The following is a 230,686-nucleotide window of genomic DNA, read 5'->3' on the forward strand; positions in this document are numbered from 1 at the left end:
TCTGGTTGCTCTCTTTCCTTCTATCCTCGCGTCCGAGGAATAGCCCGATTTTCATTCAACGTCAAGCCCCTATTTGACTTGACGTTATTTATTACCGTACAAGATGACAATTGGAATTCAGTGGGAATAACACGCAGCCTCGTCTCGAGATCCGCGCTCAATGGGAATCTTCCCATTGACGCTACCCCCCTCTCTAGAATTTAATGGCACCCATGACCCGAGAAAGCCTAGATATAAGTACGTCAACGCTCTCAACACAGTTCAGTACCTAAGGGAAAGAAAAATGGGTAGACAATCAGAAATAAGCAACGAGACAACAACAAAAACTCTGGATAGCTCTGCGTTAAGCGCAATCGGCAATTCACCGGATTTGGTGACAAGTCTTAAAGCCAAGACAGGTGCTGAACAAATTATTGCCGATGGCATGATAAACGATCGCCGCGATGACCGTAGCCGTAACAACTCAGGCTACGTCAATCGCCCAAGAACAAACCTGGATGATGTAAGAGACTTGCAAACGCAACAACAGCAAATGCAATGCGCTCCCAACCAGCCAACCGACAATCCGGCACCAGCTCCTGCGCCAACGCCTGTAGCTGATGCAAATTGCCCACACGAGTGCAAAGAAGTACGCACTCCTAATGGTGACTATCAAGTTCTCAATCAACCACTTGTTCCAGGACAAGTAATGAGAAGTCCGGACAACTGGCAATATGCAGGCGATCAAACTAACGCCAAAATCATGAGCGACACGCTCAACTATTCACAAACAAACACTGAAGACTCCCGTGGCAAGATGTTGCAAAACAGTCGCTACGAAGCTGAAACTCGCCAATACGAACTAAACAGTGAACATGCTCGTGTAGAAGACTCCAAGGACAGAGGCGCCAACAGATTCGCAACTAAAGTTGGTGCTGTCGGCAACTTCGTACAACAAGTGGGCAATGGTGCCTATCCAGTATTGATGGGTACTTCATCCATCGTCTACTCCTCCAATATGAGAGGCGGAAGAGGCGGTTACGGGTACGGTGGCGGCTATGGTTATGGTGGCGGATACGGCGGTGGTTACTGTGGTGGCTACGGCGGACCAATGCTCGGCATAGGTGGCATGGGTATGGGCATGGGCTTTGGCGGATACGGCGGTGGCTATGGCTACGGCTATCCAGCTAGAGGCTTCTATGGTGCACCGATGGTTCCGTACGGCAACACATACATCAACGCCGGCATGAACTTCCCACCACAAGGAAGCTTCAACACACCGATGGGTCGAATGGATGCTCCGCAAGCTACCGGCACTGCTCCTTACAGAAAGTGCGATCAGATTTGTGATCCGAAGCAACCACAGCAACCCGAATACAGCTATCCAAATAGAAAGCGCTAGGATTTAAAGACTAGTTACGTATACATCAGAACTTGTATCAGCATCTGCTATACGTCGCACATCGACTTGAAACACTTGCTTCAACAAAGCAGGTTGCAACACTTCATGCGCACTTGCCGACGCCGCTACACGACTGGGTTGTTGTCCTGATTTTTCCAATAACAAAACTGAATCTGCCAGCTTGGCAATGACGTTCAAGTCGTGCAAAACAACAATAATTCCCAAGCCCTGCTTGCGAAGACTGTCTAGAAGTTCAGCTAATTCCAGCTGATGTCGAAAGTCCAAGTGCGAGATTGGCTCGTCAAGCAACATGAATTGACTGCGCTGGGCAAGAGCGGTGGCAATGAGGGCCCGCTGTCGTTCACCACCGGATAAATTACTCAAATACTTAGTCCGCAATTCTGCCGTTGCCGTTTTTTCAAGTGCCTCATTAACCGCATCCTTATCTTCCGATGAGGCACTCCACGACCACCATTGTTGGTGAGGATTGCGACCGAGAGCCACCAGTTCTTGAACAGTTAGGTCCTGTTCAAATTGCTGAGATTGCGGGACGTAAGACACATGTCCGGCAAATTCACGAGCGGACATCGACCAAATATCTTTGCCGGAAATTTTTACTTCACCAGACACAGGCTTAATTAGACGCGCCAATGATTTTAGTAGAGTCGACTTACCGGCACCGTTTGGTCCGGCTATGGCAAGAATGGTACCGCCTAAGACATTCAGTTGAATATTTTCCGCGACCGGTTTGTCGAATCCTACTGCGAGATCTTTTGCTGTTAAATTCATAGCCCTTCTCCTTTTTGTCTGGAGACAAGCCAGAGGAAAAACGGACCACCCACCAAGGCAAGCAATGTTCCTAGAGGCAATTCTTGTCCTTGCCCCAAAGTACGCGCTGCCAAGTCGCTGAACAAAACAAGCACTGCACCAATTAAGGCCGTGCAAATAATTTGCACACGCTCATCACGACCAAGCGAGCGACCAATCTGCGGAGCAATGAGACCAACAAAGCCAACGAGCCCACTAATTGCCACCGAAGCGCCGCAAGCAAGAACAGCAGCACCTAATAAAACCCACTGCACAACGACAACATTTACTCCCAATGACTGGGCCGACTGAGCACCCAGGGATAAAAGCCTCATCGACTTACTCATAACCAGTGCAATTATCAAACCAACAAAAATGTAAGTTCCTGCAATTGCCAATTCAGACCAGGTCCGCCCACTGATACCACCAGCTAACCAGAAGAATATTCCCTGCGACTGAGCGGCAGATGCAGCACCCACCATTATTAGTGTAATAAAGCTTCCGCAAATTGCCGACAGCGCTACGCCTGCCAGAAGTAGTCTCGTCACCGACAAGCCGGCAGGATTCTTTGCCATCATTGCCACCACAAGACTTGTTATCGCGCCGCCGGTAAACGCTATAAAAGGAATAAGCGCAAAATCCACTCCGGCAATCATCGCAATGGCGGCTGCCAATCCTGCACCGCTGGAAATACCAGTCAAATACGGATCAGCCAAAACATTTCTAGTAAGCGCTTGCAACACAAATCCTGATGTCGACAGACCAACTCCGACAACAGCTGCTATAAGAAGTCTAGGCACACGAATTTGCCAAAGCATGTCATGGAGATCCGAGTTAGTTATCTGCAAACTATGCCAAGCTTCGGCTGGTCCAATACAAACATCGCCCACGCACAAATTGAGCATAAGCGCCAACACAAGAATCGACAGCAGGATAACTATGCGAATCATCGGCAATATTGTACGAGCAGTCAGCGCATGACAACTTTGTTTCTTTGACAAAAAGTGTTGAGAATTACAAATGCGATAAGATTAGGCACTAATGAAAAGATATTCAATACCAGCAATTGCGTTGTTACTGACGGCGAATCTATCGGCTAGCGCTCACTACGAAGAGCACTCTTCCAAACACGTCAATCACAAAGCAAAAAGCTCCAAAGAATTAGGTCCATTGCCAACACAATTCGATCCATGGGATCTTCTGAAAAAGGCTCTCTCACCGGCTTACGCGGCATCCAATGAAGTAAGCATCGTTATCGAAGGCGATTACCGAATAATCAAATCGAATGGTCTGCCCGATCACGAAACAGGAGCCTTTCCTAATCGCGGCAACCCCAATACTATTCGCGAGCAACATTACACGTTTAGAATGCCTGCTGAACCGATAGCAACTGGTAAGACAACTTGGCTGGGCATGTATCCATTCGGTGTGGCGATAAACGGAATCCCGTTTGATCCGGGTGCTGCCGAATGGTGGGATAACGATCCATATTCCGGCTGGCAATATGAAGCTATGGCATTAGGACCACGCCTCGGTATTGATCAAAACAACGCACACGTTCAACCAAATGGCGCCTATCACTATCATGGTCCGCCCACTGGTCTTATCGATGAGTTGTCGCATGCACCAAAACCAACTTTGCTCGGCTACGCAGCAGATGGTTTTCCAATTTACGGACCCTTCGGTCATAGCAATCCCAATGATGCAAGTTCCGGCATGACTAAGCTTCATTCGAGCTATAGGGTAAAGCAAGGTCTTCGTCCTAACGGCCCTGGTGGCGACTACGACGGTCTATTCACGCAAGACTACGAATACAAAAAGGGACTTGGTCAGTTAGACGAATGCAACGGGCGTTTTGGTGTCACCGAAGAGTTTCCTAAAGGTACTTACTATTATGTGATCACCGATAGTTTCCCTTAAATCCCTCGCGGATTTAAAGGCACACCGGATCCAAGCTTTCCACGTCGAGGTGGCTCACGTTTAGGTCCTCCGCCTCCCGGCAGACGCCCTATGGGTCCACCAGGATTCGGCCCACCGGGCGGTCCCGGCTTTGGTCCACCAGCTGGATTTGGTCCACCACCGGATGAGCACTAACTATTGACCTGTTGCCGAGTAAGCTCCATGGCGAGCAGTTACTTGCGTCAGCACAGCGGCCATCTTGACCAGCTTCTCAGCCATTGCATGATCATCTGCGTCAGCTGCCTTCAAGAGTTCGCCGAGGATGGTGTTGTTTTGCATTAGTGAAACCAGTGAGAACTCAGTGTGCATGAGACTCATATCCTTATTCAAGTCATAACGCTGGATCTTGCGGCGTCCAAGTGGATCAGCCTTAAGCGCGACATTGATCGACTCATCCGGAGCACCGATGATGAATTCTTCGCCGGAGCTCAATGTCATCAGCTTGCTGCCGGCATAAAGCTTGACTGAGTGCGCCGAGTTATCGTACAAGCAACGAACTTTTACGATGTTGTTTTCATTGCTTACAAGCGCGATTGTTCCAGGTGCAACTGATACAAGCGAATCACCTGCACGAACAAGAGTTGCACGGCTGGCAGCAACCAGGGCTTCACCACCCTTGAGGTTAACTACACCTGGTTTTTCCATTACCAACTTGGTGCCTCTTGTCTCTTTGATCATTGCAGTGTCAGTTGCCAGACTACGCAAGGCTGAACCAATTACAGCACTGGAGCCGGTCGTGTAGGCAATCGGCACAATTGATGAAGTTTCAGTTGCCTTCGAAGCCGGAGCCGATGAAATCTTACCGCCAACTGGGGCAGCTGGAGCGCCATTGCCAATCTTAGCCGGCGCATCTTGCTTAGGTGAACGGCTCATCTTCGGAGGAACAGCGTCACTACCGATTTCTTGCTTCAACTTGTCGATTGTCTTTCTCATTGTGATTGAGAAGCAACCCATGTTGCAATTGATGAGCATATCACGACCAATCATGGCTTTTCTTTCGAACTTGCTCTTCTTAACTTGCAAGCCGACAATCTTACCTGCATCGAGTGGTTCACGATCAACACCGTCAACCGGTATCAATTCTTCTTCGGAGAGATCGGCATCAGCAACGATCAGTTCTTCACCGGCGGCAGCTTTGAGTTCTTTGGTTTCGCCATTCACTAGCATCGATATCTTCGTCTCGCCACCAAGCAAGTTGGCAACGCGGACTACACCAGGACGGTCTTGTTCAACGATAGTTGTACCGTCACCTGGAATTGAGATGTTGCCTTGCGATGTTTCAACAGTCAATCCGGCTTGACCGGCAGAAGCAACCATCTTGCCGGACTTCAATATAACGGTGTGGTTGACCGATGGAGCAAAGGTTGTACCACCGGAGCCGATTATAACTGTGCCGTCATCGCCGGCAAACGAGAATGGTTGGCAGTAACCGGAAGCAACAACCCAGCCATTTTCATCAGTTGTTGATTCGCCGCCCGGGAGAGCCATCACCGTACAAACTGTTTGTTGTACAGTCGAAGTTAGGTTAGCCTTAGTATTGTTGCTTGACGTCGTATCAGTAACGACCATAGCCGTTTGATTAACGAGTGTCGGTGAGACTTCCGGCTCGATGAATACAACGCCACCGACATCAGCTACAACTGGTGCAGCGCCACCTGGTGCAGGCGGGGCTGGCGGTACAACTGGAACAAGCAATGGACCAAATACACCAACGAATACATTGTTCAAAATCATCGGACCAGGTGGGTCAATGGCAATTACACCGCCGTTGGTCTGGAAGGTGCTTATTCCATTTACTGTAATGCTGCCCTTAACGCCGGAATCAAATACCATTGCGCCGCCACCGGTAAAGTCAAATATTGTTCCTGGCGCAAAGTTGACGGTACCAATTACCGTCGGTGTGTTAGTACCGGCAACACGCGATAGTTGCAAGTTGTTCAAGTAAGCATCAAAGCCACCAGCCGGTGCCGGACCTGACCAGATTGCAATGCCACCACCCTGGAACACATTTACATCTTGATTATCAATTACAACTGTGCCGCCGCCGCTGACATATCTGGCGACTGAACCAACTATAGCCCCAGATGGCATATTAAGTACACCATCGGTGGCGTTCAATATTACATTGGCGCCTTGAGCAAAGAGTTCGGTATTGGCGCCAAGAGTCACGTCCTGCGCACTGTTGATATTTATGTCTTGACCGACGCTCACCAGGTAAATAGTATTTGCGGCATCGAATGTGATATTGGTACCGGCATTTACCGAAGTTACATTGATAGAGCCGAAATTCATCTCATTTGTTTGATATGCGTTTATATCGGTGCTTATGAGGTCAAAACCTGCATTAACCGATCCAGCTTGCATATTGGTTGTTCCAGCAGCGCCTAGAGAAACGCCTGTTTGACCAGTCACGGTGATGTCCGTTGCAGCGGTGACTGTTCCGGAATTCAGCTGAACATTACCACCGGATGCAATTAGATTTACAGCGCCTTGTGAAGCTTGCATCGTCGCTGCACCCAAAGTAGTCACAACATTCCCTGTTCCAGTTGCTGTCAGGTTGACATTGCCTGCCGATAAGTTATCGACGGCGGTTAACGTCGTAGCTCCTGTTGAAGCCAAGTCAAATGTGCTGGTAGCACCCGCGGTTGAAGCCCCAAGGTTTACATTGTTGGTACCGCTGGCGGTACTGATGTACACATTACCACCGGTATTGGCGGTCAAAGTATCTCCGACAGTCATTGCTACTCTTGAGCTGGTACCCGATCCAATATCACCTGTGCCGGACGTGAGATTTGCATCAGTTGCTGTTATTAATGCCGTGCCTGTCGTACTAATTGCACCGGCGCCATTAGCTGTCAGGTTGACGGTACCTCCAGTCAATCCGACTGTCCCATTTATATTGATACCGCCACCGGCAGCTGTAGCCAGATCAAAGGTATTGGCTATTCCGGAAGAAGAATCACCGAGATCAACACCGCCTGTTGTACCTACAAATACGTTGCCGACAGCCACTGCGGTTAATAACGTCGTATCGGCGCTGATACGTGAAGTGGTGCCTGTACCGATACTGCCACCGGCGCTCAAGTCAATGTTAGCGCCTGATAGAGTTCCACCACTCAGACCATTGCTGATATCACCGCCCGCCAAGACCGTCATCGTGCCTGTAGTTGTCGCACCAGCATTAACTGTAACGGCGCCATTTGCATCAAGGCTGACACCTGACGAACCATTCAATGCGCCATTAAGAACAATGTTGTTGGCGGTTGTTGCCAATTTGATCGTGTCTGCTGTTATAGTGCCGGCACCGGAAGTCGTAATAGTATCCGAAGCGATAACATCCAAAGTCTTATCGACAGTCACCGAGGTGGAGGACAAGCCCAATGCACCTGTCTGATTGATGAATGCATTACCGTTGGCTGCGCCGGCGTCATTGGCTGTCAGCGACAAAGTGCCGGCAGCAGTATTCACTCTTTGACCACTCGTACCTATATTACCGGCTGTGGCCGTCAAGTCGACACTATCACCAGTCAACAGCCCTGCGCCGGAAATACTCGTTGCAGACAAGAGCGTTACAGCACCACCGGCAGCATTGGCAGTGATTCCGCCACTTAAGGTAATGCCGTTACTGGTAGCATTCAACGATACGCTACCGGCAGTGACAGTTCCTGTATTCGATACCGTTATTGCGTCACTGGCAACCAAATCGAATGTCTTGTTCACATCAACATTGGCGCCGTTCAGGGTGAGCGCACCTGTCTGATTTATGAAGGCATTACCCAAACCGGCACCGGCTGCCGAGGCAGTTACATCCATTGTTGTTGTGACGGTGTTAATGCGAGCGCCGGTTCCACCGCCGATATTACCTCCAGTGGATGTGAGAACTAAGCTATTGCCTGTTACAATGCCACTGCCGAGGATATCGGTGCCGGCACCCAGAGTTACGGTACCTGTAAGTCCTGATGAATTAACATTGCCGTTGAGAGCAATTCCGCCGTTAGTACTATTGGCAGTAAAGTTGTTGGTGACGGATGAAGTAAACAAGTTGAGCGAGCTATTTGCGCCCAATATGGCATCAACACCCTGGAATACTCTGATACGTCCGGTCATATTGTCGGCAAAGGCAGATACAGAACCAGCAGCGGCATTGCCGAAGTCGATTGTACCTGTAGTGCTGGTTGCAATATCACCAACAAGATTGAGGGAGTTATTGATGTTGACGCTGCCTGTCGTGCTGTTGAATGTGATTGTTGTCGGTCCGGCACCGGTGCCGACTGCCAGGATTGAACCGGTATTGGTGAGATTGAGATCAGCGGCAACTTGTGTTCTGAAAGTAATCTGTCCACCCGAACCTGCAACACCGCCGAAACCATCATTTGTTTGGATAGTAAAGGCATTGCTTATGGTGCCGGAGGAAGCTTCAATGTCGATTACTCCACCTGCAGTTGTGCCAATTGCACCAGTGCCAGGCAATGCCGACAGATTGCCACCGACTGTCAATCCAGCAATAGCAGATGAGCTCACCAAATTGATAAAGCCGCCATCACCTGTTCCTGCTCCATTGACTGTGATGTCACCAGCACCAACAAATGTCAGTGAATTACCCTCAATCTCGACGTTGCCGCCTTTGCCATTTCCGCCGGCCAGAGCTGAAATATTGGAGGTGCTGACTGTAACATCACCATCGGCAAATATTTGAACCGTACCACCCAATCCGGATGTACCGGCATTGGCCGACAAATTACCGGTAATAGAAGAATTACCTGCTGTCGGGAAGCCAGTTTGCAGGCTGGCATCAGAAGTGATGAGGATAATGCCACCGTCACCGGTACCGGCGCCGTTGACTGTCAATCCACCACCTACAGTAACGAGACTACCTGTTAGGTAAACTTCGCCACCCTTGCCGTTAGCAGCTTGAACGGATACATCAATGTTGTTTTGGTTGATGGCCACACCACCGGCTTGGTTATTGAGAACAATGATACCGCCATTGCCCGTACCACCCAAACTACCACCACGAGCTGTCAGCACTCCAACAATCGTGTTGGCACCAGGAGTGGCATTATCAACGGTCAGTACGTTACTTGTATTTGTATTGATTGTGATTGTGCCGCCGTGTCTGGCAGCGGAAACATCGAAAGCAGTAGCCACCGCAGACAGACCGGCAGCAGAGCTAACGGTAATTGTTCCGCCGTCACCGATACTGCCGACAGCCATACCGCTGGCTGCCTGCAATGTAGCATTAACGAAGTTGGTGCCTGTGGCTGCACCGATTACCATTTGAGTCAAAGGATCAGAAGAAATGAGGCTTATGTTACCTCCATTTCCAGTTCCGGCACCACTCATATTGATTATGCCGCCGGTGGCGTTATCCACTTGCAGCCTGGTGCCGCTCAAGGTGAGGTTGGCGCCATTAGCACTTATGCCTGATGTGATATCAATAGCAGTTCCAAAGTTCGGAATAACAACTGCGCCTTGTCTGTTTGTGATACTTACAGTTCCGCCGCTGACGCCGGCAATTGAGATTGTACCGTCAATATAATTAGTACCGGTGGCAGAACCAACAACTAAGTTGGTTGTTGAACTAGATACGAATTCAATTTTGCCGCCCACGCCTGTCAAAACGTCTGTTGCATTAGCTTGCATGTTGTCGGCATTCAACTGTATTGTGCCGCTGCTGGAGATGGTTATTGTGCCGCCGTTTGGACCATTGGCATTAATCGACCAGTTGTCGATGTTTACATCGCCTGGTGAGCTAATCAATACATTACCGCCGAAGTCCGCCGAATTTGAACTACCGGATGATGCATCGATGCTCAATGCACCTGTGGTGTCGACATTACCTTGTTGCAATCTGATCTGTACGGTTCCCCCTGTCGTAGCATTACTCAATGCGCGGATACTACCGGCCATAACAAGACCATTACCTTGTCCCAATCCAACATTGAGTGAAACGAAGCCGGCTACTGCAGATGTACTGCTGGCTTCAATACATACGCCGCCATTGTTTGTAGTGAAGGCAATATTGCCGACTGGGGCAACTATAATTACATCGCCGGCTTGAGCTGTTTGACCCGTAAAGATTTCGCTATTGAAATTGGCACCTAGACCACTTATGGCTAGAACATTGCCGCCTAAGCGACCTGCACGTGTGCTTATCGTTACACCGCTATTTGCACCATTGACACTCAGCACAGCCGTCGGTGCAATCAACAATGCCGAACCGGCGGTAGTAGTACTGGTGGCAGTATCACCACCAAGTTCAATATAGGTTCCGACAGTCAGGCTTCCTTGAGAAGCCAAAAGTGTTAGATCACCGCCGTTGCCGGCTACACCAGCTTGGGCAACTACGTTTGTTCCTACATTAATAGCGTATCTCGATGCCAGACTGATGCTGGAAGCATTGTTGGATACTTGCTGTCCGGACAGACTGTTGACGGAGATTCCGCTGAGTACTGCAGCAATTGGTGCATTAAAATGTCCATCACCACCTGTATTTATGGTTAAGGAATTGCTTGGCAGGCTAATGCTGGCAAAGCCACCTGGAACAAGAGAATTGCTCACGGCTGTCGGTGTAATGGTCAATGTGGTATTACCGGAGAGCGTTGTCGTCGTTGCAACATTTACGTTCGGGAAGATACCAATATTGGATGCCGGATGTGTTTCAGTTGTGTATGTTGTTGTTCCAACAACAATGTCATCTGCTCCATAGAGAACAATATTGCCCGATGTTGTACCTGCATTAGATACAGCCGGCATGCCGTTCGCACAACCTGAACAAATTGATATAGCGCCCTCTGCCGACATAAAGACACTGCCACCAGCTGCTCCGGAAGCAGGAGTGAAGCTGTTGTTGCTTGTGGTAACAGTACTTGTAACCGTAATCGCTCCTGTTGAGGAAATACCAACCGAGCCACCGACATTAGCACTGCCACTTGCTTGTGAATTGATGCTATTGATTGTTACCGAACCGGCCGATGGCATTTCACCGACTCTAGCAGAATCATCGATGTTAACGACAGTTACCTTACCCCCCACTGTTCCGGAAGTAACTATGTTGTTTATGGAAATAGACATCGGCGAAACGTTGCCGTTATTTCCGGCAGAGACAATATTTACCGAACCACCGACGCCGGATGTTGAAGATGTGTTGATATTCAACAAGGCAGCACCATTTCCTGAAACGTAGGTTCCGGCATTGACGACGACATTGCCACCTGCGGATGCGCCGGAGGCATTGAGCCCAATTATGCCCTGAGTATCAGCAGTCGTACGTCCAATTGTTATTGAGCCGTCACGGTTGCTCAATATAACTTGTGCGCCCCTGGCGCTACTGTAACCAACTGCATTGATATTACCTACGGAAAGTGTTCCGCCAGTTGCGGCAAGAACAACATTGCCGGCGGCATTTTGAGTTCCGGTACCGTACGCAGCGATATCATTAGCAATGTTTAGACCACCTCCGAATGCCACTGCCACTAAGCCTCCACCGCTTGAAGTACCTGATGAGATATCCAATCCGGCAGTAGTATTAGTGTTGCTAACCGTGCCTGTTATAGCTATTGATTCACCGTTCAAAGTGATATTGCCGGCGAAGTTGCCTGTGGAACTTGTATCAACGCTATAAGCGCTAACCGAACCATACGGGTTCACTATTGAAACTTGTCCAGCGGCAGCTCCTGTCAAACCAGCAGCCGATACACGATTGACTGAAATGTTTATGCCTGTATCGAAACCGGTAATCGAAATTACGCCGCCGTGGTTCGGTTGGTTTTGCGTAAAGCCACTGCCGGTAGAAATTACATCTTGAACAGTCAATGCCGACTCATTTACCGACAGAGAAATGTTGCCGCCGCTAGCGCCACTGGCAACGATTGAACCGTTGGATACAGTGATTGTCGTACCGGAAATCACCACCTCACCGCCATTAGATGCAGTAGATGAAACATCAATGGCTGAGCCGTTAGTATTGCCTGTTGTGCCCGTTATGCTTATTCCCTCACCATCTAAGAATACGTTACCGCCAACAGCACCATAAGCGTAAGCACTTATGCTGGACAACGTCATTGATGAGAACGGGCTCGCCAAATCGACCGTGCCGCCAACGGCAATTCCTGTACTGTTGGCGATGATATTGCCGATTGTTATTGCGGTTGCTCCTGTACCCCAAGCAAGACCAACCAAGGTGCCACCTGTAGTGTTGGTGCCGCCACCGGCCATATTTATGCCGGCAGTGTTGACTATATTTCCCAGCAACGTGACATTGCCGCTGGCTGTGCTGGCAGCTTGCGTAGAGTTGGTTGTTATAGTTCCAGCAACGGACAATGTACCTCCCGATACTAGAAGTACATCGGAAGCATTGCCGGTAGCTGCTGAATTTGAAACATTGCCTGAAATGGTCATGTTACCGGCTGATACTAGACTTATCAGATTGTCACCGCCGCCGGCGACGTTATTGGCAGAGACAGTGCCACCAACTAATAATGGAGCCAAGAATGACGCGGAAGGCATATCTACAGTCAGGTTACCAATTCCAAATGAAGTGAAGGTGGAAAGCGATCCAGCCGGCACCACAAATGTCGTACTTGTCGTAGTGTCGGTAATTGTTGGTGCTGAGGTTGTCGAAACTGTGTACACGTAATTATTGCTGGAATGCGCATTTACGTATGCTTCTGTCAACAAACTCGAGGTACCGCTGTTGATATTAGCAAACTGATAAACGCCTGAGCCAGGCACGCCGGTAATGTTACCGGCACTGACGATAATAGCCGTACCAACTGAACCACCGGCCCCGCCATTTACGTTAGGTGAGAAGGTTAGACTGCTGCTAGCACCACGAGATACGAAGATGTTGCCTCCACTTGCACCGGCACCGGAGGCCGATACATTGGCTGATACAGGAACTGTGCCTGCGGCAATTAGAGAAACATTGCCGCCTGCTGTAACGCCTGATGCATTGGTCGTGGTGCCGTTAATGTTGGCGTTGGTGCCATAAGCATTGAACAGAATACTTCCACCGGCACCCTGAGAAGAAGAGGCATTAGCGGTTGTATAGGTAACTCCAGTTTTGGCCAATCCCAGGATTGTGCCGCCCTGGAGTGTACCTGATGCAGTAAGCGTTGCAAGAGATGCCGTAGCCTGACTGGACAACAGAGCAATCGTGCCGCCGGAGGTTGTTCCAGTTGCTGAAGCACTTACTGCCGACACACCATTAGCAGCCGACAAGATAATGTTGCCACCTCCGCCTGCTGTACCATTGGCGTTAAACACGCCGGCTCCGTTGTTTGAGCCGGAAACAAAAGAGCCACCGGAGACCAAGGCAATTGTGCCACCTTCTTGTCCATTAGCAGTGTAAATCCAGTTTGTAGCAATATTGCCGCCAACAGAAAGAGCGATACTGCCGGCGTTGTTATTGGTCGAATTCGCAATCAGTTGTAAGTAATCGGAGTTAGGTGTAGCTGTGCCGAAATAACCAAGAGGACCATTGAGAATGTTGATTGAAATATCACCGGCATTACCCGAGGTGGATGACGTATTGATTGAAGCTTCCGTGCCGAATCCTGTTAGCGCGGAGTGAACACCGGCAAATCCATTACCGGATCCAGGCAAGTTGGATTGATTAATGTTTATTGAGACGTTGCCACCATTACCGGCTCCGCCGCGAGCATCCATAAATTTCCATGTACTGGAAGCACCACTGCCGCCACTACCATTGAGGTTCAAATTACCAAGTCCGGTAATGTTAATGTCAATATCACCGCCGGTTACACCGGACGAGGTATCCACTTGGCTGCTCAAAGAAATGTCACCAAAAGCCGTCAGACCAACATTGCCACCATGAATATTGCCTGATGCATCAATTATGTTGTTGCGTGAATTAGTAGTGCCGGACACTGATATGGTGCCGGTTGTTGCTACCAACTGGATGTCGCCACCGAAGGCTCCACCACGAGCTTCAATATAGCTGCCGTTTGAACCGAACGTGGATACCGTAGCAACTGAAGTGGCGGTAATTGAAACATCGCCGGCAAGTCCTGAGCTGGCATTTGCTTGGATAGCGCCATTGGTATTAGTGAAAGTACCGGAGCCGGCATTAATAGTTATGTCTCCAGCACTAACGCCGGAACTCGAAATATTCCAGATGTACTTTTGGTTACCGTTGCTTGTCACTGTAATGTCGCCACCATTGCCGGATGTAGAAGTAGCCAGCAATTGTAGAGTGACATTTTGCAGGTTTACGTGAGTGCTGCCCAACAATCCATCATTAACAGCGATATTAATATTTCCTGCTTTGCCGTAGGCTGACGATGTATTGTAAGAGCCTTCATAGCATGGTGCCGTGCATGGACCGCTTGTGAATTGGTTACCGCTGACTATGCCGGCATTCAGACCGGAGTCTAGAATGCTCTTGCCGACTAGAATATTGATGTCGCCGCTTGTGCCGGTGTCACCTTGCGTGGTTATATAACGGGCACCGATGTTAGTGAGTCCGATTGAAATGTAGAAGTTGCCGTTGCTGACGCCGGCAGTGACATCGCCACCATTGAGTTGCGATGACGTATTAATTCCTGAACCCATTATTGTGTTGCCGTAGGATGACAGATTAACATCACCGGCTTGATAGGTAGCGGAAGTGTTAAGCGCCTGGAGGCTGGAATTGTAGAACCAGTTGAGGTTGCCTTGCGCAGCACTCATGGTTATATCACCGCCAAATAGGCCGCCCTTAGCTTCGATAACGGCACAACCGCTGCAGGATGTTGCTGTAGTGCAGGCATAACAGTTAGTGATAGTGCCAGTTCCTGAGGTTATGGAGATGTCACCAGCTCTATCGACGGATGCATTAGCAACGTAATTGCCTGCCAGCGGCGACGTAGCAAACATGGAACCAATAATCAAATTACCTGCCGTATAAGACTCGATGAAGCCGGCACTGGTGCCGCTTGTTGTAGTCAGACGCCAGCTTTGATCGGTGCCACCAACGGAAATTGTCACATCGCCACCTACGCCTGTAACGCCCGTAGCATTTAGATTTATCCTGGCGCCTGCGATTCCGCAGCAACCAAGTCCGGTTGATGTGTTGTTACCTGTCACAACGGCGAAGCGAATAGTACCGCCCTGCCCGGAAGTCGTCGAAGCACTGACTGCTGCGACACCCTGCATTTGGAAAATGCCTTCCGACTGCTGCGACGAATTATAGACTGATTTACCGACAATTAGATTGATGTTGCCTGCTTGAGCATTGACACTATCAACATTGATAAAGTAGGCGCTTCCTGTACCACCAGGATTATTGTTGACGATGTTACCAAGACTGGCAATCAAGGTCACGTTACCAGCAACCTGATTAGAAGAAGCATTTGTCTCACCACTCAATGTAACTCCGGTACCACCGGCGGCAACTATATTGCCTGCTTGCTGTGTTCCCGAAACGTTAAAGCTGCTTGTAGCATATGAATTGTAGAAGATCTGTCCAAGTGGCGCTAAGAGCGACATATTACCACCGGTAGCACCGCCGTTAGCAACCATCCACATGGTGCCATTCATTGTTATGTCATTGCCCAAGGACATGAAATTGACCGAGCCACCTGATGTTGTGCCTGAAGCAATAAGGGTATTGCCCATGCTAATTCCGTTTCTGGCAACTACTGTGATTGAATCAGCAGAGGTAGAATGCAACACGGCATAGTCTGTATTGGTTGCTGTAGACAAGGACATCAAAGGTGCAATCATTCGTGAATCACTACCTGTATCAAGGGTGACTGTCGAATTGTTGATAGATGCGTAGCCGTTAGGATTGTAATTTGTCAGTGCAGTGGTGGTGACGGTTACTGTCTTAGCTCCACTGATGGTTGCAGTCGTCGGCACACTCGTATAAGCAGCACTCATACCGGAAGCAACAGTTACATTGGCAGGCAAGAAGTTAGGTGGTGGGCTTGGATTAGCAGTCGGATTTGGGGTAATGGAGGAACCATTACCGGCTGAAACTAGAATGACTGTTCCTGAAGCAGAACCATTTGTTGCATTCCAGGCATTGATTGAACTGTAACCAATACTGGTCGCCGAGGATAAGAAGACAGAACCGGAACGTGCCGGAGAAGAAGCCGCTACACTTGTGTTGGTTGTATCAATAACGCCGCCCACAGTTAAAGCGCCACGAACCGCAATACCTACTGAACCGGAAAGCGCCTGGGCGCCAGTGGCGTTAGTAGAAATAGCACCAACCGTAGCAGACATGTTGCTTGTATCCATGGAGACAATTTCAACATCGCCACCGGTTATACCTGTCGTATTGATGGTACCCAGCGCTACTGAAGCAGTGCCGTTGTTTCCACCGGCAGCCACATAAACAGAACCAGCTCTACCAGTGGAAGATGAGGCATTAAGGTTGAGTAAACCACCGGCATTGTTAGCGATGCTCTGCCCAGCGCTCATAATAATTGCCGTGCTGCCTGCAGTTCCTTGAGTAGAGATACCCTGGACACTGTCACTGGAGCCGGCCAAAATGCTTCCTGCAGCGCCAATCATGACTGCACCACTGAATGCTCCGTTAAGACCGCGAGCATCGATTGAGCCAACGGTTACAGAGCCGGTGCCGGCTTTGATTATGACCGAGCCACCGTAATTGCTATCGCCGGATCCCGAAGCAAGAATGTTAGTCGGCACAACAATGCCGGCTGCGCCACCAGCAAACAGAGCGATACCACCTGAAGAGTCACCAGCAGAAGCAGTATTAAGCGAAGCTCCGGAATTAAGAGCAATTCCGCCAGCTGTAGACGTTAAGCTGATACCGCCGCCTGTTGCATAGCCACTACCTGTCGCCTGAAGTCCTCTAGCGTAAATGTTGCCTGAGGAAGTTATGTTGTTTGTCGCCGTCAAATTAATAACACCTGCATACTTGCCGGTGCCATAGGCATCGGCCAACATGCTTCCGGAAATATTGAGGGTGTTACCTGAAGTCATTACCATCATGCCGGCATTACCTGCTGAACTGCTCGAATCAGTGGCAACAGATGCGCCCGTTGTGAGATTAATGCTGCCGCTTGTTGTGGTCAGAGTCAAGACGCCGCCATTGGCTCCTCTGAGTCCGGCTGCAGTTAGATTGTCCAGAGTGATGTTCTGAGCGGCGGTCATGGTGACAACGCCACCTCTTGATCCATTGCCTGTCGACGTGCCCACACCATTTGCGCGGACATTATCTATATCAATGGATCCATTGGTAGCGTTCAGAGTTATCGTTCCACCATGGGCATAGGTAGCAAGATTACCTGTACCTGGCGAAAGATTCGAATAGCCGGAAGCAAGAACATCAGTGATGTTCATTGTTGAATTGGTAAGTGTAGCGGTTATCGTACCGGCTGCAGCATTGTTCAAGCCATTAGCGTTCAGCACACCAATAGTCATGCCGGTATTTGCAGATAAACTGATCGTGCCACCAATTTTATAAGCGCCTGTTCCATTAACATAGACGCCGCCTCTATTGGAACTGCCATCCATCATTGTTATGGCATTGCTGCTTGTCGTCATTGTCACGGTACCACCGTTTTGACCGTTGGCATAAATGTTGCCGCCGTTGGCAGTTGTGACAAAAATACCTTGCGGGGCAGTGATGGTTACCGTTCCGCCTGTATTTCCTGCGGAAGACACATCAATTGCAGCATTCGTATTACCTGCTAGTCCTTGTGAGGTTGAGCCCAGCATGGTTACGGTTGTAGCAGAGTTAAGCACCAGCGTACCGCCCAGTCCTGTTTGTGAAGTGAGACTTATTCCGTCAAGCACTTGCATAGCAAGGCGGGAATAAATATTTGCGGTGCCGCCGTTACCTGACAGAGCATTTCCAGTGACGCTGGAGATGGTAACCAAGCCACCGGGGAAAGTTTGTGAGTTGGTATTGAAGGTTCCGGCATTACCCGTACCAGTTGTGCTTAGAACAACATTGCGAGCTGTGATTGCCGATCCGGCCTGGTCTGTGAAGAGGGTGATTGTGCCACCACCTGTTGCGGACTGCACAGAAAGATTACCAACATCAATCGTCATACTAGCCGTCAACGAAATTGTGCCACCAACACCGGCAGACGAGGAAGCTGCAATGGTGCTTGTCGGTTGAGCGGTAATGCTGCTTAGCAAATTCGATGGGTTGGCGGTCATATTGACAGTACCGCCACCGGCTGTACCGGAAGCGTTTAAACTGCCGGAAGCTAAATGTATGTCGCCGGCAAACAGTGTAATCGTACCGCCTGTTCCTGACGAAGCATTTACATTGAGCGCTGCTCCATCAGCTATTTCCAAATTTGCCGTAACATTGGAGGTACGCAAGAGAATCGTGCCGCCGGATGTACCGGAAGCTTTAATCTGACCATAGGTACCGGAATTGAGGGCGGCACCACCATATCCGACCGTGAAAGTGTAGTCGTCTACTGGTGATACTGGGAACAGGGAAACGGTGCCACCTGTATTAGATACCGATGACACATCAATGGAAATTCCATTGCTACCGGAAGTCTGTCCGGTGATATTAATATTGTTGCCATATACAGTGACGCTGCCACCAACTGCACCTCCGGATACAGCTGTTGATGATGAATTAATAGCATCAACAATTACTGATCCATCGCGAGCGGAAAGAACAACATTGCCCGGTGTTCCAGGAGCTGTTGCTTGTATTGTGAAGCCGGCACCATTTAGATTTGTGCCGGCATCTAGAATTACTGTTCCAGCGGTTGCCGAAGCGGACGTTACTGACGTGACCAGGTTATTACCGAGGGAAATGAAGCCGGCTGAGTTAGCAGCAATGATCGCTCCGGAATTGCCTGTTGCCGATGAGGTTAGAACAAGACCCAAAGGCAATCCACCATTGACGTCGGTGTTGTTGGCAAATATGGCAGCCGCACCAGACGAACCGGTGTTGTTAACAGTGACAATCTGGGCAGGCGGTGTTGCCGCAGTGGACAGATTGAGGTTAATACCGGATGTAAATCCTGAATTGGAGGCATCAGCTAATACAACCGGGCTAGCTGGACCAGGAGCACCCGACAAGAAGCTGAAGTTACCGCCGGTGATGATACCGCCGGCCGATCCCGAACCTGTGTCATTGTTGTAACTAGCAAATCCACCTTGTCCGGCAGTACCATTAACGTTGCTGTTTGTCGTCGAACGAACAACCAGTGAACCAACTACAGCATTACCCGTTGTCGATACCGAAATACGTCCGCCATTGGCATTGTTCAAACCACCAGCATAAAGAGACGATGAGCGAATTAGTCCTGAAGCTAATAGTGCAGCAGAGCCGGCACGATGTGTTGAACCGGTTGCGTATGTATCCACTTCACCAAAGTTATTAAGAGTATTGCCTGTCCAGTTACCGATCGTCAACGTTGATGTTGAAACAGCAAGCAATGAACCGGGGTTGCCATTGCCCGAAGCGTTGGAGAGATCAATACTGGCTAGAGCGTTAGCGGTACCGGCTGAACCAAGAACCGAAACTGCCGAGCCGAACAAAGTGGCATTACCGGAGTTGCCTGTTGAAGATACTGTCTTCAGTCCATTTGACAAGGATAATGTGCCAAGCGCGCCAAGGTATACCGAAGAAGCATCGCCGGCAACAGGTGTCGTCGACACAGTGTTCGTAATCCCGATATTACCCGAGGCAAAGATTGGCAGAGCTGCAGATGCGCTACCACCGACATTACCATTTACAGTTGTAGCGGTGACGTTACCGCCGACCAGCAACGGAGCAACAAATCCCTTGGATGGTGTGACAAATGTAAGAGTAGCTACTGTCAAACCACCAAACGCACCCAGAGATCCGGCTGGAAGATTATATGTATTGTTAGTGACTGCAATCGGATCAATAACATTGATTGTCGGCAATGCTCCTGGTGTGACGGTTATTGTCACCGTATCACCGTGAGCCGGATCAATTAATGTATTGATATTAGCCGGTGTCAGCACCGACGTGACGTTTGTGAATATTCCAATGTTGGTTCCAGCTGTAGCCGAGAACGATCCAGCTCCCATTATTACCTGATAGCCAGCAGCTCCACTTCCTGATGTGGTACTGCCGGACAAGCTGGAGGCAGATGTCGAACCTGCTGATGCGAAGATATTGCCACCTATACCGCCAGCTCCTGATGCACTGGCATTAACGGCGGAAGAAATGGTTCCGGAAGAAATGAGCGCGACATTACCACCCGCGGTAACTCCAGATGCATTTATGGCAACATTGCCGATACCCTGAAGAACGGTGCCGAATGTGTTCAGCAAGACATTGCCGCCCACACCTGCGGTTGATGCAACACTTATTCCATTGGACAACGATATTCCAACAGAGCCCGTGCCTTTAGCCATGGCAATTACCTGACCACCACCGAGAGCGCCTGTTGCTGCAATGCTTAGTCCGCCACTTGAGCTATTCAGAGAGAGTGAACCGGCAGACGAACTCATAAGAATGTTGCCGCCATAGCTGGATGCACCTGTACCATTGGCTTGAATGTACTGACCGAGCAAGCTGCCCTGAAGCGCAATACTTATGTTGCCGCCCGAGCCGGCTGTTCCGTTCGCTTGAATTATGCCTTGATTGTTGCTCAGGATGCCGTTCAATTCAAGGTTCATGCCACCGGCAGTTGATGACAAATTGATGTTGCCACCGTTGGCGCCATTGGCGTAGAAAGACCAGTTGGTGTTCATACCACCAGCGACTGCAACGTTGATATTACCGGCATTGTTATTGGTTGAATTGGCAATCAAATCCAACATATCGTGGAAGTTCTGGCTGGTGGCTGTCACGTTACCGGAAACAATATTGATATTAATGTTACCGGCATTACCTGAAATGGAGGATGTGTTGATTGATACTTCCGAGGTGCCACTGCGTGTGCTGGTTGTGTAAATACCAGGATTTGAGCCGCTTGTTTGATTGATGAATATGTTGACGTTACCGCCATTGCCGGATGTACCCATAGCATTGATGTAGCGCTGATTGCCGCCAGGTGAACTACCATAAGCATTGAAGTTCAAATTACCTGTGCCGGTAATTGAGAGATTGACATTGCCTGCCGATACAGCAGAAGATGTGTCAATTTCTGAGGACAACAAAATTGCAGCCGGATTGGAGTTGAAGGATATGTCGTTCAATGCCAGCAAATTGACGTTGCCCGAACGTGATGTGCCGGTTGTGTCAACCAAGGTATTTCTTGGGCTGCCTGTTGGGTTGACAGAACCAGGGGCACCGTTAATGCTTATACCACCGGAACTTGCCGTCACATCAATATTTCCGCCGAATACGCCGCCGTGAGCATCTAGGTACGCAGACGAGAATGAAGTAGCATTTACGGAAATGTCACCGGCACGCACTGCCGAAGCTGTTGTCGAAAGGTAACCGGTCGTAGTAAATCCTGCTGTGCTGTTGATCGTTATACTGCCACCATTAAGACCGTTGGCGATGAAATACGCACGACGCAAGCTGGCCGTTCCACCTAAATTAACTGAGATATTACCGCCATTGTCATTTGTGGAATTAGAGATCATTTGCACTACGTATTGACTGCCGGTGTCTCCACCAAAATAACCCCACTGACCGCTCTGAATGTTGATGCTTATATCTCCAGCCTGTCCGGATGTTGAGGAGGCATTAAAGGAACTTTCAAACGTACTACTCGGGAAACTGGTAGTCGCCGTTACTATACCGGCCCAGCCATTGCCATCTGTAATTGACTTGTAGATATCGATAGAAATATCGCCACCACTGCCGGCTACACCCATAGCATTAATGTAGCGATAAGGAATCGCAACAGTGCCTTTTCCTTCACCGGATGCGTTCGAGAAACGCAAGCTGCCATTATTGATGTTGATATCAACATTACCTGCATTGCGAAGGCTTGATGACGTGTTAATTCCGGTGCTTAACGTGATGTTGGACGCGGCAGACAAAGTAATATTGCCACCTTGAATTGAGCCTGTGGTGTTGATATTGTCGTTGGTAGCATTGGCAGCGTTGTTTGATCCTTGGAGCGAGATTGCACCACCTGCTGCCAGGAACTTCACCATACCTCCATACGAACCGCCATTAGCTTCGATAAAGCTAGTTGTTGTAGATGGTCCAAAGTAAATATCGCCAGTTGTTGCTGTAATACTGATATCGCCTGAGTGACCATCTGCTAGAGCATTTGTCTTAATGTATTCACCGGCATTTGTAAATGTTCCATTTGATGCAGCATAGCCGTTAGCTGCAAATGCGTTGACATTTCCACCATTCGCCCCGGAAGTTTCTGTTAGTCTCAAGTTTTGATCCAAGCCACCAACTGCAGTTGTGATCGTACCGCCCGAGGTACTTGACGATGTGGCATAATAATTTGTTCTTCCACCTGCAATTCCGCAACATCCAAGACCGTGAGACACGTTATTGCCGGTAATTACAGAGAAGTTGATATTGCCGGCTGTTCCTGACGTCGTCGATGCACTGACAAAGCCCGTGCCCTGCATTTGATAGATGCCAGCAGCAGCAGGAGAAGTGACAGTAGCGATACTGCCTTCCATGACTGATTGACCAACAATGAGATTTATTTGACCGGCTTTTCCTGTCGTACTAGCGGTGGTTATATCAAGTCCGTTGAGTCCGGCATTATGGAAGATGATGTTACCCAAGGTGGAAACCAGTGTGGCATTACCACCATTCAAGGCGGACGAGGCATCAATACCTGATACACGAACATTGGCGCCGGCAACAGCAACAAAATTACCGGACTCAACTGTACCGGAAGTGCTGATACTGGAAACAGCAGAGCCGCTGTTGACGTAGTTGATTTCACCCAACGGTGCAACGTACGATATGTTGCCGCCGTACAAGCCACCATTTGCCAATTGTAGTATTTGACCATTTACCGTGTAATTGCTGGTTAGTGAAGTATAGCTTTGCGAACCACCGGAAGCTGTTCCTCCAGTAAGGACATTGGCCGAAAGCAGAATGCTGCTGCGAGCGACCATGGTCATAGAGTCGGCGTTTGTACTGTTTGTCTTAGTCAAGTTCGGCTGACTAACGGTACCAAGAACCAGAATTGGCGCAATCATACGCGAATCACCGCCAGTATTAAAGTTTATGGTGCCGTTAGTAATTGAGTTGAAACCGGCAGGATTGTAACCCGACATGCTTGTCGGCGACACTGTGATAGTTACTGTCGCGTTATTTAGAGTTGTAGGCGTACTGGTTAAACCAACAAAGGCGGCAGCTTGACCAGCAGCCGTGGTGACGTTAGCTGGTGCATAAGGGTTGGCCGAACCAGTCGGTGTCGGGCTAATGGCAGACGGGCTGCTTGCAGATGTTGCCAGAATGACAGTGCCGGAACCCGAACCATTTAGAGAATTGTATGCATTGATTGACGTATAAGAAATGGTGGTGCCTGTAGTCTTCGCCGATGAGATAAAAACCGAACCGGATCTGGCAGGCGATGAGCTGGTGGCACTCATATTTCTGGTGTCAATTGTGCCGACATTAACAGCGCCGAGAGCGGCTATGCCGACAGAGCCAGCAAGGGCAGTCGAGCCGGTTGCCTGAGTAAGAATAGATGTAGCAACTGTAGCAAAGCCTGACGTATCTAAAGAGACAATCTGCACATCACCGCCGGATGTACCTGATGTATTGATGCTGCCCACACTTATAGACTGTGTACCATTATTACCACCGGCACCGATGTTAACGTAACCGCCTCTACCTAGCGTTGACGAGGCATCGAGATTCAGTGAACCACCGATAGTTGCAGCAATTCCCTGTCCGGCAGTAAGTACCAAAGAACCGGAGCCGGCATCACCGGCAATCGAAATTCCTTGGATGGAACCTGATGCCGAGCCGGCGCGAATACTACCAGCCGCACCAACTGTTACCGAACCGGAGAACGCACCATTCAAACCACGAGCATCAATCGATCCCAACTGTACGGAACCAGCCGCTGCCTTGATTAATACTGAGCCACCGTATTCATTGGTTCCTGAACCAGAGGCAAAAATATCGCCAGAGCTATTAATAGCCGTTCCACTGCTTCCAGCTGACATCATTACGCCGCCAGACGAGTTGCCGGCAGAGGAAACATCAATGTCAGAACCAGCAGAGAAAGAGATTGTTCCGGCTGTTGCTTTGAGAGCCACCCTGCCGCCACCAGCATAACCGTTTGCAGTTGGAGTACCTTGCAAGCCTCTAGCGTAGATATCTCCCGTTGCAGAGAAATTGTTGGCTGCGGTAAATTGCAAGACCCCGGCGAAATTCTCCGAGCCATAGGCATCAGCCTGGACAGTACCCGAAACGATAATGTCGCGACCAGCAGTGACGTTTAACAAGCCACCTAAGCCGAAGCTAGTGGTTGAATCAGTGGAGAGATTTGCACCGCCTGTTAAATTGACATCACCGGTTGCGCCTGTTGTAGTGATAGTGGCAACACCTGCATTACCACCATTCAAGCCACGCATGTTAATCGCTCCGGTTATCTGTACTCCGGACAACGAGGTAAGGCTCAATGTGCCACCAAGAGCTCCTGGTCCTGTGCTATTACCAACCGAGTTGGCAGTTACCGAACCGATTGTAATCGCACCAGCCACGGCCGACACTGTGATTGAGCCGCCGTTAGATGTAGTTGAAAGCAAGCCACCACCTGAAACATTGGAATAGCCAGATGCTGACAGATTGCTGGCATCAATACTGCCGATGGTTGATGTAAGTGACATCGAACCGCCGGAAGCTTGGCTCAAGCCATTAACATTCACTGTTCCTATCGTGGTGTTCAATCTGGACGATAGCGTGATCGTGCCGCCTCTGTTGAAGATACCCGAACCAGTTGCCGACAGACCACCACGAGCAGAAACTCCATCGTAGGTGGAAATTGTGCCGAGACTCGATGTAAATGTAATTTGACCGCCATTAGCACCGTTGGCAGCAATATTGGCACCACCCAGTGCAGTCATTTGAATTAAGGTTGGTGCTACGACTTGAACGGTACCACCTGTTCCAGTGCTCGATGAAACATTGATGGCATTACCGCCAACTCCGGAACCTGCAATCGTCACATTGGTGCCGGCATTCAAGCTAACCGTGCCGCCTGTACCGCTAACTGACGTTGCGCTGACAAAACCGTTGATTGTCAAATTACCACTAGCTGACGGACCGGCATTAAGTGTAATGGTGCCACCGTTACCGGAGACAGTAGCGTTAGCTGAAGCGTTTTGCACTACAACAGTCGATCCGGATTGGTCTGTGGTTAAGGTTATCGAACCGCCGCCCAGAGCGGAATCAACTGATAGGTTGGCGGTGTTAATCGATTGACTTGCAGTTAAGGTAATGGTGCCACCCTGTCCAGCCGAGGATGAAGCGGAAATATTGCTTGCGCCCAAGCTGACAATTGAGCTGGTTAAATTCGACGGATTAGCAGTGATACTGATGGTGCCGCCATTGCCGTTTACGCCGGAAGCTCCCAGATTACCGGCATCCAGCTGAACGCCACCGCCGAATATTGTGATGCTACCGCCCGTACCTGTCGTTGCATTGACATTCAATGATGATCCATCAGCGATTTCAACTAACGACGTAGTGTTAGTAGTCCGCAAACTAATCGAACCACCTGAAGTACCGGAAGCCTTCAATGCTCCCTTGGTGCCATTTGGTTGCGGTGTGCTGCCATAACCTAGTACAACCGTATAGCCATTGTCAGCCGATACGGGGAAGAGTGAAATCGAACCGCCGGTGTTGGAATTGGATGATACATCAATAGATATACCGGAACCCAATGAAGTTTCACCGGAAACATTGAAGCTATTGGCATAAATTAGAACGCTGCCCCCTACACCGCCACCGGACAAAGCTGTTGATGCGGCAGTTATGGAACCAACCTGAGCAGTTCCGCTGCGAGCCGAAAGAACTACACTTCCAGGATTGACCGGAGCTGAAGCATCAATCTTGAAACTGCCGCCGTTGATATTAACTGCAGCATCAAGTATGACAGCACCTGCTGTAGCCGATGCTGACGAGACGGAAGTTACGAGGTTGTTGCCTAGAGTTATTGAACCGGAAGAGTTGGCTGCAACTATAGAGCCGGAGTTGCCGGTTGAGGAAGAAGTGAGAACGAGTCCTAGCGGTAAGCCGCCACTACCATCCGTATTGTTGGCAAATATGGCAACCGGTCCTGACGATCCTGTCGCGTTAGCGGTAACGATCTGACCAGGAGGCGTCGATGATGGAGCCAGGCTGATGTTGATGCCGGAAGTAAATCCGGAAGCCACTGAAGCATCAGCCAAAATTACCGGGTTAACAGGACCAGGCGCACCAGCCAAGAAGCTGAACTGTCCGCCAGTGATGATACCACCAGCCGAGCCGGTACCGGTATCATTGTTGTAACTTACAAAACCGCCCTGTCCAGCAGTGCCATTGACGCTGCTATTTGTTGTTGAGCGAACGACCAATGAACCAACAGTGGCATTGCCTGTTGTGGCAATGGACAACTGACCACCCGATGCATTGTTCAAACCACCAGCAAAGATACTGGATGTTTGAATTGTACCGGCAGCAATGATTGAGACATTACCTGCACGGCGTCCGGAGCCACTAGTATATGTATCAATTTGTCCCTGACCTACTAGAGTACTGCCTGACCAATTACCTATCGTTACGGTTGAGGCTGAAGAAACGAATAGCGAGCCGCCGTTGCCGGTAGAGGTCGACATATCCAAACTGGCAGCTGTGTTGATCAAGCTTCCGGCAGAACCGTTAACCAATACCGATGAACCGATGAGTGTGATATTTCCGGCATTGCCTGTTCCGGAGCTCGTTGCGCCAGCTGTATTAATACCGCTGTTGATTACTGATGGTGTTAGTTGACCAACTTGCAATGCACCCAGACCCAGCAATGTTACATTGGCACCGGATGCGGTTGCATTGGAATTATTGATTGTATTAGCGACGGTAATATTACCTGTCGAAGCAATACCAACTGAACTTGTGCCATTACCAATCAACTGACCATTGATTGTAACATTGCCGCTAACAGCCAGAGGAGCCAAGAATGATTTGGTTGGCGTAACGAAAGTCAGGTTGTTCATCGTGACGCCGGCCGACAATGCCATACCGGGAGCCAGGCGAGTACCTGGCGCGGCAACGTTTTCGAAGAATGGAGATGTTGCGCCGGCACCGGTGTTGAAGACAATTTGATAATTGGCTGTTGGACTGGCATTGATAGTGGCTGCTGTCAATAAATTCACCGTTACGTTTTGGAATGAATAAATGTTGCCGGGAACGCTTGTTGTGGCGCTATTGCTACTACTACTCAATAAGACAGCATAGCCGGTCGCACCACCCGCTCCACCGGACAGCAAAAGATTGGCATTGGTAAATGGAATACTGGATGTGCTGGAAACAAAGATGTTGCCACCATTGGCACCGCTGCCGCTTGCGGCAACAGAAATATCCGAACCATTAAATATGGAGAAACTGCCGGTTGTAATTAGAGCGATGTTACCGCCACCGGTGACGCCACTAGCACTTATCACAGGAGTACCAGTGCCGTTAATTGTCAGCGAGCCACCACCGAAAGTGTTTAGATAGAATGTGCCACCTTGTCCGGCACTGGAAGAAACGTCCACACGAGTTTGCAGGTTGATAGAACCGCTAGATGTAATATACATTTGTCCACCAGCCAAAGTACCGGTTGCTGAAAGGACCTTACTATTTGGTGGTGCAGTAGCATTCACCGATAAAGTACCGGTACGCGAAGTAAGGAAGATATTTCCTCCAAACCCTTGTGTACCAGAACCATTTGCATGAACATAAGCAAGTGAAAGATTGCCTTGAGCATTGATGGAAATACTGCCGGCCGTACCATTCGATCCATTAGCCGTGATGGCACCTTGTCCACCCGAAGTGCCGGCAGAAATTAAATTGATCAGTCCGCCACTGGACGCGATGCTAATGTTGCCACCATTAGCGCCATTAGCCGAAAATGCCCAATTAGAGCTAATCGCGCCAGCTGTTGAAACGGAAATATTTCCAGCGTTATTATTAGTTGAGTTGGCAATAAATTGAATGTAACCATTGCCACTAGCAGCCGCACCGGCAGCACTTGTCACAGAAATGCTGCCAGCATTTCCCGATACGGAAGATGTGTTAATGGATGCTTCGCTGAGTGCGGTATATGCGCTTACAGCCGAATTGATTGCGCCATTAGCCAGTGCAATCGTTACATTGCCGCCGTTGCTTGAACCACCTTGTGTGTTGATGAAGCGCTGTGTCGAAGCACCAGAAACGGTGTAGGTGTTGAAATCCAAATTGCCTGCACCGGTAATTGCTAAATTAACGTTGCCTCCCGAAACGTTGGAAGATGTGTCAATCTCAGCTATCAGCGTCGATATCGTGTTTACTGTATTGAAGGACATATTGCCGGACGACGTCAGATTAACGGAGCCGCCTTTGGATGTCGCTGATGTGTCGATAAGGACTCCACGCGAGTTGCCGGTATGTGTAGAACTGCTTTGAGTGGAGATTGCACCGGAGACAACTATCGTGCCGGCGGAAGCATTGAGATTGACATTGCCACCGAAAGTTCCACCGCGTGCATCTAAGTAACCTGTATTAAAGGCAGTAACATTAGCGGTGATGCTGCCTGCTCTGACCGCACTGGCATTTGCTTGCAAGAAGCCAGGGCTTGTGAATGAACTTGTAGAGGCAATACTAATATTGCCGCCGTTGGCTCCATTAGCCAAGGCGTTCATCATCGGCAAACTGATTGTACCGTTGACATTGATGGTGATATTACCTGCATTATCGCTTGTCGAATTTGAAATTAGCTGGAAGTCACTAAATACACCGCTGCCAAATTTGCCCCACTGTCCTTTATCGATAGTGATGGTAATATTGCCGGCTTGTCCCGATGTTGAGGACGTATTGAAGGATTGCTCGCGAGTGGAGCTGATAGCATTCTGCTGCGTGAAGAAGATACCGGCACGGGCATTGGCGTCGGTTTCAGTAACCGACTGGGCAATATTGATGAGGATGTCACCACCTGAGCCTGCTCCACCCATAGCATTGATGAAGCGGTTCGGACTGCCGACTGTTCCCAATCCTTCTCCAGTGCCTGTAAATATCAAATTGCCTTTTGTAATCCTGACAGTAACATCACCGGCATTGCGCAGAGTTGAAGATGTATTCAAGCCCTTACTTACTGTCACATCTCCGCCACCGGCCAGTAGGTTGATGTTGCCGCCCTGAATTGTACCTGTGCTGGAAATGTTGTCGTTATTTGAATTAAACGTGAGCGTGTCAAAGAATATGGAGCCGTTTGGTGCTAAGAAGGTGACGTTGCCGCCAAATGATCCACCGTTGGCCTCAGCGTATGGATTTGGAGTCGAGCAGCAATTGTTTGTCAATCCAACGCCACCGGTAGCTGAAACCATTGTGATGTCACCAGCTTTGCCTACGGTAGCGTTGGTAACCAATGCGCCTCTCCAGCCGATGGAATTAATTGAATAAATATTGATGTCACCACCGACTGTACCAGTCGTCCTGGTATTTAAAAGCGGGAAGTTTAGCTGTCCGCCAATACTAACCGAAACATTACCACCAGTACCACTTGTAGAAGTTGTGAGCAGTTGATAGATGGTAGGAGGATTGCCGCCGCCACCGGAATAGCCCGATGGTCCGGATATAACAATCTCATATATGTCGCCGCCGTTGCCGGACGTAGAGGAAGCGTTAAACGAATTTTCGTCGGTGGTATTCGCGGATTGATTGGTTGTAATAACTCCTGAATAGTTGCTGCCGGCATTGTTCCATGGGTCATTATTTCCAGGAGATGTTTGCCCCATAATTAGAGAGATGTTGCCGCCATTGCCCGTTGTGCTTATTGCACTCACATAATGTCTTTGATTGGCGGCGCTGGCTGTCCCGATAGTTCCAGCTGCCGTGAACCAAAGATTGCTGTTTGTCGTAATCAAATTAACGTCACCGGCAGATTGAGAGTAAACACCACTGGCACCCATGGAAGAATCTACAGCGCTGGCAAATGCCAGACGTGAATAAGTGACAGCTAGAATCTGTCCACCTTGTACGCTACCACCGGTACCTAGCGTGACAGTACCACCGGCATCGCGCTGGAGATATGAGCCAAGCGGCGCAAGAGTTGTGATATTACCGCCGACGCCGGCTGTTGTTGCTCTAGCATCAAGCTTGTTATTACCGTCAAAGAAATTACCATTTAGACTGCCGGTGATACTGAAAAGCGAGATGCTACCGCCGCCACTGGCGCCACTCATGTTGATACCACTGTTGATTTGAATGTCACCGGACGCCGCAATAGTGTATGAGTCGTTAGTTGTAGACGAGTGCATACCCTTGTTATTACCGCTATTTTGAAGTTGCAGCTTATTATTGCCGCCAACCGTTGAGAAGACCAAGATTGGAGCAATTAAGAACGAGTCGGCGTTGGTATCAAACGTCAATGTAATATTGGTGTTTGTCGGTGCGTTGTATCCGTTCGGATTGTAATTGGTCGGTGCAGCAGTTGGACTTATGGTAATTGTGCTGCTTGAAATAGTTGTCGGGCTACCACTGCCGACTCCTGTAAAGGCTCCCTTCATGCCGGCGGCTGTAACAACATTTGCCGGAATATTTGCAGTTGGAGCCGGTGTAATAGAAGAAGAATTTCCGCCGGAAATTAAGATTACTTGTCCGGAGGCCGAACCGTTAGATGCATTGTAAGCAGTAATTGTTGACGTGTAATTGATAGATGTGCCGGACGAGAGGAATACGGAACCCGATCTTGCCGGAGATGTCGTTGTACCTACGAATGTATTAGTTGTGTTAATGGCTCCGGAAACGGTCAAGGCTCCGGTTGTGGCAATACCAACCGAACCGCCCATCGTATTAGAAGCCGTTGCTTGAGTGGTTATGGAGCCCACCGAAACTGATTTCTTAGCAGCATCAATTGAAACAATCTCTACTGCACCACCTGCAATACCCGTCGTATTTATAGTTCCGACCTGGATAGATACCGTACCGTTATCTCCAGCAGATCCGATATTAACTGAGCCACCGCGTCCGGATACGGAAGACGTATTGATATTGAGTGTGCCTCCTGCATTAGTCAGAATTGCTCCGCCGGCACTTATGGTAACAGGACCGGCAGCATCGTTACCGGAAGTCGATATACCTCCAACAGATGTTGCAGAACCTGCAGATAGATTGTTTAAAGCAGCCAACGTGACCCAACCGCCGCGAGCTCCGGACAAACCACGAGCATCTATAGATTGAATTGTAAGCGCTCCGCCGGTTGCACCGATTAGAACAGCACCGGCTGATTGATTGTTGCCGACACCGGAAGCAATGATGTCACCGCCAAGATTTATTCCGCCCGTACCATTAGCAGCCATTACTACATGACCGGACGAGCCGCCACCGGACGATACGTTGATAGATGCACTCGGTCCAAAAGTAATTCCGCCGGAAGCACCGGTAGAAACAAGTGCCACACGCCCACCATTGGCGTAGCCGGAACCTGTTGCTTGCATTCCACGAGCAGTTAAGCTGCCACCGGACGTGATGGTTCCTGCCGCCGTTAGACTAATGAAACCTGCATAGCCGCCAGTTCCTATACCATCGACATTTATTGCCTGCGTGTTTACATTGCCGGCAGTTGCGGCAGCTGTTAAGGTTCCACCAAATCCTCTTATGGACGAAGTATCAGCAGACATGTCTACGAGTGCATTGAATGCGACATTGCCTACCGAAGCCGTTGGAGTAAAGGTACCGGCATTGGCACCGTTCAGTCCACGAATAGTGACAGCGCCATTAATAGTAGTATTGCCACTGCTAGTCATGGTGACAATTGCGCCCTTAGCACCAACTGTAGAAGCACCACCTACGGCATTAGCAGTGATTGTACCAATAGTTATTGAACCCGCGCTTGCCGTGAGTGTGGCCGTACCGCCATTTGATACAGTGTTCAAATTGCCGCTGCCAACAACATTTGAATAACCAGAGAGATTCAATGCGCTGATATCAATATTTCCGGCAGACGGCGTTACGGTAATAGCACCGCCATGAGCTTCATTGAGTCCGTTGACGGTGAGAGCTCCTGCTGTAATATTGCCAGTTGATGTAAGGATAATTGTTCCGCCAATCTTGTCGTTGCCGTTGCCCGTAGCGGAGAAGGAGCTGCGTGCCGAAACACCATCGAAGGTGTTGATTGTACCGGCGGTTGTATTGAATCTGATGTAACCATTTGTGGTGCCGGATGCGTTTACACCGTTAGCAGCAATAACTCCACCACCGGTTGTGGTAACGAGGATATTGCCGGCGGCATTGACATTGATTGCACCGGCATTGCCCGTGCTGGATGAAACATCTAAGATTGTGCCATTGCCGTTGAGACCGTTAAGAGTCACACCGGTTGCGGATGTGATGTTGATATTACCGCCGGTGCCCGAAGAGGTGGACGCAACAGTAGCACTGCCCAGCACCACATTGCTAAATGTTGTTGATACATTAATCGTACTTGCCGCGCCGGCTCCTGTACTGGCATTAAGACTACCAAGCAAGTTGACGGAATTAGCCATTGTGCCTCTACCGAGAATTGTAATAGCAGCTGAATTACCATCGCTCGAACCATTAGGATTTACGTTGATAGTACCGGCATCAAGCTGTACCTTGCCGGCTGTAATGGACAACGTCGGCGCCAAGCTCAATGATGTCATGTCAATTTGTGAGCCGTTAGCAATTTCGACGACTGATGAACCGTTAGGTGTGAAAATCGTCAAGACGTTTGTTGTTGTAGAAGCTGTTCCAGATGTAACAATCTTGCCAAAGGTACCTGACTGCGGGGAGCCGGAATTATAGCCAACGCGGAACGGACCATTGCCTATCGGATAAATCGTAACAGCACCACCACCACCAGTAGTCGAGGAAGCGTTAATTGAATTGCCTCCTACTTGTCCGCTGATTATTACATTTTGACCGTACAACGTTACAGAGCCGCTTGCAGACGATGCGCCGGAGACATTTATAGACGTGGCTGAGACATCACCAGAGCGTGACCAGAGAAGCACATTGCCCGAAGCTGCGGTAGATACCGATGAAGCATTTAGATGTCCATTGAAAGATACAGAGCCCAAAGCATCAGCATTGATCGCTCCAGCTGTTGTTCCAGCTGTTGTCACAGAAGTATTAATACCAGTACCTACAGTCAAGGCACCAAGCGAATTAGACAGAGCAACTAAGCCGGTATTTCCTGATGTTGACGTATTACCTATTGCATTAATGGTGAGTCCACCTGCACTTGCTCCGATGACTGTCACGGCACCTGTGTGTCCGCCTGTTCCGGAAGCGTTGTTAGTATAGATTCCGGCAATTGTTCCAGTGCCACTGACGACATTTACGCGGATAGCTCCTGTATAAGAGGACGCCTTAGTCGAATCATCCATGATCAAAGAATTGGATAGGAACTTGAAAGAACCAGCAGTGAGGATACCGTTGGCAAAGCCTGTGCCTGTATCGTTGTTGTAACCATTTAGTCCTGCACCAACTGCACCTGCCGAAGCCGTTGTCGTTGAGCGATTAACGAGAGAACCTACAGTGTTTGTATTGTTCACAACGCTGCTACCAGATAGTCTCACCGGGCTCGATGCTACGCTTATCTGACCGCCGTTGCCGCTGCTAAGTCCACCGGCTTTAATGGAAGCAGTCTGAATATTGCCCAAACCAAGTAGTGATACGGAGCCGGCCAATCTGCCACTACCGGATGTGTAAGTATCAATTTCACCCATTGATGTATAAGTTGATCCACTCCAGTTACCAATTGTAATTGAGGATGTTGAACCGACGAATACCAAACCACCAAGTCCGGTCAAAGTAGATGTATCAATTGTGGAGGCTGCGTTATTAACGCTTCCATTGAAGCCCGTAACAGAAACAGATGAACCAAACAAGAAAACATTTCCGGAATTGCCCGAGCCGGATGTATAAGCACCCATTGTATTAATGCCGTTGGTAACAGAAAGTGCGCCGCCACCAACCAGCATAACTGCAGCCCCTGCAGACGTGGCGTTTGAGTTATTAACACTAGAGTTGACGGTCACTGCACCAAGTCCAACCAAGCCGACACCAGAAGTACCGCTGCCGACGACAGAATTAACTACGACATTGCCACCGACCAATAAAGGGGCAACGAATGTCTTATTAGGCATTACGACCGTTAGGTTGCCAGAGCCGATATCAAATGAACCAAAGCCACCCAGAGAACCTGGCTGCAATGTGTACGTGTTAGAAGAAGTTGTATCTGTAATTGTCGGAGCGGCACCTGTCGAAACTGTATAAGTGTAGTTGTCACCCGATACAGCACCTGGGAAATTACCAACAACACTGGCGAAGCGATTTTCGTTGGTTACTGCACTGCCGCTAATTGTGCCGGCGCTTACAGCAATTGCTCGTCCATTTGAAGTGCCGGTAATGGACAATGTATAAGATAAAGCGTTGGCAGAATTGCCCTGCGATAAGAATATGTTGCCGCCTGTGGAGCTACCGCCAGATGCGTTGGCTTGCAAATTCAAAGTGCCCATAATGCGACCAGTGGAAATCAAGGAAATATTTCCACCCACGGTCGAGCCGGTTGCAGTAATTGTATTTGCGGAGATGTTTTGAGCATTCGTGCCGGCCACGTTCATCACAACATTTCCACCGGCAGCGCTAGTTGAAGCTACGGTCATATTGCTTGAAATTGTGATGCCAGTCTTGGCTAAAGCAATAATTTGTCCGCCGTTGAGACTCGCACCGGTGGCAGACAAACTTTGACTGCCTGTATTGCTGGTTACGTTAATAAGTCCTGTTTTCGATACAAGCAAGATATTACCGCCAACACCGGCAGTACCTGAACCATTTGCTTGAGCCCAAGCAAGTGATAGATCGCCTTGCGAAACAACTGCAATGCTGCCACCGGAGCCATTGCTGCCATTAGTTTGAATAGAACCGTTAGAACCACCGAACGGAAGAGTAATCTGCCCGCCCGAATTAATCATAACGCTGCCGCCATTCAAACCATTTGCTGACAACAACCAGTTGGTAGTCAGATTACTACCGGCCGAAATTAAAATTCCGCCACCATTGCCATTCGTGGAATTAGCAGACAATGTTAACGCATTGGTTGTGCCGCTGCTTGAAGGACCGAGCGAAGAATTTGTAACTATATTGATTGAGCCTGCGTTACCGGAAGTTGAACCGACATTGATAGTGGCGCTGGTGGCAACTATCAATCCGGATCCTGACGCCGTAGCAGCCGGAGACGATGCAATAGTGACATTGACATTACCACCGCCGCCATTTGTGCCTTGAGCATTGAGAGTGCTGGAATTTGCCAACGTGATGTTGCCTGAGCCTGTCACTGCAAGATTGATATTACCGCCGACACCGGTAGCAGAAACATCCGAGTTGCCGATTGTCATATCCGTAGCTGTGCTTACCGTGATGTTTCCACCGCGTATTGTCGCGCTGGCATCCAGCAACTGTCCTCGCGAATTCGCACCACCGCTCTGAACAAGTGAACCGGTAGTAGAAGTGACGCTTATGTTGCCGCCGAAGTTACCGCCGCGAGCTTCTATCCAGTTGATTGGGTTAGTGCCCGGTGCCGGCATAGAAGCTACAGTTAAAGAAACATCGCCACCTCTTCCACTTGTGCCGTTGGCAGAAATATAGGTAACATCAGTAGAGCTGAAGTTTGTTACGTTATTGATATTGTTCGTAAACGAGCCATAAGGTGCAGATATTGTAATATTGCCACCATTAAAACCGGCAGCATTGTAGCGCCAGTTGTTTCTTACTTGAGTTGCTCCATTATAGGTAAGACCGATATTTCCAGATGTGTTATTGGTGGAACTGGTAATAAGCTGCAACCATGACCAGGAATTAAATGAACACGAAAAACAACCCAAGCTACCATCGCCGACGTTAATAGTGATGTTCCCACCGACCCCGTAAGTGGATGAAGTATTGAACGACAATTCAGTAGTAGAATTGACGTTGTTGCCGGACACCAAAGTAAGAATACCTGTAATACCATTACCCGTAATGTCTAAGGGTAGAGAACCCATATTAACGGTAAGATTGCCACCATTGCCATTAACAGCGAGTGCATTAATGTATCGTTTTGGATCCGCGGTTGTTCCAGCGCCACCACCGGTAGACTGAGTCGTCATGGCTGTGTTAGTGGTAAAACCAATGGCACCATTTACCGAAGTAATGGTTATATTGCCGGCATTCCCGTTAGAAGATGTATAAAGACCTTTGTTCATAACGATATCAGCACCGGCAAGTAAATTAATCGTGCCTGACTGACTTGTACCGCCGGAATATACGTTCCAGTTGCCGCCATTAAATAGATAAAGACTGCCGTACGGAGCATCCAACCGGATATTTCCGGCTATTGTACCGCCAGTACTTTGAACGACATTGCTATTCGAACAACCAGCACACAAGGAGAGGTTACCCGAACCGGCTATTGCCGTGATATTGGCTGATGTGCCCAATGTATTGGTCGTATCGGCAACCCAATAGGACGAAGCAACGGTCGTTATATTGCCACCGGCATTAATATTGATATTGCCTGGCGTCAAAGCACTAGTGTCAAGGAAAATATCTGAGGCAAAATTGCTACCTGTATTGATGTAAATATTTCCAGCCGTACCACCGATTGAACCAGTCTTGATTTGCCATTGGCTTGCTGTGCTACCTAAGGTACGTCCCTGAGTACCAGAGGCAACGTACAGTCGAACTGTTCCACCGATTGCTGATGTTGAAGATGTGTTGAAGGCATATTCAATATTGGTTTGCGGAGAAGCACCACCTGTGATTATGGCACCTGCCAAATTTGATTCAGCAACCGACTGTCCAAAGAACATATTGATATTGCCGCCATTGCCTGATCCGCTTGTGGCGTCAATATATCTTCCTTGAGTTCCTGTTCCTCTGATATAAACGTTGCCGGTATTGACCATGAAATTGGCATTACCAGCTGTTCCTGCAGAGCTTGTAGTAAACCACTTGCCGAGATCAGCATTGCCCTTAGTGACGACCGTCACATCACCTGACTTGGAAGCACCAACTGTATTAAAAGTGGAGGTGTAACCACCACCACCATTCATCAGGAGAGTACCGTTTGGTGTGAACACTGAGGCATTGCCCGCATAAAGCCCACCGGAAGTTGTGCTAGTATCCATCAATGGAGGCTGAGTACCGCCAAAATTAGTATGAAAGCGAACATTACCGGTGAGTGAATAGACACTGAGGCTACCTGAGGTAACCGATCCGTTGCTGGAAATTTGTTGAGCAGAATTGGCGCTATTATCAATATTTCCTTTGCTCACCAAATAAATAGATGAAGCATTTGTTGTGTTAGTGCTGGTTGCTAACGAGAATGCAGTAGTACTCAAAGAAATAACCGGAACGACAATATATGAATCACCGCCGGTGTTCATGCGCAAACCACCGTTTGTAATTGGGAATGCATCGGAGGTAAAACTATTGAAGCCCTTCGGATTGTAATTCGTCAAAGTAGTAGGCGTGACCGTTATTGTGTAGGCAGAGCTTTGGCTTATGGTTGTTGAAGATGGAGTATTAGTCGTGAAAGCCCCAGCCATTCCAGCAGCCGTGACCACATTTGCCGGAACTCCGGCTACCGGCGTCGGCGTGATGGATGATGAATTACCACCCGACACAACAATGACCGAACCCGAGGCTGAACCATTGCCAGCATTGTAAGCAGTAATTGTCGAAGCATAATTTAGTGATACCCCCGATGATAAGAAAACCGAGCCGGAGCGAGCCGGCGAAGATGTAGCTGCTCCAAATGTATTAGTAGTGTCGATGGCACCAGTTACAGCAAGTGCTCCTAGGGTTGCAACACCGATGGAGCCACCTATGCCATTAACAGCGGATGCTTGAGAAGTGACAGAGCCAATTGAGGAACTGCCGGTATCCAATGAAACGATTTCAACTATTCCACCCGAAGTACCTGATGTGTTTACATTGCCAATTTGAAGCGAAACTCCGCTGCCGTCATTGCCGACTGCACCCAATACAACTTGTCCGCCCTTGCCGGCAGTTGATGATGCGTTAACCGCAAACGTACCAAGCAGTGCTCCATTGGCGTTGCTTGCGTTTCCTGCAGTAACTAGAATAAGACCGGCATCACCAGTTGACTGCGTGACCAATCCTGATAGTCCACGCGAGTTTGCCGAGCTGCCTATAGTTATGTTGGTGCCACCAGTAATAAATATGTTTCCACCGGCTGCTCCGCTAGTGCCGCCGGAATCCACACCAGCCAAGCTTAGTGAGCCTGTTCCGGAACCGCTGTTGTTGCTAATGATTACAGACCCGCCGACGTTACCTGTTCCGCTACCGATTGCTTCAACACGTCCGACGGTGAGCAAGCCGGAGCCCGTCGAGTTGATTAACACACCACCTGCGCTATTCGCTGCAGCTGAGGTAATTACCTTGCCGATAGTAATGTTGGATGCGCCAGGCGACGTTGTGGTGATGACAGCAGAGCCGGATACTCCGGTACCGGCATTGTACGTTGATATATCACCCAGGGTGAAGTTGGTTGCCAGGTTGAAATTTACTCTATTTGTAGAGTTGCTGGTTGAGCCATCAAGCAGGATGGAGCTGCCGGATAAGAAGGTAACGGTTGGGGTTAGAAGAATCGACGATAAATTGCCGCCGGTTTGTTGTCTTTCCAATGGCATTACTATACGTATAGTCAATGTCGTGGCATTACCTGATGTTTGATCAATCCCTCTTAGCGCATTATTGACAAACATCAAATTACCCGGTGTACCGGATCCTGTATCGGAGGACCAGGTGCTCACGTTGCTGACGCTTGATGTAGAACGTGTAACTAGTGAACCAACCGTAAAACTGCTATTACCACTGTCGAGCATGATATTGCCGCCGCTAGCATTGTTGAGACCGGCTGCAATAATATTGCCTGCAACCAGAATGCCGGCAGAGGTGCTCAACGGCAATACACTGGCCAATGTCGAATCCGCACCAAGGAAAACATCACCAGCACGTGCGCCTACACCGTAACCGGATGTATTGATATTACCTACGGTCAATGTACCGGTGCCGGAATACGCGCCAACCGCACCACCACTTGTACCGACTCCTGCAATTACCAACGAATCGGTAAATATGTTACCGGCAGTCAATACAGGTGTCGCTGCAGTGCCTGCTACAAATGGAGCAAGCAGAGTGACATTACCCGAGGCATCAGCGCCTGTGCCTCTAGCATAAATATCGCCTTGGACAACCAACGTGCCTGTCGTCGTACCGATTACTACATTGCCGCCAAACGAATCAACAAGGTTGGTAATTGCACTCGCCTTTATGGAAGCGACTCCAGTGCTTGTACCACCAGTAACCACTTTAGTCGTAGCAGAGCCGCCTACCACATAGATGCTACCGGCGAACGCATGTTGCGGCGATCCAGGTTGTGCACTTATTACTGACCCACTACCCGTAGCAATACTTGTCTGCGCGAAGAGACGGCTTGTATCTGAACCACGTGTGACTAAGACGATAGAAGCTGCATTTCCGGAAGAGCCAACTTGACCCGTGACGTTGCCGCCGATAGACATGTCAGGCATAACAATTGGAGCAAGTAGTCTGCTATCACCATTGGTGTCTATTGCGAGATTACCGGTGGTGAAAATGGACTGAATTCCGGAAGCTTTTTGGAAACCGCCCGGAATCAAATTCCAAGTTGTGCTGCCATTGGTGAATGTAGGAATTGCTTGCGGCTTGATAGTGAATGTGTAATTAGCCGCTTCCGAACCAGCAGGGAAACCAGTGAATGTAGTTGTTGTTCCAGCGAATACACCAAGACCACCGAAAGTCTTGACTGTTTCCGGAGTGGCTGTTGTGTAAGTGGTTGTTCCCAAGCGGATGTCCTTGCTTGCTACAAGAACTACAGATGAATCATTTCCAACGAGAAGCGGGCTTGCATTAGTCGCACTACCAATGGCAATTGAGGTGCCGGTCGCTTGACCGCTGGATACGAAAATGCCACCACTTCGGTAAGCGCCATTGCCAGTTGTCTTCATTACTTCGCCACTGGAAATACTAGTGCCTATCTGTATCGTTTCCGCTCCTGAAATGGCAATGCTGCCTGCTCGTCCATTGGGATCAGTAGAGCTGGTATCAATAGTGCCAGTCGTGATTGTGCCTGTCGGACCAGTGCCGGTGATAATCACATCGCCTGAAATAGTGCCTGTTGTCTTGATGTTTCCCACTGTAATGCCGGCAGAACCTGCGACGCCACCTGTATTGTTGGCGGAGATAATTACCTGTCCGCCTTTGCCGTTAAGTCCACTTGTTTGAATTGTGTTGTTAACCGTTGTACTGAGACCAGACAACAGCAACAAATCACCGCCATTGCCGTTGGAAAGCAAGGGGCTCGTATTAATTGAACCGTTGACGGTAATTGAACCAGCCGGAGCAGATATTGCGAGAATATTGCCTTGCGTGCTGATGCTGCCGACAATTAACGCTTGACCGGTGAAGTAAATGACTGGGTCGCCGGTGACATGCAAGTTGTTCAAATTGAAAGTGCCTTCTGCCACATTGAAAGCTGCGCTTCCGCCTGTTGCATTTACTGCGCCTTCCATACGTTTTACATCGACAGTAATTGCGCCCTTAGGACTGTCAATCATTATTTCGTTGGCACCGTACGTGCCACCCAGTAATTTCAAGACACCAGTTGGACCGGAACCACTGACGTAATTCGGATCGGTAATATGCGCGAAGGACAGTTGATCGCGAGCAAGAATGCTGCCGAGTGCGTTGTTGATATTCAAAGTACTTCCAACCGCATTACGTATGGACAAACTACCTTGCATCGCTTGCAAGATACCAGAGTTGTTGACGTTAGCTATGTTGGCATTGAGGTTGCCCATCATTGCAGCAATGGTGCCTTGGTTGGCCAACGTTGCTGCTTGCAAATTCATATTGGTCATGCCTTGCAAAACGCCGGTGTTGATAATTGAATTGCCGGCCGTTAAATTCAACGCGCCAGTGCTGGAAATCAAACCGGCGTTGACAATATTGTTGACGGCGTTGAGAGTCAAACTCTGCAATGTGGAATTGATGATGCCGGTTGTGTTGTTGTAGATGTTTGTAGCATTGACTGATGCCGCGGTGATAGCGGCATTGCTGGAAAAGAGATTGAAGGTACCGGAATTGACCAAATTACCGGTCACATTCAAGCTTTGCAAAATCGCTGCGTTTTGCGATGCGCGAACGCCTTCAGGAATGACAAGATTTCCGAGCACGCCATTAGTCGCATAATTCTGAATACGAATGCCGCCGCCGATGGCTGCGCCGACATCATTCAATTGCAGGTACTGATTTCCGGTACGCAAAACTTGCTGCAGGGCAACATTCTGAGCTGGTGTCAGCATTTGTCCGGCAGACACAGTCATTACCTGACCGCCTGCCAAAATGTTGGTGGGTGCAATATTTGAAGGTGCCGCCACTGTTTGGGCTACGGATGACAAATCCAAGTCGACCGCGGTGGCTGGGGTCGGGTCGGGAGCAGTTTGAGCCAAAACACCCAGTGGCGCGATTAATTGGATGCTGAGCACTAGGCTCATCAACCATTTAATGTTTACTGCGCGGATACCGGGACTCTTCAAGGTTTATCCTTACTGGCTCACTGCCGTCACTTATTGACTACCGCCCAAAACGCACAAATGCTGGGCTTTTCGTCCATTTCGGACCCTAGCCCTGCTTCTGACTCACACGGTTCCGCAACCGCTTGAACCTGCCTACGGATTTCTTACCCTAAAAGGCAGGCGTTTAAACGAAATTAGTATAAATATATGCTCTGAGTTTAATGTTGCTACGCCAAAGAGTCGTAAAGCGGCTCAAAACTGATTGCCGTCTGGAATATTGCCAGCCAAACCCAGCACTCTTTCCTTGAATTCTCGAATGTCCCGGTCATAAGGGATATTCAAAACTGCGCCTTCAGGAGCATGAAAAACGAGACTTCCCTTCTCATAAGTAGCGGTGATAACGCCGCGATTCATTTCAGCAATGAGCACGGCACACTCTTCTGAGCCACAATATTTCGCGGCAATCATGGCTATGGTTTCGCCCTTCTTCACAGTGTGCGAAGCTTGTTGCATTGCCTGCTGAACAGCTGCCTTCTGCTCATCCTTTTTATCGCTCTCACCCTTGTTTTTATCCGAATCTTCATCTTTGGATTTGGCTGGTGTGAACTCTCGAAGTCTCACATTTAGCAACTCGTCAATTTCTGCTTCGGTCAATTTTTTTGATGGACTGTCTTGAGCTATGTGCACAACTGGGGTTCGCTCAATTGGCGCCGTGAAAAAGCTGCGAGCAATCTTGACCGCTTCTTCAGCGCGTCCTAGCAAATCCGTCTTAATTTGCTTGAATTCGTCGAGTAAATTGACGCATCTTTCTTTCAAATCAGCATGTCTTCGATCGATGTCATCGTTGCGTTTTAAGTTGTCGAGCAACTGCATTTTTACTGCGTGACCAAGCTCTTGCCGGACGTCGGGTTGAACTTCAGGACGCTTGCTGAGATCTTGAGCCCACGCGCTCAATTCCTTCATAGCAGCCGCTTTTGGAGCATCCAGAACATTGGAAATTGTCTCCTTCAAACCATTGAATTGTTTGCTTGTAAGCTCAGTCCAAAGATCAACGTGCTGCTTGAAGTTTGTGGCAATTTGCTTGAACTCATTTTTGTCGAACAATCCAAACGCATCGTTCATGCTTCGCTGAGTATTTTTGTCGGTTAAGACAATTTCTTGACCGCCTTTTTCCGGCAAGTGAAGCTTCACGGCATCACCCGAAATGTGGACATCAAGACGTCCAGCTGCCACTCCCTTGTCACCGCCGATGATACCAAGTCTTTCGCCTTCACGACCTTCTCCTGGACGGCGACCTGCGTCCATTCGCGACTCGGCTCCGCCACCGCCGCCCATGCGAGAACCCGCATCACCACGGACTTCTGGGACTTTTTGTCCGGCGTCCAATCGAGCATCCGGAACCTTGTGTCCGACATCAGATCGAACGTCTCCGCGAACATCGCCCCGAACATCTTTGGGATCAATTTTGTCGCCGCGACCGCCGACTCCGACTTGTTTGCTATCCAACAAAATCGCGTCAATACCCTTGTCTATCTTTTGCTCGAGTTGCTTGCCGCCTTGAGCATCCGTTGGCTTTCCAGCAGCAATTGGATCTTTCTCGATCTGGCGTGGCGAGCGGTCTTGAGCCACGTCGGCTGATTTGACTATTTGATCTGCTGCGCGTCCAGCAGGTTGTTCTTTGGCGCTATCTGATGACTTTGCTTCGCCTCTGGAAGGCACGTCTTTTGGACTTTCTTGCCTTGAGCCGCCATCGCGGGTGGTATCACTTCCTCTTACCGATTCAGGAGCTTTGGCTCCGTCCGAAGTGCGTGCTTCGGGGGAACGTGTCACATCTGATGACTTTGGTTGCGCGTCACTGGACTTGGGATCGGCTGCGCGAACATCCGAAGTTTTAGGACCATCCGAACTTCCTTTCGGATCTCCGCCTCGTCCAGAACCGGCATCACCTCTGGATTCCGGAGCAGTTACCGCTGGACCTTTTTCTCTTGGCGCGGCTTCCCCGTCACCACCTTTTTGCGCTCCGCCTCGACCAGTTGGATTGTCTCCGCCACCGCTTTGTCCGCCTGCAGATGTATCCTTACCGGCTTTGCTTTCTGGTTGAGACACACCGATATGCTCAGATTGCTTGCCTGTCGACTCTGAACTTCTGGTCTTACTTTCACTTTGCTGAGTCTGTTGCTCTACCGGTCTCGATGGCTTTTCCGGCGCTTGAGTTTTGCCGGCATCGCCAGCTTTCTCGGGAGCTTGATTTGAAGCTTTGGTGTCGCCACTCGAACTACTCTCTTTTTGTTGCGACTTCTCACTTGAGGAGCTGCTACTCGAATCTCTCTGCGCAGCCTTCTCCTGTTTGGTTTCAAAAGATGGTTTCTCAGGAATGGCGCTGGTCTCACGTACCAACTTATCATGCACCGACTTTTGTGATGGTTCCGATCCACCATCTCGTTTAAGAGCATCAAAGGACGATAATGGCTTATCTTTTCCTGTTCCGTCTTTAGACATCAACCCACCTATAACTGCTAGCGAGACTTCTTAGACGCATCGTCTATTTCTTTCAAACTCACCTTGATTAGAGGTACAACATCTTGTGGTGCGCCTGCGGAGAGAGACTTAAGCAGGGCAGCCCTAGCATCCCCGTATTTTCCAAGTTGGAACAATGGAGTAGCTAAGCCATTCCAATACTTCCAATTGGCCGGATCCAATTGCGTTGCGCTCCTAAATGCAGATGCCGCACGTTGAATGTCGCCAGATTTGTCCCTTTTTACGAGACAAAGTCCCACGTTGAAAAAATACCTTGGATCATGCGAATAAAGCGATAATGCCTCATCATATTTTCTAATCGCTAAATCGTATTTTTGTTGGTCGGCGTACTTATTACCAAGGTCGTACGAAACATTTGCTTGGCTCCAGGTCCTTCGACTACCAATTCCAGGGAACTCTCCATTTTTATACGCATATCCGTCGAGTGAAATTACCAGACACAGGACCAAACCAAGAATCAGCTTGGCTGAGTGAAGCTGGAAAAAGGGACGACGAGCCATGGCACACCTCCGTGTCCAATTTAATATACCCATATTATAGGTAGGGATTCTTTTGCGCTAATTAGACTGTAAAGGTCTTAGATTTCGGCGGCGAGAATGCAGTTGGGGGCGGGTTTGCCGTTTTTGTGGAGGTCGTCTAGACGGTGGCGGACGGCTTTCAAGGTGTTTGGGAGTTCCATTTTTATGCCTTGGCGGACAATCCAAGCTGGCACTAGAAATCCGGGATCGATGTTCATCCAGTAGGCGACTTCGGTTTTGCCGTCGGCTTGTGGTGTGAGGGTCCAGCCGCCAGTTAAGCCTTTCAGGGTGCCTCCGACTTTGTGAAAGTCGATGCGTTTGCCTTGCACATAATCGGTGTCGACTACTGCAACTATATCCGGAAGAAGTTTGCCGAGTTCAATTGAGCAGCGCATTCGAGAATGATCTTTTCTGTCTTCGAGAATGTCCACTTTGTGCATTCTTGGATAAATTCCATTCTTAAATTCATAAGGATTCGCAAGTATCGGCCAAATTTTTTCTACAGGCTCGTCAAGCAAAATTCTTCCCAACACTATTTTTTCAGTGCCTGATTCTTTTACTTCCACAACAACTTCGCCATGGCTTAAACGATCTTGTTCTGACTGCGGCAACTGTTGAACAAATGACGCAATGTTGTCCTGCTCGGGGGCAGAGGCTTTCTTTTTTCCTGCTTCATTATTTATGTCAGGCATACCTCTTAATTACCCGCCGGCAGCCTGAAAATCACCAATTTGTCGTCCCTATATTGGCGTTATCTAATCTGCCGGTTCAGCCCGGCTGATATCCTTTTGCGAATGAATACATCACTTTTCCTCTTAAGAAGTTCAATTGTCGGTGCCCTGGGTGGACTCTTGTTCGGCTTCGATACAGCTGTTATCGCCGGTGCGACAAATTCGCTGTCACAGACTTTCCAACTGGGCGCTGCGGCTCTTGGTTTTACGGTATCGAGCGCTCTCTGGGGTACGGTTATTAGCGCGATGTTTGCCGGCATTCCCGGTGAGAAAATTGGCGCGCGTGATGCGCTGAGAATCACAGCATTGCTCTATGTGGTTTCAGCAATTGGTTGCGCTTTTGCATTCGATTGGTGGACGCTCATTGCATTTCGTTTCATCGGCGGATTGGCTATCGGAGCTTCCTCCGTACTCGGTCCAATTTACATAGCAGAACTTGCGCCGGCAAAATGGCGTGGTCGACTGGTCGGACTATTCCAAGTCAATATAGTTGTAGGGATACTGTTGGCGTATTTCTCAAACTACATAATTGGCTTGCAACAATTTGGTTTAAATGAATGGCGCTGGCAATTGGGCGTCTCCGGTATTCTAGCTATATTCTTTTTAGCGATGCTCTTCGGTATTCCTCGCAGTCCTCGTTGGCTGGTCAGCAAGAATCACACAGCAGAAGCATTGTCCGTACTTCACTCAACCGGTATTGAAAATCCGGAGCAAGAGCTTCAATCAATTGAGAATTCGCTCGGTATGGACAAGCTTGCAGAGAAAGAACCACTGTTCAACCGACGTTACATGAAGCCTATTTTGCTGGCGCTTTCAATTGGCATTTTCAATCAACTGTCAGGCATCAATGCCATTCTCTATTACCTCAATGATATTTTTGCTCAAGCAGGATTCAGCAAGATGTCGTCCGACCTGCAGGCAGTGGCGATTGGACTGACAAATTTGATTTGCACACTTGCTGCAATGACAGTAATTGATCGTTTCGGTCGTAAACCGCTTCTATTAACAGGAGCAATTGGAACAGCATTTTGCTTGTTTGGTGTTGCGGCTGTCTTCTATACCCATCAGCATCAAGCGATGTTGCTGTGGTTCCTCGTTGGATTCATTGCGTTTTTCGCCATTTCGCAAGGTGCTGTCATCTGGGTCTATCTGAGCGAAATATTTCCTACGCGCGTTAGAGCGCGAGGACAAAGTCTTGGTTGCTCGGCACACTGGATAATGAATGCCATTATCTCCGGTGTATTTCCAGTTTTGGCGAAGACGTCCGGTGCTGTTCCGTTTGCGTTTTTCGGATTGATGATGCTCTTGCAATTCGTGGCAGTATTGTTCTTCTATCCAGAGACAAAGCAAATCTCGCTCGAGAAACTACAAGAGTCTCTTGGTTTAAGTGAAGAAAAGTCAGTAGTTGTTCATCACTAAACGACTATAACGGCATCGAATAGCGGACAACTTTGTACGTTTCAAATTCCGGGATTGGTCGGGTCGCCTTGGTCAACTTCATGCCCTGACGCTCGTAGAATTTACGGGCAAACGCATTAGGCTCGTATACCCAGACAGTAATTTCATTAAATTTGGCACTGCGCATTTCGTCGCATGCCTTATCAAATAATTTCTTGCCTACACCTGAACCCCAATAGTCAGGCATCACATAGATGTAGTAAAGTTCTGCCGATTTCTTCTCGTCGAGATCTTCGTCTCTTGTAGCGCCGGCAGCAGCAAAGCCTGCGTCAAAACCGTTTAGCTGAGCGATCCATATTGTGCCATCGCCTTGCCCGGCTTTCTCAATATTCGAGTACCACTGCCGCTCTCTATCACTGAATGACTTCTGAGCAACGTATTCTTTCGGAAGTATGTCAGCATAGGCTTTCTGGCGCGTCACCCAGTGCACGCGGGCTACGCGCCCGGCGTCATCGACATTCTTGATTGTCTCGATTTTTATTTGGCTCATTACAAGATACAACTCTGGGAAACCGACAAGATATTAGCACTAATTAGTCTTGGAAGGGAACCAATTTGCTACTTCCAGCATCTTCGCAGTGTTGGAATGTACTTAGCAGCAGGCGGACGAGAATGAAGTCAAAATCGACTTAAGACCGTAGTCTTACTCGTCGTATTCTTCTTCCTCTTCCGATTCTACTTCAGGCTTCTCTGCTTTCCAGGTGCCGACTTTCTTTCTGTTTTGGCTCGTGAATTCAGCAACGTATTTGTCGGTTTTACCGAGACGTTTGCCCTGAGCAAGTATGGCATATTTAAGAATGCCCACAAGGTATTCTTGCAGCGGCAGGCGCATTTGTCCGGCCATTTCTTCTGCAAGTTCCATCATTTTAGGACTTAAATAAAGGCTGACATTGTCTCTGTTCCGTTCAGCCTGAGTTGGACGGGAGCTACGATCGCTTCTGAAACTGCCGCGCTCTCTATCACGGCTGAATCCACCTTCACGACCTTCGCGATTCTCGCGCGGACGTCTTGGAGCATCACCTTCGGAGTCGCTCTGGAATCTATTGCGATAAGGTTTGTCACCTGAATCTTCTCTGCGGAATTTATTGGCGAACGGCTTGTCTCCCGATCTCGGGCGAAATGGTCTTGCGCCTTCACCATTTTCAGAGCGTGAGCGGTATGGTCTTCCTGTGCCGCCTTCACTACCTTCAGAGCGCGAGCGGTATCTTCCTGCACCACCCTCACCTTCCTGAGAGCGCGTGCGGAATGGCTTCCCACCACTTTCAGAGCGAGAACGAAACTTTCTTTCACCGTCACCGCCTTCGGAACGTGAGCGGAATTTTCTTTCGCCGTCTCCGCCTTCAGAACGTGAACGGAATGGCTTGCCTGAACCGCCAGAACGTGAGCGGAAGGTTTTACCTGCACCGCCTTCACCACCCTCAGAGCGCGAGCGGAATGGCTTACCGGAGCCGCCTTCACCACCCTCAGAACGTGAACGGAAAGGCTTGCCGGAGCCGCCGGTTCTCTTGCCACCGAAGGACTTGGGACCGCGTCCACGTCCGCCTCCTCCAAATGATTTACCTGATCCCCCACTTCTGGGCTTGTTTCCGCGCGGCTTCTTTTGCATTGCTTTCACTCTTAATATGGTTTCCAACTGCCGAATTATACTCGAAAGATACACGATGATTACCGGTTGTAGTGTTTGATTAAGCGCCTTATTGGTGCTTCTACGATAGACAATGCGCCCAATGCTTAAGAAAATTACGGCATTAGCTAGCGGGGTATAAAAGATGGCTACTGAAAGTTTTTCCGATCAACTGGTATCCGCACTTCAACCGACAGGCGACCAAAAGGAAGCAGCATGCGCGGCATCCAAACGATTAAGCGAAAACGTCATGGCTGTGTCCAAAGACAACAGCGATATCAACTATCAAATGAACAACGGTAGAGTCGAATGCTATCCACCGCCTATTACTCCGCGCTGTCGCTTCGAAGAAATTCCACCGGATTCTACTATCGTAACGAAAAGCGTCAATGACATGATTGCGCGTGAGCAATCAATGCACAATGACTTAAGCCAAATATCTCCTGTCGTTGCAGCTGATCCTAAACTAGCGAAAGAGTTGAACGAAGTTAACAATCGTCTGCAGTCTCTCGAATTGGAGACCAATAAGCTTTATGAGTTAACTTCAGCAGAAAGATATAACGAAGGCGCCATCGACAAAGAAAACAGAGTCATCGGCAAACTCACTAAAAGCCTAGAAGAAAGTCGCAAGACTCTTTCCAGAGATATGGGATGTGACGCCAATGATGCGCAACGCGACCTCGTAAAACCTGAACATGAAACTGTATCCTGCGATGTTGCGATGAAACCAAAACAAGTCTGGAAGCAGATAGGCACCTTCGATGCCTTACCGTGGCACCCAGGAATTCAGTCAGGAAGTCTTTCGGAAGACGGCAAGATTCGTTCGCTAGTCGCAGACGGTGGCGCCCCAACATTTACCGAGGAATTGATCGGACAGGGCGAAGACCGCAAAACAGGCGAACGATATTACACCTATAAAATGGCTGGAGGCTTGCCTGTACAACCGATTTCCACATTGCGAGTCGAACCTCACGGCAAAGGCAGTCGCATCACATGGACAGCCGAGATGGATTTAAGCGATCTCGATGAGCAGACAGCTCAAGCAGTGAGCGGTGGCATCAAGGGCTTCTACCAGCAGGGACTATCAGCCTTGATGGAAAAGCTCAATAAAAAATAGCCTTTACTCTTTTTCCTCATAGCTTTCACGGTGTCCTTGATATCCTTTGCTCATTAATGAAATCCTCCACCTGAATTGTGCACAGAATGCACTGGGTTCAAAACCGATGGAGGACCGCAAAACTACCAGGCGACTTCTTTGTCGGACTTAATGCCGTCTTCAAATGTATCGATATTCAGTGAGTTTTCCTTCGCCTGAATGCAAAGGAAGTAGAGATCGTCGTTGGAATTGTTACGCAGGGTTCTGCTCCCACCCGTGGAAATGCGCACTATGGAGCCTTCCTGCACATCAAATATTTGTCCATCAATTTGCATCTGTCCTTTGCCTTTAATAAAGACATACGACTCTTCATTTTCTTTGTGCTGATGGTAGAAAGGCACGGCAGCATTAGCAGGTAGCTTGTTCATAGATATCTGCATGCCTGTCAGCCCAAGCAATTCTTTGATAAATAGTTTGCCGCGGACTTTTCTGTTAACTGCCGGCACTTCGAGCTTATAAGAGTCCAGCTCGGCTAGCGGACCCACATCAATTGCCGTAAAGTTAACCCCAGCAAGGGTTTTGACGTCTGCATCTTGTAAAACTGTCATGGCTCAATCTCCTTATTCATTTCTGTACCATACAGTACAGAATAGATCGCAATCTGGTAAAATGTCAATTAATTCTGTACTGATCGGTTAAAAATGAGTAAGGGTAGACCAAGACAGTTTGATACTGACAGCGCGCTGGATGAGGCAATGCTGGTTTTCTGGCGCCTGGGCTATCGCGGAACTTCACTGGATGACCTTACGGAAGCAATGGATATTAATAGGCCAAGCCTCTACGCCGCGTTCGGCGACAAAGAGAGGCTATTTCTAGCAGCGATTGATCGTTATAAAGAAAAACACTTATCCGGCCCAATGAAGAAATTGCTCGTCGCTGAGAATTTGCAAAAGGGTCTACCGACATTTTTCAATTCAATGCTGTCAGTAATAGTCAACGACGATAACCCGCCTGGATGCATGATTGCCTGCCTCCTAAGCGAAGAATGTTGTGAGTCGGAAGTGATACAGGCAAAACTTGCTGACTCGATCAAATCAGCAGATGCATTGTTCACGCGCGTTCTTGAAAAACATGCCGACGAGTTAAGCGCCAACCTAGACCCAAGCTCAGCCGGCAGACTGATGACGACTACTCTTCACGGCATTTCCATTAGATCTCGCTCGGGAGCAAGCAAGAAAGAATTGCAGGGCATTGCCCAGTCATATATAAAAGTAGTTTTGCGCTAGTTGGTTGATTAACTAGTCGATCAGTTAGTTAAACCAGACAGCAAAACCTGGGAATGAATGACCAAAGGCATTCTGCAAATTGCGCCAGGTTTCAATCTTGGTCGTCTCGCCTTTCTCCAGATATGGAGCGGCAGCTGGTCCTTGCACCCACAAGACCAAATCTAACTTTGTCGGCTCAAGAAACACCCTGCGCAAGTTGACGCCACGGCCATCGCCACCACGCCAGAAGGCTAATAGCAGTTTGCCCTTCAATACTTGATCCGATTTGTCCATCAAATCCAACCAAGCAGTGACCATTTCATTGGTCACATGCACATTTGGAATAACACCAGTTTGCAATGGATTCGGTATCCATTCATGGTCGTCATCGGTTTCGGCCATGATGCTCGTCCACATTGCCTTGCTCTGTCCAACCATTCCTTCAAGATGGTGCAGCGCAGAAGCCATTCTCTCAGGCTCAGCAATATCCCAGCGAATCAAATGAATGATAGCGACGAGATCAACAACATCCAGATCACTGCCGCGCAAAGCATGGATATGCTTGCCGGTATTTAGAAATGTATAGGGAGTATCAACCTTCTGAAAGAAAACATGAGCAGTGCATTCAAACATTTCTTTGGTGTTGTAAGCCAGATAAATTTGGCAGAACGACGAAAGCAAATGACAATAGCCCTGCAACCAGTGCACATCGCCACGATCAAAAGTAATCGTAAATTGCTCGGCCTTCTGCAATTGCATTTCGTAGTTGTGCGTCAAATCAGCAAAGAGCTTCCACAACACTTCATCTTGCTCACACTTGCCATTGCCATTTACATCAAAACGAATTAAACCAAAATGCAGAGGCAGTTTCACTTTGGGATCTTTAATGCCTTCAAGCGTTGCATTGGCTTTCTCCAATTTGCCTATGAACATTTCAAATATGCTGCGGGCATTTGTATAGGCAAAAGTTTCCGGATTAGGATTACCGCCAACCGGCAAGCGAAGAAATGGCACATTCATGCCACCACCAAGATTGTCACGCATGCCGTACTTGTAAAAGCTTTGTGTTAAATGCTCAACTGCCAACAAGAATTGCGTGACTGCCAAACCAAATCGCAATTGATCATCTTTTGGTCTGCGCTTCAATTCAGCATCGATTGCCTTTTCACCTTCAGCCAAGTTGCCGGCAAACAAATACTTTTCGACAAAACTCGGACGGACTGGTTTGCTTACGACAGTCGGTACTGGCGCATTTTTGTTGGCCGCGCCTTTCTCAGCTGACACTGCAGCTAAGGCAAACGGCAAATTGTTGGATAGCAAAAGCCCGACCAACAATAAACAACAAAAGAAACGACGAAAACTCATAAGCCTCCCACACCGCGAATCCGGTTACTGCCCTGCTTTCAGCGCCTTAAATTATAAAACAACTTGACAATTGGCTCAGTCTCGCTTGCCTTAGAGAAATTGAAAGCGGCATAGGGACTGGCTGTCAGCTAATTGGGCATAAAGATATTTAGGCAAGCAATTACGTCTATAGCAACTACATCATAGTTGCCTAGCGAGGCGCATCTTTGATTCTCTACCCCTCCTTAGCTCTACTCTTTTCATTTGCTTGGATAGCTATCATTCGCATCATTGGCTGTCCAACCAGAAGCATTCGCATTGGCAAGGTAATTGTATTTGCCAATTTAGCTCTATTGCCTGTGTTTATCGCGTCGCTGCCTTTGGACAATTCGTCTATAGTAAATGGCGCGATTTTGTGTCTAACGACAACAGCACTACAAACTGTCCTTATTAGATCATTCGCTCAAGTACCGGGGCGCAAAGCATTCATAGCATCGCTTCTTATGAATGCCATCACCTATAGATTTTGGATTACCTGCAGTATCAACGCAATGGTATTGCACGAAGTCGTAAGAACATGCCTCACTCTGCCAACATGCATTGTTTTAAGTGCAGCAGCGGCAGATCTTTTCAAGATCAATCTCAAACCATTGCTGAGTACCTTATCTGTTGGGTTCACCGCGGCTCTCATGGCCGGCAGTTGCGGGGTGCTTATTTACTCAAGACGATTCTGGAAGATGTGCATTCTTTTTGTAGGTCTTTTGGAGCTATTGATAAAACACTACAGATCAAAAGAGGGGCTGAAAACCAACTACGCATTATTGCTTCGCGACTGCACGTTGGCTGCGCTGCCATTCTTAGTCAACTTCTGGCTGCACGAAGCATATTTCGCTGCAGAAAGTAGACAATTACACAATTGGGTGCAGGGACTGATGACCACGTGGTTTTTGATTCTTCCCGTAATTGTCTTGGGTAAATCGCTGATTCTTCGCTACATCGTGCGCTGGGGAAGTTTTGGACGCTGCTGTACAGATGCGTTATTAATGACTCTACTTGGTCTGTCTCTAGTAGGAGTCGACCCAAGCTTTGGTGACTCCGGACTAATAATGCGAATAGTCGGCGTACCTCATGGTGATTTCAGTGTACTGGAAAATTTGGAACGCCACACTGCCAGTCTCAATGTTTTACTTACTAATGATCTGAAACTGATCCTTTTTCAATCTACAACTCTCGTTTGGCTACGCAAACAGAACTTCCTTTGTGCCTTCCTTGCAGCAGCAATAACAGATACATATTTCGGTATAGGCTTCGTGCTTCTTTTTTTACCTGCCGTATTTCTTCGACAAGTGCCCGGTTGGTATCAACAATCAGCCAAAGCCAATGAATCACGCGGCAAACTTTTAGAAGCATACGAACTTTTAAAGACGGCAATAAGGGCCGAATCAATTTTCCCGGGCAATTGCAATCCATGGCTTGGCAATATGTATCTTGCAATAGGCAATGTCGCACTTAGACGTGGCAATACTGCTGATGCGGAGACAAAATACAAATTCGCCTTATCCAATTACATCAATACCTATGGTTATTTTGATGACTCATTAATGCCTTCGCTTTTGGCATTGAAAAACATATCCATCCAAAGGCAAAACCACATGGCTCGCGACTGGTACGACCATTGGCTTAAAACAATAGAACGCAAAGTAACAACAGATGCAGTGTCCGCCAAAGACAAGGCAGAAATTCTCGCACGCGCCGATAACTTATTGACGGGCGATTACAAAGTGGTGTCCACACTTCAACTCTATGCCAAATTGTCTGTATTAATGATATTGCCAATTGCAATTCTCATCAGCATCACAGCCTGGTGGGTACCTGAATACTTCTTCCGCGTGACAAAGAACATATCACTATTTGAAAGATGCATTGAATTCCAAAGGCCGGCGATTGGTTCGGATGAATGGTATAGATAAGACTGGGCATGTACTTTCCCAATCCAAACCTCAAAAACTTCGCGGTCGAAATTTTCAAACACTGTTAGCATCTAGTTATTCCGATGGATTAAAACCTGTCAGAGATGAATATCCACCACATCGATTCGGATATGTGGACAAGAAAGGGCAACAAGTAATTCCCTGCAAATTCGATAATGCAATGTCCTTTTCTGAAGGATTGGCGCCGGCAAAAACCTTTGGTCTCTGGGGTTATATCGATAAGCAAGGCAATTTCATAATTCAGCCTCAATTCAGCGAAGCTCAACCTTTCCATTTAGGACAGGCTCTGGTTTTGCCAGGATATGGTCCCTACCAAGAAAAAGCACGCAAGTCTGGAAATGGTCCATAATTCTCGAAATTGTCCTGTATTTATATCTTTTCTATCCCTTTAAGGATAACCAAGGTATAATATATGCGTGGACTTCGAATTTGATCCCGCAAAGAGTCAATCCAACAAAGAAAAGCATGGAATCGATTTTGTTGGAGCCCAGCAGATCTGGGATGATCCCGATAGATTTGAATTACCAGCTCGAAGTGATGACGAACCAAGACATCTAATGATTGGGAAAATTGATAATAAACATTGGTCGGCATTCTTCTCATTTAGACTTCAAAAAATAAGACTCATATCCGTAAGACGATCAAGAAAAGAAGAGAAAGAACTCTATGAAAGCTAAAGACCTCGATAAAAAATTTGATAGCGGCGAAGATATTTCTGCTTATCTGGACAAGTCAAAAGCACGACGTCCTGGACATGAGCAACAACGAGTCAACGTTGATTTTCCGGTATGGGTCGTTAATGCATTGGATTTGCAAGCTAACCGACTTGGCGTCACGCGACAATCAGTAATCAAAATGTGGATTGCCGAACGGCTCGATCAATTGCACACAGGCAACACATGATCCATGAAAATCAAAGTTAGCTAGCCATCCTTGTCCTATACCCAAGGTAAGACTTGTCCAGAACCTGTCCGTCCTGGGTATATCTACTTAGGCTGAACGACGGGAGAATCTTTAATGTCACACGACAGGCAGAATAAGGCTGAGCAAAACTTCGACAAGGGTGACCAACAAAATACCCAACTGCAAGGGGATGGAAGTAATTTGACTTCATTCCTGCAAAGTCTGACAAGCAAAGACTATCAGGAAGCTTTGTTGGCCCAAGCGCCACCTGAATCTCGAGCGCTCGGACCCAATGAACAAGCCTATTGCACCGGCACCTTCAACGGACAACCTTTAATGGTGCGCTTCACGCCAGGCTATGATCCCCGCGAGCACAAGGGTGAGAAGAATACCCCAAACACTGTTTATCTTGAGCCAACTAAAGGTCAAAACCCCTACTACAATTGTCTAACTAATTGTCACTACGACAAAAACGGCAATTTAGTAGGGACTCCTGCTCATGCTTACATGGAAAATGGACGACCGTACGCCTATATTCCGCCGGGCACCCCGGAAGTAACGATGAAAAACCACTTCCCGGACGACAAGAAATCCAAATCAGCCAGCGCATAGGCTCGACAAAGAATCTACATAACCCCGTGCGCAGTTAACAGCGTCGGACCCGGGACGATTGGTGCTGGGATAAAAGATTGTTGTTGCTGTGTCGGCTTCCGAGGCTTGTATCTCTCTTTCAACTGCTGAATGGTGGCAGTCAAAGGCGGCTTAGACATGGAAAGGCGAAAGCCGTAATAAAGTCGAAAGTCGATGCCGGAAATTCCGGGTGTTCCCTTCGATGCAAAGTTGAATACAGGTTCTGCGCGGATAACAGAAACCAAACCGGGCAGTCGTTTACTAACTTGCCTGTCTAATTCAAAATCCAAAACTATTGAATCATTATTGACTGGTATCAACGCATTACGACCAAATGGTTCGCGGAAGTTTTGCAAAAAGGTGCCTGTAGCTGAGAAAGACCAGCCACCTTTTTGGTAATACATTCCTGCCGTATAGAAAGGATCAAGCTCACGCATAGGTCCGCCGAGGACATTTTTAAAACGGACTTGCAATACAGCATTCAGATAGACAATCAAATTCGGCGTCATCTGTCTTTGCAAAGTCATAGCCGGCAATAAGTCAAAGACTCCGGGCTGACCTGTCTGCCATAATTCGCGCATTTGATATTGAGGCTGCAAGGTGTACTTACCAAAATTGATGTTGTATTGAACGCCCGGTCCTATCGAATGAGTATTTGAATTGAGCACGGAATTGCTAATAAGCGAATCACGCAGGAAAAAGTAGTTAACGAAGAATTGTAGGTTGGATGTCGGCGCCCAACCAGCGGTCAAGTTAGGGTTGATACGGTTGACGTTGTCGAAAGAATTGACTTCACTCAACATCCTCAACACTTGCAGTTGATCAGAAGGATCCATATCAGCAAATAGAGTGCCGGGAGGAACCTCCTGCTGCAAAATTGTCTTCTTCGGAGGAAATTGAAAAGGATTTGTCTCTATACGAAATGTCGACTCAGTACTCGAAGAAAAATAAAATTGAGACGGCAACTTTTGGAAAAGTCGAAGTTGCATATCATGGGCAAACGGTGTTTGAGATTCTCCACCATGACCAGGAATTGGAACAAGCTCAGTAGGCAATACAGTAGTCTGCGCTGAAGCAGCATGTCCACAAAACAAACAGAGAAATGTTGCCACCAAAAAATTGGTAGCCGGTCTTTCAATGTTGATGGGTCGAGATAGCAATGCGCCCCTCGTCGATATATACCCGATATACTTTTGCGCCCACAATCATAAGAATGGTCTCATGTCGATCGGGCATTTTCAAGACCTAATTACTGCACAGCAAGCAGTGCGGCCATTGATTTGAACATGCGATTCATAGTCTGTTTGTCCTGCGGACTTTCAGACGTAAGCAGCGAATCAAGTTGTGGTGCATTATCTAAAGCAGAAATTGGCGAATATGTTGCGTCAAACACATGGACACCTTGGCGTCTACCCAAGTGATGAACTTTATCGCACTGTATTTTTTCACTGGGATTGGCTTTGGCAAACTCTGATTGTTGTGCACTCAAAACCAATTGATGTCCAAATGGTACCGCTAGCGATTCTTTGTTGTTCAAAACAACAGTGACATCACCTTTATGGTTATCGCCGAGATTGTAGATAGCAACATCATCACCAAACTGCACGATAAACACGCAAGCTAAAGGTGCCAAACGAATTTCCGCCAGACGTGTTTGCACAGAAATCTTATTCTCATAAGAGACAAGCACACTTCCTTGTCCCATGTGAATTTTATCGCCATCAATACGTGTTCTTTCCTGACTCAACTCGTCGGGAGTGTCGCCGGAATAACCCATTGAGCCACCGGATCCATCACCGGCAGCAGTTGTTGAATTGCCACCATCAGCAGACGTAGTACCACTGCTTTGTCCGGCATTGCCTGCCAATGCCGTGCCGAGTGTACTTTCAACACTCTTTGCTATGTTTTTTGCGGCTTCCTTAGAATGGATATCGGTTCTTAAATTCCTATCCTTGCCGGTTAAAAGATCATTCTTGCCGGACTCCTGTCTGCTGGAAAAGGATGGTGCGAGTCGTTCAATTGTCAAACGCTCATTAATGCTATTTAGATATGCATGCTCGACAACTGATCTGTTATCAATGCGATTAGTCAAAGTCGAATTGAGTATATTAACAGCCTGAGCCGGGGTGCCTATTCGGCTTTCGATGCTGGTGACAGGGTGACCTATTCTATGTGAAGCCACGCCAAAGCGACCGATGCGGTGGTGTATCGGCCGTCCGGTTATTGGATGCGTGCGAACTACTACAGGCGCAGCGTCGACCGGCACGCTAAACAACGGTACCAATATTACTAGAAGCAAGGAAATCTTGACTGAATTTGCAGTATTCATGCTTTCTATTTTCACCCCCATCCTTACTTTAGTCCATACATAAGCGTAGCTAATTTACGTGGAAACTTCGTGGATATAAGCCTATTTATTAACCGTTCACAACTTGCCGGTTCCCAGAAACAAATAAAGGCGGTCAGCATCGTCCATTGAAACAGCGGAATGTTCAGCAACGCATCCATACCCAAGTGCAATACAACGGCAGATAACAGCACCCACGGGCGGAAACCAGATAAGCGAAAACATGGAAAATTCAATGGACAGTGTCATGTAGGTAAACAACTGACAGGTCCACAAATGGTCAAAAATATACGGCAACGGCCAATGAAATATCTCTGGAATTCTGGCGGCATAGTAGACTGCCGTTCCGTTATGCCAGGTAACGCCTTGCTAAGCTCCAATAGACGATCAACGAAAAGAAGTCTACCTGCACCAGAGACGGCTATTTACAGCGCAAACAAACGCAAGAGTTGATCATGTCCTGGACTCAATATTACATAACGATTAATGTACTTACCTAAGCACTGATGTCAGCCTTGAGCATTTTGTTCTGCTTGAACGGAAAGATTATTTGCGTAGGCTGCAGGATTGTTGGGATCATGATCTACATCACCATTGTTAGCGAACCAGGTACTGGCATTGAGAAGCTCACTAGATGCTTGATACCAAATGCCTTTTGGGGTGCTATAACTGGGCCATCCTGTAGGATTAGCAGCAGCCAAATTAGCAAGATTTGTAAACATCGAGTAGGCTTCGTCAAGATACCTGTCAGGCCGATTCCATTCATTCGCCTTGTCGCTGCCATTATTTTCTGCACACTGTATCAAGCTATTTGCTGCGCCTATAAAATATACTTGTGCCTCAGACCAGATGTTTTCCTTAGCATTTAGACTTGTTACGCAGTTTGCCGCAGAAGTAAAAGCTCCACTGGCTAAAGCTGCCATGTCATTCCCACTACCATCAGAGAATTGAGGGTCAGCTTCAGCAGCACTCAAAAATTGTTTTGCCTGATTCATATAAGCAGTTACCGCCTGACCTGAGTTCTTATCCTGCAGGTCACTGCTTGCTATGGTGCCATAGACTTGCCCTGCACCATAATAAGCACTTGCGGAATCCCAACGCTGGTCAGCTTGAGCGTATAGCTGCCCGGCACTTTGGTAAGCCTTTATAGCTTCATTATTATGACCGGCGCTGCTGTAAAGTTGGGCAGTTTGTTGAACCGCTTGCGCCGCAAAACCCCAGGCACTCTCGGCATCCTTATCGTCACTTTTACTATGCAGCGTATTTGCCACCGTTTCAAAGCTCTGAGCCATTTTACTCCAAGCAGAAATAGCCTCTGCCGTTCCGGTGTTATTGACTACAACCTGCCATGCGCTATTGGCGTATTGCAAATCTTGCTCTATTTCGCCCTTTCCGCTTGGATCTGAACCGGCAAGTTGCAAATAAATATTTGCCGCATTTGTAGCAGCAGTTATTGCATCTTGCTTGTCCCCCTTACCGACATAATTATTTGCCGCATTGTAGTAGGCCAGTGCTGCACTATGCAAATGACCAGCATTTTGATAAGCCTCGGCCGCATCCTTGTAAGTCTGCGCTGCTTCGGATGTGCCACCACTTGCAGCATATGCCGTTGCCGCACTATTGTAAGCTATCGCCGCACTATTATAGGCTGCCAGAGACTCATTGTGATGTCCTGCAATTTGATCAGCCTGCGCTATATCCATGAAGCAGCGTGCAGCGCTCCAGAACATTGGCGCGGCATCACGATTATCATTTACGGCAAGCCAATTTTTCCCTGCATTGTTAAAATCCTCGGCTGCTTTATGAAAATGATCGTTGCTTTGATATAAATTTGCCGCAAAGTTGAAAGCATTTGCCGCCTCATTATGATGACCGGCAAGGCTATAGTTTTGTCCAGCACCCTCTTCAGCTGCAGCCTGACCTAATGCATTGACAGCAGTAGCGAAGTTCGACGCCGCACAACTATAGGCATTGGCCGCTTCGTTGTGGTGCCCGGCTGCTGCGTAGGCCGCTCCGGCATTTTCATATGCTTGCCCTATGTTATTGTACGCCTGAGCGGACGTGTCACCACCAAAAACCACATTGTCGTAATTCGACACCGCATTCTCGTAAGCAGCAGCTGCCTCATTGTGGTGTCCTGCCGCCATTAACGCAGAGCCCTGATTGTTATAGGCTTGCGCAATATTGTCCCAGGCCTCTGTTGTTTTGTGTCCCTGCCAGATTATATGGCTATAGGCCTGTGACGCATCGTAATAAGCAGAAGCTGCTTCGTTGTGATGTCCGTCTTGCATAAAAGCAGCACCGGCATCACTGTAAGCAGCACCGGCTTTATTGTAATGACCGGCTGCTTCATAGGCTGCTGCAGCCTTTTCATAAGCCTCTCCAGACTCATGGTGATGACCGGCATTTGCGTAGTCCTGTGCTGCAGTCTCAAATGCAGCTGCCGCTTCGTTATGATGTCCAACTGCCATGTAAGCAGTCCCGGCATTTTCGTAAGCAGCCGCTGCTTCATTGTGATGGCCGGCTTGACTATATAGCTGCGCGGCATTCTCGTAAGCAGCCGCCGCCTCGTTGTTATGACCTGACTGGCTAAACTGCTGCCCGGCGTTATCATAATTTTGCGCGGATTGATTATAATGACCGGCTTGATTTAAGAGCTGCGCATATCCATCGTAAGCCTGTCCGAGTGCGTTATGATCGCTGGTCTGTTTAAGTTGCTGGATTGCATTCTCATATGCTTGCGTGGCTTCACTGGGGTGTCCTGCTTGACTGTAGTTGGAGCCTGCATCAGCGTAAGATTGACCAGCCTTGTCGTGATGATTGCCTTGCAGATAAGCACTTGCTGCCCCGGCATAAGCAGAAGCTATATCGTTATATATTGTCGGAGTAGCCGGCATCCCTCCAGGTACACCAGGTAAATTGATCATATTGCTGAAGTTCTGTGCAGAATTTTCGAAGGCTTGCGCTGCTTGATTGGGATGGCCGGCAGCAGTTAAGGCCTGCCCAGCCATCAAATATGCCTGCCCAGCATTTCCATAGTCTGCCTGCGATTGGCTGGGTAAGCCATAATCATTTCCTTGTGCCTGCTGAATAGCAGCTTGAGCTACACTCTCCCAGGTTTGCGCCGCTTCTGTTCCATATTTTTGCGCGTTGGCCGTGTCGCCGGCCTTGTTATAGGCTTCCGCTGCCTGCGTAAACGCACCTGCAGCTGCTGAACCACTTAGGTAGGTGGTGCCGGCTTCAACATAATTGGAAGCTGCATTTTCATAGTTTTCATGTGCTTTGTTTAGATGTCCAGCATTAGCATAAGCCTGCGCTGCACCATAATAGGCTGCTCCAATTCCATCAAGTGTATTGCCATCACCGGCACCCGAATTAAACACATTGCTTAAAATGCCTGCTGCGTTTTCATAAGCACTTGCAGCCTTGTTGTAATGATGCGCCTCACTAAAACATTTTCCAGCATCACTATAGTACGTTGCTGCATCAAGTGGGTCTTGGTTGTTGTTTGCATTCGCACCCGCTTGCGCATAAGCTGTCGCCGCATTTTCGTAAGCTGCTTCTGCTTTGTTGTTATGTCCGGCATTGTCATAAGCCTGTGCTGCAGCAGCGTAGGCTTCAGCAATGTAAACGTGCGTGCCTGGCAGCCCACCAGAGGAATAATAGTTGTTCAAAAAGCTGGCACAATTTTCGTATGCTTGTGCAGCTTGATTGTAATGGTGCAAATTGTTGAATATTTGCGCAGCGTCGCTGAAATAGGTGGCCGCATTGGCAGTGTAATAGTTGCCACTCTCAGCCTGACCAGCGTTATTGTAAGCTGTCGCTAGATTTTCATAGGCTTGATCTGATTTATCACCCAGTATATTTACCACCACAGAATAGTTGTTTGCTGCATTTACATAGGCTTGACCTGCCTGATTAGGATGACCGGCAGCAGTAAAGGCGACCCCTGCATTTTCATAAGCCTGCGCCAGATTGTTATAATCCTGTACTGATGAGGCGCCGCCAACATTTATCGCCCCACTAAAGTAAAGCGCTGCACCCTCGTAGGCTTGCGCAGCTTCATTATGATGACCTGCAGCTGTGTAAGCCGCCCCGGCATTTGCGTAGGCTTGCGCTGCGTTATCGTAAGCTTGAGCCGAATTGTTATTTTCGAGATTAACCACCGCGCTGTAGTTTAGCGCTGCATTGTTGTAGGCTTCAGCAGCCTCGTTGTTGTGATGCGCATCACTAAAGTTTATTGCCGCATTGTTGTATGCACTACCTGCTTCATTGTAGTGATGAAGCCCACTCAATAATTGTCCCGCATTGTCATAGGCGGCAGCCGCCTCATTATGATGACCACCATTAGCCTCAGCAAGTCCTAAGTTATTGTATTCGTGAGCCTCGTTTGCGGTGTCTTTAACATGAGCATAATCTGTTGCAGAGTTTTGAAAATCTTTTGCTGCAGAATCATACACTTGATGATTCTCGTAAATATTACCGGCGCTATCCCACTCGTGTGCTGCCTGATGATAGTGTCCGCCAGCTTCCTCCTTTTGTGCCGTTTGTTCATCTTGATGTGCTTGTTCCTGCCAACTCGGACCAGAGCCGTGAGCTGATTCGTGATGCGTACCAGATCCCGTTGGATCCGGCACTCCTCCATGAGGTGTCAGCGGCGGTGCTATAGGTATCTTCGTTGTCTCGCTGGTTGCATGGGCTGCCACACCGCCCAATCTTTTGAGCATTTCTTCAGGAGTTTCAGACTGTATAGATGGCAGCTCTTGATAGACAACACTTCCTTTGCGATTGTCCTTGCCCTTCTTATTATTCTTCCTTGCCATAAAATCTTGCCTCTCTTAAAATCCCTTTTCGTGTTATGTCATCTCGTATCGTCACTAAGTGGGCGGACACTGAGAAGCCAATTGCTTGGCTAATTTCTCCCGCTCAGTATCAGGTGGCGTTGTGCCGGCAAAGTAGCCAGCAGCGTCAGCAAGTTGAGACTTTGCCTCAGCCCAAGTGGAAGAAGCGGCACTTCCGCTTTCTAGTCCGGCTGCGGACTTGAAAGCATTGTAGGCGTCTTGCAAATCTTTTTGACCATTTTGAGAGTTACTTTGATCTTGATCTTTGGCCGCTTCTATAAAGTTACTACCGGCATTCTGCCAAGCCTTCGTTGCAGAGTCAGGTTCGTTAGCCTTGCCGTAATATGTTGCCGCATTTTCGTACGCTTGCGCGGCATCCTTGTAGACATGATTAGTATTGAAATCAGAACCGACGTGGTCATAACATTCTCCTGCGTCTCTAAATGCCCTTAGAGTCTCACTGCTATGATCCGGCATTTTCACAAAAGACTGCCCTAAACCAGCATATGCTTCAGCTCGATCTTGCCATTGTTGAGCGGTAGGATCGGCGTCAATTTTGAAAGCTTTCAGGTAATCATTTACCGAATGAGCAAACTGCTCCCCTACCTTCGACAAAGGCTCACCTAAGCTTTGCATCGCTAGACCTAAACCATAGTGTGCTTGAGCTAAACCCATTAAAAGCTGACTTGAACTTTCCTCCGCACCGGAGACAGAATAAAATTCCTGTATAGCGTTATTGAAAGCTGTAACCGCCTCATGATGATGACCTAAACTTTGATAAGCCTGCCCTTGACCTGCATACGCAAGTCCCATTTCTGCATTCTCCTGATTTGTCGGCTGGAGCACGTTATTGAAATTTGACATTGCGTTGTTAAAGGCCGTCAAAGCATCGTTATAATGTCCTGCCCGAAGATAAGCCTCTCCCTGACTAGTGTATGCCTGTCCAATGTTTGCCCAAGCCTGATCTTTAGTGTCACCGCCCTGAACGATTGCGCTATAGGCTCCTGCCTCGTTGCCGTAGGCTTGAGCGGCCTCATTGTAATGGCCGGCTTGACTGAAGGCCTGTCCTGCCTGACCGTAAGCTTCCGCAGCCTGATTGTGGTGACCTGCCCCGCTTAAAATTAGTGCTGCACTGTTGAACTCACCTGCTGCCGCATTTGGATGATTGTTGCTCAGATCGTTTTGTCCATTCATCATGTCAAACGCCGCCTGCGCTCCATTTTGATCACCGGCTTTGCCGAAAGCTTTTCCTGCGTTGTCGTAAGCGTGTGCAGCATCAGTGTGTTGACCGAGTGTGCCGTAGAGATATCCTGCACTGTCGTATGCCTGTGCAGCCTCATTGTGATTGCCTACTTTGCTGAATTCAACACCACCCTCTTCGTAGGATTTCGCAGCGAAAGAAGATAGTCCGGCCTCGCTATAAGCTTGACCTCCTTTTACAAACATTTGGGCCGCATTACTGTAATCATGCGCTGCGCGGAAATCGAGAGCGGCGTGATCAAAGCAGATACCTGCGTCTTTTTCTGCTCTATGTGCTTCACTCTCATGTCCGTTGTTTGCTAAAGAAATGGCCAATTGAGCACATGCTTCAGCTCTATCTTGCCATTGCTGGACAGTGGGCGCATTGTCACCTTCAAAGGCATTCTGGTAATTCTCAACCGCCAATCCGAACTGTCTCTCGCACCCGGATTCACCTAAGTTCTGCATCGCCAACCCTAAACCATAGTGTGCCTGTGCTAAACCCATTAACAGCTGCGTGCCGGGAGTATCCACTTCATTGGAGGCGTTGTGAAAGTCTGTCACTGCTGAATTAAAAGCGGCAATTGCATCATTGGGATGACCCAAGCTTTGATAAGCTCGTCCTTGACCAGTGTAGGCCAGAGCTATATCAACTAATTGCACGGCTGTTGGTTGAGCAATATTGTTGAAATTTGTCAGCGCGTTATTAAACGCCGTCAAAGCCTCATTATGGTGACCGGCATCCAAGTAAGCCTGTCCGGCTTGTTCGTAAGCAACGCCTGACTTATCGTGATGTCCGGCTGCCTCAAATGCTGCTCCCGCATTGTTGTACTCTTGCGCTTCACTTGCCTTGTCGCCGACCTTTGCATAATCTGTAGCCGAATTTTGATAGTCTGTTGCTGCGGAGTTATAAACATCATGCTTGTCGTAAATAGTTCCGGCGGCATCCCAGTCCTTTGCTGCTTGATGATAATGACCGGAGGTTTCCGCCGTTTTAGCTGCTTCTTCGTCCTGAGACACTTGATTGTGCCAATCGGGGGTAGCACCCAGATGTCCTGACTCGTGATGAGCCGGCGGAGTCGTAACCGAATGCGCACCAGCTCCTGTCGGGTCCGGCACTCCTCCTACATGAGGCGTCAACGACGGCGCAATTGGTATCCTCGTCGACCCACTGGTCGCGTGTGCAGCCACACCACCCAATCTCTTGAGCATTTCTGCAGGAGTTTCAGATTCCAGCGAGGGCAACTCTTGATACATAACGCTGCTCTTGGGGCTTGCCTTACCCTTCTTGTTATTTTTCCGAGACATAAAAACATACCTCTCCCAAAGGTCCCATTTTGCCTGCGCCTACTAAGAAACGTACTCTACTCCTGTGGAAAATCTGTGAAGCATCAAGCCGGTGGGCACTCGGACGCCAATTTACCGGCAGCGACTGCCTGAGAGGAATCACCAGCCGTTTCATAAGCCTGTGCTGCCTTATTGAACGCATCTCTTGCTTGGGTCGGATCATCATTGACCCTGGCTTGCGCGCCCTGCTGCATGTAGCCGGCCGCCTTAGTTAAATTGGAAAATTCCGTACTTTGATCTCCTGAACTTTGATAGGCTTCCACTGCATTACCATAGGCTGCTGCTGCCTTATTAAAATGGCCGGCCCTTGCATAAGCATTTCCGGCGTTCTCGTATGCTTGTCCTAAGTCGGCAGTCGATTCGGCCAGTCCCGCAGCTTTTTCGTAAGCAGCTGCTGCTTCATTAAAGTGATCGGCAGATGCATAAGCATTTCCAGCACAGTTATAGGCAAACGATGCTTCACCTGCTGACTGGAAGCCTGTTGCTGCCGCCATAAAGTCCTTGGCTGCTTTATTGGGATCCCCGTTGGCTCGAGCTAGTTCTCCTTGCTGCATATCGCTAGCTGCTTTTGCTTGATTAGGGTGATTTTGTGCATAATTGCTTGCTGCTTGACCAAAGGCTGCTGCCGCTTTATTAAAGTGTCCGGCACTGTCATAGGCGCTTCCTGCCGAATCATAGTAATAAGCTGCCGTTGATTTTTCATCCTGGGTAGCATACGGTCCCTCAGATGCAGCGTGGTATGCATTGCCGGCACTCTCGAAAGCGGCAGCGGCAGTGTTGAAATGACATGTTTGTAAGTAATACTTCCCTGCATAACTAAAAGCATTGCCTGCTTGATTGTGATTGCCGGCGTTTTGATAATCCTTACCTGCGCTTTCGTAGGCAGCTGCGGCCTTATTAGGATGAATGGGTTGACTGGACGAGTAGTTGTTGCCGGCCTGAAAGAAGTTGTCGGCTGCCTCCTTATAGTAGCCCTGTTGCTCAACACCAGTTGAGTTGTGCGCGGCACCCTCGTAAGCTTCTCCTGCCCGATACAAATCACCAACTTGTTTGTAGTAGTGTCCTGCTTGCTGGTAGGCAGATGCTGCTCGATTAGTATCACCGGCACTTTGATAAGCACTCGCTGCTTGCGCAAAATCTAGTGCCGCTTGTGCGTGTTCATTGGTAGCCAAAGATTGCTCGGCTTGTTGCATATAGCCGGCTGCTTCTGCTTCACGGGGATGCCCTGCTTCTGTATAAGCTGTCGCTACTTTTCCATAGGCATCTGCTGCGTGATTGAAATTGCCATTCTCAACGTATGCATTTGCTGCCTGATTGTATTCTTGAGCTGCCTCATTGTGCTTGCCTGCACTTTGATAGGCATTGCCTGCGCTTTCATAGGCTGCCCCTGCACGTTCATAATGCGATCTTTCTTCAAAGCGATATGCCGCCTTGGCAAAATTACTTGCTGCGTCTGCTGGTTGGTTGTTGGCTAAATCCTGCTCCGCCTGTTGCATATAGCCGGCTGTCTTTGCCTCAAAGGAATTACCTGCCTGGTTATATCTGCTTACTGCATTGCCATAGGCGGCGGACGCCTGATTAAAATGACCGGCAGTTTCAAAGGCATTGCCTGCACTTTCAAAAGCATTTCCTGCTTGGTTGGGATGTCCGGCACTTTTTTCAGCATTGCCTGCACTTTCAAAGGCCTTTCCTGCATTTTCATAGTCGTTAGCTTTCAAAAAATTGACTGCTGCATAACTAAATTGATTGGCCGCCAGCGCATAATTTTTCGCATCAGAGTATGCTTTGCCTTCCATGTTCTGCGCTTCAGCCATTTTCTCCCAATTGTGCTCATTGTTGTAAATCACAGCTGCACTTTGAAAAGCTGCTGCTGCTTTATTGAAATGGCCAAGACTTTCATAAGCATTGCCGGCGTTTTCGTAATCAGCTGCTGCCTGATTGGGATGGCTGGTGCTTGCAGCAGTCGCAGCCTTGGTGAAGTCTTGCGCTGCGTTAGTGTAAGAGGCAGTGGCATCCTGCCCGGCTAGAGTACAGGCATATGCTGTCTCCATCCAGACTTGTCCGGCTTGGCTATAATCACCTTTGCCTTCCATTCTTTGCGCTGCCGTCTGATAGTAACTTATGGCATAGGCAAACTGTTGCTGTGCTCCTGGACCCATTCCTTCTTGAGCTATATACTGCTCACCGTACTGCATCTGTCCGGCGGCATCAGCTAAATGGGTATGACCGGCTTTAGTGAATGCAGCTTGCGCCTCACCATAAGCTGTTATAGCCTGATTGTAATGATTGGCTTGGCTGAAAATTTGCGCGGCACTACTGAATGCCAGCCCGGCTTCTGTCGGATGACCAGCAGCAAGATCGGACTCCGCCTGACCAAGATAAGAGGTAGCTTTTGCTTCATTGGGATGACCGGCCGAGGCAAATGACGTGCCCGCTTCATTGTAAGCGGCCCCTGCCTTGGCATAATCACCTGCTGCCAGGTAGGCACCGGCAGTGGCTACGAAGTTTGTTGCCGCGTTTTCATAAGCAGCCTTGGCCTCGTTAGGATGATGGGCTGCCGCGTAAGCTAATGCGGCGCTCTCGTATGCTTGGGCTACATTTTGCCACGCCTCACCTGATTTGTCTCCACCGTTAACAACGGCACTGTAGGCTCCTGCTGCACTTTCATATGCTGCGGCGGCTTTATTGTGATGACCAGCTGTCGTGAATGCTTGCGCGGCACTGTCGTAAGCTGCCCCTGCCTTATTGTTATGACCAGCTTCTGAGAATGCTGTTGCTGCATTTTCGTAAGCTGCCGCTGCCTCATTTGGATGATGGTTTGCTATGTCCGCATCAGCGGCGTCTTTGTAGTTTGTTGCCGCATTTTCAAAAGCTGTCTTGGCTTCATTAGGATGGTGCGCTGCCGTGAAAGCCGTTGCGGCGTTTTCATAAGCACCTGCTGCCTTGTTGGGATCATGGAATGCGGCACCAGCGTTGTTATAGCTTGCCGCAGCATTATCGTTTGCTGTCGCAGCCTGGTTAGGGTGCTTGCCTGCCGTGTAAGCTGCTGCCGCCAAACTGTAAGCTTGGGCTAAATTCGCATAAGCCTCACCTGACGTGATACCATCCACGGTGATAACCGAGTTGTAGTTGCCGGCAGCATTTTCGTAAGCTTGCGCGGCCTTGTCGGGAAACTTGGCTGTTGTAAAAGCGGCTCCGGCATTTTCGTAAGCTATCCCAGCCTCGTTGAAATGATCGGACAACTGGAAATTTACACCGGCCTTATCATAGGCTGCCGCAGCATCGGCAGGATCATGTGAGGCAGAAAAAGCTGCCGCTGCAGTATTGAAATCTGCTGCAGCACTTTCAAAGGCCTCCATAGCTTTGTCAACATGCCCACCTGCCATGTAGGCATGCGCTGCATTACTGTTAGCTTGCGCCACATTTTCCCAAGCCTCACCTGATCTGTCCCCACCCTCAATAACTTCATTGAAGACTTGCGCGGACTTTTCGTAAGCGGCTGCGGCTTGATTATGATGATTGGCGTTGCTGAAGATTTGCGCGGCATTACTGAAAGCTTGCCCGGCTTCATTGAGATGACCGGCACTGAGGTCTAATTCGGCCTTCATCATATCGGAAGTTGCATTAGCTTCATTGGGATGATTTGCTTGACTCAAAGCCGTTGAGGCATGTTGGTATGCAATTGCAGCTTCACTATGATTACCAGCTTGGCTAAGGATCTGCGCTGCCTGATCGTAAGCTTGTGCCGCTTCATTGTGATGACCTGCCTGATTTAAGGCGTACCCGGCACCATCGTAAGCTTGTGCCGCCTGATTGGGGTGATGAGAGATCAAAATTTGCGCCGCATTCTCAAAAGCCTGTGCAGCGGCACTAGGATCATTGGCCACAAGAAGTCCTACTGCATTGCTCATGTCAAAGGCTGCCTGAGCTTCATTGGGATGATTGGCCGCTTCAAAAGCCGTTGCCGCATTGCTGTAGGATGTTGCCGCCTTGCTAAAATTTTCGGCAGATGTAAATGCTTGCCCGGCGTGAAAATAATCGCGGGCGGCATCGTTATGATCAGTTGCCTGAGAAGCCGCTTTGTCAAAAGCATGTCCAGCGTTGTTGAATTCTTGCACTTCCGCTGTCTTATCGCCAGCCGTGCCATAATCCGTCGCTGAATTTTGATAATCTTTTGCTGCCGCTTTGTATACATCATGATTGTCGTAAATTGTGCCGGCATTACTCCAGTCTTGTGCAGCCTGATGATAGTGTCCTGCGCTTTCCGCCGTTTTTGCCGCTTGTTCGTCCTGATGAGCTTGTTCCTGCCACTCGTGATGGGTAGGCGGCGGAGGAGCAATATGCCCGCCCGTTCCTGTCGGGTCCGGCACCCCTCCATGCGGCGTCAGCGGCGGAGCAATTGGTATCTTCGTTGTCTCACTGGTTGCGTGCGCTGCCACGCCGCCCAATCTCTTGAGCATTTCTTCAGGAGATTCAGATTCTATGGATGGCAGTTCTTGATAGACAACGTTGCTCTTAGGACTAGCCTTGGCCTTCTTGTTGTTTTTCCTAGACATAAACGCTTACTTCTCCCAAAAAGTAATAACCCAGCCAGCTTTTGCCACAGGACATATAGATCCAAGACCTAAGTGCTGGAACTTCTACCACTATCTAATTAACTACCCAATGATTAAGCCGGATAACGCAGTATTGCTGCCTTTGACGATTAAACTTGGGTCTTTCGTGCCACTAACTAACCTACTGCCAAGTTGTGAAAATTTTGTGGATCACATAACGACGTAATCAGCTGCCTGCTTATATTCTTTCATTGTACAGGGATGTTCATCAGCCGCTTCCAAAAGCGCCGTGCCTGGCACCGGGTGAAAACGATCCCGCTTAATTTCAAATTCCGTCAGCTTAAATCCATTGGCATCGAGCAGCTGAACAATAAAAGTGCCGCTTGCCGGCGGAATTTGCGAGGCAGTTACCGTATACCGAAGTACGCCCCGTCCGAACATATCGCGTTTGTCATTAAAGGTGGTGCTTAGTTGGACCGTAGCACCTTGTATTGTGGTCACTGGGTGCTGCTTCCACCTTATTATCGGATACTTGCGCAACTCCCACTCGCATTGCTTAGGCTGGCATTTCTTAGATTGCTGGATATTTTTCACAGGCGCCGGTGATATTTCCGCATGCAGTGGAACTGGCTTTTCTTCTTGAGCAAAACAAGCACCGGTCAGCCCTGGCACGGACAAAATGGCGGCAGTCGCAGCAATTCTTTGAAGTCCTTTAAACATTTAGTCGGCATCAACCTCAGTATCAGACCAGCAAAAGTATACAGCACCGAGGATGTCATGCACGCAGAATCACGGCTCTGATTTAAGCAAGTGATATCACTTATTGGAAGAGTGGTAGGAAACTAATAGGAAATAGGCGATAACTGGCGTGACAGAAGAGTCTTTATTAAATGAAGAAGATGATGACCTAATCGCCAAAATTGGCGACAGAGATATTGTTTCCTCAGATATCGTAGACTGCTTGCTTGCAACAAAAAACTGGCAAGTAATCGACGATTGTCTTGATCAGCTTTTGATAGAAGCAAAATGCGACCAATATCAAATTCAAACAACGGATGAAGAAGTGTCCACCTACATGACCTCCTTTCGACAGAAAAACCAGTTGCTTTCCGTAGAAGATACACGTGCCTGGCTGGATAAGCATCACTTAGACGATGATGATTTTCTGCAACTATGTCAATTCGATGTACGAGTAGACAAATTGAAAAACAAACTCTTTCAGGACAAAGTGGATGAGGCCTTTACCTACAAAAAACAAGCCCTTCAGACACTGGAGCTGTACAAAATTGTCGTTGCCAATGAGGAGGCCGCACGTGAGATAGTCAGTTCTGTGCTAGAAGGGTCTAGTTTTTTTGAATATGCGCGCAAATACAGTATCGATAAGGAAAACGCCAAGTCCTGTGGCTATGCGGGCTATGTTAAGCTGAAAGATCTGCCGCCTAATGTGCAGGACTTGCTGATAAAAGGGCAAGTCGGCGAAGTCTTGGGACCTTTAAAGGTCAACAAAAATTTCGAGATCTATCTGATAGAAAGCGTTCAAGTACCCTCTTTGGACGATAATTGTAGAAAACAAATCGTCGATGATCTGTTTGCCGAATGGTTAGCTGACACTAAAACACGCTCTAACATTGAACTGTTTATATGAATCCGGAATCTGAATCCAACAAATTGCATGCGGTAGAACCGGACAAGCTGGGCACAGCTGAGGTAGTGTCAAGTCGCCGCGGCCCGGTTCGGGTCGAATTCAACATTGATAACGGCATGCTTCTTCGCCTGGTTGGCATCATAACTGTTCTTTTACTAGCGTGGTCGTGGTTTATGGAGCTGGATGAGATCACGCAGGCTCCCGGCGAAATAATTCCGTTTGAACAAGTGCATCCCATTAGAGCCGGTTTCGATAGCAAGATCGAAGCGATTTACGTGAAACAAGGCGACTATGTAAAAAAGGGTGACTTGTTGTTGAAGCTGGATGCAAAAACTTTTGGGGCCGAATTACAGAAGGACCAGCAAGAACTTGAACTAGCCAAGCAAGAGTTAGAGAGTCACCAACACGCATGCCGGATCTTAAACGCTTATATGAAAGATCCCCACACCATGCCCGCTGATCTCTCCAAAGTAAATGAGGTAGCCAGGGCGATAAGCGATCTCTACGCGGCAGGAAGACACATGGAGCGAGCCGAGCTTGATATGCGTTCGACGAGTGAAGACGGAAGCAATATTCCCGAATTCAGTGCTCTAAGATCCCAGCACCAGAGCATCGCTGAAAACCGCAGGCTAAAAGAAGAAGCACTGGCTAATAGGGGCAAACACTTTTTGCTGGAAGAACAAAAAATCCGCAACCGGATCAATTCCCTTAAACAACAAGTAGATCTGCAGAAGTTGGCAGTAGACAAACAGCGTAGTTCACTGGATGGCGCACAGAAGCAACTCGCCGCCTACGAGCGTGTGCTAAAAATTGGCGCTTCATCAAAAATCGAAGTTCTGGACGCTCGAATTAGGATGGAGGACAGACAAAAAGACCTTACTAGTGCCGAATCAAAACAACGCGACTTGGAAGGACAGCTTGAATCAGCCAAACATGAACTGGCTGAACTTCAATCGTCCAATTCCATGCAAATAGCAGAAATGCAAGCCGGAATCGGCAACATTGCCAGCCAGGCTGCACAAACAAGAATGCGCATGAGGTCAGTTGAACGTGATTACCAAGCTTCCAAAGCATCGTATCACGTGGCTTTGCGAGCAGCCGATTCAACTTATGCCAGCGAACTTAGTGAGATAAACAATATAAAGAAACAAATTGAGGAGCTCAATGCCTCAATCAGTTCGACGGAACGCTCTTATCTTAAAGGAGAACTGCGGGCACCTGTTGCCGGCACTATAGCACTCATGAATTTTCAGGGTGTGGGAGAAGCGGTGCACCATGGAGACGAAATTCTAACCATTGTGCCTGCAAACGAGCATCTTGTTGCCAGTGTTAATGTGCCCAATGAGCAGATAGCTTTTTTGCGGCCGGGTGAATTAGTAAAACTGCAATTTCCCGCTTATCCGTACCAACAATATGGAATCATTCCGGCCAAGATAAGCACGATCGCTGCCTATCCACATGAGGACAAGGAGCATCCCCCTAGCTTTAGGGTTATCCTTGATCCACAGCGGGAGTGGATAGTCTGTCGCAATCGCAAAATTCCCTTACGCCAGGGGCTGGAAGTCGAAGCTCAGTTAGTGCTAAGAAAGCGCCGGCTGCTGATAACACTTCTGGGTCCGCTTTTACGGTTAAAATACGAGCACTTTAAGGCATGACGAACATGAATCCGGGCACGTCAATTGATGCACAAATAGAAAGTCACCTGCGCAATCACGAGCTTTGGGCGAATCTCACTGACGCGGAATTTCAGAAATTAGCCCAGAGCCTAAGACCGGAAAAACTCGAGCTCGGCGACACTCTACGCGAAAAATCAGCGTCTGAAATTGACATATTAGCTATCGGCAAAATGCGTTTGTTTAAGCGCTCGGATACTCAAGAACAGACTATTTGTACGCTGGATACAATCGGCGAGTGTTTTTCAGACAGTTGGCTTAAGAACATTGATAATGTGTCGGCACGCGCTTCTGAACAGTCGGTTGTATTACGAACAGAGGCATCCATTCTGGAAGAGTTAGCTCAGCAGAACCAGTCTTTTGCTAAAGCTTTGACACAGTACCGGCAAAACGTTGAGTTTCTTGGTTTTCTACGCACGCATGCACCCTTTGATGGCATAGCTCCCAACAAGACAAAAGTTCTAACACGCTACCTACAAGGATTGCTCCTAACTGGTGGTGTAAATGTCACAACCAAAGGTCTGCACATCATCAAAAACGGATCGATTGAATTCAGTGATATCTCCGGCAGTCAGACTTTGCATGCCGGTGATTACTTTATCACCGATAATTTTGGTCCCTTCAAAAGTACTGGACATGACTTCACAGTCAAAGAGTCGGCGGAATTTATTTTTCTCAGCGCAGATCAATACACTGCGGTTGTCAGCCACCACTCCGACGTCGCAGAAGCATTGAGCAATTTCGGACAATCCCCTTCTGCAACACCAAAAATCATTCCCAGTGCAACACCAACGGCGTCTTACAGACAAGCTAGTCAACCAAGCGCCGCCGAAGAGGTCGAAGAATCGCTGCCTACAAAGCTGAGCAAGCTTCTGCACCAATATCCTGTTATCATGCAACAAAGCCAAATGGATTGCGGAATCACCTGTCTGGCTATGGTGGCACTATTTTTCGGCAAGCGACTGGATATAAACGATTTGCGCGAACGTGCCGGTGTTAGTGTGGAAGGCACCAATCTTTTATCTCTGGCTGAAACTGCCGAGCAATTTGGTTTTATGACCAGAGGAATTAGAGGCACTTATGAAGGGTTATTGACTGCCAAACTACCTTTGATTTGTTTCTGGAAACAAAATCACTTTGTTGTATTGTACGAGATCAACAAGCACGAAGCGCGCATTGGTGATCCAGCCGAAGGGCTTTTGACAATAAGTCGCGAAGAGTTCACTCGCGATTTTTCAAAGAGCGCGTTGGAACTAGTGCCCACTGTTGAGCTAAAGCGAGCTCCTGGGCAAAAGAATCCGCTGACCGTCCTTTGGCCACTGGCCAAACCATACAAAAAACAAATTCGCGATGTCCTCTTAGCCGGCATTGTTTATCAAGCACTGATGATCATCACGCCGTTTTTCTCACAAACAATTATCGATCGCGTCATCGTCCACGAAGACATTTCCATGCTCAACATGCTGCTTATCGGCATGCTGTTGGTTACCTGCTTTCAATCGGCTTTGACCTTTGCCCGTGGCGTTTTGCTTTCGACGCTTTCAACCAAAATTGATCATGCGCTGTTTGTGCAGTTTTTCAAACACTTGCTGAGTTTACCTTTGAAATTCTTTGAGCAGCGTACAACCGGCGACGTGCTGGCACGCTTCAACGAAAATGCTCGCATCACTGCTTTCTTATCAGGCAGCACCATTACTGTCTTACTTGATAGCTCAATGGCCCTTATTTATCTGGCCGTGCTCTTCTATTACAATTGGGCATTTGGTCTTACTACATTGGCTTATGTTGCAGTCTTAGCCTTTCTCACTTTTGCCTACACGCCACTCTTGCGCGGGTACAGCAACGAACTCTTTAAAAAAACAGTAGCCAATGATTCCTGTGTAATAGAAACAGTTCATGGTGTAGAGAAAATCAAATCCGCCGCCGCTGAAAATCGCACGCGCTGGAAATGGGAAATTATATTCGTAGACAAACTCAGTGTCTCCTTTCGACAACAGCTTGCCTACAATGGCTATAGCGTCTTCACACAGCTTGTGCATATTGCCGGTCGCATGCTTCTAATGTGGCTTGGCGCGCATCTAGTCATAGCAAAAACCTTCACTGTTGGTCAATATATGGCTGTAATGATGATGTCGGCGTTTGTTATTGATCCCATAATGCGCGTTATTTCTATGTGGCAACAATTGCAGGGAGTCAACATCTCTCTTGAAAGAATTGGCGATGTATTTAGAAGTCAACCAGAACAGATTGGCACAAAAACCCGCATGCCCGACGTTCAAGGCTTCATAGAATTCAAAAATGTTACTTTCCGATATAACGAGCAAGCCAGTAAAAATGTTTTGCTCAACGTCTCTTACTCTGTAAAACCGGATCAAATGATAGCGATAGTTGGACGCTCCGGCTGTGGCAAAACCACAATTGCTCGATTGATACAAGGACTGTATCTGCCGTCATCAGGTGCTGTCTTAATTGATGGGGTGGAAACAACCCAAATGGAATTATCCGATCTGCGTAAAAGAACAGGCGTAGTGGCCCAACAGGAATATTTCTTTACCGGCACCGTTCGCGAAAACATCGCATTCTACGTCCCAGACGCTCCTCTGGAGAAAATTATTGCCGCCTCTAAAATGGCCGGCATTCACGATAAGATTCAGACAATGGGTAGCGGCTACGACACGCAATTGAGCGAAGGGGGTCAAAACTTATCCGGCGGCGAAAGACAGAGAATGGCAATCGCGCGAGCACTCTTACATGAACCGCGCATTCTGATTCTGGATGAAGCGACAAGCGCGCTGGATAGTGAATCGGAGAAGCACATTCAAACCTGTCTGGAGACAATTCGCAAGGGTCGCACAATGATTGTCATTGCTCACCGCCTTTCCACCATCAAGAGTGCAGATCTCATTCTGGTTGTCGATCAAGGTCAAATTGTGGAAGGCGGCAAACATGACGAACTTCTGCAAAAGAAAGGCTTGTATTTCCAACTCTGCAGTCAGCAGTCTATATAAATTATGCAGCATCAAGAGTTTTCCCAGCTTGAAAAATCCAATCAAATATCGGAACAGATGCAATTTGCTGTCTTCGAGAGTCATGGACAGGCAGCGCAACTTGCGCTTTACGCCCTTGGTGTAGTAATGATCGTTGGATTTATCTGGGCAGCACTTGTTGAGAGCGATATCTGCGCTGAAGCAACCGGCAAACTTGAGCCATTGAATCGCGTGCAATTTATCCAACCTGCCGCAGATGGAACTATAGCTGAGTATAGAGTTCGCGATGGACAACATGTTTCGGCAGGAGAAATTCTTGTCTTACTAAATACTGTAAGGGCCGAAGCAGAATTGAATAAAAAAGAGCAGGAATTATTCATCCTTGAACATCAACTCAAAGATCATGAAGACGCGAAAGGTGCCCTTTCGCGCATTATCGCAAATCCTGAATCAATTAGTGACGTCAGCCTGGCAGTGCCTGAGTCTTATCGCATTGCCGGGCAGTTGTTTACAGCAAAAAAATCCCTCGATGCTGCCGCATATGATATATCCGGAGCAAATACAGGACATACCACGGCAATGTCACCACAAATGGCTTTTTTGCGCGCGCAAAGGCAAGCCCTTAACGCAGCTAAGGCGGAAAGAATTAATTCAGTTAAGCACAGGACAGCAGCACGAGAAGCGGAAAGAAAAAAACTTGAGGCCAGAGCTGCTTCACTGGAAGCGGATTTGCAAAAGGCACGTATTGAACTTTCTCAGGCGGAAGCTTCATTAGCTGATGCGAAAAAAGAAATGGATATATACGAAAAGGGGCGCCGATTGGGAGTAGCCTCTGAAGTTAAATTCCTGGATGTGAAGAACTATATGAATCAGAGGGAGTATGCCGTTGCTCAACTAAAACTACAAATTAGCGATCTGGAGCAAGCTGTTAAATCCGCGCACGTGGATCTTGAATCCAAGAAATTGTCTTACAATGCCGAGCGCCTGGACATGGAGGCACAAATTAGAGGACAGGAAACTCAAATTTCAAGTGTGCCATTGTCTATGAACGAATCAGTACGAGCACTTGAGCACAGGCAGGCGGAATTTGAGGTTGCTTCTTACAATGCCCGTGCTCGCTATGCCATGGAATTGAAGGAAATAAGTTCTTTGGAGAAAAAGATCATTGCCTGTCAGGCTGCCGTTAATGTGCTTAAGGTACAACTCTCCGAAAGGTTCGTTCGCTCACCAATTGATGGAATCGTCTCCGACCTTACACATCTTCAGCCTGGGCAGATTGTGACGAGGGGACAAACCCTCATGACAATCGTCCCCTCGTTGGACGAGCTAGTCCTAAGGGCTGAAGTAAACAACAAAGACGTGGGTTTCATCGAAGTCGGGCAAGAGGCACGATTAAAGGTAGACGCTTTTCCTTGTGAAGAATTCGGTATCATTCCCGGTAAGGTGCTGAGGGTCGGCAATTATCCTGAGCACAAGATAGAAGCAGGCAAAAGGGTCTCAGTCTATAAAGTAAAAATTCGTCCCAATCAATCTTTTCTGCAGGTAGGAAACAAAAGATACGACCTCAAGCCTGGGCTAATGGTGCATGCAGATATCATCTTACGTAAACGCAGCTGGCTAGCCCTATTGTTTGAGCCGTTGTTGAAAATCAGCAATAACTGATCAAGGTGGGTTAGAATACTTCAAGTTGTTACCTGATACCATCGGTTACCAGCTTAACTTGAAGCCTTTCAACCTCACCTTACTAACAGCGGTAATTTTCAGCTCGTGCGTGTCCATTGCAGCTGCCGAGGATATTCCTGCCGAGATTAAGGATCTTCCGGAAGTGAGTTCGGCGCCTTTAACCGGCCGCATCCAACTAAACGTGGAGAACATCAAGCAGAAGGAGCCACTTTCACCGGACCTCTCGCCCATTTTAATTGATGCCCGGCGAACTGAACCCCTCTCTCTGGAAAAGGTATTGTCGGTCGCTGTAGACCGCAACCTCAACTATTTGCAAAATCGCTGGCTGGGACGCTCAGCATTTCTATCCTTTGTCGGCAGCGCCGCTGCGATGCAACCATACGGTTATGGTTACTCTCTGCAAAATGTCTATCTGACCCAATACGGCACAGCGGCAGCACCGTGGACCGTCAGGCAGCCAACTGACTATTTGCGTTACAACGTCTATGGTCCAACCATATCCACAGGTGGAACGACACTCTTGAACATGGTCACTAATTACTTCAAGTACAGGGTGGCTTCCTACACTGTAAAAACAAGCCTGCAAGACACGATGTTTGAGGCTTGCAACAATTACTTCACCTTATGCCGCGATCTTTCGTTACTGCATGTGAACGACATCGTAGTTGAAAACTCCAAAGAAATAGTCAATCTTAACCAGGGACTTTTTGATTGCGGCATGGGTACGAAATTGCAGCTGTTGCAGTCCCTAACTCAACTCGCCTCTGACCGTGAACAACTGGTATCACAGCAGGCACAAACTCGGGTATCGGCAATTAAACTTGCCGTAACGTTGAACATGCCCCTTTCAGACTATATCGTGCCTGTCTCCAAGCCGCTACAAGAAGCAACGCTAGTCGATCCACAAATCCCGGTAGAGAGGTTAGTCTTTGCTGCCCTGCAACAGCGCCCTGAAATTGCCAGAGCCCGCAATCAGGTACGTACGGATCTAGCACAAGCTGGGCAGGCATTAACACCAATAATACCTACAGCCAGCTATAGCTCTAACAATGGAGCATTTTTTCCATCCAATGGTCAAGGCAATACCAGGGGAATACAAAGCACGCTACAACTCACCTGGCAGCTCAACAATTTAGCTATTCCAATTTTGCCCAATTTTGCATCTGGTCTTGCTCAGGCCCGATCCGATCAATACGCCTTACGCAATGTCGAGCTGCAGGTGCGATCTGATGTAAGACAGTCATACGACAACTGCTTGGCCTACAAAACAAACATTGGAATTGCAAAAATAGCTGCAGCTCAAGCACAAGAACAACTCCAATTGGCGGAAGAAAGACTTAAATCCGGCATTGGCATTAACATCGACGTTATTCAAGCTCAGTCAGCTTTGACAGTCGCATTGCGCAATTACGTCAACGCCATCTACAGCTATAACATAGAGCAAGCCAAACTACGCCGAGCCATCGGCGGTTTTACAATTAGTGCTGTAAGACACAAGCTACGCTACGATTGATCGCAAAGCTTACGGCTATGCGTTCATTACCTGCCTAGATGCCTTATTTAGCTTCTCTATGGCTATCGGCAAATCAATGGTTTGGATATGCCCGTCCTTAACGATAATTCTGCCATCCACAACCGTATAGGAAGCATTTTGCGGCGTGCAGAATATCAAGGACGCTACAGGATCAACCATACTGCCACCGGCAAAGGCCACTTGATTTGTGTTGACAGAGAAGAAATCAGCGCGCTTACCGGTTTCCAAAGAGCCGATATCATCACGGCCAAGGACAGCTGCACCACCAATGGTGGCAATTTCCAAAACATCACGAGCAGACATCCATTGCTTTTTGTCTTCCGGCGGTCCGCCCTCATTCTCACTCAACAATGTGCGAGCCAGGAGCATAGCCTGCCGTGCTTCAGCCAGCAAGTGTGAACAGTCGTTGCTCGATGAGCCATCCACGCCAAGACCTACTTTTACACCAGCGTCGCGACACTTCTTAATTGGCGCAATTCCGGATGCAAGACGCATATTTGAAGACGGGCAATGTGCTACACCAGAGCCGGTCTTAGCATACTGAGCAATTTCAGCGTCATTGACGTGTACTGAGTGGGCAAACCAAACATCATTTCCCAACCAACCCAATTTTTCCATAGCGCCGACCGGTCTTAGACCGTAACGCTTCAGACAATAACGCTCCTCATCGAGTGATTCGGCCAAATGCGTATGCAATCCGCATTTATGTTTGCGGGCCAGTTTGGCCGACTCAATCATCAAATCATCGGTTACTGAAAATGGCGAACATGGAGCGAGCACAATGCGGGTCATGGCACCAGGCGTCATATCATGGTACTTATCAATTACGCGCTGGCAATCATTCAAAATATCACTTTCATTTTCCACACAACTATCTGGTGGCAGACCTCCCTTTGACTGACCCAGTGACATACTTCCGCGGGAAGCATGGAAACGGATTCCCATATCTTTAGCCACCCCAATTGCATCATCAATTTTGCAACCATTAGGGAATACATACTGGTGATCAAATACGGTAGTGCATCCGCTCAGAGCCAATTCTGCAAGACCAACCTGAACGGCAAGACGCTCGGCATCAGGTGTCATTCTTGCCCACATTGGATAAAGAACGCGCAGCCAATTCCAAACATTGCCGTCCTGGCAAGCCGGAGCAACTCTAGTCAAATGCTGGTACAGGTGTTGGTGCGTATTGACCAAACCCGGCAACACAAGGTGACCCTTCATGTCTAAAACAACTTCAGCGCTTTTAGGCAGAGCACTGCTTTCGCCTACCTGCTTAATGACACCATCTTCAATGTACATGCCACCGTCTTTTATCTCGCGGCGAGACTTGTCCATGGTAACCAGCACGGCTGCATTTTTTACCAGCATGGATTTAGGACGCTTACCGGCGACCGACTTTGTCTGGGCTTTACTTTCCAGATCGCTGCCTATTGCCAGAGCTGAAGCTGTAACGGCAGCACCAGCTAAAAAATCGCGGCGTGATAATCCATCTTCATCGTGAGCCATGTCATTCTCCTTGTTTAGTTAAGAGCACCAATGAGTTCACCAAAGCCGTGACTACTTGTGCGCAAAATTGTGCGCAAGTCGTTAAGCATGGTAATTCGATTACTTATCAAATTAATTGTCTCGTTCCAGAAGTGATGAGCCTTACCTTCTGCTGAAAGTTTCTCTATAGTCGACGGACGATCGATATTTTTATTCACAACCCTAGATTCTTTCCAATAAGCAATTAAATCTTCTCTGCGCGTCCTGTTGGCAGAGCTAAATGGAGAAGGAGCATTGAGATAACGTTCCATAACCGGGGTCAACTTGAAAGAGCTCGGTCCCTTGCCCAAAGCCGCGTTTATCGCATTGGGCTGCGCCTGACGTCTACCCCAGAAGCCCTGATGCTCTATAACAGATGCGCCGGCCAAACCGGCAATAAGATAACCAGAAACAATATTTACGCGATTGGCATCCAAAACAGTCTTTGGATATGAAGACAATCCCATTGAATCAGAAATGATTCCTAAAATACCTATCTGATAGAAGTTGAGGTTGTTAGTCAACGTGATTGCCGTATTCTGCCTGCGAATCATTTGATCACGCACTTGCGTCTCAATTAAACTTTGACGTCCAATTTTATCGCTATCAGAATTGGTGTCTAGGTAGCCTTGCAATACCAGACGCGTGACAGCAATCTTGGCATTCTCATCAGATCGCTCAAGGCTATCTCTAACTAAGGAAGTAGCACCCAGCAACTTAGCGGCTCCACTTGCGAAAGGATTTAACGAAGCAACTGTGTCATCAGCATCAGGTGATGTTGATTGCGGCCAGACTTGACGTAACAAATCTGCCAATTCGCCATCAAATTGCCAGAAGTGTTCTCTCAGCGAACTTAAAAGTGCAATACGGTTGATGACGAGTTTGATGGTGTCCCACTTGCATGACGGCATGTTGGCAAGTTTTTCTAAGTCATGACGATTTTTCAGATTCATGGTGGTAACGTGATACTTTGTCCACACATCATTTAGATAATTACGTCTGGTCTTTCCCTCTTTGCTTAAGGGAGACGTTGAATCAAGATATGCATTTACCAGCGGTGAAAAACCATTATCGGTCTCTGCCCTAAGATGGAAAAAGTCGGCAAGCGAATTCGGCTTACTCTGATTCTTACGCCAACCACCATGCAATGCCACTAATGTTACCGTGCTCAATATTGTTGCTATAGCATCAGCGGTAATAAACAGCTCGTTGCCGGCCTGCCCATATTCCTTCAGATAGCACCAACCGGCACATGCACCCAATGTGCCCATTTGAATAAAGTTGAGTTCAAATAGTTTTTGTAGAACTGCGCCTCGCCTGGCCATCATTTGTGAAAGCACAACATCATATTGATAATTAAGCTCTTCCTGGCAGCGATCACCGGCAATTTGCATTTCCAAAGTGGCGATTAACACTGATTGCAGAATCTGTACTTTCAGCTCCTGCTCACGCAAAGGACTAAGCTGTCCGGCACTGTCCTTTAATTCAGCAACCAGGGGTTCCAATTTAAGCAGGCGCATGGCTTCATCGGCGCCGCCGGAAAGGCTAACATTAACCGCATTCGGGTTAGCGATATCAGAGCTTATCTCTTTTAACAGAGATAGGAGCTCCTTGTTAAATCCCATGACAGTCGAATAGAGCGACCAGAGCAAGACAATACGCCTATTCAAAACAAAAATCTTTTTAGACTTTTTATCGTCAATACCAGCCAGTGTCTTATCGTTGTTTATGTCAGCGCCAAAGCGTTTTTTCCATACAATATTAAGCTCTTCGCGCCGTGATTTAGCTTCTCCAGGAGCCGGCATGTTGAAATAACTTGCCACCAATGGCGGCAAATTTCGCCCGTCGACTGGTCTTCCATCAACAATATGCTTAATCGATGCCGGTGGCGCTAAGTGCCTGGCCCGATCGAACTTGTTATAGACAATATTGATGGTCGGCAATCCGATAGCAAGTCCGGAACCTACCGTCGTGCCGACTGCCGATTGCTTGAATTTTTTTGCAATTCGAGAATAGGGCTCGAAAAGGCCGTACAAAACCGCCAATTGTGAAAAGTTAGCAACAGTAAACGCCTCATTAATAGTATTTGTCTGCCTCTGCTTTTTGGACAGCATATCGTATGCATATGCCATTTCAACTTCCAGGCGATTTTCAGCGGACTGCACCTGCAATATTCCTTGCAGGATTCGGCGCAAACAAAACGCCCTTAGCTGCACGGATTTTTGCCGGTCAACTGAGCCACCAAGCAATTGCTCAACATCCGTATTGATACCAAGAATATCGGCAGCTTGTGCAGCAGATGGACTTAATTGCACGCTTGAAGCGATTGCCGGATGAGTCAACCAGGGCTGAATGGTTAGCACGCACAAGATTGTCGCGCATGCACGATGAAAAAGCCGGTTGAAATTAGAACGCATCAGAACCACACAGCGATGTTCTCCACTTAAAAAATATCTGATGTGGAGTTTTTTTTCTATAACTACAACCTAAAACTCGGTTGTTTTAGACATTCAAAGCCTGGTGGCGTATTTGGTAGCAAACGTTGTTCTCAAGTATAGACATTTTTCAAATGGACAATTGTTTTGGACCACGCTTGTCATTTCAGTTGACCGCGACTGGACGACGCAAAAATTTGTATGGATATCAACTACTGTTCCAAGGCTTCGTCAAGATCCAAAAGGATGATTGTTGGCTCTTAGCAGTTCATTCTACAGCTCGATAAAAGAAACTTGGGATTGGTCTAACTTTCGTTGGCGAAAATCTAATTGCTGTTCTGGGAGAACACTTATCTAAAGAGGGTGTATGGACCGAGGAAATGCAAATGACTTGGCAAAAGCACTTGAATTTGTATCACAAGTAATGATCGAAGCTGCAAACAATCCTCAAAAATATGCCGATGAATTGATCAAAGCAGGTTTAGAGGCTGATGGATTCAGCAAACGTACGACTACGCCGTGGGCCTTGCCGAGCATGAGCGAGATGTCAGTTTGATGTTCTGCCGCACAGTCAGTGGTTTATTGATACCGAGTAGCAATCCACTTCTTGTATAGTTCGCTTGATAATTCTGCATAGTACGACGCCCGATCAAGCGCCCAACCTTTCTCTCCGTAATCACTCATATTTCTAAGCAGGTAGAATAAGCTCTGCGCCGTACTATGCGCACCTTCATAATCACCAGACTTTTGCTGAACTTGCAAAGCTTCTTCGTACAGCCGCCAAGCTCTATTATGCTCACCGAGGGTTTGAAAATGACTGCCAAGGCGTTCTTTAAATTTACCGATGGCAGGATTCATTTCTCCATATATGCCGGTCAATTTATGTATTCCAGCCGAATAAAGTCGAACCGCACTTTGGTGATCAATATCAGCCCAAGCATCAGGGTACCCGTGTTCATAGACTTTTCTGGGATCCAAAACAACCTTCCAGCCATTTTTTAGTTGTCCCCACAATAGAGGATCAGCGTAGCCGGAAGAGAATCCTGCACGCTCCATAGTTTTCTCAAGGGGTTCGATTTCTGATGGATACACCTTCTCTGAGAAGTGCTCCCAATCCGAGCGCCATTTTTGATAGGGTCTGATAAACTCAGGCAATTTTTCAATGGTGCAGTTATGTAATTCTATTTTTTCCAGTGGCTGAATAACCAATGGGCAATTTACCGATCCATAATCATGCTTCAGATTCGCAATTTCACCAGTGTATTTTGAACGAAGCTCCAAGCAAGTATTAGTTGAATACTCTGGTTCCCACTTTCCCTGAAAGTACTTTAGAATTCCACTAAATGATTTGCCATTAAGTAAATCACGCACCATATAAAATGGCTGAAGTGAACTGGAATCCGCAATGATAATGCTATTGAGCATTTGTCCTATGTCATCAAACGGCTTGTACAGAAGCTCAAGATTGTTATCAACTGGTTTGTACTTATAATTGGAACTAGATCCACCTTTGTGAAGAATGGCATTGCCATCATCATGCAGCTCGATTTTTTCTCCAGTCGGTAAATTCCATTCACGCTTTTTAAATAACACGGTTGCATCAGCAAGAGTTTCGCCTGCTTGCTTAGAGACGAGTTGTTCTGTTAGTCCTCCAGCATAGGCAGGACGTAAACCGCTAAATTCAGCACCTGTCAACATCGACGCTTGCATGGCATTAGCTGTCATTGCTAGTCCAGGGCGTAACGTTCCGGCAATGTCTACAGCCAACGCGCCACCAGTGCCTGCCAGTCCTGTCACTGGATAATCAATAGCCATTGAGCCAAGATTGTAACCGAGCAGTTTTTTATTCGCTTCCAAATGACTTGCGTTGACGGCCGTATCCCACATAACAGGCGCCGTTCGCATTCCCAGATCTCCGGCAAGCATCAGAGTCCCAGCTACAGGTAGCAGTTTCTGGGCACCGGCAAGAAATTTATCTGAATTGTGTCCGATGAATGGTTCTATAAATACTTTAGGATTCTTGGTGACCACTGCCAACCCTGCTCCAATCGCGGCAGATGCAACGACTTGCATACCTACGGCAGAAAGCGGATTGTCCTTAATTTCATTGACCCTTTCACAAAGCCCATTGAAAGCGGTCTGTGGTACCGAACCTAATAGTTCCATTTCTCTATGGAAGATACTAGCGACGGAGTTGTCTACTGAGGATAGATGATGGATCCTGTGCTCACGCTGAAAATCAGACATTGTTGAAACTCCAAGTCGACCAGTAGCTTGCGGTTGAGAATCGACAATGTAACCGGAACCAAATCCGTCGTCATTGGGGGTATTACGAAATAACTGAGGCTTCTACGTACAAACCTGAGCGTTTGCCTGTTGCTTAAGTAGACCTAGCGTCTGGGATGCGCCCCGACAGTAGACGGATTAATTTGGGATGGGGAGTCGATAGTAGCAGTGCCATCCGATTTCCATTCTGTTGAGAATCCTTTGCTATAAGCATGGCCCCACTTATCGGTTGACTTGCAATACGCAATAGCAGCGAATTTCGTTCGTGGAGCTTGGTTATACGACGATTGATCGAACTGAGGTCTACGCTCCCAGTCAAATTGACGGAGGTGATCATGCTTCGATGGGGAGATCGAAAACCTTAGTTCTGCGCAGCTAGTAGCTGTTCGCGCGCATCTTAAAAAACGACTCAGAAATCATTGACATCTACGTCAGGTAGGCATAGTCTGTTCCGAGATATGCACACGTCCTCCAGACTTGGAGATAGACATATGTCCGTATGGAAATACCGCGACCGTTGCAGCAAAGAAAAATTCGAATTCGCCAAAAGACTGCGAGCAAACCCGACAAAATCAGAAGCGCTTCTTTGGGATGCCCTTAGTTATAACAAACTTGGGGTAAAGTTCAGACGGCAGCACGTAATTCTCGGTTGGATTGCTGACTTTTACTGCGCTCGCTATAGACTAGTCATCGAAATCGACGGCGGTTCACATTCGTCCTTGTGGCAGATGAAGAACGATGACTATCGAGACTCAGCCATGAGAAAGCATGGCTTTATGGTTTTACGATTGAAGGACAAAACTGTCGAAAACAATCTTCCAGAGGCGCTGGAACAGATTCGAACAGCCATGGCTCGGATTCAGACTCAAGAAGCCGGGTAGAAAATGAAACTATAAACTTTCAATTCACTTGACGGATAAAAAATTGATCTCGGCAGCCAGGAAATGCAAATTTAACGTGTGTCATATTGACACACATGTATCAATATGACACAATAGATACATCAAGAAATACTGTGAATATCAACAACCTTAGAGCGATTAATAAGTTCCAGGTGAAGCATCCCGATTGCCGCACCGCCTTAGATCGCTGGGTTAAGCTAACCCAAATCGCGCAATGGAAACGGCTATTGGATGTTCAAGCCACCTTCCCATCTGCCGAAGACGTGAAGGGCTGGATTGTTTTCAACATCAAAGGTAATAGCTATCGCCTAATTTCAACAATTCGGTATCCGGAACGCGAAGTTGATATTCACGAAATCATGACGCATGAGCAATACGACAGGTGGAAACCATGAGTACAACCTTAGAAGCACCAAAGGAATATTTAAAACTCATAAAACAATTTCCTCTTCTACCCATTAGCAGCGAGTCAAAACTCGATGCAGCGATTGAAGTGATGAAAGAACTAACACGCCCAAACAGAAAGCTAACCAATTCAGAAAGCGGTTATCTGAAAATTTTGACCGGCTTGATCAGAGAATATGAGTCAAAACATTATGCTCAGGCAACCAATTCACCGCAAGAGATTGTCGAGGCATTGATGGAAGAAGCAGGACTAAATCAGACAGCGTTAGCAGCAGAGTTGGGCATTGAACGATCAAATCTTTCTGCCTTTCTGTCCCACAATCGACAGCTAAGCAAAACCAATGCTCTAAAAATCGCAGAGCGATTCAAAATTGACATTACTGCATTGCTATAGCATTTATTTGAATTTAAAAATGGTGGAGGCGGCGAGAGAGTCCTGCTGCCCGACTCGAATTTGTGACAGAATACCGCTTTCAAGCATGGGGACTGGATTTCAGTTATTTGCTTCATTGTGTTGGATATCACTAGATTATACGGTCTACTACCTAAATTGTGCACAGTTTTGTGCACAACCACCGCCCAACTAGATTCTGCCAAACACCGTTGATTGGCACCGTTATCGACTTCATCACCTTACTTTACCTGCTCACGCAAACGTATTTCTTTCAAATACTTCTTATAATGGCTTACAAGTTGGTCGTCTGATATGGTTACTCCCGTCGTCCTTTTAATGTCGGATCGGATCTGTGAAAAATAGCCTCTAAGCACCGGCTCCTTAAGCTTGAGGCGTACTGCTATTTCTGCATAGCTTAAGCCTCGGGTTTTAAGTCTCAAAGCAGTGTGTTCATAGTGTCTGAATTGCTCAAAGACTTTTATCGGTACGTATGGACCAGCATAACGCAACGTGCGTCCGTAACGCAAAGCCTGCTTCCACCTCACATCTAGATTAGGGCGATTTATAAAGCCTGGTGGTGGATTCAGAAGCCACGTTAATAAGGATAAGCATCTGCGACGCCTATGCTCTCGGTACATACGCTGGTAGCCAAAATAATAGGCAATCAATTCCTGCTGGTTGTTAACCTTTAATTTCTTGGAAGCTGCACAAATTCGCGGACGAATGCTATTACGCTTTATGCTCATCCGGTCGGCTATCTCCACATCAGTTTTGTTATTCGCTAATAGCGATACTAACTCAAGTTCTTTCGGCGACAATTGGCTAGGAGGAGTAGGCATAAGCATCCATGGACGACGGCTCAAAGTCCAAATGATCTCTTCGTAAGTTGCTCTGGTCTGTCGCGCTTGCCTTGCCTGCTCTGCTTCTAACCTTTGCTGGTCTTTCTTTTGCCGACGTCTAACCTTTTTCGCTTGCTTCCGTAAGAAAATTTCCTTGATGAACCGAATATCGCCTTGAAGATCACTAAGCTGCTGGCTGATCTCAACCATCTCTCGTCGAAGTTGAACAATCACTTCTACATCGATTGCATGGTGAACATTCTGCATAACTGAAACATCCTCTACCAGAAGGCTACGGTCGGATCCACAGCCAGAGGCTAAATACTCCAATAACCAGATGCAGAATACCTAAAACCACTAGAGCCACCTGCAATGCGTGTGACGTTCTGAAGAAATATTCGCCATCAACACCTTTCTCCTTGTAGTGGCGCATACGGTCAGCCATAGGCATGTTGGCAGGCAATTCCTTGTTCAAATGTTCAATGTATTTCAACTCACGATTTGTATAAACAAATAGTTTGCCAGCAAGGCGCTCAAACTCTTCATTCCCAAATATTTGATTATAGGCAAAATATAGATATGCACCAGCAGAACCTATTCCCATAATTGCTGGTAACAGGAAAGCAATTTTCAGATCAGCAGCCTCTGGTCTCGACAAAACAAACGACATTATTGCGCCAGTGATACCATAAAAGAAAATCGTAAATTGAATCACTATTTTCAGATAGTCAACAACTTCCGAAGACAGTAATTTGTACCTTTCCCAAAGGATTTGTCTATCTGCCTCATCTTTTTCACTCTCTAAGCGCATTAGGGCATCACTCATAACTGTGTTCATATTTGTTCCACCTCATCTATCGTAATTTCCTCCCACTGTTGATCTCAAGGAGGATTAGATTACACATGCATAGACTACTAGAAAGCAACAATACTCGATTCAATCTTAATACGAAATTTCTCTACCTATCCAATAGCGCCTGGCATCCAGTATTCCATTCCGCACCTTGCCGATCCCAAAAACTCTTTTAACAAATTGCATCTATTTCGGCACTGCATGGTCACTAAATTGCCAGGTAAAATTAGAACTCTCCCACGGAAGGTGTTCATGCGCATTACCAAGAAGCACAATTTGGCAGTAGATAGGTTACAGACAAAGCTTTGTGAGTTGCTAAAAGCAATGCCAAGAGTTTCAATTCTTTCACCTTTAGTCTTGACGATCCTTGATAGCCCTCAGCTCAATATCGGTATCAGTCTAAGCGTCTTTGGTAGAGACATGCACCTAGACGTAAAAATTGACGAGCAGCATTTATGCTCTGTAGAAACGGACAGTCAAATGTTAGAGGATATAACATCTGCAATTCTAGGCAAATTCAATGAACTAGTTGCACCAGCATTTTATTACGACAACTATGAAATAGTATTTCGTCATTCCTTTGAAGATCAATTGAAAATACTTAGTACCACTGAGGGCACACCAGTCTGTAGATTCTGCAAAGAAACCGAACCGATTTCGACTTTTCACGATAAGGCTCATGCAATTCCAGAGTGCATAGGAAACAAGAATCTCTTCACTAAATACGAATGCGATAAATGCAATAAGATGTTCGGCATTGGCATGGAAAATCAATTCGGAAGCTGGAGCAACTTAGAACGAACGCTCTTTCTCATCAAAGGCAAAAAAGGCATTCCAAACTTCGAGGAGGGTAAGGAACAGATAGAATATATTGATAAAACCATAAAAATCAAAGTGGCTGATGAAACAAGCGTCACTTTCGACAACGAAAATTCACGAGTGGAATTAACGCTTACATATCGAACATTTATTCCAGAAGCCGTCCTTAAAACGTTCCACAAAATGGCACTATCCGTAATGCCTGACTCCGAAATGGGCAATTTTCAACATCTTTTACCTTGGATAAGACTGGCAAATCAGAAGCGACCATCCAATATACACGGCTCCTTGTTTTCCACATTTCACCCGGCGCCTCAGTTTCAGCTAGGCAATGTAGTTCTTCTAAAAAGAAGAAGTCCGGATTTAAGCTTGCCATATATGACGTTTGTACTATCGTTTGGGAAGTCGTGCTATCAATTGGTCTTATCCTCTTGCAATGAAAGAGAGTCCAAAGAAGTACCTTTAGTGCCTTTCTTTAATTGTTACAACGAAGAACTTCCATTGCTTGCCAAAACGTACATATTAGATTTTTCAAGTGATACACCCAACAATGTTCTACGGTCCGAAAGTTCGCCCTTCTATAGCATTCTCAAATGAAGTACCAATTCGCAGAATGGCACATCGGATCAAATTTAGAAGGTTTAGAAAGTGTGTTCGATGCCAGTCACGCGGAGGGAGCCCCAAACTGGCCGCGGCACTTGAAACGTTCTTGATATTTGGCGAGTGTGCAAGTCCACCGAACAGTCTTAAATCGTAAAGAAAGGCCAGGGGTTCCATAACAGTACAAACGTTCACATTCAGTTCTCGTAATTCTCGTTGTAAATCCGACAACTGCCCATCCTCCTTTCGCTCTGCTTCAATTACCAGCGAAAATATCTCTGTAGACTTTGGCTTAAACTGTTGAATGATCAAACACACTAAAACAAGTCGTTGCAACAACTTCCTAGATCCAAGCGATTTGGGGGGATTTTCATTGTTCAAATGAAGATTGGGTGCAATGTGATTCAGCAGATTCCTTAGAGACTCAGCATTTAATTCATCTAGAACTAGCGTTGAAACTAACGTAGCTCTCGTTAGGAATACCTCATCGTTAGCGTTTGACGCATAAACCCACTTAATTTGTCGTCCGGCCAAACTATTCAATGAACCATTCCACAACAACTTGTCACACGCTGTGCCAAAAGCCAAACTCAATTGCTTATATTGCTCGTTGAGTTCCTCAAGCGAAGAAACAAGTCTGTTAACCGCGCTCGCTATTGTTTGTTCATCGGACAAGGATTTCACAATTTCCGACGAAGGCGGCTCTACGACATATTGTTTCCAGTGTGGCCACTCTTCAAATGGGATACCTTCGACAAAGTCTCCTATCGCGGTCGATATCAATTCATTGCCAATTCGCATAGTACCGCGATGTAGTCCCCAGTAGTCCTGACACACTACAGAGCCGTCATCTCCAACAGAGAACCCCGATGCTCCTTCGTACTTTGTTAAGACATCCTGTCGAAAGAAAATTCTATCCAAATAGTCACAATCAACTCCCTCAAATGCATTTGCATCAGATTGATACTCATGATGAAATCGTCCTGGCGCAACAAGTCCGTTAATTGTGGGGAGAGTAAAAGCATGTAGATCAAAGGAAGGCGCTTCGGTCCAAGGATTCTCCAAATTTATACTTGGCGGTGGTATCTCAAACCATAAATGCAATCTATTCTGTAAAAATGGGTTTTCACGAGTAATGTCCGTTCGCAGTCCACAAACCTGGATAATCGCCTTGGTTTTCTTTCTTGCGCTACCTAAAATCAGCTCCCCTTTTTTGCATTTTGCTATTACTTCTTCTTCTGGATCAAACATATGAAGGTGTCGAAATTGTCCAACCAGCAAGGACAACTGACGAGACTTAAGATACCTCATGAGGTATTTGGTCCGAATCTCTACAATTTCCAGAGTATCTTCATTTATTAGCCGACGTCGAATTACTTCCTCCCCACGGCTAGGGTCCCACCAGATTCCAGTATCCGCAGGTTTTTCTTCAAGCTCCAAATAAAGCCAAAGATCTGGGTTGATGAAAAATTTGCTAGTGGTCTTTGCTAAACACAAATAAACTACTGGTTCCCCAGAAATGGGACTAAAGGGAATATTGAACTTATAGAAGGGAGAATAATTGTATTTTTGTTTTTGCCCGTCAATAGTGACCGTACCAACCGGTTTACCAAGTCCTTGCAAGACACTTCCAACCGATTTCAAACGATCAAATAATTTGGAGAATGCCCTGGTCGGTATAAGCAAACATTGCCGCATGACAAAATCTTCAACGTTGCTAGTATCCCGTCTAGATAAAACAGTATAGGAACCCAATCTAAACCACTCCCCATCAATACGATCGGCAAGGAGTTCTCTTGAGAAATCTAGTCCTGGAACACTAATTGCATCCGCTGGAATATCCTGTCTTTCAAGTATTTTTTTCATTGGAGCTGTTGTTCCTGTATCACAGGAAATTTTTCCAAAAGTGTACTAATTAGCACCAAATAGAGTAGCTTCATGATTACACATTATGGGGCTATCAGTTGGCGTTCCATTTCGTTGCCATTTTCTATCCAACGGCAAATGTATGGTTGACCACTATCGACAAAGAACCCCAGGTAGGTATAAACGAAATTAGCAATTGTCTGATCGACGGTTGCAGTACCAATCTCAAGAATAACTCGGTTGTTTGGCAAGTCTGGATGTCCCGCCTTCCATCGTTCCGAAAATATATGGACCTCTTTATCATTTAGTAATTCATCGTGAGATCCAAGCTTCGTTAATCGTTCTGGCACAAGATTATTTATTAAATCGACCACTTCATCACGCTCCTTGGTTAGTTGTGCAACACCATCCTGATCTTGCTCGATTAGCAAGGCTATATGCGCATCATAATGCCGTCGTGCTTCTTGTTGCAGTGTCAAAGCTATAGTTTTTGATAAAACCGGCCTGACGTCTGCTTTTAGATAACGATCATGCCACTGTTGTTGTTTGAGCGCCTGATGAAAATCAGGTTGGGAAACTATGTATGTCTTGTCCGTCCTCTTTAAGTCATAAAAATCCAAAATCCGAAGATCAGATTTTGTAGGAAGCTGTTGCCATTCAAGCTTCGTGATGTTGGCACCTCGCTCATTGTGAAAGTGCAAAAGAGCCAAACCAAGCTCTGATACAACCTCATATTCATCAGCAGAGCTAATCCCGAATTGCCTAACTAACTGGGTGCTTGCTCCAATTTGATAACATGCAACTTCGCAGTTACGACTTGGATCGTCCAAAAAGAACCAACAGGTTGGAATACCAGGAGGATGTTGTTCCACAGGTTTCACCCGCACATCTAATCGTCGACCGTTTTTCAAGTGAATAGATGTCGAATCATGAAATCCGGCGCCTTTATAGTACCGACCAATGATATCCATGACGACTTGGTTGACGCTTAAAGCCTGGTGGTCAGCAGTTCTTTCCAACCTTCTTTTCCAAACCTCGGGCAATCTCAGGCTATATGTAACGGTCTTCTCAGCGCTCATTTCATTCACCACCTCTGGCTACCAATTTCGATCATGATTACATTTTGTATTCACCACTACATTATGTGTTCTCATACAACCTGGTGTCAATACCTCACGATGCTGGTCAGTCCAGACAGGCGGATATCAAGAAGAGTTTTTCGGGATACTCAAGCAGATTGACTTCATCAATAATTCCTGCAAGAATATGCTTGCAATTTGCAAGTATGTAAATCCAGAGAAAATGACAATGCCACCAGACAATACATCAAGCCTAACTATACGTATTCCAGATGAGCACAGAAAACGATTGGACGAGGAAGCCAATCAGCTTGGCAGAAGCCTCAATCAGCATATGCTTAGACTGATAGACGCACACTTTCTCCAAATCGGGTACAGCAACAATTCGCTCATGTTATGCGGAAGACCATGCGAAGTACGATTCGAGCTAAGTGAAGACAATCCACATCAAACAACGTACACATTTTTAGTTATTGATCCAAAAAATGATAGAACACAAGCCTACTTTATGATTGGACTAGACCATACATTCCTCTCTGACTTAGGAGTCAAGGATAAGCATACTGTTGTTAAAGATGTTGGTCTTGCAGTACTGAGTTTCCACTTCCGCTGTGGAACGGAAATCTCCACGTTACGCTGGGATCAAGTCCCGCAAGCGCATTTCCTAAAACGAATACTTTCAATTGATGACGTGCCGAAAGAGGCAAAGACTGTGCAAGACTTTCTAAACATGTTGGATACTCTCAAGTGGACGGACCGGTACGCTTTCCCAAATCATGAGTCAGAGGCCATACGCACTTTGTTATTGGCCGCAATGAATGGCGCTGTTGTGAACAAGGATACATCTGATGGAGGCTCGGTAGAGTGCAATGGACAAATATTTCACAACCCTGCAAATCCGACTCTATATTTCAACCTCACACAAAAGATGTGCATCATGGAACTGCTCGAACTGCAGCCCCTGAAAAATGGCATAACCAACATTACATATCACATCACTACAAAAGGAAAGAACTATCTGAGCGGTTTATTGTCCTCATAACTCATACCTGCTCGAATGAGCGCAAAGAAAAATCCTTGTGGTTTTGAGAGGCCAAAGATGCAAACAATTACACCGGACTTAATTGCTACCGTAAAAGACAACGTGAAGATGTTGGACGTTATTTCCGAACACGTCACACTCCAGCCAGCTGGCAATCACTTTACGGGACTCTGCCCATTTCGCACCCACAGTGCTAAAACTCAGCCATCCTTTCAAGTTGACGCCGAGCGAGGCATATTTAAATGCATTGAGTGTGGCGAAGGTGGGGATGTCTTCGCTTTCGTGATGAAAACAAAGTCCGTTAATTTTCTTGATGCAGTTCGATATTTGATACATCAGCACAATTGTATTACCAAATTTATAACCTAGATCTCCCCAAGAGGATACAGCTATTGCATTCCGCTACCTTTGATACAAATGTCTATCCGCTCGACAGTGCTATAACGCAACTAGTAAAGGAACACGGTTTCTCTTGCGCTCATATCTCGGTGACCGAAAGGGAGCTTTATGGCACAACAATCGAGCGAGCAATATCCAGCACAATTCCTGAAACAGCCGTGTGGAACGAATCATATTATGATCACTCAGTGTACGGTCCTGTGACCATACCAGAAAGCTGGGTACTTGGTGAGTCAGAACTTGGCACGTGCTCTCTTGCTGGTAATCAGGAAGTCGATGTTCTTGAACTCATTCTGTCAATAATCGGCAACAATTCGTTTCCGCAGCGTGGCAAACGCACTCACTTGAGTAAAGGACAACGTCGGCAACTACGAGATGCCATGATTCTTACCGCGCACGTCAGAGATCAACGCGATATATTTGTTTCAAACGATACCAGAGCCTTTGTTAATAACGGGAGACGAGAAATTCTTCAAGACGTTTTGAAGACAAAGATCATGACAAAGGCAGAGTTTTTAGACTATTTGAAATCATTCAAGACTTATGTTCCGCAAAAAAAAAACAACCTGACGTCATGACCCGTCTATCGAAAGGCGAACCATATCTGGAGCAACTCTAGTTAGGTGCTTGGGCACCAACTATCCCACTGATAATGCTGGATCGTCAAAGCTGAATCTACTTGCGTCAGTTCCAGGTTTGTTTTTTGGTGGGTAGGTAATCCAACCTAAACTGCGTGTCAATAAATCTCGGACTACCATCTGGCATTGTTTCTTGTGGGCTAGAGTTTTCTAGTGCTTTTTCCCCGGCGGAATCGGCATAGTCAAAACCGTTACTTCGTACTAGCTTGATGTCCGAAATGGTTCCGTCACGCCAAAGTTTGAATTGAAATATTGACCAAGTAAATGTGCCTTTGTTGGGAACGTGGAAGTATCGACGAACCCTTTTTTGCATTCGCTCCATGTATGGTGAAAGGTCTGCAATTGACAAGCTTGAAGCAGTAATACCTTCCTGTTCATTTGAAAGTCTCAAATAAATTCTAAGCGGCTGCTTTGCTTGCAATGGTGGTGTATCCACATTACCTAACTTTAGAATTTGCTGCTGCGCAATTTTGAACATTCGTAGATCGTTAGTTGCTGTGCCTTTTATGTCTGAGATCTTGCCTGTGGAACTAACTGTAATTTCCATCTGGATGGGCACCGTTATCTCAGGATCCTTAATCCACGATTTTTTAATCTGAGTGACAATTTTGTCGCAATAGTCCGACATTGACCCGTCTGTTTTTACTGCAGATGTAGTTTGTGCAACAGTGTCTCCACAATAGACCAAGGGTTGTGCGGCTATATACAACATCATTGAGAGCAATACGGGAAACGGAACGGCTTTCACGGTGGACATTTTGGTTGAATTACTCCGGGTTTCATAGGCTACACTGATTGTTGCCGATTATCTCAGTTATTGGCGCTATATAACGAGGAACAGCAGCGATGGAGAGTAACTGAGTCCTCCTCGCCAATTATTCCACTTGTTTGTGAATTGAATCAATAGTAGGTGATGATTTTATGGACCTATACTCAGGTGGGGTCTCTCCAGTTTGCAAATCTACTGTCATTCTTAATCCATGATCACTGGCCAAGCCAGCAATTTCGGGGCAAGGTTTAAAGCGAACTGCTTGCAACTTCTCAACAATAGCTTGGTCGATGTTTGGCGAATTGGTTGACTGTATTATTCTGACGTTGCGAATTGCTCCATCTGCCTGTATATCAATTTGAACTATTGGGGCGCCTGTATGGAATCCAGCACTTTCCCACCAGGACGCAATATTTTGTCGGACTGTTTTGATGTGGACTGTTAGCCGTCGACCAGACTGACTGGTACATACCGGTGAAGTAACAATCCGATTTAGCGAATCTCGTGCCGGTTCAGGTCTAAAAACTGCATCCTTAATGTTACCAGTGTGAAGTTTCGACATGTTGAAGTAAAAAGCAATTGGCTTTGTTAGTGGACGTACCTTCGTCCACTCGGGGAGTGCCGGGAGCCTCATTTGCTTGATGGCATCCAATGCTTGCTTGTCTAATTTATCGTCACCGCTGCTTTCAATAACTACGACCCAAGCTAATGTACCGTCTGGCGCAATAGAAATCTCTGTTATTGGTCCGTTCTCACGAGTCCATGTCTCTGCCAAGGCGTAGAGCAATCTGTCGCGGTAACCAGGCGCATGAGACGCTAACTGAATGTTTTGTTGTGCATCAGCATAGCTACCACAATAAAATGCTATGACCAAGAGCAACACCTTATAAAAGAGTTTCATTGAGCACCTAATGACCATCCAATTTTTGTTTAAATAGAGTGTTAACAGAGTTACAGAGATTCGTTAGTGGATCGGTTGCACTTTGCAGTTGCTCAATTAGTTCGTTTACTTCTTTTCGAGTAAATTTGACACGTCTGTCAAATTCGTCTTCAAATGTAAAAGTATCGTCATTGATTAGAACGGGATTTCCAGTTATCTTCTCCAGCATAATTTTGATATATTCTGGCGGTAATTTGATCATTTGCTCGCACATCCATTTGCGAACCTGTAACTGATCTTCGAGCTTTATCATATTGTCTGCTCCTTTATATCATTCGCCACCACCGCAGACCTTACACGGAACGCCACCGCGCTGCTTCGCTTCCTTCCGGCTAATCTTAATGCAATTGACTGTGCAGCGCTTAGCCCAGATGCAATTTGGATCATGATATTTGAGGCTGTGAGTATTGAAATCCACAATGTCTTGAGGACTAGTAGCAGAAGCAGATTGCAGGGTGGCAAAGCCACTAGGTCTGTCGAGTAAATCGGGACAGACTGTTGTTGCCACCCCCAATGTGACAGCAAGAACAAGCAGTCGTCCCATAGATTAATCTCCGATAGACTTCGAGGTCTCAGTGGTACATATGCCCTAGAAGACTTCCACAGCCATGCACTTCCACGATAAAAGTAAAGTATGTTTACTTCTCTAGCTATATGAAAATTGTACGGTCTACGACTTTAATCTTTGGGTTGATTGCCGCTCTATGGTTGCCGGTCTTTGCTCAAGAAACAACCGGAAAAGTAGTCGGTGTCAGCGATGGAGATACGTTAACAGTTTTGGCAAATCAACAATTAATACGTATCCGCTTAGCCAAAATTGATTGCCCAGAAAAACATCAGCCGTTTGGTCAAAAAGCCAAACAATTTACTTCTTCGCTCTCTTATAACAAAACCGTAACTCTAAAAGAGCATGGAAAGGACAGGTACGGTCGAACAATTGGCACTGTGTTGTTACCGGATGGCCGTAGCCTGAACAAAGAACTAGTGAGGACAGGACTCGCTTGGTGGTATTCCAAATACGCACCAAATGACACTGAACTTGATCAATTGCAGTTGCAAGCCAGAGAAACAAAGAAAGGACTATGGTCAGATTCAAATCCAATCCCACCTTGGGAGTTCAGGAAGCAAGAAAAACACGATAAATATTCGACAGCACATCCAACGCTACCAAAACCTGGTCCGGCTAGCCCAGAATGAATAATAATCGCCGTACTGAGCTACAGCTCGTGCGTCTATCCGCATTAATTGAAACGTCTTTGTTTGCAGTCCTCTCCTAAACCTAATCTGGACGGTCGTGCCCGGGACACCTCGAACTAGACGCTGGAACGTTGCTGGATTGTAAGCCTTTCCATTAACCTCAATAACTTGATCGCCCGGATTAACTCCCTGTCGATTAGCATCACTCTGAGGAAAAACAAGCATTACTTCAGCCGTAGCAAGATTTATTTTGATTCCTAGGACACCAATCGGCGTCTGTCCATGCTTTTGAGCAGGCGCACGTTCTTCCTTGCCCTCTAATACCCATCTGTTGCTGTTTTCATCCGCAGACAATGGAAACCGTTGGTGCACAGAGTCATATAGCATTGAGGCGTCTGCGTTCCCTTGTTGTGGTAAACGAGATGAATTGTTGTCTAGACTACCTGACCTGTAGCTACCAAACGACTCAGTGACTTGGCTACGGCTTCCCTGTCCCTGAATGGCAGTATCCAGAGAACCGTTTCTCTCAGCTCGCAAGTCGAACGTCTGAGCCATTGCAAGCTGTACGTGAAACAATCCGATAATGAGTATCGCAGAATAGACTCGCATAGCAGTCATCAACGCAAAAGTAGAACAAGTATTCTCAAGACTATTTTAGCTCTTATAGCCACCTTGAGAAAATTGTTAATTCAGCTCAGAATCCGCAAAGGTTACTTTTACTGAAAAGACATCTGCCAGTTTAATCATCGTAATTAGACTGGGGTTCTTCAAGCCACGTTCAAGTTGTGAAACCCAGGCTCTATCAGCATTTAGCTCGCCAGCCAGGTCTTCCTGCGTCCAGCCAGCGCCTTCACGCATCTGGCGAAGTAATGCCCCAAATTTGACTACGGGATTAGTCTTTTTCACCCTAATATTTAATCTTGGGGAAGCGATAACTTCCAGAAGCTATCGCTTCCGCTTATATTAGTAATAGACGTGGAAAGGATTTAATTAATGTCGATCAGAATGGTAATTTTATTGATGCTTACATTAATGCCACCATCCCTGGCACGTCCCATACCAGATGGAACGCCAATAATTGGCAGAGACAATACTTTTATCACCGCATCTCTTGATGATATTGAGTTAGGAATACCTCTTGAACACTTTCAGCAAATTGCAACCGTTAAACAATGGCCCCTCAGCTATGTATCTGGTGAAGGCCTCTTAGGGAAAAGAGGTGACTGCAAGGTCTTGCAGTGGACCAGCACTACTGTCAAAGCGCCAACTTTGCTAGGACATTTACTGCAATCAACACATTTCACTTTTGTAAATGACAATCATACTTACCGGTTGTCCTCAATAGAAGGGCAAATACCGCTGAACTCTTTCGAGTCATTCGCGACAGACGTTCACCAAAAGTATGGATCGCCTGATGATCACGATGAAAATAGCAAGTTCGTGCTATTGAATTGGACTCATGGAAAGGATCGTTTTTGTATTCTAATCAGCAAGGGTGATGATTATTTGACCACTATCGTTAGTGATATTCGCCTGGCGAATCTCGGATTGCTTCAAGAGGGAGGAACTCTTGAGCTAGCCAAACAAATGGCAGTCATATCACCGCAAATTAAAGCCTCTAGGGGCATAGCGGATTTATCCGCTGCACCGCTAGCAGAAGTTGTTGTTGCATTGGATACTTCCCCTCGCAATTCACGAGAATATTTTGCAGCCAAAGAATCCTTATATCGTCGAAAAGACACAGAGCGTACTCAAGATATCCTCAAAGCAATGGATCTGATTACATTTGGCTCAGAAACATATTCATTACTTTATTCAATAGCCATTCGTCGTGGAGCAGATCCATTTGAAAAATTGCCCATCTCAACTCTTCTTCCGCTGATGATAGAAAATCGAGATTCAAGCTGGGGCGGACAGTTATGGAACAACTTGCACAAACGTCTTCCGAGACTATCGAATAGTGAATTATCCGAAATTGTCAATCTACTTTGGCGATATCCTCGATATCGTTGGTCGCTCGAGGAAGAAATGCAAAAGCGTGGTATGTCACGCTAAGTGCGGTGCGTGGCAAAAAAGACAGACCGTGTTCTCAGGAGTTACTAGTATGGCTGCCCTATCCAAACTTTCACTGTTCGGTTACATAACAGTCATTATCTGCACGATGAGTATGCACTCCGTACACGCGCTGGATTCTTCATCGGACTTGATAATATCGCCGGGACTTGGCTTAGGAAAAATTCGGCTCGGCATGTCGGCTGATAAGGTCAAAAATCTTCTTGGCAAACCAACAAGTACAGAAAAGCAGGTTTGGCACTATTCATCAAAGCAAAACTTCCTAAACATCTATTTTGATACCGGAAAGGTATCCGAAATCGAATTTGATTCGAGGCGATTTCACACATCAACCGGCATTAGCATCGCCAGTTATCAAAATCAACGGTGGAGACCGTTGTTTAAGTATTCAGAGGCGAGAGGCGGAGCAATTAATTTCCAAAAGGCCGAACTAAAGACTGGCGGTCTGAGTTTTTTTGTAGTCAACCCAGAAAACAATGCTGGTTATCCACCTGCTCCCAGCAGGTATGATACCGGAGTGGTATATAACACGACCAGTCCTAAAAAGGGTGGGATTAAAGTTGACAATTGGGAACCTTTACCTAGCTCGGCTGCTAATATAGCGCCGTCACCATCGGGCTTCACGCTTCCACAAGAAAACAAAGAATGCACATCTGATTACGGTGAACCTTATTACGGAGTAACTTATGGCCCTGTCCGTTTAGGAGTGTCTTTTAAGTGCTGGAAAGAGATGTTAGATGACCTAGGATATTCTGGTCTCATAGAAAAGATTCCTCCATCACGAAATAATATAACCACTGCTAACTACATATTGACGCGTCCAGCTCAAGACATGTGGGGCAATCCCTGGGAGCCGATATACACGTTCGTTGATGACAAAGGTGTCTACCGCCTTGCATTGATTATGGGTTCATTTGGTCTAGATGCTCAGTCTGATTTGATTACCCACATCACAGAAAAGCAAGGTGAGCCGGATACCGAAAGTGAACCCGGTGCCTTTGTATGGACAAAGAACGACACCAGAATCATGGTCAGTCGCAACAGAGACGAAATCATTGTCTCAATGTACCAGAATGACCTTTTCCAGAAACTCAAAGCTAGTGCTGCACATTAATGAGCTATATCCATCATCAAGAAAGAGGGGGCTGGCGTACAGGGTGTCTTACCCGATTGAAAAACTTAAACCTGAACTGGTCTTTGAGCATCCGAACATTCGGCGGACTTCCTCTTCTTATTGCTCCAGTTCTGAGTTCTTCAATCAAAACCCCAAGTGTCACTGGGATTGCTACCAGTTTACGTACCGGTCGCCTTGCGTCCTCTGGCTTGTGTTCACTACCTTTTTCCAAGTAAGTCACTTCTGAAGGAAACAATCTACCCAGGTTAGACATGCATGACAGTCGCTTGCGAAAGTCGCTTTCCCAGGAACCTCTCTGCCTGCACTGGCAGCAAACACACAAACCAGTCCATCGATTGCTGCCGCTAAGAAAAGATCCAGCAAAGGATGTTACCAGTACCTTTTCGCAGCATTTTGGACACGTCCCAGTCAACCAATCATTACGCCAAGCCAACAACAAATAACCAACAACGAGTGGTGTAGCTCTATCGGAATACGCCAAGGAATACCTGGCAAAAGCTGGACGGCAGAAGAAATATTCGCCACAGGCGAAAATGTCCTTTTCATGTTTAATAATTTGCTGAATATTGTCGCAAAAAAGCTTCCACTCTCTTGCTTCATCAATTTGATTGTTTGATTGTGGATTATAGCCAGCAAAAATAATCGTCATAACAGAACCTCGCTTTAGCTGAATTTTTAAAGCGCCAGCAAGCTGAGAAGTCTCAAATCGGCGCCACTTCCATGCTAACAAACCCCTAGGCTCGCCACCTCTGGACTCTCACAACATTTTCCGTCTTGCTTGTCTGGTGAACACAAAGTCGACCAAACTCTATACCTGACTATCCCCACCGAATTACTAGGACATTTAATGAGATAACCCAGAAACATTATTAAACAAAACGCCGTACCGGAAATTAATGAATCCTCCAGTGGGTATAAGTCCAAAAAAGTACTTCGTATCTCAGGAAAACAACTTATGGCTGGAATGATTCAAATTCTAACCGACATGCTTGCTGTCTACTTAATCGTCAAGGGCATTGAAGTTTTACAAATCGCACTCGCGTCAACCAGGCAGCAACGGAGTGGCATTATTACGATAGGAATACTGACGTTATTTACATGCATCTACGCTGCCTGGTTTTTTGTAAATTGGCAAGATGAACAGGCAAAATCAATGCAAAACACTATGAAGACAATCCAGGAATAACCATCGTTAAAACACTTGGCTGATCAACGCCTCAACATTTGGAGGCATAAGTTTTTAAGATATTGGTGGAGACGGAACAGTGATCAAAGAGTCCCCTAAAAAACTAGAATCTGCACCTTTCAACCGCCTAGTAGAGGCATGGCTATTCCGAAAGAGCAAGCGTTTCCCCATTGCTGTAATCAAAGACCTCAGGCAACAGCTAATTAAGCAACACTATCGATGTGCATTGTCCAAGGCCCCTCTAATCTTTGACAAAAGAAAAGGAACACCAATCAAAAGGAAGGGATGTCATCCTCTGTATGCGGCTATAGATCATAAAGTGCCGGGAGACACAACCCGCGGTTTCCAAGTCGTATGTTACGACATAAACGATCTTAAGGGGCACATGCCGAGTGACTGCTTTAAAGCCCTGAGGCGCACGAAGGCATGGAAGCAACTAATGCTCAATTGGAAAAAACAGGCCGAAATTAGTATTTCAGACATTACCGCACTAAAACAACTAATTCCACCAAAAATTATCCATGAAACCGCAGCTAAATCAAACGAACTTTAAATGGACGTGTTGATGAATCAACAAGAAAGAATCGAGCTTGGAAAACTAGTCGGTAGAGTAGCAGATTTTGTTGAGCAATTTCCTCACCGTTCAGCTGACACAATCCCATTTGACCTGATTGGTTCGGTTCTTTACAAACCGTTGTTAGTTGGGCTTGTATCCGCTCGATTAACTGGATCTCGACTAAGCACGAGCCTCTTCTTAAACACATTCAAGTGGCGGCTAAGCATAGAACAATGTAGCTTCGGCACCCAGAGCATTGGTGTGCACCAGGAAGAAGTAACTCCCGCGACCTTATTGCTTGAGGCAGGAATAGCAATGACACCTCCAACCACTCAGGCTAATGCAAGAGCGGCATACACTCTGATTAGATACGGTGATTATTTTGATCAACTTCGAGCAAACGATTGTAAGAATCTTGTGTTGCCTATCGAATGCATAGAAATGGAGTCCCGGTTAAAGACTCAGATCAGTGAGGAGTTATCACTTGGAATATCCTTTTTGCTGATGAAACGCTACCTTGGCGTCCTTCATATTGCAGATGTCTCTCATGCAATCGTTCACAATTTTGTACAGCTGAAGTCACGCAAAAACAAAAAGCGTCCTGACTTTTGTTGTTTGGTTCAAGATAGGCTCTGCTTTGTTGAAAGCAAAGGCAGAGTAACATCCGTAGCTTCAGCCATCAAGCAGGGTCTGGAACAGCTAGCTTCCGTGGAATCCATTAGCATTCCGCCCTATCAGCACCACTACCTCATTGCCACACACTTTGCATTTGAGAACGGCAAAGTGCCAACTACTACTCATATCGTTGATCCAACATTTGAAAACGATCAACCCAAGTCAGTGGATGCAGTAGCTCAACTCATTCGTCTCTCTTATGCCAAAGCTTTTAGATATGCTCATCGGGACGATCTAGCCGATAGTTTAGTTCGGGGAAAGAATCTAGACATTGATAATTTCGATCTCACAGAAAATGACTTCAAAGCAATCGGGTTTGACCCGTTTGGAAATCTAATGCTCATTAGTAGTGAAGTTTTAGGACAGCTCAGAGACAATAACATCTCTAGCTTACTAAGCTTAATAGAACCTCGTCAATTTTCGCAACTAAATAAGATTGTGCTATCCAACGGCATAGCCTTGCGTATTCCCACTTAACCAAGTTATTACCGTTTGTGCGATTTTGTTAGTCCCCTCGTTTTGCTATTTCGACATCAATCTTTGCCTTAGCACTTTTATAGTCTGCTTGCACAGTGCTTAAGTCACTTTTACCATCAGCCGCAAAAAATGACTTAGGACGAATTTGTTGCACAAATCGTTCCAGAGTTGCTTTAATATCGATTGGTTTAGTAATCTGTCCTAGCGAATGACTATAACTATAGACAACAAGTCCGTCAAGCTTGTCAGCAGTCGAGATGGCTGCATTCAAGTTAGCAAAATCGGTGGGCGAAGAGCCTTCAATTACTTCTTCTAGGACATGATTCTGTAATTTGCAAAATTCTTTAATTTGCTCTTCCTGCTCTTTCGTTGTGGGTAATCCTGCATACCCGCATACATAACCAACTAATTTCATAGAGGTATCCTCCATCTCTCATATCAGTACATCACATTATTAACACTGATAGAGTAGACTACGCCAAGCTTTTAACACAATTGATAAATGCCACCGATCAAGCATTATAAACGACCGCATTTGGAATCTGTAACAATTCGATCCTGACTCTATTACAGCTATAGGCTTACGATCTTTCATAATCAATTCCAAAATCACTGTTCTAGGTATCCAAAGTTTATAGTAATCGAACGTGGGTCATCACACTCACTAAACTTCATAACTCTGGAGATTGAAAAACATAAAGCTTGCAGTGCTACCAAACAGACAATGACCTTATTTGTATGTGCCACTCAATCCGAGTATGCGAGCTAGTCTACAACCAAAGACGCTAATACAATTACTAACGTTGATTGTCTACTCAAAAAATAGGGTATATCAATTAAGCACTAAACTTTCCGAGGAATCGATATGTCTGGTAAGTTTGAAGATTTGTTCAACAATCCCAAATTTGCAGCACTAGCAGCCAGACCAGTTTTTCCAAGACTGTGGAAATACTATTCCAGCGTAGCAGATGTGCTGGCAGGAAGTTCGGCGATAGCATCTATATTCCCTAATACAACAGATATTGGTATCCAACGAGAATGGGTATATGCTGAATTCTTGAAAAACCATCTACCCTCTGTCTGTAACGTCTTTCTTGGCGGCTACGTGTTCGGTATAGATGGACATGAAAGCAAACAAATGGATGTTATCATCACAACGAATCTATCTCAACGCTATAACATACCGAACACTGTAAAGTCACTCGCATGTATAGAGGGAACACTTGCTGTTGTGTGCCTTAAGTCTAACCTCAATACAGCAGAACTTAATGACTCATTAGCAAACATAGCATCAATTCCCACTTTAGCTATACGCAATTCGGAAAAATCAATAGAATCAGCGAAGAGCAATCTACACGATAATCTACCCGTAAAGATTATTTACGCTCCGAAAGGCATGGATGGTGAAAACGTATTTGTAGCTGTTGAAGAATTCTACAAAGCGAACCATTCGATCCCTCGCAAACACTGGCCAGATTTGATTCATGTTAATAAAAAATATCTCTTTATAAAAACGCCTATTGACTCGGGCGCCCCAAGCAACTACTTGCCCCTTAAAGACGAAGATGGTGCGCTTGGTCTAATTAACGCAGTATACATGATTCAGGATCGCATTCTAACGTCAACTAAACTTGAACTAGCTTATATTGAGGCTTTAGTTCCACTACTTACGCATGGATCACTCAAAACAATCTTTGATGGTAAAAACAAATAGGGCTCCGAATCATTCCAACTCAACACGCTTTCCTCTAATTTCTCGTCCTTTCAGCGCTCTTACAAAGCCTAAAAAGCAGCATTAGAGAGACGATGTGCATAACCTTGGATAAAGTTTGTCAGACCCTAATGGATTAAACAAATTTGGCTGGCCTCATATACCTACTGAAAGCCTGTCTTATGATAAAACTGGCACGTTGCTCGATTTTTGAACGCTGGTAATTTCTTTTTTCAGTATGTATTCTTTGATAATCTCGATACTGGCCATTTCACCAATTCTGCGCACCGCTGGAGACTTTAAGAATGCTCTGGCAGGATCATCCTCGATTACATCCGCTTGAGGAGTCGCGCATAAAGCCAACCGATCCAAAAGTTCAGTCTTCCGAGTTTGAAGCTCGCAGAAGGCAGAGCTGATTGCACGAACGGCATTGGCTTGATTACAAGCATCACTACGACTATTTCGTAGTTTCGCCAACAGACTATCGCTGCCATCAACGATTAGCCGTTGGATCGTCTTAATTTGTTGAATGTCTGAATAGAGTTCTTTGGATAACGTAAGCTCATCTTCGTCAACTGTGGACAACCGCCTGCTTCCCAATAGTTTTTTATTCCAGTCAAATAGCTGGCTAGATTGCAAGTCATACTTTTCCGCCACAGCAGAAAAGCTCGATTCCTGGGCTTCTGCGATAAGGTCAAGTTTTTGTTCTTTAGTGAAGGTTCTTCTTGGCATAGTCCATGTAGCTTAGGGAATGGCGGTTACGAACATGTGTACGCTCAAATCAATCCTACTAGATAATTCCAGTAGGATTGATTTTTCGAGCAACAACGGATAATTCCGCCGATACCCCAACCTTTCTTCGCTCGCTAAGAATCATGAATCTATTGGAAAACTTGCGTAAAAATCGAAGGACAAATTACCGAGAGCTACCACAGATAGCCTCACGAATCTCAAGGACGGAGCACCCACGCCAGCAACCAACAGCACCCGTATCAGAAATCCACAAGTGATTATCGTCAGAGTCACGTCGAATCAATTTACAGGCAGGACAAGGACCTCTCCAAAACGGTTTTGAAACATCATGGCAGTAGCCATTATCCTCAGCATATCTAACCCAATCCATTTCCCCTCTGCGAGAACGAATACTGCCAAATCCTGAGCTAGTCCTGACATTTGTGATCTCCCTTGAATCAAGCTCATCCACAAGACTTAACAGGTCATCCGCACGGTTCGGACGTTGAGAAGCGAACCATTCCAGCTGACTCTGTATATCTCTTTCTGGACCTTCAAACCAGCCCCTACAGCCATTTGCCTCAGGTTTACGATGAATGCCCAGAGGTCCTCTGACAAGATTGCCTAAATCAATTAACTTATCCTGCTTTGGAAAAATTTCTAGATGATTCTCCGCTATACCGGTGCTTCTCATAAAAGCCCTTGCAAACCGCCTGAGTGCTCTAGCCGGTACAGGTTGATCAAAGAAGAGCCAAAAATGTCCATCGCGCCCTGGACGTTTACCCTCTTTAATTACACGCCATCCATGAGCACTCATTGCATCGGCAAGCTGATTACTACAGCCATCCTCAACATCCGAATCGCCACATAGCCATCGAGACTCACTCTGTAGGTCATGTCCGTAAAAGCCAATCGTTACCTGTCCAAGGATGTGTGCACAAATTATTGAAGTAGTTACTGGCTGGTAAATTGGTTTATAACCATGCTTTTCACCGTCAGTCCACTGTTCTGCATACACGTCGAAACGGTTAGCGAATCTCAAGAGAAAAGTTTGCAGCAGATTATCTGAAATACTGTCCATTTATAGTGACCTCCATAACAGTCAATTCCACTTAACGCCAAACGTCGCAAACGACAATCGGCTCACAAGTATGAGTTGGACCAACAGCCCTGAGCCAACAAAAACGTGCACTAGCAACACCTTTTGCCGATTCGGCTCAAAAGTCCATCAATTTGAATCAACAGAGAAACAATTTGAGCCGAATTACAGAGAGAGAAACGATTTACTTTATATATCGTTTTCCTGTTATCTGTTGAGCCGAATCGGCGAAATGCGCATCTGTTGTACCTTTCATCGGCTCACCCATCGGCCCAACGCATTAAGCCGATGACCTCATCGGGATGTACCAGTCCCAAATCCTCCAAGAAAGGGACAGCATCATCAACTACTTTGTAGAGATAGGACTTGCCTTCCTTGTTGTCTGAAATGCATAGGCATCCAGAAGTTGTAAGTTCAGAGAGATATCTCTTTGCCGAAGAGTCTGGAACCTTAAGAAGCTGTTGCGCTTTTGCCCTAGTGAACTCTTGATGTCCGAACTCTTCCTTGAGCAGTGTGAGGTTTTTTCGTCCCCTTGCACTCAACAGATCCAAAACACGAGGAGCATTTGCCGATACTAAATCATAAGCTACTTTGTAGTCATTAATGTCGGCAACGATATATGATTGGACATTGTCTTCAATTACTTCTCGACAATGCTGGTGCAAAAGAGCGTTTGCCTGTGTGTAGTTCAGAAGCAAAGGGAATAGTCGTCGTATTGTGACCTCCTGTTTCTTAGGAACAATATGCTTGGCATAAGGAATCTGGACTGGATATGACCTCAATCCTCTATGAAAAGTTCGCCACGCCTCAACTTCTACTCGCTTGGCATAGTCTAAAGATGCATCAAATGCAATTGAAGCCATTTTAGCCTGCAAATCAAGCACCTTCGCGGTGAGTTGCGCATCGTCCTTGGTCATACACCAGCTCAACCGATTTGCAAACTCGTCGTTGAACTGATTTTGTTCAAGAGTCGTCGTCAAGGTAAAAGTCGCCGGACCTTCAGTAGTATGAACCTGTGCACCAAGTTCTCCCTTCGCACCTTTTTCGACAACAGTTCTTGTAATGCTACCCTCACTTATTAATTGCCTAAATGCTTGTTGCCAATCATCGTCCTCTCCCTTCTTCAAGATCTTGAGTTCACCGCCAATCACATACTTATGCCTGAGCGAACCAAGATAGAAAAGTGCTCGATTACTATAACTGGTACTGTTAATCACGATTTCCGGCGGAAGCAAGTTCGAGGCTTTCACGATTGCATCACTTTTTCCAGAAGCACTTGGACCAGAGAAAACAAATCCCATACTTCGCGAAAGAAGCCGCGATCCGTGGCTAATTGAAATCGTGCCAGCCAAATTCATGTCAGCTATGTAGCCGAAGTGTCTTTTTAACGTCTCTTGGAGTTCATGAGCGATGTTTGGACACGTCTTGATTTCATCAGTTCGCTTGCATATAGCTTTTTGAAATTCCTCTTCCTCTTCCTTGCGCTTGCGCTCTTCCTCAGGATCCCTATTTTCCTTATTCAGCTGCTGAGCTGATTCCTTTGCGTTCCTTTCCGTTTGCTTCTTGAGAGAGTCGTATATGACTCTATACGTACTTTTGAGCGTCCTTTTGCCAACATTGTATTTCTTACGAAACTTCTCTAGCTCGACGTCAACTTTAAGCTCGTCAGGCTCGCTTTGTGCAAGCTTCAGGAGACTTAGGCGGATGACCTCTTCCTCAGTTTGCAAAGGAATCGTTGGACCAGCAGCGCTTTTGCCTTGCAATTTATTGTGCACGGATGATTTGATCTCATTGCTTGAGGTAGAATGGGTATCAACATCGTCGAACTGTGCAGCCCCTTGACCCAGGGGCTGTTCCATTGTTGCAGTCATAGTTACCCCCAAGTTATCCCAGGAAGCCAGCCAGTTTCATCGATGTGATCGAGTAAATCTATGGTCTCATCAAACTCCTCGCAGGTCGTCACTAACTTAGTCGACTTAACCTCAAGCTCATTTTGGGTCAAGAAAGAACGAAACGCATCTATATCGACCGGCAAACCGAATTGCAGCAGACATTTCCATACAATTGTTAGCTGTGGTTCTTGCTCAGCACCTTCAGGCGCGTGTGACCAGCAATAAAGTTTAGTTCCTGACTTGTGTTGAATTTGCCTAAAAACTTCATCGATTGAATAGTAGGCTCTTTCAACATCCCTCGGACATTTGCAAACGGTTGTAATCTCGACTAAAAGGTGTTCGTCACCTTTTTCAGTGATTAACTCCTGGAGGATGTGTTCACTATTGAACTGATTAATCAATTTAATTACCTCCTCTTTTTACTGACACATTTTTTGCCTTTGCCCTTGGATCAAAAATGGAAGCAGCGTTGCGATTAAGGTATTCGTCCAGCTGTGCCCTAGTTATAACGACCCGGCGTCCGATACGAACGTGCCCCAGACGTCCAGTGTGAACCTCGTGCCACCATTTCGTTTGGCTTATCCCATACCTTTGGGAAAGCTCGGGAATTGAAAAACCTTCCTGTATAACTTCGTTCGATTGTGACTTTCTTGTTGCCATATCTTTTGCTACCTCCTGGTGCGTTTTCGCATATTGTCATTGAGGCTGTTATGCAGTACAATATACATAATTCAGAGTTTAATCAGAGGTCCAAACCGAAATGGCAGGACAGTACAGCCTTTTGAAGCGTCAATATAAGCACTTTCATCTTAAAGGGGTCATCCTAGAGACGACTTCCGCCAATCCGTCCTTCCTTAAGATTGATTTTGCGTATCAAAAGCATCGAGCCTTTATGCTGGAAACTTTTGTAAACGCAACGGACGCCACGAAACTACTCAGGTACCTAAGACGTTTTGGCTTACCGGACAGAAAAAGGATTCAGGAGAATCAGGTACTTTCTAAAGACCTGGTCACAGAAGCTACAGAAATACTGGTGACTGCAAACGGGTTGTTGAGTATAGCTGCCAGACTGCGATGGCACTTAACTTTGATGGAAGCAGTTCGGCAAGCCGATCATGATTATCTTAAGCTGTGTGTACAAGCCAACGATTCTGAGTTTCCAGAAGAGCATCCACTTTATAAACCCCATAGAAAATCTAAACTTCTCTCAATGAGTCCATCGCCTACTGCCAGTGCATACACAGATTGGGAAGATGGACTACTTTCTAGTGATGAAAGTGAAAAAGAATTTGAACGTCATATTGAACCAAAGGAATGGCAAGGGCAATTGCGACAACGAAACAAAAGACTCGAGTTCACCAGAAGATACATTGCTCACCATATTAATCATCATCTCAGCAATGTACATCCGACAGTGGATTTCAAAGGAAAAACATTCTTCGATCTGAAGCAGCCGATTGAAGCAATGTACTTGGAATTATTCAATCAGTTTACGGGCGCCACCGGGATAATTATTTGCAAAAACCCAAATTGTCCAAAACCCTTATTTGCGGCAAAGCCAAAACAAAAAAGTAAACGCAAGCCAAGAAGCGATAGAAGATTTTGCGACAGGGCTGGCTGTCAAAAGTGGTATCACGATAACATCGGACGAGTTAGATCGGCCAAACAAACAAAAGGTCCAAAATTGGAGAGACTAAAATGACCAAAGAAAATAAATCAAATGAAAAAGTGAATAATGGCCTTTACAAGCGTGGGAACAACTGGTGCATTCGCATAATGATAAACGGTATATTGCACCGCAAATCAATCGGACCGGAGAAAGCAAAAGCAAAGGCAGTACTTGCAGAACTCAAAAGTCAACGAGCACTATTCCGCGTTACTGGTGATATGTCAGGCTTGGAGGAATTCTTCAAAATTAGAGAGCGTAAGACTTTTGCCGAAGTCGCAGAGGCATATATTGCTGAAAGACCACACCTAAAGCCAAGCACCCTAAGGGGCTATCGCGAGATTCTGAAAAACTACCTTCTACCTACATTTGGGAAACTCTATGTCGATCAAATTACCGAAGATCAAATTGCTCGCTTTCAAGCAGACATATCACAATCTGTTTCAGCTACTCGCACCAATAACATCCTTGGTCCGTTGCGCTATATCCTAAAAACTTGCGTCCGACGAAAACTAATCGGCGATAATCCTGCCTTATATGTTAGTCAACTCAGAGAGGAAGATCCAAATATTGATCCGTTAACAGCCGATGAGCTAGATAAGGTAATAACGTGTATGAAACCCTATCAGCAACCATTGTTTCTCTGCCTCGCATGGACTGGAGCAAGACCAGATGAACTATTCGCCTTAAGATGGTCTGATATCGATTTCCAGCGCAACGAAATTCACATTAACAAAGGGCGAGTTAGAGGACTAGAAAACACAACAAAAACAAAGTCTAGCAAACGAGTCATATACATGCTGTCAGTAGTGAGGCAGATCCTGTCCAGTCTTCACGCCAGCAGTACCAAACACTTAAATGGCTATGTTTTCCTCAACAAGCATGGACAACCATATGACAAACATGTAGATAGAGAATGGCGGATTGCACTTAGCAAGGCCGGCGTAAGACATCGCCCGGCTTATCAATTACGCCATACATTTGCGAGCCAATGCTTACAGAATGGTTTGCAACCAACATGGGTATCGAAGATGCTGGGGCACTCCAGTTTGCAAACCACATTCAAGCATTATGCACGATTTATTGATGACGCGTCTAATATCAATGAGAAACGCCTAGAGGAGTTTCTGTCTAATAGAAATAGCTCGAATACACGTGCGAGTTCCTCATAACACGCCACTAGCGTGTTTATCGTGGTCTTTCTAAACCTGTGACAATTTTGGTCAATTGATCACTGACACTTCTTGTTTTACAATTTGCTATTATGCAAATGCCTACGAATATACGTCAGAATGTTGTCTTTCTTGTGCAAGAACGGTTAAACACTGTTAGTGGGCAGTCAAACCGCGTAGCCTGCGGAACAGCCTTCTTTGTTGTCGTAATGTCAGGCGAAGGAAAAGGATTTCCTTATCTTGTTACCGCTCGCCATTCATTAGAACTCGCAGACAAAAACAAGCCACTATTTGTACGTTACAACACAGCCGCAGGATTTGACGATGCAGAAGTTAAATACGAAGACTGGCATCAACATCCAACGACTGATGTAGCCATTCTGCACTTTCCACCACCAGACCGCTCGCTGGTAGTATGTCTTCCAACAAGTATGCTTCTATCAAGCGAGCAAGTAAAAAAAATCCCCCCGAAAGAGGGCGCTGATGTCCGCTTCATTTCCCTATTCACAGGGCACCCTGGCATACAACGTATTCAGCCGGTTGTGCGTTCGGGGAAAATAGCACTTCTTCCTCACGAAAAAATAAACATAAGTATGGGACCAGTTACCAAAGGAAACGTGGATGCGTACTTAATAGAAAGCATCTCATGGGGAGGGTGCAGCGGCGCACCAACTTTTATAGATCATTTCGATCCTACTGCTACTAGCGCTGATCCCAATGCGGTGCAACCGTTTCGACTGCTTGGACTAATCAACGGTCATCATGAACTCTATGCAGACGTACAGAGCAATGAGGAGTCTCTGGTAGGAGGACGTGTTCCTCTGAATGCTGGAATAGCCATAGTAATTCCAGCACAAGCAATTCTAGAGCTACTAACCGCCAACGAAGTCGTTTTAACTGAACGCAGCGATCTCAGCCCGACTAGCCTTCGATCAACGATACTTTTGATCAGGCAAGCTCAATCGCCTTCGGCAATTCATCGCTTCTCTCCAGACACAGCTGCTGCTTTGACCAAACCACAAAGCAGTAGGTCGATATCAGTTACTTCGGACGAATTGGCACGAATGGAGATACGCAGTAACAAAGATTATGTTGCTCTTTCTATTGCAGAACGAACACTACTTCTCAATTCGGACTCTACCACTAGGTTGATCGGTTACCTAAAACAATTTGCGGGAAGTGGACAGACCGAACCATTACGTATTCTCTCAGCTGGCTCTAATGTCGACTTAGATCTAATGACCATGCAGGATTACGTCGAGCTGATTCTCTTTCTACATCTAGAAACTCGTGTCGAAGTTCAGACCCACATTCTTGATAATCAGCTAGTTCCAGATCTAATTAGTGGATTGGAGAGCGCATTCGCAGACACATTCCCAAACAGTAATGGTTAAACGAATTGCCTACTAACTGTGCACAGATTTGGTCACAATGACAACCAGTCTACGATAGCACATCCCATTTTTCAGCAATGGTGATGATTTCAGAGCACAAAGAAGTAAATGGTGGAGGCGGCGAGAATCGCACTCGCGTCCAAAGACATCTGGAATTAAGCCACTACAAGTTTAGTTCGATATTCCACCAGAACCGCTGGCGTAGGCTCGAACGGCCTCCCGGGTTTGCAATTATGTCTTGGCTCAGACTATCAATCGCTAATTTTGTCTGAGAGCAATCACCGTGGTTAGCCTGATAGCAGCGGGTGATCAAGCCCCTACCAAGCTTCGCTACTTATCTAGTTCGTAGATTAAGCGGCGCGCAAAGCGCGCGGTGCGAAAGCAACAACGTTGTTGTTGGCATTTGTTTTGTTTTGCTGGGTTTTTGACGAGGTTCCTAGCAACCCCGACCTGCAACTTAAGACCTAACATCCCTGTCGAATCTAAACGCCCCCATGTCTGCATTGAATGACGCAACATGGTCGTCGTATGTAAATACGAGGAAAGGTCATTCAATTATCAGTGTGCAAAGGGGGGAAGCCCCGGACTAATCATTATAACAGGAGCAGGTCGGCGTCAGTCTAGCGCCGTAGCTACCGCCCTCCAAGTGCTTGCGGGTTGGGGCAAGGGCGGTCCATTTAGCTCCATCCGGGGCTTCTTAGTGTTGTAGACCATAAGGTTTTGGAAATGTTCCCAGCTTCACGGGCGCATGCAATGCGCCCCTACAGTAGGACCCGGTGCGGTTAGCTTCTAATGGACACAGGGATTCTTTCCAAGGTGATTCCCGCCCATTTTTCGTCTAATTGCTTGTCGACGATTTTTAGCGGATAGCTGGCAATTGCCTCTTCCAACTTACTTAACTTTTCAACGAGAATTCCGGCACAAATGATGCGTCCGGATGGTCGCAATAGACGTAAGTAATCAATCATTAGGGCGATATTGTCTTCGCACGTCAAATTTGAAAGTATCAAATCAAATGTCAGATTGTCTAAAACTTCAGTGCTTCCTTGAATGAGCCTGACGTTTTTCACTTCATTGAGTACGAGATTTTCTGTGGCAACACGAATTGATTCGGAGTCTGTATCGACTGCAACAATCGTTGCTGACGGATTGAGTTTAGCTGCAGCAATTGAAAGAATTCCGCTGCCTGTACCGACATCAACAACATCATCCGGCACTGCAAAATGTTCCATTGCTTCCATGCAGTAGCGAGTGGTGGCATGAAGTCCTGTGCCGAATGCCATGCCCGGCTCAATGAGAACCAAATGTCTTTCGCTCAATTGCTCAGGCGTAAGTTCATCCTTCAACCACGGAGGGCAGACGAGAAACATCATGCCAATGTTGAAAGGTTTAAATCCTTCCTTCCATTTTGCTAACCAATCTTGATCAGCAATTGTTTGAATGCGCAAAGTCTTGAGACAAGGAGCAAGTCCGTATTCTTCGAGCAAGGCTTTCACATTGCCAATGTGTTCATCCGTCGCTTTGTCTTCTTCGAAATTTGCTTTGATAAGTACGCGCGAATTTTCCAGCGGCGCAACTTCGCAGCCGGTAGAACCGTGGCGAATCATTAACCACGACGCCAAATCTTCTTGTTCAGCATCTACTTCAAATTCGAGCTGAAGCCAATTTCGTTTGTCTGTCATATCTGGACCATCCCTTGACGACGGGAGGTTTTAAAAATTGCCGGAGGTCGGAGTCGAACCGACACGCCCTTTCAGGCGGATGATTTTGAGCCAGGATAGGCTGCTACGTAACATTCCCATTCGCTACGTAATATGCCCATCCATAGTGATAATGACCCCCATCTTTGCGGAATATTAAGGAACGGAGTCCCTTGGAGAATGAATGTATGAACTATCAATTCGGTAACAAAGCCCCTTCTTTCTTTGTATTGCCTTCGCTGCAGCCAACGCCGGCAGCTCAAACAAAATGGCAAGAGCCAACCTTGCAGCATCTAATAGATGCTTATTTGGATCGCCATATAAAGAAGGGCAAGAAGGCTGAAAAGGACATAGAGGAAATCCTGAGAAAGAATGCGCGCCCATTGATGCATAAACCACTATCAGCAATAACGAGTGATGATGCTGAAACCTTGCACCAGGATATAGGTAGACGAGCAAAGATAATTGCTAATCGGACAATTCAATACCTACGGGCTGCTTGGAATAAGGGCGTCATTTGGAACATGTGTTATGGGCGGAATCCTTTTGCCGGCATAACTCGGTTTCCGGAACGGGCAAGGAATCGCATTCTAAGTGCCGATGAAATGAATAGGTTGTTCTTTGTATTGGATAACTCAAGAAACCGCGATCTGAGAGACTTCGTTTATCTCGCTCTATTTACTGGCGTTAGAAAAGCAAAGATCTTAAGCATGCGCTGGCAAGACGTTAATGTGCCCGAACATAAATGGAGAACACAAGAGAATAAGAATGGAGAGGACCAAATCATTCCATTGGGAATGCGTGAACTGGACATCATCTTGTCTCGACCCAGAATATCTCAATGGGTGTTTCCTTCAAAGGTAAGACGTGGCGCCCCAATTATATGTATTAAGGAAGCATGGAAAGGGTTAACGAGAAAAGCTAAGATCGACGATTTGAATATTCACGATTTGCGCAGAAGCTTAGCTTCAGCAATGCTAGAAGCTAATGTTAATGTCAAGATCGTTCAATCGGCAATGCATCATAAAACACTCGATACGACATTGCGTGTGTATGGACATACAAGCAAGAAAGCCGAATTAGAAGCTCGGCAGCTTGTACAAGACCAGTGGCTAGGTCAAGACAAGAAAGCTAGTTAAGTAGGTTTCATAATTTGAACTCTTGAGCATGGCTATTATTTAGCTATGCTCAAGTACTTTCTAGCCCCCATTCTATTTATATGTTTGCTGATTTCAGCAGCCTACTCAGATCCGCTTAAGGTAACCACGAATTCAGATGCATTCTATGCACGAATCGTGAATATACACGATGGCGACACAATAACCGTTAAGACAACTAGTGGTGAGCAAATCACCGTTAGATTGGCAGGTATTGATGCACCGGAGCTGGATCAGCCATATGGAATGGAAGCTAAGCTATGGCTAGATAACTGGGCGAAAGGTCCCAATCGAGAGATCCTTTCTGTATCAGGAAGAAGAGCATTAGAAGAGTCTCGCGGGCAATACTTTATACCGACGGGAAGGGATCGCTATGGCAGAACCATTGCTTATATGTATGCAGGGGCTGATGTAGTGGAAGGTACTCCAGCTAATTACTTCAAGCAATCTAGTATCAATCAAAACTTGGTTGAACTTGGTGCTGCTTGGTGGTTTAGGCGATACGAACCAAGCAATCCAGAAATGGAAGCTGCAGAAGTTGATGCGCGTAAGCACAAGCGCGGCTTATGGAATGTAAACAAGAAACAACCTCAACCGATACCACCATGGGAATGGCGCAAGATGAAGAAAGATCATGCGTTGATGCCTGATGAGCTGAACGAGAAGATATAGACAAATAGATTAGTTCGGGTAATATACCGTCGCCTTATGTAAGGATGACGGTATTTTGGCAGTAGCACCATTAAAGATCTGTGCAGAAATAGGATGCAAGGCAACGGGCACTAAGTCTCGTTGCGATCAGCATGCATTGAAAGAGCGTAGAGATCGGGAAGCTAGACGACCCAAGGACCACAACAAAGACTACAACTCAACAGAATGGAAGCAAGAGAGGAAAGAATACCTCGAAGAGAATCCATTCTGCGAGTGGTTGTTAGATGATGGCTCAACATGCAACCAGATCGCTAAGCATGTAGACCACAAAGAAACATTGCGAGCTGGTGGCAGGAACGACAAGCGTAACTACCAGGCTTTGTGTCACTCACATCACTCACATAAGACTGCTAAATACGATGGTGGCTTCGGAAATAAGAAGAGGTCAGCATGAGTAAGCAATGGTGTCATTCAAAATGCAAAGGGGTGGGGGGGTCTAATCTCTACACCTTTTCAACGAAAGACCGCGCGGTGGGGTCGGCGTGTGCGACCGCAGGTTTCATTAAAGGGGCTTACACCAGATGTGGTGGCTTTAATGGGTAGGAGGGGACCAGCTCCGAAGCCGACCGCGTTGAAAGAAGCGGAAGGCAACCCAGGTAAGCGCCCATTGAATAAGCGTGAACCAAAACCAGATCTTGCGCTGCCTAAGTGTCCGGATTTTCTGAGCGATTTAGCTAAGAAAGAATGGGATCGGGTAGTGGGTCAACTGTTTCGGAACAGACTGATGACCGATCTCGATGCCATGAATCTTGCTGGTATGTGCCAGGCATTGAAGCGCGCTGTTGCTGCCGACAAGATTTTAGAGAAGTCCGGATATACCATGACCACGATGCAGGGCAATGAAATTCAGCGCCCTGAAGTTTCGATTTCTCGTAATTCATGGGCTGAGTATCGGAAGTTTGCCGTTGAGTTCGGCATGAGTCCCGCTTCGCGCTCACGTATTCAGATCGATAACAATTCAGGTGCCGATGAAGAAGACGCAGCAGACGAAGAAGAATTCTTCAGCTAACGAAGAATTCTGGTTTGATCAGGAAGCGGCTGATCGAGTCATCAAATTCTTCTGCAGGTTCCTGAAGCACACTGATGACGAATGGGCAGGGAAGCCATTCAAGCCATTACAGTGGCAAGAAGATTTGCTCAGGGAATTGTTCGGCTGGAAAAGAGCAGATGGTACAAGAAGATATCGAACCCTATATCTCGAGATTCCCAGAAAGAACGGGAAGTCTACGTTAGCCGCCGCAATCGCTGTGTACCTACTATTTTGTGATGCTCCTGTTCGCGGTCAAATCATCAGCGCCGCCGCCGACACCGACCAGGCAAAGATCATTTTTGATACAGCGAAGGCAATGATTGAGGCAAGTCCCAAACTTAAGAAGCGGTGCTGGATCTTTAAGAAATACATCAAGGTCAAGAAGACAGGCGCTATATATAAAGTAGTGTCCGCTGATGCTAGAACCAAGCATGGTACTAAGCCGCACGGAATTCTATTTGATGAATTGCACGTCCAAAAGACCAGAAGCCTTTACGACGCATTACGCACTGGTCGCGGCACACTTAAGCAGCCATTAGAAATCTTGCTAACCACTGCCGGTGAGAATCCCGATAGTCTTTGCGGCAATATCCATGACTATGCAATTAACGTAAGAGATGGAGTATTTCCAGATTCTACCTTCTTGCCTAAGATTTTTGCGGCAGAGAAAACAGACGACTGGAAAGATCCGAAAGTATGGCTGAAAGCAAATCCTAACCTTGGGTCAGCAATATCTTTTGAGAGCTTGCGTGATGAGTGTGACATGGCGCAACGAATGCCGAGTTACGAGAATACATTTAAGCAACTCTATCTGAACATATGGACTGAATCCATGGACGTGTTCATTCCAGAAGCCTTCTGGATTCGAGCCGGACGCGATTTAGTCTTGGAGGATTTTGAAGGGCGTAAATGTTGGGCAGCTTTGGACTTATCGAAGCGGATCGACCCTACAGCTTTAGCGCTCTGTTTTCCAGATGATGACTTCAACAAGTTTTTCAATTTCAATAAGTTCTGGATACCGGCCGATCTGTTGGAGTATCACGAGAAAACCGATCACGTCCCATATAAGTTGTGGGCAAAAGATCCAAAAGCCAACTTGATACTTACGCCGGGTGATATCGTTGACTACACCTATATCGAAGAAGATCTTCTCAAACTGATGGAACGATTCCACATGATGGAATTGGCATTTGACCCGTGGCGAAGTGAGCAATTCAGGACCAGGCTTATTAATAATGAAGGCATTCCGGCAGTGGAGTTCCGACAAGGCACCCGATCTATGTCTGGTCCGATGATGGATTATGAGGCAATGGTTATCTCACGACAATTTCAGCATGATAGCAATCCGATGATGAAATGGATGATGCGTAACCTGCTTGCCTATAGAGATTCAAGCGGCAACATCAAGCCAGACAAGAGCAAGAAGAATAGGAGAATTGATGGACCAGTAGCTAGCATCATGGCGCTGGCGAGAGCTTTGGAACATAAGGACGACGATAGTATTTACAACACGAGAGGATTAATAGTTCTATGAAAATGAAGCCCGTCGATGAAGACAAAGAAAAAACAATTTGGTGGAAGGATAAGGAATTTCGGAAAGAGAATCAGCAAGATCTCTGTGTGATCGTCGGATTCATTTTTATTGCATTTGGTTTTTTCTTGATATCGCCTGCAATATCTTTGATAGTTTCGGGTACAATCCTCGCGGCAATTGGTCTTAGGAGTTATGTGAGTGGGGATTCTTAGAGGACTGCTCGAAAAGAGATCACATCCCTCAAATCCTAGTGACAAGATCGTCCAGCTATTTGGTGGCGGTAGCCAGGCTTACACAGGTAGATTTATAAATACCGATCAGGCAATGAGGTATCCAGTCTTTGCTGCCTGCGTAGGCGTCATTTCGTCTGCTGCCATGACGTTGCCATGGTTCATCTATGAGTACAAAAAGGACGATAAAAAGGAAATAGCCCGAAAGTTTTCCCTTTATGGATTACTTCATGATCAACCTCATCCTAATTGGACGAGTGCTGACTTTGTTGAATTCATACTTGTCTGTCTGCTTACGAACGGTAATTTCTATGCTCTGATAGAAAGAACCGAAGGCGGCGTAATTACAAAGCTGACGCCGATTCATCCGTCCAGGGTTCGTATCGATTACGTCAAACTGCTGAAGGACGATCCGGAACTGGTGTTTTACTATCAGCCCAAGAATGGTGGCGCTGAGATCCCACTATTTTTAGGCAGGGATTTGTTCTATATAAGAGGAATGAGTCTTGACGGTATTTGTGGTGTAAGTCCTATCCGTATGCTTATGGAAGCAATTGGACTTGGACTAGCTGCAGAAGAATTTGGCGCGAAGCTATTCGGTAATGGCGCTTCTCCGCGTGGCGTGTTGCTTCATCCAAATAAGTTGAATGGAGAGAAAGCAAAGGATCTCCGAGAACAATTTGAACGGGCAAACTCCGGATTGGATAACGTCAACCGGGTTGCAGTCCTTGAAGAAGGAATGAAGTTTGAATCTATCTCATTGGCAGCCGATGAAGCCCAGTTCTTAGAGACACGAAAGTTTCAGCGCTCTGAAATATACGGCGCTATGCGTGTTCAGGCGCATAAGGTTGGGGATCTTGAACACGCGACCTTTTCCAACATTGAGCACCAGAATATTGAATTCGTGCAATCGACAATGTTGCCATGGATGCGCCGTATTGAACAATGTGCCCGTCGTGATCTTTTGAGCACTACGGAAAAACTGCTCTATAGCATCGAATTCAAGCTGGATGGTCTTTTGCGCGGTGACATCAAAACCCGTTATGAGGCTTATGCCATTGGCCGGCAGAATGGATTTTTGAGCGGCAATGATATTCGTGATCTTGAGAATATGGAACCGTACGAAGGTGGAGAGATTTATTGGCGACCAGTCAATATGGTGCCAGCAGATACGCCTGTAGCTGTTCCAAAGGAAGCGAGAACTAACAATCCTTATCTGATTGGTCTTCAGGAAATAACACAAGAGCGCCGGAATCATGACGCTGTGATTGCCGAAATCAAAAATGTAATTGCTGATGCTGTTCAAAGATCGGTATCAAAGGAAAGTAAGGCTCTTACCCGCCAAGTCGAGAAGGTTAGCCGTGGCGGAACCCTCAAGGAATTTCAGTCATGGACTGATGAGTTTTACGGTCAGTTCCGGACAGAAATGACGACGACTCTAATGCCGGCGGTAAGAGCATTAGGCGCGCTGACAGAAGGATTTTCCGACAAGGCAATCGACGATATTGTCGGCAAGCACGTTGAAAGGTCTATTCAATTAATAGGCGAAATCATGTCTGGTGATCTTGGATTGTCAGACAAGTTGAAGGAAATGACGCGGGCAATTTCTGAATGGAAAGAAACCCGTAAAGATGAACTGCTCGATCTTTTGGAGGATAAAGCAAATGGAAGTTAGATCAAATGAAAAATGGTTTGAAAGACGCCATTTGACTGAATGTGAACTCCGGGCATCGGACAAAGAAGACAACAAGCCAAACAAGCTTGCCGGTTATGCGGCGCTGTTTAATTCATACAGTGAAGATCTAGGCGGCTTCCGTGAGATTATCAAGCCAGGTGCTTTTAATCGGAATTTCCCTGATACGGATGTAAGAGCATTGCGCGATCATGAGCCTTCACGGGTATTAGGTCGCACAAAGTCGGGAACCTTGATTCTGTCGGTGAATTCAAAAGGCTTAGTTTCCGATATCAGTGCTCCGGATACAACCGATGGGCGCGATGTAATGGAACTTGTTCGCCGTGGTGATGTTGACGGTATGAGCTTTGGCTTCCGGGTCATTACCGACAATTGGCGAATGCAGAATGATGAAGTCATTCGTGAATTGCTCGATGTCGAATTATTTGATGTATCTGTAGTGACATATCCGGCATATCGTCAAACAACTGTAGCGGTTAGATCATTTGATGTTGAGATCGCGAAGCAATCCACATTATTGCCCGCGCTTCGCAAGATTGAGCATGATCTTGAACTAACTGAAGCAGACAGAACATTAGTGACTGAACATCGTTCACTACTGCAGGCTAAACTGCCGGCTGAATTGCGTGAGAAGTTGTTCAATCCGGAAGTAAGATCTGTGCCGCCAAGTATTTTGAAATTAAAACTTCAACTTGCTGAGCTTGCATAAGATAACGAATCGGGTAATATAAGCCCCGAAAATTTAGGCGCTTGTAGTTAGTAAAGCTGAGTCTGACGCTAACGAAAAGACCAAACAGAAGCCTGACCGCTGAGCCGGTCAAGAGACTGTCGAAAGTAACTCCGTAAATTACGGGGTCGGCAGGCTCTTTTATTTTTGGCAGGTCGATCCCATCCAAAAGGAAGGAAAGACATGCCAAATTTAGTTGATTTACAGCAGAAGCGCGGTCAGTTAATTACTGAAGCCCGCGCAATGGTGGACAGAGCTGAAGAAGAAAAGCGTTCACTAACTGAAGAGGAAAATGTTCGCTACGGCAAGCTGTGGGCTGAACAAGAAACGATTCAGACAAGCATTAAGCGTGAACAAGAATTGGTTGCTGCTGAAAAAGAAATGGCAACACGTGCCGCCGAAAGCAAGAAAGAAGATCGCGCCAAAGGTAATAGTCAGGAACAAGAAGATCGTTCCGGTATTGCTTCTGACGAATACCGCTCCAGTTTCCTTAAATATGTAAGGAGAGGAAGCGGCGCTTTAAATGAAGGCGAATTCCGCGCGTTGTCTGCTGGAACAGACACAGAGGGCGGCTTCTTGGTTCCCAAGGAAATGTCGGGTCAGTTGATCAAGGCTTTGGACAATGAAGTTGTTATTCGTGGATTGGCTACTCAATTCAACGCTTTTGATGAACTCGGATTCCCAGAACTGACCGCTGATCCAGATGATGCTGATTGGACTGTTGAACTTGCAATTGGCAATGAAGACAGTGCAATGGCATTTGGTGAGCGAGAATTCAAGGTAAATCCAATTGGCAAGTTGCTCAAGGCTTCAAACAAGATCTTGAGAAATCCCAATTTCAATATGGAAGCGTTTCTTTTGGCAAGACTCGCCTATAAGATGGGCGTAGCTCAAGAGAAAGCATTCATGACCGGAACAGGTGCTCGTCAACCGCTCGGTATGTTCGTAGCATCCACCAATGGTATTTCTACAGCTCGTGACGTTTCTACAGGAAACACCACGACTGAAGTAACCGGTGATGGACTCCGTGCTGCTAAGTGGAATTTGAAATCTCAGTATCAGAAAAATGGTAAGTGGTTATTCCACCGTAATCTGATGGAAAAGATTTCCAAGCTCAAAGATGGCAATGGTCAGTATCTTTTACAGCCTGGCTTAGCTCAGGATGTCGGAGATGTAGTTCTTAGCCGTCCCGTGCTCCTGTCTGAGTATGTACCGAATACATACACCACAGCTCAGTACGTCGGTATGTTTGCTGACTTCTCTCACTACTACATCGTTGATTCGTTGAAGTACAGAGTTCAGCGTTTAGTTGAACTCTATGCGGGTTCCGATCAGACCGGATTTATTGTCCGTGCTGAATTGGATGCTGCTCCAGCTCTTGCTGAAGCATTCAGCCGTATCAAGTTAGCGTAACGAGCGAAATTCACTAAGGAGAATTGAAAATGAATTTGTTAAAGCATGCAAAATTGATCCAGGTGAAGACGAGCTCTGTCGCCGGCACTTCGGATATTACCTCGGACACAGTTGATACCGAAGGTTATGATGGCGTTGCATTTTTGGTGCCATTTGGCACCATTACATCCGGCGCTGTCACATCCATTAAGGCTCAACAAGGTGCAGCTTCTGGTATGGGTGACGCTGCCGATCTTCTCGGCTCTGCTCAAACTGTTGCTGATACCGAGTCGGATAAATCTTTCTGGATGGACTTGTCCAAACCGCGCGAAAGATATGTTCGCTGCATCGTGGATCGTGGAACACAGAACGCCGTAGTTGGTCCGATCTTCGCCATTCTGTATGGTCCGCGTGTGAAGCCCGTTTCTCATGGAACCGGCATCTCTGGTGGTGAATTGTCGGTAAGCCCGGCAGAAGGCACTGCCTAATTAGGTTGAGTAGATATCGGCGGGTGGCATAAGTCACCCGCCAACCTCATAGGAGCATAAGAAATGGCTGACGCTACATTTCAATCAAAAATTTATAAAACAAATAATGGTGACAAGTTAGTAGCTGCAAGCGGTGGTGAAGTTGATTTTGAATCAGGTTCTGCCCTCAAGATAGCTGGTAATGATAGGACTTCCGCGCTAGCAACTGCCCCAGCTGCTGTAGCTGCTGGTTATAAAATCGCTCGCGGTGAAGTTACTCTTGATGGATCAAATCCAACTTCCGTCACCACTGGACTTGCGACCGTTGTTGCGGCTATGGCTTGTATCAAGAAAGCTACAACGCCTGGTGATGATCCAATTGCTATTACAGTTGACTATGCTGGCAGTGTTACTGCTGGACAGCTCGATTTGTATGCCTGGAAAACAGATGGCTCAGATCCGACGTTGGTGGCATCAACCAATAACACGGGTGTCATTAGCTGGATTGCAATAGGTACATAAGGAGTGTAATCAATGAGTTACGCCCAAAGGTTTACGGTTGACCTTGTAACGGATGCTAGCGGTGCTGCGACTGGCTATACATCGATTCCAGTGACCGGCAAGATCTCGCATATTCGCTATGTGAAAGACGGATCAACACCGTTTTCGGATGGTGTTGATTTCGCGATCACGGGTGAAGAGTCCGGCGAGAATATCTGGACAGAAAATGATGTCAACGCATCAAAACAGGTTGCCCCGCGGCAAGCTACTCATAGTAATGCCGGTGTCGCTTCATTGTATGCAGCTGGTGGCACCGCTGTTCAAGACAAGATCGCAATAGCAAATGAAAGAGTGAAGATCGTTATCGCTAGCGGTGGTAACACTAAGAGCGGTCGATTCATAGTAGTCGTCGATTAGACGAAGAAAAGGAGAAAAGCCCGAATGAAAGTGAAGATGAATACAACCATGGCAGGACCAGATGGTGTTGTGTTGGCTGGTAAAAGCGTAGAAGTCGATGAAGAGTTCGGCGCTGAACTGGTTAAAGGTGGTTATGCCGTATCTCTTGATGGTAAGCGCAAAGTTAAAGAAGTCGAACCTGAAGAATCCGATGAAGAAAAAGCAGTTTTGCCAGGTGCTCCAGAAAAGCGCGTGAAGAAGTAACCCAAAGATGATTTTTTCCCTCACCACTCCACCTGATCAGGAACCTTTGACTGTTGATGAAGTCAAAGGGTTCCTGCATGTGGATGGTGATGAAGAAGATGCTTGGTTTATTTCAGCAATCACCGAAGCCTGCGAATACGTTGAAGAATTGACCGAAAGAGCTCTCTTCCAACAGACTCGCACTTACTATCTTGATGAATTCCCGCAAGGTTGCGATCCAATAATTCGGCTTCCCGGCGCGCCGATTCAGTCGATTACTTGGATCAAATATCTAGATTCAGATGGTACGGAACAGACACTCTCTGTAGCTGATTACCGCTCTGATTTGATTTCTCAGGTGGCAAGGATAATGCCAGAGTATGGCAAATATTGGCCAACTACTAGACCGGTGACGAACGCAGTCAATATAAAGGTTGTCTGCGGTTACGCCGATGTGTCTGACATTCCGGCTAAGTTCAAGAATGCCATGAAGCTTCATATCTCCACGTTCTACCAGAATCGTGGCGATTTCGGCAGTGACGGATCTGGCAAACCGGATCTTAGCGCCGTAGATGCAATGTTGTTTTCTGAGCGGTTGAGGGTTTAGCCATGCAATCAATGACCGCCGGTAAATTAGATAGGCGAATAACCTTTCAAAGCTATAAGCAAGAAAGGCAGCGTTCAGGTGCCGCTAAAGCGGGTCAGTATGAAGACTTTTGCACTGTCTGGGCTGCTGCAAAAGAAGTCCGTTCAACAGAACGGTTGTTATCGATGCAGATGAATGCTCTTATCGATATGGAATTCTGGATTCGTTTTAGAGATGACATCTTAAAAACGATGAGAATCGTTTACAACGAACGCTATTTCAACATCTTTACCGTTGAAGAGATCGGACGCCGTAAATGGTTGCGGATCGTCGGCACTGAAGTAAATAACCTGGGCACTAACTTGGGGGTAGCTCAATGAGTACCGTACAAGTAAAAGGCTTGAAAGAAGTCAATGATGTACTTATCAAATTGCCAAAGAAGTTGGCAAATAGATCACTTCGTAAAGGCTTGATGAAGGCTTCTCGAGTTATTGTTGATGAAGCTAAACGGAACGTGCCTAAGCAGACTGGTAATCTTGCTGACAGTATTATGACTGTGGGTGGCAAGTCCACAGATCCTGAGCTTAAGAATGTTGTCGTAATTGGCTTGAGACTGACTTCAAAAGCCGACATGCGGAAGCTTGCGGCAAAGAAAATAACTTCTGCTCAAATAACTGATGGCTTTTATGGCAAGTTCGTTGAGTTTGGGCACTTTGCCGGTAAGAGATTCAGCTATTCGCGGAAACTTACTAGCCGTGAACAGCATGAAGGCATCATCTATAAGCGCGCTGCCAAGCATGGAATGCCTAGAGTGGATAGCGAGCGTAGACGAGTTGGCGCTCATAATTTTGTGCCGGCAAAGCCCTTTATGCGCCCTGCTTTAGAAAGCAAATGGCAAGAGTCAGTGACTGTCTTTGCACAAGTAATGACTGGCGAAATTGATAGATCAGTGAAGGAGCTTGCGAGATGAGCTTAGAAGCGCACATCTTTCAACGGCTCTCAGGTGATGGACAAGTTAGGTCCATTGCTAGTGATCGTATTTATCCAATTCAGTGGGAACAGAATCTACAACCTCCTGCAGTGGTCTATCAGATCATTAGCAAGGAATCGAATCAGTCTCACGATGGACCAGATGGCTTAGCAACGTCGCATGTTCAATTCAACTGCATAGCAAAAGACTATGACACTACAGTTGCATTGAAAGAAGCCGTTCGTCTGTCCCTTCAAGGTTACACGGGCACCTTGGAGGGTACAGAAATTCAATCTTGTGAATGTGAAAACGACTTTGATGACGATTTCAGTTCAGATGCTGAACTGTATCGGCGCATTTTAATACTTGCGATCTCGCATGATGAAACTCAACGATAAGGAGCAATAAACAATGAAGAACTTTCTCAAAGGCTTAGCAGTAGTAATGTTGGCGGCATTCATGCCGTTGCAAGCTGCTCATGCAGTTAGAACAACTTTGACACCGGTAACTTGTCCTAACTTGAATTCCACTATTTCGGCTAACGGTGCTGACTTTACCTTTACTGGTGGAGATGCGGCTAACGGTTATGACTTCGTATCGACCGGCAAAGAAATGGTACTCATTTATAACTCTGATGGTGCCAACGCTTACACCGCCACCATTAAGAGTGCAGCAGATGAACTAGGTCGTACAGGTGACATTACAACCTATTCGTTGTCCGCTGGGGAATATGCCGTATTTGGTCCATTTCCGGTACTCGGCTGGAGACAGACAACCGGCAAGATGAACCTGGATGCGAGCAATAACGCAATCAAGTTCGCAATTATCCGCTTGCGTTAATTGCCACTCGCTCTAACTCAATTACTTAAGGAGTAACAACAATGACAGCAGGTAGAAGGGCATACGGTTCCGAATTTAGACTGGGTGACGGTGGTAGCAACTCCACATTCACCAAAATTGCCAAAGTCTCTAAGTTCAATGCACCAGGCGGCAAGAGAACGATTCTAGATGATAGCGATCATGATAGTGCTGATGGCGCAATGGAATTCATTGCTGGAATGATAAATTTTGGCAAGATCTCCGGTGAACTAACTTACATCAATGATGCAACTCAGCAATCACTGGAATCAGTTTTGGATTCCGGAGCTTTGCAGTATTTCCAAATTGTGATTCCAACAAGTCCATCGAAGCAATTTGATTTCCGTGGAATTGTTGAGGAACTTGGAGATATCACGCTAGATGCCGATGGAAAGATGGTTCAACCATTCACCATCCAAATCAGCGGAAAAGTAACTAGAACATAAGGAGTGTAGACCCGTGGTACTCAATAAAGAACAAATTTTCGCGTTTAAGGATCGTGAGATTCAGAAGGTAGAAATACCTGAATGGGAAGGTCATGTCTGCGTCCGTGTAGTAACTGGCGCAGAAAGACTTGCCCTTGAATCTCTAGTTGCTGGTCTATCTGATGGCTCTCCAGAAGAGCGAATGATGAAGCTAGCTCGAATCATTTGCATGGTTGCATGTGATGAAGAAGGCAAGCCACTCTTTGAAGAATCAGACAGCCAGGAACTGATGAAGAAAAGCGCTAAGCCACTGATGCGAATCGTTCGTTCAGGGACAAAGCTCAATTCTCTTCAAGAGAACGATCTTGAGATCGCAGAAAAAAACTTAGAGAGCAGCCAGACTTAAAATTCTGGTTCATTCTGGCTGCTCAGTTAGGTATGTCGGTTGCTCAAGCTCAAAGAGAAATCAATCTAGTTGAGTTTGTTCACTGGCAAGCCTTTTACAAGATCGAACCATTTGGCGAACAGAGAGACGATTTCAGGAACGGTTATCTGATGAGCTTGTTGGCAAACATCAATAAGAGTAAGGATGCAAGAGCCTTCAAGGCGATTGACTTTATGCCCTTTATTGATGGTGGCACTCGTGAAGAACAAAGTCTTGAAGAACAAGCTCGCATACTGGAACGTTACGTAAGGAACACAAGCAATGGCTAAAGTCGGCGCGGTTACGATGGAGATGCAAGCTGATATTGGTAGCTTTACGCGCAATATCAACAAAGCAGTCAACGAAACTAATAGCGCTGTTAAGAAGATTCAAGGTTCTTTCACCGGATTACAAAATCTGATGATTGGTTTTGGAGCCAGCTTTAGCATTGGTCAGATAGTGCAAGAGGCTGCTGAATCAGAGCTGGCAATGAAGCAGCTGGAAGCAACCATTAGATCCACTGGTGGTACAGCCGGGATTTCTGCTCAAGAGTTAGGGGATTTGTCTAGCCAGCTTCAACAGACTTCCACCTACTCTGATGAAGCAATCCAGAATATGGAATCGTTGCTTCTGACATTCACCAATATTGGTGGCGAAGTAATTCCGCGCGCCTCTCAAGCGATCCTTGATATGTCCACGAAGCTTGGGATCGATCTGAATTCGGCAGCCATGAAAGCTGGCAAGGCTCTTAATGACCCAATCAATGGAATAGCTTCTCTATCCAAGATGGGCATTACTTTCACCGAGAGCCAGAAGAAAGTAATGGAACAGATGGTTCATGCCGGTCATGCTGCCGATGCTCAAGCCATGATTTTGGAAAAGTTGGAAGGCAAGTATGCCGGTGCTGCCGCTGCCGCAAGAGACACGCTTGATGGTGCTCTTAAATCCTTGAGCTTGAGTTTTACTGATTTGCTTGAGCAGATAGGTCTAGATTCTAAAGGTGGTTTGCGTTATGGCACTGAGTTGCTGATTACCAGCTTCCAGTATCTTGCGGCTCATTCAAAAGAAGTAGAGAAGGGCTTATTAGCAATTGCAGTAGCTTCGGCTTCTGTTGTTGCCGTTCAATTGCCAGCAAATATTTCAACTCTAGCGCTAGGAATGGGTAACTTAGCTAGAGCTTTAAACCCTGTGACTCTCGGGTTCGGCTTGCTCATTGGCTCAATCATTTTATTTGATGATCAAATTACAAAGGCTAGAAAAGATCTATACAGCTTTCTGCATATTCCATTGTCAAAGAGTGAAGCAATGGGTTTTGTGGAAACCATAACAAACCTTACATCTAAAGGCTTTTCTACTTTAGCTAAGACGATGCCGGATGTTTCAAAAATCATTGAGGATACCAATAAACGTATTGCTGATTTAACCCGCCTTTCTGGCAAGGCGGGCAATGCTCTAGCTGTTGATTTCGGTGATGCCGTCGAGAAATCCAAGAAAAAAGTTAAGAGCCTGAAAGAACAGATGGATGAACTCTTCCAGAAGGACTATCAGGAAGGCATCAACAACATGATTGCCAACCAGAAGGCTTTGGATGAACAGCTTAAAGGTGCTGTTCAAGGAATGCTTTCGCCGTGGGATACGTACACCCAGAATGTCGGCAAGCTCATGGAACTTGCAAGACAGTTTCCACAGAATGCTGCTGAAATGTCTTTTGCCATTCGGAAACTCTCACAAGAATTCGCGCAATCCACACCGGAAGTTCAGAGGTTCAATGAAACCGCTCAGAAGTTGAAGCAAGAGTTTGCAGCGAGCATGGATGCAACGATTCACAAGGGTGAGGAACTCCGCAAACAAGCGTCTGATACTATCGACATGCTTGATCTCAAAATGGCTGATATGGAGAAGGGTTTCTTCAGTCTAGGTGATGCCTCTAAACAATTAGGCAACAATATCGTCACTGCTTTTGACCAGGCGATTTTCTCTGGCAAGAGCCTTACTGATGTCGTTAAGAATCTTGGGATGGCTATTCTTAGGATTGCGGAACAGCAGTTCATTCTGACGCCATTGCAGAATTTTATAGCTGGCATTCCAAGTATGCTTGGTGGTTTATTCAAGCCAAGTTCTTCTCAGCTCGGTGGTGGAATTCCGTTACAGGGACCGATTCATCTTCCGATGTTAGCTTCGGGTGGTTCTCTCTCTGCTGGTCAGCTTTCAATTGTTGGAGAGAAAGGACCAGAATTATTTCTTCCGAAATCTGACGGAACAGTTATTCCTAATGGCGCTTTCGGCGGCACCTCTCGCCCTAACGTCACCGTCAATATCATCAATCAGACAGATTCGAGAATCGTTCAACAAAGAACGGTTAATCCGGATGGCTCCGAAGATTTCAACGTACTCGTAATGAAAGCGGTTACTAATGGCGTTCAGAATGGTGATGCTGAACTGATGGCAGCATTTAGAAATGCAAGAGCGACAGGAAGGATGTAATGTCGATAGTCTGGCCGACAGCGAATAACTTCCCGCAAGCGCCAAGAATTGGCTATAGATTTTTGCCGCGTGATCCAAACACGCGCACTAATATGGGCGCTGGCGAGCCAAAAGTTAGAAGGCTAACGACTCGGATTATTTACGACTATTCGTTTCAGCTATTGTTGAATGAGGATCAAGTAAATGAGCTTGTAGAAAACTTTTATCTCGTTGATACGAATGCCGGTTCTCAAAAGTTTGAATGGGTGCATCCTCGCACGGGTGCAACGATGGAATTTCGTTTTATGTCAGCACCAGATCCAGTGAGTGTATCGACGAACCTTTATAGCGTTCAAGTTGATCTGGAGGGTTTCGGCTAATGCGAAATCTATTCAGTGGGCTAAGAGACTTACTACATCAACAAGAAATTGAAGATCCAATCTTGCCTTTAATTGAAATCAATCATTCAACGTTCGATGATCCGATTAGAGTAGTATTAAACACCGAGGATATCACCAGCAATGGTGACTTATTCACTGCTTATGCATTTGAACTGAAACTTCTTGATGACAAAAGTGATGAATTGTCGCCCGCGCAATTAGCGGTAGATAACACAGACAGGCGTATAGGCGAATATCTGGAAGGTCTTGCAATTGCTGCTGACGAGGCATTAGTAACTTGCTGGCTCATTGTTGCCAGTTCACCGGATGATAGAACCGTATTTTTTCAAGATCTAACTATTCAGGATGTTAGAGCCGACCAGAACGTAGCTACAGCGGTTTTAGCGGATAACCCTATCGGTGATGAGCTTGTTCCTTATGATAAGTTCACGCCTGGCACAGCTCCGGGGTTATTCAAATGATTCCGAAATGGGTTGAGCAATATGTTGGCTTAGAATACAAAGACTGTGGGCGCGGACCTGAAGCATTTGATTGCTGGGGTTTAGTTCGCCAAATACTCAAAGACCAATTCAATGTTGACGTTCCGGCTTACCTCTATGAGACAAGCCAGGACAGGAAAATAGTTGGTCCTCTAATTGAAGACGAGAGTAAGGCTTATCAACCAGTTGAGGCAGGCAAAGAACAACTTGGTGATCTTGTTGTTCTGAAGCTGGGTAATCTTCCGTTTCACATTGGCATGGTTGTCGGCAAAGGACTATTAGTTCACGCAATGCCTGAAACCAACAGTCATCTTGCCCGCTACAGAGATAATCCTTGGAAGTCTCGCATTCGGGGCTTTTACCGTCATATAGGTATGCCATGTCAGTAAACAAAGATAGAACTGACAAGAACAAGATCAGGGTGTCATTCATTCTGAACCCGATTGAGTTCGAGAAAGAAGAAAAGTATTTCGATTATGGCAAAACCATTGAGCAAATAATTCTTGAGTTCTGTTCTGTATTGCCTGTAGATCTTTTGGTCAATCTAAATGGCAATCCAGTGCCTCGTGAATATTTCAAACTCATTAAACCTAAAGCCGGAAGTTGTTTGAGCTTCCGAGCAATGCCAGCCGGCGGAAAGCGAACGCTGAACATCATAGGTGGCGTTGTCGGATTAGTCGGCGGTGGCTTGGGAATGTTAGGAGCCTTGAGCGGTATAGGGCGCTTGATCTTTGGCGGCATTGCTAGCTTAGGCTTCGGCATGTTGAAGCGCGGATTAACACCACCACCGAGACAATTCACGCCTGCAGTTTCCTCTGTGCCAGGTTTTTCGGCTCCTGCCTATATTGCTCCTGAGCCATTTTCACCAGGCATCATAAGTCAACAGAATGCCACTCGTGATCCTTTGCGTCCATCAATTAGTGGATCTCAAAATCAATCTAACCCTTATGGCGTCATTCCAAAAGTGCTTGGACTCTATAAGATGTTCCCGCCTTTGGCAGCGCAGCCTTATACGGAACTTGTTGGTGATGATCAATATGTCCGAATGCTGCTATGTCTCGGTTATGGTCCTGTGAACGTAACCGATATCAAAATTGGTGAAAACCTTATTGTTGCTAATCCAGTCTATGACACTATTCAGACAGTGACGGGCTCATCGTTTGAAGGCATTGAATATCAACTCATTCAAGGTTATCCAGATGATCCTGAGATAACGTTATTCCCGAATGACGTAAATGAAGAATCATTAGATCTTCCGCTCACATTTGCTGGCGGCAGCCAAACAAGAACCGCTGCCCCTGATGCTGACCAATTGAGCGTAGACATTACATTTCCAAATGGCTTGACTCAGTTCTTCACTGATGGCTCAAGATCATCTAGAACTGTTAACGTTACTGTTGAATATCGAGCAACTGGTAGTTCAGACCCTTGGACTTTGGTTAATACGATTTCGGTAACGGATAATTCAACCGCCACAGTTAGGCGCGGTTTGACATGGGATGTTGCTCAAGGCGATTATGACGTTCGACTTACAAGAACAACTGCAGACAATAGTGACGTTAACATCATTGACCTGGTTAGCTGGTCAGTACTGCGATCCATTCGCAATGTCCAACCTTTTGGACCAATAAAAGATCAACAAGGAAATGTAAAAGGCATTAGCTTGCTCGCTATGCGGATTAAGGGTACTGAGCAGTTACAAGGTACTCCAAATCAAATAAGTTGCTTAGTCGAGTCAATACTTCCTGTATTCGATGGCGTAGATTGGAACGAAGAAGCTACAAGCAATCCAGCGTGGATTTACTCCTATCTCTTTACCGGACCGATTGGTAAAACTAGATTTTCCACCGATAAGATGCACACAGATTCTCTTATGGATTGGGCAGAAAATTGTGATGATGATGGCAGAGAATGTAACTTCATCCTTGATTCACCCACCAACAGATTTGAATTAGCCAAGCAGGTGGCTGCAGTCGGTCGAGCTGGTTTCATGCAAATTGACGGCAAGATCGGGGTGGTTCAAGATTTGGCTCAAGCTGTTCCAGGGTATCTGTTCACCAGCCGGAATATGTGGGGTTTTTCAAGAAGCTGGGTCAGAATTGTCCAACCTCATGCTTTGCGTGTCTTCTTCATTAATCCAGATGCAAACTGGCAGCAAGATGAAGCGGTCGTTTATGACGACGGATATACATCAGCCAATGCCACTATCATTGAAGAATTACAGCTTCCATTCGTTACCAATTATGAGCAGGCATGGAAGGCAGGACGCTATCACTTAGCCGCGTTACGCCTTCGTCCTTTTACCTATGAGTTCTATACCGACATAGAAAACATTCAATTAAGGCGCGGCGATCTCGTTCGCGTTAATCACGATACTTTTGAATGGGGGCGTGGCAATGGGCGTATCAAGGCAGTCACCTTAGACAATGACGGTAATGCCATTTCTGTGACGTTGGATTCACCGATCACGATGCTTGCCGATGAAGCTTATGCAGTACGAATTTCAAAGGCAGATCTAACTCACGTTGTATCTAATGTGGTGTTTGCGCTTGGTGAGCAGAGTACCCTTATATTTACAACGCCAATTCCCTTTGATGATCCTTTGCCTGTAGTTGGAGATCTGTTTGCTTTTGGTTTGGTTGGATTGGAGTCAATTCCTCTCGTTATCAAAGATATTGCCGCTGGTCCTAACTTTTCTGCCAAAATCACAGGCGTTGATTATGCACCTGAAATCCAAGATGCTCCGACCGGTGCGATTCCACCATTTACCAGTAATCAAACCCGCCAAGGTGACTTGCCCCAGCAAGTGATCCCAAAGCCGATTTTAATCAACATCAGATCTGATGAAACGGTATTAGTTAGACAAATTGATGGCACAGATGCCACAAGAATTGCCATTACTTTGGCGCATGTCGATAACTCCATTGGAACGATCCAGGCAAGATTTAGAGCTTCGGATTCGGCAGCCTGGACGACTTTGCCGCCGGTAAATACTCCAACCAATGAAATCTCAATCATTGGCGTAGAAGATGGCGGCACCTACGATATCCAAATAAGGAATATCAGCAGATCCAATAAGTCATCCGAATGGCTGCAAATAAACGATTACTTCGTCCTCGGCAAGCTGAACCCACCGCCTGACGTACCGACACTCACGTTATCCAATGGCAAGGCTAGATGGTCTTATCCGGACGCAATCAAACCACCGGATTTCAAAGGCTTTTACCTGTCATACAACCTCGGCAATAGCACAAACTACGCGACATCTATTCGCGCCCATGACGGTATTTTGACCGTTAATGAATTCGATATTTCCAACCTGCCGATTGGACCGAAAACAATAATGGTCGTTGCAGTTGATACAGCAGGCAATGTCAGCACTACGCCTGCATATATATTCGTTGAGCAGGGCGATCCTATTGATCTCAACTTAGTTGAAGAATATGACTTTGGAGCTGCCAGTTATCCAGGAACATTGACCGGCGGCACTCTTGATAGTGGAGATCTAAAAGCCGACGGCTTAACAGACTTCTGGCCAACGAGTGATCTGGAGTTGTTTTATCCAAGTGACAATAATGCACTTTTCTGGGATGCCGCGCTTTATGACACGATGGTATATGCCACAGATCCGTATTTCCCTGATGCTAATCAATTACCGGCAAGAATGGGCTTGTTATTTACAGTTGAAGCCAGTTCTTACAATATTGAATATCGAATAGTCCGGAAGGTTGATTTCTGGGATGAGGATAGCGTTCCTTTTTGGGACGGTGATTCAGATCCTTTCTGGGATTCAGAAACTATTCCTACAAGTGAATGGTTGCCTTGGCCTGGTTACTTAGACATTCCTTTAGATAGTCCTGATGGCTATCAATTCAGGATCACGACCAATGCCGGCACTACGCAGGGTGTAATTTCACGCTTGATCGTTCAGCTGGATGTGCCAGATATTGAGCAAGTTATAGACAGTGCTGCCATTGCCGATACTGGATCACGCCTGACATTAACCAAGACATTCAGAGTCATTAAGGCAGTTGGAGGCATTGCTATTCACCAGGGCACAGCGCGGTCGGCGGAAATCGTTGATCGTGACGCAACTTTGGGACCACTGATCGAACTATATGATTCATCACACGTTCTAACTTCGGGTACAATCGACGCGATTATAAAGGGGTATTGATATGCACATAGATCATTTCAAACGCTTACTGGCTCTATTGTTGCCAGTGTTCATGCTTTTGAATATGGCACCAGCGCTTGCTTCAACGTTACCGGCAGATGGCTATATAAGTAATGCTGCCAGAACTGTCGGAGAAATGAAAACAGCTCTTGAGACTGTAAGAGATGTGATCGCTGAACTTCCTGGTGGTGCTGCCGCTCAATCCCTGACCATTTCATCTGGAAGCATTACGCCCGCTAATGAAGGCGGTGCCGTAATTGTTGTAGATACCGAAGGCGCTGCAGCTTCTGATGATCTTACAAATATTGTTCAGACTAATACACCTGATGGACGGATCTTGATAGTTACCTCTGCCGACGATGGCAGAGATCCGACAATCAAGAATGCCGCTGGTGGTGCTGGTCAGATCTTCACGGGTGATGGTGCCGATGTCGTATTGAAAACGACAAAGATGTATCTTGTCTTGCGTCGGTCGGGCACTGGATGGAATGAAATCGCTCGTTCTTACGGCGATCAAGTCGGCGACTTCCGTACTTATTTAGGTTTAGGAACTGCTGCCGTAGTAAATACTGGCACAGGTGCTAGTAACGTTCCGACAATCACTCAAGCAGATGCCCGCTATGCCGCGCTTGCTGGTAGTGCTTCTCAAGTATTCTCCGTTAATACTCCCTCGACTTCAAACCATGCGACAACTAAAGCCTATGTTGATGCTGCTCTACAATTACCGGCGTTAACTCAAGGAAGGTTAACGCTTGAAACTGGTGTGGCTTTCAGCACTACTGACCAGTTAGCAAAGACCACCTTATATTTCACGCCACATAACGGCAATAAGATCGCTCTCTATAACGGTTCGTCTTCTTGGGATTTAATTTCCTTTTCTGAGATATCGATTGCCGTACCGGCTACGACAAACACAATGTATGACGTGTTTGTTTATAACAACTCAGGTACTGCAACGCTAGAGCTGACGGCTTGGACGAACGATACGACTAGAGCAACGGCTTTGACTACACAAGATGGCATTCTGGTTAAGACCGGAGCAACTACTCGTAAATTTGTCGGTTGCATGAGAACTACCGGAGTATCCGGTGAGACAGAAGTTTCAACCAAGAGGAAGTTTGTCGCTAATTATTACAACGCAAAAACCACCTTCTTGAAAGCAACCGATCCAACAAATACATGGACAGAAAACAATGCCAGCTTCCATTCAGCCAACGCCAATACAACTGTTGGCGAAGGTCGCCTTGAGTTTATAACTCCGTGGGCTGACCAATTGGTGAGATGTACTCATGCTTCTAAAGCATCAAACAGCAACGGTTCAGTAGCAGCTGCTGCTGGAATAGGACTTGATAGCACTTCAACAAATTCCGCTCAATTAATCGGGTCCACAATACCGGATAACGTCGGACGCGCCCAATATTTTGCTTCGCATTATTCAGGTTATCCGGCTGTCGGGTATCACTACTTGCAAGCATTGGTGGCTGCACCTGGTGGCATTAACCATACCTTCTACGGTGACAACGGTGGGACCGTTGAACAAACCGGGTTACTCGCTGAAGTATTGCATTAGGAGTAGAAATGGCTGATCGCGCTGTCAAAGATTACGTACTGAAAGAAAGAGAGGTCTTTGAAGGGGCTTTTCTGTATTTGCAATCTGACGGTACTCCAGTTGATATGACTGGCTGGACAGCAAAGTTACAGATCAGAAAATCGCCTGGTTCAGCAACTCTTTACGAAACTCTGACAGAAGTTGCAGGGATCACGATTGATACTGTAACAGGTAGAGTTAGTTGGATTATCCACACAGAAGATACAGCCGTGTGGACGTTCAGCAAGGCAGTATGGGACTTGAAACTCATTGACGCATCAGATGATGAGCGAGTCATTATCGAGGGCGCTATCCGGCGTGAAAAGGCGGTAACGCAATGAGTGACACAAGAATTGTTCTCGAGACTGTTAAGATCATTCAGGTTGGTATTCAGGGACCACCAGGACCGCAAGGTGAACAAGGTGAATCAGGACTTGGCGGTATTGCACCTGAGACTAAAACTACGAGTTTCGCGATAGATTCGACCAGTGCTCATGCTTATAGATGCACTGCCACTTTAACAGCAACAATGCCCAATTTTGCAACCGCAGCGGCAGACATTCTTATTGAGATAAAAGCTGTTGGAGGTTCAACAGTCGTGACAGTTGCCGGTGATGCTACTTTCGATGGCGAAGCTGGCATTACGCTCAGCGGTAGCAACAAAGAAGGTGTACGTTTACGAAAAGGTGCAACGGAGTGGGAAGTATGGGGTTAAGAAAATCATTTCTCAGTTTATTGGCCGTATTCGCTATTACAAGCGGATTATCCACATTTGCAGCGCCAAAGACCTATCAGTTAATCACAACGCCTGATCGCGGTGGTACGGGAGCTGACGTATCGAGCGCACCCGCCGGAAGTCTGTTCTATTTCGATACCAGCACTCCAAGAAAATTTACTTGGTTGTCGCCTTCCGGTAATGGCTTGAAGATCTTCCGTTTCAATGTTGCAGCCAATGCAGTTGAAGCAATTGACTATAACTTTTCCAATCTTGCCGGTGCTTTAGCGTCTGGACAAGACTACACAACAGGCGTAAGCGCAAACACTTACACTAAAGTCACCGTAAACGATAAAGGTCGCATTACGTCTGGAACTAGCGCGGCATTCTCCGACTTAACTGGTTCATTGTCTTCTGGGCAAGACTACAATACTGCCGTAACGCCCGGAAGTTACACGAATACCAATATCACGGTTGATGCAAAAGGGCGTATTACAGCTGCAGCAAACGGATCTGGCGGTGGTGTCACAAGTTTTAGCGCAACTCCATCAGGTATCTTTGACGTAGCTAACGCTACAACTACACCGGCTTTGAGTTTAGATAATCAATCAGCTAATACATTTATGGCTGGTCCTACATCCGGCGGCGCGGCAACTCCTGCTTTTAGAACCATGGTAAGCGGTGACATACCATCATCTGCGGCGTTAGCTGGCAGCCCTACGACTACAACTCAGGGTGTTCTAGATAACAGTACCAAGATTGCAACGACAGCTTTCGTGAAATCAACAACCAACTCCCCAGTGTCCCCTTGGAGTTTAATCACTACTTCCGGGCAAGCAACAGCTACCTTGAATACGGCTGCTTCTCCGTGTCCGCTCGTCACATTTCAGTCGGATGGTACGATCATAACGAATGTCCGCGGACAGATGATATATAGCACTAATGCTAATGCCTGTTATGGCGATCAACTTGTGCAATCGGTAAGCGGCGATTTCACGTTAATTGCTCAACTGTGTTCGTCTGAGGATGCTAGTTCAACGGCAACCTACAGAAATCAGCGGCAGTGGGCTGGCGCTGGTCTTATCGTCAGACAAGGTAATACGAATAGTGATAAATATTATGTGATCTCTACCAGTGGGACTGTTGCAAATGCCGTAAATGGCAGTGCCAATTATGGTGTATATACTCAGTACACTACAACAACTGGCGGCAGCGGAACACAGTCATCATTTGTTACTGGCATATCGCTACCCGTTTGGTTGAAATTGGTTGGGTCGAGCGGCAACTATTCTGCTTATTACAGCACTGATGGAACAAACTGGACACAAGTTGGCGCGACTGTGGCGATTTCTTTTTCTGGCAGTTTCAATGTTGGACTGGGAGTAATAACATCTGGCGGACCTGCCAACGACCCAGTGTCAAATCGTGTAGTTTGGCGCAATGTCAGTTTGACTACGCCGTAGGAGAAATTATGAATCAAGCAGTTTTAGCTTTTATAGCGTGGTTAGTGACTCAAGGCATTCCTTGTACTGGTTACACGTCTGTAACTGGTAATGGGACAACTGAATGGCCGCCATCTGCTATTACGCTTACTTTTGATCCTTCGGCAACGCAAAATCAAATAAACCAAGCTTATGAGTTAGTAAATAGCTTTGATTATGTCCCACAAGATCACGCAGGTACACCGAATCCAAGACAATTCCAAACGTTAGTTATGACTGATCCAGGCATTTCAAACACCACTAAAGCTGAATTGATGAAATATTTTGCATTGCTCGATCAGAATGCCGACAACTTAACGGGATTGCAAAACGGCTGGCAAATCTTGATCGCCGCCTACGGTAATTCCTGGCTGACGGATGATGTTCAGACTCGCGTTAAAGCTCATGCCGTTACAGCAAACATGCCGCTAACTCAAGAATAACTTCGGGTAGAATACCGCCAACTTCAAAGGAGCAACAATGCCGAAATTTATAGACGATAAAATCAAAAACATGGCTATAGAAAAAGGCAAAGAAGCCTTGAAATCAGTATTTGAAAAGGTGAAGAGTAACGACCTGGATCACGATGGTATCAAAGACTGGGATGAAGTCTTAGCGGCTCCCCCGAAAGTGCTAGAAGGTTTTCAGGGATGCCTCCAAGGCGTTGGAGCTGTTAAAGAAGGCGCATTGAAGATGGTGGCAGGCGCTAAGCCGGTTGCTGAATTGCTTCTTCTTTACTGGATCACTTATGCACCTAAACCAAAGCCCGAATCGGAATCCAAATAAGTGATAAGGAATAGGGAGAGTGTCGCAAGATGAACCCAATACTGATGTTGCTCATTGCCATAGTGACCGGGATAATCCAAGTGGAATTTCCTTGGTTGTTGAAGAAGATCTTCGGCTAACTCGCGAGCAAATCGAACTTGAAAATGCTCGCTTAGCAGGTCGTTTTTCGATTTATCTAAGCGTAGTGCTTGCACCTATTGCCCTTGTTATGGACTGGCATGCAAAGGCTCATGGCTATCCGACACCTATAAATGATGTTTGGCTCGGTTTGATATTCAGCCCATTAGGTGCCGGCATCTGGATCAAGATTAAGCAGATGAGAATTCCATGGGGTAAGAAATGATGGCTCAAGTATCTGGAGTAGCTCTTGTAGTTCAGGTTACGAGAATAATGAAGATCCTCTTCTTCATTAGCTCTCGCCTAGAGAAACATATTGGATACCGATTAACCTGGTCAACCAAAGAAAGTATCTGCAAGTGTGACGACCGCTGTGTCGAGCAAACGATTCATTTAAGATTCATTCCCTGGAAGATGCAACTTGAGAAGGTTAAGCTATGAACGAACATCTCACCAGCTCAGAAGTAATGATCGCGTGGATCAAATCACCTGGGATAGAAGGTGTTGGTCCCAACGTCAAAGATGGCAGATGTTACCCGTATGTCTGTCCGGCTGGAAAGAAAACAGTAGGTCACGGTCACGTCATTCGTATTGGTGAAGACTTTAGCCATGGGCTAACATTTGCTGAAGCTGATGCGCTGCTAAGAAAAGATCTTAAGGAACGCTTTGAGCCGTTGATTCACAAGTTCGTCAAAGTACCCTTGAATCAACATCAATTTGATGCGCTTGTGTCCTTTGTGTTTAACATCGGGCCTGGCGATCCACGCCGTGGAATTCAGGGATTACTTACTAGCACCTTGCTTAGAAAGCTCAATGTGCGCGATTACAAAGGCGCTGCAGTTGAATTTCCGAAGTGGAATAAAGGCAGAGTCAACGGCGTGTTAACTGTTCTCGGTGGTTTAGTAAAACGCCGTAAGTGGGAACAACTTCGTTTTCAAAAGCCGGTACAAGAGAAATGAAGACCGCTTTGTTGCTTGCCGGATGTGCAGCGCGTGGAGTTATCCAAGCCGGAATGATCCAAGCGGTATTAGACTCCGGCATTGAATATGACATGCTTTACGGTTCATCTGCCGGCGCTCTGAATGGTGCCTTGCTTCACGCTGGTCAGCTTCAAGACATGAAGGACTTGTGGCTGAACATCCGGAACAAAGATGTTTACTCTCAGGCTCCCTGGAATGCTGTAAGAGCAAATAAGGGTTGTCTGTATGATTCAACTCCGTTACTCAAGTTGATTCAACAGAAGATCAATTTCGCGAAGCTCGTAAGCAATCCTAAGCCGTTTATTTTGCACGTAACTGAGATGTATCCTGAATGGAAATCAATTCACGTAAATGCCACTGAGCCTATAGATGCGCTGGCAAAATTACTATGGGCATCAGCATCACCGCCGGTATTGATGCCGCCTGTTCAGATAGGCACAGGCACCTTTACGGATGGCGGCTTGACTAACAATTACAGCGTTGTCGATGCAGTAAATGCAGGCGCTGACAGGTTGATCGTTCTGGCTCCAATGGTGCCGGAGCCAAAACCAATTCGGAATATCATCGACTCAATTGAATTCACGATTTCAATTCAGCTATGGAATCAATTGGAACGTGAATTGAAATTCGTGAATATCTTGAATAACGTGCCAGGTTACAGAAAGATCGAAGTCATCCTAATTACTGCCGACAAGCCGACGGGTATCGGTATCCTTGATTTTGATATCAAAGATCGGCAGAAGTGGATTGATTATGGTTATGAGTTGGCGAAGAATAAGCTGCAGGGCTTATGGTCATAAACATTTCAATAACTGGATCTGTTTTATGTGTTGATTGTTCAAGTAAATGCGGTGGTATTTTGAACAGCGCTTGAATTTCATCAATCATTTTGCGGCGTTCCTTGAAGAACTGTTCATCGTGAAATGTAATAGAAGGCAATACAAGGCAAGTCCAACGATTTTGTTGTCGCAATGCCTTATGGCGATTTCTTTGATGGGTGGTCATTCTTCTTCCTCAATTGCCTTATTGAATGCACCAGGTTCAATTCTGTATAAAAATGAACCAAGTTCTTTGAGTTCTTCTCTGTTTCCAACTGGGTCTTTTCCAGAAAATCTTTTAGCGTAATCCTGTTTGCAATCTTCAGTACAGAATCCACCATCCACCCAATAAAAGTTCCCAATGCTGCCATCTAATGGCGGATCTGCACAATTCTTGCAGGAAAGTTTTCCCTTACGAATGATTTCACATATATCATCTGAATCTAAATCATCCCAGTGATCGCTAATGTGTTGTGCGAGTTCAATAAATAGAGCTTTGTAGTCTGGTTGTTCTTTTATTGTTTGCGGATCTGTCTTAATCAATTGAGCAAGTTCAGCACCACCACCTGCTCCAATATCAAATAATCCGGCAATGAGACTGTCTTGAATTGGCTTACGCTTCTTCTTACTAAACCGACCTAATAGCCGATTGAAGAAAATATCAAATACTCGCATGATAAGGTTCCTTTAAGTGGGTAATTATTCCAAATTCACGAAGAATTCCAGATGGGTAATTATTCCAAATCCATAGTTTTCTACAAACTTTCCCAAATCACAACAAAATGATTCTAGCTTCGCTTTTGTTATCTCACCAGTCGGTATGATTGTTAACGTCGCAGTTATGTCTTGTTCATTGATGATGGCTAATGGTTTTCTAGTCTTTGATGGTCTACCGCCCTTCTTCCCATTGGCAGCACTAGAAGCCGCCTTCTTTGTAGAAGTCTTTTTCCCGCCTACGCGCCCGAGTTCTACCGCTGCCTTGTTCTTCTTGACTGACTTTGTCATGTTATCTACCTCATTCAATAGGGTATGATCCTTTTAAATAGTCAGCCGAGGGAAGGTACACTGTGGATAGTTAGGCAGGGCTTGGATTGGAGCGGGGCGGTTTGTTGTCCGCCTTCGTCCCGAATTGTTTGCACCTGTCCTCCGTCCCTCGACTGACTCAAATATAATAACCTAAGCGCTTAGGTTTTACTAGTTAACTGATTCTGATCTGATGAAAAAGGTACGGAGACTCATTACAACCTCCGTACCTTTCAGCTCCATACCTTGGTTACTTATCCGCTTTCTTGCCATGCAAAACAGTAATCTGCTTTTGCATTCCAGCAACCTTACGCTCAAGTTCTTTGACACGCTCATCTAATTGGCGAGTGTATGCAATAAAGCTATCATTCACATCGCCATCATTTAGAAAGCGTTCGATCAATCCAACTCGATCCTCCAATGCCTCCTTAGGTGTATTGCTAGCAAATGCCGGCAGCGAGATTAATGCAAGCAATCCGGCTAGTATCATTTGTTTTTTCATTTGGTCAGTTCTCCTTTTGTGTGTTTGTACAGTTATCTTCGTGCTGGTGCCTTCGTGATTGGTCCACCCGTTGCAGTTAGTGGCTCCGGTAACGCCGGCGGCTTTATCTCCGGCGCTCTAGCTCCAACTTCAAGAATTTCAAGTCCAGGCTCGTCGAATGTCCAAGACTCTATGAGTTTGCCATCGGTGCCTAATTTCTCAGGTTGAATTACTACCCGTCGGCAACCATGTAGCCATACTGTAATTCCGGTGGCTATTCCTTCAAAGCCTGTTACCTTATCGCGTACCCTGTCACCTAGTTTCACTTCGATCATTTCTTTCTCCTTTGTTTCTTCTTGAATTTCTGCATATCCATTTGAGCGATTAGCTTTCTTCCGAGCATGTCCGGTCCTTGCTTGCATTCATGCGGGAATTTATCGAAGAAGACGGCACACTTCCGGCAACGATAAACAACTTGGCTATAGCCTTTTGCATTGATCAAAACACTTGATTCTTCCTTGGTCATTTTCTCTCCAGTCGTTCCTTTGTACCATCGAGCATTGCGGCTATATATTCATCATCAGTGGCGTAGTGCAATGCGCCCCATTCCATACAGCAAGAAGCATAATCCTCGCGAGCTAGCTCAATGAATACCAAAAGCAATTCACGATTTTTCATTAACTCATCGGCTAATTGCTCTTTACTGATTGGTTTATCATGGACTGCTCTCACTGCTTTTCTCCTTCTCTATTTCGGCGCGAACTTCATATTGCAATCCCTCGGCAAATCGCTTCTGAAATTCATAATCAGGCATCAAATTTTTAAACTCCATGAATCTCCTAGCTGCAAGAATCAATGCACTATCCTTTACGTGATTTTCTTTCCGCAGCCTCTCAATCTCATCTAAGAGGGCGGGGATGTCTGTGCGCGCGTGGGCTATGAATTCGGCGTCTGGATGATTGATCTTGCGAAAATCCTTCCTGTAGCAGTTGCAATCCTTTTTAGATTTCCCTTTGCCTATACATCTTCCGCCGCTTACTTCATGCACTACGTAATCAGTCATAGGGCGCATTGTTTGACTATCAAAATCTTGAAATACAGGCATTGCGTCCTGAGTTCCCCATCGCCGGAATTGCATCACGTAGATACGCCCCGAATGAGTAGTAGCTAGATAAGCTTGTTGAACCGAGGTGTTGCCAAACCATGCCCATGGTCCCTTCGTTGCCTTATCCGCACGTTCTTTTATTGCTTCGATGTCGATACTCATTTCGGTGCCACCATTTGTCTCATCCATTTGAATAAATCCTTTTCCTCGAACTTCACGTAAGGATCTGCAATCTGTACGATTTGGGCTCTTTCACACATCAATGATGTGCCATCGGGACAATCTGGGTCTATCTCTACTGCGCCTTCTGGCTTTACGCGATACAGCGCACCATTTGGAAACATCGCTGCAAATGCACGTGCAGCCTTGCTATTGGTGGTGACATACACTCGATCTCTGCGAATATATTGCGCTTCATGACCAGCACGCTCCGAATAGTCAACAAGATTCCTTCCGCTCGGTTTATCCTGCTCATTAGGAGGCAATAGATATGCACCGACTTTCAAATCGGGTATTCCGCCATGATAGTAGTAACCTTCGTATGTCATTTGATCACCGTGCCTGCTGTTAATCCCACCATCCAGCTAATGAGAATTAGCCAAACCAACTTCGATGGTATCCATAATGCGCATAACCACTCTCTCATTCCTTCCCCTCCAATGCTCTTGTAAATGCCTCTTCTGGTGTATCGCCGCGAAAACGATTTATCTTGTCGTATTGATTGCCAGTAGTACTGCATAAGTAACCACCACCAACTGATTTTGCTCTCAAGTCGATTACACCAAATTTCCGCAACATCTTTTCTATCAAGTTCCATTTCTCAGCCTTTGCTTCCGCAAGCGCTACACGTTCAAGCAATTCTTGCCACTCGCCATCGGAAACATTGTGGCTCAATGCTCTATCCGCAGCATCCAATATTTCAGTTGCTAAACTCATTTCATTTCCTCCCTACTCTTATTGCTGTCTACCTTCTAACTCTGCAAGCAGTTGCTTGATCCTTTCCTTTGTCGGCTTGCCCATTCCGACAACCGGGCAAAATACCTTCTCTCCAAATGGCTTACCCAATGAGTACCCAGTTTCATAGAGCGAGACTTCTATACCGCTTAATGTCTGATTGACAATAACCACGCGTTCATTCCACCACTTATTCGTGTTGAATTTGGGAACGGATTCATAACGCCGACCATCAAAGTAAATGCCATTGGGCAAATTTGCTCTTGTCGGCAACGCACTATAACAACTCCTTGATTCAGGATTGCTTGCGTATTTATCGAAGATTTTTTTGTAGTAATGGCTCATGGCTTATTAATCTATCTGGGTGTCTCAGTTAACATTAACCTTGGGGCTTGGTGGCGGCTCGCAAACAGTTACGCCGCGAATTTGCTCGAAGAACTCGATGTTGCTTTTATGTGCATAACTTTTTGCCTTCATCATGCGTGGGATCTGCACAAGAATCTCAGCGCTCGTCCAATCCGGCTTAACAAGCATTTCATTTCTTCCAAATACATGGGAAGAGTGAATCTTGGCACCTGTATTCAGAATGGCATACATTAAGTCGGAGAGACATCGATAACTACAACGCTGCACCTTGAGTAACTTCCAATCGTAATCACTCTCTGTCATCCGTACATCCTCCTGATCACATCCTCGTAGACTTTTTCATAGCCATGGAGTTTCATTTCTTTTGCCCATGCAAGAATTCCAACGCGAGCTATTGGATCATCAAACTCCAATACGACGCAATCAAATTCCTTGGTGGGATTGGTCAATTTCTTAACCTCATATCTTGGTTCAAGTCCATTCGCTTTACTCATCCTCTCCCCTTTCCTCTAACGAGACAAATCGTCCTTCCTTGTAAGCAATATCTGCTTTCGCTTTCTCGGGCTCGTAAGGCTCCCCGATATCCAAGTCGATAGACGGTTGCCCAGCCCCGAACCAATCAAACCAATCTCTCGGAGTCAATTCATCAACGAATCGCTGAGCATTTTCTTCGCTGATATCTTCATCCTCGTCATGCTCAACCATTACCGAAAAGGTAACTTCAACTGTTGCATTTATTTCTGTTAGTGTCTTTGCCATTTTCCTCTTCATCCTCTAGCTGCTTCTTAATGTCAGCCAGCCGTGTAATCCGATATTCATACCCCCCCATTTGGGAGATCCTTCACTGCAACGAGATTGCAACCTGCGCACATGGTCAAGCTCTGTTGCCACCATTACCCATGGGTCATTTTCGTAGGTCATACTTTTACCTTCTTCTTGCGGTTCAAACGCTCTTTGTTGACGCTAGAATCTAGACCTTCCATATAGCCAGCAAGCGATCTAAGGGTTTCTGTTACTTCCTGCCATTTATTCTTTTCTGCCAATTCAGACACGTGCTTAAATGTGTCCGGCATATGCTTTGCTCTCGCATACTGACGATATTTAATAAGTTCACTTCTTGTATATCCACTCATTTCATTTCTCCTTCTAAAATTGTGGGATAGAGCCGCTATTTAGCTAGACGCTCATCCCATAGGTGCAGGGCAACTCTCAGACCCCGCCCTGCTAGGGCTTTGGAGGACTCCACCAATTACTTGGTGGCAGCACCTGAGGCTTTGTTCTCGCGTTGCAACTTCAAGATGTTGACCGCGTGTGTCATCTTCTTTTCGAGAGCCTCAACACGCTTTTCAAGTTCGTAATTTCTTACTGCCAAAATGCCTATGGCTTTAGCTTGTTTCTGAGTGATCTCATACAATGCACCGGGTGTTAGAACCGTTGCATTATCTACTGCCATTACTGGCAAAGCAGCCACCATCATTACAGATAGTGCTATTAGTTGTTTTTTCATTTCGTTCTCCTTTTGTTTATTGATTAGTGAATAGCTACATGCACTTGAAACCAATGAATGAGCCAAGGCAAGTCAAAGCAGAGGAATCGCAATAGCGTAAAAGCCGTTAAAACCATTCCAATGATCGCAAAAACAGCGACATCGCCAAAACTTCCGTACATACTCTCTCCTTCTGTGTGCGTCCTATAAGGACTGTTTTGTTTCATTGTTAAGCTGATAACTTAACTGTCGTCAATACCAGGCATTTCGTTAGTGCGTGCGGGACACTCACATCCGTCAACCAGCTTGACCAATTCCTGAAAGATTTCATCTTGCACGTCTTCGGCAATGTCCGACCACCACCATTCAAATCCTTTCCTGTCTAGGAGCATATGCAACGTATTGAATGCCTTCTGTTGATTCAATGGCAGTGTTTTTACTTGTTCACGCCATTTAACGTCTTTGTCAAATACGTACTCATTGATTTGTTGGAGTGTTTTCACTTCCCTAATACCTCTCTTGCTTTTGCTCCTAAATCCTTCCCTATTGGCTTGTAAGCCTTGCCTGTTTCATCCTTGCTCAAATAGCGGTAAGTCTTTGGATCAGCGTAAAATTTCAGAGTCTTTTCCAGGTTCATAATGCGATTCATGAATCGATGGAAATCATCACTCTTTTCGCGCAGGAGTCTATGAGCATTAGCTCTCACGACTTCAATGCATTCAATATCTGAGCCGTGATAACCAGCACACTTATTGCACTGTATGACTTGATTTGATTCGGGATATTCGCAAACCATCTTTTCTAAACCCTATTCGCTACAAAAACCAAAGACACAATCATCACGACTGCCCCTAAGGCAAGTCCGATAGCGATACACATTTGTCATTACCCTCCCAAATAAATGCAGACTGCAAAGCTTCCTGCGGTGTTTCAAAGCTGGTATGAGCGTCTTTTGTATAAGCACGAATGCGCCAATCTTCGGGACCGTGACACTCTAAGATCACCGGTGAATGATAAGAACGAGGCTCGCCCCATTTGGTGTATTCAGGCATCTTCAAGACGAGCTTGCCGACTTCGATCACGTTGAGAAAATCAAGACTTACGCGCCCACCAATTATGCGAAGTAATTCCCGCCTGAGATATCTCAAGTTATTCAGGGCAACGTCATAGCTGCCTGGCTTGTTGCCTATAGCTTCTACCGCAACGGCAAGTTGTTGGATTACTGTTTCTTCTTTCATTTCTTCCACTCCTTCTTAACTGTCCAATGCCAGATGGCTTTTATCCCTTCACCATGCATGAACCCGATGAATGTCTTCTTCTCGTTCAGCATTACTTTGTCTGCCGGCTTGCCACATAACCGGCATTTGATTTTCTCTTCTTCATCTGGCATATCCGCGCATCCTTATATCTGAGACTTGCAACAAGACATCACAGATTGCAATTGAGTAACTATCATCACTGGCTACTGCAATGCCAATTCCATTACGTTTTAAACCGCAAACGTATTTGATCACTCCAACGGCATGATGATTAGCCGCTGACCAGAATTTCCACTCTTGATTATGATGCCGTCTGAGTAGAATCTTGACCGCTGACATAGCATCATTTATCGACGTTGCTGGAGTAAACTGCCGATGACCGTCATTATTGGACCCGTCAGTAACTCGGACACCGCCATGTTGATTTGTCCAAGTATTATTGCCTGTGAGCTGCCATTTCATTACATGCTCTGCAATCTTGTTATTAATGTCTACGTCGTTCATTCTCATTTGTCGATTCTCTTCTTCTTTCCGTCCGGGGTAACTATCCAATGTCCTCTATTTGCCATTAACTTGTGTCGTTCTTCTATGTCCTTCAATTCCTGATCAGTCTTTGGCATGGCTTCAAGTGAACGAATGAATTGTTTCCTTTGCATCAGTTATAACCAGTCGTTCTCGCATTCAAGTTCATCAAGTTTCTGTAATTGCCTTAGATTGAAATTGATCATCCTTATCTCTTGAACAAGAGCAACTCTCCGTTCTTGCAGAGATGCCATTAATTTCAATCTTTCTGAGTACGACATCAGAACCTCAACAAGATCCCTTGTGCTTCACCTTTCAACGGACCAAGCATCTCGGCATTGTCGCCAACTAATGCCAGCCTTCCAACTACATGCAGCAATTCATCAAACTGCTTATCTAGCTGATCGCATTCTTGCAGTTGTGCTTCTTTGCTAGCATTGCAATGGATAAGCTCTCTGAGCTTGGTGGTTAGAACTACTAATTGCGGCATTATGCCTTCCTCCACATTCTATTGATATGACGCTCTCGCATCTTCTGATCTTCGTTTTCTTTGATACACGGCATCAGGTCAGGGCTTTCATTGATGATGCGGATTTCTTGAGCTGCAGCTTCGTCGCACTTCTGTTGCCACAAGTTATCGAAGCGCTCATTGAATAGCTTGTCAGCAAGCATTTCTTGCTTGAAGATATCTACTACCTTCATTGCTGTTATTACGAATACTGTGCCTGTAGCACTGCCTAAGAAACAGGCTATGAATTCACCGGAGTCCATCTACTGTTTCCTCCATCATTTCGTTTAGTGTGTCGTTAAGTTCGCCAAGTTCGTTGGCGATTGTTCTATTGGTGGCTTCGTTTCGTGTGCAATTCCTATCGAATCGGGCACCGAAGTTGAAGCAAACAACTGTTATCGTTACATCCAGCACGATATTTATAACTTTCAAAATCTGATCTAGTAACTCGTTCACTTGTCCTCCTTAATGTAATGCGTTAATTGCTCTGGCTATGTTGTCCAAACTACTTACGGCGTAAACAGCCACGACTAACCAACAACATCTAATACTCGTATCTATTACTGTTCTCACCGTGACCATTTCCAACCTCCTTTCTTTTCTTCTGGTTGTTCACCAGGGTTCGCTAAACAAGACTCACCATCGTTATGCAAGTAACGGAACATGCCTATCTCGAATTCATCCAGGCAACATCTCGATATCCGCCCACACTTCGGGCATATGATTGGCTTGTCCGGTTCGGTCATTGCCCTTCTGCCTCTTTGCCATTTCCTGATCTGCATTTCTTGCAATGACTCTGCGGCACTAGCTTTGCTTTCTGGTCTTTGCCTTGCTTGCGAAATCCGAATCTAGAACTTATCGGTCCACTGCCACCACAACATGGGCAATCTTTCTCGGCTTCTTTCTCTTCTTGTTGTATTTCTTCTGGTGTCATGTCTTTCATACTCCTTAAAAATCCAGCTCCTGGCTTTAGTCTTATTACCGTGAACCTTCCTTCCTCTGTGATCTCGTCATAGATTTCATCAACCCTTAATAGGTGTCTCGTATCCTTCCTGCCGGCTCCCATGAATTGCTGACAGTTCTTACATTTCTTGGATCGATAGGAACTACCCGCTTGATTCCGCAACAACCGGAAATCTTCTTTCGGTGTCGGTCGTCCACACTCTATGCAATCTATGACGTTATCTTTCATAAACTGCTTAGCTCCTTGCACAATCGAGAGAACAACTCCGTTATTTGTTTGACTAGTAAGACAACCTTGCATCTTTTCTGAATCCTTTCCTCTGTCAATTCTTGATACGCTTGCTCTAACGTGTTCAGTCTTTCTTCCGCTCTGCGTAATGCCTCGCCTGTATCAATGACTCTTTGGTAATGGGCTAGTAATCTGTCATCGATAGTTTGTTCGTGGGGTTGTGTGCCCTCCCAGATGCCTCCGTATTCGTTTGTGTCGTCTTGGTACGTCATTGTTATGCGCCTACCAGATAGTCTTTTGTGACAAGACCTAATTCCTTGGAGCCTCTAACAAATGGACTCCACCAATAAAGCCCACTTTTCCTGGCTTTAAAATGACCGCGAACAAGATGTAAACGCCGACTATCCCTGTTACTGCATGACGAACCATTTGACCGATCATTTTGAACATCTAGTCTTAATCGCAATAACTTATGGGAAACAAGCGGAAGCTTTCCGCGTCGCTGCCTAGCCTTATTAAGTCTCTCGCTAGGAATAACATCAATTGGTACTAACAGATTCTTGCAATTCAAGAGACACAAAACCAAAGCAGATTTGGAAATATCAAGGAAAGTTCGTCTATTAATAAACTCATCATCTAGAGAATGTGCATGTCGCATTAGCGATGTATTGAATATCTGTGACTCGCAATCAAACTCACATATAAGGGGGGAACAAACAATCTCTCCAGCCATTTCAAGAAAATGAATTGTTTGCCAAGCAGTACCCTGATCGTTCAGGGCATTAAGCAAATATCCTTGCTTATCGCGTTTGGCACAACCACCAGGAAATTCAATCCAGAGTTGAGCAAATGGCATTCTTGCATAAGAAATAAACTCGTTATTCTTTCCAATACTCCAATCATTTAATAGAGTGGAAAGTAGTTCGGTTACAGGGCCGGTTTCAATTACAAACTTCACTGCTTGTATAAGACTGGATTTCAAATCTGTACACCCAACCGTTACTTCTATGTCTGATGCGCGATCAATTATTCGATGTATGAACATTACGCTTTCCTCACAGTAAAAATGGAATGACGATCTGGGCGACCATACTGGTGGCACTTAGATAAGGGATGAACATGATGCAGACGTATCTGCCTTTTCTGAATACCTTGTAGACAACCGGGTGACGATCTTTGAACTTGCCTTTGAATTTCACCGTTTCCTTTCCGGGCAATAGATCAACGGTTCCCATAAACTCAACAGGACCACGATAGATTTCTTGAATGTCTGCCCCGGGTGCCAGTTTCTTCAGTGGGGGGAGTGGATCACTATCAATAACGCCTGGCTGTAACTGCAGTTTCGGATGAATAAGTGAATAGGTATCGTTCAATCTATCCTGCACTATTGGCTGAACCGCTTGCCCAATAGATAGCGGAGCAACCATAGAAGTATTCGCCTGTACCGGCAACGCCAATGCAAATAAGCTAGTAACTGAAATGAATACTTTTCTGACTGTCAGCTTCATGTTCACTCTCCCCATCTGTGACTAATCGGATACCTTCATAAACAAAGCCAGATTCCTTCTTCACCTTATTAACGCCTCTGCGTTTCAGCTCTAAGCCAAGTCTGGTGTTACTCCATGGCTTGTGTCCATTACGTTCGCACCAGGTCTGATAGCCTCGATAAAACTCACTTGCCTTAATTTGAGAGAATTCGTTCTGTTCAATTCTCTGACTAATAAATTCGCCTAGTGTGTCGCTTTCTTTTTCATATTCCTTCGTGGCGTCTGTAACACGCTTCGGCGGTGCTAGTCCTTCAGCCATCCAAGTGTGATAACCAATCAATGCCCACTGAAATATTCCTTCGCGTTCTTCTAAGAGCTTCTCAACCAGGTGCTGATCGCGCTCTTGTTCAGGAATAGTGACTTCAAACGGTATTAGCAAAATTCTTCGCCAAATACCAAAATCAGATCCACTGATTCGCGGCTTGTGGTTACCATGCAGCCACAACTTACCGACCGGCTTAAACTCAAACGGTTCTTTATAAAGCAGTCTTGCTGGTATCATTTCGCCACCGGTAATGTCCTTTATCAAGGCTTCATTCAACTTGGCGGTATCCGCAATTTCACTAGCTCGGATGAATCGCCTACCGACAATCGATGACAAGCTATCCAGTTGCGTATCATTCTTGTGATCCATAATTGCGTTAGCGCGGATTGTCTTTGAATAGTCTCCGAAGATTTCTTGCAAGACAGTAAGAAATACGCTCTTTCCATTCATGCCACCGCCATAACAGAAGAACAATTTCTGTTCGGTAATGTGACCGGTTAGTGTATATCCGATAGCTCTTTGCAGGAAGCATGTCATCTCATCATCACCGCCCATGATCTGATCAAGAAATGCCAGCCACTTCGGGCACTTAGCACCACTCTTAAATGAGATATTCGCTTTCCTGGTTATTAGTTCACTTCTGTCATGCTCTTTCAGCTCAAAAGTATCCAGATTTACAATGCCATTTATGCAATTGAATAGAATTGGATTTTTGTCAAAATCTTCCATTTCAACTCTTACCTTCTTATCTGAACGTGCCAGACTAATCATGTTTTCTATTGCTGATCTGCTCTGAGTTTTCTTCGCCCACTTCATATAGCTTTCGCGCTCTGACTCACCAATCGTTTCTGATTCTTTCCATAAAGCATCAGTTACTTTTTTGGCTCTCTCTTGTACGCCTAGATGATTTCCAGATTTCCAGAAGCCTTGATCCCAGGCATACCAGCCCAAGTTCTCATTGAATTTCAGGTCATCACCCATGTATTCAATGAACTTCTTAGCGCTTGCCAGGTCGGTGCCTGTGATCTCTTTATCCTCACGGATTCGGACAACATTCTTTTCTTCCACCTTTGGGGCTTCTTTCATGGCTGGAGCATTCTTTGATAGCTCCAGCAGCTCCATCAATCTGTGTCCGGCACCTAACCAATCAGATACATCACCTTTTTCAGGAACATCCAACTCAAGTATCTTTATTGACTTCGCTTTGCCGAATAGGTTATTGGCGATGTGCTGAACTCTATTCCTGCCAGCGCGGTCATTGTCCGGCAGAAGAATAACGTCACAGCCTGTCAGAACTTCTGTATAGCTATCAGACCAAGTTCCGGCACCAGATGAATTAGTCGTTGCCACCAATCCGCGATTAATAAGATTGTCTGCGTCCTTTTCACCTTCACAGACATAAACAGTCTGACCGAGTTCCTTGGCTTTCAAAACAGCGCGGAAGTTATATAGAACGCGCCGGACATTCTTTAGGCTCCATGACCCATCTGCAGCCTGCTGCTTGAATGTCTTTGGATTTTCGGGATCATCTGTCTTATATCGATGGACTTGAAAGAGCAATTCGCCATTTTCATCACGGTAATCATAGGAACGCTCATACGTTTCTATGACATCTTTCTTCTTGCTTTTCTTTTCTGGCTTAACGGAGGCAATCGGCTTGATGAATCCGAGTCGTTTCAACTCATCCATGACCGCAATTTGGCTGCAGCCAGTTTTGCAATTCCAGAGCAACTTGCCTTCAGCATCGGTAATACTCAGGCTGTTATGAGTATCATTATGGGCGGGACAGCGAGTGAGCCAGCCGTGACCGGCTCTTTTCGCGTTCCCTAATTGCTTGGCTATCTGCTCGGCATTCATGGCTGGTTAAAATACGCTCCGACCACCAAAGCCACCATTACCGGCAAAGTTATTGCCTTGTGGTTGCATCGGTTGCTGCCCAAAACCCTGATTTTGGTTCTGATTTGCAAAGCCCCCAGGATTCTGCTGCCCATTGCCAAAACCCTGAGCTTGTCCGGCAAAGCCTTGATTCTGTTGTGCCGGTTGTTGCTGTTGCATCTGTCCACCATTAAGGCGCTGATATTCAGCAACTACAGCTTGCCGGACTGCTGCCTGCAATTGTTCTGAGAGCTTGACCGTATTCATGCGTCCGGTTTGCCCGTCCTGGCGCTGCCACTGAATTTGCGGCATGGCGACAAACATATTGCCATTCTTATTGATCAACCGGCAGCCAACCACCGTCAGATCAAATCCTGGTTGGATCTGGATCACTAAGTTACATTTCGCCATTGCATAGCGATCTGGTTGCATATCTTGAACTAAAATACTCACCTTTCTATCCTCCTAACCTTGTATAAACGTTTGCCGTATTCAGCTATTAACAGAGCATCTGCCCTGCCATCACTAGGTGTTCGGCTGTGATCTCTTACTAAATTTGCTTTCGGGAATAATTTCTGTGCAAGCCAAATTGAGCCTTCCTTAGTCTTTGGCTTGCACAATGCTGCCTGCCAGGTCGTCGGATGAACTGTCCTGTACCGAATACCAGCTTGCTGCAACACTGAAAGAACATTGCCATAATCGGCTAAGAAAGTACGTAAACCAGCCGTCTGCACAGCGCGCATAATAAACAGCTCTTCGACATAAAGCTCATAGTCATAGACATCCTTACCTGCAAGCCATTCACCAAGTGCCTCACTCAACTTTCTAGAATCAATAGTTATGATTCCATCCCTGTCATCCGGATCTATCAGAGGCATGTCTATAAAGAATGGAAGCTCCGGATCGTTAGTATCTATCAGGGCAACTGCTCCCTTTTGCCCTGGATCAATTCCGCAAAAAATCACGCTGTCTTCCTCGCCTTCTGAATGCGGCTCAAGGCATGTAGATATTTTGCTTCCGTCAATCCGTATACATTTTGATTTGCTTCGTCATATATCACCTGGAAATCAGCGGTAAGCATGCGTCTAACAGCGTCTTTAGCTGTATCAAAATCCATCCCTACATCACTCATGGCTGTGTTAATCAGTAGTGAAACGCCTTCAGTACCCATCTCATCACTGCCGGTTATCGCTTGTCCATCAAATATATTGATGGCATCTGCCATTGCTCTATCGGCTTCTGTTGGCTCAGGCATTTCTTGCTGAGCTTCCATAATTTGGTCAACATCTTCCGGCGGATTCTCTGGAACCTCACCGAATAAGTCTTCGCATTCACGGACGAAATCTGGATCTAATTGCTCATTCAAGCCAAGATCTTCATTTACTTGCTTTAGCTCAGCTTGCTTTTCTTCGTTACGGCTCCGCATAATTTCGCGAATCTTGGAACCGCCTTCACTTGCTGGCAAGAGTGATATTGAACTGATCCATTTAGTAAGTTCTTCCGAATTCAGGACTGATTTGCCACCAAATGACATTTCAAATCCTTTCTGTGATCCAATTTCTCGGACGATTAGCTTTCCCTCTGTCTGAATTTCTATCGGCATTTCTCTTCCTTATATATGCGTTACGGTCTGCCTGTAAGTGTCAGTTCTTTTGAATTCACCAGCTCGTCAGTTGCTGACTGAATACGCTTTTGAATTTCATTCAATAGATCCCATTGATGCTGCCGTGTGCAGCCTACCAGCGGCAGCTCAGCCAATATCTCTATCTGAATCAGTCGTCGTGGATTGAGCGACTTACGTCTTTCTTGCGTTGTTATATTCAATTTCTGAATCATGTTTTTCCTCGCGCCATAGCGGCTGGAAGCCCCGAAGGACTTCCAACTATTTTGTTTTTCGATCCTTACAGTTTCTTCCAGCCGCTGACACCATAAGTGGTGTCATTTCTTATGCGGTTATTATCCTGCACTATCGTTCAGGATTCAAGCACTAAAAGCAGCTAATTTTCGGGAATCAGTTACTGATCGAAATACGAGTGGTGTCACTTATATATCGGCGCTATAGGGAATAGTATTTTCTTAATCAGAGTTAAGGAATGGTATCAACTCTCTTAGAGAAACTTTTCGGGCAAAAAGTTATTGGCTTGACACATGCACACCTAATTGGAAATACGTACCACGTACTTCCGTTTTCTTCACGGTGAGAAAACCGGTTCAATTTCATGGCATTTCTGTTCAGTTTTCCCACCAGCGCATGAGCATGTTTTGCTGTTTCTTGGCTGGGATGAACCGATTTTATTTCATACAGATTTTCGGTTGGTTCGTGCAACACAGAAAATAAATTCTATTGTTGGCTGACAAGGTGGAGTCAAATTCCCTAAGAATCGGATGATTCATCTCTATCTTGAAAAGGCTGGGGGTCCTGAACAGTTTGCTGCATAGGCTGCACAGTTTCTGAACAGTTTGTCTAAAACTGTTCAGCCTAGTCTATGCCTCGCTGGTGGCGGGTTTCCCTACATAACCTGAACAGTCTGCATACTTTTTTCTGGAAAAAAATAAAAAGAGAAAAAGAAGAAAAAGAAGAATAGAAAAAGAGAAGAAATAGAGTAAAAAGCGTAAAAGAATAGGGAAAAACTGTGCAAGACTGTTCAGGAATGGGATATGACAAGTCGAATTTATAGCACTGGTGTGCATTACGGCGACTGCACACTTGGCAGCCAAAACTATTCAGGACTGTGCAGAACTGTGCAGCCGGTTTTTTAGTTGTTAAGATGCAGAGACTAGCCGCTTGGCTAGTTCATCGAGGTCTATCTTGGCAGCTTGAGCGATTTGGGCTGCTTTCTCAAGGCTCGGTTGTTTGCCTTCATAGACATAAGAATGGCAAGTCCGGTCTGACAGATTGCTTGCTCGCGCCATTTCGGTTGGATTCATCCAGCCAGCTTTATCCATGACCCATTGCCAGGCTTTTAATGGTGTTTTGTGTGATATGCCTGCCATTAGTTATTCTCCGGATTTGGCAATGTTTTGAAAAGATGGAATGAGCGTGTGTACAAAAAATCAAGCAAGTTCTTCATGCCGTCTTTGGCTGAACTCGTGCTCTTCTCAAATATCGGCTGCAAATTAGAGTTATGGAAAAGTTGAGCAAGGGCTAAATCGCTGTTTGTATTTGCCATGGCGGTCATGATTGTTATGCCGGACTCATTCTTTATGTCCGGCATTTTGTTTTCTATGAGTTTGAGTAGTTCTCGAATATCCCGGGCAAGAGATTCAAGCGTGATCTGGCTCTCATCGATATCGAGCGAAAATTTCCTTTCCATGACATGTTCTCCAGCATTAGAACTTGAACAGATCAGCTGTATCTAATGGATGAACGATCAATATCGTTTAGGATATGTCGCCTCAAGATGACCTATATCAAGCGTGTATGTAAGATATGCCGGAGGTCGGAGTCGAACCGACACGCCCTTTCAGGCGGATGATTTTGAGTCAACTGCGTCTGCCATTTCGCCACTCCGGCATCAAATGGGTCTAACATTCTACACTGCCGTTGGCATCCAGGGTGGTCTTGGCAGCCGGGCGTTAAGGGATGGTAATCAATTGCTAGAATTGACCCATGCGATGCCTAATTACCGGATTTAATGCTTTCGGCGAATTTGCCGTCAACCCTAGCGAAGAAGTGGTCGGACGCCTGCCTGATGCGGTCAAAGTTTCTAAGCAATGGCTGGAAATTGAGCGGCTTATTTTGCCGTGCTCGGGCAAGAAGATGTGGCAGAAATTAGATTCAGCCGTCGGAAAGACATCCAAGAAAGAGCCATTGATTCTCATCATGACTGGTTTGGCAGCCGATAGAGACCGCCTCTGCCTTGAGCGTTTTGCGGTCAATATAAAGGACTATCGCATTCCAGATAATGACGGCTGGCAACCGCAAGATACGCCGATTATCGCCAAAGCACCTGCCGGACTTGCTTCCGACCTTCCGCTGACGCGTTTGGAAAAGCGTCTGGCGAGCCAGAAAATCGCAGTAGACATTTCCAATTACGCCGGCTCCTACTTATGTAATGAAATTTACTACAAGGCACTGTCTACTTGGCAAAAGCAGCCTGGTAGTGCAGCGGTTCTTTTCGTGCACATTCCGCAGCCGAAGCTCTATATGAAAAAGCATCAACCAAAGTGGAACAGAGAAAAGACTCTCACTCATTTTGCTCAGGCTCTGGTAGAAACAGTTGAGTTTTCTCATAGCTGGCTTAGCCGCTAGACCGGCTTTCCAAGACGATAGAATTGGTTTTTCGCCTCGAGGCGGCAAGTTCCAAATTGGAGATAGTTCCCATGGGAAAATTTATTCTGGCGATTGATCAAGGCACCACAAGTTGCAGAGCTATTGTTTTCGACAAGAGCGGCAAATCAATGGGTGTTGGTCAGCGCGAATTTACGCAACATTTTCCGCAGCCTGGTTGGGTTGAGCACAATGCTGAAGAAATTTGGGACACGCAAAAGGCTTGCATCGGCGAGGCAATTAAAAAAGCCGGAATTCAGCCGGATGAAATTGCTTGTGTTGGTATCACTAACCAGCGCGAGACAACTGTTGTCTGGGATCGCAAAACAGGCAAACCAATCTTTCACGCTATTGTCTGGCAGTGCCGTCGCACACAAGAAGCCGCTGAGAAATTGAAGGCTGCTGATTCAGAATTATTCCGCAACAAAACAGGACTTGTTCCAGACGCATATTTTTCCGGTTTGAAAATTCGCTGGATTCTAGACAATGTTCCAGGTGCTGCAAAGCTTGCCGAAGCTGGTCAGCTTGCTTTCGGCACAATTGACACGTGGATAATTTGGAATTTGACTGGTGGCGCAAGCCACTTTACAGAGCCAAGCAATGCTTCGCGTACCATGCTCTACAACATTCAGACGCTTGATTGGGATGATGAATTGCTCGGGAAAATTGGCGTTCCGCGCTCGATGATGCCGCAGGTTATTTCATCCAATGGAAATTTCGGTACGACAAAAAAGGAACTAGTTGGATTTGAAGCACCGATTCTCTCCAACTTGGGCGACCAACAAGCAGCGCTATTTGGTCAAGGCTGCTTCAAGCCAGGCATGGCAAAGTGCACTTACGGTACAGGCAGTTTCTTGCTGGCTAACATCGGCAGCAATTTCAAACTTGTACAAGGACTGTTAACGACAGTCGCCTGGAAGCTAGACGGTGAGCCTGTTACATACGCCTTTGAAGGCGCCAACTTTATTGCCGGTGCTGCAATTCAGTGGTTGCGCGATGGATTGGGTATTATCAAATCCAGCGATGAAGTTGAGTCATTTACAAATTTATTGCACAGCAATGAAGGAGTCTACTTCGTACCGGCTTTAGTGGGACTTGGTTCACCCTGGTGGAATTCAGATGTACGCGGCACAATTGTCGGACTGACACGCGGTACTACTCGCGCGCATTTTGTGCGTGCAGCAGTGGAAGCAATGGCGTATCAAGTTACCGACGTTGCTTTAGATATTGAGCAGCACGGCATCAAGCTTTCCGAATTGCGCGTTGACGGTGGTGCTACACGCAATAAATTCCTCCTGCATTTCCAGGCAGACTTGATTCACATTCCGGTTATTCGCTCGTCTCAAATGGAGTCGACGGCATGGGGCGTGGCTGCTCTAGCCGGCATAAAAGCCGGGCTGATAGCCAATCTCGATGAAGTGTCATCCAACTGGCAGCACGATTTGACTGCGGTTCCAGAGCACGACAGAAGCGCTGATTATGCAGGCTGGCACAAGGCTATTCTTGCTACATTCGCCCAGGCAGCCAATCCTAAAGAGAATAAGGTCCCGGCAGCCACACGTTAAGCACCTCCAAACTTTCTCCATAATTTTGGGGAATAATGAAATAGTAGACTCCAGGCTTAACCAATGGACTTAAAGCTCCTAACGCCTATCCTACTGTCGTTTTTCATGGCTTCCGGCTGTTTAGCGAATTCGCTGTCCGGACAAGCTGTAGGCACGGTTGCCCATCAGGGGTGGATTGAAAGCTCCCCAGGGTTTAATGTGCGGACTAGTCCGGAGACCTATTTCCGAGCCTATAACAAAGACTGTGTTCAGCTATTTTCCGGCGAGCTATTGCTCGTGGCTAAGGCGAGCGGAGTCGTCATAACGCCTCTTGCTGTTACCTACGTGAAGGCAGATTCCATCGTGCTCTTTCGCGTCAACACCGGCATTGAAAGAGTATTCGTACTCTCAGTGCCAGGCAAGAATTCGGTTGCCACCATAGCCAACAATCACGCAGCTCGTCTGCATGCCGGTCACGAAGTAGTCGTGACTGATCACCAACCACGCATTCGTGAGACGCGTCAGTCCGACTCAATTGGCAGGCGGGAATTTCGCGCCTTTTCCGTCGGTCACGATCTCTATATGACCACAACTGAATTCTCCATCTGGCATGTTGTAAGTTTATGCCCGCTGTTTCAAGCATCCGATCCACTTTCACGCTGGACCAGAGCTCAGGTTTTGAAAACAGCCAATGTGGTCGACCTGGTTATGGCTAAACACGGAGAGTATCTCACTCAACCGTTAGATGAATTGTTGGATTTTGAGCCACTTTAATCCACTAAGCCTGCATTAAACCCTGATAGAATGGCCCACATGAAAGTAAAGCGCTTACTATTAACACTTTTAGTTCTGGCATTAAGCCTTCAAGCCGCCGCATTACCGGCTGCCTGCTGTGCAGCGACGTTGAGCCAGCCAGCCCACTGCGCTGCAGTAGTCAAAAAGTGTTGTGCGGTAAAACCAATGCCTTGTTGTCAGATACAACAAGGTAATTGCAACACCCGACCGCAACCTCCGGAAGATCGCTTAGCTTCAGCAGATCAATTGACTGCTCAATTATCAGAATCAGATTTAGTCCTGCGCCAAGTTGTACTTGATGTTTCATCACAAGAGTTGATGCGTCAGGCGACGACCACGCGCGTTGCTATCAATACGGAAAAATACAAACCGGACAGACTCTACATACTTAATCGTGCACTTTTGATGTGAACAGGCTTTTGCAATGGCGCATTTCATGCGCCCGTACGTAGTTTGTTTATTTCAAAGGAGATTTCTTATGAATAGAATGTTCATTATTGCCGTGGCGTTGTTTGCACTTATGGCAGGATTGATGCCTGCTCAAGTAATTGCTCCAGCATCAGCCATGGATCATGCTCAACATCAAGCTTGCATTAAAGAGTGCCACACATGCGGAGAGGTGTGCAAAAAGGCAATTAGTTATAGCAAGAAAAAAGGTGGTGCGCTTGCAAATGCTAAGCACATCAATGCGCTTGAAGATTGCGCTTCTGCCTGCAGAATCAGCGAGGACTACATGACGAGGAATTCCGACCTCATGAAGAAGACCTGCGCCCTCTGCGAGGAAGTATGCCGCAAGTGTGCCGAATCATGCGACCAATTCAAAGACGACGCTGAAATGAAGGCATGCGCTGAGGAGTGCCGCAAATGCGCGGATTCTTGCAAGAAGATGCAGGAGAGCTAGCGTAGGATTAGTGGGGGCGCATGCAATGCGCCCCTACGCCTTGTTAACTGCGTCTTCGTCTACACGCGCTTGTCCGATCCGTTGTGCGGGCATGCGTATACGTTTCCGAAGTATTGTAGGGGCGCATTGCATGCGCCCTTACATGTTTACGGACTACTTCTTCCCACCCGCAACAAGTTGCGGAATTGGCAAGCTCGGCTTCTTGCTGAAGTCGGGCAGCTTCACTGGGTTTTTCTCCAGCGATTCCGTCAACAACTCAATACCTTTCTCCAGCTGCGGATCACGTTCGGCGACGTGGTCTTGCGGTGAGATATCGATGTCGTGGTCGGGATCTGTTCCGTAGTTTTCGACAGCCCAGCCTACATCTTTAAACCAGAATGAAAATTCAGGTTGAGTTGTAATCGTGCCATCAACAAGACGGTGATTCGGACTGATACCGATGACACCGCCCCATGTGCGCTTACCAACCAGCGGTCCAAGCTTGTACAATTTAAATCCGTGGCTGAAGATGTCTCCGTCAGACCCGGCTTTTTCGTTTGTCAGACAAACCATAGGACCAAAAGGAGCTTCGTATGGATAGGAGACAGGTCTTCCCCACCTTGGCACACTATAGCCAACGCGTTTTCTGGCAAGCTTCTCCAAGAGCAATCCGGAAACGTGTCCACCGCGATTGTAGCGGACATCAATAACTAGACCCATCCTGTGCATTTCCAACAAGTAGCCTCGATGGAATTCGGCAAAGCCTGGTGGTCCCATATCCGGAATGTGTAGATAACCGAGTTTGCCTTTGCTCTTCTCGTGCACAATTCGTCTATTGGTTTCAACCCAATTGCGATAGCGAAGGGTATGCTCTTCTCTTAGCGTCTTCACGACGACTTGTCGCTTGGCGCCAGACGACGACATGATAGTCAGAGCGACATTCTTGTCACCCGTATTTACCAACAACTCTTGCAATGAGCAGTCTTTACGGATAGCACGTCCACCGACAGCGACAATGAATTCGCCTTCGTTAACATTGACACCTGGCTCAGCGAGAGGTGAATCACAGCCTCTGTCCCAAGAGTCGCCACGAATTATGCGATCGATGCGATACGCAGTTTTCTTCTCGTCAAAGGAAATATCCGCTCCTAAAAATCCTTGTTGGTAATAAGGCGGATGACGATGGTCGCCAAGGAATTCGTAGACGTGAGATGTTCCTAGCTCGCCGTGCATTTCCCAAATCAAATCGGACAATTCACTGCGCGTTCTAACGAGCGGAAGCAACTTCGCATAACGCTTATGAACAAACGGCCAATCAATGTCGGACATTTTCTCGTCCCAGAATTGGTCGATTTGCATGCGCCAAGCTTCATCATACATTTGCTGCCATTCTTGTTTAGGTTCAACAAGGACATGAGCGCGTCCGAGGTCAACCCAACCACTCTTGCGTCCCACTTCATCGGAAACGGCAGCTGGCGCATCTGAAGACAACGGTGCCAAAGCATCGACAACTCTGATTTTGTTTCTGCTTCTGTAGAACAAACTGCGATGATCATTAGCAAGTCTAATCTTTTCGGCATCAGACGCTATGGTCACCAACTTTTGATCTTTGAGATCATAAGCCATCAGTGTTCCTAAATTGGCGCCTTCACCCAACCAATCAAAGTCGCGGCGAATACCCTTCACAGCAAGCTTGGTAAATATCACTCTGTCTTTTACAGCGACAAGCTTCGGGTAGCGACCTTCCTCGACAGGGAATGCCAGAATGCGGCTGCTTATACCGTCGAAGTCGATTTCGACTGGCGGCACATCGTCTTTACCGTTTTCCTTCTCCGCCTTTTTATCATCCTTCTTTGCCTCAACCGGTAATTCACCTGCAATAGGCATCGGCTTTTTGATAAATGGCGATGGCGTGTCCTTCTTAAGAGGCACAACGAAAGGACGGGCTGCCTGCGGGAAGCTCAATTCAAATTGATGCTCGTCATAAACAGGATTGAAATCACGCACACCGATGAAGTACAGATACTTGCCTTCAGGATCAAACGAAGGGCAGTAATCCGTGCGCAGAGCATCTGTCACATCGTGTTTTTTACCATTCGCGACATCAAGTATACGAATGATGGAGAATTTCATGCGCTCCCAGTCTTCAAAATAAAGATCCGGGCTCCAGCTGTAAGCCAGCCATTTTCCATCCGGAGACCAAGCAAGATCACATATTCGCGCGGATGCACTTTCGTCCACCTTGCGCATTATCTTAGCCTTCACATCCAGAATAAACAATTCTTGGCGATGATTGGCAATTGCAATTGTGTCTTCTTTGGGAGACGGCACAAGTTCTGTTATGCGACCAATTTGATCAGCAGTGACGACAACAGGTTCTTCACTCTGGTCAGCATAATGAATTTCAACTTGATCATGACCAGGTTGATCATTTACAACGGCAAAGCGTTTTCCGTCGGAGAGCCATTCGGATAAGCGATAACGCACACGACTGCCAACACCATGTTGAATTGGTGCTTCTTCCCAAAGCGGCATCGTGAAAGGCTGACCGCGAGAGATGAGAGCGACCGAATGTCCCTTTGGATGTGGCGAGACGTGCTCCAAGCGATCAGCGACAGGGACAAATTTTCTTGTTGACTGTGTAGGCGCCGATGGAATTAGTACATCAAGACGGTGCACCGAATTATCGAATGTGTCCAACACATAGATGTCGCCACCGGCTGTGTAGACGATACGCTTGCCGTCTGTAGACGGATAGCGGACATAGTATTCGTCGTGATCGCTATGATGTTTTAGATCCGAGCCATTGGATTCGCACGAATAGATATTTCCTACACCTTCGTGATCAGACAGGAAATAGACGCGCTGCCCAATCCACATTGGACAGACCAAGTTACCTTTTAACTCGATAAGACGCTCAAACTCACCTTTACCTTTGGCATCAACCCAAAGATCTCCGGCAAGTCCACCACGATATCTCTTCCATCTGGCAGGATCACTGTTATTGCGACCAATAACTGTGGCATTGTCATCACCCATGGAGATGGTTTGTCCGTCGCCGTAATTGAAAGGTCTTACCGCACCTGTTTCTACATCAATTGCATAAAGCTGCATGGCATTGATGAAAGCTGAGCGGTAATTCGACGCAAACAAAATTTCCTTGCCATCTTTTGTCCATCCGGACAGTTGGTGGACATATGTTCCCAAGTAAGAAATTCGCTTGGGGTCACCACCCTTTGCCGGCATCACATAAATTTCCGGATTGCCTTCTTCAGTGCAGATAAAAGCAATTCGCTTACCATCCGGCGAAAAACGCGGCATCGAGCTAACACCCTTACCGGCTGTCAGGCGCCTAGCAATTCCTCCCTCAGAAGGTACCGACCAAAGATCGTCCTCACACGTGAAGACTATGTTGTCAGCATAAATTGTAGGGAAGCGATAATAACCTTTGACGCTCATTGGCATCTCTCCTGACTATTTGCCCAAGGACAAGTCCTTATAGACTACACAATCAGGTCAGGTTTTTAAATCTTTAGGAGTGATTTTGCAACAGCTTCTCGTATAGAACTTCAGGAGCAACATCAGCACCGTTTGGCCAACAGATAGTTCCAAGCTCTTTACTTACAGAGACTTCTTGAAATTTGCATGTGTCTAGAAGCGGTTCAAAAACACCGTTGAATTGAATCAATTCAGCAAGATCAATCTCTCCTGAAACATTGTCTTCAAATCGAACGAAGAGACGATAATCACCAAGCGGCTTTACTTCTATAACGTCTTTCAACATCTTTACTCCAACGGATCGATTTGCTTCAACGGTTCGTGCTCTCTTGCAAGGTTCCAATTTTCAGTTAGCTCTTGTTGATGTAATGATGCCCATTCCATCACTAGTCCTAAGACTCTCGGAGATAACTGCCCTTCTTTGAGATTGAGTGTCTCAATGTTCACTATTGCTTTTTGCTCTGCGTATCGAACATGGAAATGAGGGGGCTCATGATCATTGTAGTACATGACAATACTGATACCCAAAAAACGACTAATTTCCGGCATATGACCTCCTGCACCAACTAGACCCGTCTATAGGTAAAACGGTCAAGAGGTACAAAAAGTTCAATTGGTAGATTAAATGCCAAAGCGAATTAATCTGCCAATTTTACAAAAGAGAAGGACCGCTATAAAAGCGGTCCTGCGCCTGTGGTTCGCCACCTACATTTTCATTATACCCGGAGCAACTTAGTCCCAGCTCAAGGCTCCGCCGACTTGGTAGTCGATTACGCGGGTTTCGAAGAAGTTTTTCTCTTTCTTCAAGTCCAGCATTTCGCTCATCCATGGGAATGGATTCTTGGCGCCGGCGTATTGCTCAGGTAGACCAATTTGCTTGCAACGGCGATTGGCTACGAAGCGTAAGTAGTCGTAGAACATGTTGACGTTGAGTCCTAATACTCCGCGCGGCATGGTGTCTTCGGCGTACTTGTATTCGAGATCGACGCCTTGCTTGATGAGGTCGACCATTTCTTGTTGGAATTCCGGTGTCCAGAGATGTGGATTTTCAGCTTTGATTTGGTTGATGACGTCGATACCAAAATTCAGGTGCATCGACTCATCGCGAAGAATGTATTGGAATTCTTCCGATGCTCCGGTCATCTTGTTTTGGCGACCGAATGAAAGCATTTGCACAAAGCCTACGTAGAAGAAGATGCCTTCCATGATTACGTAGAAACCAATTAAGTTACGAAGCAAGCGCTGATCTGTAGCAAATGTGCCAGTCTTGAAATTCGGATCAGCAAGCTCCGTAGTAAATTGCATTTCGAAAGCATTCTTTGCGTGAATGCCTGGAATTTCACGGTACATGTTGAAGATTTCGCCTTCGTCTAAGCCAAGACTTTCAACAACGTACTGGTAAGCATGCGTATGCAAAGCTTCTTCAAAAGCTTGTCTCAAAAGATACTGACGGCACTCAGGATTAGTAATGTGTCTGTAGATAGCCAATACTAAGTTGTTAGCAACGAGTGAATCGGCAGTCGAGAAAAAGCCGAGGTTGCGCTTAATAATTCGACGCTCGTCCTCGGTCAAACCATTTGGGTCTTTCCAGAGAGCAATATCGCGGCTCATGCTAATTTCTTGCGGCATCCAGTGGTTGGCGCACGCATCTAAGTACTTCTGCCACGCCCAGTCGTATTTAAAGGGCACCAATTGGTTCAAATCGGCTCTGCAATTGATGATTGCCTTCTCGTCGACTGTTATGCGGTGAGAGTCCATTCCAATCACTTCAGCGCCCGTATAACCGGCACCACCATTTATGACTGGAGCCGGCGGGGTAGCCGGAGTCGGAGGAGTAGCTACTGCCTGTGCCAAACCCTGTCCTAAACCCTCGAAATTAAGCATTTATGCCTCTCTTTTTAACGCTCCGGTTTCGGCATCGCCTGCACCTTCGCTTGCTGTCCAGCTTCCCGCGTTTGCTCAGCAGCGACCTGTTCATCACAGCTCTTGCTTCGCTTCATTCACTCAAACGTCAAGCAACCATCCACCCCTACTAAAGATATATACCATACTATTGTATGTATATATCGCTGATTTGGCAAGTTAATTCACCCGCCGGGCGCATGCAATGCGCCCCTACAAAACCGAAATCATTACTGACACGCCTCGCAGTCCGGATCAGTTATCGAACATGCTTTGATATCCGTTGCCGGTACCGGAGCAACAACTTGTGTCACCGGTACGCTCTTCACCGCATTCAACGCTGATGTTTGTACTGTTGATTTTTCAGCGTTTGTTGCAGATAGAGTCCGCAAGTAATAAGTCGTCTTCAGCGCGCGCAACCAAGCATGCTTGTACATATCATCGAGTTTGCGACCGGACGGCTCGGACATGTAGAGGTTCAAGCTTTGTGCTTGATCGATCCACTTTTGTCTGCGTGCTGCCGCGTCAATTAGCCACTTCGGATCAACTTCAAAAGCAGTTGCGTACAATGCTTTCAAGTCTGCCGGTATGCGGTCGATTGGTTTGACTGAACCATCAAAGTACTTCAAGTCATGAACCATCACTTCATCCCACATGCCAATCTTTTTGAGATCTTCAACAAGATAAGCATTGAGCACGGTGAAGTCACCGGAGAGATTCGACTTCACAAAGAGGTTCTGGAAAGTCGGTTCAATTGATTGACTGACGCCTGCAATATTGGAAATGGTGGCGGTTGGTGCAATCGCTAAGCAGTTGCTGTTACGCATGCCGTATTGCTTGATGTGCTCGCGCACTGGTGTCCAATCCATAGCGGACGTACGATCAATATCAATGTACTTACCGCGCGTCTTAGCCAGAATTTCCAAACTATCAATCGGCAATACGCCTTGATCCCAAAGGGAGCCTTTGTATGTGGAATAAGTGCCACGCTCGCGGGCCAATTCGCTTGACGCCATGATGGCGAAGTAGCTTATTGCTTCCATGCTCTTGTCGGCAAATTCAACTGCTGCATCAGATGCATAAGGAATACGCAGTTTCAAAAGCGCATCCTGGAAGCCCATGAAGCCTAGTCCGACTGGACGATGTTTCAGGTTGGAATTGCGTGCTTTGCCGACGCTGTAATAGTTGATATCAATTACGTTGTCGAGCATGCGCATAGCTGTTTTACATGTGCGCTGTAGTTTTGCTACATCGAGACCCTTCTCGGTAATGTGATTAACCAAGTTGATTGAGCCTAAGTTGCAAACGGCAATTTCTTTGGAGTTGGTGTTCAAAGTAATTTCCGTGCAAAGATTGGAAGAGTGCACAACACCGACGTGCTGTTGCGGGCTTCTCATGTTGCATGGATCTTTAAAGGTAATCCAAGGATGTCCTGTTTCAAACAACATGGACAACATCTTGCGCCAGAGACCGACAGCTGCAACTTTCTTGTGCAACTTGATGCGGCCTTCAGCAGCCATTTTCTCGTAACGCTCGTAAGCTTCCTTGAAAGCTGGTCCGTGCAAGTCATGCAAATCCGGAACATCGTCAGGACTAAATAATGTCCACTCGCCATCTTCCATGACGCGTTGCATGAACAAATCCGGAATCCAGTTGGCCGAATTCATATCGTGAGTGCGGCGTCTGTCATCACCTGTGTTCTTGCGCAATTCAAGAAACTCTTCGATGTCCAAGTGCCAGGATTCGAGGTAGCAGCAAACAGCGCCCTTGCGCTTGCCGCCCTGGTTAACAGCTACGGCTGTATCGTTGACGACTTTCAAGAATGGAACAACACCTTGGCTCTTACCGTTGGTTCCGGCAATGTGAGCGCCAAGTGCACGCACTGGCGTCCAGTCGTTGCCCAAGCCGCCACTGAATTTAGAAAGCAATGCGTTGTCTTTCATCGCATCGTAAATGCTTTCGAGATCGTCGCCGACTGTTGTTAGGAAGCAAGAAGACAATTGCGGGCGATGAGTGCCGGAATTGAAAAGTGTCGGGGTTGAGCTTACAAAGTCGAAGCTGGACAAGAGTTCATAGAACTCGATAGCGCGAGCTTCGCGATCTACTTCATTTAATGTCAGACCCATTGCAACGCGCATCCAGAAAGCTTGCGGCAATTCAATGCGCTTGCCATCAACGTGGATGAGGTAGCGGTCAAACAGGGTCTGCAATCCGAGATATTGGAAATCCAAATCGCGGTCAGCATTAATGGCGTTACCAATTTGCTTGAGATCGAACTGAGCCATTTTCGGATCAATTAATCCAGCGTCAATTCCTATCTTTATATAGTCGCCAAAATATTCGGGATAACGCTTGGTCATCTCGGCGTGTGTGACGGGCTCACCAATAACTTCGCGTCTGATTTGATCGAGCAGCAAGCGAGCGGTTGCATACGAATATGCCGGGTCGCGCTCAATTAATGTGCGGGCTGAAAGAATAGCCGATTGGAATACTTCTACTTCCGGAATTCCATCATATAGATTGTTGACTGTTCCTTCAAAAATTGTTTTGGTGGAAACAGCATCACCCAAACCCTTACAGGATTCTTCAATGACTGTCTGCAAGCGGGCGACATTTAATGGTTGTTTGCGACCATCCGGCATCGCCACCGAAATCTTAAGTTGCGGACCTTCGCCTGATTCTTCTTGCTGGCGCACGCGTTCACGAGCACGCTCTTCACGATAAAGAACATAGCGGCGAGCGACTTCTTGTTCACCGGCGCGCATCAGGCAAAGTTCAACTTGGTCTTGAATTAGTTCAATGTGCAACGAACCACCGGTTGGTTGGCGGCGCATCAGAGTCTCTACAACTTGATTGGTCAACTTTTGAACCAAGTCACGCACGCGCGAGCTTTCTGATCCGTGGGTGCCTTCGGTTGCCAAAAAAGCCTTGGTCATGGCGACAGCAATTTTGCTCGGGTCAAAGGGTACAACCTGCCCAGTGCGGCGAATCACCTTATAAAGGCTATAAGGGTTACCGGCCACCGTGTCATTCGATGCGTTTGTTTGGCCAATTTGCTCAACTTGTTGGCTCATTGTGGTCTCCCCTTATAGCGGTTGGCGAAGTAGTTACTGTCTATTGTATGTATGATGAGAAATGAGTAAAGAGTTTTTTCGCGAGCAAAAAACTCGCGGAAAAAGCCCTCACAAAAAGCGCCTTACATAATTTCGGATTATGGAAAAACGACTGTGGAAAATTATAACGATGATCGAGTCTGTGATCATTAGCTGGGAGAGGATCTTCGGCGATCCGATCAGATATCGCTATGGCCCGATCAAGAAAAACAATTCGTATTGCTGATCGGCCACTACTATATTCATAATATATACAACAAGTCGACAACGTGTCAAAAAAGTATTTTTTCCACCTGGAGAATTCCATATACATCTGATCTGGAAAAACTCCATATACAGATCTCACCCGAAATGATCCGATCGAGATCGATCATGGGTGAGATCCAGTGATCTTTTCAAACGTCGTAACAATCTGTGGCAATACTTGCCCGGAGTATCCTGGCAAAAATACATCAGCTATATCAGTGATAGGTGTCGGCTCCGGATTTATTTCAATGACTCTGGCGCCGGCGTCTTTCGCTATATAAGGAAGTGATGCTGCTGGATACACAACACCGGCCGTGCCAACGACAAACATCAAGTCACATTCTTTGGAAAGCCTAAAAGCATCGTCCAAAACTTTTGCCGGTAACGATTCGCCAAACCAAACAACTGCCGGTCTAAGCATCGACCCGCAATGACAAAGCGGCGGTTCTTCCAATCCATCTTCAATATTTTCGGCTGGGTGATGTTTGTCAAAGCAAAAGTGCCGCTCAATGCTGCCATGCAATTCCAAAACTTCTTTTGAGCCCGCACGCGCATGAAGTCCGTCGACATTTTGTGTGACGACACTTAATTCCGGAACCAGCTCCGCCAATTTCGCAATCGCCAAATGCCCAGCATTCGGCTCAACTTCCCTTACCTTTTGCCGCCGCCATTCATACCACTGCCACACAAGTGGCGGATTCGCCGCAAACCCTTCCGGTGTGGCCAACGTCTGCGGATCATAATTCGCCCACAGCCCTTCTTGTGCATCCCTAAATGTAGGAATACCACTTTCCTTAGACACCCCCGCGCCAGTAAAAACAACCACGGACTTCACGGTTGTCAACAATTGCGCCGTCTTTTCAATCAATTCCTTCATCGCTTCCATATTAATGGATTAATTCCCAACGCCGTTTTGAACTTTTTGAAGCTCTTGACCGTCTATATAAATAGACCTAAGGGGCCAGTCGACGTACTTGGTATATGATCGCGTTAGGAGAATTCATTATGGATACAGATCTCGGGAATCAAATCCTTTCAGAGATGCATTCAGGTTTTAATCGCCTGGATAACCGTATCGATAGCTTGCAATTAGATATTTCTGGTCTACGAACGGATATGTCCAGAGAGTTCTCTAACGTTCAGGAAGAAATGGCAAACAATATGATGAAAGTTGATGCCGAATTCTCCAATGTTCGAAGAGAAACTGGCTCGGGTTTCAATCGCCTAGACAACCGCATAGATAACTTGAGGGATTTGATGAAATCCGACATTTCCGGATTGCGAGCAACAATGGCTAACAATGTGGCCAGTGTTCGAGCAGAAATGGCAGCAGGTTTTTCCAAGCAAGAACAACTTAGCAATGACATTATCGAAACAATGGTCAAGTCAATCGGCACATACTCAACTCATGTGGACAACCGATTCAAAGAAGTACACAAGGATATTGCTATCCTCAAAGGGTTAAAACCACAGGGATAGCTGTAGCTACTAATTAAATTGCGTAGGGGCGCATTGCATGCGCCCGTGGAGGATCGTCTTATGAAAAAACGACGGAGCATCCGCATACCTGGTTTCGATTATTCCCAAGCCGGCGCTTACTACATAACCATCTGCACATATAACCGAACGCATTTATTCGGCGAAATCGATGGTCCGGAAATTCAATTAAACGAATTGGGACAATTGGTTAAAACCTGTTTGAACAATCTGTCCAATGATTATCCATTCGTCTCACTTGATGACTTTGTAGTAATGCCCAATCACTTGCACGGAATTGTTTGGCTGGAATCCAACAATCCCTCGAAAAAGCCATTATCAAGAATACTAGCTGCATTCAAAGCAAAAACAACTTCGCATGCGCGAACACTCGGACATGATCAATTATGGCAAAGAAATTTTTTCGAGCATGTCATCCGGGACGAAGAGGATCTATTTCGCATACGAGAATACATCGCAACCAATGCTGTCAGCTGGAGCCTGGATCAGGAAACATGGAGTCAATGGATGACCTATCAAAAGACGAACGTATGATCCCAACGGGCGCATGCAATGCGCCCCTACGCAGGACAGAAGAACACCAATTCCCTCTTCGATCCGTTGATCCAAAACCGGGCGCATGCAATGCGCGTACGCAGGACAGAGCAACACTATACCCATCTTCGATCCGTTGAGACAATAACGGACACTGTTCTTGTACGTGCATTGCATGCGCCCGACCGAGGTGGCGGTGCGACTACGGAGCGATCGGCGCGTAGTTGCCGTGGCTCATTTGTGTTTGTTGGACGACAGCGGCCATCTTCACTAGTTTTTCCAGCAATGCTTTGTCGGAGCCGTCTTTGCTGCTGACGATTCTCTTCAAGACGTCAATTTCTTGCATCAAGGAAACAAGCGATACTTCGCAACGGGCGAGGCTGTAGCCATTCGGCAGATCGACAAGTTTGACACGGCGGCGTCCGACGAGGTCAGCCTTCATTGATGCGTTGACTTCGCCGTTGGCTGGTCCAAGTACTGCTTCTTGACCGGCGGTCAGAGCGAATATCTTGCCGTTGATAACTAAGCGGACTGAATCAGGTGCGTTGTCGTAGAGGACACGTACTGTGGTTACATCGCCCTGACGCGTTACCATTGCGACGGTGCCGGATGTTACATAGACATCGCAGTTGCCGGCTTTAACAAGTGTCTGACGATGTGAGGCAACTACTGCTTCACCATTCTTCAGTGTCATCACACCAGGCTCGTTGAGCGTTAGTCCTGTGCGCGCTGTATGACGTACTTGAGCAGATGCTGCAGAGAGTGTAAATATGCCGGATGTGGCGATGTTCGGAGTTGGTATTGGCTGAGCAAAACCGATTGGTACAAGCGCTTTGCCATCACCGTTACCGGCAACCGCACTACCTGGTTGACCATTGATGACCGGCATGCCAGAACCGACAGTTGCTGTTCTTATACCAGTAGCTGGGATAGACGCCTTCGGCGTTGCATCCATCTTCTCAAGCTTGGCTCTTGGTGGCTGAGCATTTGGATCCGATGGTGGCAGTGCCGGAGCTTGTGCCAACTCTTCTCTCAAGTCATCGATTCTCTTACGAACAATTACAGAGAAGCAACCAGTGTTGCAAGACAACAGCAACTCACCAGCAGCAGCAGAACGACGATCAAATAATTGCTTGCGAGCATTCTGACCAGGTCCAACCATAATTGTTCCACCAACCGGCTGTCTGTCGATGCCATCAACTGGAATGAGTTCTTCCTCAGCCAATGCATTGTCGGCAATGACCAACTCTTCGCCAGGACCAGCAACTAAAGTATGTGTTTGACCGGCATTGGTTACAGCAACATCTGTATCACTGCCGGATAAGCAGGCTACGCGCAATAATCCTTTTGGTTTCTTCTCAACCATAGTAGCTGATTTAGCCGGAACAGTAATACGACCCTGACTTGTTTCAATGATCAAATCTTGTGTGCCGGATATTGTGATGAGTTTGCCTTCTCTAAGCAAGATTGTGCGTCCAACTCCTGGAGCAAGTGTCGTGCCGCCGCTGCTTATCACGGCAGTGCCGTCATCTTTCTCGAAGGAGAAGGCTTCGCATGAGCCATTTGCCATGAGCCAATTGGTTTGCTCGGGATCTTCAGGTGTGCCGAAGTTGGCTGAATTCAATTGGGTCGGTACGCATGGTTTGGTTTGCGCAGTGTTGAATACCTGATCGATGTCCTGCACAACGTCCTTCGATGTCAATGAATTGGTTGCATTATTTGGATTGATTGTGACGCTAAGCTCAGTGTCTCCACCAATACCGCCACCGCCGCCGCCTGTACCACCACCGCCTGGTGTTGGTGGTGTCGGAGGTATCGGTCCACCACTCAATGGAGGAGCTACAGCCAATACAGCCATGTTGTTCAATACAATCGGTCCGACTGGGTCAATGGCGATGACGCCACCGTTGGCGACCAAAGTTGTTGTGCCGTTAACAGAGATTGAACCCTTCGTTCCGGAGTCAAACATAATCGTGCCGCTTTCCGGAGTGGTAATGCTTGAAGTTCCTGAGACGTTTACTGTACCGGCGTATGTTGTCTGACCACCGGTAATACGGTTAAGTTGCGTCGTATTTAGATAAGAACTTAGACCGCCGGCTGGTGATGGTCCGTTCCATATAGCAACACCGCCACCCTGGTAAGCTCCTACTGTCTGTCCATCAATTATCACCGTGCCGCCGCCGTTGATATAGCGAGCGACTGATGTGACCGAAGCTCCGGTGTTGCCGGTCATGGTGCCATCAACTGCCCAGACAATGACGTTAGCTGCTTGAGCGAAGAGCGAAGTCGAATCACCGAGAACAATATCCTCAGCCGATGTGATATTGATGTTGTTGCCAACACTGAGCATGCTGACAGAAGTGCCGTTCGGTGAAGAAACATCAGATGTGGCACCGGTTGTCGTAATATTTATTGCACCGTTATATTGAATAGCGGCAGTGTTGTAATCACCGAATGCATTCATACTAGTGCTACGTGGATCAAATCCGGCAGATATTGTGCCGGCACTTATGTTAGTCGCTCCCGTCGTACCAAATCTTGCGTTACCCAAAGATGTGATGTTTACATCCAAGCTGGCAGTGACGTTACCTTGTTGAACATGAGCTTCGCCACCCGTGGCAGCGAAAGTCAGAATTCCGTTTAGTGGTTGGACATAGCCGACAGCGGTCGTATTGATTAACGCGCGCGTATCACGAATTCTCAAATCACCACCAGTAGTGGAAACACTGACAAAGCTACTTGCTGTGGTTGTGCCTGTCGGCGTTGTGACTGCACCGATGATTTCGCCGCCTGTCGATGTTATACCGAAGAGGACGTTAGAAATAGTCACGGTATTGGTGCCGCCAACTAGTCCTGCCTGGATGACACTGTTGTTGGTGATATTAAAGTCTTTCTGATTGCTTGTATAAGTTAGGTCAGCACTCTTCGTGGATGTGATGCTTACATTTGTTGCTGCTTGCATGCCGTTAAATAGAGTCGGCATGATGGCGTTGGTGCCATTGTTGACATAGAAGTCACCGTGAGTGGTTAAGTCAATGAAGCCTGTTGAAGCAACCAAATTCTGAGCTCCATAACCGGTCAGCAATCCGGTCATGTTATTGGCAGATACAGCAGTGATGTTTGTGGCAACACCGGATAATGCACCGTAGAGGATATTGTTGTACAAGCTAGCTGTTCCACCGTCAGCGACAAACTGGACAAGACCTGTCGTTTCAATATTGCCGTTGTTGTTACCGGCAGTATTGACGCTTAGTGTGCCACCATTGCTCAAGAAGGTAATTGTACCTGTGTTGGCTGCGCCCAAGGCAACCAAGTCACCAGTATTGGTTACGGACAAGCCGACGTTAGCGCCACTGCCTGACAGTAATGGAATGATATTGTCGTCATCTGTTGCATTCAAGCCAAGTACAACGGCGTTGTCGATGATGTATTGCTGCGTCTCCGTTCCCATACGAGCAAAGATGATGTTGCCACCCGTTGCATTGGTGTTGCCGTCGTTTGTTGTTATCGCATGTGGATTAGTTGCGTTATCAAAGGTGGCAGCGTTTGTAAACAGATTGATTTGACCACCTGTAGCTCCAGTTGCTCCAGCTAATGCTGTTATGTCTTGTTGAATATCAATTGGGCTTACAGATGAGCCGGACAATAGTGTGATGACGCCACCGTTACCGTTGCCATCACCATTAGCTTCCAGACTGCCTACAAAGGATGTGCCGCTGAGGTTGCCGACTACCAACACTTCTTCCGTTGCGATGCCGACTATACTACCGCCGTTACCGTCGCCTTCGCCATTGGCAGCAAGAGCGCCATTTACTTGAATGCCGGTACCTTGGATGTAGATCTTACCGCCGTTGCCGCTACCGGATGTGACAGAGACATCAATGGCGTCAGCTTGTCTGACGTATGTGGGTCCCTGCAAGTTAATTAGCGTGATGCTGCCACCGTCACCTCTGCCGAGTAGGTTAGCGCCGCCTGAAGCGGTGAGCAATGATCCTGTCGTGCCTGATTCGTTCCAGACACCATTGAATGAACCATCAATGGATGGCGGTGTAAGAATGTCACGATCAATTGTTAACGGTGTGGTTGTCTTGGTGATGATTGTGATTGAACCACCATTACCGTTTGGTGCGCTCACGCTCAGTTTGTCATTTGGAATCCAGACGCCGCCAGGAGCGTTAACTGTAATCGAACCGCCATTAGCGTCAGGCAAGCCGGTAATGATGTTATTGCCGGCAACCGGTCCGCCTTCTGCACGCAACGTACCGTTGACGTAGCTAGATCCGCTAGCCTGACCGATTACTAGAGTCTGTTGCGTATCGAATGTAAGCAAGGTGATGGAGCCACCACTGCCGGAACCGACACCGGAGACATCCATAACTGGAATTCCGCCAATTAACGGTAGTCCGTCTATTTGTAGAACGGTGCCGCCTAATGTGAGGTTGCCGCCATGGTGGTCTGCTACGGTGCCGTCGTAAGTAAATCTGACGGCATTGGCAAAGTCAGTAATTTGTAGAGGACCATTTTGGTTGATGAGTGTTATTGTGCCGCCGCCACCTGCACCGCCGACAGCGATGAATCCGGCAATGTAGTTATTACCACAAGCCGGTCCGCCACCACAGCCGACAATTAAGGCATTGCGTGAGTTGGTGATTACATTTACTTGACCTGCTTCACCACCAGCCATTGTGCTGTTGGCTTGCAGGGTACCGTAATTGACACCGAGAATCACCTGACCGAGATTGTCGTTGATGATATTGCCACCGGAATTAATTGTGATTGCACCACCGTTTGGTCCGTTGACAGTGACGATCCAATCGAAATTCAAGACTGCAATTGCCGGCACGGTAATGAATACGTTACCGCCGGAATCATTGGCGACATCCAAGCTTGCTGATGTAGCGTCAACTGTCAAAGCTGCTTGTTGCATCAAGTCTCCACCTGTGAGAACAAGATTGATGTTGCCGCCGGAAGCGCCGTTGCTGCTGGCAACAATATTGCCGCCGTTAAGCTCCAGTCCGCCGTTGCGCAGCTGACCGACAAAGACATTGATGTTGCCGGCATTGCCGAAGAAGCTGGATGCATCGAGGCTCGCTCCACCGGCGTTTGGATTCAAGGCAATGCGTCCAACTCCTGCCAACAAATTGATGTCGCCGGAGCCACCACCGCCTGCGTTGAAGCCACGGTTACCGGAAAGAATGGCACCGGACATTTCAATGTCCTGACCGGTTGCAACAGTGACATTGCCGTTAAGTCCGCCGCCGAATGAGCGAATTGAATTACCGCCGAATGTATCGCTCGATGTAGCACTGACGCTAATGCTACCGGCTGTTGCAACAAGATTTACATTGCCTCCGTTTGATTGTGAGGAACCTGTATTGGCACTGCTATCGATGTAACCGTCGACAGTAATTCCGCCTGCTGGTGAAACAACGAAGATGCTGTTGCCTTGACCTTGTGAATCAGTAAAGTTGGTCGAGCCGGATGCTGATGTGTTGGTTGTGGCAAAGCTTGTTACCAGGTTGCCTGTTAAGTGAATTCCTTGTGCGGCACCCAGAACAACCGGAGCTGCCGTATCGGCATTGGCTAAGTAATCCATCGACATCAATTGACCAATGGCATTAACAGCAGTCAGTTCACCGGTAAGGGCAACAATTGGCGCCAGCATATGGAAGTTGCCGTCTGTGTTGACCGTGATGCTGCCATTTGTAGTAGCCAGATCAAGTGAATCAAAACCACCAGCTGCCAGGTTGCTGCTGACACCTGTTAACGAAATGGTAAATGTCTGGTCACCAGTCAATACGAGATGCGCATCTTCGCCTACTCCCAACGGATTGGCATTTTGGAACCATTGAACAAGTGTATGTCCGTCTGGATTGTATACATGCTGAGTGATGTCATCCATGTAATTAACAGCACCGGCTATTACATTGCCGTTGGTGAGAATTACAACCGCACCGGCTGCTTCATCTCTTGTTTGTTGGTTCGCAATGTTGGCGTTGTCGGTTACAGGCAGACCGGTTACTAGATTGACTCCGCGTGTGCTGGAGATAAATACATCGCCACCAAAGCCGTCTGTTAATACATTTGGTGTGGCACTTATAAACGGATTGCTGGAAGTATTGCTCGTGGTGATAGTGCCTTCAACATTTATATAGCCAGGAGCGCTTATGGCAACCGAGCCGCCTTTGGCTGTCGAGCCGGAAGCAGTTGTGTTTATAGACTGGATTTGCATAATTCCTGGCTCTTTGGGCAGGCTCAAGGCAAGTGCCGGATCCATATTGATCATGACGACGTTACCACCGCCTGTGGCACCTGATGTATTGATATTGCCGATGAGCATGGCGTATCCGTCATCTCCGGATGTCACATTGCTCATTACGACATCGCCGCCGGCGCCATTTGCGCTTGACGTATTGACGTTGAAGTCACCATCGTTTTGTGCGCGAATGGTTGTTATTGCGCTAACAAATACGCGTCCACCACCTGCTGGACCTGAAGCATTAATTCCAGGATTGCTCGAGCCGACACGACCTATTTCAACTGCATTTTGTGAGTTGCCCGCAACAACAAGACCGCCTTTGGCACCGACCGTATCGAGAAGTCCGAAGTTACCACTGACATTGATGTCACCTGTTACAAACTGATCACCGGCTGCCGTCAACATGACGTTACCGCCGTAGTTACCTTCGCCTGTACCGTAAGCGACTATGTCGTTTGGAATATTGAAGCTGCCCTTCAGGGTGGAGATAATTACCAATCCGCCGTTACCACCAGTGGAAGAAGCGTCAATTGCAGCAAAGGCATTAGCTGCTAGTTGCGAATAGCTGCTGTCGACATATGGGCTGTCGATAACTAGCGATGTAACACCAAATGTGTTGGCATAGACAGAAACAATGCCGGCTCTTAGATTTTGGCTGCGGCTATTGAGTGATTCTGCCGTGACTGAACCACTCGAACCAATTACAATTGAACCGCCAAATGCGTTATCCAGACCACTGGCATCAATATGTCCAATGTTGCTTGTTGTAGCAGCACCGGCAGCATTAAGAATAAAGACGCCGCCGATATTCAACTGGTTACTGGTCTGACCATAGCCTATAAGATTAGCGCTGCCCATATCCAGTGAACCATTACCAAGTTGAATCGTGATGTGACCACCATTGGTACCACCGGATACATTGATATTGTGTGGATCAGTTACGTTGAAGTTGATGTCTTCAGTACCAATGCCGATGTCATTGCCGGATATCATCAGCGTGCCGCCACGACCTTGCTGCGAGGACAAGTCAATTGCCGTCTCATTGTCTGACAAGGTACCGACAACATTGACGCGACGACCGGACAAGGTGGCTGTGCCGCCCAGTCCAGCTGTTGTGTTAGCCGAGATGCTTGATACTGTGACTATGCCCAATGGCGCTCTTAGTTCGATGTCACCGCCTGGTTGAGAGACGGTACCATTAGCTGCCAATGTTGTAGCCGTTAGATTGGTAGCCATAGCTATTGCTACAAACGATCCGCCGCCGTTATTGCTGGCTAGACCAGATACATCGACAGCGCCACCAATGTTCACAGCGCCACCTAGCAATTGGACGGTGCCACCGTGCGAGCCTGGTTGCGCACGAGTTGTGCTCAGTATGTCGCCGCCGACGCTCAATGTTCCGAAGTTGAACATGTAAATTGGCGCGCCGTTAGCGATTAGCGATGATGTGGTGCTGCCCGTGCAACTTGGGAAGCAGTTGGTTACATCATTGGTAACGCTTACATTGTCGGCACTCAAGATTGCTACAGCAGAAGTGCCGTTGCCGGTAACTGAGTTAGCGCTGACAGAGCGTGGTGTAACAAGCGGTGCCAAGAAGCTTGATGTCGGTCCGACAAATGTCAGATCGTTGAAGGCAATGGTTGTTGGGAAATCAACCAACGGACCAGCCGGCATGCCGTAGGTCATGCTCGATGTTGAATCAAGAATGTATGGTTGAGCACTCGGTGTAACAGCAAATGTGTAATTGTGGCTCGAGTTGAGAACAGTAGCGTTAAACATTCCATTGACGCTGTTGTTGGAGTTGTAGATATTGTTCTCGACGAGATTCGGGAAGAGTCCGACATTTGGACCGGTGACAAAGTTGGAGACAACCGTGGCGCCACCTAAAGTGACGTTGTAATAGATATCGCCGTTGGACATTACAACTTCGGTACCCATCGAGCCTAAAGTACCACCGGATACATTGATACCGCTGACACCGTCAATTGCTGTGCCTGGGAGAATGAGAGGAGCATTCGAGCCGACGGAGATGTAGACGCCGCCACCGACACCGTTGCTGGCAGTGCCGTTAGCGGTAATATTGCCGGCAATTGTTGCCTGACCTGGCGTGGAGATGACAACCGAGCCGCCGAATGACGGAGCGGAAACATCGAGACTGCCGGAAATAGTCACTGTGGTGTTATCAATTGTGAGTGATGCGCCACTGCCGCTTACGGTGATATCAGCAGTCGGATTAAATGTAGCGAGCCAGATGGTGCCACCGACACCGACGTTCAAGGCAGAGACTGCATTTGCACCAATTGCTCCTTCAACATCGATACCGTTCTTGGCTAGAACCATAACGTTGCCGCCATTGTTATAACCACTGGCGACTATGTCGGCGTTGATGCTGACTTTATCTTCAATAGATTCAATAACAATTTGACCGCCTCTTTCCAGACCATAGGCATTTAAGACTGTGTCCGATCCGCCGTTGATTGTTACAGCACCACCGGCCTTGAGATAAATTTGACCACCGTTGAATAGAGTGCCGTGCGCATCGATACCGACATCACAGCCGACACAGCTTTCTTCTATCGTCAAGTTACGAGTAGCGCTCATGTAGACGCTGCCGCCGCTATAGCCTTGATCGTTGAATAGCCAGTTTGTTTCTATACTGCCCTGAACACTTATTTGCACTACACCAGGTGTGCCCTTGTCTGAAGATGTGTCGATTGTTGCCGGCGACAAACTATTGCTACCGAATGTGCCGAGATAACCTTTGTGCACGCCAATTGTCAGATTACCGGCAGCGCCAACTGTGGAGCTTGTGTCAACAAGTGCAGTTGGTGAGTCAGTAAGGATTAGACCAGCTGAGGATTGATAGGCAACGCTACCGGACAAGAGTGATTGCTGAATGAGCAATGTGAAGTTACCGCCACCGGCTGCCGCACCGGATGTATCAATTCCAGGAACAATCAAGTTGCCTATTCCGATGTTTACGGTCAGATTGCCACCTGTCGTATTGGCTGATGTATCGATTATGTTATCGAACATAACGTCGCTGCCGGCAAGAATTTCTACGTTGCCGCCAAGCACAGCTGCGCTTGTTATTAGATTCGAGGCATGCACTGTTCCATTCGGTGCAATTATCGTCACGTCACCACCGATTGTGGTACCGCCGGCACGAATGCCTGCTGAACCGGCAACAACACCGGAGCCGTCCAAGTCTATGGAAGAACCGGCTTGAATATTGATGTCGCCACCGACATTACCTTCGGTGAATATTGCCCACGGTGTGAGCGCAGCGCCGCCGGTGTAGATATTTACCGTGCCGCCTGTTTGAGCGCCGGTTGTTAGTTGCGTGCCATTTGTAGTGCCTGAATCATTCATGATATTCAGTCCGCCTGGTGGCACTAGTCCGAAGCTGCCCTGCGTGCCGGCTAGAACTGAAATGTTGATTGTACCGCCGTTGGATACTTGCGAACCGGCGTTGATGCTATTTTCCGGTGGAGGGATAGAGAAGACTGTGTTGTTGGTAGCAACAAGTCCTGTGTACAAGCCGGCACCGGACAAGCCTATAAGGATATTGACGACACCACCTGTACCGGCAGCGCCAGTAGCGTCGATGTAACGGCTATATGTTCCTTCCGGACTATTCAATGTGATATTGCCGGAAGCGGTTACCAAGTTAACTTCACCGGCATTTACTGGTGAGCTGACATTGATTTGACCATTGACGGCTATACCGGCTCCCGTTGTGACATTAACAATGCCGCCATTCAATCCACCGGTGGAAGTAAGATCACCAACTGTGGCAGAAGCGAACGGAGCAAAGGTATTAATGATGCCTCCGTATTGTGTACCGGATACATCAACACTGCCGGTATTAACTTGACCTAGCGCTGAAACAAATGTCACGGTGCCGCCGACGCCAGTGCCGGTATTGGTCACATCACCAGTTACATTCATAGTATCCAGCGATACCAATGTAATGTTGCCGGCACTACCTGAGGCAACTGTCAAATCACTAAGGATGTCAAATCCGGTTTGGGAAAGAACTGGAACTATCGCACGACTATTGCCACCGTTATCAATTGTCACTGTGTTGCCCGCACCGGAAGGTGTGCTGAATGAGAGATATCCAGCTGGATTGTAATTGTCCAGCGTCGATGGCGTAACGGTAATTGTTATGCCACCGGTGACATTGGTAGGTACATTGTAGACAACCGATGATGGGTTCACATCGGAGAAGACACCAAGTTGTCCGGCGGCTACGCTATTGGTACCGCTTTGATTGATGTCTTGACCGGCGACTAAAATAATTTGTCCAACTTGAGCGCTGCCTGATTGAGCAAGTGCATTGACATTGGTAAGTGTCAGATCATTGCCGCTGGACAAGAATACTGTTCCTGCAGCCGCTTGATTGCCGGCTCCGGCATTGCTGTTGCCGACATTTACATTACCCCCTAGTGTGACATTGCCCAGACCGGCAACTGCCACTGCGGCACCCAGACCTTGCGTGCCGGAAGCAACACCATTGATGCTGACACCGGCTGTCGCACCAATTGTTAGTGATCCAAAGCTGGCATCCATACTGTAGACCTGTACGGTGCCACCACCTTGACCGCTTACATTGATGGAGCCTATACCGATGGAGACTCCAGTACCTAAATTGCTGCCGCCTGATACAACCATTACGTCAGCGCCGGAACCGTTAAGTGATGTTCCTGTTAATCCATATGATGATGTGATGGCACCAGCCGATGAAGCAAATATTGAACCGGCATTAGCCGTTCCTGAAACATCGATGCCAAAGACATTGTTCTGGAGCGTACCTGTTGCATTGCCGTACGACAATGCTTGCTTGCCGCTGACATCAACGAATCCACCAGTTGCTCCACTTGTGCCTGTTGCATCAATGTTGCCTACAGTGACACTGTTGCTTGGTGAATAAAGAATTACTTTACCTGCGTTGTTGCCGGTGCCGGATGCATAAGCTTCAATATTGCCGGCATTTATGGCGCCTGTACCCTGAGTGACCATGAGTACAGTTCCGGCATCATTGCTTTGCGCGCCGACTGTTATATTACCGGTGGCGGTAATTTGTCCAGTGACTGCTTGCATAGCTACATTGCCGCCCTTTGCTTCGCTTGTGCCGGCAGCTAAGATGTCGTTGTTGCCGACATTGATATTGTTCCAGGCTTGTAATGAAACGGTACCTGCTTGATTGCCATTACCCAAGCCGCCTACATTTACATCATCACCCAGCGTGATGGAACCAACTAGAGCCTTGGCGTTCAAATAGCCACCGGAGCCGTGTGCGGATGAGGCATTGCCACTCAAATTGATTGCACCAGTCACGGTGATGTCACCAAAATAGCTGAACAGATTGACATTGCCGCCATCGGCATTTTGCGTGCCGCTAGCATTGATGCTGCCGCCGACAGTGATGTTGTCCTGAGCAAAGATGTTGACATAACCGCCGGTGAAGTCAGTGCCGTTGCCTTGAGCGGCAATCGAGCCAAGGTTTACTGAACCGGCTGTTGAGTTAATTAGTACCAATCCGCCAACTGCGAGCAGCGAACCACTGGCATTCAGTGCCCCTGTTACTGTGACGTCACCTACGGCATTGATGGCGATATTACCGCCTGGTGCATTTGGTCCAGTTGAAGATGTATCGACAGATGTCAGACTGACACCACCCAATGTGTTGATGCCGACATTACCGGCAGCAGCACCAGCTGAGCCCGTGGCAATCAGGTCTTCACCGACGACACTGCCTTGAGCGGCGATACCTATATTTCCGGCAAAACCAACTGGTCCGGTTCCGGAGGAATCAAGATCTTCATTGAGGGTGATTGCGCCCAATGGGTTAGCCAAGACTATTGAGCCGCCTTTGCCTACTGGAGAGCTGGTATCAATTGTGTTGACGTCAAATCCAAGAACTGCCGGGGCAACAATGTGTACTGAACCGGAAGCACCTAACAAATTGACTGTAATGATTTGATCCGGAGCGGAAAGTTCATCGGCTGATGGAGTATAAACGAGATTGACTGAATTGACGGAGAAGTCATTGGAGCCATCCGTCAAAACATTGCTGCCCGTAAGGAAGGTGGCATTACCCATAACGTTTAGACCACCGGATGTACCAAGACCGGTATCACCAGCAAAGTTCACCAGATTACTGAAGTTGGAATTTGTAGTTGAACGATTAGATAAGGTATTGACGGTGACGCTGGAGCCGGCGGCAATGGTAATACCGGCACCGTTGGCGTTGCTTATACCACCGGCAACAACCGAAGCAGCCATCACATCGTCAAAGCCCAGCAAGGTAATGTTACCGGCTGTGTTAGCTTCCTGGTTAAGCAGACCCTTAGCATAAGAATTGACATTGCCACCAGCAACTGTTGTTGGGTTGCTCCAGGTTCCAAGTATAAGGTCACCGGAAACAGCAGCAGCAAGGATATTTCCGCCATTGCCTGTGCCGTTGGCATTGGATGAATTGATGGTGACACCAGAAGAATTACCGACTACAGTTACCGATGATCCAAGTAGTGCAACGTTACCGCTTGAACCAGTTGTTGCAGCTGTCGATACATATCCGTTAATCGTCAAATTCTCTTGGGCAAGAGCAGCAACATTGCCGGCTGTTCCTGAGACATTCGTCAAATTACCGGATAAGGTAATGTCACCGGAAGCAACTACTGCTGCCAATCCGCTACCAGAGCCGGTTACACTGCCTGCGCTCAAGTCACCAAGAACAACAACCGGCAGAGCCAATCTGCCTGTCGAGCCGACCGTCAAATTGCCGATGGTCAGCTGATCGTTGGTTGCACTTGTAGAAATTGCACCGGCAGGCAATAGATAGGTGTTCACACCATTGGACAAGACCGGTCTGCTTTGAGCATTCAAGGACAATGTGTAATTGCCGGAAGCAACAGAGCTGTCAAATACGTTTGGTTGCGATGATACATTTGCAAACAAGCAGGCACCGCCACATGAGGAAGTGACCGTGCCGGCTGTAATTGAGCCGTTAGCCAGCACAACCACCTGACCAAGACTAGCAGAACCCGATGTCGTCAAATTGCCGAGAGTCAAAGCGTTTGTCGAACCGGTTGAAACGAATATGCCGCCGCCTTGACCGGATGCTCCAGTGCCGGATGCAGTGAGTGTACCTACAGAGTCAATTGAAGCACCGCTGACAATCGTGATTGTGCCGCCTCTGGAAACACCATCGGCGTTAACTGAAGGATAAGCACCTTGATAGAGACTGATGTCATTGAACGGCAAGAAGCTGACGAGCATTACATTGCCACCGGTCGTGCCGCCTGCTGCATCAATTTGGCTGAGGACATCAATACCATTGGCGGCAAGCATGGTCACCGTGCCACCTTGCTTGGTGCCCTGAACATTTACCGAAACCGGAACAGTGTTGCCGTTAACGAGGATATTATTGAAGCCGTTGACGGTTACTGAATCCTTTAACGATTCAAGAACAACATTGCCGCCGAGTCCAACTACATCACCGGCAGAGCCACCTTGAGCTCTCAGATATCCGTTGACTCTCAAGTCGCCGTAGCTGCTCATCACGACATTGCCGCCGTTAGCAACAAGACCATTGGCTGAGAAGTCGCCATTTAGTGTAGCGTAGCCACCGCCACGTACAAGGATGGTGCCGCCATTTTGACCGGACGTGCTGGCTGACCAAGATGTCGACAATTGACCTCCGACAAAGGCTGTGAAGTTGCCGCCGTTGCCGTATTGCGAATCAGCAGTGAAGAGAAGCGGTAAGTCATGAGCCGTCAGCATATCTTGCTGGACGTTACCGGTGAACTTACCTTGTGGTCCGTTCTCAATTGAGATATTGATGTTGCCGGCATTGCCGAAGCGTGATGAGGTAACTACTTCAGCGCCTTCATTGCTGCCGGATACAATGATACCGGAAGCGTTGTTTACATCAGCCTTGGACTGGAATATGGACAGGTTGAACGAACCACCTGCTCCTTCATCACCAGAGGTGTCCACTCTCACTGCATATGTGTTGCTTCCACTACCGGCGCCGGCTGTCAGATAGAAGTTGCCGAAGTGAATGGAAGCATTCACGTTGCCACCATTACCGGCCGATGATGTATTGATATTTCTTTCAACGCTTATGTCACCGAAGGACAGGAGGTTGATGTCGCCGGCTTGGACAAGTCCTGTCGTGGAAAGAACTGTGCTATTAGCGTTGCCTGTAATAGCAATTTCTCCACGAGGAGCAACCAGGTTAATGTCTCCACCGAATGTCAGACCGAATGTATTGATTGCACCGAACGGCAATGCTCCAACGACTGAGCCATCAGATGTAATTTCCAAGTCACTGCCGGAGAAGATTCTTACGTCGCCGCCGTTTTGTCCGGTTGCCACAATGCCCATGTTAACAACGAAGTCTCCGTTAACCATCATTGTCACATCGCCGGCATTGCCACTGGCAGAAGAGGTGATGATGTTGGCACCGCCGGACGAAGCAGCAGCACCAACTTGACCTTGGGAGCCACGGAATATGCTCAAGGAGAAGTTACCGCCATTGCCGTAGGTAGAGCTTGTGTTGATAGACAATTCGCAATTCGAGCAAAGCAATGGATTATTGGCAAATACCAATCCGGTGTTGCCGGTTGCGCCACCGGTATCCGGTGTGCTCTGTGAGATGTTGATGCGTACATTACCACCGGCTGCATTGACGGATGACGTATCCATGTAGCGGTAGTTGTCGAATGTATTGCTATTGAGCAAATACAGACTACCTTGTCCAATACCGATATTTACATCGCCGGCATAGCCGCTGGTGCTGGTGTTAATTGGGTTTTCATAGAATTGCGAGAATCCTGATGTGGTCTTCACGTGACCAGAGGCAAGTGTGCCGCTGGTGACTATCGTGCTGCCGTTGCCATAACCAGGTCCGGCAACACCGACAAGTTCGATAGCGCCATTTGGTGAATTCAAGATGACATTGCCGCCGAAGCTACCACCGGCTGATTGCAGACCTTCGCCATCGACAAGGCGCAGGCTGCCGGCTGTGGTCATGTAGATGTCACCGGCACGATTGCCAAATGTCATTGCAGTCAAGTTGATGATTTCATCGCCGCCGACAAAGGTTAGGATATTGCCGCCGACACGCCCGGCACCCAGACTACCGGAAGATGTATCAAGCGTAAAGTCGCCGTTATTAACTCCTGTCGGTCCGATGAAGCCGAGATCACCGGATAGTACTTCCAGCAAGATATTGCCGCCTGCATCAGATGTCGATCCTGTTTTCACATTCGATCCGCTAACAACACCAACATTGCCGGCAACTCCTGCAGCTCCAACAAGCATTACGACATTGCCGCCTTGTGAGCTTGCTGAAGTTGCATTCAAATCACCGTCAAAGGCGATGTTGTTTGTTGCAGTTATAAGATGAATGTTGCCGGCAGCTTGCGTTGAGTATGTATCAATACCGGATACGAGATCAACTCCTAGTTCAGCAGAAGCAATTACTTGTCCACCGGCATTGGCACCATTGGCGTAGATGCTTTGTGAACCTAAAGCTCCGTCACCAATAGATATCGTTTCACCGGCTTGGATAAATACATTACCGCCGACGCCTGTGCCATTTACAGCGATATTGTCGCCAACTGCCACATCGGCTCCGCTGAATAGGCTGGCAAAGCCGCCTGTTACACCGCCCTGCAAATCAATTGTCTTGTTGACTGTTAAGTCACCAACGGAAGCCATGGCGAATCCGTCATTACCGTTGACGCCGCTTACAAAGTCAACTGTTGCCGAACCACGAGAAAGAATTGGAGCAATCATCGATGAATTGCCGTCAGTATCAATCAACAGTCCGGCTGTATTGCCTGCGTTGTGGATGTTTATTGAAGTAAATCCTGACGGATCATAATTGCTTACATCGCCAACCTTGATAGTTACTGTTTGTGTGGTCGTTGCATTAGCGAAGAGGTTCGGGTTGACATTGATGTTCTGTTCGACATAAGTATGTCCGGCGACAGCAACCAAACCGGCAGCATCAACGGCACCAGAGGAAACTAGAATTGCATAACCGGCATCAGCATTATTCGTACCGGATATTTTGATTGTTCCATTTGTATCAATGTCAACACCGGAAGATAGGAACAAGTCACCGCCGCGAGCACCGGCACCTGTTAGTGTTGCTGTGCTGGAAAGATCAATATTGCCGTTGATTACAAGTTCGCCGAGTGTAGCAATACCAACCGAAGCACCTTGTCCATAAGAACCGGCTGCAGTACCTGTTATTTGATTGAGAACTACACTGCCTTCATCGGAATCAAGGCTTATCAACTGGAATGTGCCACCGGCTTGACCGGAAACATTGACATTATTCAATGTAATTGAATTGCCGGAAGCGCTGGCTAGAGCGGAGACAAATACATCGCCACCGCGTCCGGAATTCGAATTAGCTGTTAAGTTCAAGGTGCCGGCTTGAGCAATATTTTCGTCAGCCGTGAGCATAATGACACCACCGGCTGCGTCACCTGCGACAGATATTCCCTTCACACCGGTACCCGAGCCGGCTGTAATAGAAGTTGTGCTGGTCACAACAACTGTGCCGCCAAGTCCGCTGTTGCTGGCGGAAGCATCGATATTGCCTATTGCTACCGGCCCACCTGTGGCGTCAATAACAACACGTCCACCGAAGCTATTGAGACCGGCGCCGCTAGCAAGTATGTCACCGCTAACGGTAATGCCGTAGATGCCTGAAGCCTTCAAGAGAACTGCGCCAGCCGACGAACCGACCGATGAAACATCAATGGTGCCGCCGACGTCAATCATGCCGTTGGCAGAAAGCATGGCAACGTGTCCGCCCAGAGCAGAGTAGTTTTGCAAATCACTGAAGCCCTTGGCTGATATAGAACCAGTGCCGGTTACGATATCACCATCAGCTGTAAGAAGAACAATACCGGCTGAGGCGTCACGTCCCTTGCCGTTGACATTGATGTTGCCGGTGATATAGATGGAACCTTCCGATGTATTAGCGGAGAACATACCGCCATTACCAGGCGTGGCGCTGGTCGTTGAAGACAGATCAACACTGCCTATGACATTTATGTTGGTTGTTTCCGAACTTACAAGTACAACGCCGCCTGTCGCACCATTTAGTCCAGGAGCTGTAATGTTGTTGACTGTAACGTCACCAAAGGCTGAAAGAACAATGCGTCCACCAACTACATTTTCACCAGATGAATAGGAAGTGATGTTGTTAACCGTTAGGGTGCCTGCTTTGGAATTAAGTGTGACTGAGCCACCGGCAGCATAACCATATCCGGAGACATCGACATTGCCTGCTCCACCTAAAACAACATTACCTGAAGCGCTGGCAACAACTGTACCGCCGGCGGCAAATGTGCCTGTGGCACTTGTATCAATATTAGAGACGTTAATCTCGTTGAGTGAAATGAGGGTGACAGCATTACCGGAAGCACCATTGGAGCCGGACGCATCGATAGTTCCACCCGGTTGAGTATTAATGCTGCCTGACGAAGATATTGTAATTGAACCAGCTGATTGTGCAGGACCAAAGCCCGATGCATCAATTGTGCCGGCGATATCCACGGCTCCCAATGTGTTCAAGATGGTTATAGAGCCACCACTAGCTGAATCCGATGATGTATCGATGCTGCCGAGTTTCAGTCCACCCTGGCTGGCTGTGACAACTCTTGCTGAGCCTGATGTACCAAATGCGTTGCCTGTATAAATGTAGGTTGGGCCAACAGCAACTCCGTTATCGGCACCGACTGAACCGGCTATGTCTGTCGATTCAACCTGAGCACCAAGATCTGAGCCGCGCAAGACAACCAGCATAGAAGCAGTTGTGGCAACTTTATTTGTGGAGTCAGTTAAGACATAACTATCAGGCAAGAACATGAAGTTGCCCGACAGCGTCAAACCACCAGTTGAGCCGGAGCCGGTATTTGGCGAGCCTGGATTGAAGGTAGAAAGATCACTTGCATTTCCGGATGTAGTTGATCTGATTGAGAGGCTGCCTACAGTAACGTTATAGCCGGCAGTCAGTGTAAGCGAACCGCCATTGGCATTAGTCAGACCACCAGCCAGCACATCGCCCAATCTCATTTGACCAGCAGAAGCAATCATTACATCACCGGCAATGCCGCCTTTGCCAATTGCGTACGACTGAACAGATCCATTGTTAACGGAGTTAATTGAGTAACCATTCCAATCACCCAGAGTTATGTCACCGACACGGCTAACAACAAATATGGCACCGCCATCCTTGCCGGAAGCAGTGCTGGCAGCATTTATTGCCGTCTCATTAGCGGTGCAACCCTGACAGCCAACATCAATTGATAGACCAGCCAATGTAACTGCGCCTGCGTTGCCTTGTGCCGATGTGGTGCTGACGTTGCCGCCGATTGAAAGATCTCCACCAGCCAAAATTGCCACAGATGAGGAGTTGCCGGAAGCATTGATATTAGTTACATCACCCGTGATGTTCACATCGCGAGTGGAAACTATGGCAACGTTGCTTGTGCCGGCACCATTCACTGAAGCAAAGTTCAATGTGCTGTTCACTACTAAAGGCACAGTCAGTGAAGCTGCTTCATCAAATGTAAATTGACCAAAGTTTATTGGCTGACTGCCACTTATTACTCCTGCAGGAAGTCCAAGTTTTTGACTGCCTGGCTGACCGGTCAATTGGAAATAAGGCATGGCATTGGTCGGCACGAATAATGTGTAATTGCCACTAGAAACCATTGTCTCTTCACTGAAAAGTTGTCCATACTGGTTATTGCTGTTGACTAACGGGAAGAGTCCTTGCGTCGAACTTGTAACAGGCGTTGATTGACCATTAATGGTGCCGTTGTTGAGCATGAGCAGGAAGCCATCGCTACCATAGCCGGCACCGGCAACATTTATGCCGTTGGCACCCATAGATACTAGTTGATTGGTATTGCCGCCAAGCGAAATGAATACCTGACCACCATTGCCGCTTGGTCCTGTCACTGAAACATCAATGTCGTAATCAAGCGAGTTGATTGTATTGCCGGCAACGATAGAAACGGAACCACCTTGCGATGAGCCACTAGCCAGAATATTTGCCGGCAGTTCAACATTGCTCGTAATATATTGCGAGACAATCATGACGTTGCCGCCGACAGCAATGAGATTCGGAGCGGAAGCTGAAACATTTATATCTTGAGCAACACTCACGCCGCTGAAGCCGACTAGCGACACATTGCCACCATTATTCACGCCGGTTGCCATAATGCTATAGAGCTGTCCGCCGACATTCAGTGCGCCATTTACGTTCACGTCGCCGTCAACCGATTGCAGGAGGATACGACCACCGTTGGCTGCACCATTGGCTTGAATGTATCCAGCTATTTCAAGATCGCTTGTAGCACTGGCAACAATAGAACCACCGTTGACCAGTGTGCCGTTGGCAATTAGCGAACCACCAACCATCAACATGTCTCTGGAGTTGAGCACTATTGCACCGGCTTCAGCTCCGCTTACATCAACTGTCCAATTAACATTGACTGCACCGCGAGTATTTAAAGTTACGGCTCCTGCAGGACCCGAGTCGGATGATGCATCTAAAGTAAGTGCCAGTCCAGTGATACCGCCAAAGTCACCGAAGTTGCCTGATAGCGATGAAATTGTGATGTTGCCGGCTGCTTGCTGTTCGGATCCTGTGTAGATGGAACCATTAGCCGACGGACCACCGGCATTAAGAATGATGCCGGACATGCCGTTGATACCGGCACCTGTTGCCGAAACCATCTTGCTTATATTCATGTTGAAATTACCGCCAGGTCCAAGCTCACCGCTTGTGTTGACCCACGTTCCATCATTAGCACGGCTGCTGAATATCAAATTACCGGCGTGCATGGAGATGTTCACATCGCCGCCTGTTCCTAATGAATGCGTATCAATTGAGCCTGCTAATGTCACATCACCGGTGCTGACGATATTTACCTGACCGCCTTGGACTTGTGAGTTAGCTTGTAGAGAAGTGCCGTTGACGCTTCCCAAAATCGTTACTTCCCCATTCGGTGCAGCAAGAACAATATTGCCGGCATAGTTAATGCCGTCGGCATTTATTCCGTTCGGTCCGGACAGTGTCAAATTGCCGCCGGCAGTGACAGTAACGTTGCCGCCGATTAGGCTACCGGAACTGCCAGTGGAATATGTGTTGATATCAAACATGGAGTTGATAGCACCACCAGCATAGATAGAAACATTACCGGCAATGGATGCAGCAGCAGTGTCTATTAGCAAGTAACTTGGTGTTGGATTACCCATATCACCCTGCGTGCCTGCTAATACATCGAGACGGAAGCTGCCGCCAATTGCCGATGTCGAACCAGTGTAAATGGAATTGTCGGCAGAGCCTGTGCCGTTATTTAGAGTAATGAGACCTTGGCTTTCGCCGCCTTGAGCAAGACCAATAAGTATGTCAACGTTGCCGCCGCGACCGTTGCTCGAGCTGGTGTCGATATAACGACCGTCGACTCCAGCTGTCTGACTTAAGGTTACTGAACCAATTGCTGTGACCAGTGTGACATCACCGGCGGAGTTCAACGAGCTTGTGCTCAAGGCTCCGGCGTATACGCCTGTACCGGCAACTACTTGAATGTCACCGGAGGCGATTGTGCCGCCTGTTGTAACCGTTTCAACCGTTACTGATGCGCGGGGAGCAAATATAAGTACACTGCCTGCGTCATGAGCATTGGAAACAGGCGTTGCCGTATTGATATTACCGGAGATATCTACAAGTCCGGTCAGGGAAGTAACGCTTATCAAACCAGAATTATTGCTGCCTGCTGTGGTTATGCCATTGGCTAGTGTCAAATCACCCAGTGAAACAAGATTGACGCTGTCGGCACTTACACTATTGGCAGAAACAGCTGAGCCAAGATCAATTTCGCTCAAGGAAACAATTGGAGCGGACAAGCGATAGTTGCCGCCAGTGTTAATTGTCAGTACAGCATTAGATGCTGTGTCGATATCCGTATAGCCAAGCGGATTGTAGTTGACCGGTGCCGCATCAGGTCTGACAGTAACAGTCATTGACGATGTTATGGTGTCCGGTCCGCTAACGGATGTAAATGCACCAAATTGATTGGCTCCAGCCTGTACGGCGCCAGTTGTAATCGTGCCGGAGGCTCCAGCTGAAATGAGAACACCGGCACCGGAAGCGGCGGCATTACCGGAGTTCACCAAGGTAATTGTATCTACCGTCACTCCAACAGCTGACGAAATGAAGAGATCACCACCACGAGCTGCCGGCAATGCACCAGCATTGGTATTCGATAAATGAATATCACCGGATGTTACCTGACCTAAACTGAACATAGAAATGGAAGCGCCAACACCAAGTGCCGAAAACGCATTGCCTGTGATGTCGTCAGTAGCAATCACGCCACCGGAACTATTGAGTGCCAACAATTGAACGATGCCGCCATTGTGACCGGAAACATGTATGTCATCCAACTGAATCGAGTAACCTTGAGTGTTTACGCCAGTTGTCGACACATGAACAATACCTCCATCACCTTCCTGCGATGCAGCAAAGAGATTGAGGCTGGCTCCACTTGCCTTACCAATGCCACCTTGCGAAGCAAGGCTTATCGTGCCGGCGCCGGTTGTGCCGTTAACAGACAAGCCGGAAATTCCAGTTGCGCTGCCGGCTGTAATGTCACCAAAGCTTCTAACGAAGATTATGCCGCCATGAGCACCGTCCTTGCCGGAAGCATCAATATTGCCTATTGTGGTGCTGCCGTTTGGCGTATCAATTAAGACATGTCCACCAATGTTGTTGCGTGCTGCGCCAAAAGCATTGATGTCGCCGTCGACATTGACTCCCTCTTGAGCAAGTGTTTGCAGGAATACCGTACCGCCATTGCCGCCCATGGAGGATACATCAATATTGCCACCAATATCCACTTGACCGTAGACAGAACGTGCGGCAACATTGCCACCAGCAGAAACAATTGGTCCGGATGTCGTTGTGCCATTGGCAAGCAAGTCGCCACTAGTTATGATATTGCCGAATGCAGCTAAATTAATCGTACCGGCATGTTGGAGATCCGCAGCACCGGAGGCAAATACATCGCCGCCAAGAGTGATATTGCCGCTTATGTTGCTTATTCCAAAGTAACCGGCGTTACCCAAACCAAAGTTTTTATCGCCTGAAACATCTACATCGCCACCGACTGAAACATTGCCCTTGAGGTTGCTCAAGACAATGCGTCCGGCGTCAGCTCCGCTGGAACTATAACTGTTCAAATCACCGGTGATGGCAATACCGAGTGCAGCCACCATTGATGTGCGACCACCGGCAAAGTTCAATCCGGAACTATTATTGTTCAACTCACCGACAGTTATTGTTCCATTGAGTGACGTGAGTGAAATATCGCCACCGGCTGACAGCGCATAACCACTGGCATCAACCAGGTTCAGACTGACATTACCACCAGCTACAACCGAGATACTGCCGCCAACTCCAATCGGACCCCATGATGTGGCGCTTAAATTGTCAGCCGTCACAGCACCGGCTGCATTCAATGAAATGCTTCCCGTTTGCGATCCGTTATCGGAGGAAACCGAAATATCAACACCTGTTGCATTGATGCTGCCATCTCCTACATAGTGTCCGGCATAGATAGCGATATTGCCGCTCTTGTTGGCTAAACCACTGCCTATTGCAGAGAGGTCGTCATTGAGAATGACGGAGCCTAACGAGTTGGTTAATACAATAGAACCACCATTACCTGTTTCGGAACCGGCGATTATTTTGTTAACTTGCATACCGGCAGGATCATTGGCAAAGAGCTTAACGGAACCGGCATCACCATTGCTGTTGAACGTCATGATCAATTCAGGAGCAACAGCGACTTGAGCAAATCCACCAAGGGTCATATTTACTGATGGCGCATTCATGCCGTTGTCGCCATCAAGCAAGATTACTGAGTCAGCCAAGAATGTATAAGCACCAAGCGCTGTCAATGTGCCTGACGAACCGCTGCCCGTTTGTGTCGGCGCCAATGTTGCATTCAGGGCATTGGCTACGCTTGTAGCAGTTGTCGAGCCCGCAGCTATTGAGCCAATCGTTGCATCACCTGGCGTGGAAAGTAAAATGTTGCCGCCGGAAGCATTGTTAAGACCTTCAGCAAATACATTGTTAACCTGCATACCTGCAGAACCAAGAATTGCAATACTGCCGGAAGTAGATTGAGCAGCAGCAGCTTGCGTATAGATGTTTCCAGTGGTGAGATCCTGTAATTGGCCGTTGTCCCAATCACCTATTGAAACCATGCCGTCCATTGCCACCAATAGGGCACTGCCCGGAAGTTCCGTTGATGCGGATGAAGAATCAATATTGCCTGTGACGGACAGTCCACCGCTTATCAGTGAGATGTTGCCGCTTGCCAGACTACCGGATGCAGTTGAATTCACATCGCCGTCAACGGACATATTGCCACCGGCAATTAGGAGAATATTTTGACCGGATGACAGAACCGAATTGGCAATAGACATATCACCGGAAACAATGACCGTTGTTCCGGCGCTTACCGTGCCAATGTCAGCACTACCGGCAACAACAACAAATTGACCGGATGCTGTCGGAATATTGAGAGGAGTTCCGGCTGCCACTTGAACAAGCGCCGGGAGTCCGGTGACAGAACCATTTTGAACTGGACCTGTAACATTGATGTTTGGTCCGGAAATAATCGGATTCAAGATACTCGAGTTTAGAGCAGCTAGAACAACATCACCGCCGGTTCCAGCTGACGATGAAGCATTGATACTTACAATTGCCAATCCACCGCCGGAAAGTAAATCAACAGAGCCACCAAGTAAAGCACCGGTCGCAGTAATGGCTCCAACGTTAATTGAACTATTGGGGTTACTACCTACTAACGAGCTGTCAAAGTTGACGATTAGAACAGAACCGCCGACTCCGCCGTTGCCTGTTGCCGATACATTGATTGCACCAGTTGCGACACCCATGGCGCCTGTGACTATCACGTCACCACCGAAGGCATTGCCTGTTGCAAAAGTATTACCCAAAACTACACTCTCAAGTTGTGATTGAGCAATGACTGTGCCGCCGTTGCCTGTCACGGATGTGGCAGCCTGACTACCTGATACATTTATGTCACCGACGACAGTCAATGAACGCGAAGCCGACAGTGCTACAAGTCCACCATCGCCAATTTGGCTTCCTGCATCGAAGTAACCGCCCAGATCAGCAACGCCTGAAGCATGTAAGAAGATTGAACCGGCTGTTGAGCCGAGGTTTGCACCAGCCACAGTTACCGACATATTGCTCTGCATGTTGCCACCGGCATTCAATGCAAAGTTGCCGGATGTACCGGATGAAGATGTGAGATCAAATACTGGTGAATCAATTGTTGATGAAGCCGGCGCATCGAATGTGCCTTGTGGTCCACTCATCACATTGACTGAGACATTGCCGCCAACACCGCTTGTTGAACCGGTGTAAATGGTGTCGTAAAGACCTCTGGCAATGAAACCAGCCTGGTATTGCGTGTAAGTGTTTGGTCCGATTGTTACTTCATTAGCTTCCAATGTTGACTGCAGAACGGAAACTGTCAAATTACCGCCAGCGCCGTTTATGCCGGATGTATTTATCAAGCAACCACTGCCGCAACCGGCGCTAATGTCTGTACTGCTGCCATTGCTCAATATAACGTTGCCTGTGTAAACCGACAGATTAACGTTGCCACCTGAGGTTGTGGAAGAAGTATTGATTTCACCAGCAACGAGAATATCGCCCAGAGCACTTATATCGACTTGACCGGCTTGGGCGCCACCCATGGCTCCAATTGTCATGCCGCCAGTTGTTCCAGATAGACTGACTGTTCCATTCAGAGCTAGCGCTTGAACGTTACCACCAAAGTTAGAGTTGGCACTGCCTGTCTGGATGCCGCCCATTGTCGACATGTTGATGCTTTCACCGGAAGACAAGTAAACATTGCCGCCGTTAAGTCCTTGCGTGCTAATGCCCCAGGCAACATTGATGCCGCCGCCGGCGGAAACTTCAACGCGACCGGCATTGCCCAAAGAAGCTGTTGTAATCAAGTTAGCGCCGCCAACTTGATTTTGACTGAAGGCACCGATACCACCTTGTGCTACAGTGATTTCAATATTACCGCCATTACCTTGCAACGAGCCTGTGTTTATTGAAAGCTCAGTTGCCGGGAAGATGTTTTCAAATATGACACCGGACTGACCAACAGAACCACCAGCTCCAGTCTGCGGCAGACCACCGGCACCAATCGTTGCCGGTAATGATTGACCGATGAATACGCTAACGTTGCCGCCATTGCCAAATGTCGTTGAGGTATCAACATAACGGCCAATTGTGTTAACGGTGAAGTAGTTACCAAATACCAGGTCACCTTGAGCAATGCCGACAGTAACATTGCCGCCGAAGTTCGTCGATGCCGTGGAAATGCCGTAGTCGATAAATATGTTGCTGCCGGCCATCAAGGTAACATCACCGGATTGCAAGTTGCCTGCTGTGTTAATTGTCGGTCCGTTGCTAGCGCCAACAAAGGAAATGCTGCCGTTAAGCGCTTGAGCGGTGAAGCTGCCGCCGACATTGGAGCCAACTGCTTCAAAGCCGCCGTAATCACTAACTGTAATTGAGCCGCCTGACTGCAAGGTAATGTTGCCGCCCAGATTACCGTCTGTGGCAATTGACCAGACGCTGTTCAAGCTACCGCCGACGTAGGCGTTAAAGGCACCAGCTTGCTGACCGGTGAAGCCAACAGCATTTCCATTACCGGTGACGAAGTGTACGCCGCCAACCGATGTTGAATTGAAGTTGCCTTGGTTGCCCGCCATGATTGCAATATTGATAAAGCCGGAATTAGCAGCTGACGAACTTGTTAGTACTTGTTCGGATGTGCCAAGCACGGTGTTATTGAAGACCAAGCCGCTATTGCCATTGCTTGGAGCTTCACCAATAATGAATTGCACGTTGCCACCATTTAGATTAGCTGCGGTGGCATTGATGTAGTCATCTGCAGGCAGACCAAAGACAATGTTGCCGCCTGAAGTAATTAAGTTGACGTTGCCGGCTGTAGTCGAAGAGCTTGTGTCGATCTTAGAGTTGATGGTCACTCCGGAGCCGGCAGCAAGCATGACATTGCCGCTGGCAAGAGCGCCATTTGTAGCAAGCGCTGGACTATCACCATTTGCTACCGTCACTTGACCTTGTGGCGCAACTAAGTTGACGTTGTTACCATAGAAGCTGCCGGTTGCTGTTACAACATCACCAGTCGCTACGCTGCCGCCGATACTGTAGAGACCAAGGAAGCCGGCTTCTTTCGAGCCTGAAGTGGAAACACCTTGATTGATATTGATATCGCCACGACTGTAAACAACGAAGCTTGAGCCATTGCCTGATGTGGAATTGACATTCAATGTATCAACGTCGACAACGGATTTGGAAATAATCGGCACGATCAGGTTGTTGTAGCCCTTCGTATCCATCTTCACATCAACGTTGACGCCGGCGATAGTGTCGTAACCTGCCGGATTGAAGAAGCTAATATCTGTATTGCTGACTGTAATTGTTGTATCGGATACGATGCTGTCGCCACCACCGGAGCTGACTAAGTGCTCAGCAATATTCAAGTTGCCTGTTGGCACTCCAGCGGTCGAGCCAGTTGTAATTGTGGCAGTTGCAGCAAGCACAGCAATACCGCCAGGGGCAGTATTTCCGGATACTGTTCTCAAATCGCCGGTGACGATATCACGTCCTGATGAGATAAACAGATCACCACCAACAGCACCGGTAATTGCTTGGCTTGCGTTGTTGGAGAGATCAATGTGACCGACAGTTACATCTCCCAAGGCAGCAATACCGACAGCAGCACCGGCACCCAATGCACTTGTGGCGTTGCCTGTAATATTACCCAGCGTTGCTGCGCTATTTGCAAGATCAGCGCTGACGACAACCAAGTGACCACCGGATGTTCCACTCAAGTTGATATTGCCGATATTCATAGCAACGCCACCTTGACCGGAGGCATCGCTTTGTCCGGAAGCTGCTACAAAGATGTCTCCACCGATTCCGGAATCAGATCCAGCATGTAAGTTGAATTCAGCAGAAGCAACGGAAGATGTTAATACGGCAGCGTCCAAATTACCGTTGAACATTGGGCGAGCAAGAGTTGCACCGGAATCAACAATTGCCAGTTGAGCATCACTTGGTGAAGCATTGAGAATAATTGTGCCGCCATGTCCGTCGCCCTTAACTGACATACCTTTAACACCATAGGCACCGGCAATGTCTGCCGTGTCAGAACCAGCTGTGATTGAATTGGCGGCTGTAATTAATATTGTGCCGCCGAATCCCTTATTGCTGGCAGAAGCATTCACGTTGGTGACATCGACAGCTCCGTTTTCAGCTTCGATGATGACTTGACCGCCGACACTGTTAAGTCCGGAAGCACGTGCTGCGATATTACCGTCAACAGTGACGCCATCTGTTCCGGAAGCCTTCAGCAAGATGCCGCCGGCAGAACCACCTTGCGAGGAAACATTTACGTCTCCAGCCAAATCAATTGCACCGGAGCGAGAAATAAGCGATACATGTCCACCGGTTGCGGCGAAGCCGTAACTATCATTAACGCCATTGGCGAGCAGGTCACCACTGGTCGTCACTATGTCACCGGCTGTCTGAGCGTTGATTATTCCACCGGCAGCTAACTTGCCTTGACCTGTTACGTTAACATCTCCGTCAATCGTGAGCGAACCTTCAGCGGCTAATACACTGAGAACACCACCATTGCCGGTTCCTACTCCGTGATTACCAGAGAGATCAACACCGCCTGTCAGGCTGACATTTCCACTCTGCGAAACGATGTTGAGCACACCGCCATTGGCATTAGCCTGTCCTTGCGCGACTATTCCACCTGCTGTTATGTCGCCAGCAGCGTTCAATGTAATGTGCGTGCCTGTATAACCGGAGCCGTTAGTATTAGCTGTTAAGTCATTGAGTGTAATCGAACCACCGGAAGCAGCTAGATTGACAAAGCCTGCTGTTGCTTGAGACAGACCTGATACATTAATGTCGCTGGCGTTTATATTGCCTTGAGCAAACAACGAGAGATTGCCGCCGGCAGTTCCTGTTCCAGACGATGTAAGTGTGAGATTAGCAGCGGTCACATTTTCCAACGAGATCATCGTAGCTGCGCCACCGGCGCCGCCATTGGTGCCGGAAGCTATGATTTGAGCAGAGCCTGCAACGATTGCTCCACCGCTTGAAACAAACACATCACCGGCGCCCGTATTTTTGCCGGAAGCACTTGTTGTGATGTTGTCGCCAATTGTTACAGGTCCATAGGCGCTTTCAATGTTGACTCCGCCGCCGGAACCAAAACTACCTGTTGCAGAAATAGCATCTGTAATTAATCCGTACTGACTGTCTGTTGAAAGATGGACAGAACCAGCACTGCCATTTAAGTTGTTAGTGACAATTGAAGTTGGCGCATTGACAGCACTTGTGCCGTTAGCTGTCAAATCAATATCAAAGCCTGCAGTTGCATAAAGTGGTGATGTTGCATCTGACAACAATGAACTACCTGATAGGAAGCTCAAGGAAGAAGATATGCTGGCTGCACCGCTTCTACCCGAACCAGTGTCGTTAGAGTAAGTCGTCAGAGCTGCAAGGTTGGTGCCCGCTGCAGAACTTGAACGCAACGACATGCTGGCAACAAATGAAGCGTCATCAGCAACGAATCTAATGGCACCGCCTGAAGCGTTATCGAGACCGGCACTTAGGAGATCGTCAACGTAAATAGAGCCGTTAGCCGAAATCATCGATATTGCACCAGCTGCATTGCCGGATCCTGTTCCGTGAGCATCAATTACTCCACCGTCATTGAGAGTATTGCCTGTCCACGAGCCAACTATCAAGTTACCGAGATAAGTATTGAGATTGACAGCACCACCAGAGGAAACGGTAGATGACGTATCAATTGAACGCTCCGGATTAGCTCCTATCGTTCCTGCGATAGCAATTGACTCACCAAAGATATTGACCGAGCCACCGGCAGCACTTGTTGAGGCAGTAGATACTCCATTGAGGTTAACTTCGCCAAGAGCAAACAATTCAACTGCGCCACCTGAGTTGGTGACATTACCGCCGACTGCGATGTCACCGACAGCTGCCACGCTGAGCGGGCTTTGATTATTGCTTGTGGCATTGCCTGCCACTGTAAGCGAACCGTCAACCACAAATGGTGCGGTGAATGTTTCATTTACCGTATTGAAAGTGAGGCTGGCAACATTCACGTCACCAGCAAGTACGCCGGCGTTCAATCCATATTGTGTGGCGCCTACTTGAGCCAGAGGCTGCGCATCCGGTCCTACTGTAATAACCAAATTACCGGTAGCATTTGCCGCTGTAAGCACGCCTCCTGCGTATGTACTATTGGTTTCAAGCAGTGGGAAGTAACCGAAGTTGCCGTCTGCTCCTGAGCTTATAGTAAATGTTGTTAGAGTGGTCAATGACGGCAAGGTGAGTGTACCGTTGGACATCACTACTGCATTGCCGGCTAAAGAGCCTTCACCAGTTACGACCAGCGATGGCAGTGCCGAATTGGCGGAAGTGCCCAAGGAAATAAATACGTTGCCGCCTTCACCAAGCGGTGAATTGGAACCTACATCAATTGTGTTTCCAGAGCCATTAAGCTGTCCGGCAGAAATGATTGCCACGCTACCACCAACTTCAGGAGCCGTAGCAGTCAAATTGCCATTTAAGGTAATTACACTTTCAGTTGGATTAACGCCGAATGCAAATAATTCAATCAAACCACCCTTGCCGTATCTGGTAGATGAGTTAGATGAGGCATCTACATCGCCATTAACTGTAATGTTTGATCCAGCTGCCAGTCGAAGTTGTCCGCCGTCACCTAGTCCGCCGGCATCGAGATTACCGACTGTGAGCGAGCCTTCAGCGGCAACCAGATTTGCAATACCACCCTTTGTATAACCGGAGACATCAACATCGCCTAGACTGACATCTTCCTTGGCAATAGCAGAGACAACGCCGCCTGTAGTCAGTGTTCCGCGTGCACTAATTGCTCCGCTTACAGTAACTGTGTCACCACCAAGAAGTACAACTGAACCACCGGACATGCCGTTGGCGGCAATGTCACCGGATAGGTTGACGACGTCGGCACGAACTCGGACAGCGCCTGCTTGCGATGGCGTTGAGAAGGCACCGCTGGACAATTCAACTGCGCCGGCATTGAGATCCGGTGTAACAACTGCCGAGGTTGACTTGTAGCCACCTAGGACACCACGTCTGACATCAACACTGATTGAGCCTGCCGTTCCTGAAGTAGCGCCTGTATCAATGCTGCCGGCGATAAACGACAACATACCGGAAGATCCGGAAGCAAGGTTGCTTAGTTGTCCAGCGCCGGTACTGAATGTGAAGCTGCCGCCCATAGCCGCACCTGTTGCATTTACAAAGCGCGAAGCATCCGCTGTATTGGCATTGCCAAATACAAGATTGCCGTTTCTCAGATCAACTGTGACGTCACCACCAAATCCGGATGAGCTTGTATTGATCTCATTAGCAACGAATGCGCCATGGTTGGCAATGATATTGACAGAGCCACCACGCTGAGCACTACTGGCGTTCACTGCAACATTCGATACACCCAGACTGAGATTTACAGCGCCGGCAGCGGAGCTGAATGTTGCCGAACCGGCAGCGGAAGTTCCAGCCGTTTGAATATTGAAGGATGATTCTGTTGTTCCATAAAGGTTCATGTCATAAAGACTGGAGACATTGATATTGCCACCCTTGGAAGCGCCTGTTGATGCGCTAATTGGTGAGTTAATCAAACCACCTACGTTCATATTTAGATTGCCGCCGGCAACAGCACCTGTGGTATCAAAGTGAATTGGCAATCCGGAAGTAACTTGATGACCGTCGGCAATATTCAATGTCATTGAACCGCCACTGCCAAGTGCGGATGCTGTTGTGAATGTTTGCTCGCCGCACAAGATGCAGTATGGAACAACCAGACCGGAGCTGAATACGCCATCGGTAACGCCAATAAACATATTTACTTTTCCGCCATCTGCTCTTGAAGCCGTAGCGTCGATATCACGCAAGCCGACAGCCGCATCAGTGAATGTAATGTTGCCGGCAATTGAGGAAAGATTGATATTTCCTGCAGCACCGTTGCTTGATGTATTAATCTGACCGCCCAGAGTAACTTCACGCGATACGACATTTACATCGCCTGAACGCATATCGGCGCTTGTGAAAATTGCTTGTCTTCCGGTTGCGCCTGATCCACCAGCTAGATTGACACTACCGAAGGCTGCCGATAGGTTGACTTCGCCGCCGAGGACAGCAGCAGATGTATCAAACAGTGAATCACCAAGACTACCTGAATCGATGCTGCCTTGAGCAGACATTAGTAAAATATCGCCGGCTATTGTTGGTTGTGAACCGGAGATGTTGGAAGTTGAAACACTGCCTACGGAGAGATCTTGAACTGCGACCAATGTTACTGTCGGTGTTGTGCCAACACCCACGCCTAATGCAGCACTGCCGGCAACGTCAGCTTCGCCAACAGCAGATGTGAGATCCATGTCCTTCAAGGCAACCAATGGAGCTATCAAATAACCATTGCCATTGGCATGGAAAGTGACATTGCCTGTTACGGATGAATAACCGGCTGTGCTGTAATTGCTAATGGCGCTTGGTGTAATTTCAACAGTTGAATTGCCCGACAAAGCAATTGGCTCATCGCTCAATTGGGCAAATACGCCTATATTGTGAACAGGCGCAAATATTGTTCCGGCAACATTATTCTGACTGTTAGCAAGAATAACCCAACCAGAATCCGCACCGTTCAATGAAACTACAGACATCAAGTCACCAAGAATTGAAGTATTCGACGAAATAAACAAATCGCCACCACGAGCATTTGCTGCCGGACTTGCTGCCGTGTTGGCTAAAGTGATATCGCCGGTTCTGACAGCGCCTAGTGCCCAGATTGCCACCGATGCACCGACGGCATTGACACCAGTTGCCGTACCGTTAATATCATCAACCAAAATACCCAATGAGGTTGCTGCGGTATCAATCATTACCACGCGTCCACCAGATGCACCGCTTACATTTATGTCTTGCAGCGATGCAGAATAATTACCGGTAGAAGCTGAACCACCAGCCATAACGTTTACAGTGCCACCGGCTCCGACATCTGAAGATGCGTTCACATTACCGGAAACTGCAAGCGCTCCTTGCGTATTCAATGTAACCGCACCGGCATCTGATCCTGCCGATGAAACATTTATTGCTCCGGCTACATTCATGTCGCCATATGAACGGGCAACTAGCGAACCACCGCCGGCGCCGCTTAAGCCCTGTGCGGAGACAGAACCTATATCCAGGGTGCCCAAACTGCTATCAAATACCACTTGGCCACCTGAATTTCCGGCACCTGTGGCGTTTGCAGTCACTGAATCGATGGCGATATTGCCGCCGTTTTGCGATCCTATATATATGGTTCCACCGTTGCCTCCGGCAGAACTTGCCGAAATTGCCGTGTCGCCCATATCAATAGAACCTTCAAAGCTGCGTATGGATACATTGCCTGCCGATCCGGTAAAGCTACCAGCCACACCTGCTGAAGTATTAACGGTAATTGCAGCGCCTTGATCAGCTACATCACCGCGGGCAAAGACATGTACTGATCCGGCTGTTTGTCTTGATGATGCACCGGAAGCATCGAGGTTGCCACCGATACTCACATCACCAGCGAATGCATCGATAGCAATTGAGCCGCCATTGCCGACGCCCGTGTGTTGATCGGCAGAAACATCAATTCCCTGAGCGCCAACTGTTACATTGCCGTTGTCGGACATGAGATTGACAAAGCCACCATTGGCTCCGCTTGCTCCATAAACATCAGCTTGACTGACACTCAAGTCACCAGCTGCTGATATGCGCAACGAACCTGCCCACATATTATTGCCGGAACCTGAAGCGGTTATGCTCTGCGCACTGACCTCACCATTGGCTGCGCTTAATATGACATTGCCACCACTAGCATTTGTACCGCTTGCATTTAGAGAACCGGTAGCAAGAACATCGCCGGCATTCGAGAACATATAAATATTGCCACTGGTAACTTGACCTCCTTGGCTTGTCGCTGTTACACCGGCTGAGGTAATGTCACCGCCGGCTACATAAGTTACGCTGCCCGACTGAGCATTTACCAGGGCAGATGTATCAACGGTGCCTGCTTGTACACTGCCTGAAGCTACAACTGCTACGTTGCCGGAATCATGGAAGTCACCAGCTCCAGAGAGAGAGAGGTTGCTTGACAGAGTAACATTGCCACCACTGTTTCTAACCAACAACGATCCGGCTGCATGCTCAGCGCTTGGATTGAAATCATTAACTGCTGAAGCAAGCACATTGCTCATCGACAAACCGGAAGCCGAAGAAGCCGACACACTGACAGAGCCACTTCCGGCGCTAGCATTTGTAACGGCAATATCACCTACATTAATCTGAGTATCGCTTGCGGCAAGTTCCAAACTAAATGAGTTTATTGCCGGACCATTCGTTGCACGGCTCAAGAATGTTGCATCATCAGCAATCAAGAAGGAGCCGGATAGTGATATGCCGTTGCTTGTGCCTGCGCCGATATCGGCTTGCGTGCTAGTTGCGAAGTTGAGATAAGAACCATAACTGACGTTGTATGTAGCATCCGTCGACCAGGCAGAAAGCGATCCGATGCGACCACCGGCTGCCGATTGGATTGCAATGCCTCCAGCGTTTGCATCTGCTTCACCGAAAGCAACTACATCATTCAACATTACTTGTCCAAATGAACTAATCGTGACATTACCGGAGACGCTGCCATTGGTAATGCTATTGCTGTAGATATTGCCACCGGAGACAAGCGCGCCATTGACGAAGTTGCCGACGACAGTTGAGCCGTTGAAGGACAGGAGATTGACGTCGCCGCCTTGTCCGCCGCTGCCGGAGCTATACGTATTAATCGAAGCATTACTGAACATCGATGAGTCTGAGCCGGTAATACTTACTTGACTGCCGAATACTGAAACAAATCCCGAACAACAAGCTGACGCGGTGCTAATGCTTCCGGCTACAGAAACAGCTTGTCTGGCTGCCAGTTGCACAGAAGACGAATCAGCTGGTGAAGCCGTTGTCACATTGCCTGTTACATTCAATTGACCGCCGGCAAATACAGAAACTGCAGCGCTGCCGGTTGCTGTATCTAGTTGACCAAGGGTGACATTACCTGTTGCTACAAGCGGAGCAACAAATCCAACTGCCGTGCCTCCTGAGAATGTCACATTACCCAGAGTGAGATTACCTGGCAGCACGCCTGGAGCAAGAGCGTAAGTAACGCCGCTATTTAGATTTTGGATGCTGGGCAAGGCATTTGGCGAAACTGTAATCATCCAGTTATCGCTTGTCGCTTGAGCTGTTGAGAATACACCGCCGGCATAAGTTGTATTAGCCGGTCCAACTGTGAATGTGCCGATATTACTTCCGGGGTTAGATGTGCCGGAACCGGATGCGACACCACCAAGGCTTACGGCATAACCCATAATTCCACCAGAGCCGCCATTTACATTGAAAGTTGCTCCACTAACTGTGGAGTTGGCAGATAAGAAGATATTTCCGCCTTCACCACCTTGACCGCTTGCTGAAGCGTTAATAGTGTACGTGCCACCAATTGTGCCGCCGGAAACAACAGCTACATTACCGCCAGTGTCAACACCTGTCGCATTGACATTGGCATTTAGAGTCACAGCGGAATTACCTAGATTTACAGCAACAAAAGTGCCACCCAAACCGGCATCTGTGCTGGCTGATGTTCCATTCAAATTAACAAGTCCATTTAGGGTAATGCCATTGCCTGCAAATATTGTCGCTTGACCGCCGGACATTGCACCAGTAGCGGACAGTGCGGCAACGCCGGCACCAGCTGATCCTACGGTGACCGATCCGTTGAGCGATGCGACGTATAAGTTACCGCCAGCATAGAGATTAGCGCCGCTGGTACTGCCCAAAGCGTCAGCATAGAGTTGAGCACCGTTATTGAGGATGACATTTCCGGAAGCTACAAGGTTAATTGCTCCGCCATCCATGCTTATGCCTGACGCAATGACGTCGGCTGACTGTGTGAGCGTACCGCCCGCCTTCATTGTTGCCACACCACCTGATTGACCGGACACATCAACTGTCCAGTTGGACGCAATATTGTCGCCGGCAGATATAAGCACCATGCCGCCTTTGCCGAACTCAGAAGAAGCATCAAAGGTGGCGGCGTTGCTTCCAAGATTACCGTCATAACTCAAGACTCTTATATTGCCGCCGGAACCATATGTTGTTGAAGCATCAATTGCTGTTGCTGCCGTGAAGCCTGTGGTTGCGGTTGTTTGCAAGGTCAAATTGACATTGCCTGCCGAACCTTCAAATCCGGATACATCAATTAAGTTGGCTGTCAGATCACCTTGCGCAACCACAATATCAACGTTGCCACCCAGTCCATGCGATGAAGCATCGATTGCTCTGTTGACAGACACGTCACCGGCAGAAGTCAGAGCAATATTACCACCGAAATCATATCCCTGGCTGGAGAGTGAAACTCCTGAATCAGTGTTGACCGTCAAGTCGCCGCCAAGACCGGATAAGCGGATGGAGCCTGCAACAGCTGCACCATTTGCATTCACACCACCATTGAGTGTTAAAGTGCCACCAGAGGCAATGTTTACATCACCACCAACTTGTCCTTGAGCGTTGACGGAAGTACGGACACCTAGATTGCCCTTGCTATAGATATTGACTGAGCCGGCCTTGCCATAGTTCGCGGATGTATCTATAGAATAGGCATTGAATGAATTGCAACAGCTGTAATCACCAAGCAATTGGAGATACGAATAATTGCCGCCATCTGCATGAGTTGAGCTTGCCTGCATACTGCCGGCATATAGTCCTGAGAGTCCACCTGTTTGCTCAAGTGATGAGCCAATTAGAATATTGATGTCACCGGCATTGCCGATACTGCCGGAAGTTGTAATGGCTGTGCCTGTATTGAGCGCGATATTGCCCCAGAGAGCGCTCAAGGAAACATTGCCGCCTTCTGTTGTTGATGAGGCATTTATTGTGTCGTTAATGGCAATTGATCGTGATGCAGCCAAGACAATGTCACCAGCTTTGACGTTGCCGTAAGAAACTGCCGTGCTGCCATTGCTCATTAAGGAAATAGAACCGTTGTCAGCAATGACACTAACATTGCCGCCATATGATGAACCTGAAGCATTCAAGTCACCACCAGTCAGCGTAATATTCGATTGTGAATACAACTTGATGTCGCCGGCTTGAACTCCGGTTGTTGTCGGCGACCAAGCAGCATTTATCTGACCACGAACCATCACATCCATGTCGCCGCCAACTACATCACCGTTCATGTACATATTTAGCGAAGCGCCACCGATTTGCGCAGCAGCATAAGCATTTATGGTCAACGAACCACCTTGTCCGCCAGTCGATGTCATATTAATGCTGTTCTCAACACAACAAGGAATGTTATTGAATACCAGGAAGCCACTGTTGCCGGCCGTGCCGCCAACACCTATCAGCTGTCCACCGCTTAACGGACCACGACCAATGAGCACGTTGATATCACCGGCGCGTCCGGCAGATGTCGTGTCCGCATATCTACCGTGTGCGCCTGTCGGATTATTCAAAGCAACATTGCCGGTAACAGTCATCCAGTCGATATTGCCTGCAGAGTAGAAGCCGGATGTTAGTGTGCCGGCGTTATTTAGTATTCCGCTGCCGGCCATCATTAACACATCGCCACCACGATCGGTTGCCGACGTGTCAACCGACATACCGCCATTGGTCAATGTAATAGCGTTGTTCAGAGCAGACAAAGTGACGCTGCCAGCGCGAGTAACAGCTGAAGTATCAATTCCAGTTGAACCCGGAGCAGCTGCATTTACTGAAACAGAACCGTTTACAGATGCAAGCGCTACATTTCCACCGACTAGCGAACCGCTGGTATTTATGTTGCTCGTTAGCAAAGTGCCTAGTGAGACGACTGTTACCGAATCAGCATTGTCTGAATTTGCCGAAGTTATTGTGCCTAGAGTTGCAGATGCTCCACGGAATATCAGAGGCACGATAAGTCTACTTTCGCCACCGGTATTCATCGTGAAGTTAGCAACGGTAGTAGCTGTGTAACCGCCTGGGTTGTAGCCGGAAATTCCGTTTATGGAAACTTCAGTTGCTGCAGTTGGTGCTGTTGGTCCGACAACACCTGTTTGATAAAGCATGTTGTTGACAAAGCTACCACCGGACAGTACCTGACCAGCAGTTAAGTTAGTGGCTGTCGAAACAGCACTTCCCTGAGCAATTATCAAAGCGCCGGATAATGCCGCGTTGCCGGCAACGTTGACACTTGTATCAAATACGCTGCCACCAGCACCAGCGAAGAAGCTGCCACCCATGGCACCCGATGCAGGTGTGGCATTGGAAACGCCCAATTGAACGGTTCCCACTGTAACATCACCAAGTCCGGCAATACCAACAGATGCTCCAACACCTGTGGCAGCGCCGGCTGTACCTGTTATGTTACCGAGTTGCACCATCGACGCAGCCGTGTCAACTCCGGCAATCAGAGCACGTCCACCGTTGGCACCGGATAGGTTGATATTGCCTTGCAAGATACTGGCATTAATTGTTCCATTGCTGGCTACATACTGGTAGTTGCCACCAGACAATAACGTAATTGTTCCACCATCGGAAGAATTGTCAGGGCTGGCAACCGAAATATTTGCTGCACTACCTGTAAGTGCTGAAAGCAGCTGAGAAACAGTCATGCTTGAGGCATTAGTCGGTGATGCAGGGCAGATGCAATCTGCAGCAGTAATATTGACCGTGCCGGAATTCGCACCATTCATTGCTTGAGCTGTAATATCGCCGGTGAATACTGAGCCAGTGTTGTTGGCAATTAATACACGTCCAACCTGGTTGCCTGCGCCCTGGGCACTAGTGGTTATGCTGCCTGTCGTAATGTCACCGCCAACATAAGCACCAAGGATCACATCACCTGAATGGTTATTAGCAGCCGATGTATTGACAATGCCAAGTTCCAATCCTGTAGTAGAACCAAGCAGAACAAGTGAACCGGCACGACCGGCACCAAGGTTGACCGTAACAATATCGCGCAAGACATTTGGTCCAACCATTGTTCCAGTCAGGCTGGATGTGTCATTGCTATTAGTACCATCTGTCAATACAGTTGAACCATTTTCAAATGTCAATGTAGGATTGAGCGAAACATAACCCGCGCCACCGGATAAGCTTCCTACTACTCTTCCGTTCGGGAAGAGTGCGTCGGTGTCTGGTGCGACACCGGAAGCTGATCCGGTAGCAAATGTTAGTCGACCGGCTGCGCCTGAGCCTGTGTCGTTAAGATACGTGCTACCCGTGCCACTGAAGTAAGCGGCAGCGCTTGTTGCTGTTGTTGAGCGAGTAACCAATGAGCCGACATTGAATACTTCGCGTCCCGAGTCAATGAAAATGTCGCCGCCATTAGCGTTGGATAGACCAGCAGCAACTAAATTACCGGTGGTCAATACTCCAAAGCGAGCATTGGCTTGTTGCAAGCCCCATTGCGTAATCTTGTCGGCTTGAACAATAATGTCGCCGGCTGTATTACCAGCAAATGATGTGCTTGTATTTACGTCACCAATAGTGACATTTGAGCCACCGACGGCCATTACACGTCCGCCATTGCTTGCCAGGCTGCCTATGGCAATGCTATTGGCAAACAAATTGCCGGTTGACAGAACAAGTGTTTCAGCGCTTGTCGACAGCGGCGCCAGTAAATTGATGTTGCCGGAGCGACCGGAACCGGTGCCGGATGTAACTACATCACCGTTGATGGCAACAATTGCGGTCTCGCCAATCACCGTTACGGAGCCGGCGTTGAAGTTAAGACTATTCAGTGCCGAGTAGAAACCTGTTGTAATAGCAGGCGTGCCGGCTGCGGCTGCACCTATTGTGATATTTGGAGCGTTGTTGCCGGCGCCAATGTAGATGCTACCGCTTGTGGCATTAGCAATTGCCGTTGTCGGCAATGTAGACACGCTCTTAGTTGAATTGAGCGTAGCTAACGACATAGAGCCTTTAGAGAAGAGTAACAATGGTGCCGATGAGCCATTGCTGCCTGTCAGTCCTGTTACCGAACCACCAACTGTCATCGTCGGCATTACCAATGGAACAAGCAATGAGGAATCGCCATTGGTGCTGACTGTCAAATCACCGGTTGTATTAATGGATTGATTGAGTGGTATGAATGTACCAGCCGGCAGCACCCACGAATTAGTAGTTACGCCGCCTACAACTTCAGATATTGTTGGCGCTGCATAAGAGGCTGCTGATCCAGGTAGAGATCCGGAAGCTGTTCCTTGCGGACTGACTGTAATTTGATAGCTTGATGTTGAGGACGTAAAGCCTGGGAACACATTTAGTCCCTGATAAGTTCCGCTTGTTGGAATATTCGGGAATATTCCAACGCCACCGTAGCTGGCAGACGATACTGACGGTACATTCAAAACGGCCGTGCCTAATTGAATATCACCGGCGGCCATCAACACTACCGAAGCATCAGATCCTGTTTGCAGAGGCTGTGCATTTGTTGAAGATCCTAAATGTATTGCTTGACCGGAACCACCAGACAGTCCGGAACCGGAGGATACCATTATGCTGCCGGAGCGACCATTTACGGCAACGGAGTTGATAACAGCTTGTCCGCTTATATTGGCTCCTACGTTAATATCTCTCGGTGCGGCAATTGACACAGAACCGGCATTGGTGCCCATGCCGCCGGAGGATGTATTGATGAGGCCGGCGGTGACAACACCTAACGCGCCACCGTTAACAAGAATTACATCGCCACCGGCGCTATTTCTAGAACTGGTATTGATATTACCGACAATCACGCCGCCACCGGCTAAGCCCTGTCCGTTTTCAGCAACTAAGAACACATGACCGGAGGCGCCGCCATTGCCTGTAGTAACAATGTCACCGCCAACACTAATGTTGTTTCTGGCAACTAAGTTAACATCGCCGCCGGAACCTGCTGTAACAACCGGGCTTGTATTAATGCCGCCGCCGATGGAAATGCCTCCGGCAGGAGTAGTAATCGTCAATGTGTTGCCCAGTGTATGAATGCTGCCGGCATATGTGAAGTTGGCTGAATCAACATAAATGGTGCCGCCACCGATATTCAATTGATTAACAACAAAGTCGCCTGAGTAGTTAGCAATATTAACTTCAGGAGCAGTAATGTTTAGTGTGCCCTGCATCAGTCCCTTGTTAGTAATGTTTTGCACTGACAAATTCAATGTGTTGGCTGAAAGCTGACCAAAGACATTGAGAGAGCCGGAACTCATGTTTACAGAGCCGTTGGCTGAAAGGACACCTGTGATATTAGCTGTGGCGTTGCTGGCCAGCTGAATAGAAGTAGCGCCTGTAAACTGATGTGTGCCAAGCAGCAACATATCTCCGGAAACAACAGAGACGTTGACTCCGCTGGCAGCCGACAGCGATCCATTGCCACTCATTGTCAAACCATTGAGAGCAAGAAGATTGATGACGCCGGCCGATGTTTGCACCGTGCCGAGATTACTTAGTTTGCCGGTCGACATATTGATATTGCTGTTGCCGCTCAGCACAGCACCGCTAGCTAAATTAATCGCGCCATTGACACCGGATGCTGACAGGCTTGCAATGCCGCTGAAGTTTTGCGTGCCACTCACGTTCAAAGCATTGGCCAATGCTTGAACACTTACTCCAAGGGCTCCTGATAGTGTTCCACCAACGCCGCTTAAGGCGAGTCCCTGATTTCCTGTAACTGACAAGTTTCTAGCGGCAGCGATAGTGCCGGTATTTTGCAAGTTAGGCGAGGTGATGGTAATGGAGCCAACGCTTGTAAGAGTACCGCCGACAGTCATTTGTCCAACGCCTGTATTGCGAATGTTGGCATTGACGGTTGTTGGATCAATTATTGGAGCAGTGAAGTTCCAGGTGCCGTTTACAACAATCGGGTTGGTCAAGCTGGAGTTAACTTTCAAAATATTCGATTGCGTGAAGTTGGTGGCGGTGACAACAACAGCATCACCAAATAAAGTTGTCGGGATATTAACGGAGCTAATGACATAGGGCGAAATATTGGATGGTCCAAATATCAATGTACCGTTATTCAAATCACCACCCAATCTTCCTAAGCCTTGTTGTGTGATGATGTAGTCCTGGATAGCCGTGTTGGTTAAATCCAAACTTGGCAATAGCGCGCCCTGGCTATTGCCTGTAAGCACAACGCCACCATTCATTTGAATGCGATTGGCAGCGTTGGCATTGAATATAACCATGCCGCCGTCAACATTGGCAGTGTTGCCAACCAATGATGTAATTGCATTTGGCCCATAGAATACCGTGCCACCGTTTAGCGAATTAACAGTGAAGTTAGCAGGAGCTGTACCTTCCAACACATCTTCCAGTTGTCCGATAGTGAGAATTATTGTGCCGCCGGCTACTCCTAGAGCAGCACTTACGGAAAGATTTGAATTGGCGCCGAGGGTAATTTGTCCCGATGCCAAATTGTTGGTCTGCAATACCAAGTTACCATTGGTAGCATTAATTGTTGCGCCACTGGCTACGGTGATATTGCCTGCTTCCGAAATGAAGCTGGCGGATCCATTGGTGGCATTGCCTGAGGCTATAGTAAGACTGGTACCTGATGTCAAATCAATACTCAGACCGCTAGCAGAAAGTGGTCCTGTAATAGAGCCTTGAACAACAGTCAGGGCTCCTGAACCACCGGCTAGTCCAACTGCTATGCCGGACAATGAGCCTAAGCCGTTGACCGTTAGACCACTCGCACCTGTCACATTTAACTGACCGCCGCTTGAGCTCAGTGTTCCGCCATTGACTAATGTCGGCGTGTTGATATTGAAATTACCCGTGGCTGTGACTGTAGCTCCGGACTGCACCGTCACTTGATTGGAGCCGGCATTAATTGTCACTGGCCCACTAAATGTTTGACCGCCTAAGAAGTTTACTGCAGCATTTATAGTAGTTGAACCCGACGGAGTGCTTATGCTGCCACCACCAGTTGCAGTGACATTGCCGGCAAATGTCCAATTGACATTACCTGTTTGACTGGTGAGGCTGCCGGCGTTATTAAGTGATGGTGTATTCAGAGATACGGTGCCACTGCTGACAAAGTTAGCACCATTTGCAATTTGCACGCCACCTGAAGCGCCACTAGCTGTTAAACTCGTCGGTCCGGTTGTCGATTGTGAGTTTAGTATTTGAATGATGCCGGCTGTTGCCTGATAAGCGACAGATGTACCTGAGACTTGTCCACCTAGTCCTGATACGGACAGTCCACTAGCGCCAAGAAGTGTTGTAGTGCCGCCTGTTGAACTAATAGTACCGGTATTGGATATCACGCCGATTTGCACTGACGTGTTGGCACCTGTTGCAGCTATCGCTCCACTGTTGGACAACTGATTGCCCAGCAATGTCAAAGCACCGTTAGCCGCTGTTATTGAGCCTGTGTTGGTAAGTATCGTGCCACCAAGGGTTAAGGCTCCGTCGCTTGTGACAATGCCGCCGACTGTCACAGCACCCGTGGCGAGCAATTTACCGAAAGCAGTGCCGCCTGTAAATTGGTATGTACCGTTAATTACAGCAGTAGCGGTGTTATGCAAAGGAATCGCGAAGCTGCCATCAAAGAATTGATTGAGAACTGTGACATTGGTCGGTACATTCAATGCGGTCAAACCAACTGGATTGATATTAGACGGATTGAGCAAGAGATAACCGCCACTGGCAACACCGCTTGTAGTTGTTAACGGTGAAAGTACGCCGCCATTGTTGAGAACAGGCAGCTTACCTTGGTTTTGTAGATTGATGATGTCCGCTGTCACAGATGAGTTAGTTAAGTCAAGACTCGAGAATGTGGGCACCGGCATATTAGCCGTAAGGACGACATTTCCATCAAGTGCAATCGCTGATGTCGGACGCGTGCCTGTGTTGAAGATAACAATGCCACCGTTAAGATTAGCTGTGTTGCCTGTATTGTTTACTGTGACGCTATTTGTTCCGTAGTAAACGGTTCCGTAATTGGTGGAATTAACAGTCCATGCAGCACAACTGGTGCATGGAGCAGTTCCTGGTGGCGGTGGAGTCGGTATGGCGCCAATTGCAGCAACGATGCGTCCACCTAAGCGAGCATCACTGGTATTGACGGTAACCGAGCTACCGGCTCCAAAGAATATTGTGCCGTTTGTTGTATTCAGGTTGTTGAGAATAACATCGCCACTTGTAGCATTTATCGTTCCTGCAGCATTAAGCTGTAATGCCCCCGAACCAACAGTCATCTGGGCATTGCCGTTTGCAGCAGTAATGCTTTGCAAATTCATTCCATTAGCAGTCGTCAGACTTACACTTGTGCCCTTTGCTGTAATTGGTCCACTAAGCGTACCTTGATTCAAATTGACCGAATAATAAGTCGTATTCAATCCGCTACCAGTACTTGCTTCAATATTGACACCAGCAGTGCTTGAAACAGTACCTGTGCCTGTAACCTCAAAATTGCTGCCGGATGTAAGTGAGACAATACCACCAGTGCTTGTAATAGTTCCGGCATTAGCCAAATGTCCACCCTGAATAGCAACGTTCAATGCATTGTTAGCAGTTAGTGTCACACCACTTCCCACAGTGCCGGAGTAGCCTGCGCCCAGTGTCGTTGCCGTGGCAGTAAATCCTTGATTGCCGGTGAAGTTGAAGCTTGTGCCGGCATTGAGAACGATATTGGCTGATGCAGCTAATTGACCACCACCGGTGAGAGTCATGAGTGAGCCGCTAATATTCAGGTTGCCGCCATTTGCGTTAATAGAGCCACTGTTATTCAAAGTACCGGCCGTCAAGCCAACTGATTGCGAGGAGGTCAGCGTGCCGGCATTTTGAATTGTGCCCGTCAAACCGCTGGTGACGGTCATAGCACCAGTTGAAGTTACTGAAACTGCACCAACTGAAACCAGCGCGTTTGTTCCAGTTGCTTGCAATGTAGCTGCACCTTGAATGGACTGGGCACCAGTTATTGAAAGCGTGCCGCTGCTTGAGGCATTTGGTGCAAGTCCTGCCAACAATACTTGTTTGCCGGCGGTAAGCGCCTGCAATGTACCGCCACCGGAAACAGTCAGTGTACCGTTATTAGTAACGCTCAAATTACCAGTTGTCGAAGCAAGAGTTCCTTGATTGACCATACCGGCAGTTGTTACAGACAAATTGCCGGAACTTGTAAGGTTAGCACTGGCAGCAACATTTACAGCAGTCGTTGCGCTGATGCTACCCAAGCCGGTAATACTGTGTAAACCGGAGATGTTCACAGATCCCGTGGTGGCACTAATATTGACACCGGCCGAACCGGACAATGTTGAAGCAGGATTGGAAGATGGTCCACTCAAGGCAAATCCAGTTGCACCAACCAAGTTAAGAGTTCCGTTTTGCGCAGATACGGAGCCAAGATTATTTAGTCCAGGCATGTTCAATGTCAGACTTCCTTGACCGACCAACAATCCAGTTGAAGCCACTTGACCAACAACGCTTGCTGTGACAACGCCCGCAGAAGTGCTACCGTTAAACGTCACTCCGCCGCCTACGATAAAGTCGCCACTGCTAATAACAATAATCGGCGTTAGGTTGATGAAGTCATTTAGTCCAAGAGAGACGTTGTTCGGAACGTTGAAGCCGGTTATGCCATTTGGATCAAGGTTGGCTGGCCCGATAATTACATTGCCGCCGATTGCCACACCGGAGCCGTTGACTATCAAAGTACCGCCGAAGTAGCCCTGCTGCTGATTGGCAATAATGGCAGATGTGACACTTTGTTGTGTCAGGTCTAAACTATCAACGAACGCAATTCCTTGCGAAACTTCAACATTAACGCCACCCTTGAAGGAGATAGCTGTGCTGTTGTTGCCATTAAAGGTTGCATCACCCTGGAATAATGTTAGCGTATTCGTGCTGGAGGATCCGGCAGTCGAAATGCCATTGTTTCCATAGTAGACATTGCTTTGCGTCGGACTGCCTTGGATTACAACTTGCCAGTTGCTGCCTGGTGGCGTACCGGCAGGAACTGATGGAGGCACCGGTCCCATGCTGACAAACAATGCGCCACTGAAATTCAACTGGCTTGTTACTGTTACCTGAGCATTTTGTTCGAAGGTGATACTACCATTCACCAGATCGTCATTCTCTAAGGTCAAATTGCCATTCAAGACATAAACATCTGCCGACTGAGCGATCGTCAACGCTCCGCTTGTTACCTTAACTGTGGCTGCATCACCATTTACATTCAAGCCGCCAGTTGTACGCAATCCCAGTAAGCTCAAGCTTGCGCCAGTAGTTAAATTAACCGAGCGACCAACCAAATTAGCATTACCTGTGATTTGTGATTGCGTAACACTTACATCACCGTTTAAGCCGGTTGGATTGAAGCTTTGCATATTGACAGTAGCGCCTTGCAAGAGACCACAAGTTGAACAACCGGTATTGTTGATTGTCAGATTGCCTGTGTTGGTAACAGTCAAGCTGGCACCCGAAACCATGCTACCCAAGTTAGTCAATGTAGCTGTCGTTACAGTCAAATTGCCACCTGTCGTAAAGCTGGAGCCTTGAGCCAGGCTGACGGATGCGCCTGATCCAGTTGCATTAAGTTGTGCAGCGCCTGTATAACTTGCGCCACCCAAAGTGCTCGGTGCCTTAAGAGATCCGGACAGTGTCAAATTGCCTGTTGTTGCTGTAAGTATCGTAGAGGTGCCGTTGGCGGCAGTCAGGAAATTACCTGTACCTTGCAATTGCAGACCGGTTGCGCCTGTAACATTTATGTTGCCGGCAGCCGCACTGATAGTGCCTGTGTTATTCATGTTTGCGACATTGAAGGCTAGCGAGCCATCAGATGTAACAGTGCCGCTTATAGTCAGTGGACCAGTGACGGTGAGCACGCCTTGCGAAGTTACTCCTGACTGGTTAGATACATAGTTTAGTGTGCCGGCAATTGTTCTTGTGCTTATGCCGCTTACACTGATTGCTTGACCGGTGAAGTTGAGTCCAGTCACGGTCACGCCATTTGTAATATTCAATCCGTTAATAGCAGCTACAAAGTTGGCCGGCTGAATTGTCAGTGTGCCGCCGGTTGCCACCCCTGATCCATTGACCGTCAAATTACCAACCAATCTTCCCTGATTGATATAAGTAGTCAACGCTGAAGTTACTGGAGCAGAAGTCAAATCTAAACTGGTCAGCTGAGGAGCGACGCCTGTGATTGTTACTTGAGTGTTGCCTTCCAGTGAAATGGCATTAGCTCTGTTGCTGTCGTTATTGAATATAAGCACGCCACCATTAACGGAAGCAGTGTTGCTGCCGGCATTAACTGTCGGCGTCAATTGACCGTAGAAGATATTGCCGCCATTGGTAGCATTTGCTGTGAAGCCTGTTAATGGAGCAGTGCCGACCGTCGGCGATGTTGGAGTAGCGCCCATGAGGACAAGCACGCGACCACCTGTGACAAATGAGTTGGATGTGACATTTATTTGCGCACCGGAGCCTAGTGAAATAGTGCCGGCAGCTGTGTCGGTATTTTGCAGAACAAAGTCGCCATTGGTTACATTCACTTGAGCACCACTGTTCAGGTTAAGTGCACCACCAGCAGTGACGAAATTGGCATTACCGCCTGTTGTCGTCACTTGAGACAAGGATAGCCCACTGGCAGTAGCAACCGTCGCGCTCAAACCGGTAACGGAAAGGGCGCCTTGAATGCTGCCTTGTGCGGCATTAATTGCATAGTATGTAGTCGGTCCACTCGATGTGGCAATGAGATTGACGCCTGTTGAGCCTGCAAGTGTTCCTGTGCCGCTGACGTTTAAGGCTGCCTGAGCACTTACTGTAAGTGCTCCACCTAATGCGCTGATATTGCCGGAATTTGTAAGGGCCGGAACACTTACGATCAAGCCACCACTGGAACTTAAGGTGCCTGTTACCTGCAACGTGTTGTTGGAGCTAAATGTTGGACTGCCGCTTGTCTGTGTAAAGGCAAAGACACCGGCAATAAGTGGATTAGCTATACCAACGATGTTTACGCTATTGTTAGTTGCAAATCCTGTGTTAGTTACAGTAACTGCAGTTGGAATATTGAACGCGACCAGCGTGCCGTAGTTTTCCGGAACAGCAATTATGTTGCCGCTGACAGCTTGACCAAATCCATTTAGATTCAATGAACCTAGCAAACGACCTTGATCCTGCCAGGTTCTTGCCTTTGTAGCAACAACGGAATTGGTCAAGTCTAAGTCATTGAATTGTGGTGCTTGCGCATTGGCAACAAAATCAACACCACCGTTGACGCGAATTGAATTGGAGTTGGCGCCATTAAAGATGAGCACGCCTCCATTTATGGATGCCGTATTTAGTCCGGAACCTCCAGATGGCGAGTTACTCGTGTCGAAACCAGAGCCATAGAAGATGTTGCCACCAACAGATGTGCTTGCTTGCCATTGATAGGTTGGCGCCAAGCCGTCAGCCGGCGGCTGCGGAACGGCACCGATAGTTAAAATGATGCGGGCAATTTCACCAGTTGATCCACCAGCGCCTGTCGTATTGACGGTCAGGTTGCTTGGATCAATTGTAATTGTGCCTGCTGCACTATTGTTTCTCAAAATGAGCGAGCCGTTGTTCACCGTCAAGTTGCTTGCTGTTTGAACATGCAAATCACCGGATGTGGCAGTTAAAAGTGCGCTACCGTTATAAGTTGTCACTTGTCCGATGGTGAGCGAAGCTGGTGAAGTTACAGTTACGGTGTTACCAAAAGCGTTTACTGTTTGCAGCAACTGATTTTGCGTTGAAGTAACTGAACCACCACTGCCTGGTAGTGGACCGGAACTTGGTCCGCCATAAAGTGAAATGCTGCCGTTAGCATTCAAGCTGCCGGCACCGGTTATAGTCAATCCACTTGCGCCGACTCCTTCAATACTTAGAACGCCACCTGTAGCAGGCGTTGTGAAAACAGCACCGGCATTAGAAAGAGTTGGTGTAAACAATGAAAGATCAGAACCGCTTTGTACGGAAATTCCATTATTGACAACGATGCTTCCAGCTACGGCCTTCAAGTCAGCAATGCCCGGCATATTGATGCTTACAGGGAATGTCAAGTTGCCATTCTGGGCTTCCAGGGTAACCTTCTGACCGCCGCCTGTTAGCAAGCTTCCCGGCAAGGTCATCGTCAATGCCGTCGGACTGTAGACTCTTACAGAATTCAAAGTACTCTGCAAGGTGCCTTCGTTATTTAGGCTGCGCGTGTTGACTGTCAGCAAGCCGCCGATGCTAAAAGTGACACCACTTGCCACATGCACGGAGCCTAGTGCCGACAATGCTTGCAATGTTGCCGCGCCGCTAATGGTGGCATCAGACAGGATATTCAATACACCTGTAGTGGCGGTAAATGAGACACCGCCGGCACCGGCGGCATCATAGACACCAGGACCATGGGTGCCGTCGACACCACTTACCGAAAGTCCACTTGCACCGATAACGGAAATGATACCAGTTGCGGCAATCATGCCCATATTACTTATTGATGGCACATTTAAGGTGACATCACCAAAATTGTTAACGATGTTCGTTCCTCTCGTACCACTTACATCCAGATAATTGATTTGCAATGTCTGGTTGGCTGTAATCGCAATAGTTCCCTGAGTGGAGTAATTCGTCACTACACCACTAACGATGGCATTGCCTGTGCTGTTAATTAAGAGCGGCGAGCCAACCGTGAAATCCTGATTGGTCAGAATTACACCAGGTGTGATGTTAAATGCAGAAACACCAATCCCCGGAATATTTGATGGTGTAATTGTTAGTGTGCCTGACGCTCCACCAGGGTTCCAGACTAATGTTCCACCGATGCGTCCTAAGGTTTGGTAACCAATTATCTCGTTAACAACTGTCTGATTCGTCAAATCCAAGCTGTTCAAAATAACTACAGGCGTTTCTGCTTCGACGAGCACGCCGCCGTCTAAAGTAATACTGCCGGCGTTGGTTCCGTAGAAGACTACAGTGGCGCCAATTGCATTTACAGTGTTGTTGCTTGTCTGCGACGGATTGGAAACAACTACTCCGGCTGGTCCCCAATAAATGGTACCGCCGGCTTGAGTGCTCTCATCAATTCCTGAAGGTGTTGGGCTTGTCGGCGGGCTTGGTGGTATAGTACCTATCGCAATTCGAATAGTTCCACCGGTACCTAAGCCAGTAACATCGGAGAGAATCTGCGAATTTGCACCAAGAGTGATTGTGCCTGAGGCATTGGTGTTGTAGAGATTTACATCACCCTGATTTCCTTGAATTATCTTATTGGCGTTAACCAACAAAGCACCACTGCCGGCAGTTGCGGTGAGATTGCCATTTGAAGCTGTCATATTGCCTAGCGTGAGAGCGCCGGCTGAAGTAACGGAAATAGAAGTGCCAATGGAATTTACTTCGCCTGAGATGCTTCCTTGTGTCACATTGACTTGACCAGCCGAACTGTTAAAGGCTACTTGCTGATTGCTCGATAATGCGCCTGCATTGCCGCCATTAGCGATTGTTACTCCACCAGCATTAGTGAATGTAAGATTACCGTTTTGGGCTGTGATTGATCCGCCGTTTGTAACTGATGGTGTATTGACGGCCATCGCACCGGTGCTGCCTAGTGTCTTGGTGTCTGAAACGACAACGCTGCCGGAGGCGGCATTAACCGTGAGCGCACCGCTTTGAACATTGAAGGTGTTGCTGGCTGTCACATTTACATTGCCAGTTTGCGAAGTCAGACTAATCTGTCCGTTTGATAAATCGGTGACAAAACTACCGGCTGCCGAAACTGTAAGATTTCCGGAATTAGTAATGATGATTTGACCATTTGTGCTCTTGACCAATCCGGAGTTAGCAATATTGCCGGTCGTTAGTGTGAGATTATTTGTGGCTTGCAATGTCGCTGTGGAGAATACTCCCAGTTGACCGTTGCCGCTGGTCGTCATATTGACGGTGCCAACGGTCATTGTTTCAACATTATTGGTATCGCCTACTTGAATTCCGGCATTGCTTCCAGTCATCGTCAAGTTATAAGAGTTAGCCGCATTGCTACCGACAAGAGTAACTCCGCTGCCGGTGTTGTTGATATAGACATCACCGTTGGCACCGGCATTAGCTGTGAGGAAGGCAGCATTAGTTTTGATATTCGATCCGTTAGAACCAATATTTGCGCCACTCGAGCCGCTTGTTGTCAGCGTCAAAGTATTGGTGTTAATTGTGCTTGAAGCGTTACCGCTGGCAATTGTTCCAGTACCTGCAGCTGTCAGCGACACAGAGCTTGCTCCTGTCAGTGTCAGAGCAGAACCTGCATCACCAAGTTGTATGGCACCATTTGCACCGGACATTGTGACGTTATAAGCATTCGCGCTGTTGGTTCCTTTTAGTAACAATGAGGCTGCTGTGCTAGCAACGAAGACATTTCCGGAATTACCGGCGTTGGCACTTAATTGACCAGCTGATGTACGGATGCTGCCGTTTGCACCTGCAGCACCAATGTCAGCGCCGGCGCCACCTGCTGTAGCAAGGTTCAAGACCGGTGTATTAACTATGCTGCTTGCGTTACCTTGAGTGATTGTGCCGTTGCCACTAGCTGTCAGACTAACGCTTGTTGTTGCTGCCAGCGTTTCTGCCGTGCCTGGATTTCCTAAACGAATGGAACCATTTGTAGAAGTCATCACCACTGTGAAAATATTAGCGGCATTGTCATATGAACCGTTGCCTACGAGATCCAAACTGGTTGCTTTTCCATTTATGTAAACATTGCCGTTAGCTCCGGCATTAGCAGTCAGCGTTGTTGCTGTCGTGATGATGCCGTTTCCGCTAGCGCCAATATCGGCACCGGCGCCACCACTTGTACGCATGCTGACATTGGTAGCGCTAATTTGGCTGGCGTTATTTCCGTTCAATATAGTGCCTGTGCCGGAGGCCAGTAAGTTAACCGTACCACCGGTTATATTCACTGAGCTTCCGGAATCACCCAATTGAATTGCGCCATTAGTTCCTGTCATTGCCAGACTGTAGGTGCTGCCGGCATTGGTTCCCTTCACTATAGTCAAAGCTGCCGAGCTTTCCACATAGGCGTTACCGTTGGCTCCGGCATTTGCGCTAAGTGTTCCGGCCGTCGTCTTAATGGCATTACCGTTAGCACCAATATTTGCTCCGGAGGCACCACTTGTTGCCAGATTAACAGTTGACGCTGATACAACACTGCCTGCGTTGCCTTGTGAAATTGTGCCGTTGCCGGAAGCCGTCAATGTCGCTGTAGTTGCCGTCAAGGTCTCAGCAGTTCCGGAATCTCCCAGTTGTATGCTGCCGTTTGTGCCGGTCATCGTCAAATTGAATGAAGCGGCTTGGTTATCATAAGTACCATTGCCGATAAGCTTGACTGATGATCCAGTATTAGCAATGTGGACATTGCCTGAAGCGCCGGCATTTGCAGTAAGTGTGGCAGCTGAAGTTCTAATGGCTGCTCCGCCTGCACCGATATCGGCACCTGCGCCACCGGCAGTTTTCATATTCAACGTTGAGGCATTGATAATGCTTGCGGCATTGCCGGATGTTATAGCACCCGTGCCTATTGCAGTAAGAGTAGCTGTACCAGCTGCTGTAACTGTCGCAGCTGTGCCGGAGTCACCTAATGCAATTGCCCCATTGGTACCTGTCATAGTTACGGTAAAGGCGTTACCGGCATTGTTTCCAAGTAATTTCAGAGATGCAGCCGAGCCTTTTATAAATACATTGCCGCTTGCTCCAGAGTTTGCTGTCAAAGTAGAAGCGTTGGTTGCAATACCATTAGCATCGTCACCTATGCCACCGGCGCCGGCAGTCATAGATACGGTTGCTGCATTCAATGAGCCCGTTGTTTGGGTAATGCCACCAGCTCCTGCAACCGACAAATTTGCTGAAGAGGCAGCCACACTATTTGCCAGAACTAGATTGGTGCCGCTATTGGTTAAATTGACCGTTAAGTTGCCGGAGTTAAATGCTTGTCCAGCGCTTCCAAGCGTAACCGTGCTTGTACTGCTGTTGGTAATGGATACATTACCTGTTAAGGCTGGCGATGTGTTGGAAAGCAAGGAAGTTGCTTTTGTCGAAACATTTAACGAGGCGACATTGCCACCTAAGGTCAATGACGTCGTATTGAGATTGTTATTGACATAGGCGGTGGCATTGCTGTTAACAGTCAATGTAGTTGTGCTTGCGCCAGTGCCAATATTACTGCCGGTTGTACCGATATCGCCTGAGTTGGAAACCATAGTAAGAGACGGAGTGACAATCTGACTGCCGTTGTCACCATTGGCGATTGTGCCTGAACCACTGGCAGTCAATGACACCGCCGACGTGCCCTGGACCGTAACAGGAGCGCCAGTATCGCCAAGTTGAATACCACCGCTTGCTCCAGTCATCGTTAGGCTGTAAGAATTTGCTTGGTTGGTACCGACTAACTTCACAGAGCTTGCTGTGTTGTTAATTACTACGTCACCTGTTGAGCCGGCATTTGCTGAAAGTATTGTGGCGTTTGTTGCAATTACATTGCCACCTGTACCAATGCCGCCGCTTCCCGATTGCATATTCAAGGTAGTAGCGCTTATTGAACCTGAGGTTTGAGTAATTGAAGCTGTGCCGGATGTCGTCAAACCAGCTGTTGTTGTTGCCGACAGGTTGTTGGCTACAACGAGATTAGTGCCGGCATTGCTCAGCGTAATGGAAACCGAATTCGATTTGAAATCGAAAGAGCCATTGCCGACTGCAACGGACGAAGCGGTACTACTGTTGACAATGGAAGCATTACCGGTAAACGATGGCGCCAACATAGTTGTTGCTTTAGTAGTTAGGTTCAAGCTTTGTGCGTTGCCACCCAAGGTGAGGCTTGTCAGATTGTTGGTGTTGTCTACGAAAGCTGTCGCGTTAGTTGTGACACTTAAGGCAGTGGTTGTGGCACCTGTAGTTAAGTAGCTACCAACGGCACCTATATTGCCAGTGTTGGAAACAAGACTAAGTATCGGCGTCAAGATACTGCCAACGGAGACTCCATTGGCGATAGTACCGCTGCCTGTTGCAGTTAGTGTTGCCGAAACACCAGCTGAGAATGTTCCTGAATTTTGAATACCAGCGCCTGTCAGAGCAAGTGTTGTAGTCGCCTGCACAAGTCCAGAGTTCTGGATACCGGAGGCAGTAACATTCAACGAACCATCCGATGTGAAATTACCTGTCGTACCAACCAAGAGCAATCCACCGCCGGGATTCTGTGAACTGATAGTAAGCACCGCCTGCGATTGCGAAGCTTGCGTTGTAAATTGATAAGTGCCGTCAACGATAGCATTTGTAGAACCTGTCAGGGTCAAAGCTAAAGGATTGGCACCAGTGAAGTTCAAGTTACCTACAGTCACAGTGGATGGAATGTTCAGTGCCGTCAAGCCGGCGCTCAAGTTAGCAGGTGTGAGGAAAACATCACCCATAACTTGTCCGCTTTGGATGTAGAGTGTGCCGCCTAATAAGTGCTGTTGCTGGTAATTGATGATGTTTGTTACATCAGTATTGTTCGGATTGCTCAAATCAAGGCTACCTATAATCGGTGTATTGCCTTGGGCTGTAATGGTGACTCCATCATTGAGCAATATTGCATTAGCTCCCTGCGGTCCTGGGTTATTGAATATAACCGTACCTGGTTGAATGTTGACTATGTTGCTGCCATTCGCAGCAACAAGTTGTGGACCAAAGAACAATGCACCGGCGCCGCCTAAATTATTGACAGTAATACCTGAAACTTGGCTGCCCGGATACGGATTGGTTGGCGAGCCAGGCACACCGCCAATAACAATATTTACTTGTCCACCACCACTACCGCTATTGGAATAAGCGTTGATGGTGCTGCCTGTGTCAAGCAGAATAGTGCCACTATTAACATCAGCGTTATTGAGAGTAATGTTACCTTGACCCGCTGTCAGCGCAGCCGCTGCTGCAACCTTCAATACGCCTGTACCGGCCGTTACGGAAATTGAGCCGTCAGGAACAGAACCTAACTGGTTGGTCGTAATAGTGCCTAATGTGACACCACTATTAACGGTTGTCACCGAGAACGAGGCAACAGACGTACCGGCAATCTTACCGGTAATGCTGCCTTGAGCAATTGAAACAGCACCATTGCTGCTGGTTAATGTTATTGTGCCAAGAGCACCTGCCGAAACCTGACCGGAGCTACCTGTTTGCGTGATTATCAAATTACCGGCACCGGTATTGGAAATGTTTACAGCACCTGTGCCGCTCATAGTTCCGTCATTAGTTAAGCTAACGGTATTGACTGTAAGTGTTGTGCCCGTCGCTGAAACGGTGCCTGCATTCGTAATTGAACTGCCTGTCAAACTGACACCATTAGCACTTACATTGGCGCCATTATCCACCGCCAATGTCGAGCTGCCGCCGGCGGTTATCACGGCCGAACTTGAACCGCCAGTTAATTGAATTCCCGAACCGGATACGGTTACGCCTGCTGTACCTTGAACATTTACTGTACTTGTGCCGGTCACGTTACCCGTGTTGACTGTTCCTGTAGCAGTAATTGCCAGTGTCTTACCACCCAATGTAATTGTCTGTCCAGCGCCCGTGTAATTGCCACCGTTGTTGAGAGATAAGTTAAAGGCACCAGCTCCTGTGCCGGATACATTTACGCCACCGGCAACTGTCATACCACCGGCTACTGAAGTTGAACCAATTATTACCGTGCCGGCAGTTATTGCACTCAAGTTGGCGGAAGTGACATTGAAGGTTGCACCAGATCCACCAACTGCAATCGATTTGGCTCCGTTAGCCAAGAGACTGACTGTTGCGTTTCCGGCATTCACCGAACCGGCAAAGTTGACATTGTTGGCTGTAATTGAAATTGGAGCATTAGTTGTGCTGATGCTTGTAGAAACAGCATTGCTGACATTACCGCTACCATCGGTGACAATTGTCACGCCAGTCGGTCCAACTATGTTGGCATTTGCTGTTATTGCTCCGTTTGAACTTGGGGCGCTCGTTATACTTGCAGTTGTGCCCGCAGTAATTGCGCCAGGCAATGTCAAATTAGCACCGGTTGTAATTCCTACCGAACCTGTCGTTGTAATTGTCGACAGGCTCATGCCAGCTCCGGCAACGCCTGCAGTAAATCCAAAACTACCTGATGTTATGTTACCGTTGTTGATATTGACGCAAGGAGCGCACACGCCACCACCGCTAATAGTCGGCTGCGCATTAGCTAAAGTCACCGTACCACCACTTGTGCCTGCATTGGCAGTGATAGCGCCCACCGTGATACCAGTACCGGAAGTAGCACCAGCTATTGCTGTTATGCTGCCGTTTGCTCCACTGCCACTACCATTAGAGGATACACCGACACCGGTCGGTAAAGTAATTGAACCAGTACCGGATCCGCCATATCCAATAAGCGTTATATTGCCGCCGGCAAAGCCTGTGCGTGTGCTGGCAGTGGTAAAGGAAGTGATTGCTGTTCCACTGGAAAGATTTATGTTACCGCCGGCAGCCTGACCGCCTGTAATTTCCAACGTAGAACCACTGAAGGCGACAGCAGCACCGGCAACCATTGTCAAACTACCGCCAGCTCCAAGAGAAGAAGCTGTGCTAATTGCACCAGCTCCTGATGCCGTTGATATATTTCCACCAGAAACCAAAGTCAAGGCGCCACCGCTTGTAGTCAATGGTCCTGATACGGTAATACCGCCACCACCATAG

153 protein-coding genes, 1 tRNA gene and 1 other RNA gene (1 of these 155 cut by a window edge) are annotated in these 230,686 nt (G+C 47.3%); 74 read left to right on the plus strand and 81 right to left on the minus strand.

Annotated elements, in window-relative coordinates; translation table 11 throughout:
- Nucleotides 1-283: 283 nt before the first annotated feature.
- Nucleotides 284-1,381, plus strand: coding sequence for a hypothetical protein (locus K2Y22_03740; GenBank protein MBX9877547.1), 1,098 nt, complete (start codon nucleotides 284-286; stop codon nucleotides 1,379-1,381).
- A gap of 3 nt (nucleotides 1,382-1,384) precedes the next feature.
- Here K2Y22_03740 and K2Y22_03745 read toward each other — a convergent pair whose 3' ends face one another.
- Both K2Y22_03745 and K2Y22_03750 read right to left on the minus strand, forming a co-directional pair.
- Nucleotides 1,385-2,170 carry an ABC transporter ATP-binding protein gene (locus tag K2Y22_03745; GenBank protein MBX9877548.1) on the minus strand — a complete coding sequence of 262 codons (786 nt, stop codon included), beginning with the start codon at nucleotides 2,168-2,170 and terminating at the stop codon, nucleotides 1,385-1,387.
- Nucleotides 2,167-3,138 (minus strand): iron ABC transporter permease, encoded by a 972-nt coding sequence (locus K2Y22_03750; protein MBX9877549.1) that lies wholly within the window; start codon nucleotides 3,136-3,138, stop codon nucleotides 2,167-2,169. Before K2Y22_03750 ends, K2Y22_03745 begins: the two co-directional genes overlap by 4 nt.
- 91 nt (nucleotides 3,139-3,229) lie before the next feature.
- On the opposite strand from K2Y22_03750, the gene K2Y22_03755 reads away from it, so the two are divergent.
- On the plus strand, nucleotides 3,230-4,108 hold the full coding sequence (locus K2Y22_03755) for a YHYH protein (GenBank protein MBX9877550.1): 879 nt from the start codon (nucleotides 3,230-3,232) through the stop codon (nucleotides 4,106-4,108).
- 174 nt (nucleotides 4,109-4,282) lie between these two features.
- Here K2Y22_03755 and K2Y22_03760 read toward each other — a convergent pair whose 3' ends face one another.
- The 4 genes from K2Y22_03760 to K2Y22_03775 form a co-directional block, all read right to left on the minus strand.
- Complete coding sequence (locus K2Y22_03760; GenBank protein ID MBX9877551.1) at nucleotides 4,283-41,842, minus strand: hypothetical protein; 37,560 nt, start codon at nucleotides 41,840-41,842, stop codon at nucleotides 4,283-4,285.
- A gap of 231 nt (nucleotides 41,843-42,073) precedes the next feature.
- A complete protein-coding gene (locus K2Y22_03765) occupies nucleotides 42,074-44,320 on the minus strand; it encodes a hypothetical protein (GenBank protein ID MBX9877552.1) in 2,247 nt (748 codons plus the stop codon).
- A 17-nt stretch (nucleotides 44,321-44,337) separates the two neighbouring features.
- A complete protein-coding gene (locus tag K2Y22_03770) occupies nucleotides 44,338-44,859 on the minus strand; it encodes a tetratricopeptide repeat protein (GenBank protein MBX9877553.1) in 522 nt (173 codons plus the stop codon).
- 77 nt (nucleotides 44,860-44,936) lie between these two features.
- Nucleotides 44,937-45,569, minus strand: coding sequence for a hypothetical protein (locus K2Y22_03775; GenBank protein ID MBX9877554.1), 633 nt, complete (start codon nucleotides 45,567-45,569; stop codon nucleotides 44,937-44,939).
- A 102-nt stretch (nucleotides 45,570-45,671) separates the two neighbouring features.
- Here K2Y22_03775 and K2Y22_03780 point away from each other — a divergent pair, with 102 nt between their 5' ends.
- Complete coding sequence (locus tag K2Y22_03780) at nucleotides 45,672-47,027, plus strand: sugar porter family MFS transporter (protein MBX9877555.1); 1,356 nt, start codon at nucleotides 45,672-45,674, stop codon at nucleotides 47,025-47,027.
- Nucleotides 47,028-47,031: 4 nt separating this feature from the next.
- Here K2Y22_03780 and K2Y22_03785 read toward each other — a convergent pair whose 3' ends face one another.
- Entirely contained in the window at nucleotides 47,032-47,556 is a 525-nt protein-coding gene (locus tag K2Y22_03785) for a GNAT family N-acetyltransferase (GenBank protein ID MBX9877556.1), read from the minus strand.
- 153 nt (nucleotides 47,557-47,709) lie between these two features.
- Nucleotides 47,710-48,672, minus strand: a complete 963-nt coding sequence (locus tag K2Y22_03790) for a hypothetical protein (GenBank protein MBX9877557.1) — start codon at nucleotides 48,670-48,672, stop codon at nucleotides 47,710-47,712.
- A 163-nt stretch (nucleotides 48,673-48,835) separates the two neighbouring features.
- Here K2Y22_03790 and K2Y22_03795 point away from each other — a divergent pair, with 163 nt between their 5' ends.
- The gene (locus K2Y22_03795; protein MBX9877558.1) at nucleotides 48,836-49,807 is read left to right on the plus strand and encodes an SRPBCC family protein; all 972 of its coding nucleotides are present in this window, start codon (nucleotides 48,836-48,838) and stop codon (nucleotides 49,805-49,807) included.
- A 122-nt stretch (nucleotides 49,808-49,929) separates the two neighbouring features.
- Here the strand turns inward: K2Y22_03795 and K2Y22_03800 are convergent, their stop codons facing one another.
- Nucleotides 49,930-50,394, minus strand: coding sequence for a cupin domain-containing protein (locus tag K2Y22_03800; protein MBX9877559.1), 465 nt, complete (start codon nucleotides 50,392-50,394; stop codon nucleotides 49,930-49,932).
- 93 nt (nucleotides 50,395-50,487) lie between these two features.
- Here K2Y22_03800 and K2Y22_03805 point away from each other — a divergent pair, with 93 nt between their 5' ends.
- Entirely contained in the window at nucleotides 50,488-51,072 is a 585-nt protein-coding gene (locus tag K2Y22_03805) for a TetR/AcrR family transcriptional regulator (GenBank protein MBX9877560.1), read from the plus strand.
- A gap of 24 nt (nucleotides 51,073-51,096) precedes the next feature.
- Here the strand turns inward: K2Y22_03805 and K2Y22_03810 are convergent, their stop codons facing one another.
- Nucleotides 51,097-52,416, minus strand: a complete 1,320-nt coding sequence (locus K2Y22_03810; GenBank protein MBX9877561.1) for a hypothetical protein — start codon at nucleotides 52,414-52,416, stop codon at nucleotides 51,097-51,099.
- A gap of 206 nt (nucleotides 52,417-52,622) precedes the next feature.
- Here K2Y22_03810 and K2Y22_03815 point away from each other — a divergent pair, with 206 nt between their 5' ends.
- The 5 genes from K2Y22_03815 (at nucleotide 52,623) to K2Y22_03835 (ending at nucleotide 55,901) form a co-directional block, all read left to right on the plus strand.
- Nucleotides 52,623-54,365 carry a hypothetical protein gene (locus K2Y22_03815; protein ID MBX9877562.1) on the plus strand — a complete coding sequence of 581 codons (1,743 nt, stop codon included), beginning with the start codon at nucleotides 52,623-52,625 and terminating at the stop codon, nucleotides 54,363-54,365.
- Entirely contained in the window at nucleotides 54,349-54,735 is a 387-nt protein-coding gene (locus K2Y22_03820; GenBank protein MBX9877563.1) for a WG repeat-containing protein, read from the plus strand. The genes K2Y22_03815 and K2Y22_03820 overlap by 17 nt, the downstream gene beginning before the upstream one ends.
- A 67-nt stretch (nucleotides 54,736-54,802) precedes the next feature.
- Nucleotides 54,803-55,063 (plus strand): BrnT family toxin, encoded by a 261-nt coding sequence (locus K2Y22_03825; protein ID MBX9877564.1) that lies wholly within the window; start codon nucleotides 54,803-54,805, stop codon nucleotides 55,061-55,063.
- Nucleotides 55,053-55,289, plus strand: coding sequence for a BrnA antitoxin family protein (locus tag K2Y22_03830; GenBank protein MBX9877565.1), 237 nt, complete (start codon nucleotides 55,053-55,055; stop codon nucleotides 55,287-55,289). Before K2Y22_03825 ends, K2Y22_03830 begins: the two co-directional genes overlap by 11 nt.
- Nucleotides 55,290-55,403: 114 nt before the next feature.
- The gene (locus K2Y22_03835) at nucleotides 55,404-55,901 is read left to right on the plus strand and encodes a hypothetical protein (protein MBX9877566.1); all 498 of its coding nucleotides are present in this window, start codon (nucleotides 55,404-55,406) and stop codon (nucleotides 55,899-55,901) included.
- A gap of 14 nt (nucleotides 55,902-55,915) precedes the next feature.
- On the opposite strand, the gene K2Y22_03840 is transcribed toward K2Y22_03835, so the two are convergent.
- The 6 genes from K2Y22_03840 to K2Y22_03865 all read right to left on the minus strand — a co-directional run bounded on the left by K2Y22_03840 (nucleotide 55,916) and on the right by K2Y22_03865 (nucleotide 70,969).
- On the minus strand, nucleotides 55,916-57,079 hold the full coding sequence (locus K2Y22_03840) for a hypothetical protein (protein ID MBX9877567.1): 1,164 nt from the start codon (nucleotides 57,077-57,079) through the stop codon (nucleotides 55,916-55,918).
- An 89-nt stretch (nucleotides 57,080-57,168) separates the two neighbouring features.
- Nucleotides 57,169-58,248, minus strand: coding sequence for a hypothetical protein (locus K2Y22_03845; GenBank protein MBX9877568.1), 1,080 nt, complete (start codon nucleotides 58,246-58,248; stop codon nucleotides 57,169-57,171).
- A gap of 527 nt (nucleotides 58,249-58,775) precedes the next feature.
- Nucleotides 58,776-63,089, minus strand: coding sequence for a hypothetical protein (locus tag K2Y22_03850; GenBank protein MBX9877569.1), 4,314 nt, complete (start codon nucleotides 63,087-63,089; stop codon nucleotides 58,776-58,778).
- Nucleotides 63,090-63,143: 54 nt separating this feature from the next.
- Nucleotides 63,144-65,654, minus strand: coding sequence for a hypothetical protein (locus K2Y22_03855; GenBank protein MBX9877570.1), 2,511 nt, complete (start codon nucleotides 65,652-65,654; stop codon nucleotides 63,144-63,146).
- A gap of 83 nt (nucleotides 65,655-65,737) precedes the next feature.
- Complete coding sequence (locus K2Y22_03860; GenBank protein MBX9877571.1) at nucleotides 65,738-70,249, minus strand: hypothetical protein; 4,512 nt, start codon at nucleotides 70,247-70,249, stop codon at nucleotides 65,738-65,740.
- A 210-nt stretch (nucleotides 70,250-70,459) separates the two neighbouring features.
- Nucleotides 70,460-70,969, minus strand: coding sequence for a hypothetical protein (locus K2Y22_03865; GenBank protein MBX9877572.1), 510 nt, complete (start codon nucleotides 70,967-70,969; stop codon nucleotides 70,460-70,462).
- Between the two features lie 148 nt (nucleotides 70,970-71,117).
- On the opposite strand from K2Y22_03865, the gene K2Y22_03870 reads away from it, so the two are divergent.
- From K2Y22_03870 to K2Y22_03890, 5 genes are read left to right on the plus strand one after another with little or no spacing between them, the layout of a single operon-like run.
- Nucleotides 71,118-71,894 (plus strand): peptidylprolyl isomerase, encoded by a 777-nt coding sequence (locus K2Y22_03870; protein ID MBX9877573.1) that lies wholly within the window; start codon nucleotides 71,118-71,120, stop codon nucleotides 71,892-71,894.
- The gene (locus K2Y22_03875; GenBank protein MBX9877574.1) at nucleotides 71,891-73,549 is read left to right on the plus strand and encodes an HlyD family efflux transporter periplasmic adaptor subunit; all 1,659 of its coding nucleotides are present in this window, start codon (nucleotides 71,891-71,893) and stop codon (nucleotides 73,547-73,549) included. The genes K2Y22_03870 and K2Y22_03875 overlap by 4 nt, the downstream gene beginning before the upstream one ends.
- Nucleotides 73,546-76,575, plus strand: a complete 3,030-nt coding sequence (locus K2Y22_03880; protein ID MBX9877575.1) for a peptidase domain-containing ABC transporter — start codon at nucleotides 73,546-73,548, stop codon at nucleotides 76,573-76,575. The genes K2Y22_03875 and K2Y22_03880 overlap by 4 nt, the downstream gene beginning before the upstream one ends.
- 3 nt (nucleotides 76,576-76,578) lie before the next feature.
- Nucleotides 76,579-78,216, plus strand: coding sequence for an HlyD family efflux transporter periplasmic adaptor subunit (locus tag K2Y22_03885; protein MBX9877576.1), 1,638 nt, complete (start codon nucleotides 76,579-76,581; stop codon nucleotides 78,214-78,216).
- Between the two features lie 25 nt (nucleotides 78,217-78,241).
- Nucleotides 78,242-79,750, plus strand: a complete 1,509-nt coding sequence (locus K2Y22_03890; protein ID MBX9877577.1) for a TolC family protein — start codon at nucleotides 78,242-78,244, stop codon at nucleotides 79,748-79,750.
- A gap of 15 nt (nucleotides 79,751-79,765) precedes the next feature.
- Here K2Y22_03890 and K2Y22_03895 read toward each other — a convergent pair whose 3' ends face one another.
- Together K2Y22_03895 and K2Y22_03900 are read right to left on the minus strand one after the other, a co-directional pair.
- Nucleotides 79,766-81,280, minus strand: coding sequence for an 8-oxoguanine deaminase (locus K2Y22_03895; protein MBX9877578.1), 1,515 nt, complete (start codon nucleotides 81,278-81,280; stop codon nucleotides 79,766-79,768).
- Between the two features lie 14 nt (nucleotides 81,281-81,294).
- Nucleotides 81,295-83,724: a hypothetical protein gene (locus K2Y22_03900; protein MBX9877579.1), complete on the minus strand. Its 2,430-nt coding sequence runs from the start codon at nucleotides 83,722-83,724 to the stop codon at nucleotides 81,295-81,297.
- Between the two features lie 376 nt (nucleotides 83,725-84,100).
- Here K2Y22_03900 and K2Y22_03905 point away from each other — a divergent pair, with 376 nt between their 5' ends.
- Entirely contained in the window at nucleotides 84,101-84,289 is a 189-nt protein-coding gene (locus K2Y22_03905; GenBank protein ID MBX9877580.1) for a hypothetical protein, read from the plus strand.
- Nucleotides 84,290-84,312: 23 nt separating this feature from the next.
- Here the strand turns inward: K2Y22_03905 and K2Y22_03910 are convergent, their stop codons facing one another.
- Nucleotides 84,313-85,980, minus strand: a complete 1,668-nt coding sequence (locus K2Y22_03910; protein MBX9877581.1) for a hypothetical protein — start codon at nucleotides 85,978-85,980, stop codon at nucleotides 84,313-84,315.
- Nucleotides 85,981-86,510: 530 nt separating this feature from the next.
- Between K2Y22_03910 and K2Y22_03915 the strand changes: the two genes are divergently transcribed.
- From K2Y22_03915 to K2Y22_03925, 3 genes are all read left to right on the plus strand, one after another.
- Entirely contained in the window at nucleotides 86,511-86,900 is a 390-nt protein-coding gene (locus K2Y22_03915; protein ID MBX9877582.1) for an endonuclease domain-containing protein, read from the plus strand.
- Between the two features lie 134 nt (nucleotides 86,901-87,034).
- Nucleotides 87,035-87,316 (plus strand): type II toxin-antitoxin system HigB family toxin, encoded by a 282-nt coding sequence (locus K2Y22_03920; GenBank protein MBX9877583.1) that lies wholly within the window; start codon nucleotides 87,035-87,037, stop codon nucleotides 87,314-87,316.
- Nucleotides 87,313-87,720 (plus strand): helix-turn-helix domain-containing protein, encoded by a 408-nt coding sequence (locus tag K2Y22_03925; protein MBX9877584.1) that lies wholly within the window; start codon nucleotides 87,313-87,315, stop codon nucleotides 87,718-87,720. The genes K2Y22_03920 and K2Y22_03925 overlap by 4 nt, the downstream gene beginning before the upstream one ends.
- Before the next feature lie 239 nt (nucleotides 87,721-87,959).
- On the opposite strand, the gene K2Y22_03930 is transcribed toward K2Y22_03925, so the two are convergent.
- Together K2Y22_03930 and K2Y22_03935 are read right to left on the minus strand one after the other, a co-directional pair.
- Nucleotides 87,960-88,826, minus strand: a complete 867-nt coding sequence (locus K2Y22_03930) for a LuxR C-terminal-related transcriptional regulator (protein MBX9877585.1) — start codon at nucleotides 88,824-88,826, stop codon at nucleotides 87,960-87,962.
- A 25-nt stretch (nucleotides 88,827-88,851) separates the two neighbouring features.
- Entirely contained in the window at nucleotides 88,852-89,397 is a 546-nt protein-coding gene (locus K2Y22_03935) for a hypothetical protein (GenBank protein ID MBX9877586.1), read from the minus strand.
- 267 nt (nucleotides 89,398-89,664) lie between these two features.
- Between K2Y22_03935 and K2Y22_03940 the strand changes: the two genes are divergently transcribed.
- Entirely contained in the window at nucleotides 89,665-90,828 is a 1,164-nt protein-coding gene (locus tag K2Y22_03940) for an HNH endonuclease (protein ID MBX9877587.1), read from the plus strand.
- On the opposite strand, the gene K2Y22_03945 is transcribed toward K2Y22_03940, so the two are convergent.
- Together K2Y22_03945 and K2Y22_03950 are read right to left on the minus strand one after the other, a co-directional pair.
- Nucleotides 90,787-92,697 (minus strand): hypothetical protein, encoded by a 1,911-nt coding sequence (locus K2Y22_03945; GenBank protein MBX9877588.1) that lies wholly within the window; start codon nucleotides 92,695-92,697, stop codon nucleotides 90,787-90,789. The two genes, K2Y22_03940 and K2Y22_03945, sit on opposite strands and share 42 nt — an antisense overlap.
- A gap of 83 nt (nucleotides 92,698-92,780) precedes the next feature.
- Entirely contained in the window at nucleotides 92,781-93,776 is a 996-nt protein-coding gene (locus K2Y22_03950; protein MBX9877589.1) for a hypothetical protein, read from the minus strand.
- A gap of 229 nt (nucleotides 93,777-94,005) precedes the next feature.
- Between K2Y22_03950 and K2Y22_03955 the strand changes: the two genes are divergently transcribed.
- Genes K2Y22_03955 through K2Y22_03965 form a run of 3 tightly spaced genes read left to right on the plus strand, consistent with a single transcriptional unit; the run spans nucleotide 94,006 to nucleotide 95,795 of the window.
- Nucleotides 94,006-94,818 (plus strand): hypothetical protein, encoded by an 813-nt coding sequence (locus K2Y22_03955; protein ID MBX9877590.1) that lies wholly within the window; start codon nucleotides 94,006-94,008, stop codon nucleotides 94,816-94,818.
- 57 nt (nucleotides 94,819-94,875) lie between these two features.
- On the plus strand, nucleotides 94,876-95,187 hold the full coding sequence (locus tag K2Y22_03960) for a hypothetical protein (GenBank protein ID MBX9877591.1): 312 nt from the start codon (nucleotides 94,876-94,878) through the stop codon (nucleotides 95,185-95,187).
- 23 nt (nucleotides 95,188-95,210) lie between these two features.
- Complete coding sequence (locus K2Y22_03965) at nucleotides 95,211-95,795, plus strand: hypothetical protein (GenBank protein ID MBX9877592.1); 585 nt, start codon at nucleotides 95,211-95,213, stop codon at nucleotides 95,793-95,795.
- Nucleotides 95,796-95,901: 106 nt separating this feature from the next.
- Here the strand turns inward: K2Y22_03965 and K2Y22_03970 are convergent, their stop codons facing one another.
- The 4 genes from K2Y22_03970 to K2Y22_03985 all read right to left on the minus strand — a co-directional run bounded on the left by K2Y22_03970 (nucleotide 95,902) and on the right by K2Y22_03985 (nucleotide 98,108).
- A complete protein-coding gene (locus K2Y22_03970; GenBank protein ID MBX9877593.1) occupies nucleotides 95,902-96,612 on the minus strand; it encodes a TonB C-terminal domain-containing protein in 711 nt (236 codons plus the stop codon).
- Nucleotides 96,613-96,730: 118 nt separating this feature from the next.
- Complete coding sequence (locus K2Y22_03975) at nucleotides 96,731-97,525, minus strand: energy transducer TonB (GenBank protein MBX9877594.1); 795 nt, start codon at nucleotides 97,523-97,525, stop codon at nucleotides 96,731-96,733.
- A 7-nt stretch (nucleotides 97,526-97,532) separates the two neighbouring features.
- Nucleotides 97,533-97,817 carry a hypothetical protein gene (locus tag K2Y22_03980; protein MBX9877595.1) on the minus strand — a complete coding sequence of 95 codons (285 nt, stop codon included), beginning with the start codon at nucleotides 97,815-97,817 and terminating at the stop codon, nucleotides 97,533-97,535.
- 18 nt (nucleotides 97,818-97,835) lie between these two features.
- Nucleotides 97,836-98,108, minus strand: a complete 273-nt coding sequence (locus K2Y22_03985; protein MBX9877596.1) for a hypothetical protein — start codon at nucleotides 98,106-98,108, stop codon at nucleotides 97,836-97,838.
- A gap of 233 nt (nucleotides 98,109-98,341) precedes the next feature.
- Between K2Y22_03985 and K2Y22_03990 the strand changes: the two genes are divergently transcribed.
- The gene (locus tag K2Y22_03990) at nucleotides 98,342-98,761 is read left to right on the plus strand and encodes a thermonuclease family protein (GenBank protein ID MBX9877597.1); all 420 of its coding nucleotides are present in this window, start codon (nucleotides 98,342-98,344) and stop codon (nucleotides 98,759-98,761) included.
- Here the strand turns inward: K2Y22_03990 and K2Y22_03995 are convergent.
- Both K2Y22_03995 and K2Y22_04000 read right to left on the minus strand, forming a co-directional pair.
- Nucleotides 98,729-99,370 carry a PDZ domain-containing protein gene (locus K2Y22_03995; GenBank protein ID MBX9877598.1) on the minus strand — a complete coding sequence of 214 codons (642 nt, stop codon included), beginning with the start codon at nucleotides 99,368-99,370 and terminating at the stop codon, nucleotides 98,729-98,731. The two genes, K2Y22_03990 and K2Y22_03995, sit on opposite strands and share 33 nt — an antisense overlap.
- Before the next feature lie 75 nt (nucleotides 99,371-99,445).
- A complete protein-coding gene (locus tag K2Y22_04000) occupies nucleotides 99,446-99,667 on the minus strand; it encodes a helix-turn-helix domain-containing protein (GenBank protein MBX9877599.1) in 222 nt (73 codons plus the stop codon).
- Between the two features lie 87 nt (nucleotides 99,668-99,754).
- Here K2Y22_04000 and K2Y22_04005 point away from each other — a divergent pair, with 87 nt between their 5' ends.
- Nucleotides 99,755-100,816, plus strand: a complete 1,062-nt coding sequence (locus K2Y22_04005; GenBank protein MBX9877600.1) for a hypothetical protein — start codon at nucleotides 99,755-99,757, stop codon at nucleotides 100,814-100,816.
- A gap of 193 nt (nucleotides 100,817-101,009) precedes the next feature.
- Complete coding sequence (locus tag K2Y22_04010) at nucleotides 101,010-101,948, plus strand: hypothetical protein (protein MBX9877601.1); 939 nt, start codon at nucleotides 101,010-101,012, stop codon at nucleotides 101,946-101,948.
- Between the two features lie 16 nt (nucleotides 101,949-101,964).
- Here the strand turns inward: K2Y22_04010 and K2Y22_04015 are convergent, their stop codons facing one another.
- The gene (locus K2Y22_04015; protein MBX9877602.1) at nucleotides 101,965-102,618 is read right to left on the minus strand and encodes a hypothetical protein; all 654 of its coding nucleotides are present in this window, start codon (nucleotides 102,616-102,618) and stop codon (nucleotides 101,965-101,967) included.
- Nucleotides 102,619-102,924: 306 nt separating this feature from the next.
- Between K2Y22_04015 and K2Y22_04020 the strand changes: the two genes are divergently transcribed.
- From K2Y22_04020 to K2Y22_04030, 3 genes are all read left to right on the plus strand, one after another.
- Nucleotides 102,925-103,155, plus strand: a complete 231-nt coding sequence (locus K2Y22_04020) for a hypothetical protein (GenBank protein MBX9877603.1) — start codon at nucleotides 102,925-102,927, stop codon at nucleotides 103,153-103,155.
- Nucleotides 103,156-103,234: 79 nt separating this feature from the next.
- Nucleotides 103,235-103,708 carry a hypothetical protein gene (locus K2Y22_04025; protein MBX9877604.1) on the plus strand — a complete coding sequence of 158 codons (474 nt, stop codon included), beginning with the start codon at nucleotides 103,235-103,237 and terminating at the stop codon, nucleotides 103,706-103,708.
- 12 nt (nucleotides 103,709-103,720) lie between these two features.
- A complete protein-coding gene (locus K2Y22_04030; protein ID MBX9877605.1) occupies nucleotides 103,721-104,863 on the plus strand; it encodes a hypothetical protein in 1,143 nt (380 codons plus the stop codon).
- Nucleotides 104,864-104,891: 28 nt separating this feature from the next.
- Here K2Y22_04030 and K2Y22_04035 read toward each other — a convergent pair whose 3' ends face one another.
- Entirely contained in the window at nucleotides 104,892-105,278 is a 387-nt protein-coding gene (locus K2Y22_04035; protein MBX9877606.1) for a hypothetical protein, read from the minus strand.
- Nucleotides 105,279-105,728: 450 nt separating this feature from the next.
- On the opposite strand from K2Y22_04035, the gene K2Y22_04040 reads away from it, so the two are divergent.
- On the plus strand, nucleotides 105,729-106,577 hold the full coding sequence (locus K2Y22_04040; GenBank protein ID MBX9877607.1) for a hypothetical protein: 849 nt from the start codon (nucleotides 105,729-105,731) through the stop codon (nucleotides 106,575-106,577).
- 177 nt (nucleotides 106,578-106,754) lie between these two features.
- On the opposite strand, the gene K2Y22_04045 is transcribed toward K2Y22_04040, so the two are convergent.
- From K2Y22_04045 to K2Y22_04065, 5 genes are all read right to left on the minus strand, one after another.
- A complete protein-coding gene (locus K2Y22_04045) occupies nucleotides 106,755-107,306 on the minus strand; it encodes a transposase (GenBank protein MBX9877608.1) in 552 nt (183 codons plus the stop codon).
- Nucleotides 107,307-107,490: 184 nt separating this feature from the next.
- Complete coding sequence (locus K2Y22_04050) at nucleotides 107,491-108,387, minus strand: hypothetical protein (protein MBX9877609.1); 897 nt, start codon at nucleotides 108,385-108,387, stop codon at nucleotides 107,491-107,493.
- Nucleotides 108,388-108,665: 278 nt separating this feature from the next.
- Nucleotides 108,666-110,276: a hypothetical protein gene (locus K2Y22_04055; protein MBX9877610.1), complete on the minus strand. Its 1,611-nt coding sequence runs from the start codon at nucleotides 110,274-110,276 to the stop codon at nucleotides 108,666-108,668.
- A gap of 2 nt (nucleotides 110,277-110,278) precedes the next feature.
- Nucleotides 110,279-110,698 (minus strand): hypothetical protein, encoded by a 420-nt coding sequence (locus K2Y22_04060; GenBank protein ID MBX9877611.1) that lies wholly within the window; start codon nucleotides 110,696-110,698, stop codon nucleotides 110,279-110,281.
- Nucleotide 110,699: 1 nt separating this feature from the next.
- Nucleotides 110,700-110,957 (minus strand): helix-turn-helix domain-containing protein, encoded by a 258-nt coding sequence (locus K2Y22_04065; protein ID MBX9877612.1) that lies wholly within the window; start codon nucleotides 110,955-110,957, stop codon nucleotides 110,700-110,702.
- Nucleotides 110,958-111,057: 100 nt separating this feature from the next.
- On the opposite strand from K2Y22_04065, the gene K2Y22_04070 reads away from it, so the two are divergent.
- From K2Y22_04070 to K2Y22_04080, 3 genes are all read left to right on the plus strand, one after another.
- Complete coding sequence (locus K2Y22_04070) at nucleotides 111,058-111,999, plus strand: hypothetical protein (GenBank protein MBX9877613.1); 942 nt, start codon at nucleotides 111,058-111,060, stop codon at nucleotides 111,997-111,999.
- On the plus strand, nucleotides 111,996-113,135 hold the full coding sequence (locus K2Y22_04075) for a site-specific integrase (protein ID MBX9877614.1): 1,140 nt from the start codon (nucleotides 111,996-111,998) through the stop codon (nucleotides 113,133-113,135). The genes K2Y22_04070 and K2Y22_04075 overlap by 4 nt, the downstream gene beginning before the upstream one ends.
- Before the next feature lie 98 nt (nucleotides 113,136-113,233).
- Nucleotides 113,234-114,529, plus strand: a complete 1,296-nt coding sequence (locus K2Y22_04080) for a hypothetical protein (protein ID MBX9877615.1) — start codon at nucleotides 113,234-113,236, stop codon at nucleotides 114,527-114,529.
- 109 nt (nucleotides 114,530-114,638) lie between these two features.
- Here K2Y22_04080 and ssrA read toward each other — a convergent pair.
- Together ssrA and K2Y22_04090 are read right to left on the minus strand one after the other, a co-directional pair.
- Nucleotides 114,639-115,023, minus strand: a transfer-messenger RNA (tmRNA) gene (gene ssrA, locus K2Y22_04085).
- Between the two features lie 288 nt (nucleotides 115,024-115,311).
- Entirely contained in the window at nucleotides 115,312-116,211 is a 900-nt protein-coding gene (locus K2Y22_04090; protein ID MBX9877616.1) for a 50S ribosomal protein L11 methyltransferase, read from the minus strand.
- A gap of 206 nt (nucleotides 116,212-116,417) precedes the next feature.
- Here K2Y22_04090 and K2Y22_04095 point away from each other — a divergent pair, with 206 nt between their 5' ends.
- From K2Y22_04095 to K2Y22_04260, 34 genes are all read left to right on the plus strand, one after another.
- Nucleotides 116,418-117,368, plus strand: a complete 951-nt coding sequence (locus tag K2Y22_04095) for a site-specific integrase (protein ID MBX9877617.1) — start codon at nucleotides 116,418-116,420, stop codon at nucleotides 117,366-117,368.
- Between the two features lie 45 nt (nucleotides 117,369-117,413).
- Entirely contained in the window at nucleotides 117,414-118,058 is a 645-nt protein-coding gene (locus tag K2Y22_04100) for a thermonuclease family protein (GenBank protein ID MBX9877618.1), read from the plus strand.
- A gap of 55 nt (nucleotides 118,059-118,113) precedes the next feature.
- Nucleotides 118,114-118,491, plus strand: a complete 378-nt coding sequence (locus tag K2Y22_04105; protein MBX9877619.1) for an HNH endonuclease — start codon at nucleotides 118,114-118,116, stop codon at nucleotides 118,489-118,491.
- A gap of 141 nt (nucleotides 118,492-118,632) precedes the next feature.
- Nucleotides 118,633-119,106, plus strand: a complete 474-nt coding sequence (locus K2Y22_04110; protein ID MBX9877620.1) for a phage terminase small subunit P27 family — start codon at nucleotides 118,633-118,635, stop codon at nucleotides 119,104-119,106.
- Nucleotides 119,066-120,661 (plus strand): hypothetical protein, encoded by a 1,596-nt coding sequence (locus K2Y22_04115; GenBank protein MBX9877621.1) that lies wholly within the window; start codon nucleotides 119,066-119,068, stop codon nucleotides 120,659-120,661. The genes K2Y22_04110 and K2Y22_04115 overlap by 41 nt, the downstream gene beginning before the upstream one ends.
- Before the next feature lie 198 nt (nucleotides 120,662-120,859).
- Nucleotides 120,860-122,566, plus strand: coding sequence for a phage portal protein (locus tag K2Y22_04120; protein ID MBX9877622.1), 1,707 nt, complete (start codon nucleotides 120,860-120,862; stop codon nucleotides 122,564-122,566).
- A complete protein-coding gene (locus K2Y22_04125; GenBank protein MBX9877623.1) occupies nucleotides 122,556-123,293 on the plus strand; it encodes an HK97 family phage prohead protease in 738 nt (245 codons plus the stop codon). Before K2Y22_04120 ends, K2Y22_04125 begins: the two co-directional genes overlap by 11 nt.
- 201 nt (nucleotides 123,294-123,494) lie before the next feature.
- Nucleotides 123,495-124,724 carry a phage major capsid protein gene (locus K2Y22_04130; GenBank protein ID MBX9877624.1) on the plus strand — a complete coding sequence of 410 codons (1,230 nt, stop codon included), beginning with the start codon at nucleotides 123,495-123,497 and terminating at the stop codon, nucleotides 124,722-124,724.
- A 29-nt stretch (nucleotides 124,725-124,753) separates the two neighbouring features.
- Nucleotides 124,754-125,191, plus strand: coding sequence for a hypothetical protein (locus tag K2Y22_04135; GenBank protein ID MBX9877625.1), 438 nt, complete (start codon nucleotides 124,754-124,756; stop codon nucleotides 125,189-125,191).
- Between the two features lie 63 nt (nucleotides 125,192-125,254).
- Nucleotides 125,255-125,692, plus strand: a complete 438-nt coding sequence (locus tag K2Y22_04140) for a hypothetical protein (protein ID MBX9877626.1) — start codon at nucleotides 125,255-125,257, stop codon at nucleotides 125,690-125,692.
- 12 nt (nucleotides 125,693-125,704) lie between these two features.
- On the plus strand, nucleotides 125,705-126,088 hold the full coding sequence (locus tag K2Y22_04145; GenBank protein ID MBX9877627.1) for a hypothetical protein: 384 nt from the start codon (nucleotides 125,705-125,707) through the stop codon (nucleotides 126,086-126,088).
- A gap of 24 nt (nucleotides 126,089-126,112) precedes the next feature.
- Nucleotides 126,113-126,331, plus strand: a complete 219-nt coding sequence (locus K2Y22_04150; GenBank protein MBX9877628.1) for a hypothetical protein — start codon at nucleotides 126,113-126,115, stop codon at nucleotides 126,329-126,331.
- 7 nt (nucleotides 126,332-126,338) lie between these two features.
- The gene (locus K2Y22_04155) at nucleotides 126,339-126,917 is read left to right on the plus strand and encodes a hypothetical protein (protein MBX9877629.1); all 579 of its coding nucleotides are present in this window, start codon (nucleotides 126,339-126,341) and stop codon (nucleotides 126,915-126,917) included.
- Between the two features lie 2 nt (nucleotides 126,918-126,919).
- The gene (locus tag K2Y22_04160) at nucleotides 126,920-127,276 is read left to right on the plus strand and encodes a phage head closure protein (protein MBX9877630.1); all 357 of its coding nucleotides are present in this window, start codon (nucleotides 126,920-126,922) and stop codon (nucleotides 127,274-127,276) included.
- Entirely contained in the window at nucleotides 127,273-127,866 is a 594-nt protein-coding gene (locus K2Y22_04165) for an HK97 gp10 family phage protein (GenBank protein MBX9877631.1), read from the plus strand. Before K2Y22_04160 ends, K2Y22_04165 begins: the two co-directional genes overlap by 4 nt.
- Nucleotides 127,863-128,264: a DUF3168 domain-containing protein gene (locus K2Y22_04170; protein MBX9877632.1), complete on the plus strand. Its 402-nt coding sequence runs from the start codon at nucleotides 127,863-127,865 to the stop codon at nucleotides 128,262-128,264. The genes K2Y22_04165 and K2Y22_04170 overlap by 4 nt, the downstream gene beginning before the upstream one ends.
- 13 nt (nucleotides 128,265-128,277) lie before the next feature.
- Nucleotides 128,278-128,706, plus strand: a complete 429-nt coding sequence (locus K2Y22_04175) for a hypothetical protein (protein MBX9877633.1) — start codon at nucleotides 128,278-128,280, stop codon at nucleotides 128,704-128,706.
- 41 nt (nucleotides 128,707-128,747) lie between these two features.
- Nucleotides 128,748-129,170, plus strand: coding sequence for a hypothetical protein (locus K2Y22_04180; GenBank protein ID MBX9877634.1), 423 nt, complete (start codon nucleotides 128,748-128,750; stop codon nucleotides 129,168-129,170).
- Between the two features lie 13 nt (nucleotides 129,171-129,183).
- A complete protein-coding gene (locus tag K2Y22_04185; GenBank protein ID MBX9877635.1) occupies nucleotides 129,184-129,555 on the plus strand; it encodes a phage tail assembly chaperone in 372 nt (123 codons plus the stop codon).
- Between the two features lie 32 nt (nucleotides 129,556-129,587).
- Nucleotides 129,588-129,863: a DUF4035 domain-containing protein gene (locus K2Y22_04190; protein MBX9877636.1), complete on the plus strand. Its 276-nt coding sequence runs from the start codon at nucleotides 129,588-129,590 to the stop codon at nucleotides 129,861-129,863.
- Nucleotides 129,856-132,057 carry a phage tail length tape measure family protein gene (locus K2Y22_04195; protein ID MBX9877637.1) on the plus strand — a complete coding sequence of 734 codons (2,202 nt, stop codon included), beginning with the start codon at nucleotides 129,856-129,858 and terminating at the stop codon, nucleotides 132,055-132,057. The genes K2Y22_04190 and K2Y22_04195 overlap by 8 nt, the downstream gene beginning before the upstream one ends.
- Nucleotides 132,057-132,416, plus strand: coding sequence for a hypothetical protein (locus K2Y22_04200; GenBank protein MBX9877638.1), 360 nt, complete (start codon nucleotides 132,057-132,059; stop codon nucleotides 132,414-132,416). Before K2Y22_04195 ends, K2Y22_04200 begins: the two co-directional genes overlap by 1 nt.
- A complete protein-coding gene (locus K2Y22_04205; GenBank protein ID MBX9877639.1) occupies nucleotides 132,416-132,898 on the plus strand; it encodes a DUF1833 domain-containing protein in 483 nt (160 codons plus the stop codon). Before K2Y22_04200 ends, K2Y22_04205 begins: the two co-directional genes overlap by 1 nt.
- Nucleotides 132,895-133,305, plus strand: a complete 411-nt coding sequence (locus K2Y22_04210; GenBank protein MBX9877640.1) for a C40 family peptidase — start codon at nucleotides 132,895-132,897, stop codon at nucleotides 133,303-133,305. The genes K2Y22_04205 and K2Y22_04210 overlap by 4 nt, the downstream gene beginning before the upstream one ends.
- Nucleotides 133,296-137,093, plus strand: coding sequence for a hypothetical protein (locus tag K2Y22_04215; GenBank protein ID MBX9877641.1), 3,798 nt, complete (start codon nucleotides 133,296-133,298; stop codon nucleotides 137,091-137,093). Before K2Y22_04210 ends, K2Y22_04215 begins: the two co-directional genes overlap by 10 nt.
- A gap of 1 nt (nucleotide 137,094) precedes the next feature.
- Nucleotides 137,095-138,663 (plus strand): hypothetical protein, encoded by a 1,569-nt coding sequence (locus K2Y22_04220; GenBank protein ID MBX9877642.1) that lies wholly within the window; start codon nucleotides 137,095-137,097, stop codon nucleotides 138,661-138,663.
- An 8-nt stretch (nucleotides 138,664-138,671) separates the two neighbouring features.
- Complete coding sequence (locus K2Y22_04225; protein MBX9877643.1) at nucleotides 138,672-139,022, plus strand: hypothetical protein; 351 nt, start codon at nucleotides 138,672-138,674, stop codon at nucleotides 139,020-139,022.
- Complete coding sequence (locus tag K2Y22_04230; protein ID MBX9877644.1) at nucleotides 139,019-139,396, plus strand: hypothetical protein; 378 nt, start codon at nucleotides 139,019-139,021, stop codon at nucleotides 139,394-139,396. The genes K2Y22_04225 and K2Y22_04230 overlap by 4 nt, the downstream gene beginning before the upstream one ends.
- Entirely contained in the window at nucleotides 139,387-140,859 is a 1,473-nt protein-coding gene (locus tag K2Y22_04235) for a hypothetical protein (GenBank protein MBX9877645.1), read from the plus strand. The genes K2Y22_04230 and K2Y22_04235 overlap by 10 nt, the downstream gene beginning before the upstream one ends.
- Before the next feature lie 8 nt (nucleotides 140,860-140,867).
- Nucleotides 140,868-141,320, plus strand: a complete 453-nt coding sequence (locus tag K2Y22_04240; protein MBX9877646.1) for a hypothetical protein — start codon at nucleotides 140,868-140,870, stop codon at nucleotides 141,318-141,320.
- Between the two features lie 37 nt (nucleotides 141,321-141,357).
- Nucleotides 141,358-141,663 carry a hypothetical protein gene (locus tag K2Y22_04245; GenBank protein ID MBX9877647.1) on the plus strand — a complete coding sequence of 102 codons (306 nt, stop codon included), beginning with the start codon at nucleotides 141,358-141,360 and terminating at the stop codon, nucleotides 141,661-141,663.
- Between the two features lie 19 nt (nucleotides 141,664-141,682).
- Nucleotides 141,683-142,006 carry a hypothetical protein gene (locus K2Y22_04250; GenBank protein MBX9877648.1) on the plus strand — a complete coding sequence of 108 codons (324 nt, stop codon included), beginning with the start codon at nucleotides 141,683-141,685 and terminating at the stop codon, nucleotides 142,004-142,006.
- A gap of 211 nt (nucleotides 142,007-142,217) precedes the next feature.
- Nucleotides 142,218-142,739 (plus strand): lysozyme, encoded by a 522-nt coding sequence (locus tag K2Y22_04255; protein ID MBX9877649.1) that lies wholly within the window; start codon nucleotides 142,218-142,220, stop codon nucleotides 142,737-142,739.
- Nucleotides 142,736-143,560, plus strand: coding sequence for a patatin-like phospholipase family protein (locus K2Y22_04260; protein MBX9877650.1), 825 nt, complete (start codon nucleotides 142,736-142,738; stop codon nucleotides 143,558-143,560). The genes K2Y22_04255 and K2Y22_04260 overlap by 4 nt, the downstream gene beginning before the upstream one ends.
- Nucleotides 143,561-143,761: 201 nt before the next feature.
- On the opposite strand, the gene K2Y22_04265 is transcribed toward K2Y22_04260, so the two are convergent.
- The 36 genes from K2Y22_04265 to K2Y22_04440 form a co-directional block, all read right to left on the minus strand.
- Nucleotides 143,762-144,253 carry a hypothetical protein gene (locus tag K2Y22_04265; GenBank protein ID MBX9877651.1) on the minus strand — a complete coding sequence of 164 codons (492 nt, stop codon included), beginning with the start codon at nucleotides 144,251-144,253 and terminating at the stop codon, nucleotides 143,762-143,764.
- Between the two features lie 24 nt (nucleotides 144,254-144,277).
- Nucleotides 144,278-144,583, minus strand: a complete 306-nt coding sequence (locus K2Y22_04270; GenBank protein MBX9877652.1) for a hypothetical protein — start codon at nucleotides 144,581-144,583, stop codon at nucleotides 144,278-144,280.
- A 268-nt stretch (nucleotides 144,584-144,851) separates the two neighbouring features.
- Nucleotides 144,852-145,103 carry a hypothetical protein gene (locus tag K2Y22_04275; GenBank protein ID MBX9877653.1) on the minus strand — a complete coding sequence of 84 codons (252 nt, stop codon included), beginning with the start codon at nucleotides 145,101-145,103 and terminating at the stop codon, nucleotides 144,852-144,854.
- Nucleotides 145,104-145,135: 32 nt separating this feature from the next.
- Nucleotides 145,136-145,417: a hypothetical protein gene (locus K2Y22_04280; protein ID MBX9877654.1), complete on the minus strand. Its 282-nt coding sequence runs from the start codon at nucleotides 145,415-145,417 to the stop codon at nucleotides 145,136-145,138.
- Nucleotides 145,414-145,608, minus strand: a complete 195-nt coding sequence (locus K2Y22_04285) for a hypothetical protein (GenBank protein ID MBX9877655.1) — start codon at nucleotides 145,606-145,608, stop codon at nucleotides 145,414-145,416. Before K2Y22_04285 ends, K2Y22_04280 begins: the two co-directional genes overlap by 4 nt.
- Nucleotides 145,605-145,814, minus strand: a complete 210-nt coding sequence (locus K2Y22_04290) for a hypothetical protein (protein MBX9877656.1) — start codon at nucleotides 145,812-145,814, stop codon at nucleotides 145,605-145,607. Before K2Y22_04290 ends, K2Y22_04285 begins: the two co-directional genes overlap by 4 nt.
- Nucleotides 145,798-146,376, minus strand: coding sequence for a hypothetical protein (locus K2Y22_04295; GenBank protein MBX9877657.1), 579 nt, complete (start codon nucleotides 146,374-146,376; stop codon nucleotides 145,798-145,800). Before K2Y22_04295 ends, K2Y22_04290 begins: the two co-directional genes overlap by 17 nt.
- A complete protein-coding gene (locus K2Y22_04300) occupies nucleotides 146,346-146,735 on the minus strand; it encodes a hypothetical protein (protein ID MBX9877658.1) in 390 nt (129 codons plus the stop codon). Before K2Y22_04300 ends, K2Y22_04295 begins: the two co-directional genes overlap by 31 nt.
- Nucleotides 146,736-146,829: 94 nt before the next feature.
- The gene (locus tag K2Y22_04305; protein MBX9877659.1) at nucleotides 146,830-147,123 is read right to left on the minus strand and encodes a hypothetical protein; all 294 of its coding nucleotides are present in this window, start codon (nucleotides 147,121-147,123) and stop codon (nucleotides 146,830-146,832) included.
- 18 nt (nucleotides 147,124-147,141) lie between these two features.
- Nucleotides 147,142-147,414 (minus strand): hypothetical protein, encoded by a 273-nt coding sequence (locus K2Y22_04310; GenBank protein ID MBX9877660.1) that lies wholly within the window; start codon nucleotides 147,412-147,414, stop codon nucleotides 147,142-147,144.
- A 96-nt stretch (nucleotides 147,415-147,510) separates the two neighbouring features.
- Nucleotides 147,511-147,810 (minus strand): hypothetical protein, encoded by a 300-nt coding sequence (locus K2Y22_04315; protein ID MBX9877661.1) that lies wholly within the window; start codon nucleotides 147,808-147,810, stop codon nucleotides 147,511-147,513.
- On the minus strand, nucleotides 147,807-148,001 hold the full coding sequence (locus K2Y22_04320) for a hypothetical protein (protein ID MBX9877662.1): 195 nt from the start codon (nucleotides 147,999-148,001) through the stop codon (nucleotides 147,807-147,809). Before K2Y22_04320 ends, K2Y22_04315 begins: the two co-directional genes overlap by 4 nt.
- Nucleotides 147,994-148,266 carry a hypothetical protein gene (locus tag K2Y22_04325; GenBank protein MBX9877663.1) on the minus strand — a complete coding sequence of 91 codons (273 nt, stop codon included), beginning with the start codon at nucleotides 148,264-148,266 and terminating at the stop codon, nucleotides 147,994-147,996. Before K2Y22_04325 ends, K2Y22_04320 begins: the two co-directional genes overlap by 8 nt.
- Before the next feature lie 158 nt (nucleotides 148,267-148,424).
- On the minus strand, nucleotides 148,425-148,640 hold the full coding sequence (locus tag K2Y22_04330; GenBank protein MBX9877664.1) for a hypothetical protein: 216 nt from the start codon (nucleotides 148,638-148,640) through the stop codon (nucleotides 148,425-148,427).
- A gap of 116 nt (nucleotides 148,641-148,756) precedes the next feature.
- Nucleotides 148,757-149,014 carry a hypothetical protein gene (locus K2Y22_04335; protein MBX9877665.1) on the minus strand — a complete coding sequence of 86 codons (258 nt, stop codon included), beginning with the start codon at nucleotides 149,012-149,014 and terminating at the stop codon, nucleotides 148,757-148,759.
- 23 nt (nucleotides 149,015-149,037) lie between these two features.
- A complete protein-coding gene (locus K2Y22_04340; GenBank protein ID MBX9877666.1) occupies nucleotides 149,038-149,175 on the minus strand; it encodes a hypothetical protein in 138 nt (45 codons plus the stop codon).
- Between the two features lie 60 nt (nucleotides 149,176-149,235).
- Nucleotides 149,236-149,496, minus strand: coding sequence for a hypothetical protein (locus tag K2Y22_04345; GenBank protein MBX9877667.1), 261 nt, complete (start codon nucleotides 149,494-149,496; stop codon nucleotides 149,236-149,238).
- Complete coding sequence (locus K2Y22_04350; protein MBX9877668.1) at nucleotides 149,493-149,789, minus strand: hypothetical protein; 297 nt, start codon at nucleotides 149,787-149,789, stop codon at nucleotides 149,493-149,495. The genes K2Y22_04345 and K2Y22_04350 overlap by 4 nt, the downstream gene beginning before the upstream one ends.
- Before the next feature lie 55 nt (nucleotides 149,790-149,844).
- Nucleotides 149,845-150,231 (minus strand): hypothetical protein, encoded by a 387-nt coding sequence (locus tag K2Y22_04355; GenBank protein ID MBX9877669.1) that lies wholly within the window; start codon nucleotides 150,229-150,231, stop codon nucleotides 149,845-149,847.
- Nucleotides 150,228-150,383: a hypothetical protein gene (locus tag K2Y22_04360; GenBank protein ID MBX9877670.1), complete on the minus strand. Its 156-nt coding sequence runs from the start codon at nucleotides 150,381-150,383 to the stop codon at nucleotides 150,228-150,230. Before K2Y22_04360 ends, K2Y22_04355 begins: the two co-directional genes overlap by 4 nt.
- Nucleotides 150,373-150,756, minus strand: coding sequence for a hypothetical protein (locus tag K2Y22_04365; protein ID MBX9877671.1), 384 nt, complete (start codon nucleotides 150,754-150,756; stop codon nucleotides 150,373-150,375). The genes K2Y22_04360 and K2Y22_04365 overlap by 11 nt, the downstream gene beginning before the upstream one ends.
- 2 nt (nucleotides 150,757-150,758) lie before the next feature.
- Nucleotides 150,759-150,908 carry a hypothetical protein gene (locus K2Y22_04370; protein MBX9877672.1) on the minus strand — a complete coding sequence of 50 codons (150 nt, stop codon included), beginning with the start codon at nucleotides 150,906-150,908 and terminating at the stop codon, nucleotides 150,759-150,761.
- 146 nt (nucleotides 150,909-151,054) lie between these two features.
- A complete protein-coding gene (locus K2Y22_04375; GenBank protein ID MBX9877673.1) occupies nucleotides 151,055-151,264 on the minus strand; it encodes a hypothetical protein in 210 nt (69 codons plus the stop codon).
- Nucleotides 151,264-151,545: a hypothetical protein gene (locus K2Y22_04380; GenBank protein MBX9877674.1), complete on the minus strand. Its 282-nt coding sequence runs from the start codon at nucleotides 151,543-151,545 to the stop codon at nucleotides 151,264-151,266. The genes K2Y22_04375 and K2Y22_04380 overlap by 1 nt, the downstream gene beginning before the upstream one ends.
- Nucleotides 151,532-151,738: a hypothetical protein gene (locus tag K2Y22_04385; GenBank protein MBX9877675.1), complete on the minus strand. Its 207-nt coding sequence runs from the start codon at nucleotides 151,736-151,738 to the stop codon at nucleotides 151,532-151,534. The genes K2Y22_04380 and K2Y22_04385 overlap by 14 nt, the downstream gene beginning before the upstream one ends.
- Before the next feature lie 286 nt (nucleotides 151,739-152,024).
- The gene (locus tag K2Y22_04390) at nucleotides 152,025-152,216 is read right to left on the minus strand and encodes a hypothetical protein (protein MBX9877676.1); all 192 of its coding nucleotides are present in this window, start codon (nucleotides 152,214-152,216) and stop codon (nucleotides 152,025-152,027) included.
- Nucleotides 152,217-152,748: 532 nt separating this feature from the next.
- Complete coding sequence (locus K2Y22_04395; protein MBX9877677.1) at nucleotides 152,749-153,519, minus strand: hypothetical protein; 771 nt, start codon at nucleotides 153,517-153,519, stop codon at nucleotides 152,749-152,751.
- Nucleotides 153,520-153,529: 10 nt separating this feature from the next.
- Entirely contained in the window at nucleotides 153,530-153,982 is a 453-nt protein-coding gene (locus K2Y22_04400; protein ID MBX9877678.1) for a hypothetical protein, read from the minus strand.
- A complete protein-coding gene (locus K2Y22_04405) occupies nucleotides 153,942-156,143 on the minus strand; it encodes a hypothetical protein (protein MBX9877679.1) in 2,202 nt (733 codons plus the stop codon). Before K2Y22_04405 ends, K2Y22_04400 begins: the two co-directional genes overlap by 41 nt.
- Nucleotides 156,144-156,149: 6 nt before the next feature.
- Nucleotides 156,150-156,614 carry a hypothetical protein gene (locus tag K2Y22_04410; protein ID MBX9877680.1) on the minus strand — a complete coding sequence of 155 codons (465 nt, stop codon included), beginning with the start codon at nucleotides 156,612-156,614 and terminating at the stop codon, nucleotides 156,150-156,152.
- Nucleotides 156,611-157,126: a hypothetical protein gene (locus tag K2Y22_04415; protein MBX9877681.1), complete on the minus strand. Its 516-nt coding sequence runs from the start codon at nucleotides 157,124-157,126 to the stop codon at nucleotides 156,611-156,613. Before K2Y22_04415 ends, K2Y22_04410 begins: the two co-directional genes overlap by 4 nt.
- Nucleotides 157,123-157,764, minus strand: a complete 642-nt coding sequence (locus K2Y22_04420) for a hypothetical protein (GenBank protein MBX9877682.1) — start codon at nucleotides 157,762-157,764, stop codon at nucleotides 157,123-157,125. The genes K2Y22_04415 and K2Y22_04420 overlap by 4 nt, the downstream gene beginning before the upstream one ends.
- A 20-nt stretch (nucleotides 157,765-157,784) precedes the next feature.
- Complete coding sequence (locus tag K2Y22_04425) at nucleotides 157,785-157,997, minus strand: hypothetical protein (protein ID MBX9877683.1); 213 nt, start codon at nucleotides 157,995-157,997, stop codon at nucleotides 157,785-157,787.
- Nucleotides 157,998-158,924: 927 nt separating this feature from the next.
- On the minus strand, nucleotides 158,925-159,155 hold the full coding sequence (locus K2Y22_04430; protein ID MBX9877684.1) for a hypothetical protein: 231 nt from the start codon (nucleotides 159,153-159,155) through the stop codon (nucleotides 158,925-158,927).
- Complete coding sequence (locus K2Y22_04435; protein MBX9877685.1) at nucleotides 159,155-159,475, minus strand: hypothetical protein; 321 nt, start codon at nucleotides 159,473-159,475, stop codon at nucleotides 159,155-159,157. Before K2Y22_04435 ends, K2Y22_04430 begins: the two co-directional genes overlap by 1 nt.
- A 117-nt stretch (nucleotides 159,476-159,592) precedes the next feature.
- Nucleotides 159,593-159,675, minus strand: a tRNA-Leu gene (locus K2Y22_04440).
- A 96-nt stretch (nucleotides 159,676-159,771) separates the two neighbouring features.
- Between K2Y22_04440 and K2Y22_04445 the strand changes: the two genes are divergently transcribed.
- The 5 genes from K2Y22_04445 to K2Y22_04465 all read left to right on the plus strand — a co-directional run bounded on the left by K2Y22_04445 (nucleotide 159,772) and on the right by K2Y22_04465 (nucleotide 163,671).
- Nucleotides 159,772-160,413 carry a pyroglutamyl-peptidase I gene (locus K2Y22_04445; GenBank protein MBX9877686.1) on the plus strand — a complete coding sequence of 214 codons (642 nt, stop codon included), beginning with the start codon at nucleotides 159,772-159,774 and terminating at the stop codon, nucleotides 160,411-160,413.
- A gap of 71 nt (nucleotides 160,414-160,484) precedes the next feature.
- Nucleotides 160,485-161,996 (plus strand): glycerol kinase GlpK, encoded by a 1,512-nt coding sequence (gene glpK / locus K2Y22_04450; GenBank protein MBX9877687.1) that lies wholly within the window; start codon nucleotides 160,485-160,487, stop codon nucleotides 161,994-161,996.
- 63 nt (nucleotides 161,997-162,059) lie between these two features.
- Entirely contained in the window at nucleotides 162,060-162,749 is a 690-nt protein-coding gene (locus tag K2Y22_04455) for a hypothetical protein (GenBank protein ID MBX9877688.1), read from the plus strand.
- Between the two features lie 39 nt (nucleotides 162,750-162,788).
- The gene (locus tag K2Y22_04460) at nucleotides 162,789-163,181 is read left to right on the plus strand and encodes a hypothetical protein (protein ID MBX9877689.1); all 393 of its coding nucleotides are present in this window, start codon (nucleotides 162,789-162,791) and stop codon (nucleotides 163,179-163,181) included.
- 67 nt (nucleotides 163,182-163,248) lie between these two features.
- Complete coding sequence (locus K2Y22_04465; protein ID MBX9877690.1) at nucleotides 163,249-163,671, plus strand: four-helix bundle copper-binding protein; 423 nt, start codon at nucleotides 163,249-163,251, stop codon at nucleotides 163,669-163,671.
- Between the two features lie 153 nt (nucleotides 163,672-163,824).
- Here the strand turns inward: K2Y22_04465 and K2Y22_04470 are convergent, their stop codons facing one another.
- From K2Y22_04470 to K2Y22_04495, 6 genes are all read right to left on the minus strand, one after another.
- Nucleotides 163,825-167,109, minus strand: coding sequence for a PDZ domain-containing protein (locus K2Y22_04470; GenBank protein ID MBX9877691.1), 3,285 nt, complete (start codon nucleotides 167,107-167,109; stop codon nucleotides 163,825-163,827).
- 73 nt (nucleotides 167,110-167,182) lie between these two features.
- A complete protein-coding gene (locus K2Y22_04475; GenBank protein MBX9877692.1) occupies nucleotides 167,183-167,434 on the minus strand; it encodes a DUF2442 domain-containing protein in 252 nt (83 codons plus the stop codon).
- Between the two features lie 2 nt (nucleotides 167,435-167,436).
- On the minus strand, nucleotides 167,437-167,697 hold the full coding sequence (locus K2Y22_04480; protein MBX9877693.1) for a DUF4160 domain-containing protein: 261 nt from the start codon (nucleotides 167,695-167,697) through the stop codon (nucleotides 167,437-167,439).
- 183 nt (nucleotides 167,698-167,880) lie between these two features.
- Nucleotides 167,881-169,032, minus strand: coding sequence for a ribonucleotide-diphosphate reductase subunit beta (locus tag K2Y22_04485; protein MBX9877694.1), 1,152 nt, complete (start codon nucleotides 169,030-169,032; stop codon nucleotides 167,881-167,883).
- A gap of 248 nt (nucleotides 169,033-169,280) precedes the next feature.
- Nucleotides 169,281-172,124, minus strand: a complete 2,844-nt coding sequence (locus tag K2Y22_04490; protein MBX9877695.1) for a ribonucleoside-diphosphate reductase subunit alpha — start codon at nucleotides 172,122-172,124, stop codon at nucleotides 169,281-169,283.
- Between the two features lie 409 nt (nucleotides 172,125-172,533).
- Nucleotides 172,534-173,295: an NAD-dependent deacylase gene (locus K2Y22_04495; GenBank protein ID MBX9877696.1), complete on the minus strand. Its 762-nt coding sequence runs from the start codon at nucleotides 173,293-173,295 to the stop codon at nucleotides 172,534-172,536.
- 119 nt (nucleotides 173,296-173,414) lie between these two features.
- On the opposite strand from K2Y22_04495, the gene K2Y22_04500 reads away from it, so the two are divergent.
- Both K2Y22_04500 and K2Y22_04505 read left to right on the plus strand, forming a co-directional pair.
- Nucleotides 173,415-173,888 carry a hypothetical protein gene (locus K2Y22_04500; protein ID MBX9877697.1) on the plus strand — a complete coding sequence of 158 codons (474 nt, stop codon included), beginning with the start codon at nucleotides 173,415-173,417 and terminating at the stop codon, nucleotides 173,886-173,888.
- 60 nt (nucleotides 173,889-173,948) lie between these two features.
- Complete coding sequence (locus K2Y22_04505) at nucleotides 173,949-174,440, plus strand: transposase (GenBank protein ID MBX9877698.1); 492 nt, start codon at nucleotides 173,949-173,951, stop codon at nucleotides 174,438-174,440.
- Nucleotides 174,441-174,642: 202 nt separating this feature from the next.
- Here the strand turns inward: K2Y22_04505 and K2Y22_04510 are convergent, their stop codons facing one another.
- On the minus strand, nucleotides 174,643-230,686 hold the 3' portion of the coding sequence (locus K2Y22_04510) for a hypothetical protein (protein ID MBX9877699.1). It continues 18,980 nt past the right edge of the window; 56,044 of the gene's 75,024 nt are visible here — the last part of the coding sequence; its start codon lies off the right edge, out of view; its stop codon occupies nucleotides 174,643-174,645.

Source organism: Candidatus Obscuribacterales bacterium (genome assembly GCA_019744775.1).
GTDB lineage: Bacteria > Cyanobacteriota > Vampirovibrionia > Obscuribacterales > Obscuribacteraceae > SBAT01.

What these genes read in the sequence shown, in the direction of transcription:
- K2Y22_03835 (MBX9877566.1), top strand. Translation starts at nt 55,404, where the DNA reads ATGTCACACGACAGGCAGAATAAGGCTGAGCAAAACTTCGACAAGGGT.
- K2Y22_04095 (MBX9877617.1), top strand. Translation starts at nt 116,418, where the DNA reads ATGAACTATCAATTCGGTAACAAAGCCCCTTCTTTCTTTGTATTGCCT.
- K2Y22_03795 (MBX9877558.1), top strand. Translation starts at nt 48,836, where the DNA reads ATGGCTACTGAAAGTTTTTCCGATCAACTGGTATCCGCACTTCAACCG.
- K2Y22_04145 (MBX9877627.1), top strand. Translation starts at nt 125,705, where the DNA reads ATGAGTTACGCCCAAAGGTTTACGGTTGACCTTGTAACGGATGCTAGC.
- K2Y22_04260 (MBX9877650.1), top strand. Translation starts at nt 142,736, where the DNA reads ATGAAGACCGCTTTGTTGCTTGCCGGATGTGCAGCGCGTGGAGTTATC.
- K2Y22_04080 (MBX9877615.1), top strand. Translation starts at nt 113,234, where the DNA reads ATGCCTACGAATATACGTCAGAATGTTGTCTTTCTTGTGCAAGAACGG.
- K2Y22_04400 (MBX9877678.1), bottom strand. Translation starts at nt 153,982, where the DNA reads ATGAAGCTGACAGTCAGAAAAGTATTCATTTCAGTTACTAGCTTATTT.
- K2Y22_03875 (MBX9877574.1), top strand. Translation starts at nt 71,891, where the DNA reads ATGAATCCGGAATCTGAATCCAACAAATTGCATGCGGTAGAACCGGAC.
- K2Y22_04275 (MBX9877653.1), bottom strand. Translation starts at nt 145,103, where the DNA reads ATGAAAAAACAAATGATACTAGCCGGATTGCTTGCATTAATCTCGCTG.
- K2Y22_03845 (MBX9877568.1), bottom strand. Translation starts at nt 58,248, where the DNA reads ATGAATACTGCAAATTCAGTCAAGATTTCCTTGCTTCTAGTAATATTG.
- K2Y22_04365 (MBX9877671.1), bottom strand. Translation starts at nt 150,756, where the DNA reads ATGAACGACGTAGACATTAATAACAAGATTGCAGAGCATGTAATGAAA.
- K2Y22_04035 (MBX9877606.1), bottom strand. Translation starts at nt 105,278, where the DNA reads ATGAAATTAGTTGGTTATGTATGCGGGTATGCAGGATTACCCACAACG.
- K2Y22_04305 (MBX9877659.1), bottom strand. Translation starts at nt 147,123, where the DNA reads ATGAGTTTAGCAACTGAAATATTGGATGCTGCGGATAGAGCATTGAGC.
- K2Y22_04180 (MBX9877634.1), top strand. Translation starts at nt 128,748, where the DNA reads ATGACAGCAGGTAGAAGGGCATACGGTTCCGAATTTAGACTGGGTGAC.
- K2Y22_04285 (MBX9877655.1), bottom strand. Translation starts at nt 145,608, where the DNA reads ATGACCAAGGAAGAATCAAGTGTTTTGATCAATGCAAAAGGCTATAGC.
- K2Y22_03820 (MBX9877563.1), top strand. Translation starts at nt 54,349, where the DNA reads ATGAATGGTATAGATAAGACTGGGCATGTACTTTCCCAATCCAAACCT.
- K2Y22_03750 (MBX9877549.1), bottom strand. Translation starts at nt 3,138, where the DNA reads ATGATTCGCATAGTTATCCTGCTGTCGATTCTTGTGTTGGCGCTTATG.
- K2Y22_03970 (MBX9877593.1), bottom strand. Translation starts at nt 96,612, where the DNA reads ATGTCCACCGTGAAAGCCGTTCCGTTTCCCGTATTGCTCTCAATGATG.
- K2Y22_04200 (MBX9877638.1), top strand. Translation starts at nt 132,057, where the DNA reads ATGTCGATAGTCTGGCCGACAGCGAATAACTTCCCGCAAGCGCCAAGA.
- K2Y22_03980 (MBX9877595.1), bottom strand. Translation starts at nt 97,817, where the DNA reads ATGATAAAGCTCGAAGATCAGTTACAGGTTCGCAAATGGATGTGCGAG.
- K2Y22_03830 (MBX9877565.1), top strand. Translation starts at nt 55,053, where the DNA reads ATGAAAGCTAAAGACCTCGATAAAAAATTTGATAGCGGCGAAGATATT.
- K2Y22_03925 (MBX9877584.1), top strand. Translation starts at nt 87,313, where the DNA reads ATGAGTACAACCTTAGAAGCACCAAAGGAATATTTAAAACTCATAAAA.
- K2Y22_04355 (MBX9877669.1), bottom strand. Translation starts at nt 150,231, where the DNA reads ATGAAAGAAGAAACAGTAATCCAACAACTTGCCGTTGCGGTAGAAGCT.
- K2Y22_03850 (MBX9877569.1), bottom strand. Translation starts at nt 63,089, where the DNA reads ATGGCAAGGAAGAATAATAAGAAGGGCAAGGACAATCGCAAAGGAAGT.
- K2Y22_04175 (MBX9877633.1), top strand. Translation starts at nt 128,278, where the DNA reads ATGAAGAACTTTCTCAAAGGCTTAGCAGTAGTAATGTTGGCGGCATTC.
- K2Y22_03865 (MBX9877572.1), bottom strand. Translation starts at nt 70,969, where the DNA reads ATGTTTAAAGGACTTCAAAGAATTGCTGCGACTGCCGCCATTTTGTCC.
- K2Y22_04015 (MBX9877602.1), bottom strand. Translation starts at nt 102,618, where the DNA reads ATGACGATTATTTTTGCTGGCTATAATCCACAATCAAACAATCAAATT.
- K2Y22_04020 (MBX9877603.1), top strand. Translation starts at nt 102,925, where the DNA reads ATGGCTGGAATGATTCAAATTCTAACCGACATGCTTGCTGTCTACTTA.
- K2Y22_03985 (MBX9877596.1), bottom strand. Translation starts at nt 98,108, where the DNA reads ATGGGACGACTGCTTGTTCTTGCTGTCACATTGGGGGTGGCAACAACA.
- K2Y22_04425 (MBX9877683.1), bottom strand. Translation starts at nt 157,997, where the DNA reads ATGATTCAGAAATTGAATATAACAACGCAAGAAAGACGTAAGTCGCTC.
- K2Y22_04010 (MBX9877601.1), top strand. Translation starts at nt 101,010, where the DNA reads ATGTCGGCTGATAAGGTCAAAAATCTTCTTGGCAAACCAACAAGTACA.
- K2Y22_03855 (MBX9877570.1), bottom strand. Translation starts at nt 65,654, where the DNA reads ATGTCTCGGAAAAATAACAAGAAGGGTAAGGCAAGCCCCAAGAGCAGC.
- K2Y22_03800 (MBX9877559.1), bottom strand. Translation starts at nt 50,394, where the DNA reads ATGACAGTTTTACAAGATGCAGACGTCAAAACCCTTGCTGGGGTTAAC.
- K2Y22_04075 (MBX9877614.1), top strand. Translation starts at nt 111,996, where the DNA reads ATGACCAAAGAAAATAAATCAAATGAAAAAGTGAATAATGGCCTTTAC.
- K2Y22_04225 (MBX9877643.1), top strand. Translation starts at nt 138,672, where the DNA reads ATGGCTGATCGCGCTGTCAAAGATTACGTACTGAAAGAAAGAGAGGTC.
- K2Y22_03950 (MBX9877589.1), bottom strand. Translation starts at nt 93,776, where the DNA reads ATGAGCGCTGAGAAGACCGTTACATATAGCCTGAGATTGCCCGAGGTT.
- K2Y22_04395 (MBX9877677.1), bottom strand. Translation starts at nt 153,519, where the DNA reads ATGTTCATACATCGAATAATTGATCGCGCATCAGACATAGAAGTAACG.
- K2Y22_04350 (MBX9877668.1), bottom strand. Translation starts at nt 149,789, where the DNA reads ATGGTTTGCGAATATCCCGAATCAAATCAAGTCATACAGTGCAATAAG.
- K2Y22_04130 (MBX9877624.1), top strand. Translation starts at nt 123,495, where the DNA reads ATGCCAAATTTAGTTGATTTACAGCAGAAGCGCGGTCAGTTAATTACT.
- K2Y22_04110 (MBX9877620.1), top strand. Translation starts at nt 118,633, where the DNA reads ATGGGTAGGAGGGGACCAGCTCCGAAGCCGACCGCGTTGAAAGAAGCG.
- K2Y22_03915 (MBX9877582.1), top strand. Translation starts at nt 86,511, where the DNA reads ATGTCCGTATGGAAATACCGCGACCGTTGCAGCAAAGAAAAATTCGAA.
- K2Y22_04005 (MBX9877600.1), top strand. Translation starts at nt 99,755, where the DNA reads ATGTCGATCAGAATGGTAATTTTATTGATGCTTACATTAATGCCACCA.
- K2Y22_04255 (MBX9877649.1), top strand. Translation starts at nt 142,218, where the DNA reads ATGAACGAACATCTCACCAGCTCAGAAGTAATGATCGCGTGGATCAAA.
- K2Y22_04325 (MBX9877663.1), bottom strand. Translation starts at nt 148,266, where the DNA reads ATGGCAAAGACACTAACAGAAATAAATGCAACAGTTGAAGTTACCTTT.
- K2Y22_04460 (MBX9877689.1), top strand. Translation starts at nt 162,789, where the DNA reads ATGAAAGTAAAGCGCTTACTATTAACACTTTTAGTTCTGGCATTAAGC.
- K2Y22_04065 (MBX9877612.1), bottom strand. Translation starts at nt 110,957, where the DNA reads ATGGCAACAAGAAAGTCACAATCGAACGAAGTTATACAGGAAGGTTTT.
- K2Y22_04100 (MBX9877618.1), top strand. Translation starts at nt 117,414, where the DNA reads ATGCTCAAGTACTTTCTAGCCCCCATTCTATTTATATGTTTGCTGATT.
- K2Y22_04375 (MBX9877673.1), bottom strand. Translation starts at nt 151,264, where the DNA reads ATGCCGCAATTAGTAGTTCTAACCACCAAGCTCAGAGAGCTTATCCAT.
- K2Y22_04235 (MBX9877645.1), top strand. Translation starts at nt 139,387, where the DNA reads ATGGGGTTAAGAAAATCATTTCTCAGTTTATTGGCCGTATTCGCTATT.
- K2Y22_04160 (MBX9877630.1), top strand. Translation starts at nt 126,920, where the DNA reads ATGCAATCAATGACCGCCGGTAAATTAGATAGGCGAATAACCTTTCAA.
- K2Y22_04220 (MBX9877642.1), top strand. Translation starts at nt 137,095, where the DNA reads ATGCACATAGATCATTTCAAACGCTTACTGGCTCTATTGTTGCCAGTG.
- K2Y22_03745 (MBX9877548.1), bottom strand. Translation starts at nt 2,170, where the DNA reads ATGAATTTAACAGCAAAAGATCTCGCAGTAGGATTCGACAAACCGGTC.
- K2Y22_04050 (MBX9877609.1), bottom strand. Translation starts at nt 108,387, where the DNA reads ATGGACAGTATTTCAGATAATCTGCTGCAAACTTTTCTCTTGAGATTC.
- K2Y22_04315 (MBX9877661.1), bottom strand. Translation starts at nt 147,810, where the DNA reads ATGACAGAGAGTGATTACGATTGGAAGTTACTCAAGGTGCAGCGTTGT.
- K2Y22_04190 (MBX9877636.1), top strand. Translation starts at nt 129,588, where the DNA reads ATGTCGGTTGCTCAAGCTCAAAGAGAAATCAATCTAGTTGAGTTTGTT.
- K2Y22_04435 (MBX9877685.1), bottom strand. Translation starts at nt 159,475, where the DNA reads ATGGAAAGGAAATTTTCGCTCGATATCGATGAGAGCCAGATCACGCTT.
- K2Y22_04330 (MBX9877664.1), bottom strand. Translation starts at nt 148,640, where the DNA reads ATGAGTGGATATACAAGAAGTGAACTTATTAAATATCGTCAGTATGCG.
- K2Y22_03860 (MBX9877571.1), bottom strand. Translation starts at nt 70,249, where the DNA reads ATGTCTAGGAAAAACAACAAGAAGGCCAAGGCTAGTCCTAAGAGCAAC.
- K2Y22_04115 (MBX9877621.1), top strand. Translation starts at nt 119,066, where the DNA reads ATGAAGAAGACGCAGCAGACGAAGAAGAATTCTTCAGCTAACGAAGAA.
- K2Y22_04445 (MBX9877686.1), top strand. Translation starts at nt 159,772, where the DNA reads ATGCGATGCCTAATTACCGGATTTAATGCTTTCGGCGAATTTGCCGTC.
- K2Y22_04205 (MBX9877639.1), top strand. Translation starts at nt 132,416, where the DNA reads ATGCGAAATCTATTCAGTGGGCTAAGAGACTTACTACATCAACAAGAA.
- K2Y22_04300 (MBX9877658.1), bottom strand. Translation starts at nt 146,735, where the DNA reads ATGACATACGAAGGTTACTACTATCATGGCGGAATACCCGATTTGAAA.
- K2Y22_04390 (MBX9877676.1), bottom strand. Translation starts at nt 152,216, where the DNA reads ATGACACCAGAAGAAATACAACAAGAAGAGAAAGAAGCCGAGAAAGAT.
- K2Y22_03880 (MBX9877575.1), top strand. Translation starts at nt 73,546, where the DNA reads ATGACGAACATGAATCCGGGCACGTCAATTGATGCACAAATAGAAAGT.
- K2Y22_03930 (MBX9877585.1), bottom strand. Translation starts at nt 88,826, where the DNA reads ATGCAGAATGTTCACCATGCAATCGATGTAGAAGTGATTGTTCAACTT.
- K2Y22_03885 (MBX9877576.1), top strand. Translation starts at nt 76,579, where the DNA reads ATGCAGCATCAAGAGTTTTCCCAGCTTGAAAAATCCAATCAAATATCG.
- K2Y22_03935 (MBX9877586.1), bottom strand. Translation starts at nt 89,397, where the DNA reads ATGAACACAGTTATGAGTGATGCCCTAATGCGCTTAGAGAGTGAAAAA.
- K2Y22_04380 (MBX9877674.1), bottom strand. Translation starts at nt 151,545, where the DNA reads ATGGACTCCGGTGAATTCATAGCCTGTTTCTTAGGCAGTGCTACAGGC.
- K2Y22_03780 (MBX9877555.1), top strand. Translation starts at nt 45,672, where the DNA reads ATGAATACATCACTTTTCCTCTTAAGAAGTTCAATTGTCGGTGCCCTG.
- K2Y22_04150 (MBX9877628.1), top strand. Translation starts at nt 126,113, where the DNA reads ATGAAAGTGAAGATGAATACAACCATGGCAGGACCAGATGGTGTTGTG.
- K2Y22_03810 (MBX9877561.1), bottom strand. Translation starts at nt 52,416, where the DNA reads ATGAGTTTTCGTCGTTTCTTTTGTTGTTTATTGTTGGTCGGGCTTTTG.
- K2Y22_04480 (MBX9877693.1), bottom strand. Translation starts at nt 167,697, where the DNA reads ATGCCGGAAATTAGTCGTTTTTTGGGTATCAGTATTGTCATGTACTAC.
- K2Y22_03945 (MBX9877588.1), bottom strand. Translation starts at nt 92,697, where the DNA reads ATGAAAAAAATACTTGAAAGACAGGATATTCCAGCGGATGCAATTAGT.
- K2Y22_04195 (MBX9877637.1), top strand. Translation starts at nt 129,856, where the DNA reads ATGGCTAAAGTCGGCGCGGTTACGATGGAGATGCAAGCTGATATTGGT.
- glpK (MBX9877687.1), top strand. Translation starts at nt 160,485, where the DNA reads ATGGGAAAATTTATTCTGGCGATTGATCAAGGCACCACAAGTTGCAGA.
- K2Y22_04420 (MBX9877682.1), bottom strand. Translation starts at nt 157,764, where the DNA reads ATGCCGATAGAAATTCAGACAGAGGGAAAGCTAATCGTCCGAGAAATT.
- K2Y22_03785 (MBX9877556.1), bottom strand. Translation starts at nt 47,556, where the DNA reads ATGAGCCAAATAAAAATCGAGACAATCAAGAATGTCGATGACGCCGGG.
- K2Y22_04475 (MBX9877692.1), bottom strand. Translation starts at nt 167,434, where the DNA reads ATGTTGAAAGACGTTATAGAAGTAAAGCCGCTTGGTGATTATCGTCTC.
- K2Y22_04135 (MBX9877625.1), top strand. Translation starts at nt 124,754, where the DNA reads ATGAATTTGTTAAAGCATGCAAAATTGATCCAGGTGAAGACGAGCTCT.
- K2Y22_04030 (MBX9877605.1), top strand. Translation starts at nt 103,721, where the DNA reads ATGAATCAACAAGAAAGAATCGAGCTTGGAAAACTAGTCGGTAGAGTA.
- K2Y22_04215 (MBX9877641.1), top strand. Translation starts at nt 133,296, where the DNA reads ATGTCAGTAAACAAAGATAGAACTGACAAGAACAAGATCAGGGTGTCA.
- K2Y22_04405 (MBX9877679.1), bottom strand. Translation starts at nt 156,143, where the DNA reads ATGAATGCCGAGCAGATAGCCAAGCAATTAGGGAACGCGAAAAGAGCC.
- K2Y22_04470 (MBX9877691.1), bottom strand. Translation starts at nt 167,109, where the DNA reads ATGAGCGTCAAAGGTTATTATCGCTTCCCTACAATTTATGCTGACAAC.
- K2Y22_04340 (MBX9877666.1), bottom strand. Translation starts at nt 149,175, where the DNA reads ATGTACGGAAGTTTTGGCGATGTCGCTGTTTTTGCGATCATTGGAATG.
- K2Y22_04055 (MBX9877610.1), bottom strand. Translation starts at nt 110,276, where the DNA reads ATGACTGCAACAATGGAACAGCCCCTGGGTCAAGGGGCTGCACAGTTC.
- K2Y22_04370 (MBX9877672.1), bottom strand. Translation starts at nt 150,908, where the DNA reads ATGCAAAGGAAACAATTCATTCGTTCACTTGAAGCCATGCCAAAGACT.
- K2Y22_04045 (MBX9877608.1), bottom strand. Translation starts at nt 107,306, where the DNA reads ATGCCAAGAAGAACCTTCACTAAAGAACAAAAACTTGACCTTATCGCA.
- K2Y22_04140 (MBX9877626.1), top strand. Translation starts at nt 125,255, where the DNA reads ATGGCTGACGCTACATTTCAATCAAAAATTTATAAAACAAATAATGGT.
- K2Y22_03775 (MBX9877554.1), bottom strand. Translation starts at nt 45,569, where the DNA reads ATGCCTGACATAAATAATGAAGCAGGAAAAAAGAAAGCCTCTGCCCCC.
- K2Y22_03960 (MBX9877591.1), top strand. Translation starts at nt 94,876, where the DNA reads ATGCAAACAATTACACCGGACTTAATTGCTACCGTAAAAGACAACGTG.
- K2Y22_04465 (MBX9877690.1), top strand. Translation starts at nt 163,249, where the DNA reads ATGAATAGAATGTTCATTATTGCCGTGGCGTTGTTTGCACTTATGGCA.
- K2Y22_04210 (MBX9877640.1), top strand. Translation starts at nt 132,895, where the DNA reads ATGATTCCGAAATGGGTTGAGCAATATGTTGGCTTAGAATACAAAGAC.
- K2Y22_03770 (MBX9877553.1), bottom strand. Translation starts at nt 44,859, where the DNA reads ATGGCTCGTCGTCCCTTTTTCCAGCTTCACTCAGCCAAGCTGATTCTT.
- K2Y22_03740 (MBX9877547.1), top strand. Translation starts at nt 284, where the DNA reads ATGGGTAGACAATCAGAAATAAGCAACGAGACAACAACAAAAACTCTG.
- K2Y22_04070 (MBX9877613.1), top strand. Translation starts at nt 111,058, where the DNA reads ATGGCAGGACAGTACAGCCTTTTGAAGCGTCAATATAAGCACTTTCAT.
- K2Y22_04280 (MBX9877654.1), bottom strand. Translation starts at nt 145,417, where the DNA reads ATGATCGAAGTGAAACTAGGTGACAGGGTACGCGATAAGGTAACAGGC.
- K2Y22_03905 (MBX9877580.1), top strand. Translation starts at nt 84,101, where the DNA reads ATGGACCGAGGAAATGCAAATGACTTGGCAAAAGCACTTGAATTTGTA.
- K2Y22_03895 (MBX9877578.1), bottom strand. Translation starts at nt 81,280, where the DNA reads ATGGCTCACGATGAAGATGGATTATCACGCCGCGATTTTTTAGCTGGT.
- K2Y22_04240 (MBX9877646.1), top strand. Translation starts at nt 140,868, where the DNA reads ATGAATCAAGCAGTTTTAGCTTTTATAGCGTGGTTAGTGACTCAAGGC.
- K2Y22_03955 (MBX9877590.1), top strand. Translation starts at nt 94,006, where the DNA reads ATGCCACCAGACAATACATCAAGCCTAACTATACGTATTCCAGATGAG.
- K2Y22_03975 (MBX9877594.1), bottom strand. Translation starts at nt 97,525, where the DNA reads ATGAAACTCTTTTATAAGGTGTTGCTCTTGGTCATAGCATTTTATTGT.
- K2Y22_04265 (MBX9877651.1), bottom strand. Translation starts at nt 144,253, where the DNA reads ATGCGAGTATTTGATATTTTCTTCAATCGGCTATTAGGTCGGTTTAGT.
- K2Y22_03790 (MBX9877557.1), bottom strand. Translation starts at nt 48,672, where the DNA reads ATGCAAAAGAAGCCGCGCGGAAACAAGCCCAGAAGTGGGGGATCAGGT.
- K2Y22_03995 (MBX9877598.1), bottom strand. Translation starts at nt 99,370, where the DNA reads ATGCGAGTCTATTCTGCGATACTCATTATCGGATTGTTTCACGTACAG.
- K2Y22_04125 (MBX9877623.1), top strand. Translation starts at nt 122,556, where the DNA reads ATGGAAGTTAGATCAAATGAAAAATGGTTTGAAAGACGCCATTTGACT.
- K2Y22_04430 (MBX9877684.1), bottom strand. Translation starts at nt 159,155, where the DNA reads ATGGCAGGCATATCACACAAAACACCATTAAAAGCCTGGCAATGGGTC.
- K2Y22_04360 (MBX9877670.1), bottom strand. Translation starts at nt 150,383, where the DNA reads ATGCCAGATGAAGAAGAGAAAATCAAATGCCGGTTATGTGGCAAGCCG.
- K2Y22_03940 (MBX9877587.1), top strand. Translation starts at nt 89,665, where the DNA reads ATGCGCATTACCAAGAAGCACAATTTGGCAGTAGATAGGTTACAGACA.
- K2Y22_04485 (MBX9877694.1), bottom strand. Translation starts at nt 169,032, where the DNA reads ATGCTTAATTTCGAGGGTTTAGGACAGGGTTTGGCACAGGCAGTAGCT.
- K2Y22_04155 (MBX9877629.1), top strand. Translation starts at nt 126,339, where the DNA reads ATGATTTTTTCCCTCACCACTCCACCTGATCAGGAACCTTTGACTGTT.
- K2Y22_04455 (MBX9877688.1), top strand. Translation starts at nt 162,060, where the DNA reads ATGGACTTAAAGCTCCTAACGCCTATCCTACTGTCGTTTTTCATGGCT.
- K2Y22_04090 (MBX9877616.1), bottom strand. Translation starts at nt 116,211, where the DNA reads ATGACAGACAAACGAAATTGGCTTCAGCTCGAATTTGAAGTAGATGCT.
- K2Y22_03910 (MBX9877581.1), bottom strand. Translation starts at nt 85,980, where the DNA reads ATGTCTGATTTTCAGCGTGAGCACAGGATCCATCATCTATCCTCAGTA.
- K2Y22_04165 (MBX9877631.1), top strand. Translation starts at nt 127,273, where the DNA reads ATGAGTACCGTACAAGTAAAAGGCTTGAAAGAAGTCAATGATGTACTT.
- K2Y22_04500 (MBX9877697.1), top strand. Translation starts at nt 173,415, where the DNA reads ATGGATACAGATCTCGGGAATCAAATCCTTTCAGAGATGCATTCAGGT.
- K2Y22_04505 (MBX9877698.1), top strand. Translation starts at nt 173,949, where the DNA reads ATGAAAAAACGACGGAGCATCCGCATACCTGGTTTCGATTATTCCCAA.
- K2Y22_04230 (MBX9877644.1), top strand. Translation starts at nt 139,019, where the DNA reads ATGAGTGACACAAGAATTGTTCTCGAGACTGTTAAGATCATTCAGGTT.
- K2Y22_03765 (MBX9877552.1), bottom strand. Translation starts at nt 44,320, where the DNA reads ATGTCTAAAGACGGAACAGGAAAAGATAAGCCATTATCGTCCTTTGAT.
- K2Y22_04245 (MBX9877647.1), top strand. Translation starts at nt 141,358, where the DNA reads ATGCCGAAATTTATAGACGATAAAATCAAAAACATGGCTATAGAAAAA.
- K2Y22_04170 (MBX9877632.1), top strand. Translation starts at nt 127,863, where the DNA reads ATGAGCTTAGAAGCGCACATCTTTCAACGGCTCTCAGGTGATGGACAA.
- K2Y22_03805 (MBX9877560.1), top strand. Translation starts at nt 50,488, where the DNA reads ATGAGTAAGGGTAGACCAAGACAGTTTGATACTGACAGCGCGCTGGAT.
- K2Y22_04295 (MBX9877657.1), bottom strand. Translation starts at nt 146,376, where the DNA reads ATGGATGAGACAAATGGTGGCACCGAAATGAGTATCGACATCGAAGCA.
- K2Y22_04040 (MBX9877607.1), top strand. Translation starts at nt 105,729, where the DNA reads ATGTCTGGTAAGTTTGAAGATTTGTTCAACAATCCCAAATTTGCAGCA.
- K2Y22_04320 (MBX9877662.1), bottom strand. Translation starts at nt 148,001, where the DNA reads ATGAGTAAAGCGAATGGACTTGAACCAAGATATGAGGTTAAGAAATTG.
- K2Y22_04270 (MBX9877652.1), bottom strand. Translation starts at nt 144,583, where the DNA reads ATGACAAAGTCAGTCAAGAAGAACAAGGCAGCGGTAGAACTCGGGCGC.
- K2Y22_03755 (MBX9877550.1), top strand. Translation starts at nt 3,230, where the DNA reads ATGAAAAGATATTCAATACCAGCAATTGCGTTGTTACTGACGGCGAAT.
- K2Y22_04335 (MBX9877665.1), bottom strand. Translation starts at nt 149,014, where the DNA reads ATGAAAAAACAACTAATAGCACTATCTGTAATGATGGTGGCTGCTTTG.
- K2Y22_04495 (MBX9877696.1), bottom strand. Translation starts at nt 173,295, where the DNA reads ATGGAAGCGATGAAGGAATTGATTGAAAAGACGGCGCAATTGTTGACA.
- K2Y22_04490 (MBX9877695.1), bottom strand. Translation starts at nt 172,124, where the DNA reads ATGAGCCAACAAGTTGAGCAAATTGGCCAAACAAACGCATCGAATGAC.